211 protein-coding genes and 2 riboswitches (2 of these 213 running past the window's edge) are annotated in these 228887 nt (G+C 69.7%); of the genes, 114 read left to right on the top strand and 97 right to left on the bottom strand.

Annotation, left to right across the window (positions count from 1 at the left end):
• The 3 genes from HF576_RS09715 to HF576_RS09705 all read right to left on the bottom strand — a co-directional run.
• A protein-coding gene (locus HF576_RS09715) for a phosphotransferase family protein (protein ID WP_168912590.1) crosses the window boundary here: on the bottom strand, window positions 1–722 show its 5' portion. It extends 331 nt beyond the left edge of the window; 722 of the gene's 1053 nt are visible here — the first part of the coding sequence; the start codon lies at window positions 720–722; its stop codon lies off the left edge, out of view.
• Window positions 723–971: 249 nt separating this feature from the next.
• Window positions 972–1391 (bottom strand): acyl-CoA thioesterase, encoded by a 420-nt coding sequence (locus tag HF576_RS09710; protein ID WP_168912589.1) that lies wholly within the window; start codon window positions 1389–1391, stop codon window positions 972–974.
• Window positions 1391–2038 carry a QsdR family transcriptional regulator gene (locus tag HF576_RS09705; protein ID WP_168912588.1) on the bottom strand — a complete coding sequence of 216 codons (648 nt, stop codon included), beginning with the start codon at window positions 2036–2038 and terminating at the stop codon, window positions 1391–1393. Before HF576_RS09705 ends, HF576_RS09710 begins: the two co-directional genes overlap by 1 nt.
• Before the next feature lie 111 nt (window positions 2039–2149).
• On the opposite strand from HF576_RS09705, the gene HF576_RS09700 reads away from it, so the two are divergent.
• Window positions 2150–3397: an acyl-CoA dehydrogenase family protein gene (locus tag HF576_RS09700; protein ID WP_168912587.1), complete on the top strand. Its 1248-nt coding sequence runs from the start codon at window positions 2150–2152 to the stop codon at window positions 3395–3397.
• 51 nt (window positions 3398–3448) lie between these two features.
• The gene (locus HF576_RS09695; protein WP_168912586.1) at window positions 3449–4663 is read left to right on the top strand and encodes an acetyl-CoA C-acetyltransferase; all 1215 of its coding nucleotides are present in this window, start codon (window positions 3449–3451) and stop codon (window positions 4661–4663) included.
• Between the two features lie 39 nt (window positions 4664–4702).
• Here the strand turns inward: HF576_RS09695 and HF576_RS09690 are convergent, their stop codons facing one another.
• On the bottom strand, window positions 4703–6196 hold the full coding sequence (locus tag HF576_RS09690; protein ID WP_168912585.1) for a family 1 glycosylhydrolase: 1494 nt from the start codon (window positions 6194–6196) through the stop codon (window positions 4703–4705).
• A 154-nt stretch (window positions 6197–6350) separates the two neighbouring features.
• On the opposite strand from HF576_RS09690, the gene HF576_RS09685 reads away from it, so the two are divergent.
• Entirely contained in the window at window positions 6351–6899 is a 549-nt protein-coding gene (locus HF576_RS09685) for a type 1 glutamine amidotransferase domain-containing protein (RefSeq protein ID WP_168912584.1), read from the top strand.
• Between the two features lie 9 nt (window positions 6900–6908).
• A complete protein-coding gene (locus HF576_RS09680) occupies window positions 6909–7304 on the top strand; it encodes a ChaB family protein (protein ID WP_168912583.1) in 396 nt (131 codons plus the stop codon).
• Between the two features lie 31 nt (window positions 7305–7335).
• On the opposite strand, the gene HF576_RS09675 is transcribed toward HF576_RS09680, so the two are convergent.
• From HF576_RS09675 to HF576_RS09660, 4 genes are all read right to left on the bottom strand, one after another.
• On the bottom strand, window positions 7336–7794 hold the full coding sequence (locus HF576_RS09675; RefSeq protein ID WP_168912582.1) for a MaoC family dehydratase: 459 nt from the start codon (window positions 7792–7794) through the stop codon (window positions 7336–7338).
• Window positions 7791–8540 (bottom strand): SDR family oxidoreductase, encoded by a 750-nt coding sequence (locus HF576_RS09670; RefSeq protein ID WP_168912581.1) that lies wholly within the window; start codon window positions 8538–8540, stop codon window positions 7791–7793. Before HF576_RS09670 ends, HF576_RS09675 begins: the two co-directional genes overlap by 4 nt.
• A complete protein-coding gene (locus tag HF576_RS09665; protein WP_168912580.1) occupies window positions 8537–9667 on the bottom strand; it encodes an alcohol dehydrogenase catalytic domain-containing protein in 1131 nt (376 codons plus the stop codon). Before HF576_RS09665 ends, HF576_RS09670 begins: the two co-directional genes overlap by 4 nt.
• 139 nt (window positions 9668–9806) lie before the next feature.
• Entirely contained in the window at window positions 9807–10490 is a 684-nt protein-coding gene (locus tag HF576_RS09660) for a TetR family transcriptional regulator (protein ID WP_168912579.1), read from the bottom strand.
• 208 nt (window positions 10491–10698) lie between these two features.
• Here HF576_RS09660 and sucC point away from each other — a divergent pair, with 208 nt between their 5' ends.
• Together sucC and sucD are read left to right on the top strand one after the other, a co-directional pair.
• Window positions 10699–11862: an ADP-forming succinate--CoA ligase subunit beta gene (sucC, locus tag HF576_RS09655; RefSeq protein ID WP_019180055.1), complete on the top strand. Its 1164-nt coding sequence runs from the start codon at window positions 10699–10701 to the stop codon at window positions 11860–11862.
• A gap of 35 nt (window positions 11863–11897) precedes the next feature.
• On the top strand, window positions 11898–12800 hold the full coding sequence (gene sucD, locus HF576_RS09650; RefSeq protein WP_168912578.1) for a succinate--CoA ligase subunit alpha: 903 nt from the start codon (window positions 11898–11900) through the stop codon (window positions 12798–12800).
• Window positions 12801–12878: 78 nt separating this feature from the next.
• On the opposite strand, the gene HF576_RS09645 is transcribed toward sucD, so the two are convergent.
• A complete protein-coding gene (locus HF576_RS09645; RefSeq protein WP_168912577.1) occupies window positions 12879–13109 on the bottom strand; it encodes a tautomerase family protein in 231 nt (76 codons plus the stop codon).
• Between the two features lie 56 nt (window positions 13110–13165).
• On the opposite strand from HF576_RS09645, the gene HF576_RS09640 reads away from it, so the two are divergent.
• From HF576_RS09640 to HF576_RS09625, 4 genes are all read left to right on the top strand, one after another.
• A complete protein-coding gene (locus tag HF576_RS09640) occupies window positions 13166–13606 on the top strand; it encodes a nitroreductase family deazaflavin-dependent oxidoreductase (protein WP_168912576.1) in 441 nt (146 codons plus the stop codon).
• 186 nt (window positions 13607–13792) lie between these two features.
• Window positions 13793–14218 carry a hypothetical protein gene (locus tag HF576_RS09635; RefSeq protein WP_168912575.1) on the top strand — a complete coding sequence of 142 codons (426 nt, stop codon included), beginning with the start codon at window positions 13793–13795 and terminating at the stop codon, window positions 14216–14218.
• A complete protein-coding gene (locus HF576_RS20760) occupies window positions 14215–15786 on the top strand; it encodes a polysaccharide deacetylase family protein (protein WP_168912574.1) in 1572 nt (523 codons plus the stop codon). Before HF576_RS09635 ends, HF576_RS20760 begins: the two co-directional genes overlap by 4 nt.
• Before the next feature lie 36 nt (window positions 15787–15822).
• Window positions 15823–16566, top strand: coding sequence for a formylglycine-generating enzyme family protein (locus HF576_RS09625; protein ID WP_168912573.1), 744 nt, complete (start codon window positions 15823–15825; stop codon window positions 16564–16566).
• Window positions 16567–16663: 97 nt separating this feature from the next.
• Here HF576_RS09625 and HF576_RS09620 read toward each other — a convergent pair whose 3' ends face one another.
• The gene (locus HF576_RS09620; RefSeq protein WP_168912572.1) at window positions 16664–18157 is read right to left on the bottom strand and encodes an NCS2 family permease; all 1494 of its coding nucleotides are present in this window, start codon (window positions 18155–18157) and stop codon (window positions 16664–16666) included.
• Between the two features lie 124 nt (window positions 18158–18281).
• Here HF576_RS09620 and HF576_RS09615 point away from each other — a divergent pair, with 124 nt between their 5' ends.
• The 30 genes from HF576_RS09615 (at window position 18282) to HF576_RS09470 (ending at window position 52580) form a co-directional block, all read left to right on the top strand.
• Window positions 18282–19742, top strand: a complete 1461-nt coding sequence (locus HF576_RS09615; protein WP_168912571.1) for a cell division protein PerM — start codon at window positions 18282–18284, stop codon at window positions 19740–19742.
• Window positions 19743–19837: 95 nt separating this feature from the next.
• On the top strand, window positions 19838–20884 hold the full coding sequence (locus tag HF576_RS09610) for a LacI family DNA-binding transcriptional regulator (RefSeq protein ID WP_168912570.1): 1047 nt from the start codon (window positions 19838–19840) through the stop codon (window positions 20882–20884).
• Between the two features lie 11 nt (window positions 20885–20895).
• Window positions 20896–22182 (top strand): extracellular solute-binding protein, encoded by a 1287-nt coding sequence (locus HF576_RS09605; protein ID WP_168912569.1) that lies wholly within the window; start codon window positions 20896–20898, stop codon window positions 22180–22182.
• A 1-nt stretch (window position 22183) separates the two neighbouring features.
• On the top strand, window positions 22184–23170 hold the full coding sequence (locus tag HF576_RS09600; RefSeq protein WP_168912568.1) for a carbohydrate ABC transporter permease: 987 nt from the start codon (window positions 22184–22186) through the stop codon (window positions 23168–23170).
• Entirely contained in the window at window positions 23167–24006 is an 840-nt protein-coding gene (locus HF576_RS09595; RefSeq protein WP_168912567.1) for a carbohydrate ABC transporter permease, read from the top strand. The genes HF576_RS09600 and HF576_RS09595 overlap by 4 nt, the downstream gene beginning before the upstream one ends.
• Complete coding sequence (locus HF576_RS09590; protein WP_168912566.1) at window positions 24003–25085, top strand: glycoside hydrolase family 130 protein; 1083 nt, start codon at window positions 24003–24005, stop codon at window positions 25083–25085. The genes HF576_RS09595 and HF576_RS09590 overlap by 4 nt, the downstream gene beginning before the upstream one ends.
• Before the next feature lie 18 nt (window positions 25086–25103).
• On the top strand, window positions 25104–27146 hold the full coding sequence (locus HF576_RS09585; protein ID WP_168912565.1) for a hypothetical protein: 2043 nt from the start codon (window positions 25104–25106) through the stop codon (window positions 27144–27146).
• 122 nt (window positions 27147–27268) lie between these two features.
• Entirely contained in the window at window positions 27269–27877 is a 609-nt protein-coding gene (gene purN / locus HF576_RS09580; RefSeq protein WP_168912564.1) for a phosphoribosylglycinamide formyltransferase, read from the top strand.
• A gap of 29 nt (window positions 27878–27906) precedes the next feature.
• Window positions 27907–29511, top strand: a complete 1605-nt coding sequence (gene purH, locus HF576_RS09575) for a bifunctional phosphoribosylaminoimidazolecarboxamide formyltransferase/IMP cyclohydrolase (protein WP_168912563.1) — start codon at window positions 27907–27909, stop codon at window positions 29509–29511.
• Between the two features lie 122 nt (window positions 29512–29633).
• Entirely contained in the window at window positions 29634–29948 is a 315-nt protein-coding gene (locus HF576_RS09570; protein ID WP_168912562.1) for a hypothetical protein, read from the top strand.
• A complete protein-coding gene (locus HF576_RS09565; protein WP_168912561.1) occupies window positions 29929–31617 on the top strand; it encodes an alpha/beta hydrolase in 1689 nt (562 codons plus the stop codon). Before HF576_RS09570 ends, HF576_RS09565 begins: the two co-directional genes overlap by 20 nt.
• A complete protein-coding gene (locus HF576_RS20755; protein ID WP_168912560.1) occupies window positions 31614–32270 on the top strand; it encodes a hypothetical protein in 657 nt (218 codons plus the stop codon). Before HF576_RS09565 ends, HF576_RS20755 begins: the two co-directional genes overlap by 4 nt.
• Before the next feature lie 67 nt (window positions 32271–32337).
• The gene (locus HF576_RS09555) at window positions 32338–33741 is read left to right on the top strand and encodes an RDD family protein (RefSeq protein ID WP_168912559.1); all 1404 of its coding nucleotides are present in this window, start codon (window positions 32338–32340) and stop codon (window positions 33739–33741) included.
• Between the two features lie 27 nt (window positions 33742–33768).
• Window positions 33769–38349 (top strand): type VII secretion EssC family protein, encoded by a 4581-nt coding sequence (locus HF576_RS09550; RefSeq protein WP_168912558.1) that lies wholly within the window; start codon window positions 33769–33771, stop codon window positions 38347–38349.
• A 120-nt stretch (window positions 38350–38469) separates the two neighbouring features.
• A complete protein-coding gene (locus HF576_RS09545) occupies window positions 38470–38757 on the top strand; it encodes a WXG100 family type VII secretion target (RefSeq protein ID WP_168912552.1) in 288 nt (95 codons plus the stop codon).
• Between the two features lie 90 nt (window positions 38758–38847).
• Window positions 38848–39141: a flagellar protein FlgN gene (locus HF576_RS09540; protein WP_168912557.1), complete on the top strand. Its 294-nt coding sequence runs from the start codon at window positions 38848–38850 to the stop codon at window positions 39139–39141.
• Window positions 39142–39148: 7 nt separating this feature from the next.
• The gene (locus tag HF576_RS09535) at window positions 39149–40369 is read left to right on the top strand and encodes a hypothetical protein (RefSeq protein ID WP_168912556.1); all 1221 of its coding nucleotides are present in this window, start codon (window positions 39149–39151) and stop codon (window positions 40367–40369) included.
• Window positions 40370–40411: 42 nt separating this feature from the next.
• Complete coding sequence (locus tag HF576_RS09530) at window positions 40412–41029, top strand: hypothetical protein (RefSeq protein ID WP_168912555.1); 618 nt, start codon at window positions 40412–40414, stop codon at window positions 41027–41029.
• Window position 41030: 1 nt separating this feature from the next.
• Entirely contained in the window at window positions 41031–41648 is a 618-nt protein-coding gene (locus HF576_RS09525) for a hypothetical protein (protein ID WP_168912554.1), read from the top strand.
• Entirely contained in the window at window positions 41645–42412 is a 768-nt protein-coding gene (locus HF576_RS09520) for a hypothetical protein (RefSeq protein ID WP_168912553.1), read from the top strand. The genes HF576_RS09525 and HF576_RS09520 overlap by 4 nt, the downstream gene beginning before the upstream one ends.
• A gap of 183 nt (window positions 42413–42595) precedes the next feature.
• Window positions 42596–42883, top strand: a complete 288-nt coding sequence (locus tag HF576_RS09515; protein WP_168912552.1) for a WXG100 family type VII secretion target — start codon at window positions 42596–42598, stop codon at window positions 42881–42883.
• Window positions 42884–42963: 80 nt separating this feature from the next.
• The gene (locus HF576_RS09510) at window positions 42964–43293 is read left to right on the top strand and encodes a hypothetical protein (protein WP_168912551.1); all 330 of its coding nucleotides are present in this window, start codon (window positions 42964–42966) and stop codon (window positions 43291–43293) included.
• The gene (locus HF576_RS09505; protein ID WP_168912550.1) at window positions 43293–44576 is read left to right on the top strand and encodes a PspA/IM30 family protein; all 1284 of its coding nucleotides are present in this window, start codon (window positions 43293–43295) and stop codon (window positions 44574–44576) included. The genes HF576_RS09510 and HF576_RS09505 overlap by 1 nt, the downstream gene beginning before the upstream one ends.
• A gap of 4 nt (window positions 44577–44580) precedes the next feature.
• On the top strand, window positions 44581–45075 hold the full coding sequence (locus HF576_RS09500; protein WP_168912549.1) for a hypothetical protein: 495 nt from the start codon (window positions 44581–44583) through the stop codon (window positions 45073–45075).
• Window positions 45072–45641, top strand: coding sequence for a hypothetical protein (locus HF576_RS09495; protein ID WP_168912548.1), 570 nt, complete (start codon window positions 45072–45074; stop codon window positions 45639–45641). Before HF576_RS09500 ends, HF576_RS09495 begins: the two co-directional genes overlap by 4 nt.
• Window positions 45632–46195, top strand: coding sequence for a hypothetical protein (locus HF576_RS09490; protein WP_168912547.1), 564 nt, complete (start codon window positions 45632–45634; stop codon window positions 46193–46195). The genes HF576_RS09495 and HF576_RS09490 overlap by 10 nt, the downstream gene beginning before the upstream one ends.
• Before the next feature lie 200 nt (window positions 46196–46395).
• The gene (locus HF576_RS09485; RefSeq protein WP_205835155.1) at window positions 46396–48006 is read left to right on the top strand and encodes a DNA-3-methyladenine glycosylase 2 family protein; all 1611 of its coding nucleotides are present in this window, start codon (window positions 46396–46398) and stop codon (window positions 48004–48006) included.
• The gene (locus HF576_RS09480) at window positions 48003–48515 is read left to right on the top strand and encodes a methylated-DNA--[protein]-cysteine S-methyltransferase (RefSeq protein WP_168912545.1); all 513 of its coding nucleotides are present in this window, start codon (window positions 48003–48005) and stop codon (window positions 48513–48515) included. The genes HF576_RS09485 and HF576_RS09480 overlap by 4 nt, the downstream gene beginning before the upstream one ends.
• Before the next feature lie 412 nt (window positions 48516–48927).
• Complete coding sequence (locus HF576_RS09475) at window positions 48928–50769, top strand: ABC transporter ATP-binding protein (RefSeq protein WP_168912544.1); 1842 nt, start codon at window positions 48928–48930, stop codon at window positions 50767–50769.
• Window positions 50766–52580 carry an ATP-binding cassette domain-containing protein gene (locus HF576_RS09470; protein ID WP_168912543.1) on the top strand — a complete coding sequence of 605 codons (1815 nt, stop codon included), beginning with the start codon at window positions 50766–50768 and terminating at the stop codon, window positions 52578–52580. The genes HF576_RS09475 and HF576_RS09470 overlap by 4 nt, the downstream gene beginning before the upstream one ends.
• A gap of 209 nt (window positions 52581–52789) precedes the next feature.
• On the opposite strand, the gene HF576_RS09465 is transcribed toward HF576_RS09470, so the two are convergent.
• The 7 genes from HF576_RS09465 to HF576_RS09435 form a co-directional block, all read right to left on the bottom strand.
• The gene (locus tag HF576_RS09465) at window positions 52790–53683 is read right to left on the bottom strand and encodes an endonuclease domain-containing protein (protein WP_240948799.1); all 894 of its coding nucleotides are present in this window, start codon (window positions 53681–53683) and stop codon (window positions 52790–52792) included.
• Window positions 53684–54019: 336 nt separating this feature from the next.
• Window positions 54020–54931, bottom strand: a complete 912-nt coding sequence (locus HF576_RS09460) for a BadF/BadG/BcrA/BcrD ATPase family protein (protein WP_168912542.1) — start codon at window positions 54929–54931, stop codon at window positions 54020–54022.
• Entirely contained in the window at window positions 54928–55920 is a 993-nt protein-coding gene (locus HF576_RS09455) for a glycoside hydrolase family 113 (RefSeq protein ID WP_240948798.1), read from the bottom strand. Before HF576_RS09455 ends, HF576_RS09460 begins: the two co-directional genes overlap by 4 nt.
• On the bottom strand, window positions 55917–58433 hold the full coding sequence (locus HF576_RS09450) for a glycoside hydrolase family 2 protein (RefSeq protein WP_168912541.1): 2517 nt from the start codon (window positions 58431–58433) through the stop codon (window positions 55917–55919). The genes HF576_RS09455 and HF576_RS09450 overlap by 4 nt, the downstream gene beginning before the upstream one ends.
• Window positions 58430–59329 (bottom strand): carbohydrate ABC transporter permease, encoded by a 900-nt coding sequence (locus tag HF576_RS09445; RefSeq protein ID WP_205835073.1) that lies wholly within the window; start codon window positions 59327–59329, stop codon window positions 58430–58432. The genes HF576_RS09450 and HF576_RS09445 overlap by 4 nt, the downstream gene beginning before the upstream one ends.
• Window positions 59326–60318, bottom strand: a complete 993-nt coding sequence (locus tag HF576_RS09440) for a carbohydrate ABC transporter permease (protein WP_168912540.1) — start codon at window positions 60316–60318, stop codon at window positions 59326–59328. Before HF576_RS09440 ends, HF576_RS09445 begins: the two co-directional genes overlap by 4 nt.
• 19 nt (window positions 60319–60337) lie before the next feature.
• Window positions 60338–61651 (bottom strand): ABC transporter substrate-binding protein, encoded by a 1314-nt coding sequence (locus HF576_RS09435; RefSeq protein ID WP_168912539.1) that lies wholly within the window; start codon window positions 61649–61651, stop codon window positions 60338–60340.
• A 288-nt stretch (window positions 61652–61939) separates the two neighbouring features.
• On the opposite strand from HF576_RS09435, the gene HF576_RS09430 reads away from it, so the two are divergent.
• Both HF576_RS09430 and HF576_RS09425 read left to right on the top strand, forming a co-directional pair.
• Window positions 61940–62962 carry a LacI family DNA-binding transcriptional regulator gene (locus HF576_RS09430; RefSeq protein ID WP_168912538.1) on the top strand — a complete coding sequence of 341 codons (1023 nt, stop codon included), beginning with the start codon at window positions 61940–61942 and terminating at the stop codon, window positions 62960–62962.
• Window positions 62959–65088, top strand: coding sequence for an alpha-galactosidase (locus HF576_RS09425; RefSeq protein WP_168912537.1), 2130 nt, complete (start codon window positions 62959–62961; stop codon window positions 65086–65088). Before HF576_RS09430 ends, HF576_RS09425 begins: the two co-directional genes overlap by 4 nt.
• Window positions 65089–65102: 14 nt before the next feature.
• Here the strand turns inward: HF576_RS09425 and HF576_RS09420 are convergent, their stop codons facing one another.
• Complete coding sequence (locus HF576_RS09420) at window positions 65103–66068, bottom strand: acetylxylan esterase (protein ID WP_168912536.1); 966 nt, start codon at window positions 66066–66068, stop codon at window positions 65103–65105.
• A gap of 173 nt (window positions 66069–66241) precedes the next feature.
• Window positions 66242–66694, bottom strand: coding sequence for a GNAT family N-acetyltransferase (locus tag HF576_RS09415; protein WP_168912535.1), 453 nt, complete (start codon window positions 66692–66694; stop codon window positions 66242–66244).
• A gap of 145 nt (window positions 66695–66839) precedes the next feature.
• On the opposite strand from HF576_RS09415, the gene HF576_RS09410 reads away from it, so the two are divergent.
• Window positions 66840–69071, top strand: coding sequence for an NADP-dependent isocitrate dehydrogenase (locus tag HF576_RS09410; protein ID WP_168912534.1), 2232 nt, complete (start codon window positions 66840–66842; stop codon window positions 69069–69071).
• Between the two features lie 136 nt (window positions 69072–69207).
• On the opposite strand, the gene HF576_RS09405 is transcribed toward HF576_RS09410, so the two are convergent.
• Window positions 69208–70719, bottom strand: a complete 1512-nt coding sequence (locus tag HF576_RS09405) for a L,D-transpeptidase family protein (RefSeq protein WP_168912533.1) — start codon at window positions 70717–70719, stop codon at window positions 69208–69210.
• 91 nt (window positions 70720–70810) lie between these two features.
• Window positions 70811–71311: a hypothetical protein gene (locus HF576_RS09400; protein ID WP_168912532.1), complete on the bottom strand. Its 501-nt coding sequence runs from the start codon at window positions 71309–71311 to the stop codon at window positions 70811–70813.
• A gap of 143 nt (window positions 71312–71454) precedes the next feature.
• On the opposite strand from HF576_RS09400, the gene HF576_RS09395 reads away from it, so the two are divergent.
• The 7 genes from HF576_RS09395 to HF576_RS09365 all read left to right on the top strand — a co-directional run bounded on the left by HF576_RS09395 (window position 71455) and on the right by HF576_RS09365 (window position 78518).
• The gene (locus HF576_RS09395; protein ID WP_168912531.1) at window positions 71455–72609 is read left to right on the top strand and encodes an ROK family transcriptional regulator; all 1155 of its coding nucleotides are present in this window, start codon (window positions 71455–71457) and stop codon (window positions 72607–72609) included.
• Window positions 72610–72706: 97 nt separating this feature from the next.
• Window positions 72707–73951, top strand: a complete 1245-nt coding sequence (locus tag HF576_RS09390; RefSeq protein WP_168912530.1) for an extracellular solute-binding protein — start codon at window positions 72707–72709, stop codon at window positions 73949–73951.
• Window positions 73952–74089: 138 nt separating this feature from the next.
• On the top strand, window positions 74090–75085 hold the full coding sequence (locus tag HF576_RS09385) for a carbohydrate ABC transporter permease (RefSeq protein WP_168912529.1): 996 nt from the start codon (window positions 74090–74092) through the stop codon (window positions 75083–75085).
• Complete coding sequence (locus HF576_RS09380; RefSeq protein ID WP_168912528.1) at window positions 75082–75933, top strand: ABC transporter permease subunit; 852 nt, start codon at window positions 75082–75084, stop codon at window positions 75931–75933. Before HF576_RS09385 ends, HF576_RS09380 begins: the two co-directional genes overlap by 4 nt.
• Window positions 75934–75976: 43 nt before the next feature.
• Window positions 75977–76924, top strand: coding sequence for an ROK family protein (locus HF576_RS09375; RefSeq protein WP_168912527.1), 948 nt, complete (start codon window positions 75977–75979; stop codon window positions 76922–76924).
• Window positions 76917–77696, top strand: coding sequence for a glucosamine-6-phosphate deaminase (locus HF576_RS09370; protein WP_168912526.1), 780 nt, complete (start codon window positions 76917–76919; stop codon window positions 77694–77696). Before HF576_RS09375 ends, HF576_RS09370 begins: the two co-directional genes overlap by 8 nt.
• 120 nt (window positions 77697–77816) lie before the next feature.
• Window positions 77817–78518 carry a hypothetical protein gene (locus tag HF576_RS09365; protein WP_168912525.1) on the top strand — a complete coding sequence of 234 codons (702 nt, stop codon included), beginning with the start codon at window positions 77817–77819 and terminating at the stop codon, window positions 78516–78518.
• Between the two features lie 321 nt (window positions 78519–78839).
• Here HF576_RS09365 and HF576_RS09360 read toward each other — a convergent pair whose 3' ends face one another.
• The 5 genes from HF576_RS09360 to HF576_RS09340 all read right to left on the bottom strand — a co-directional run bounded on the left by HF576_RS09360 (window position 78840) and on the right by HF576_RS09340 (window position 85531).
• Window positions 78840–80276 (bottom strand): FAD-binding oxidoreductase, encoded by a 1437-nt coding sequence (locus HF576_RS09360; protein ID WP_168912524.1) that lies wholly within the window; start codon window positions 80274–80276, stop codon window positions 78840–78842.
• Between the two features lie 11 nt (window positions 80277–80287).
• Entirely contained in the window at window positions 80288–80680 is a 393-nt protein-coding gene (locus HF576_RS09355; RefSeq protein ID WP_168912523.1) for a YrdB family protein, read from the bottom strand.
• Between the two features lie 58 nt (window positions 80681–80738).
• Entirely contained in the window at window positions 80739–82484 is a 1746-nt protein-coding gene (locus HF576_RS09350; protein ID WP_168912522.1) for a sigma-70 family RNA polymerase sigma factor, read from the bottom strand.
• Between the two features lie 369 nt (window positions 82485–82853).
• Window positions 82854–83999, bottom strand: coding sequence for an N-acetylglucosamine-6-phosphate deacetylase (gene nagA, locus HF576_RS09345; RefSeq protein WP_168912521.1), 1146 nt, complete (start codon window positions 83997–83999; stop codon window positions 82854–82856).
• Window positions 83996–85531 (bottom strand): family 20 glycosylhydrolase, encoded by a 1536-nt coding sequence (locus HF576_RS09340; protein ID WP_343234222.1) that lies wholly within the window; start codon window positions 85529–85531, stop codon window positions 83996–83998. The genes nagA and HF576_RS09340 overlap by 4 nt, the downstream gene beginning before the upstream one ends.
• Window positions 85532–85699: 168 nt before the next feature.
• Window positions 85700–85784: riboswitch (ZMP/ZTP riboswitch) on the top strand.
• A 49-nt stretch (window positions 85785–85833) separates the two neighbouring features.
• Between HF576_RS09340 and glyA the strand changes: the two genes are divergently transcribed.
• A complete protein-coding gene (gene glyA / locus HF576_RS09335; protein ID WP_168912519.1) occupies window positions 85834–87108 on the top strand; it encodes a serine hydroxymethyltransferase in 1275 nt (424 codons plus the stop codon).
• A gap of 86 nt (window positions 87109–87194) precedes the next feature.
• Window positions 87195–88076: a bifunctional methylenetetrahydrofolate dehydrogenase/methenyltetrahydrofolate cyclohydrolase gene (locus HF576_RS09330; RefSeq protein ID WP_168912518.1), complete on the top strand. Its 882-nt coding sequence runs from the start codon at window positions 87195–87197 to the stop codon at window positions 88074–88076.
• A gap of 15 nt (window positions 88077–88091) precedes the next feature.
• On the opposite strand, the gene HF576_RS09325 is transcribed toward HF576_RS09330, so the two are convergent.
• The 12 genes from HF576_RS09325 to HF576_RS09270 form a co-directional block, all read right to left on the bottom strand.
• Complete coding sequence (locus HF576_RS09325) at window positions 88092–88829, bottom strand: amino acid ABC transporter ATP-binding protein (RefSeq protein ID WP_168912517.1); 738 nt, start codon at window positions 88827–88829, stop codon at window positions 88092–88094.
• Window positions 88826–89761, bottom strand: a complete 936-nt coding sequence (locus tag HF576_RS09320) for an amino acid ABC transporter permease (RefSeq protein ID WP_240948797.1) — start codon at window positions 89759–89761, stop codon at window positions 88826–88828. The genes HF576_RS09325 and HF576_RS09320 overlap by 4 nt, the downstream gene beginning before the upstream one ends.
• 25 nt (window positions 89762–89786) lie before the next feature.
• Entirely contained in the window at window positions 89787–90635 is an 849-nt protein-coding gene (locus HF576_RS09315; RefSeq protein WP_168912516.1) for an ABC transporter substrate-binding protein, read from the bottom strand.
• Between the two features lie 142 nt (window positions 90636–90777).
• Entirely contained in the window at window positions 90778–91872 is a 1095-nt protein-coding gene (locus HF576_RS09310) for an RNA polymerase sigma factor (RefSeq protein WP_168912515.1), read from the bottom strand.
• Window positions 91872–92252: a YciI family protein gene (locus HF576_RS09305; RefSeq protein WP_168912514.1), complete on the bottom strand. Its 381-nt coding sequence runs from the start codon at window positions 92250–92252 to the stop codon at window positions 91872–91874. Before HF576_RS09305 ends, HF576_RS09310 begins: the two co-directional genes overlap by 1 nt.
• Window positions 92253–92325: 73 nt before the next feature.
• Complete coding sequence (locus tag HF576_RS09300) at window positions 92326–92889, bottom strand: hypothetical protein (RefSeq protein ID WP_168912513.1); 564 nt, start codon at window positions 92887–92889, stop codon at window positions 92326–92328.
• 45 nt (window positions 92890–92934) lie between these two features.
• The gene (locus tag HF576_RS09295) at window positions 92935–93738 is read right to left on the bottom strand and encodes an HpcH/HpaI aldolase family protein (RefSeq protein ID WP_168912512.1); all 804 of its coding nucleotides are present in this window, start codon (window positions 93736–93738) and stop codon (window positions 92935–92937) included.
• Window positions 93723–94508: a 2-keto-4-pentenoate hydratase gene (locus tag HF576_RS09290; protein ID WP_168912511.1), complete on the bottom strand. Its 786-nt coding sequence runs from the start codon at window positions 94506–94508 to the stop codon at window positions 93723–93725. Before HF576_RS09290 ends, HF576_RS09295 begins: the two co-directional genes overlap by 16 nt.
• Before the next feature lie 8 nt (window positions 94509–94516).
• Window positions 94517–95683 (bottom strand): 3,4-dihydroxyphenylacetate 2,3-dioxygenase, encoded by a 1167-nt coding sequence (gene hpaD / locus HF576_RS09285; RefSeq protein WP_168912510.1) that lies wholly within the window; start codon window positions 95681–95683, stop codon window positions 94517–94519.
• A 35-nt stretch (window positions 95684–95718) separates the two neighbouring features.
• The gene (gene hpaE / locus HF576_RS09280; protein WP_168912509.1) at window positions 95719–97242 is read right to left on the bottom strand and encodes a 5-carboxymethyl-2-hydroxymuconate semialdehyde dehydrogenase; all 1524 of its coding nucleotides are present in this window, start codon (window positions 97240–97242) and stop codon (window positions 95719–95721) included.
• A gap of 60 nt (window positions 97243–97302) precedes the next feature.
• On the bottom strand, window positions 97303–97992 hold the full coding sequence (locus tag HF576_RS09275; RefSeq protein WP_168912508.1) for a GntR family transcriptional regulator: 690 nt from the start codon (window positions 97990–97992) through the stop codon (window positions 97303–97305).
• Window positions 97989–99620, bottom strand: a complete 1632-nt coding sequence (locus HF576_RS09270; protein ID WP_168912779.1) for a fumarylacetoacetate hydrolase family protein — start codon at window positions 99618–99620, stop codon at window positions 97989–97991. Before HF576_RS09270 ends, HF576_RS09275 begins: the two co-directional genes overlap by 4 nt.
• 142 nt (window positions 99621–99762) lie before the next feature.
• Between HF576_RS09270 and HF576_RS09265 the strand changes: the two genes are divergently transcribed.
• On the top strand, window positions 99763–101145 hold the full coding sequence (locus tag HF576_RS09265; protein ID WP_168912507.1) for an MFS transporter: 1383 nt from the start codon (window positions 99763–99765) through the stop codon (window positions 101143–101145).
• A 153-nt stretch (window positions 101146–101298) separates the two neighbouring features.
• On the opposite strand, the gene paaI is transcribed toward HF576_RS09265, so the two are convergent.
• On the bottom strand, window positions 101299–101712 hold the full coding sequence (gene paaI / locus HF576_RS09260) for a hydroxyphenylacetyl-CoA thioesterase PaaI (RefSeq protein WP_168912506.1): 414 nt from the start codon (window positions 101710–101712) through the stop codon (window positions 101299–101301).
• Window positions 101713–101789: 77 nt separating this feature from the next.
• Between paaI and HF576_RS09255 the strand changes: the two genes are divergently transcribed.
• Both HF576_RS09255 and paaZ read left to right on the top strand, forming a co-directional pair.
• Window positions 101790–102572 (top strand): enoyl-CoA hydratase/isomerase family protein, encoded by a 783-nt coding sequence (locus HF576_RS09255; RefSeq protein ID WP_240948796.1) that lies wholly within the window; start codon window positions 101790–101792, stop codon window positions 102570–102572.
• Window positions 102569–104680 carry a phenylacetic acid degradation bifunctional protein PaaZ gene (gene paaZ / locus HF576_RS09250; protein WP_168912505.1) on the top strand — a complete coding sequence of 704 codons (2112 nt, stop codon included), beginning with the start codon at window positions 102569–102571 and terminating at the stop codon, window positions 104678–104680. Before HF576_RS09255 ends, paaZ begins: the two co-directional genes overlap by 4 nt.
• A 141-nt stretch (window positions 104681–104821) precedes the next feature.
• On the opposite strand, the gene HF576_RS09245 is transcribed toward paaZ, so the two are convergent.
• Window positions 104822–105448: a TetR/AcrR family transcriptional regulator gene (locus tag HF576_RS09245; RefSeq protein WP_168912504.1), complete on the bottom strand. Its 627-nt coding sequence runs from the start codon at window positions 105446–105448 to the stop codon at window positions 104822–104824.
• Window positions 105449–105502: 54 nt separating this feature from the next.
• Between HF576_RS09245 and paaA the strand changes: the two genes are divergently transcribed.
• From paaA to HF576_RS09215, 6 genes are read left to right on the top strand one after another with little or no spacing between them, the layout of a single operon-like run.
• Window positions 105503–106471 carry a 1,2-phenylacetyl-CoA epoxidase subunit PaaA gene (gene paaA, locus HF576_RS09240; RefSeq protein WP_168912503.1) on the top strand — a complete coding sequence of 323 codons (969 nt, stop codon included), beginning with the start codon at window positions 105503–105505 and terminating at the stop codon, window positions 106469–106471.
• Window positions 106468–106773 carry a 1,2-phenylacetyl-CoA epoxidase subunit PaaB gene (paaB, locus tag HF576_RS09235; protein ID WP_168912502.1) on the top strand — a complete coding sequence of 102 codons (306 nt, stop codon included), beginning with the start codon at window positions 106468–106470 and terminating at the stop codon, window positions 106771–106773. Before paaA ends, paaB begins: the two co-directional genes overlap by 4 nt.
• 7 nt (window positions 106774–106780) lie before the next feature.
• Entirely contained in the window at window positions 106781–107602 is an 822-nt protein-coding gene (gene paaC / locus HF576_RS09230; protein WP_168912501.1) for a 1,2-phenylacetyl-CoA epoxidase subunit PaaC, read from the top strand.
• Between the two features lie 11 nt (window positions 107603–107613).
• Window positions 107614–108114 (top strand): 1,2-phenylacetyl-CoA epoxidase subunit PaaD, encoded by a 501-nt coding sequence (gene paaD / locus HF576_RS09225; RefSeq protein ID WP_168912777.1) that lies wholly within the window; start codon window positions 107614–107616, stop codon window positions 108112–108114.
• Window positions 108114–109277 carry a 1,2-phenylacetyl-CoA epoxidase subunit PaaE gene (paaE, locus tag HF576_RS09220; RefSeq protein WP_168912500.1) on the top strand — a complete coding sequence of 388 codons (1164 nt, stop codon included), beginning with the start codon at window positions 108114–108116 and terminating at the stop codon, window positions 109275–109277. The genes paaD and paaE overlap by 1 nt, the downstream gene beginning before the upstream one ends.
• A 21-nt stretch (window positions 109278–109298) precedes the next feature.
• Entirely contained in the window at window positions 109299–110060 is a 762-nt protein-coding gene (locus tag HF576_RS09215) for an enoyl-CoA hydratase-related protein (protein ID WP_168912499.1), read from the top strand.
• 22 nt (window positions 110061–110082) lie between these two features.
• Here the strand turns inward: HF576_RS09215 and HF576_RS09210 are convergent, their stop codons facing one another.
• On the bottom strand, window positions 110083–111735 hold the full coding sequence (locus HF576_RS09210; protein ID WP_168912498.1) for a thiamine pyrophosphate-binding protein: 1653 nt from the start codon (window positions 111733–111735) through the stop codon (window positions 110083–110085).
• A gap of 144 nt (window positions 111736–111879) precedes the next feature.
• Between HF576_RS09210 and HF576_RS09205 the strand changes: the two genes are divergently transcribed.
• Window positions 111880–112191 (top strand): hypothetical protein, encoded by a 312-nt coding sequence (locus HF576_RS09205; protein WP_168912497.1) that lies wholly within the window; start codon window positions 111880–111882, stop codon window positions 112189–112191.
• Here the strand turns inward: HF576_RS09205 and HF576_RS09200 are convergent.
• Window positions 112188–112904: an IclR family transcriptional regulator gene (locus tag HF576_RS09200; RefSeq protein ID WP_168912496.1), complete on the bottom strand. Its 717-nt coding sequence runs from the start codon at window positions 112902–112904 to the stop codon at window positions 112188–112190. The two genes, HF576_RS09205 and HF576_RS09200, sit on opposite strands and share 4 nt — an antisense overlap.
• Before the next feature lie 170 nt (window positions 112905–113074).
• Between HF576_RS09200 and HF576_RS09195 the strand changes: the two genes are divergently transcribed.
• The 3 genes from HF576_RS09195 to HF576_RS09185 all read left to right on the top strand — a co-directional run bounded on the left by HF576_RS09195 (window position 113075) and on the right by HF576_RS09185 (window position 117333).
• Window positions 113075–114988: an FAD-binding monooxygenase gene (locus HF576_RS09195; protein ID WP_168912776.1), complete on the top strand. Its 1914-nt coding sequence runs from the start codon at window positions 113075–113077 to the stop codon at window positions 114986–114988.
• Window positions 114989–115205: 217 nt separating this feature from the next.
• Window positions 115206–116717, top strand: a complete 1512-nt coding sequence (locus tag HF576_RS09190; RefSeq protein WP_168912495.1) for an NAD-dependent succinate-semialdehyde dehydrogenase — start codon at window positions 115206–115208, stop codon at window positions 116715–116717.
• A gap of 46 nt (window positions 116718–116763) precedes the next feature.
• A complete protein-coding gene (locus HF576_RS09185) occupies window positions 116764–117333 on the top strand; it encodes a DUF6578 domain-containing protein (protein WP_168912494.1) in 570 nt (189 codons plus the stop codon).
• Window positions 117334–117403: 70 nt separating this feature from the next.
• On the opposite strand, the gene HF576_RS09180 is transcribed toward HF576_RS09185, so the two are convergent.
• Window positions 117404–118108: a phosphotransferase family protein gene (locus HF576_RS09180; protein WP_168912493.1), complete on the bottom strand. Its 705-nt coding sequence runs from the start codon at window positions 118106–118108 to the stop codon at window positions 117404–117406.
• A 179-nt stretch (window positions 118109–118287) separates the two neighbouring features.
• Between HF576_RS09180 and HF576_RS09175 the strand changes: the two genes are divergently transcribed.
• The gene (locus HF576_RS09175; RefSeq protein WP_168912492.1) at window positions 118288–118800 is read left to right on the top strand and encodes a DUF1990 family protein; all 513 of its coding nucleotides are present in this window, start codon (window positions 118288–118290) and stop codon (window positions 118798–118800) included.
• A gap of 22 nt (window positions 118801–118822) precedes the next feature.
• On the opposite strand, the gene HF576_RS09170 is transcribed toward HF576_RS09175, so the two are convergent.
• Window positions 118823–119758, bottom strand: a complete 936-nt coding sequence (locus HF576_RS09170; protein ID WP_168912491.1) for a LysR family transcriptional regulator — start codon at window positions 119756–119758, stop codon at window positions 118823–118825.
• An 81-nt stretch (window positions 119759–119839) separates the two neighbouring features.
• Between HF576_RS09170 and HF576_RS09165 the strand changes: the two genes are divergently transcribed.
• The 3 genes from HF576_RS09165 to HF576_RS09155 all read left to right on the top strand — a co-directional run bounded on the left by HF576_RS09165 (window position 119840) and on the right by HF576_RS09155 (window position 122198).
• Complete coding sequence (locus tag HF576_RS09165; RefSeq protein ID WP_168912490.1) at window positions 119840–120754, top strand: DMT family transporter; 915 nt, start codon at window positions 119840–119842, stop codon at window positions 120752–120754.
• An 84-nt stretch (window positions 120755–120838) separates the two neighbouring features.
• Window positions 120839–121030, top strand: coding sequence for a hypothetical protein (locus HF576_RS09160; RefSeq protein WP_168912489.1), 192 nt, complete (start codon window positions 120839–120841; stop codon window positions 121028–121030).
• A 37-nt stretch (window positions 121031–121067) separates the two neighbouring features.
• Complete coding sequence (locus HF576_RS09155) at window positions 121068–122198, top strand: winged helix DNA-binding domain-containing protein (RefSeq protein ID WP_168912488.1); 1131 nt, start codon at window positions 121068–121070, stop codon at window positions 122196–122198.
• A gap of 121 nt (window positions 122199–122319) precedes the next feature.
• Here HF576_RS09155 and HF576_RS09150 read toward each other — a convergent pair whose 3' ends face one another.
• Window positions 122320–123756, bottom strand: coding sequence for an XRE family transcriptional regulator (locus HF576_RS09150; protein ID WP_168912487.1), 1437 nt, complete (start codon window positions 123754–123756; stop codon window positions 122320–122322).
• 122 nt (window positions 123757–123878) lie between these two features.
• Between HF576_RS09150 and HF576_RS09145 the strand changes: the two genes are divergently transcribed.
• Together HF576_RS09145 and HF576_RS09140 are read left to right on the top strand one after the other, a co-directional pair.
• The gene (locus HF576_RS09145; protein WP_168912486.1) at window positions 123879–125759 is read left to right on the top strand and encodes a phosphoenolpyruvate carboxykinase (GTP); all 1881 of its coding nucleotides are present in this window, start codon (window positions 123879–123881) and stop codon (window positions 125757–125759) included.
• 128 nt (window positions 125760–125887) lie between these two features.
• Window positions 125888–126181, top strand: coding sequence for a hypothetical protein (locus HF576_RS09140; RefSeq protein WP_168912485.1), 294 nt, complete (start codon window positions 125888–125890; stop codon window positions 126179–126181).
• 19 nt (window positions 126182–126200) lie between these two features.
• On the opposite strand, the gene HF576_RS09135 is transcribed toward HF576_RS09140, so the two are convergent.
• Both HF576_RS09135 and HF576_RS09130 read right to left on the bottom strand, forming a co-directional pair.
• Window positions 126201–128255, bottom strand: a complete 2055-nt coding sequence (locus tag HF576_RS09135; protein ID WP_168912484.1) for an ABC transporter ATP-binding protein — start codon at window positions 128253–128255, stop codon at window positions 126201–126203.
• Window positions 128256–128281: 26 nt separating this feature from the next.
• On the bottom strand, window positions 128282–128497 hold the full coding sequence (locus tag HF576_RS09130) for an AsnC family protein (protein WP_168912483.1): 216 nt from the start codon (window positions 128495–128497) through the stop codon (window positions 128282–128284).
• Window positions 128498–128727: 230 nt separating this feature from the next.
• Between HF576_RS09130 and HF576_RS09125 the strand changes: the two genes are divergently transcribed.
• The 6 genes from HF576_RS09125 (at window position 128728) to HF576_RS09100 (ending at window position 133490) form a co-directional block, all read left to right on the top strand.
• Window positions 128728–129669, top strand: coding sequence for an ATP-binding cassette domain-containing protein (locus HF576_RS09125; protein WP_168912482.1), 942 nt, complete (start codon window positions 128728–128730; stop codon window positions 129667–129669).
• Window positions 129666–130550, top strand: a complete 885-nt coding sequence (locus HF576_RS09120) for an ABC transporter permease (RefSeq protein WP_168912481.1) — start codon at window positions 129666–129668, stop codon at window positions 130548–130550. The genes HF576_RS09125 and HF576_RS09120 overlap by 4 nt, the downstream gene beginning before the upstream one ends.
• Window positions 130547–131365 carry an ABC transporter permease gene (locus HF576_RS09115; RefSeq protein ID WP_168912480.1) on the top strand — a complete coding sequence of 273 codons (819 nt, stop codon included), beginning with the start codon at window positions 130547–130549 and terminating at the stop codon, window positions 131363–131365. The genes HF576_RS09120 and HF576_RS09115 overlap by 4 nt, the downstream gene beginning before the upstream one ends.
• An 84-nt stretch (window positions 131366–131449) precedes the next feature.
• A complete protein-coding gene (locus HF576_RS09110; RefSeq protein WP_168912479.1) occupies window positions 131450–132127 on the top strand; it encodes a TetR/AcrR family transcriptional regulator in 678 nt (225 codons plus the stop codon).
• On the top strand, window positions 132124–132738 hold the full coding sequence (locus HF576_RS09105; protein WP_168912478.1) for an SRPBCC family protein: 615 nt from the start codon (window positions 132124–132126) through the stop codon (window positions 132736–132738). Before HF576_RS09110 ends, HF576_RS09105 begins: the two co-directional genes overlap by 4 nt.
• A gap of 71 nt (window positions 132739–132809) precedes the next feature.
• Window positions 132810–133490 (top strand): DUF4166 domain-containing protein, encoded by a 681-nt coding sequence (locus tag HF576_RS09100; RefSeq protein ID WP_168912477.1) that lies wholly within the window; start codon window positions 132810–132812, stop codon window positions 133488–133490.
• A 54-nt stretch (window positions 133491–133544) separates the two neighbouring features.
• On the opposite strand, the gene HF576_RS09095 is transcribed toward HF576_RS09100, so the two are convergent.
• The 6 genes from HF576_RS09095 to ribD form a co-directional block, all read right to left on the bottom strand.
• Window positions 133545–135020 (bottom strand): MFS transporter, encoded by a 1476-nt coding sequence (locus HF576_RS09095; protein WP_168912476.1) that lies wholly within the window; start codon window positions 135018–135020, stop codon window positions 133545–133547.
• 230 nt (window positions 135021–135250) lie between these two features.
• Window positions 135251–135604 (bottom strand): Fe-S protein, encoded by a 354-nt coding sequence (locus HF576_RS09090; RefSeq protein ID WP_168912475.1) that lies wholly within the window; start codon window positions 135602–135604, stop codon window positions 135251–135253.
• Window positions 135605–135676: 72 nt separating this feature from the next.
• Complete coding sequence (gene ribH / locus HF576_RS09085; RefSeq protein WP_168912474.1) at window positions 135677–136153, bottom strand: 6,7-dimethyl-8-ribityllumazine synthase; 477 nt, start codon at window positions 136151–136153, stop codon at window positions 135677–135679.
• Entirely contained in the window at window positions 136150–137475 is a 1326-nt protein-coding gene (ribA, locus tag HF576_RS09080) for a GTP cyclohydrolase II (RefSeq protein ID WP_168912473.1), read from the bottom strand. The genes ribH and ribA overlap by 4 nt, the downstream gene beginning before the upstream one ends.
• Window positions 137472–138125 (bottom strand): riboflavin synthase, encoded by a 654-nt coding sequence (locus HF576_RS09075; RefSeq protein WP_168912472.1) that lies wholly within the window; start codon window positions 138123–138125, stop codon window positions 137472–137474. Before HF576_RS09075 ends, ribA begins: the two co-directional genes overlap by 4 nt.
• Window positions 138125–139147, bottom strand: coding sequence for a bifunctional diaminohydroxyphosphoribosylaminopyrimidine deaminase/5-amino-6-(5-phosphoribosylamino)uracil reductase RibD (gene ribD, locus HF576_RS09070; protein WP_168912471.1), 1023 nt, complete (start codon window positions 139145–139147; stop codon window positions 138125–138127). Before ribD ends, HF576_RS09075 begins: the two co-directional genes overlap by 1 nt.
• A gap of 95 nt (window positions 139148–139242) precedes the next feature.
• Window positions 139243–139417, bottom strand: a riboswitch (FMN riboswitch).
• Window positions 139418–139567: 150 nt separating this feature from the next.
• Between ribD and HF576_RS09065 the strand changes: the two genes are divergently transcribed.
• Window positions 139568–141304, top strand: a complete 1737-nt coding sequence (locus HF576_RS09065; protein WP_168912470.1) for a glycerol-3-phosphate dehydrogenase/oxidase — start codon at window positions 139568–139570, stop codon at window positions 141302–141304.
• Window positions 141305–141374: 70 nt separating this feature from the next.
• Complete coding sequence (gene glpK / locus HF576_RS09060; RefSeq protein ID WP_168912469.1) at window positions 141375–142913, top strand: glycerol kinase GlpK; 1539 nt, start codon at window positions 141375–141377, stop codon at window positions 142911–142913.
• Between the two features lies 1 nt (window position 142914).
• Here glpK and HF576_RS09055 read toward each other — a convergent pair whose 3' ends face one another.
• Window positions 142915–143775: an Fpg/Nei family DNA glycosylase gene (locus HF576_RS09055; protein ID WP_168912468.1), complete on the bottom strand. Its 861-nt coding sequence runs from the start codon at window positions 143773–143775 to the stop codon at window positions 142915–142917.
• 52 nt (window positions 143776–143827) lie between these two features.
• On the bottom strand, window positions 143828–144394 hold the full coding sequence (locus HF576_RS09050) for a GNAT family N-acetyltransferase (RefSeq protein WP_168912467.1): 567 nt from the start codon (window positions 144392–144394) through the stop codon (window positions 143828–143830).
• Between the two features lie 306 nt (window positions 144395–144700).
• On the opposite strand from HF576_RS09050, the gene HF576_RS09045 reads away from it, so the two are divergent.
• The gene (locus HF576_RS09045; RefSeq protein ID WP_168912466.1) at window positions 144701–145546 is read left to right on the top strand and encodes a type IV toxin-antitoxin system AbiEi family antitoxin domain-containing protein; all 846 of its coding nucleotides are present in this window, start codon (window positions 144701–144703) and stop codon (window positions 145544–145546) included.
• Window positions 145547–145728: 182 nt separating this feature from the next.
• Here the strand turns inward: HF576_RS09045 and trpS are convergent, their stop codons facing one another.
• Together trpS and HF576_RS09035 are read right to left on the bottom strand one after the other, a co-directional pair.
• Window positions 145729–146733: a tryptophan--tRNA ligase gene (trpS, locus tag HF576_RS09040; protein ID WP_168912465.1), complete on the bottom strand. Its 1005-nt coding sequence runs from the start codon at window positions 146731–146733 to the stop codon at window positions 145729–145731.
• Between the two features lie 27 nt (window positions 146734–146760).
• Window positions 146761–147459 (bottom strand): TetR/AcrR family transcriptional regulator, encoded by a 699-nt coding sequence (locus HF576_RS09035; RefSeq protein ID WP_168912464.1) that lies wholly within the window; start codon window positions 147457–147459, stop codon window positions 146761–146763.
• A gap of 149 nt (window positions 147460–147608) precedes the next feature.
• Here HF576_RS09035 and HF576_RS09030 point away from each other — a divergent pair, with 149 nt between their 5' ends.
• Window positions 147609–148658, top strand: coding sequence for an NAD(P)-dependent alcohol dehydrogenase (locus HF576_RS09030; RefSeq protein ID WP_168912463.1), 1050 nt, complete (start codon window positions 147609–147611; stop codon window positions 148656–148658).
• Window positions 148659–148675: 17 nt separating this feature from the next.
• Here the strand turns inward: HF576_RS09030 and HF576_RS20750 are convergent, their stop codons facing one another.
• The 8 genes from HF576_RS20750 to sdhC form a co-directional block, all read right to left on the bottom strand.
• Window positions 148676–150559, bottom strand: a complete 1884-nt coding sequence (locus HF576_RS20750) for an NHL repeat-containing protein (RefSeq protein WP_168912462.1) — start codon at window positions 150557–150559, stop codon at window positions 148676–148678.
• 118 nt (window positions 150560–150677) lie between these two features.
• The gene (locus tag HF576_RS09020; protein ID WP_343234221.1) at window positions 150678–151526 is read right to left on the bottom strand and encodes an exodeoxyribonuclease III; all 849 of its coding nucleotides are present in this window, start codon (window positions 151524–151526) and stop codon (window positions 150678–150680) included.
• Window positions 151527–151556: 30 nt separating this feature from the next.
• Window positions 151557–152795: a YhjD/YihY/BrkB family envelope integrity protein gene (locus HF576_RS09015; RefSeq protein ID WP_168912460.1), complete on the bottom strand. Its 1239-nt coding sequence runs from the start codon at window positions 152793–152795 to the stop codon at window positions 151557–151559.
• A 9-nt stretch (window positions 152796–152804) separates the two neighbouring features.
• Window positions 152805–154076, bottom strand: a complete 1272-nt coding sequence (locus HF576_RS09010; RefSeq protein WP_343234220.1) for an MFS transporter — start codon at window positions 154074–154076, stop codon at window positions 152805–152807.
• 10 nt (window positions 154077–154086) lie between these two features.
• Entirely contained in the window at window positions 154087–154887 is an 801-nt protein-coding gene (locus HF576_RS09005) for a succinate dehydrogenase iron-sulfur subunit (protein WP_205835070.1), read from the bottom strand.
• Window positions 154887–156713, bottom strand: a complete 1827-nt coding sequence (sdhA, locus tag HF576_RS09000) for a succinate dehydrogenase flavoprotein subunit (protein ID WP_168912459.1) — start codon at window positions 156711–156713, stop codon at window positions 154887–154889. Before sdhA ends, HF576_RS09005 begins: the two co-directional genes overlap by 1 nt.
• A gap of 43 nt (window positions 156714–156756) precedes the next feature.
• Complete coding sequence (locus HF576_RS08995) at window positions 156757–157206, bottom strand: succinate dehydrogenase hydrophobic membrane anchor subunit (protein WP_205835069.1); 450 nt, start codon at window positions 157204–157206, stop codon at window positions 156757–156759.
• Window positions 157206–157637: a succinate dehydrogenase, cytochrome b556 subunit gene (gene sdhC, locus HF576_RS08990; RefSeq protein WP_168912458.1), complete on the bottom strand. Its 432-nt coding sequence runs from the start codon at window positions 157635–157637 to the stop codon at window positions 157206–157208. Before sdhC ends, HF576_RS08995 begins: the two co-directional genes overlap by 1 nt.
• 116 nt (window positions 157638–157753) lie before the next feature.
• Here sdhC and HF576_RS08985 point away from each other — a divergent pair, with 116 nt between their 5' ends.
• From HF576_RS08985 to HF576_RS08940, 10 genes are all read left to right on the top strand, one after another.
• Entirely contained in the window at window positions 157754–158869 is a 1116-nt protein-coding gene (locus HF576_RS08985; RefSeq protein WP_168912457.1) for a mannose-1-phosphate guanylyltransferase, read from the top strand.
• 165 nt (window positions 158870–159034) lie between these two features.
• Window positions 159035–160183, top strand: coding sequence for a BMP family lipoprotein (locus HF576_RS08980; RefSeq protein ID WP_168912772.1), 1149 nt, complete (start codon window positions 159035–159037; stop codon window positions 160181–160183).
• 132 nt (window positions 160184–160315) lie between these two features.
• Window positions 160316–161830: an ABC transporter ATP-binding protein gene (locus tag HF576_RS08975; protein WP_168912456.1), complete on the top strand. Its 1515-nt coding sequence runs from the start codon at window positions 160316–160318 to the stop codon at window positions 161828–161830.
• Window positions 161827–163158, top strand: a complete 1332-nt coding sequence (locus HF576_RS08970) for an ABC transporter permease (protein WP_343234219.1) — start codon at window positions 161827–161829, stop codon at window positions 163156–163158. The genes HF576_RS08975 and HF576_RS08970 overlap by 4 nt, the downstream gene beginning before the upstream one ends.
• Window positions 163155–164459: an ABC transporter permease gene (locus HF576_RS08965; RefSeq protein WP_168912455.1), complete on the top strand. Its 1305-nt coding sequence runs from the start codon at window positions 163155–163157 to the stop codon at window positions 164457–164459. Before HF576_RS08970 ends, HF576_RS08965 begins: the two co-directional genes overlap by 4 nt.
• Before the next feature lie 2 nt (window positions 164460–164461).
• Window positions 164462–164863 carry a cytidine deaminase gene (locus HF576_RS08960; protein WP_168912454.1) on the top strand — a complete coding sequence of 134 codons (402 nt, stop codon included), beginning with the start codon at window positions 164462–164464 and terminating at the stop codon, window positions 164861–164863.
• On the top strand, window positions 164860–166152 hold the full coding sequence (locus HF576_RS08955) for a thymidine phosphorylase (protein ID WP_168912453.1): 1293 nt from the start codon (window positions 164860–164862) through the stop codon (window positions 166150–166152). Before HF576_RS08960 ends, HF576_RS08955 begins: the two co-directional genes overlap by 4 nt.
• A gap of 85 nt (window positions 166153–166237) precedes the next feature.
• On the top strand, window positions 166238–167353 hold the full coding sequence (locus tag HF576_RS08950; RefSeq protein ID WP_168912452.1) for an adenosine deaminase: 1116 nt from the start codon (window positions 166238–166240) through the stop codon (window positions 167351–167353).
• Window positions 167354–167735: 382 nt separating this feature from the next.
• The gene (locus HF576_RS08945) at window positions 167736–168674 is read left to right on the top strand and encodes a hypothetical protein (protein ID WP_168912451.1); all 939 of its coding nucleotides are present in this window, start codon (window positions 167736–167738) and stop codon (window positions 168672–168674) included.
• 1010 nt (window positions 168675–169684) lie between these two features.
• Complete coding sequence (locus HF576_RS08940; protein ID WP_168912450.1) at window positions 169685–171004, top strand: acyltransferase family protein; 1320 nt, start codon at window positions 169685–169687, stop codon at window positions 171002–171004.
• Here HF576_RS08940 and HF576_RS08935 read toward each other — a convergent pair.
• The 5 genes from HF576_RS08935 to HF576_RS08915 all read right to left on the bottom strand — a co-directional run bounded on the left by HF576_RS08935 (window position 170968) and on the right by HF576_RS08915 (window position 176340).
• Window positions 170968–171627: a response regulator gene (locus HF576_RS08935; protein WP_168912449.1), complete on the bottom strand. Its 660-nt coding sequence runs from the start codon at window positions 171625–171627 to the stop codon at window positions 170968–170970. The two genes, HF576_RS08940 and HF576_RS08935, sit on opposite strands and share 37 nt — an antisense overlap.
• Window positions 171624–172826 carry a histidine kinase gene (locus HF576_RS20330; RefSeq protein WP_168912448.1) on the bottom strand — a complete coding sequence of 401 codons (1203 nt, stop codon included), beginning with the start codon at window positions 172824–172826 and terminating at the stop codon, window positions 171624–171626. The genes HF576_RS08935 and HF576_RS20330 overlap by 4 nt, the downstream gene beginning before the upstream one ends.
• Before the next feature lie 180 nt (window positions 172827–173006).
• Window positions 173007–173975 (bottom strand): NAD-dependent epimerase/dehydratase family protein, encoded by a 969-nt coding sequence (locus HF576_RS08925; RefSeq protein ID WP_168912447.1) that lies wholly within the window; start codon window positions 173973–173975, stop codon window positions 173007–173009.
• Entirely contained in the window at window positions 173972–174970 is a 999-nt protein-coding gene (locus HF576_RS08920) for a bile acid:sodium symporter family protein (RefSeq protein ID WP_168912446.1), read from the bottom strand. The genes HF576_RS08925 and HF576_RS08920 overlap by 4 nt, the downstream gene beginning before the upstream one ends.
• A complete protein-coding gene (locus tag HF576_RS08915) occupies window positions 174967–176340 on the bottom strand; it encodes a flavin-containing monooxygenase (protein ID WP_168912445.1) in 1374 nt (457 codons plus the stop codon). Before HF576_RS08915 ends, HF576_RS08920 begins: the two co-directional genes overlap by 4 nt.
• A 126-nt stretch (window positions 176341–176466) precedes the next feature.
• Between HF576_RS08915 and HF576_RS08910 the strand changes: the two genes are divergently transcribed.
• Window positions 176467–176976 (top strand): PadR family transcriptional regulator, encoded by a 510-nt coding sequence (locus HF576_RS08910; protein WP_168912444.1) that lies wholly within the window; start codon window positions 176467–176469, stop codon window positions 176974–176976.
• Complete coding sequence (locus HF576_RS08905) at window positions 176976–177746, top strand: alpha/beta fold hydrolase (RefSeq protein ID WP_168912443.1); 771 nt, start codon at window positions 176976–176978, stop codon at window positions 177744–177746. The genes HF576_RS08910 and HF576_RS08905 overlap by 1 nt, the downstream gene beginning before the upstream one ends.
• A 16-nt stretch (window positions 177747–177762) precedes the next feature.
• On the opposite strand, the gene HF576_RS08900 is transcribed toward HF576_RS08905, so the two are convergent.
• The 7 genes from HF576_RS08900 to HF576_RS08870 all read right to left on the bottom strand — a co-directional run bounded on the left by HF576_RS08900 (window position 177763) and on the right by HF576_RS08870 (window position 184265).
• Window positions 177763–178485 (bottom strand): TSUP family transporter, encoded by a 723-nt coding sequence (locus HF576_RS08900; protein WP_168912442.1) that lies wholly within the window; start codon window positions 178483–178485, stop codon window positions 177763–177765.
• 22 nt (window positions 178486–178507) lie between these two features.
• A complete protein-coding gene (locus HF576_RS08895) occupies window positions 178508–179662 on the bottom strand; it encodes a mannitol-1-phosphate 5-dehydrogenase (RefSeq protein ID WP_168912441.1) in 1155 nt (384 codons plus the stop codon).
• On the bottom strand, window positions 179662–180099 hold the full coding sequence (locus HF576_RS08890) for a PTS mannitol transporter subunit IIA (RefSeq protein WP_168912440.1): 438 nt from the start codon (window positions 180097–180099) through the stop codon (window positions 179662–179664). The genes HF576_RS08895 and HF576_RS08890 overlap by 1 nt, the downstream gene beginning before the upstream one ends.
• 122 nt (window positions 180100–180221) lie before the next feature.
• Entirely contained in the window at window positions 180222–181895 is a 1674-nt protein-coding gene (locus tag HF576_RS08885) for a PTS mannitol transporter subunit IIBC (RefSeq protein ID WP_168912439.1), read from the bottom strand.
• Window positions 181892–183508, bottom strand: coding sequence for a phosphoenolpyruvate--protein phosphotransferase (ptsP, locus tag HF576_RS08880; protein ID WP_425522989.1), 1617 nt, complete (start codon window positions 183506–183508; stop codon window positions 181892–181894). Before ptsP ends, HF576_RS08885 begins: the two co-directional genes overlap by 4 nt.
• 77 nt (window positions 183509–183585) lie before the next feature.
• Window positions 183586–183861 carry an HPr family phosphocarrier protein gene (locus HF576_RS08875; protein WP_168912438.1) on the bottom strand — a complete coding sequence of 92 codons (276 nt, stop codon included), beginning with the start codon at window positions 183859–183861 and terminating at the stop codon, window positions 183586–183588.
• A 17-nt stretch (window positions 183862–183878) separates the two neighbouring features.
• Window positions 183879–184265, bottom strand: coding sequence for a PTS sugar transporter subunit IIB (locus tag HF576_RS08870; RefSeq protein WP_168912437.1), 387 nt, complete (start codon window positions 184263–184265; stop codon window positions 183879–183881).
• Between the two features lie 165 nt (window positions 184266–184430).
• On the opposite strand from HF576_RS08870, the gene HF576_RS08865 reads away from it, so the two are divergent.
• Window positions 184431–186368, top strand: coding sequence for a PTS sugar transporter subunit IIA (locus HF576_RS08865; protein WP_168912436.1), 1938 nt, complete (start codon window positions 184431–184433; stop codon window positions 186366–186368).
• A gap of 6 nt (window positions 186369–186374) precedes the next feature.
• Here HF576_RS08865 and HF576_RS08860 read toward each other — a convergent pair whose 3' ends face one another.
• From HF576_RS08860 to HF576_RS08840, 5 genes are all read right to left on the bottom strand, one after another.
• Window positions 186375–186959, bottom strand: a complete 585-nt coding sequence (locus HF576_RS08860) for a GNAT family N-acetyltransferase (protein WP_168912435.1) — start codon at window positions 186957–186959, stop codon at window positions 186375–186377.
• A gap of 68 nt (window positions 186960–187027) precedes the next feature.
• The gene (locus tag HF576_RS08855; protein ID WP_168912434.1) at window positions 187028–187597 is read right to left on the bottom strand and encodes a dihydrofolate reductase family protein; all 570 of its coding nucleotides are present in this window, start codon (window positions 187595–187597) and stop codon (window positions 187028–187030) included.
• 9 nt (window positions 187598–187606) lie between these two features.
• Window positions 187607–189097: an MFS transporter gene (locus tag HF576_RS08850; RefSeq protein WP_205835066.1), complete on the bottom strand. Its 1491-nt coding sequence runs from the start codon at window positions 189095–189097 to the stop codon at window positions 187607–187609.
• 113 nt (window positions 189098–189210) lie between these two features.
• On the bottom strand, window positions 189211–191118 hold the full coding sequence (locus tag HF576_RS08845; RefSeq protein WP_343234237.1) for a phospho-sugar mutase: 1908 nt from the start codon (window positions 191116–191118) through the stop codon (window positions 189211–189213).
• 56 nt (window positions 191119–191174) lie between these two features.
• Entirely contained in the window at window positions 191175–192008 is an 834-nt protein-coding gene (locus HF576_RS08840; RefSeq protein ID WP_168912433.1) for a purine-nucleoside phosphorylase, read from the bottom strand.
• A gap of 94 nt (window positions 192009–192102) precedes the next feature.
• On the opposite strand from HF576_RS08840, the gene HF576_RS08835 reads away from it, so the two are divergent.
• Window positions 192103–193560: an NAD(P)H-quinone dehydrogenase gene (locus HF576_RS08835; RefSeq protein WP_168912432.1), complete on the top strand. Its 1458-nt coding sequence runs from the start codon at window positions 192103–192105 to the stop codon at window positions 193558–193560.
• 562 nt (window positions 193561–194122) lie between these two features.
• On the opposite strand, the gene HF576_RS08830 is transcribed toward HF576_RS08835, so the two are convergent.
• Window positions 194123–195889: an acetyl/propionyl/methylcrotonyl-CoA carboxylase subunit alpha gene (locus HF576_RS08830; RefSeq protein ID WP_168912431.1), complete on the bottom strand. Its 1767-nt coding sequence runs from the start codon at window positions 195887–195889 to the stop codon at window positions 194123–194125.
• 75 nt (window positions 195890–195964) lie between these two features.
• Window positions 195965–196645, bottom strand: a complete 681-nt coding sequence (locus tag HF576_RS08825) for a Maf family protein (protein WP_168912430.1) — start codon at window positions 196643–196645, stop codon at window positions 195965–195967.
• Window positions 196646–196688: 43 nt separating this feature from the next.
• On the opposite strand from HF576_RS08825, the gene HF576_RS08820 reads away from it, so the two are divergent.
• Genes HF576_RS08820 through HF576_RS20745 form a run of 7 tightly spaced genes read left to right on the top strand, consistent with a single transcriptional unit; the run spans window position 196689 to window position 203381 of the window.
• Window positions 196689–198026 (top strand): class I SAM-dependent RNA methyltransferase, encoded by a 1338-nt coding sequence (locus HF576_RS08820; RefSeq protein ID WP_425522986.1) that lies wholly within the window; start codon window positions 196689–196691, stop codon window positions 198024–198026.
• 30 nt (window positions 198027–198056) lie between these two features.
• Window positions 198057–198746, top strand: coding sequence for a glycosyltransferase family 29 protein (locus HF576_RS08815; protein WP_168912428.1), 690 nt, complete (start codon window positions 198057–198059; stop codon window positions 198744–198746).
• Window positions 198747–198765: 19 nt separating this feature from the next.
• Complete coding sequence (locus HF576_RS08810; protein WP_168912427.1) at window positions 198766–199128, top strand: hypothetical protein; 363 nt, start codon at window positions 198766–198768, stop codon at window positions 199126–199128.
• The gene (gene pseB / locus HF576_RS08805) at window positions 199125–200108 is read left to right on the top strand and encodes a UDP-N-acetylglucosamine 4,6-dehydratase (inverting) (protein WP_168912426.1); all 984 of its coding nucleotides are present in this window, start codon (window positions 199125–199127) and stop codon (window positions 200106–200108) included. The genes HF576_RS08810 and pseB overlap by 4 nt, the downstream gene beginning before the upstream one ends.
• A 2-nt stretch (window positions 200109–200110) precedes the next feature.
• Window positions 200111–201241, top strand: coding sequence for a DegT/DnrJ/EryC1/StrS family aminotransferase (locus tag HF576_RS08800; RefSeq protein ID WP_168912425.1), 1131 nt, complete (start codon window positions 200111–200113; stop codon window positions 201239–201241).
• Entirely contained in the window at window positions 201238–201969 is a 732-nt protein-coding gene (locus HF576_RS08795; protein WP_168912424.1) for a cytidylyltransferase domain-containing protein, read from the top strand. Before HF576_RS08800 ends, HF576_RS08795 begins: the two co-directional genes overlap by 4 nt.
• The gene (locus tag HF576_RS20745; protein WP_168912423.1) at window positions 201966–203381 is read left to right on the top strand and encodes a GNAT family N-acetyltransferase; all 1416 of its coding nucleotides are present in this window, start codon (window positions 201966–201968) and stop codon (window positions 203379–203381) included. The genes HF576_RS08795 and HF576_RS20745 overlap by 4 nt, the downstream gene beginning before the upstream one ends.
• Window positions 203382–203404: 23 nt before the next feature.
• Here the strand turns inward: HF576_RS20745 and pseI are convergent, their stop codons facing one another.
• Complete coding sequence (gene pseI / locus HF576_RS08785) at window positions 203405–204460, bottom strand: pseudaminic acid synthase (protein WP_168912422.1); 1056 nt, start codon at window positions 204458–204460, stop codon at window positions 203405–203407.
• Window positions 204461–204528: 68 nt separating this feature from the next.
• On the opposite strand from pseI, the gene HF576_RS08780 reads away from it, so the two are divergent.
• Genes HF576_RS08780 through HF576_RS08770 form a run of 3 tightly spaced genes read left to right on the top strand, consistent with a single transcriptional unit; the run spans window position 204529 to window position 207504 of the window.
• The gene (locus tag HF576_RS08780; protein ID WP_168912421.1) at window positions 204529–205203 is read left to right on the top strand and encodes a response regulator transcription factor; all 675 of its coding nucleotides are present in this window, start codon (window positions 204529–204531) and stop codon (window positions 205201–205203) included.
• Window positions 205160–206437 (top strand): sensor histidine kinase, encoded by a 1278-nt coding sequence (locus HF576_RS08775; protein WP_240948793.1) that lies wholly within the window; start codon window positions 205160–205162, stop codon window positions 206435–206437. The genes HF576_RS08780 and HF576_RS08775 overlap by 44 nt, the downstream gene beginning before the upstream one ends.
• Entirely contained in the window at window positions 206434–207504 is a 1071-nt protein-coding gene (locus HF576_RS08770; RefSeq protein WP_168912420.1) for a hypothetical protein, read from the top strand. The genes HF576_RS08775 and HF576_RS08770 overlap by 4 nt, the downstream gene beginning before the upstream one ends.
• Before the next feature lie 284 nt (window positions 207505–207788).
• Here the strand turns inward: HF576_RS08770 and HF576_RS08765 are convergent, their stop codons facing one another.
• Entirely contained in the window at window positions 207789–208019 is a 231-nt protein-coding gene (locus tag HF576_RS08765) for an acyl-CoA carboxylase subunit epsilon (protein WP_168912419.1), read from the bottom strand.
• Between the two features lie 37 nt (window positions 208020–208056).
• Complete coding sequence (locus HF576_RS08760; RefSeq protein WP_168912418.1) at window positions 208057–209655, bottom strand: carboxyl transferase domain-containing protein; 1599 nt, start codon at window positions 209653–209655, stop codon at window positions 208057–208059.
• A 101-nt stretch (window positions 209656–209756) separates the two neighbouring features.
• On the opposite strand from HF576_RS08760, the gene HF576_RS08755 reads away from it, so the two are divergent.
• Entirely contained in the window at window positions 209757–210554 is a 798-nt protein-coding gene (locus HF576_RS08755; RefSeq protein ID WP_168912417.1) for a biotin--[acetyl-CoA-carboxylase] ligase, read from the top strand.
• 25 nt (window positions 210555–210579) lie between these two features.
• Here the strand turns inward: HF576_RS08755 and HF576_RS08750 are convergent, their stop codons facing one another.
• From HF576_RS08750 to HF576_RS08740, 3 genes are all read right to left on the bottom strand, one after another.
• Entirely contained in the window at window positions 210580–211146 is a 567-nt protein-coding gene (locus HF576_RS08750; protein ID WP_168912416.1) for a PH domain-containing protein, read from the bottom strand.
• Window positions 211147–211272: 126 nt separating this feature from the next.
• On the bottom strand, window positions 211273–212331 hold the full coding sequence (locus HF576_RS08745; RefSeq protein ID WP_168912415.1) for a hypothetical protein: 1059 nt from the start codon (window positions 212329–212331) through the stop codon (window positions 211273–211275).
• 1 nt (window position 212332) lies between these two features.
• Entirely contained in the window at window positions 212333–212866 is a 534-nt protein-coding gene (locus HF576_RS08740; protein ID WP_168912414.1) for a sigma-70 family RNA polymerase sigma factor, read from the bottom strand.
• Between the two features lie 170 nt (window positions 212867–213036).
• Here HF576_RS08740 and HF576_RS08735 point away from each other — a divergent pair, with 170 nt between their 5' ends.
• From HF576_RS08735 to HF576_RS08715, 5 genes are all read left to right on the top strand, one after another.
• A complete protein-coding gene (locus HF576_RS08735) occupies window positions 213037–214173 on the top strand; it encodes a 5-(carboxyamino)imidazole ribonucleotide synthase (protein ID WP_168912413.1) in 1137 nt (378 codons plus the stop codon).
• Window positions 214174–214265: 92 nt separating this feature from the next.
• Window positions 214266–214676: a hypothetical protein gene (locus HF576_RS08730; RefSeq protein WP_168912412.1), complete on the top strand. Its 411-nt coding sequence runs from the start codon at window positions 214266–214268 to the stop codon at window positions 214674–214676.
• A gap of 141 nt (window positions 214677–214817) precedes the next feature.
• Window positions 214818–215285 (top strand): 5-(carboxyamino)imidazole ribonucleotide mutase, encoded by a 468-nt coding sequence (purE, locus tag HF576_RS08725; RefSeq protein WP_168912766.1) that lies wholly within the window; start codon window positions 214818–214820, stop codon window positions 215283–215285.
• Window positions 215282–216754, top strand: a complete 1473-nt coding sequence (locus tag HF576_RS08720) for an LCP family glycopolymer transferase (protein WP_168912411.1) — start codon at window positions 215282–215284, stop codon at window positions 216752–216754. The genes purE and HF576_RS08720 overlap by 4 nt, the downstream gene beginning before the upstream one ends.
• On the top strand, window positions 216754–217881 hold the full coding sequence (locus HF576_RS08715; RefSeq protein ID WP_168912410.1) for a glycosyltransferase: 1128 nt from the start codon (window positions 216754–216756) through the stop codon (window positions 217879–217881). The genes HF576_RS08720 and HF576_RS08715 overlap by 1 nt, the downstream gene beginning before the upstream one ends.
• 4 nt (window positions 217882–217885) lie before the next feature.
• Here HF576_RS08715 and HF576_RS08710 read toward each other — a convergent pair whose 3' ends face one another.
• Both HF576_RS08710 and HF576_RS08705 read right to left on the bottom strand, forming a co-directional pair.
• Window positions 217886–218632 (bottom strand): ABC transporter ATP-binding protein, encoded by a 747-nt coding sequence (locus tag HF576_RS08710; RefSeq protein WP_168912409.1) that lies wholly within the window; start codon window positions 218630–218632, stop codon window positions 217886–217888.
• Window positions 218616–219482: an ABC transporter permease gene (locus HF576_RS08705; RefSeq protein WP_168912408.1), complete on the bottom strand. Its 867-nt coding sequence runs from the start codon at window positions 219480–219482 to the stop codon at window positions 218616–218618. The genes HF576_RS08710 and HF576_RS08705 overlap by 17 nt, the downstream gene beginning before the upstream one ends.
• A 148-nt stretch (window positions 219483–219630) precedes the next feature.
• On the opposite strand from HF576_RS08705, the gene HF576_RS20740 reads away from it, so the two are divergent.
• The 3 genes from HF576_RS20740 (at window position 219631) to HF576_RS08690 (ending at window position 224469) form a co-directional block, all read left to right on the top strand.
• Complete coding sequence (locus tag HF576_RS20740) at window positions 219631–221319, top strand: glycosyltransferase (RefSeq protein ID WP_168912407.1); 1689 nt, start codon at window positions 219631–219633, stop codon at window positions 221317–221319.
• A gap of 2 nt (window positions 221320–221321) precedes the next feature.
• Window positions 221322–222209, top strand: a complete 888-nt coding sequence (locus HF576_RS08695) for a glycosyltransferase family 2 protein (protein ID WP_343234218.1) — start codon at window positions 221322–221324, stop codon at window positions 222207–222209.
• 292 nt (window positions 222210–222501) lie between these two features.
• Entirely contained in the window at window positions 222502–224469 is a 1968-nt protein-coding gene (locus tag HF576_RS08690) for an LGFP repeat-containing protein (protein WP_168912405.1), read from the top strand.
• Between the two features lie 18 nt (window positions 224470–224487).
• On the opposite strand, the gene rfbB is transcribed toward HF576_RS08690, so the two are convergent.
• The 5 genes in view from rfbB to HF576_RS08665 are tightly spaced (at most 59 nt apart) and all read right to left on the bottom strand, a layout consistent with a single transcriptional unit that may run on beyond the window.
• A complete protein-coding gene (rfbB, locus tag HF576_RS08685; protein WP_168912404.1) occupies window positions 224488–225486 on the bottom strand; it encodes a dTDP-glucose 4,6-dehydratase in 999 nt (332 codons plus the stop codon).
• 3 nt (window positions 225487–225489) lie between these two features.
• On the bottom strand, window positions 225490–226359 hold the full coding sequence (gene rfbA, locus HF576_RS08680) for a glucose-1-phosphate thymidylyltransferase RfbA (protein WP_168912403.1): 870 nt from the start codon (window positions 226357–226359) through the stop codon (window positions 225490–225492).
• Between the two features lie 58 nt (window positions 226360–226417).
• A complete protein-coding gene (locus HF576_RS08675; RefSeq protein WP_168912402.1) occupies window positions 226418–227008 on the bottom strand; it encodes a dTDP-4-dehydrorhamnose 3,5-epimerase family protein in 591 nt (196 codons plus the stop codon).
• A gap of 59 nt (window positions 227009–227067) precedes the next feature.
• Window positions 227068–227994 (bottom strand): NAD-dependent epimerase/dehydratase family protein, encoded by a 927-nt coding sequence (locus tag HF576_RS08670; protein WP_168912401.1) that lies wholly within the window; start codon window positions 227992–227994, stop codon window positions 227068–227070.
• Window positions 227981–228887, bottom strand: partial view of a glycosyltransferase gene (locus HF576_RS08665; RefSeq protein WP_205835064.1) — the 3' portion only. The gene runs 116 nt beyond the window's last position; 907 of the gene's 1023 nt are visible here — the last part of the coding sequence; its start codon lies off the right edge, out of view; its stop codon occupies window positions 227981–227983. Before HF576_RS08665 ends, HF576_RS08670 begins: the two co-directional genes overlap by 14 nt.

The raw sequence follows: 228887 nt of genomic DNA, 5'->3' as shown, positions 1-228887 counted from the left end.
AACGGGTCGCCGAGCGTCGCCATCTCCCAGTCCAGGATCGCCGAGATGCGCGGCTCGTCGCCGGAGCCCACGACGAGCGCGTTGTCGAGACGGTAGTCGCCGTGCACGATCGCCGAGCGGGACGAGGAGGGGATGCCGTCGGCCAGCGCCGCCTGCAGGGTGTCGAGCTGCGGGGTCTCGCGGGAACGCGACGCGTTCAGCTGGCGGCGCCACGTCGACAGCTGCCGCTCGAGGTAGCCGTCGGGGCGACCGAAGTCCTCGAGGCCGACGGCGGCGGGGTCGACGGCGTGGAGGTCTGCGAGATGCCGCGCGAGATCGAGGCTCAGCCGGCGGAGCCCGGCCGCCGTGCAGTCGGCGTTCTGCGCCCGCCGGGCGAGCACGCGGCCCGGCGCGCGCTCCATCACGAAGAACACGGTGCCCGTGACGGCGGCGGCGTCGACGTCGTCGACGACGTCGATCGCCCGCGGCACGGGGACGGCGCTGCCGGCCAGGGCGGAGATGACGCGGTGCTCGCGGCGCATGTCGTGAGCGCTCGAGAGCACGTGCCCGAGCGGAGGACGACGCACGATCAGCGGCATCCGTGCTCCCTCCACCGCGTAGGTGAGGTTGCTGCGCCCGCCGGCGACGACGGTCGCGCGGAGGCCGCCGCCGGCAAGATCCGGGTGCGCGGCCGCCAGCCATGCAGTCAGGCCCGCGACATCCAGTCCCGGAACTCCGGTCATCGTCGACCCGCCTTCCCGCCCGTCAGCGGGCCGTCGGATCGAGCATACCGGATGGTCGGTTTGTTCGCGAATGTGGTGTCGGCCTCGTGCCATTTCGGACCCGGAAACCGGAGTATCGCGCTGTTTCCGGAGGGAGGCGCCGGGCGGGACCGGAAAGCGTGCACAAGTCCGGTTTCCGGATCCGGGAAGGGACGGATGCCGCAGCCCCTGCGCCGAACTGCCGCTGAGGCCACGTGGAGCGGGCTGGGATCAGTCGTGCGAGAGCAGCCGCGACTCGATCGCGGAGCGGATGGATGCCGGCACCGGCGTGGGCCGTCGGGTCGCGGCATCCACGAACACGTGCACGAACCGTCCCGTTGCGATCGCGTCGTCCTCGCCCGGACGGAGGATGCCGAGGGCCCAGGTCACGCTCGTGGTGCCGAGGCGCTCGATCCCGATGCCGACCTCGAGCGCCTCCGGAAAGCCCGCCGACGCGTGGAACTCGCACGACGATGCCGCGCAGAGTGCGATGGCATCGCTGCGGAGCGGATCGAGCCCGCCTTCGCGGATCATGAAGGCGTTGACGGCGGTGTCCATCGCGGCGTAGTACACGGTGTTGTTGAGGTGGCCGTACTGGTCGTTGTCGCTCCAGCGCGTCGCGAAGGGCTCGCGCACCGCGAAGTCGCCCATCACGTCTCCACGCGCAGGAGCAGGCGGAACGCGACTCGCGCCCGGTCGGCGCTCGGGGTGTCGCCCGAGATGAGGTCGGCGTACGTGAACGACTCCGACATACGCACGAGCAGGTACGCGAGCCCCGGGGGATCGATCGCGCCGCCGAGTGGTTCAGCCCCGAGGTCGCGGCGCACCAGCCACTCGGCCGTCGCGACATAGCGGCGCTGGATGGGACTCTCTTTCGTGGTCAGCAGCCGCAGCGCTCGCGCGGGCTCGCGCCGCAGGAACTGGCGGAAGTACTCGGCCGTGATCAGGTCGTCGACGAAGTGGGTCAGGATGCCGGCGATCCGCTCGCCGCCCGCACGGTCCTGGTTCGCGTGCTCGGCCTGCACGAGCGTCGGCACCGCGAGCGACCACAGCACCTCGCTCAGCAGCGCGTCGCGATTGCCGACCCAGCGGAACAGCGACGTGCGATCGACGCCGAGCGACGTCGCGAGCCCTCCCATGTCGATGCGCCGTCCGCCGATGAACGTCTCGCGGGCCGCTTCGAACGCGCGCACGGCATCGGGATGGGATGCCTCGGCCAACCGCTCCGACAGCCATGACGGCGCTGCCCGCAGGCCGACGTCGGCAATCGTCCGTGGTGGAGCGGTCGTGGTCGTCATGCCCGCACTCTACCCGGACGCGGACCTCGGACTGCAACATTCTCGGATACGTTGTGCAACATTCTGAAAGATGATGCATACTCGGAACGATCACCGACGATCGGAGAGACGATGACGTTCACCCTCACGCCGCCTCGGGTTGCGGCATCCGCCCCCGCCGACCTGCTCGACGCGGACTTCTACTCCTTTCAGCACCTGCTGACGGATGCCGAGCAGCGCGCACTGGCCGAGATCCGCGCGTTCCTCGACGCCGACGTGCGACCCCACGCCGACGACCTGTGGGAGCGTGCCGAGAGCCCGCGCCACCTCATCCCTCGGATCGCCGAGCTCGGTCTGTACGCGAACGGCTTCGCCGAGACCCGCCGGTTCGAGAACAGCGCGGTCTTCCGCGGCTGGGTGGCGATGGAGCTGTCGCGGGCCGATCCGTCGCTCGCGACGTTCATCGGGGTGCACAGCGGATTGGCGATGACCTCGATCGCCGTCGGCGGTTCGGACGAGCAGAAGGCCGAGTGGCTGCCGCCGCTCGCGGCGGGGGAGTCGGTCGCGGCGTTCGGGCTCACCGAGCCCGGCCACGGCTCCGACACTGCGCGCGGTCTCGAGACCACGGCGGAGCGCCGCGGCGACCACTGGGTGCTCAACGGCGCGAAGCGGTGGATCGGCAACGGCGCGTTCGCCGACCTGGTGGTCATCTGGGCTCGCGATCTCGCCGATCAGCAGGTCAAGGGGTTCCTGGTCCGCACGCCCGCCGCCGGCTTCACGGCGACGAAGATCGAGCGCAAGCAGTCGCTGCGCGGCGTCGAGAACGCCGACATCGTGCTCGAGAACGTCGTCGTCGCCGAGGGCGACCGGCTGCAGCGCATCGACGGCTTCCGCGACCTGGCCGTCGTGCTGCGCCTGACTCGGGCCGACGTCGCGTGGCAGGGGCTCGGCGTCGGCGTCGGCGCCTACGAGGCGGCGCTGGCGTACGCGAAGGCGCGCACCCAGTTCGGCAAGCCGATCGCCTCGTTCCAGCTCGTGCAGGAGAAGCTCGCCGTGGCGCTGTCGAACATCACTGCCTCGATCGCACTGAGCGTGCGGGTGTCGCAGATGCAGGACGAGGGCCTCCAAGCCGACCACCACTCCGCGATGGCCAAGGCCTTCGTCAGCGCCCGCATGCGCGAGACCGTCGCGCTGTGCCGCGAGATCTGCGGTGGCAACGGCATCCAGCTCGGCGGTCAGAGCCAGGTCGGGATCCCCGCGGGGTACGGCGTCGCCCGCTACTTCGCCGACGCCGAAGCCGTCTTCACCTTCGAGGGCACCTACGACATGAACTCGCTCATCGTCGGGCGCGCGATCACCGGACACTCGGCGTTCGTGTGACCCTCGGCATCCACCCCGCCGCCTGACACCGCATTCGGAAGGAACCCGCACATGACCGAGGCCTACATCGTCGCCACCGCCCGCTCGCCGATCGGCCGCGCCCGCAAGGGGTCGCTCGCGGGCATGCGGCCCGACGACCTCGCCGCACGCATGGTGGCCGCCGCCCTCGACCGGGTGCCGGGCCTCGACCCGGCACGGATCGACGACCTGCTCATGGGTTGCGGGCAGCCGGCGGGCGAGCAGGGGTTCAACATCGCCCGCATCGTCGCGGTGCTGCTCGGGTGGGACGCCGTCCCCGGCACGACGGTGAACCGCTACTGCTCGTCGTCGCTGCAGACCACCCGCATGGCGTTCCACGCGATCAAGGCGGGTGAGGGCGACATCTTCGTCTCGGCCGGCGTCGAGTCGGTGTCGCGCTACGACGCGGGAGCCTCGGACCTGCCCGGCGCCGTCAACCCACGGTTCGCCGAGGCGCTCGAGCGCACGGCAGCCAGGTCGCTGTCGGGAGCGGCGACCTGGACGGATCCGCGCGACGAAGGCGCCCTGCCCGACCCGTACATCGCGATGGGCCAGACAGCCGAGAACGTCGCGCAGCTGCACGGGGTGACGAGAGCGGAACAGGATGCTTTCGCGGCGAGGTCGCAGCAGCGCGCCGAGGCGGCGATCGCATCCGGCTTCTGGAGCCGTGACATCACGCCGGTCACGCTCGACGACGGCACCGTGGTCGCCGCGGACGACGGCCCGCGACCCGGCGTCACGCTCGAGGCGCTCGCCGGGCTCGATCCCGTGTTCCGGCCGGACGGCACCGTGACGGCGGGCAACTGCTGTCCGCTCAACGACGGCGCGGCCGCGGTCGTCGTGGTCTCGCAGCGCGTCGTGGACGAGCTCGGCCTGCAGCCGCTCGCCCGCATCGTCTCGACCGGCGTCTCGGGGATCTCGCCCGAGGTCATGGGACTCGGCCCGGTGGAGGCATCCCGTCGTGCCCTCTCGCTCGCCGGACTGTCGATCGACGACATCGACCTCGTCGAGATCAACGAGGCTTTCGCGGCTCAGGTGATCCCGTCTGCGCGCGAACTCGGCATCGATCCCGACCGGCTCAACGTGCACGGCGGCGCGATCGCGGTGGGGCATCCGTTCGGCATGACCGGAGCCCGCATCACGTCGACCCTCATCAACGGGCTCGCCGCGATCGGCGGCCGCTACGGCCTCGAGACGATGTGCGTCGGCGGCGGGCAGGGCATGGCGATGGTGCTCGAGCGCATGTGACCCGGACGGGACGCGGGCGTGCGGCTCGCACGGGTCTGGCTAGACGGGTCGAACGCCGCGCGCGGATCGGTGGGCTCGGGCGAGCTGCCCGAGCCACCGGGCACTCGGCTTGGGTGTGCGGGCGAAGGTGGTGCGGTCGATCGACACGAGGCCGAACGAGACGTCATAGCCGGAGGCCCACTCGTAGTTGTCGATGAACGTCCAGTGGCTGTAGCCACGGACGTCGAGTCCGTCGGAGATGGCGCCGACGACCGAGGCGGTCGCCCCGTCGAGGTACTCGACGCGTTCCGCGTCGTCCGCGGTCGCGACGCCGTTCTCCGTGATGAGGAGGGGGACTCCTCCGGTCGCGGACCACGCGTGGCGAAGGGCAACGCCGACGGACTCGGGCCGGAACGCCCAGTCGAGCTGTGTCCTCCGCGTGCCTGGAGCCTCGGGACCGCGCGGACCGACCGTCCAGCTCGTGTACGACTGCACGCCGACCCAGTCATCGCCGCGGGACACTTCGAGGAACGGGTCTTCCCACACGCGGGTCAACTCGGCGGCCTCAGCCTCATATCCCGGTTGCGGCTCGAACGGCTGGATCGACACCGTCCACCCGACCAAGGCATCCGTCGCGCCGCGCAGCACGTCACGGGCCTCCGTGTGCGCACGCGCCAGGCCGTCCACGATGCGCCCCTCGGGCACCGGCGACGTGGCGGCACCGAGCAGACCGCGCTGTTCCGGCTGCCGCGCCGCGATCACCGCATACGCGCCCGCCGGATCTGGGGACCGGAGCAGCTCTCCCACCCCGCCGAGGGTCGCCAGGATGTTCGGCTCGTTGATCGTCGCCACGTAACCGACATCCTCGAGGATCGGCGTGAGAAAGCGTACGTACTCGGTGAACCACGTACTCGATTCCGGTGCCGTCCATCCGCCGCTGCGCGTGAACCAGGCGGGGTGCGTGATGTGCTGCAGGACGACGAGCGGCTCGAGCCCGTGATCGCGACAGAGGCGCAGCATGTCGCGGTACCGCTCGCGCTCCGCGAGCGAATACTGACCGCGCACCGGCTCGATCCGCGCCCACTCGACGTTGAGCCGGTAGGACGTCAGCCCGAGCGACGCGGCGAGCCTGATGTCCTCCGGCCATCGACGGTAGCTGTCGAGAGCGTCACCGCTGCGCTCGGCGAAGAGCGGGATCCCGGCGTTCTCGAGCTCCCAGTAGTCGCTCGCCGAGTTGTTCCCGTCGTACTGGTGCGCCGAGGTGCCGACTCCCCACAGGAAGTCGGCGGGAAACTCCGCCGCGCGCGCGAGCTGCTCGTGGGACAGCAGATCGCCGGGCGACTCGGGCTCGGACCCGTGGGTACGCGGCGCCGGGCGCCGCCGGGCGAGATCGCGCGCGGTCTGGTCCACGCTGTAGCCCAGGTCGTCCGCCGCGCGCCAGACGGCGGCGCGTGCCGAGTCGCTCACGGCCGAAGACCCGTTCAGGACCCGGGACGCGGTCGAGCGCGACACCCCGGCGCGCGCGGCGACGTCGGTCAGACGCGGGATGGTCATGACTCGACTTTACGGCCGCGTGGCTGACTGCGACGCGCCGAACCGAGCGCGCCGCGCCACAGCCGTGCGGCCGGCGTACTCGCCTCATTCGGAAGCCACCGCAGAGCCTGTCAACCCCCTCGGGCACCCGACACCGCGCTCCTAGCGTGGAGTCATGACTGATCTGACTGGAAAGCGCGTCGCCTTCGTGGCGACCGACGGATTCGAAGACAGCGAACTCACCTCTCCTTGGCAGGCGTTGACGGATGCCGGAGCCACTGCGGTTCTCATCGCACCGAAGTCCGGCGAGATCAAGGGCAAGAAGGGCCACACGCAGTCCGTCGACCAGGTGACGGCCGACGCCGATGCGGACGACTTCCATGCGCTGGTGCTGCCCGGGGGCGTCGTCAACGCCGACCACCTGCGCATGGACGAGGCCGCGGTCGCTTTCACGAGGGCCTTCTTCGAGCAGCAGAAGCCCGTCGCGGCGATCTGCCACGCCGCGTGGACGCTCATCGAAGCGAGGGTCGTCGACGGCCGCACCCTGACGAGCTATCCGAGCCTGCAGACCGACCTGCGCAATGCGGGGGCGACGTGGGTGGACGAAGAGGTCGTCGTCGAAGATGGTCTCGTCACGAGCCGTACTCCAGACGACCTCCCCGCGTTCAACGCCAAGGTGGTCGAGGAGATCGCCGAGGGCCGTCACGCGGCTCAGTCCGCGTAGGGAGGGCGCATGCCTGCTCGCGAAGAGCTCCCCGCGACGATCAAGCGGTCGCCGCAGCACGCCCAGGACATCTGGTCGGAGACGCACGACTCGGCCGTGGAGACCTACGGAGAGGGCGAGCGAGCCCATCGGACCGCGTTCTCGGCGCTGAAGCACCAATACGAGAAGGTCGGGGACCACTGGGAGAAGAAGGAGGAGCGCGGGCCGTCGGACGAGGGCGCGATGAGTCGCGACGGTGACACGGCCGGCGGCGTCAACGCCAACGCGACCAAGAAGCATCTGCTCGACGTGGCCAAGCGCCTCGACGTGCGCGGGCGAACGCGGATGACGAAGGACGGACTCGTCGAGGCGATACAGAAGGCCAACGCACGGGAAAGCCGCAAGAGCCTCGACGTCGAGCGGTGACCGACGTGGCGGGCCGTGGCATCCGCTCGTCTCACACCTGCGGGACGAAGAGCCCGATCGTCTCGGCGACCAGGGCCGGTTTGGCGGCGCCCTCGATCTCGACCGTCGTGCGCAGGCCCACGCGGTAGCCCTGCGCACTGGACTCTGCCGAGGCCACCTCGGTCACCGCGCGCACGCGGGAGCCCACCACCACCGGCTGCAGGAACCGGACCTTGTCGAGCCCGTAGTTCACCACCATGGCCGTGCCTTCGACTGACAGCAGACCGCGCGTCAGCCGGGGGAGCAGCGACAGCGTGAGGTAGCCGTGCGCGATCGTCGCACCGAACGGACCGGATGCCGCCCGTTCGGCGTCGAGGTGGATCCACTGCCAGTCCTCGGTCGCATCGGCGAAGGCCTGGACGCGGTCCTGGTCGATCGAGAACCAGTCTCCGGTGGCACTGCTGCCCACGGCACCCGTCAGCGCGGCGGGCGAGTCGAGGACGATGCTCATGCGCGCGGACCGCCTGCCACGTACAGCACCTGGCCCGAGACGAAGCCGGCCTCCTCGGAACAGAAGAAGGATGCTGCCGCCGCGATGTCGTCGGGATACCCCGCACGCTGCACCGGGACCTCCGCGGCCCGAGCGGCGATGAAATCGTCGAACGAGACGCCCAGACGCTCCGCGGTCGCCCGCGTCATGTCGGTGACGATGAAGCCCGGGGCGATCGCGTTCGCCGTGACGCCGTAGCGGCCGAGCTCGAGGGCGAGAGTCTTGGTGAAGCCCTGCATACCGGCCTTCGCAGCGGCGTAGTTGGCCTGCCCGCGATTGCCGAGGGCAGACGTGGACGAGAGGTTGACGATGCGGCCCCACCCCTCCTTCACCTGGTGCTCCTGTACGGCCCGCGTCATGAGGAATGCGCCGCGCAGGTGCACCGACATCACGGCATCCCAGTCCTCTTCCGTCATCTTGAACAGCAGATTGTCGCGGATGATCCCGGCGTTGTTGACGAGGATCGTCGGCGCACCGAGCTCCTCGGCGACACGGGCGACGGCCCGCTCGACCGACGCCGCGTCCGACACGTCGGCGCCCACGGCGAGAGCCCGGGCCCCGGCATCCGTGATCGCCGCCACCGTGTCGGCGCACGCCGACTCTTCGAGATCGAGCACCGCGACGGCGTTGCCGTCGGCGGCGAGGCGCTGGGCGGTCGCGGCGCCGATGCCGCGCGCGGCTCCGGTGACGATGGCGATTCTGGTCATGCGTCGTTCCTTTCGAAGGTGATCAGCTGGCGCAGCTCGCCGCCGGCGGCGAGCCGGTCCATGGCGGCGTCGAGGTCGTCGAGGCCGATGCGGGACGAGACGAGCTTCTCGAGCGGCAGGCGACCCGCGCGCCACAGCTCGACGTAGCGGGGGATGTCGCGGCTGGGCACGGCCGATCCGAGATAGCTGCCGACCACGGTGCGGGCCTCGGCGGTGAGCAGGAGAGGCGACACCGCGGCGCGGGCGTCGGGCGCCGGCAGCCCCACCGTCACGGTCGTGCCGCCGGGGGCGGTGAGGGCGAGCGCGGTCTCGAACGCGCGCACCGCCCCGGCCGCTTCGATGACGACGGCGGCCCGGATGCCACGGTCCGCGGCTTCGTCAGGAGTCAGCGCCTGCGCGGCTCCGCAGTCCCGCGCCAGGTCGAGCTTGCCGGGCACCATGTCGACGCCGATGACCTCGTGCCCCTGGGCGACAGCGACCAGCAGCGCGGCCATGCCGACGCCGCCGAGTCCCACGACGACCACCGGCTCGCCCGGTGCCGGACGACCGGCGTTGATGACCGCGCCGCCGCCCGTGAGCACCGCGCAGCCGAGGAGCGCCGCGATCTCGGCGGGCACGTCGTCGTCCACCGGCACGACCGAGGCGCGACTGACCACCGCGTGCGTGGCGAAGGCCGAGACGCCGAGGTGGTGGAACACCTCCTGCGGCCCGCCAGCCGGGCCGGCGCGATGAAGGCGGATGCCGCCGCCGAGCAGCGTGCCCGCGCCGTTGGCCGCGCTGCCGGGCTCGCACGGAAGCCTGCCGTCGGTGCGGCAGCCGGCGCACGTGCCGCAGCGGGGGAGGAACGTCATCACGACCCGCGTGCCGAGCGCGAGGTCGGCGACACCGGCGCCGACCTCCTCGACGACACCCGCGGCCTCATGGCCGAGAAGCATCGGGGTCGGGCGGACGCGGTTGCCGTCGACGACGCTGAGGTCGGAGTGGCAGACCCCGGCCGCCTCGATCCGTACGAGCAGCTCGCCGGGGCCGGGCGGATCCAGGTCGAGCTCGCCGACCGAGAAGGGGCGGGACCGGGCGAAGGGCGCCTCGGCGCCCGAGCGTTCGAGTACAGCTCCGGTGATCAGCATCCGACCTCCTCGTCGTCTCGATCCATCCTGCCGTGGCGGGGGAGCCCGACGTCAGTGCCGGGTTGACACCACCATACCGACCGCGCGGTATGTTCGCGAGCCGACGTTCTGCGGGCGTCCTGAGGTGGGTGCTCCGAAATCAGGTGTCGAGCTGCTCGCGCAGGCGGCGGGCGACCTCGGCGGTGGGCATCGCGCGGGGGAACACGGCGACGACGACCTCGTCCCCGCCGGCCTCCGCCCCCTCGGGCAGGACGCCGAAACGGCGACGGGCGTCGTCGAGGGCGGCGCGCAGGATCGACACCGGCACCTTCTTGGTGCCTCGCAAGAGCTTGCGCAGCACGTGGTTGTGGATCGCGGTCACGAGGGCCGCGAAGCCGACGGCGTCGAGCGGATCCAGCCCGGGCAGCGACGCGCGGAGGTACTCGTCGAAGAGCCGCTCGTACCGGAAGACCGTGACGATCTCGCGATCCCGCAACGCCGGGACGCCACGTACGACGGCGTACCGCCGGCGCGCGAGCTCGGGGTCGGCGACGAAGTGCGTGTAGACGAGGACGGATGCTTCGCACACCGCCGCCCACGGGTCCTCGTGGGGTTTGGCCAGGAACTCGCGCAGGCGGTCGAGCTGCACCTCGTGATCGGCGAAGACCACGTCGTCCTTGCCGCCGAACTGGCGGAAGAAGGTCGAGCGCGAGACGCCGGCGGCCTGCGCGATCTGCTCCACCGAGGTCTGGTCGAATCCCTGTGCAGCGAACAACTCGAGCGCGGTGGCCACGACGGCCGCGCGAGGCGCGGCCTGGGAAGGGGCGGCAACGGTGTCGGACATCTCGGGGAGAGCCTAGTGCGCCCGCCCGCTGCCGGACGACCCGCGCGTCGGGCACGCGGGTTGTGCCCACCCAGCGGGACTGCGGGCGCGTCGCTGCGGTCGGAGGCGCCCAGCTGGCGGTAGTAGGCTGGGGCACTGGTCGATATCTCGACGTCGAGACGCTTTTCGCGTCATCCCACCCCATTCGCCACCTGCGAAGGAATGCACTGTGGATCTGTACGAGTACCAGGCACGAGACCTTTTCGAGAAGTACGAGGTGCCGGTTCTCGCCGGCATCGTCGCGGACACGCCGGAGGAGGTGCGGGCGGCAGCCGAGAAGATCGGCGGAGTCGTCGTCGTCAAGGCGCAGGTCAAGACCGGCGGCCGCGGCAAGGCCGGCGGCGTGAAGGTCGCCAAGACGCCCGACGAGGCGTACGAGGCCGCGAAGGCGATCCTCGGCCTCGACATCAAGGGCCACGTCGTCAAGCGCGTCATGGTCGCGCAGGGCGCTCGCATCGACAAGGAGTACTACTTCTCGGTGCTGCTGGACCGTGCCAACCGCTCCTACCTGTCCCTGTGCAGCGTCGAGGGCGGCATGGAGATCGAAGAGCTCGCCGTCGAGCGTCCTGAGGCGCTCGCTCGCATCGACGTGAACCCGGGCACCGGCATCGACAAGGCCAAGGCCGTCGAGATCGCCGAGGCGGCCGGCTTCGACGCCGCGCTCGTCGACAAGGTGAGCGACGTCTTCGTCAAGCTCTACAACGTCTACAAGAGCGAGGACGCGACCCTCGTCGAGGTCAACCCGCTCGTCCTGACCGAGGAGGGCGACATCATCGCCCTCGACGGCAAGGTCACCCTCGACGAGAACGCCGAGTTCCGTCACGCCGGTCACGCGCTCCTCGAAGACAAGGACGCCGCCGACCCCCTCGAGGCCAAGGCCAAGGAGAACGACCTCAACTACGTCAAGCTCGACGGTCAGGTCGGCATCATCGGCAACGGCGCGGGCCTGGTCATGTCGACCCTCGACGTCGTCGCATACGCAGGTGAGAACCACGGCGGTGTGAAGCCCGCCAACTTCCTCGACATCGGCGGCGGCGCCTCGGCCGAGGTCATGGCCGCGGGCCTGGACGTCATCCTCGGCGACCCGCAGGTCAAGAGCGTGTTCGTCAACGTCTTCGGCGGCATCACCGCGTGCGACGCCGTCGCCAAGGGCATCGTCGGCGCGCTCGCCGAGCTCGGCTCGACCGCGTCGAAGCCGCTCGTCGTGCGCCTGGACGGCAACCGCGTCGAAGAGGGCCGCAAGATCCTCCAGGACGCGAACCACCCGCTCGTGACCCTGGCCGCCACGATGGACGAGGGCGCCGACAAGGCCGCCGAGCTCGCGAACGCCTGATCCCGGCATCCGGACTTCAAAAGGACTGTAGAGAAATGTCGATCTTCCTCAACAAGGACTCCAAGGTCATCGTCCAGGGCATCACCGGCGGCGAAGGCACCAAGCACACCGCGCTCATGCTCAAGGCCGGCACCAACGTCGTCGGCGGCGTGAACGCCCGCAAGGCCGGCACCACGGTGCTGCACACCGACAAGGACGGCAACAGCGTCGAGCTGCCCGTCTTCGGCACGGTCGAAGAGGCCATCGCGGCGACAGGAGCGGACGTGTCGATCGCGTTCGTGCCGGCCGCGTTCACCAAGGCCGCGATGGTCGAGGCCATCGATGCCGAGATCCCGCTGCTCGTCGTGATCACCGAGGGCGTGCCCGTCGGCGACTCCGCCGAAGCCTGGGCCTACGCCACCGCCAAGGGCAACAAGACCCGCATCATCGGGCCGAACTGCCCCGGAATCATCACGCCCGACGAGTCGCTCGTGGGTATCACCCCGGCCAACATCACCGGCAAGGGACCGATCGGCCTCGTGTCGAAGTCGGGCACCCTGACCTACCAGATGATGTTCGAGCTGCGCGACATCGGCTTCTCGACAGCCATCGGCATCGGCGGAGACCCGATCATCGGCACGACGCACATCGATGCGCTCGCCGCGTTCGAGGCCGACCCCGAGACCAAGGCGATCGTGATGATCGGCGAGATCGGCGGCGATGCCGAAGAGCGCGCGGCCGACTTCATCAAGGCCAACGTGACCAAGCCGGTCGTCGGCTACGTCGCCGGCTTCACGGCTCCCGAGGGCAAGACCATGGGCCACGCCGGCGCCATCGTGTCGGGCTCGGCGGGCACCGCGCAGGCGAAGAAGGAGGCCCTCGAGGCCGCCGGCGTCAAGGTCGGCAAGACGCCGTCCGAGACCGCCGCCCTCATGCGCGAGATCGTCGAGGCGCTCTAGGCCCTGAGCTTCTCGAGGGGCGGATGCCGCAGCCACAGGTTCGGCATCCGCCCCTTCTCGAATCCGCCCGACGTGCCGTCATCCGCCGCTTCCGGCCAGCTTCGACAGCACACCCGCGCGGGTCTCGTCCTCGCTGGCCAGCACACCGCCGTTGGCGACATGGTCGGCCGCGACCTCTTCGAACATGATCCGCACATCCTGCCGGCGGGCGCCGAGCGCCTCGACAGCGGCGCGCGTGACCTCCTCGGCGAAGCGGCGGCGCTGATCGACCGTGCGACCGGGGAGAAGCTCGACTCTGATGTTGGGCATACCTCGACACTAGAGCGCGCGCCGAGCTCGCCCGCGGGGCGTCGTATCGTGGACGCATGCCGCTGACCGGAGAATACAAGCCGTCCACGTCCGAGTGGGCCCGCACCCAGGCCGAGAAGTACGAGGCCTCGAACGGGCAGAAGTCCAACACCCTGCGCGGAGTGCCGATCATCGTGCTCACGACCGTCGGCGCGAAGACGGGCGCCCTGCGCAAGACGGCGCTCATGCGCGTCGAGCACGACGGCCGATACGTCGTCGTGGCATCGCACGGCGGCGCGCCGGCCGAGCCGAAGTGGGCCGAGAACATGCGGCGCCAGCCGCACGTCGAGCTGCAGGACGGCGCCGACAAGCGCGACTACACGGCACGCGAGCTGTCAGGCGACGAGCGCGGCGAGTGGTGGGTGCGCGCGACCGCGGTGTGGCCCGACTACGACAACTATCAGAAGCGCACCGACCGGCTGATCGCGCTGTTCCTGCTCGAGCCCCAGGAGACCTGAGTCGCCAAATCGCGGACGGAATCGCCCGAAACGCACTCCACGCCGGGTGAATTGACGCCCCGGTCCTAGACTCGCCCCGAAGGGGGCAGTGTGGCCGGGGACTCACGCAGATCCGTCGCGCGTCGTTGGGAGATCGGCGCAGCGTGGCTGGGCGCTGCCCTGGCCGCGGCAGGAATCGTAGCGGCCGTGACGACGGCACTGCCGCCTGTTCTCGAGAACCTCGCGAGCGACGTGGCTGACGGCGTCACCGCTGTTCCGGTCGGCGACGAGGCCGAGGTCGTGGTTCCGGCGGATTGGATCGTGACGACTCACGAGGGCGACGCCGTCGCCGTACGCACGCCGGACGGTGTGCTGAGGGCCCAGCTCGAGGCGGCGGACGAAGACGCCGCCGCCATCCTCTCCGCGACGCCCGGAGTGCAAGGAGCGGCTCGCACCGAGCAGCTCGCGTCGGGGATGAGCGCCATGCACGCCGGTCTCGAGGACGGCGGATACGTCGCCGTCGTGGCGGGCCCGGACGGCGCGAACGTCCGCGTCGTGATCGAGGTGCGCGGCGGCGACATCTCGGCCTACCGGCCGGCCATCGCCCACCTTCTGGAAGGCATCCGGACGTGACCCCGCGGCGACCGGCCGTGCTCCTGCTCGCCGCGATGGCCGCCGTGCTGACGGCGTGCGCCCCGGCGGCGCGCGCTGACTGGGCGCCGCCCTCATGGGAGGCGGCCGTCGTGCACACGACGACGGCTCCGCCGCTCGTCGATGCCGGCGCCTCCGGGCCGCTCGCGACGGCGCTCGACGGAGTGCGAGTGCGCAACGACGCGGTCGGCGTGCAGGCTCGGGTGTCGGTGCTGCCCGACACGCCGCAGACGGCGGCGTTCAACGCGTCGGTGCTGCACCACGTTCGCACCGCGATCGACGCCCGAGTCGCGGCATCCGGTGTCGCCTATTCACCGGTCGCGTCGGCCGTGGGCTCCGGGATGGCCTCACGAAGGTGCGAGGCGGGGAGCACCTTCCGAGACGCTGCCGAGCTGCTCGCCGATCCCGCCTTCGGGCCGTCCGGCGGCGCCGGTTCGGCCGTGGTGTGCGACATCGTCGCGGCGCGGGGGCCGTTCATCGGTGAGAGGGTGCGCGTCGTGTCGGGAACCCCTGACGCGATCGCCGCCGATACCGCGGTGATCCTGTACGTCGACACGGCCACCGGCGAGGTCGTCACGGCCGACGCCCTCTGGACGGACGGCGCGGCCGCCACGCTCGGCTCGCACATCGTCGAGGCGCTCCGGCGAGACGCCGGCGCGCTCAGCCGGCGCCCGGCGTCGCCCGGTGACGAGGCGCAGCTGGCCGCTGTCAGCGCGGCGCTCGCGACGACGGTCCCGGATGCCGGGGGCTTCGTCGTGACCATCCCCGCGGGGTTCAGCTCACCCGAGCTCTCGGGTCTGGGCGTGCCCGCCACCACGGAGCCGATGGTGCTCGCGGTGCCGGCTGATGTCGCCGCGCCGCTCGTGGCTCCGTTCGGCGCGCGCATGCTCGCGGCGGCGGGACAGCCGTACGCGGGTCCGGCGCTCGCCCCGGCGGGGACGCGAGCCGTCGACTGCGCGCTCGTGCCCTGCGTGGCCGTGACGTACGACGACGGGCCGTCGGGGCTGACGTCGGCGATCCTCGACGAGCTGGCCGCACGGGATTCGGCGGCGACGTTCTTCGCGATGGGTGCGAACGCGCACGGATTCCGGGAGGTGCTCGCACGCATGACGCGCGAAGGCCACCAGGTCGCGAACCACACGTGGAGCCATCCGCAGCTGCCGAAGCTGACACCCGCGCAGGTGTCGGCTCAGATCGGCGACACGTCGCGGGCCCTCGAGGCCGCCTCGGGCCAGCGGATCGACAGTTTCCGCCCACCGTACGGCGAATACGATGCCGCGGTCCTCGCGGCCGCAGGCCTGCCGGCGATCCTGTGGGACGTCGACACCCTCGACTGGCAGAGACCATCCGACGAGACGCTCGTCATGCGTGCCGTGGAGCAGCCCCGTGCCGGATCGATCGTGCTCATGCACGACGTCCATCCCGGCACGGAGCGCGTGGCCGCGACGATCTTCGACGGGCTGCTCGATCGAGGGTTCACGCTCGTCACCGTCCGGCAGCTGTTCGGCGGCGATCTTCCCGCGTCCGGTGCCTGGCGTCGCGGCCCCTGACTCCGACGGGCACGCCCGCCTGGCATACTTCCCCGGATGACCGATATCGAACTCGCCCGGATTCCCGCGGGGACCGTCGCGCTGCACGATGCGCGACGCGAGCGCCGCTGGAGCGTCGAGCTCGAGACGTTCGAGATCGGCGTGTACCCCGTCACGCAGGGGCAGCTGGGCGAGCTGCTGGGGGAGACGGCGAGCCACCCGCGTCGCCCGGCGACCGACCTCAGCTGGCTGCGCGCGATCCGCTTCTGCAATGCCGCCTCGGAGTGGGAGGGGCTGGATCCCGCCTACACGTTCGAGGGAGACGAGGTCACGTGGCACGTCGACGCCGACGGGTTTCGCCTGCCGACCGAGGCGGAGTGGGAGTTCGCGTGCCGCGCGGGATCGACCGGCCCGCACTACGGCCCGCTCGCGGAGGTCGCGTGGACGAGCGCTGACGGGGTCACATCACCGCAGGACGTCGGAGCCAAGCTGCCCAATCTGAACGGGCTCTTCGACACGCTCGGCAATGTGTGGGAATGGTGCTGGGACCTGCTCGATCCGGCGCGCTATGGCGACTACCGCGTCTTCCGGGGCGGCGGCTTCGCCGACGACGCGTGGAGCGTACGGGCGTCCACGCGTCGTGGTGGCGCACCCCGCATGCACCACGACGACGTCGGTCTCCGCGTCGCACGCGGCGGATTCGATGCGGTCGACGAGGCCCAGGGCTGGTCGGCGCGCGCCGACGCCGAGCGTGCGTCGTACGACGGCCCGACCCCGCCGGGATGGACTCCGCGCCGCTGATCGCCCGAGCCGGGGCATCCGTCGATGTGGGGGTGTCACGACACGCAGCATGCTGCGGGCGTCGCCGCGTGTTGCGCCGCCCGAAGGGCGAGGGACCTCAGCCGAGCAGGGCCTCGACCGGGCCGCGCGCGAAGTACAGGACGAAGCCGGCGGCGACGATCCACAGCAATGGGCTGATCTCGCGGGCCTTGCCCGACAGGGATCGCACCACGACCCATGCGATGAACCCCGCGCCGATGCCGTTCGCGATCGAGTAGGTGAGCGGCATCACGGTCACTGCGAGGAAGACCGGCAGCAGGATCGAGAAGTCCGAGAAGTCGATGTAGCGGATCTGCGACATCATCAGCGCGCCCACGATGACCAGCGCCGAGGCGGCGACCTCGGACGGCACGATCGACACGAGCGGGGAGAAGAACATCGCCACGAGGAACAGCGCGCCGGTGATGACGTTCGCGAAGCCCGTGCGCGCGCCCTCGCCGATGCCCGAGCCGGATTCGATGAACACCGTGTTGGACGAGCTCGAGGTGAAACCACCGGCGACCGCGCCGACACCCTCGACGATCAGCGCCGACTTGATCCGCGGGAAGTCGCCCTTGGCGTCGGCGAGGCCCGCCTCCTTCGACAGGCCCGTCATGGTGCCCATCGCGTCGAAGAAGTTCGTGAAGACGAGCGTGAACACGAGCATCAGGGCGGCGAGCACGCCGATGCGCTCGAACGAGCCGAACGAGATCTGGCCGACGAGCGAGAGGTCGGGCACGCTCACGAGCGAGGCGGGCAGCTCGGGCACCGACAGGCCCCAGCCGCCGGGGTTGACCTCGTCGCCGTCGAACTTCGGCCCGATGTTCCAGATCGCCTCGACGATGACCGCCACCACGGTTCCCGAGACGAGCCCGATCAGGATGCCGCCCTTGACCTTGCGCGCCACGAGGATGCCGGTGAGCAGCAGGGTGAAGACGAAGATGAGGGTCGGTACGGTGCCGACCGATCCGTTCACACCGAGGCCGACCGGGGGAGAGGACGCTCCCGTGGCGGTGACGAAGCCGGCGTCGACGAAGCCGATGAAGGCGATGAACAGGCCGATGCCCACCGTGATCGCGAGCTTCAGCTGGATCGGCACCGCGTCGAAGATCATGCGCCGCAGTCCGGTCGCCGCCAGCAGCACGATGATGAGGCCGTTGATCACGACGAGGCCCATCGCCTCGGGCCAGGTCACCTGACCGACGACCGAGACCGCGAGGAACGAGTTGATGCCCAGACCGGCCGCGAACGCGAACGGCAGGCGCGTCACGAGCCCGAAGAGCACTGTCATCACGCCCGCGGTCAGTGCCGTCGTCGCGGCCACCTGACCGAAGCCGAGGCTGTTGCCGTCGACGTCGGCCGCACCCGAGAGGATGATCGGGTTCAGGATGACGATGTAGGCCATCGTCACGAAGGTCACGACGCCGCCGCGCACCTCGGTGCCCACCGTCGACCCGCGCCGGGTGATCTCGAAGAACCGATCGAAGCCGTTCTTGGGTTCCCGCGTCTCGCCGGGATCGGCGGTGTCAGGGGATTCGGGCGTACCGGGCGCGGTGGACGGGGCTGTGCTCATGAATGACCTCCGACGACGACGTTAGCGCCTCGCGCGCGAACCTGGGGATCAGCTGAACGGATGCCGCAGCCACCCGCGCGGTCAGCCCGAAGGCCGCCGCGGGTCGAAGTAGGGTCGATGGCGCATGAATCGCCTCATCGTCGCCCTCCTCGCCACCGTCGACGCCGCCCTCGCGGTGGCCGTCGGCCTCGCGGCGACCCTCGCGCCGTTGACCCTGCTGTGGGTGTTCGGCTTCGGCGGCGCAGCCGACTGGGGTGCCATCTGGCCCGCCGGCGTCACGGTGTGGCAGCTCGGCAACCTGGTGCCGCTCGCGATCGAACTGCCCCCGGAGTACCTCGCCGCGACGGGGATCGACGGGGAGGCGGCATCCTTCGTCCTGTCGCTCTCGCCCCTCGCGTTCGCCGGATTCACCGTCATCTTCGCGGCGCGCTCGGGCGTGCGCGCCTCGCGGGCGGACGCGTGGCTGACCGGCGTCGCCACCGCGACCGTGGTCTTCGCCGCCCTCGCCTCCGGGGCCGCCCTGACCGCGCAGAACCCCATCGCGACCGCTCCGACGTGGCAGGCCGTCCTCGTGCCGACCCTGCTGTTCGCGGTTCCCGCCGTCGTGGCAGCGCTCATCACGGAATGGCGCGAGGCCGGCGGCGGTGCCGTGGCGAGGCTGCGCGACCGTGTCGAGGCGGCGCCGAACGGCTGGGGCGACGTTCCGGGTGTCGTCGTGCGCGGCTCGGCCGTCGTGGTGACGGGGCTCATCGGACTCGGAGCGGCCGTGACCGCGGTCGCCCTCTTCACGCGGGCGGGGCACGTGGTCGCGCTGTTCCAGGCCGGCAACGTCGATGCCGCCGGTGCGGCGGTTCTCACGCTCGTGCAGCTGGCGTACCTTCCGACACTCGCCGTGTGGGGGCTCGCCTTCGTCGCGGGACCGGGCTTCGCCGTAGGCGAGGGCACAGCGGTCTCGCCCGCGGCGACGCAGGTGGGCGTCGTGCCCGGCATCCCGATGCTCGGCGCGGTGCCCGACTCCACCACGTCCTGGCTGCTCCTTCTCGCTCTCGCCCCCGTGGCTCTCGGGGCCTTGGCGGGATGGATCGCCCGCTCCCGCCTCGTCCATGCGGGCGACGGCGGTGCGCCGGCGACGGACGATCCGATCGGTGCGCGACTGGTGGCCGCGGCCGCCATCGCCGTCCTGGCCGCATCCGCGGCGGCTCTCCTCGCGTTCGCCGCAGCCGGCTCGCTCGGGCCGGGCAAGCTCTCGACGTTCGGCCCCGATCCCGGACCCCTCGCCCTCGCCGTTGCTCTCGAGGTGTTCGTCGGTGCCGCGATCCTGCTGCTCTCGCCGCGGGGCCGGCGGTCGAGCCTCGGCGCGTCACGGACGGTCGGCGTCGCGACCGACCTCGAGGCTGCGGACGTCGACGCGCGCCTGAGCGGACTGATCGCGGGTGCTCCTCGCCCCGACGCCGAGGAGCGGCATCCGTCCCCGTTCGTGTCGACGGAGGAGCCCGGCCCGGCGGTCGACGAGGCGCGCGGCGAGCCGGCCCCCTCGTTGGACGAGGCGCGCACCGAGCCGATCGAGCTGCCCCCGCGAGACTGAGGCGCTTCTACCACCTCAGTCTCATGAAGACAAGGGTGTTGCGCGCAGGAGCTAAACCGCTTTAGAGTCTGAACCGGTTTAGTACAGGGAGACTCATGCCACAGCAGCCGCCGACGATCACCGACGTCGCCCGTGAGGCGGGGGTCAGCAAAGGGCTCGTCTCGTTCGCGCTCAACGACCGCCCGGGCGTCTCGGCCGAGACGCGTGCGCGTATCCTCGAGGTTGCGCGCGAGCTCGGCTGGACCCCGAGTCTGCGTGCGCGCTCCCTCAGTACCGGCCGCTCGTTCGCGTGCGGCCTGGTGCTCGGGCGCAGCCCGGACGTCATCGCGGCGGACCCGTTCTTCCACTCGTTCATCGCCGGGCTGGAGGACGAGTTCTCGATGTCGGGCCAGGTGCTCGTGCTCGCGGTCGCGACGCCCGGCCGGCAGGAGTCGGAGACCTACCGCGGACTGGCGGTCGACAAGCGGGTCGACGGCGTGATCGTCACGGACCTGCGCGCCCACGACCCGCGGCTCGAACTGGTCGATCGCCTCGGGCTCGCCGCGGTCACGCTGGGCGTGCCCGACGCCGAGACGCCGTTCTCGTCGGTATCGGTCGACGACGGCGCGGGGATCCATGCCGCTGTCCGCCACCTGTCCGACCTCGGCCACCGTCGCATCGCCCACATCGCAGGACCCGACGGGATGCTGCATGCCCGCACCCGCCGGCAGGCGTTCGAGTCGGCGGCCGCCGAGTTCGGCCTCGTCGCCGCCTCCGTCGAGACGGACTTCAGCGCCGCAGAAGGAGCCGCCGCGACCGGCGCGCTGCTGGACGGCGACGCGCCGCCGACCGCCATCGTGTACTCCAACGACCACATGGCGATCGCGGGCCTCGGCGTGGCGCGCCGGCGCGGACTGTCGGTCCCCGGCGACCTCTCGATCACCGGCTACGACGACACCGAGATCGGCCGCTACGTCAATCCGGCTCTCACCAGCGTCGCCACCGACGCCCGGGAGTGGGGCCGCGTCGCGGCCCGCACGCTCCTCGGCGCCATCGAGGGCCACGACGCGGTGAACGTCCGCCTGAACGAACCCACCCTCACCGTGCGCGAGTCCACCGGACCCGCGCCGACCGACACTCGCGGCGACCGCCGCGACCGATGAAGGAGCACGAGATGCGACGACGCATGATCCTGGCGGCGGGAGCCGTGGCAGGTGTCCTGGCCCTGACGGCCTGCGGCGGCGGTGGTGGCGGCGGTGGCGACGCCGGCATGGACAGCCGCGGCGAGATCACCATCTGGTATTCGAACAACGAGGCCGAGATCGCGTGGGGTGAGCAGATGGTCGAGGCGTGGAACGCCGAGAACCCCGACGAGCAGATCAAGGCACAGGAGATCCCCGCGGGCGCATCGAGCGAAGAGGTGATCGGCGCTGCGATCACCGCCGGAAACGCCCCGTGCCTGATCTTCAACACCTCGCCCGCCGCGGTGCCGGGGTTCCAGAAGCAGGGCGGACTGGTCAACCTGTCGGAGTTCGAGGACGGCGACGACTACATCACCGAGCGGTCAGGAGAAGTCGCCGAGCAGTACCGGTCCGAAGACGGCGGCTTCTACCAGCTGCCGTGGAAGTCCAACCCGGTCATGATCTTCTACAACAAGGACATGTTCGCCCAGGCGGTACTGGACGCCGAGAACCCGCCGCTGGCCACCTACGACGAGTTCCTCGAGACCGCGCGGGCGCTCAAGGCGGCCGGTGTCGCCTCGTATGCGATCAACCCCGCGCCGACGAGCGAGTTCTTCCAGTCCTGGTTCGACTTCTATCCGCTGTACGCCGCGCAGACCGGCGGCACGCTGCTCGTCGAAGACGGCGCGGCCACGTTCGACTCCGAGGACGGGCAGGTTGTCGCGGAGTTCTGGCGCACGCTCTATGAGGAGCAGCTGGCCGGGCAGGAGCAGTACCAGGGCGACGCGTTCGCCGACGGCTACGCCGCGATGGCGATCGTCGGGCCGTGGGCGATCGACGTCTACGGCGAGGACGTGAACTGGGGCGCCGTCCCGGTGCCGACGCAGGAGGGCACCGCCCCCGAGGAGACGTGGACGTTCAGCGACGCCAAGAACGTCGGCCTGTTCACGGCGTGCGACAACAAGGCGACGGCGTGGGATGTGCTCAAGTTCGCCACCAGCGAGGAGCAGGACGGGATCTGGCTCGAAGAGACGGGGCAGATGCCGATGCGTGCGAACCTCACCGAGACGTACGCGGACTACTTCGCGGCGAACCCCGCCTACGAGCAGTTCGGAGACCAGACCTCGCGCACCGTCGAGGTGCCCAACGTGCCGAACTCGGTCGAGATCTGGCAGGTGTTCCGCGACGGCTACTCGGAGTCGGTGATCTTCGGCGAGACGGAGATCGACGCCTTCCTCTCCGACACCGCAGCCGAGGTCGACGAACTGGCGGCGGGCTGACATGAGCGCGACGGTGGCGGGGCCGCCCGGACGGACCGGGGACGACCCGGACCGCGCCGGGTCGGCCGCGCCCGCCGCGGCGCCGGCGCAGCCGGAGCGGCGCACGCGTCGACGGATCCTGGGTGCACAGCCCCTCGGCATCCTGTTCTCGGCGCCGTATCTGGTGTTCGTGATCCTGGTGTTCGCGTGGCCGATCGTCTTCGCGGTGTGGATGTCGTTCCAGGACTACTTCTTCGCCGCACCGGGAGCCGACGTCGAGCGGCCGTTCGTCGGGTTCGAGAACTACGTCGAGGTGCTCACCGATCCGGACGTATGGCAGTCGTTCGGTAACGTCGGCGTCTTCCTGCTGATCAATGTGCCCCTCACCGTCGTGCTGTCGATCGTCCTGGCGACCGCGTTGAACAGCGTCGTGCACGCCCGCACGTTCTTCCGCGTGAGCTACTACGTGCCGTACGTGACGGCGTCGGTCGCGGTCGTCGCGGTGTGGCTGTTCCTCTTCTCGAGCAACGGCCTGGTCAACAACGTCCTCGGTCCGCTCGCCCCGCAGCCGTCCTGGCTCATCAACAGCGCCCTCGCCATGCCGACGATCGCGCTCTTCGTCACGTGGAAGGGCCTCGGGTTCTACATCCTGCTCTACCTCGCGGCGCTGCAGAACGTGCCGAAAGAGCTGTACGAATCGGTCTCGACGGACGGGGGTGGCCGCATCCGGCAGTTCTTCTCGGTCACGGTCCCGGGCGTGCGCCCGGCGACGCTCCTGGTGGTGCTGCTGTCGACGATCACGGGCGCCAACCTCTTCACCGAGCCCTACCTGCTGACCGGCGGCGGCGGCCCGAACGGCGCCTCGACGTCGCCGGTGCTGCTGATCTATCAGCGCGGGATCGAGCAGGGCAACCCCGACGTGGCCGCCGCGATCGGCGTGATCCTGATCCTCTTCGTGCTCGTGATCGCGTGGCTGCAGCGCCGGTTCGTGGGAGGTGACGAGACATGAGGCGCGCACTCGGAAGCAAGGTCGCGCTCTACGTGGTGTTGAGCCTGGGCGCGCTGGCGTTCCTGTTCCCCTTCTACTACATGGTGATCGGGTCGCTGCAGACCGACGTCGACACGACCGTGGCCGGCGCGTTCCCCGACCCTTCCAACCTCACGCTGGACAACTACGTCGCGATCAACGAGCGGATCAACCTGTTCCAGGGGCTGCTCAACTCGGGGATCTTCACCGGGGGCGTGCTGCTCGGAACCGTCGTGTTCGGCGTCCTCGCCGGCTACGCGCTCGCGGTCCTGCAGTGGCGAGGGCGCAGCGCGACGTTCGCGCTCGCGCTGCTGGTGCAGGTCGTGCCGTTCCAGCTGCTCATGATCCCGCTGTACGTGCTGATCGCACGGGACTACGGACTGTCCGACACGTACGTCGGCATGATCGTGCCGTTCTTCATCAACTCGACGGCTGTCGTGATCTTCCGGCAGTACTTCCTGCAGCTCCCGCAGGATCTGTTCTCAGCGGCCCGCATCGACGGTGCGGGGGAGTTCCGGCTGCTGTGGAGCGTCGCCCTGCCCCTCGTTCGTCCGGCGCTGCTGACCGCCGTGCTGCTGACCTTCATCGGGCCGTGGAACGAGTTCCTGTGGCCGTTCCTCATCACCAAGGAGGCATCGATGCAGCCGCTCGCCGTCTCGCTGGCGAACTTCATCTCGAACATCGCCGCCTCCACCGCCAACCCGTTCGGCGCCATGATGGCCGGCGCCGTCGTGCTGGCGATCCCGGCGGTGACCCTGTTCATCGTCTTCCAGCGGTATTTCACCAGCAACGACCTCGGATCCGGAGTGAAAGGATGACCATGCCCGGAACAACCCCCTCGATCCCGTACCGGCTGACCCGGATGGGCGTCGTGATGACGCCGCAGCCCGGCGATCCGAACGAAGCCGAGGGCGTGCTCAATCCCGCCTCCGGGCGGGGTCCGGACGGCGAGCTGTACCTGCTGCCGCGCCTCGTCGCCGAGGGGAACGTCTCGCGCGTGGGGCTCGCGCGCGTCGTCGTCGAAGACGGCGTCCCGGTGGCTGTCGAGCGCGAGGGCGTGGTGCTCGAGCCCGACCGCGGCTGGGAGCGCGGCGCCGGCAACGCCGGTGTCGAGGACCCGCGCACGACCTGGATCGACGCGCTGAGCCTGCACGTCATGACCTACGTCGCCTATGGGCCGCTCGGACCGCGCACGGCGATCGCCGTGTCGGACGACCTGCGCGAGTGGCGGCGTCTGGGACCGGCACTGTTCCGGTACCAGGACGAGCTCGACATGGACCTGAACCTCTTCCACAACAAGGACACGGTGTTCTTCCCCGAGCCCGTGACGGCCCCGGACGGCACCGAGGCACTGGCGGTGCTGCACCGGCCCATGTGGGATCTCAGCGAGACCAAGCCCGGGCAGGGCGTCCGTCTGCCCGCAGGGATCGAGGACCCGCGCCAATCCATCTGGATCAGCTACGTGCCGCTCGCGGCGGTGCACGAGGACCTCTCGAACCTCGTCCTGTGGGAGCAGCATCGGTTCGTGGCCGGCCCCGAGTATCCGTTCGAGGACGTCAAGATCGGCGGTGGCCCGCCGCCGCTGCGGGTGCCCGAAGGCTGGCTCGTGCTGCATCACGGGGTGACCGGTGTCATCGACAATGCGTTCGCGCAGCAGCAGCGCGTCAACTACGCCGCGGGCGCCCTCCTGCTGGATGCCGCCGATCCGTCCCGCGTGATCGCACGCACCCCCGAGCCGCTGCTCGCGCCCGAGACCGAGGACGAGCGCAGCGGCATCGTCCCCAACGTCGTCTTCCCGACGGCGATCGAAGAGGTCGACGGCCGCCTGTTCGTCTTCTACGGCATGGCCGATTCCAAGATCGGCGTCGCGCTCCTGGAGCGCACCGACGCCGGCTGAGAAAGGATCGAGAATCCCATGAACACGCACGCACGACGGGGTGCACGCGTGATGGCGGCGTCCGCCGCCGTCGCACTCGCGTCGGCGCTCGCGGTGGCCGCGCCCGCCGCCGCAGCGCCTGTACACGCGCAGTCGCCGGCTGCGGCATCCGTCGCCCCGCTGACGGAGCTCGCGCATCTCGAGTTCCTTCTCGACGAGGCGACGCCCCCGGCGGATGTGCCGGGGCACACGACCTACCGCCTCGATGCGGAGCCGTCGCTCGTGATGCCGTGGACATACGCCGACGCGCGACCCGGTGGCACATTCGAGCGGGTCGGCGGCGGTCCGCTCGACCCGGCGACCGGTCACTGGGGGCAGGGCGCCTACAACGCCGACGACATCTCGCGCGCCGCCGTCGTGTACCTGCGGCACTGGCAGCAGACGGATGCCGAGACGAGCCGTGACACCGCGTACGAGCTGCTGCGCAGCCTCGCCTACCTGCAGACGGCCGACGGGCCGAACGCCGGCAACGTCGTGCTGTGGATGCAGCCCGACGGCACGTTGAACCCGTCGGCCGAGCCGGTCGAGCTGCCCGACCCGTCGGATTCCGGGCCGAGCTATTGGCTCGCGCGGACGGTGTGGGCCTTCGGCGAGGGCTATGCGGCCTTCCAGGACGCCGACCCCGAGTTCGCCGCCTTCCTCGAAGACCGCCTGGGGCTCGCCGTCGCGGCGATCGACCGGCAGGTGCTGTCGCGGTACGGCGAGTGGGCGGAATCGGACGGCATGCGCGTGCCGGCGTGGCTGATCGTGGACGGGGCGGATGCCTCGGCCGAGGCCGTGCTCGGACTCGCGGCGCGCGTGCGCGCCATGCCGGACGACGCCGCCGCGGCCGACGCTCTGCGCAAGCTGGCAGAGGGGATCGCCGCCATGTCGGCCGGCGACGTGGGCTCGTGGCCGTACGGTGCGGTGCTGCCCTGGGCGCAGTCGCGCAGCATGTGGCACGGATGGGGCTCGCAGATGCCGGCGGCACTGGCGGCGGCATCCGTCGTCCTCGAGGACCCGGCGCTCGCCGAACCAGCGGCGCGCGACGCGGCGCTGTTCACGACGACGCTGCTGACCGCGGGAGGCCCCGACAACGGATGGTTCCCGACGCCTGCCGATCGCGTGCAGATCGCATACGGTGCGGACTCGCGCGTGCAGTCGCTGGTCGCGGTGGCCGACGCGACGGGCTCGACCGGGTTCGCCGACCTCGCTGCCATGCAGGCGGCATGGTTCTTCGGCGCCAACCCGGCCGGCACGCCGATGTACGACCCCGCCACCGGCGTGACGTTCGACGGCATCCAGCCGGACGGCGGCGTCAACCGCAACAGCGGAGCCGAGAGCACGATCCACGGACTGCTCACGATGCTGGCGCTGGACGCGCGGCCCGACCTCGCTGTGCGCGCCACGACGATCGCGACGGTGTCGGCGCGCGACGGGCTGAGCCTGGTCGAGGCGGAATCCTCGGTCGACACCACGGGCGTCGTGTCGGCACCCGTGCCGTGGACGGGCGAGTCGCTCTGGTCGGGCGGTGCGCTCACCCTGACCGCGGGCACGCACGCCGTGTTCGACCTCGGCGCCGCTTCGGTGGATCGCTCGATCGAGCCGGTGGTGTGGTCGGAGCCCGGTGCCGAGAGCTCGTCGACGTGGCGCACCGGACACCGCCCGCTCGGAGACCTCGACATCGTCGGCCCGGACCAGGGGATCTCGCCGAGCCCGGGCGTGCTGCTGCCGCATTCCGTCGAGCGCGATGTGCCCGCCGGTGCGACGACCGTGCGGGTCGACGCGGTCGGCGGCTCCCTGATGCTCGACGCGCTCATCGTTCGGCCCGCCGTGTCACGCCTGGTGCTCAGCGGCGAGGGCAGCACCGAGCTGGTGCACTCGACGATCGACCGGCCGCAGCCGGTGCGCATCGGGGAGTCGCCGACGCCGCTGTCGGTGCGCGTCTACGACGCGTCGGGCGCGCTGGTCCGCGAGCGCGGCATGCAGGGTGGCGGCACGATCGTGCTTCCCGCGGGAGGGTTCGCGATCGCGCAGTCCTGAAGACGCCGCACCCGGCTGCCGGGGGGCCTGGCCGGGTGCGGTCGGGAGGACGGATGCCTCGGACCGAGGCATCCGTCCTCCCGCGCGCAGGGCGGCGCGCGCGCCCCGGCTAGACTGACCGGGTGCTCTCGGTCGCCGTTCTCATCTCGGGCACAGGGTCGAATCTGCGAGCCCTGCTCGACGCGGCCGCCGACCCCGATTACCCCGCTCGCGTCGTCGTCGTCGGCGCGGACCGCGAAGCCGAGGGCTTCGCGCATGCCGAGGAGTACGGCATCCCCACGTTCATGGTCCCGTACGCGCAGTTCGAAAGCCGTGAGGAGTGGGGCGCCGAGCTCGGTGCCCAGCTCGCCGTGTGGCAGCCCGACCTGGTCGTGCTGAGCGGACTCATGAGGCTCCTGCCCGCCGCGCTCGTCGACGAGTGGTCGCCGCGCATCATCAACACCCATCCGGCCTACCTGCCCGAGTTCCCGGGCGCGCACGGCGTCCGCGACGCGCTCGCCGCCGGCGTCGACCAGACCGGAGCCAGCGTCATCCTGGTCGACACCGGGGTCGACAGCGGCCCGATCCTCGCTCAGGAGCGCGTGCCCGTGCTCGCCGGCGACGACGAGCACACCCTGCACGAACGCATCAAGCCCGTGGAGCGGCGACTGCTGATCGACGTCGTGCGCCGCATCGCGACCGGCGACCTCGACCTCGCCGCGCAGGCCGCCTCCCGCGCCCCCGCACCCTGACTTCGTCCCCAGCACCGAGGAGATCCGCCATGGCCGGACCGAGCCACGACCCCGCCCTGTACCGCACCCGCGACGTCGTGCCCGTCCGTCGTGCGCTCGTCTCGGTCAGCGACAAGACCGACCTGCTGAAGCTCGCCGAGGCGCTGGTCGCCGCAGACGTCGAGATCGTCTCGACCGGGTCGACGGCAGCGACCATCCGCGACGCCGGGTTCGCCGTCACCGACGTCGCGAGCGTCACGGGGTTCCCCGAGTCGCTCGACGGTCGCGTGAAGACGCTGCACCCGAGCGTCCACGCCGGGCTGCTGGCCGATCTGCGACTGGAGGACCACGAGCGGCAGCTCGCCGACCTCGACATCGAGCCGTTCGAACTGGTCGTGGTCAACCTCTACCCGTTCGTCGAGACCGTGCGCTCGGGCGCCCAGGGCGACGACGTCGTCGAGCAGATCGACATCGGCGGCCCCGCCATGGTGCGCGCATCGGCGAAGAACTACGCCAACGTCGCCATCGTCGTCTCGCCGTCGTCCTACCCGGCGGTCATCGAGTCGCTCGGCACCGGCGGCACGAGCCTCGTGCAGCGCCGCGAACTCGCCGCGCGCGCCTTCGCGCACACCGCCGAGTACGACCGTGCCGTGGCGACCTGGTTCTCGGAGGGCACGCTCACCGAAGAGGACCTGCCGGCCCACCTCACCATCAAGGCCGAGCGGCTCGCGACGCTGCGCTACGGCGAGAACGCCCACCAGCGCGCCGCGATCTACACGCGCAACGGCGGTCACGGCATCGCCCAGGCCACCCAGCTACAGGGCAAGGAGATGTCCTACAACAACTACGTCGACGCCGACGCCGCCCTGCGCGCCGCGTTCGACATGGTCAAGCCCGCCGTGGCGATCATCAAGCACGCGAACCCGTGCGGCATCGCCGTCACGGCGCCCCACGCCCTCGACCCCATCGCCAGCGCCCACCTGCGTGCTCACGAGTGCGACCCCGTCTCGGCGTTCGGCGGCGTGATCGCAGCCAACCGCACCGTCACGCTCAAGATGGCCGAGAACCTGCGCGACATCTTCACCGAGGTGATCGTGGCGCCCGACTTCGAGCCCGAGGCGCTCGAGGTCTTCCGCCTCAAGAAGAATCTGCGCATCCTGAAGCTGCCCGCCGACTGGCAGCAGGAGCGCATGGACGTGCGGCTGGTGTCGGGCGGACTCCTCCTTCAGGACGCCGACCGGTTCCCCGACGACATCGAATCCGTCGCGAAGGACTGGCAGCTGGTGTCGGGCGAGCGTCCCGCCGACGAGGAGATGACGAACCTCATCTTCGCGTGGAAGTCCTGCCGTGCCGTCAAGTCCAACGCCATCGTGCTGGCAAAGGGCTCGGCCACGGTCGGGATCGGCATGGGCCAGGTCAACCGCGTCGACTCCTGCCGGCTGGCCGTGGAGCGGGCGGGCGACCGCGTGGCCGGCTCGGTTGCGGCATCCGACGCCTTCTTCCCCTTCGCCGACGGACCGCAGGTGCTTCTCGACGCCGGCGTCTCGGCGATCGTGCAGCCCGGCGGCTCGGTGCGCGACGACGAGGTCATCGCGGCCGCGCAGGCTGCCGGCGTCACGATGTTCTTCACCGGCGAGCGCCACTTCTTCCACTGAGACCCGCACACCTGCGGGTGCGACGTGCGACCGGGCATGGGGAATGCTCCCCATCGTGGTCGTCCGCGTCGCGTGGATAGCATGATGCGACTGGTCGTGAACGCGGGGGACGGGGCGCAGCAGTGGGTGACGTCGAAATCGACCGCTACGCGCTCGAGAGCGCAAAGCTGGTGCTCGATCAGGCGCTCTTGAACTACCGCGCCAAGGCCGAGGACGCGTGGCGTCGAGACACGGGGATCGGTGATCCGTGCGGCCGCACCCTGCTGCGCGTGATGGTCGAGAATGCTGTCGGCGCCGCCCTGATGCGTGTGACCGCAGAGGACGCCGACGCGATCGTGGTGAGCGCGCAGCTGCTCGACATCCTCGATTCGTTCACCGAGCTGGACGTCTCATTGAGCGCGGATTGGGATCGGGACTATGTCGCTGACCTCGCCTGAGCTGGGGGTGCCGCTCGAGCGCATCGACTACGACGAGGGTGGAATCGAGGCCCTCTCCGATGCCCTCCGCGACCTCGCCGAGGACGGACGAGACGCGGGTGTCGTCCTGCGCAACATCGACGGCGGACTGGAAGGCCGAGGCGAGGCGATCAGGTCCGTCCAATCGGACGCCGGCGATGTCGCCGGTCGCATCACTCCGACGACGCAGATGGTCGACCGCATCGCGGCGGCGCTGAAATCGTACGGCGAGGCGGTCGCCCAGCACGGGCGCGTCGCGAACGATCTGATAGACGACATCGAAGCCGCTCACGCGGCGGTGGAGTCGGCCGAGGCGTCGGCCGCCACGGCCGACGGCGAGATGGGCGGATTGAGCGACGACGCGACGTCGCGTGAGGTCGCTCTCGCCGAAGAGGCCGCCGCGGACGCGGAGGACGCTCTCGCCCGTCGGCGCACCGAGCTGTCCGACCTGTGGGAGCAGTGGGAGGCCGCGTACCGCGGCTGGGACGCCGCGTATGACGCCGCTCTGGCGGCCATGGCGAACATCGACCACGCCTATGTGCCGGCGAGCCTCCGGGCATCCGTCACGGCGCTCACGAGCGCCGACTCACCCGCCGAGGTCGCGGCGATCTGGGCCGGTCTGACCGATGACGAGCGTGCCGATCTGCTGAGCACACGCCCTGAGCTCGTCGGCAACCTCGAAGGTGTGCCGTACCCGGTGCGGTTCGAGGCGAACCGCCTCACCTACGCGGACACCATGGCGGGCGCACCGTACGGGGAGCCGCTCGACAGTCAACTGCTGCAGCTCGGGATCGAGATGGACTCGAACGACGGCGAATTGCTGATGTTCCACCCGTTCGAGCAGCCGCAGGCCACCGGTGCCGTCGTCTACGGCGTCACCCGCGACGCCGAGGGCAACGTCGTCGACCCGTTCGAAGGCGTGACCAACGTCAACGTGCTCGTCGGCGGGATGTTCTCCGGGCTCGGTGACCTCGAAGCCTGGGGCGGCAGCGCGCGCGAGCTCAACAGGTACGCCGAAGCATACGGCGCGGACGGCACAGGCTCGATCACGATCGCGTGGTACGGCTACGACTCGCCCAATCTGCTCACCGAGGCCACGATGGGAAGCGCGACCGAGGGCGCGGCGCGCCTCAGCGAGACCCTGAGGGGACTCGATCACGGGGTGTCGTCGTCGGTGACGACGTCGGTCATCGGGCATTCCTACGGCAGCACCACGGCATTTCTGGCTGTCGGCGGCAGCTCGTCCGACCTGGGCGTCGATCGCTTGATCGCCGTCGGGTCGGCCGGCGTCCCCGACGGCTACCACGCCTCGTGGACCGGGGACGAGCCGATGGATTACTCCGGCGTCGAGATCTTCGCCTCCCGGGCTCCCGGCGACGGCGTCGCCCGCTTCGGCGAGTGGAGCTCGTTCGGGCACGGCACCGACCCCGAGTCGATCGACGGCGCCACGAGCTTCGAGAGCGACGGCGGTACGGCGCCGTCGCTGGAGGGTACGCCCGAGCCGGTCGTCGGAACGCCGGGCCACGCCAGCCACGACGGCGGCAACTCGTTCTGGGGCTGGTGGGAGGAGGACAACGGGTACCTTTCGCGGGACTCCGAGTCGTTCCGTAACATTGCCAACATCGTTGCCAACGGAGAGGTGCTGCAGTGAGCAGAGGTGGAGCGCGGGCCAAGCGCCGCGCGACATCCGCGCTCGCGGTGGCGATGCTGTTCGCGGTGTCGATCCTGACGGGATGCGGAGGTGGCCCGGTGGTCAAGCCCACAGGTGACGAGCTGTTTGCACAGGCCGAAGAGGTGTACTTCGAGTACCGCGAGGCGGTCAACGGTGTGCTGGCGGTGATCTCTGACGGCCCGTGGGAGGTGGATGGAAGCAGCGCCTACGGGATGGTTCCCTCCAGCGCCGGATGCGGGGACGGGTGGAACTTCAGCCTCGCCCGCTCGACGAAGGTCGACCCGGCCGCGCAGGATCAGATGCGGCAGGACGTCGCCGACCATCTCACCGACGCGGGCTATGAGGTCGAGGGGATGGACCTCGGCTCGGGTGAGATCACCTCGAGTGACGTCATCGTCCGGGAGCAGGCGCCTTTCTCGCTCCTCACCGTGACGTTCGTCGACAACGGCAACGTCCTGGTCGTCGCCGACACCGCGTGCCACCCCGGCGACCACTTCGAACTCAATGACATGCTGTTCGGGGACGCCCAGCTGGCCAAGGGCTACCTTCCGCAGCAGGAGTCGCCGTCCGATCCGCTGTTCTTCGGCATCACACCGGGCGATCCGCAGTTCCTGCCCTCGCCCGCGCCGTGACCCGCCTCGACCGGCCGCTGTCGCGAGCCAGGTTAGGGTCGATGCGGAGTTTGCATCAGGAGGACCGGTGATCTGGGAGATTGACGAGGCGTCTCATCGTGTCGAGGGCCTCGACGAGAACGGCCGCGCCCGGCCGGAGTACGCCGCCTCGCTCGGGCTCGTACCGGCGCCGTTCGGCCGCCGCGCGCTCGCTGCGACCATCGAGGCCGCGGTATATGTCGTGCTGCAACTGCCGATGCTCTTCGGAGTCCTGCCCGGCCTGATCGCCCTCGCGACGGCGCCCAGCGGGACGGTGCTGGGCGGCGGCGACCTCGTGCTGATCGTCGTGCTCGCGGCCGTCTCCACTGTGCTCAGCACGGCGTTCGTCATCACCCAGCTCACGCTGCACGGACGCCGGGGAGTGACCCTGGGCAAGGCCATCGCCGGGATCCGCTCGGTCAACGTCCGTACGCTCGAGCGACCCGGGTTCTGGCGCGGGGCGGTCGTGCGTGCCCTGGTGCTGTGGGCGAGCTTCGCGGTCCCGCTGATCGGTCCGCTCCTGGTCATCGCGCTGTCGCCGTTCTTCGATGGCGAGCAGCGCGGGCGCGGGTGGCCCGACCTTGCCGGCGCCACGTGGTTCGTCGACGTCCGCAACGGGCTCAACCCCTACGACGCCAAGCGCATGCGGATCGCCCGCAAGACCGTCGCCACCGACCTCGCGGATGTGCGCAGCGAGCTGCCGTCGCTCGCGACACCCGCGGACGAGCGCGGCACGACGGCCTACATTCCCACGTCGCGCAGCAGCGGGGGAGTTCTGGGCGCCGCCCGGGGCGAAGGCGCGCCGGCCGACGAGAGCGCCGCCTACGCCCCTGCCACGGTCGCTCCGACTGCAGCTCCTGTGACGCCACAGGGTCCCACGGCATCCGCTCCCGTCGCGTCGTCCGCACCGCAGAGCCCTCCGGTCGTCCCGCCGGCGACCGCCGGTGGAGGCTCGGCGTGGGTTCCACCGCGGTTGCTCCCGGATCAGGAGGCGGATGCCGCAGCCCCGGCGGCTGCGGCCGCTCCGGCTGCTCAGGCGCCGGCTCCCGCGCGGCGCGTTGCGGCTCCGGCATCCGCTCCCGCGTCCTCGCGAGCGTCGACCCCGCAGGCGGCATCGGCGGCACCGGCGATCGTCCTGACCCTCGACAACGGCGAGGAGGTCCGCGTCGAAGGTCCCGGCATCCTGATCGGCCGGGATCCGGCGCTGATCCCGGGCGGTCCGGCACTCGCCCTGGGCGCGATCACCGACCCGACGAAGTCGGTGTCGAAGACGCATCTCGCGATCATGCGGTCGGGCACGGCGGTCGTCGTGATCGACCTCGGGTCGACCAACGGCAGCGCGCTGCTGCGCGACGGATCCGAGCGGACGCTCGGCCCCCACGAACAGGTGGCGCTGCGCTCCGGCGATACGATTCGCCTCGGAGACCGCCACGCACGCATCCGGATCGGCTGAGGCCGGGATGGGCACGAGGACAGGTAGATGAGACTCAAACTCACGCTCCAGCGTCGCGACGAGAAGCACACCGACATCGTCGTCACCTCCGACACGACGGCGACGGTGCAGGACGTCGCCCGCCGTATCGTCGAGGCGGACCCCGCCCGGGACGTCGTCGCCTCCGCGCAGGATGTGCTCACCCTCCGCGTTGCGCCGCCGACCTCGTCGGCGTTCCAGCTGCTCGAGCCCGACATGCTCATCAGCGATGCCCCGGTCGGCTCCGGCTTCGTCGCCTCGGTGGTCAACCTCGGTGCGGACTACGTCTCGTCCCGGCGTGCCGGCGCGCCGGCCGCAGCGATCCTCTACGCGGTCGCGGGGCCCTTCGCGGGCCGCGAGTTCCAGTTGCCGCGCGGCCACTTCACGATCGGCCGGGCCGCGGGCAACGACATCGTGCTGGATGACCCGCTCATCTCCAAACGTCACGCCCGCATCGAGGTCGGCGCGACTGTCGAGCTCGTCGACCTCAACTCGGCGAACGGCATCGTCGTCGACGGCGGCCTCGTGCAGCGCCTGCGGGTGATCCCCGGCCAGCGATTCGCCCTCGGTGACACCGAGCTCGTCGTCCACATGGTGCAGGACTACGCTCCCGCCGATCCGGATCCGGTGCTCGAGCGCGGCGGCACGCTGCTGTTCAACCGCAGCCCGCGCGTCGAGCCGCGGTACGTCGGCGAGGAGCTGGCCGAGCCGCGGATGCCGAAGGATCCGGTCAGCCGCCTGTTCCCGTGGCCGATGCTGGTCGCGCCGATCATCCTCGGCGTCTCGATCTTCGCGATGACCGGACGCCCCAACTCGCTGTTGGTGGTGCTGCTGTCGCCGCTGATGCTGCTCGGCAACTTCATCTCGCAGCGCACGCAGGTGGGGCAGCGGGCCAAGAAGGAGGCGGAGGTCTTCGAGCGTACGTTCGAGGAGCTCGAAGAAACGCTGTACCGCGAGCGGCCCCGGGAGCGCGAGGTGCGCAACGCCGAGGTGCCGCCGGTCGCCGTGGTGTTCGAGCAGGCCATGCGGCTCGGTCCGATGCTGTGGACCCGTCGTCCCGAGCACTGGAACTTCCTGTCGGTTCGTCTCGGCACCGCCGAGGCGCCGTCGCGTACGACGGTGAAGCAGTCCGACAACCCGGACGCGCTGCAGGAGTTCGTGGACCGGGTCGACCGCCTGCGCGAGCGGTACCGCATGATCGACGGCGTCCCGGTGCTCGAGTCGCTGCAGAGCGTGGGCGTCATCGGCGTCGCCGGCTCGCCGCGCGAGGCGGCGGACGCCCTGCGCGGACTCAGCGTGCAGCTGTTCGGCCTGCACTCGCCCAACGAGCTCGTCGCGGTCGCGCTCACCGAGCCGCAGTGGGCGCGGCAGCTCGAATGGCTCAAGTGGCTGCCCCACACCACGAGCGAGCGCAGCCCGTTCCGCGACATGCCGCTGTCGGACTCGGCCTCCACCGGCGCCGCCCTGCTGTCGGGGCTCGAGGAGCTCATCATGCGGCGGTCCAAGGCGGCGTCATCTCCACGCCTGCCGCTCGACGACGACTGGGATCCGATGCGCTACGGCACGGACGTGCGCCGAGCCGCCGAGGACGCGACCTTCCCCGGTCAGACCGCCGTGCTGGTGATCGTGACCTCCGACGCGCCGGTGGACCGCGCACGGCTCACGCAGGTGCTCGAGCGGGGCGCCGACGTCGGTGTCTACGGGATCTTCGTGGCCCCCGTCGTCGAGGCGCTGCCGGCCGTGTGCCGCAGCTTCGTGGACGTGTCGGGCGGCCTCGAATCCGCCCGCGCGGGCACCGTGCGCAGCGGCGTCGAATTCCCCGCGACGGTCGTGGAGGGCGTCTCGAACGAGCTCATGACGGTGCTGGCCAAGCGCCTCGCGCCGGTCGCCGACTCCAGCACCGTGATCGAGGACTCGTCCGACATCCCCAACTCGGTGATGTTCCTCTCGCTCGTGGGCACCGAGATGGCGGCCGACCCGTCGTTCGCGATCGAGCGCTGGCGCGAGAACAACACGATCCTCGACCGCTCCGGCGCCGCCCTCCCGCGGCTCAAGAAGGCCGGGACGCTGCGCGCGATCGTCGGTCAGGGTGCCACGGATGCCATGGCCCTCGACCTGCGGACGCAGGGCCCGCACGCCCTTGTCGGCGGCACGACGGGCGCCGGCAAGTCGGAGTTCCTGCAGGCGTGGGTGCTCGGCATGGCGGCGGCGCACAGCCCCGACCGCGTGACGTTCCTGTTCGTCGACTACAAGGGCGGCTCGGCGTTCGCGGACTGCGTCGGACTGCCGCACACCGTCGGCCTGGTGACCGACCTGAGCCCCCACCTCGTCCGTCGAGCGCTCACGAGCCTGCGCGCCGAGCTGCACTACCGCGAGCACCTGTTCAACCGCAAGAAGGCCAAGGACCTGCTCGAGCTCGAGAAGCGACGCGACCCCGACACGCCCCCCGCCCTCGTGCTGGTCATCGACGAGTTCGCCGCTCTGGCGGGCGAGGTGCCCGAGTTCGTGGACGGCGTCGTCGACATCGCGCAGCGAGGCCGGTCCCTCGGCATCCACCTCATCATGGCGACCCAGCGGCCCGCGGGCGTCATCAAAGACAACCTGCGCGCCAACACCAACCTGCGTGTCGCGCTGCGCATGGCCGACGAGTCCGACTCGAAGGACGTGGTGGACGACCCGGTCGCCGCGAGTTTCGATCCCGGCATCCCCGGCCGCGGCATCGCCAAGACCGGCCCGGGTCGCCTGGTCCCGTTCCAGTCCGCCTACGCCGGCGGCTGGAGCAGTGACGAGCCGGTCGTCGCCGACGTGAGCGTGGCCGAGCTGCGGTTCGGCTCGGTGCAGCGGTGGGAGCTGGAAGACAAGGGAGAGGATGCTGCGCACGACGTGGATCCCGGCCCCAACGACCAGAAGCGGATCGTGGCGACCCTGATCGCTGCGGCAGAGCAGGCCCGGATCCCGGCACCCCGGCGGCCGTGGCTGGACGACCTCGAGACGACGGTCGACATCCGCGCGCTCTCGGCGGGTCGCTCCGGGTCGATCCTGCTCGGCAAGAGCGACATCCCCGAGCGCCAGCTGCAGGAGGCGGTCTACTTCGAGCCCGATCGCGACGGATCGCTGCTGGTCTACGGCACGAGCGGGTCGGGCAAGTCCACCGTGCTGCGCACCGTGGCGATCTCGGCGGCGATGGGCCGCCGCGCCGAGAACGTCGCCGTGTACGGCCTCGACTTCGGCTCGGGATCGCTCAAGAGCCTCGAGGTCCTGCCGCACGTCGGCTCGATCATCCCCGGCGATGACGCCGAGCGCGTGCAGCGCATCATGCGCTCGCTCGCACGCGTGCTGGACGACCGCGGCAAGCGGTTCAGCGCCGCCAACGCCTCGAGCGTCGCGGAGTACCGCGAGCTGACCGGCCGTGATGAGGCGCGCATCATCCTGCTCCTGGACGGACTGCCGCAGTTCCGTGCCGAGTGGGAGTCCACCACGGCCCGGATGCCCTTCTATCAGGCGTTCATGCGGATCCTCGGCGAGGGTCGTCCGTTGGGCGTGCATGTCGTCGCGACGGCCGACCGCTCCGGCTCGGTGCCGACCGCGGTCAGCTCCAACGTGTCGCGCCGCGTCATCCTGCGCCTCTCGGACGAGAACGCGTACTCGCTGCTGAACGCGCCGAAGGACGTCCTCGACGAGCGCTCGGCACCCGGTCGCGCCATCGTCGACGGATTCGAGACCCAGATCGCCGTGCTCGGCGGCACGCCGAACGTGGCGGAGCAGACCAAGCTGCTCGGCCAGTGGGCGGAGGAGCTCCGCTTGCTGGGCGCTCGCGAGGTCGACGAGATCGGGTCGTTGCCCACCCGCCTGGCCTGGGGCACGCTGCCCGACCGCATCGGCGAGTTCCCGGTGCTCGGCGTCGCGGAGGACACGCTCGCGCCGCGCGACTTCGACCCCGTCGGCACGTTCGTCGTGGCTGGGCCGCCGCAGTCGGGCAAGACCACCGCGATGAAGGCGCTGATCACCTCGATGGTGCGCTTCGACCCCAAGGTGCGCCTTTTCCACCTGGGCGGGCGCCGCTCGCAGCTCAAGGATTTCGCCCCGTGGATGCGCAGCGCCACGACAGTGGACGACGCCAAGGAACTCGCCACAGAGCTCGCCGAACTGGTCACCGACGAGACCATCGGCGCTCGCCTGCTCATCGTCATCGAGGATGTGCCGCAGTTCGCGGATTCGCCGGCCGAGCGCCCGCTCAAGGCACTCCTGCAGGCGGTGAACCGCAGCGACCACCTGCTGATCGGCGACGCCGACGTGACCCAGGTCACCAGCGGGTTCGGCCTCATCGGCGACTTCAAGGGCGGACGGAAGGGCATCATCCTCAAGCCCGACGCCTTCGATGGCGACGCGGTCTTCAAGGTGCCGTTCCCCAAGGTCAAGCGCGCCGACTTCCCGGAGGGCCGAGGGATCTTCGTGCAAGCGGGCCGGCAGGTCACGGTGCAGATGCCCCTCGTCGAGGACGGCACACTGCCGGTCGCGCGGGCGGCTGCGACGCCTGCCGCTGCGGCCTCCAACGCCGACGCCGCGCCGGTCGACGTTCCCAGCGCATGAGGCGCAGGTCCACGTTGCGCGGGCATGGGGAATGGTCCCCATCGCCGGGTGCGATGGGCTCGCGTTAGGTTTCTGGTGTCGGCCCGGGGTGGGTCGTGTTTCTGAGTGAGGGAGTTGACGATGGCCGATTTCGGTGCTTCGTATGGCGAGATGGAGCAGGTGGCGTCGTCGCTGTCGCAGGCTCGTGATGACATCCAGGGTCAGCTGGACACGCTGAAGAGCCAGGTGGACACGCTGCTGGGTGAGGACTTCAAGACGCAGCACGCGTCGGGCAAGTTCGGTGAGGGTTACTCCGAGCTGACGACGGGTCTGAAGGGTGCTGTGGATGGCATCAACGACATGTCCGAGTCGCTGCTGGGCATGATGCGCGCGATCCAGGACCTGGACCAGCAGCTCGCCGGCGGCTGAGCACGCGCGGAGCGCGAGGGCGGCACGAAGCCGCCCTCGCGCTCGCTGGGTGACCATCAACAAGGCATGACCGGGGAGTGAGGACACGAGGTGGGAGTCAAGGTCAACTACGACGACCTCGGCGGACTGAGCACGCAGCTGAAGAGCATCATCGATGAGTTCGAGCACGCGGGCAGTCGTCGACGGGACTTGGAGGATGCCGTCGATCGGCCGTACGACCTGGGTGATCTGAAGGATGCCGCCCACGAGTTCGAGGGGCGCTGGGACGATCGCCGCAAGCGACTGATGGACAGCTGCAAGGGCCTCGCCGAGCACGTCGACAGTGTGATCAAGGCGTTCAAGGACTTCGACGAAGAAGCCGGCAACCAGACCGGCGAGAGATGAGCGGACGATGAGCGTTACTCCATACATGCCGTCGCAGACGCCGGGCGGCCAGCACCTCATCGAGCACCTGCGCGGTGACGCGGGCGACGTCCAGACCCGCGGCCAGCAGATCGTGGACCTGGGCACGGACATGTCCCAGGCGTGGTCCCTCATCCAGCGGCTCGTCCAGGACGGCGCCGACATGGAGGGGCACGCGATCGACAAGCTCCGCGAGGTGGCGGGCAAGGTGAGCGGCGACCTGTCGAAGGCGGCCGAGCTCTACGATGCCGTCGGACCTCACATCCTCACGTACGGCCAGGAGCTCGAGACTTCCAAGACCGCGATCGACCCGATCGTCGACGATCTCATCGAGTTGTGGGCCGCCTATTACTCGCTCAGCCGGGAGGCCGACACCGCGGAGGGCGCCGTCCCGCGGGAGCCCGACGACGACGCCGATGCGGACGAGCAGTCCGCGTACGACACGGCGAACGCGAGCGCCGTCGAGAAGCGCGGGCTCGCCGACAGCAAGAAGGACGAGTGGGACACCCGTGCCGGCGAGTACGACACGGAGTGGGACAGCTGGTACACCGCCTTCGACACCGCTGCCAGGAACATCAAGGAGGGGTTCAGCGGCAAGATTGAGGACTCGTGGAAGGACGACATGCGCGGCGCGCTGGAGTTCCTCTCCAACGTCCTCGCGATCGCCGGCATCGTGCTCGCCGTCCTCGCGATCGTGATCGGCGGGCCGATCATCGCGGCGCTCGCCGCGATCGTCGCGGTCGCCACGCTCGTCGTCGCCCTCACCCGCAAGCTGGCGTTCAACGACGGCAGCTGGGTCGACGTCGCGTTCGGCGTCATCGGCGTGATCCCCTTCATCGGGCCTGCCGCGCGCGGTCTGCGCGGCCTCGGCGCCCCTGGCGGCTGGCGCGCTCTCGGCACCGCATTCGGCGACGATGCCGCCCGTCTGTTCGGTGTCGGAGCGACCGGTGTCGACGACTGGCTGTCCGGCCTGAATCGCCTGCAGGGCGCTGGATTCGGAGCGAAGGCGGTGGACTTCACGACCGGTCTGCTGACCGGCAACAACATGGCGCACTGGGCGGACCCCGCTGTCATGACCGGCGGCCTCAACGTCCTCGAGGGCGTCGGCGGCATCTGGGCCACCCAGCTCGGCATCGCCGGCTGGATCAAGGACACCGCGGGGGGCGCGTTCCCGGGTTCGTTCGACCCCGATCAGAACCCGTTCTCTTGACGTGGTTCCGGCACGACCGCCAGGTGATGAAAGACTGGCATGGTGAGTGATCTGCGCGCGGAGCTGACCGGGAGCGTCGGGGCCACCGTGCCGCGGTACCGGATGCTGCTGCCACCGGGCTGGCGATCGTACGACCTGAGCAGCGACACCGAGCGTGAGCTCGTCGCAGCCGCCCGTGCGCGGCTCAACGAAGCAGGGCGGCCCGACCTGGCTGCGGCGCTCGCGACCCAGGTGAAGGACGCCGTCGCGAAGCTGCGCGAGCAGGACGCGTTCGCCTACGCGCTGCCCGCAGAGGGCTCGCCGACGTGGGTGCTGGGATCCGCGAGCCTGGTCGGCCTGCGCCGGCGGTCGACGCCGCGGTGGACGCTCGACGACATCGTCGAGGACGCGGTACGCAACCGCGGCGGTGTCGCCATCGGGGAGGGGCATCGGATCGTCCGGTGGACCGAACGTCACCCCACACGCGTGGACGGCGTCGATGCCGTGTCGTTCCTTATCCAGTTCCTGCTGCCGATTCCCGGCACGAAGCGCACGCAGGCCGTGCAGTGGACGGCGACGGTCGCGCACAGCGCCGACCTCCCGCAGGACGATCCCGTGCTCGAGGCATGGGTTGCACTCTTCGACCACCACATCGCCTCGTTCACCTGGAGCGTGCGCTGACATGCAGCTGAATCTCCGACACGACCCCGAGCACTGCATCCCGGTTCCGTTCATGGCGCAGTCTGCCGGCGAACGGGCCGCGTGGGCCCGCGAGACGGCGGCGGCGTTCGCGACGCGCCGGGAGCTGGCACCGGACGTCGCCACGCGCATCGCGGCGGCACTGGAGGATGTCGCCGCCGTGACCACCGACGAGAGCCGCAGCCTCGTCATCGTCGGGATCGAGGGGCGGGCGATCGCGCCGCTCACCGTGTTCGCGGTCGACGAGCGGCTCAGCGACGACGACCAGGCGGCATTCCTGTGGTCGGCGTCCGCTCTGCTGCCCGCGACGACCGAGATCCTCGAGACCGAGGGCTTCGGTGTCGGCATCTCGGCCACGCTGCTCGAGCGGCACGGAGAGCGGGACTTCGGTTTCGAACGCTGGCTGTTCCTGGGCGAGGAGACGACGGTCGCCGCCATCCTCGGCCCCGTCGCGCCGTACGCACTGGCGTTCGTGGAGGAGCCCGCCAAGGCGGTGCTGAGCACATCGACACTCGAGGGCTTCGTTCCCTCGAGCGACCGCGCGCGCGTGGAAGCACTGGATCGCGCGGTCGTTCGCTTCGGAGAGGACTGGCCGGCATGAGCGGAAGGCCGCTGACAGAACTGGTCGATGAGGCGAAGGGGTGGAGCGCGGTCGACTGGTGGCGGCTGGAGCTGCGCTCGTTCGCGCTGACGGCTGCGCAGCGCCCGCTCGCCGTGCTCGCGCCGAAGGAGGCGATGTCGGAGCACCGCGGCATCACCCTCGGCAGCTTCGTCCAGGGACTGGCCTACCTCTACGCCGTGGCCGCGCCGGTGATCGCCGCAGCGGCCATGCTCCGGTGGGTGCTGGGCGACACGGCGTATGACTTCCCGCTTGCGTTCGCCGGCTGGATCACGCTCGTGGGCCTCGTGGTCACCGGCTGGAGTGAGATCCAGCGGCTCCGCCATCCGCGGGCCACTCGCGCGGCCGCACTGCGCACCCTGGCGCTCATCCACGCGATTCCGGGAGCCATCACAGCGCTGATCGCGCTCACGGCCGGGCGGGAGCAGCTGGGGGACGGCACCTGGGCGTGGCTCGTGGTGATCGCGGCCGACGTCGTCGTCCACATCGCGATCCTGGTGCGAGGACCTCTGCCCAAGGGTGGACCCCAGAACGAGCGCGAGAACCTGGAGTGGAGCATCCGCGAGATCCCGGCGAGCACGCTCGCCGAGGTGATGGAGCGCCGGAATGCAGCCATCGGTCTGCTTGCGGAGCGTGGTCTCATCGACTCCGCCACGGCGGCACGCGCCCTCGCCACGGCTCCGGGTGAGCTCGCGCTCACGCTCGCGCCCGAGGTGCAGCAACACGCTCCGGGCAGTTCCCGCTGACCCGTCGCACCAGCCCTTTTCGCACCGGCCGAACGGGCGACCCCTCACCGGGCGTCGCGATGCGACGGAGCTGATTTCGGAGGTGGCATGGGGAATGGTCCCCATGGGCAGACCGTGGAGCGTCGGTTAGGTTGGATGTCGTCGGCCCGGGGTGGGTCGTGTTTCTGAGTGAGGGAGTTGACGATGGCCGATTTCGGTGCTTCGTATGGCGAGATGGAGCAGGTGGCGTCGTCGCTGTCGCAGGCTCGTGATGACATCCAGGGTCAGCTGGACACGCTGAAGAGCCAGGTGGACACGCTGCTGGGTGAGGACTTCAAGACGCAGCACGCGTCGGGCAAGTTCGGTGAGGGTTACTCCGAGCTGACGACGGGTCTGAAGGGTGCTGTGGATGGCATCAACGACATGTCCGAGTCGCTGCTGGGCATGATGCGCGCGATCCAGGACCTGGACCAGCAGCTCGCCGGCGGCTGAGCCCGACTGATTTCGCCTGAGGGAGCCGGCGCTTCGCCGGCTCCCTCAGCTGACTCACGACCTGACGGAGGATGCCGCACGTGGACATCATGCTCGACCTCGAGCAGCTCAAGGCTGCCCAGTCCGGTCTGGCGTCGTCGATCTCCGAGTTCGACGCCGCGTCGGACACGAACGACGACCTGGAGGATGCCGTCGGTCGTCCCGACGGGCGCAGCGCTCTGCTCAACCAGGTGATCGACTTCGAAGTGGCGTGGCGCGACAAGCGCGGCAAGCTCAAGGAGAACCTCGAGAACATCAAGGAGCAGCTCACGTCCATCATCGACGGCTGGGATGAGTGGGACACCACCACGGCCCAGGACCTCGAGGGCTCCACGACCACCACCGCCGTCACCTCGACGAGGGCCTCCTGATGCGGTCGCCGAACCGGGGGTACGAGCTCCAGCATCTGGACGGGAACGCGACGGACATCACCACGCGCGGCGGACAGCTGAAGACACTCGCGACCACGATGGAGAACACCTCCGTCCAGCTCAAGGCGATCGGCGATTCGTCCGTCCACAAGAGCAAGGGCACCGACAAGCTCGCCGAGATGGCGAACGAGACTCACGCGGATCTCGCCGACGCCGCGGTGCGCTATCGCGGTACCGGCGAGAACCTGGCCACCTACGGCGAGGCGCTGAACACGGCGCAGATGTGGCTGCGCGCCAACCTGAGCGACGTCGAAGACGCCGAGAACGCCTATCAGGCGGCCCTGACCGCCAAAGCGGATGCCGACTTCGCCGAGAGCATCGCGTCCACGAGCGCCGAGGGGTCGGACGATGAGGCGCTCGCCCGGGCGGCCGACCGTGCGGAATCCGATGCGGACTCCGCCGAGACCGCACTGACGAATGCGCAGACCCTGCGCAACGAACTCTGGGAGGAGTTCGAGGACGTCTTCGGCACGTGGTCCGACGCGTACGACGACGCCGTCGACGGAATCGAGAACGCGATCGAGAGCGCCGACAACAACGATGGGTTCTGGGAGTTCATCGACAACGTCCTGGACGTGATCGCGATCGTCCTCGTCGTCCTCAGCGTGATCGCGCTCGTGATCGGCGCGCCGCTGACCGGCCTCCTGGCCGGCATCATCTTCGCGCTCGCCGCCGCGTCGTTCCTGCTCACCGCGCTGAAGTTCGCCTACGGGCGCGCCAGTCTGAGCGACCTCGCCTGGAGCGCCGTCGGCCTTCTCCCGTTCGGCATCGGCAAGATCCTCTCGCGCGGCGTCCCTGCGCTCGGCTCTGTCGTCCAGGGCGGGCGAGGTGTCGTCACCGCCGCCATCAGGAGCAGCCTGCCGCGGTTCTCGCTGCTGCGTCCGACGACGTGGGGCGCGCCGCTGCAGTCGTTGTTCGCTCCCGTGAGGTCGTGGCTCGCGCTGCCCAAACCGGGCCTGTTCACCAATCCGCTCACGGCCATCCGCTTCGGCGGGGCCGAGACCGCGCAGATCACGACCTTCTTGAACACGATGCGCAGCACGCCGTGGGCGACCAGTCCTGGAGTGGCGCAGTTCATCTCGTCGACGGCGGGTTCGCTGCCGGGCGGATTCGTGCAGGGCGCGAACATCGTGTCGTGGACCGGTTTCTCCGTCGTCGACTTGCTCGGCCTCGCGGACGCGCAGCCCGAGATCCCGGGCCTGCGCGATGTGCGCATAGGCTGAGTCCGTGAGTCAGAGCCCCACGCGTCCGCGCACCCTTCAGTCCGTCACGCGCGTCGTGTACGCGGTCGTGGCGATCGTCTCCCCGGCGATCCTGATCGTGTTCCTGGTGGGTTCGCTGTTCTTCTCGGGCGGTCAGGTGAGCGCCAGCATGGACCCCAAGTGGGGCGTGGTGTGGGCCTATCCGCTGTTCGCCGTGCCGACCGTCCTGCTGGTCGCTCTCGGAATCGCCTTGAGCCTGCTGGCCGTCGTCCTCGCCGCCACGGCGCGCAGTGAGGATGTCCCGGGATTGCGGGGCCTTCTGGGGCCGACGGTCGCCTCGATCGTCGCCGCCATCGGGTTCGCGCTGCTCGTGCCCGACGGCGGCACGCGCACGGGCGACGTGACCTTCGGAGACCAGTGGTGGGGCGCGGCCGCCGCAGCCGTCGCGCTGGTCCTCCTGCTCATCGGCATCGCCGTGGGACGCACGAGGTCGCAGGACCGCACGAGTCGCGCTCGATGACCGCGCTGTCGGGCTTTCGGCTGCTGCTTCCGCCCGGGTGGTCCCGTTACCGGGTCGACGAGGACGGTCGCAAGCAGTTCATCGCGAAGCTCGCGGCACGCATGAAGCAGATCGGCGACCCCGAGCTCGACGTTCGCCTGCGGATGCTCGCGAATGCGCAGTGGCGACGGCTGGAGCAGACGCGCACGCACAGCGTGTACTTCCCTGATCGTGAGATCGACGGGCTCGCCCATCTTCCGCTGTCGCTGGCCGTGCGACAGCACGTCGCACCCGCGGGTGCGGCATTCGCCGACGATCTCGGCAGCCTGACCCGAGCGGCCATCGAGACCTACGACACGGCGATCGGACCGATCCAGCGGTGGCAGTCCGACAAGCCGGGGAGTGACGACACCGCCGGTATCACGACCCGGGCCCTCGGCTACGGTTTCGCGCTGCCGGGTTCGGATGGCCGGCGCGGGCTGGTCTTCCTCGCGAGCATCCCCTACCCGGACGACGCCGATCCCGCCATCGTCGAGGGGGCGACCGAGCTCGTCGACTCGATCATGGAGACGTTCCGATGGCGGTAGCCCCGATGTACACGCTCTCGCTCGAGCCGACGTGGCTCCCGGTGCCGCTGCGATTCCCGTGGGGCACGTTCGCTCGCCCGGAGGACTGGGCCACGGAGCTTGCCGAGAGCCTGCTGGCGGACACGGGGGTCGGCGACGACGGCCGTGAGCTCCTGCGGACGACGGCTCTGCACCTGCAGGCCATGCCGGGGCCCCTGCCCGGAGCGATGGAGCGGTTCTGGCGCACCGAATTCGTAGGCGGCGTGACGATCGTGGCGCACCTCTACGTCACCGATTCGGATGCCGCGTCGGCCGACGATCTCCTGCAGCTCGCTCGTGCCGGCGTCGGGGGAGTGATCCAGACTTGGTCGACGCTGGAGGGCACTGCCTTCGACGCGGCCATCTCGGCGGTCGTCGTGTCGGGGACGGACGACCAGCGTGTCTATGCGCTGCGCCACCTGGGCGTGCGCGGCGGATTCGTCTTCCTGCTCGATCTGCTCCACGACGACCCTCTTGTCGTCGACGCGGTGCAGGCGGAGCTCGAGCGCGTCTTCCGTTCGATCCGCCTCGCGTGAAGACCTGCGCAGCGGGCACGATCCGTTCCCGCGTGGTCGCCTGAGGCACGCGCCCACGGCATCCGGCACCGCGGCAGACCGAGCTCCACCGCCATGTCCGATTTCCGCGAGCTCATGTCGGAGGGACGTGTCAGGCTGGGGGCATGACCTCGACGACGACAACGGTGGCCGGCTCGAGTGAGCGCTGGGGTATCGCCTCGATGACGTTCGACGAGCGCTACCGTGCCATCGACTCCCGCGACACGCGGTTCGACGGCCAGTTCGTCACCGCGGTGCGGTCGACGGGCATCTACTGCCGCCCGAGCTGCCCGGCCCGCACGCCCAAGGCGTCGAACGTCACGTTCTACCCCACCAGTGCGGCCGCGCACGAGGCCGGCTATCGGGCCTGCAAGCGCTGCCTCCCCGAGGCGGCGCCGGGCTCGCCGCAGTGGAACCTGCGCGGCGACATCGCCGGACGCGCGATGCGGCTCATCGCCGACGGGGTCGTCGAGCGCGAAGGGGTCCCGGCGCTCGCGCGCCGGCTCGGCTACTCGCCGCGACACCTGACGCGCCTGCTCACCACCGAGCTGGGCGCAGGACCGCTCGCGCTCAGCCGCGCCCACCGCGCCCAGACCGCGCGCATGCTCCTCGTCGGCACCGACCTCTCGGCGGCCGACGTCGCGTTCTCGGCCGGGTTCGCGAGCGTGCGGCAGTTCAACGACACCATCCGGGAGGTGTTCGGGATGCCGCCGCTCGAGCTGCGCGCGCGGCGCCGGGTGGAGCGAGGCGGTGCCCGCGTCCTCGCGCGGGCGAGCGCCCCGTCCGGTGCCGGCGTTCCCGAGGCCGACGCACTGGCGGCCCCGTTCGCAGGCCTCACCGCGATCGACCTCACGCTGCCGCACCGTGGCCCGCTCGATGCCGCGGGTCTGTTCGCCTGGATGGGCGCCCGCGCGGTGTCCGGCGCCGAGTACGCGACGGCCTCCAGCTTCGCCCGCACGCTCCGTCTGCCGGGCGGGCCCGCCTGGTTCGAGCTGCGGCACGACGAGCTCGACGCCGCCGGCACGGGGCGCGTGAGGCTGCATGCCCGACTGGCGCACCTGGCGGACCTGTCCACGTTGGTCACACGTGCGCGGCGTCTGTTCGACCTGGATGCCGACCCGATCGCGATCGACGACGCGCTGTCGCAGCATCCGGAACTGTCGGCGTCCGTCGCGGATCTGCCGGGCATCCGCGTGCCGGGCGCTGCGGATCCGCACGAGATGCTGATCCGCGCGATGGTCGGCCAGCAGATCACCGTCGTCGCCGCGCGCACCGCCCTCACCGCGTTGACCGCGGCTCTCGGCGAGGAAGTCGTGTGCCTGGACGGCACCGGAGTGACGGCGACCAAGCTCTTCCCGACGATGGCTGCCATCGCCGAACGCGGTCATGAGGTGCTGCGAGGCCCGGCCGCTCGCATCCGGGCGATCACCGGTGCCGCGGCCGCGCTCGCGGACGGCTCGCTCGTCCTCACCCCCGGCGACGACGCGGCGGACCAGCGGGCCGCGCTGCTGGCCATGCCCGGCATCGGGCCCTGGACTGCGGACTACGTCCGCATGCGGGTGCTCGGCGATCCGGACGCGTTCCTGCCCGGTGACGTCGCGGTGCGCGCCGGCGCCGCGGCTCTCGGCCTCCCCTCCGAGCCTCGTGCTCTCACCGACTGGGCCGTCCGCACCGCACCCTGGCGCAGCTATCTCACCGCCCACCTCTGGCGCGCCGTGCCGCCCAGACCGGCACCGCGGCGCCGAGCGGCGGCGAACCTCACTGTTGACTCCGAAACGAAGGTGACATCATGACCGACGCGATCATTCAGACCATCGACACCCCCGACGGCCCCTTCACGATCCTGTCCGACGCGGACGCGGGTGTGCTCGCGTCAGGCTGGACCGACGACGTCGACCGCATCGTCGGTCGTCTGCGGGCGGCTGACCGCCCCGCCGCGCTGACGAGGGGCGAGACGGATGCCGCAGCCGCCGTCCTGGCGTACTACGAGGGGGATCTCGACGCGATCGACGCGGTCCCCGTCGCCCAGCGGGGCACACACATGCAGCTTGAGGGCTGGCAGGCGCTGCGCCGCATCACCCCGGGCCGCCCGCTCACCTACGCGGAGTTCGCCGCCCAACTCGGGTCTCCGAACGCCGTCAGGGCGGCAGCATCCATCTGCGCACGCAACGCACCGGCGCTGTTCGTTCCCTGCCACCGGGTGCTGCGCACCGGCGGAGCGCTCGGAGGTTTCGCGTGGGGACTCGACGTCAAGCGCAGGCTGCTCGACCGCGAGGCAGGAGTGCCGGCTCTCGTGGCCTGACGCCACCGGCACGAACGGTCCGGACGCCCTGAGCGGGGCATCCGGACCGTTCCTCTTTCCGGGGGAGAGGAAAGCGCTTGTTGCGCTCAGCGATTTCTCAGGTATAGGCTGGAGGGCTGTCGCGCCGCTTCACGAAGTGGCGCGCCAGCCCCGTCCATTCAGCCCCGAGGAGGAGCCATGTATCAGGCCGTTGTCGCCGCGAAGACCGTCTTCGTCCTCCGCCCCGCCGTGGACGGCGTGACCCCGGAGCGGCTTCGCATTCAGGGGTAGCCGCTCCCCATCCCCGTCCCGGCGGCGCCGCCTCGGCATACCGCCGCTTCTCGGAGCGTTCCTCTCACAGAGGGCTCCGTCGCGCCCTGCGCATCTTGTAGACCCCGATCCGGGTCATCCGCTCACCATCCCCGCAAGGATCATGACTTCCACCGTCGACTCGCCTCGGTCCGAACTGTCCACCCCCAAAGCGCTCGCGCGGCTCCTGCCGTTCGCGAAGCCCGTGCTGCCGCGCCTGAGCCTCGGTGCGCTCAGCGCGCTCTTCGCCAGCCTGCTCGCGCTGGCGATCCCGCTCGTCCTCGAACAGGTCGTGCGCGGCCCCATCAGCTCGGGCGACATCGCCCTCATCGGCTGGGGCGCCGCCGCGATCCTCGGCCTGGGCCTCGCCGAGGCCCTCATGGTGTGGCTGCGCCGCTGGTTCGTGCTCGGGCCGGCCACCATGGTCGAGTACGACCTGCGCCAGACCTTCTACTCCCGGCTGCAGCGGCTGCCGGTCTCCTTCCACGACCGCTGGCAGTCCGGTCAGCTGCTGAGCCGCATGATGCAGGACATCAGCATGCTGCGCCGCTGGCTGGCATTCGGCCTGGTGCTGCTGGTCGTCAACGTGCTCACGATCGCCGTCGGCACGGTGCTCCTCTTCCGCTGGCACTGGCTGCTCGGCACGATCTTCCTCGTGACCTCGGCACCGCTGTGGTACGCGGGGTACCGGTTCGAGAAGACGTACGGCACGCTCGCGCGCCAGTCCCAGGACCAGGCCGGCGATCTCGCGACCTCGGTCGAAGAGAGCGTGCACGGCATCCGCGTGCTGAAGGCGTTCGGCCGCGGCAAGCACGCCCTGCAGAAGTTCACGCGGCAGGCTGAGACCCTGCGCGAGACCGAGCTGAGCAAGGCGCGCGCGATCGGCTGGATCTGGTTCTGGCTCGTGCTGCTGCCCGACATCGCCTTCGCGCTGTGCTTGGGTGCCGGCATCTACCTGACCGCGCTCGGTCAGCTGCAGTCGTACGAGCTCATCGCGTTCTTCGCGATGGCCACGGTGCTGCGCTGGCCGATGGAGTCGATCGGCTTCCTGTTCTCGTTCATGCTCGACGCCCGCACGGCGACCGACCGCATCTTCGAGGTGTTCGACGAAGAGAACACGATCGTCGACCCGGCGGAGCCGAAGACCATCGACCGCCCGCGGGGTGAGCTCGCCTTCGAGGGCGTGCACTTCCGGTATCAGGATGCCGCTGCCCGAGAGCGCGACCTTCTCGACGGCGTCGACCTCGTGCTGCGGCCGGGCGAGACGATGGCGCTCGTCGGTCTCACCGGGTCCGGCAAGACCACGCTCACCACGCTGCCGACGCGCCTCTACGACGTCACCGGCGGTCGCGTGACCCTCGACGGCGTCGACGTCCGCGACCTGACCCTGAAGGAGCTGCGTCGTCACATCGGGATGGCCTTCGAAGACGCCACGCTGTTCTCGCAGACCGTGCGCGACAACGTGCTGCTCGGCCGGGAAGACCTCGTGCCCGGGAGCCCCGAAGCCGAAGCCGTCATGCGCGAGGCGCTGCAGGTTGCCCAGGCATCCTTCGTCGACGACCTGCCCGACGGGGTCGACACGGTCATCGGCGAAGAGGGCTTGTCGCTGTCGGGCGGACAGCGCCAGCGGCTCGCGCTCGCCCGCGCGGTCGCGGCTCGGCCCGCCGTGCTGGTGCTCGACGATCCGCTGTCGGCACTCGACGTCGACACCGAGGCGCTCGTCGAGGACGCGCTGCGCGAGGTGCTGCACGCCACGACCGCGCTGGTGGTGGCGCACCGCCCGTCCACGGTGACGCTCGCCGACCGTGTCGCGCTGCTCGAGGCGGGTCGCGTCACGGCGGTCGGCACGCACTCCGAGCTGCTGCGCACGAGCGAGCACTACCGCCACGTGATCTCGAGTCTCGAGGTCGAAGAGGCCCGTCTGCGGGCCCGTCAGCACGACCAGGAAATGGAGGTGAACCTGTGAGCACCACGGTCACCGGAACGAGCGGCGAAGACCGCTCCGACTACACGCGCGACGAGAGCCGGGCGATCCGCAAGCGGTCGCTGCGGCTCCTCGGTTCGCTCATCACGCCGGTCCGCGGCCAGCTGATCCTTGCCGGCGTCGTACTCGTCGTCTCGACGGTGCTGCGCGTCGCGGGTCCGTGGCTCATCGGTCTCGGACTCAACAACGCGCTCCCGGCGGTCATCGAGCGGATGGACTGGATGCCGACGGTCGGCGTCGTCGCCGCCTACCTGCTCTCGGCGATCGGCGGCGCCGCCCTGATCGGCTGGTACGTGGTGGTGGCCGCGCGCCTCACGCAGGCGGTCATGCTCGACCTGCGCAAGCGGATCTTCCTGCACACGCAGCGGCTGAGCCTGGAGTTCCACGAGTCGTACACGTCGGGCCGCATCATCTCGCGGCAGACGAGCGACCTCGACACGATCCGCGAACTGCTCGACGGTGGTCTGAACGAGCTGGTGTCGGGCATCCTGTACGGCACGTTCACGCTCATCGCGCTGCTCATCGTGGATTGGCAGTCCGGCGTGATCCTCATCGTCATGGGGCTTCCGCTGTTCCTCCTGATGCGGTGGTTCTACCTGCGCTCGCAGCTGGTGTACCGCGAGTCGCGGGTGATCAGCGCGAAGGTCATCGTGAAGTTCGTCGAGACGATGACGGGTATCCGCGCGGTGAAGGCCTTCCGCAAAGAGACCCGCAACGACGAGGAGTTCGGCGCGCTCGCGTTGGACTATCGCGACGTCAACATGCGCTCGATCCGCCTGTTCGGCACGTTCGAGCCCGCGCTGATGGCCGTCGCGTCGGTGACGCTCGCACTCGTCATCGCGTGGGGCGGCATCCGCGTCGCCGACGGCGCGATGGCGATCGGGTTCCTGCTGTCGGCGGTGCTGTATGTGCGCAACTTCTTCTCGCCGCTGCAGGAGGTCGCGTTCTTCTTGAACTCGTACCAGTCCGCGACGGCGGCGCTCGAGAAGGTGTCGGGCGTGCTGGAGGAGGAGCCCACGGTGCCCGACCCCGTGAAGCCCGTCGACCTGTGGTCGGCGAAGGGGCACATCCGGTTCCAGGACGTGCTCTTCGGGTACTCGAAGGACCGCGTCATCCTGCCGGACTTCTCGCTCGACATCCCCGCCGGCCAGACCATCGCGCTCGTGGGCACGACCGGCGCCGGCAAGTCGACGCTGGCCAAGCTCGTGTCGCGGTTCTACGACCCGACGCGCGGGTCAGTCACCCTCGACGGCGTCGACCTGCGGTCGCTGCACCCGAAGGATCTGCGCCGCGCGATCGTCATGGTCACGCAGGAGGCGTACCTCTTCAGCGGCACGGTCGCCGACAACATCGCGCTGGGCAAGCCCGACGCGACGCTCGACGAGATCCAGGCCGCGGCGCGCGCGGTGGGGGCGGATGCCTTCATCCAGGCACTCCCGGACGGCTACCACACCGACGTCAACAAGCGCGGCGGCCGGGTGTCGGCAGGGCAGCGGCAGCTGATCTCGTTCGCGCGGGCGTTCCTCGCCGACCCGGCGGTGCTGATCCTCGACGAGGCGACGGCGTCGCTCGACATCCCGAGCGAACGCCAGATCCAGGATGCGCTGCAGACGCTGCTCGCCGACCGCACGGCGATCATCATCGCCCACCGTCTGTCGACGGTCGCGATCGCCGACCGCGTGCTCGTCATGGAGCACGGCCGCATCATCGAGGACGACGCACCCGAGGCGCTCATCGGCGGCGACGGCCGCTTCGCCAGGCTGCACGCCGCCTGGCGCGAGTCGCTGGTCTGACCTCGGCCCCGGATGCCCCGGCCCGCGCACACGCGCCGGCCGGGGCATCCGTCGTCCTGCTCCTGCTGCGCGGGCGCTCTTGCCGGATCCGGAAACCGGAGTGTGGGCGTGTTTCCGGAGCGCCGCGCCGCGGTGGCTCCGGAAAGCGTGCGATTCTCCGGTTTCCGGATCCGAAATACTTGCGGCGAGTCGCGGAGCGGCGCCCCCGGTCAGGAAGCCAGGTGAGCCCCCGCCGCGATTGCACGGGCGATCGTGCGCTCGACAGCATCCCAGTCGTGCACGACCTGCGCGTAGGTGAACCGCAGCACCGTGTAGCCGTTGAGGACGAGCTGCGCGTCGAAGGCGACGTCTTTGCCCCGCTGAGCTGACGTGGAGTGGTGCGCGAACCCATCGGTCTGAACGACCAGTCGCTCGCCGATCAACAGGTCCACCGGACGGCCCAGCAGAACGACTTGCTGGCGCATCGGGATGCCCCAGCCGCTGAGTCGCACGACCAGGATCGTCTCCAGACCGGAGTCGGACTGATCGGACGCCCGATCTGCGCAGTGCCGGGCCTGACGACTCGGCCAACGCACACGCCGAACCGCGGACGGCGTCAGTTTCTCGATCTTGAGGGCTGAGTTCCACACGATCTGCGCGCTCTCGGGCGGTAGGCACTGGGCGATGTGCGCGAGCGTGTCTTCGACGGAGTCCAGCAGGCCGAAACCGGGCGCCGGCGCGATCCGATGCGTCCAATGTGCGGTGACGGCTGAGGTTGGGGATGAAGCATGAGGGTCGAGCCGGATGTGGATGTCGTCAGGCGCGTCCTCCGGCATCCACCACCCTCGCCGCCGTGCCGCCGACACGCACGTGAGGCTCCCGCTGTTCTCGGCCGCCGTGAGGAGGTCAGCCGGGGCAGCCGCAGTGGCGAGCCAGTCCCGCTTGACGCGGCGCAGATCCCCGCCGCGCACAGCGGCACGCCGTGCCGCCAACGGGAAGCCGGCGTCTTCCGCCGCTCGGCGGTGGGCGAGACCACCGGACTTATCGACCCACTCGACGAGGCGAGTGACCTCGCGCGCCATGCGCGGGACGAGGGAGGATGCGGCGAGCGACGTGACGACCATGCGAGGCATCCTGCCCGGCCTTCGCCACGTCGAGGCCGCTCTCCACACGAGGATGCGTCGGCGAGCTCCGCGCGGCCCGCTGTGGAGGAGAGGAGGAGCCGACGCGAGCGAGAGCACCCCAAAGCCGGATCCGGAAACCGGAATCCGCGCGGCTTTCCGGAGCGGCGCGCCGTGAGCGCTCCGGAAAGCGTGGGATTCTCCGGTTTCCGGATCCGGCAAACGGGCGCCGGCCGAGGCGGAGTCAGGCAGCGTGCACACCCCGGCGGACACGGCCCCGGATGCTCCGACATCGGCGCGAATCTCCGTCGGGCGGACGCCAGGAGCCGGACCCGCGGGTCAGGCGCGGGCGACGGAGACGGCGGTGGCGAGCGGATGCCCCGGCACGAGGCCGGCGAGAGCGACCGCGCCGTCGATGCCGTGGCCGAGGGGCTCGACGAGTGCGACGTCGAGCTCGCTCGCCGACAGGTGCGACGTGAACGCCTCGCGCAGCCGCACGGACCGGAAGACCCCGCCGATCGCGCACACCGAGAACCGCTCGGACTCCTCGGTGCGGACGCGGCGCAGCGCCGTCTCGACGCTGTGCGCGAGCTCGCCGCCGGCGCGCACCGTGATCCGCTGCGACACGGCATCACCCTCCGAGGCCAGCCGGGCGACCGGCTCGGCGAACGAGGCGATGATGCTCACGCGGTCCTCGGCGGACTGCAGGCTGATGTAGGCCTGCGCGAGGTCGGGCCAGCGCTCTCGCGCGACGTCGGTCAGGCGCGTCGCCGGCCCGCGTCCGTCGTACTCGCGCATGACCGCGTCGAGGGCCTCGCGGCCGATCCAATACCCACTGCCCGCGTCGCCCATGAGGTAACCCCACCCGTCGACTCGTGCGACGCTGTCGCGTCCGACGGCGAGCGTGACCACCCCGCCGCCGGCGGCGACGACTGCGCCGCGCCCGTCGGCGAGCGCCCCCAGGAACGACGTCGTGGAGTCGTGCGCCAGCAGCACCTCGCGCACGCCGGCGTCGTCGATGCGGGCGAGGAGGGCCGCGGCATCCGCTTCTCGCGTCGTGAGACCCGAGACGCCGGCAGCGATAACGGATGCCGGGACCCCGGTCCGCTCGACGGCGCCGCGTGCGACGGCGGCCAGCTGGGGGAGCAGCGGCTCGTCGGTGCGGATGCCGGGAAAGACGATGTCGTGACCGCCGAGGCGCACCTTGATCCCGGTCTGGCCGGCGTCGATCGCCAGCACTCCGGCGGTCACTGGGGGGCTCCGTCACGAAGCGCGGTGTTCCGCTCGCGGAGCTCGGTGTACCGGTCGCGCAGGAAGGCGCCGGCGGGCTTGCCGTAGGGGCAGTAGTCGTCGTTCGCGGCGGCGTCCTCCAGGTCGTAGAGGCGAGGCGGCCAGTCCCACAGCATGAACCCGCGCATCCACGGCCGGGCGTCGCAGGCGGCGAACATAGCCTCGTAATACCTCAGCTGAGCCTCGCCCGACGGGCCCCCCGGCAGCGCCCAGTCGTTCGGCCGGTCCGGCGATCCCTCGCGCGACGGGCACCCGGCCTCCATGAAGAAGAACGGCTTGCCGTGCGCGGTGACGACCTGCTCGATGCGGTCCAGCTCGGCCTCCCACCGGTCGATCGGATAGTAGCCGCTCGAGGTGATGACGTCCACGGCGTCCCACCACGTGACGCGATCCTCCTGGTATTTGTCGCAGTTGTACGTGATCAGACCCGAGTAGACCTCGCGCACTTCGGCGATCAGCGCGCGCCACTGCTGGGCGCGAGTGTCGGCGCGCACCATCTCGCAGCCCACGCAGAGCATCTCGCAGCCCTCCGCCTCGGCGAGGCGTGCCGCGTGCAGGATGAACTCGCGATACGAGGCGAACCACTCCGTCCAGCTCGGCTCACCGGGGACGTCCCAGTCGAAGAACCCGATGTATGCGCGCCACGTGCCGTCGGCGACGTTGACCACCGGCTTCAGGCAGACCTTCAGCCCGCGCGCCTTCGCTTCGCGGATCGCCCACACGATCTCGTCGTCGGTGACGGTCGGCTCCTCGCGGAAGCGCACTTCGGTCGACTGCGCGGTCGCCTGCAGGGCCGAGTAGGAGAGGGCGGTCCAGTTGACGCCGTGGTCGGCCATCGAACGCAGGGAATCGGATGCCTCGGCCGTGGCCCACGTGCCGCGCACGCCCGTCCAGCCCCAGGTCATCCCGGCCACGTACGGCTCGAGCGATCGGGCGAGTGCGGCGGTCATCGGACCACCAGTTCGTTCGCGGTGCGCAGGACGCGGGAATCCGACAGCGCGGAGGCCGGGAGCGGCCCGCCGCCGTGGCGCACGAGCACTGTCGCACTCTCACCCGGGAGCAGAGTGAGCAGGGCGTCCGAGGCCACGGCACCCGGGTCGACCTTGTCGACCAGCAGCGAGAGGTCGCGCACCAGGGTCGACGCACTGAGCGTGACGAGCGTGCCGCCGGGCGCAGCCTCGGTGCGCACGTCGACGACCGGGGCGGTCAGCGCGGAGTCGCGCGGTTCGGCGAAGAACCACGTCCCGCGCACGTCGCCGAGAGCGGCCACGACCAGCTCGCCGCCCGCGTCGCCCGCCTCGGCGATGTCGGCCGCCAGCAGGACCGTCAGCGTCTCGCGCGCGGCGAGCGTCACCGTCTGTGCGAACAGCGCGAGGGTGTCGCCGTCGAAGCTCACCCGGCGGGCGGTCAGCTCGCCCTGCCAGGGGTCGGGGGTGTCGTTCACGAGCACGGCGACCAGGCCCGTCTCGCGGGGCTGAATCGTGACCAGCCGGGGCGCGAAGGCGTGCGCGATGCCGTAGTACAGCGGCTTGGGCCTCTCGTCCCCGTCTATCGCCGCCCACGAGGTCACGGGCCAGCAGTCGTTGAGCTGCCACACGATCGCGCCCTGCGTGTGCGGCGCCCACGAGCGGAAGTGCTCGAGCGCAGTGCGCACCGCCAGCGCCTGGTTGAGCTGCATCGCCCAGTGCCAGTCCTCCATGGCCTCCGGCATCCGGAAGTGGGGAACCAATCCGCTGGTGAGCTTGACGTTGCCCTCCATCGCCTTCTGGTGCACGATCATGCCGGGCGATTCCGGGGTCAGCGGGTCGTCCGAGATGGACCGGGTCAGCGTGGTCCAGGTCGGCGGTCCCTGCCAGCCGAACTCGGCGACGAACCGCGGCCGGTGTTCGCGATAGGTCGTCCAGTCGCGGCGGTTCCACTGCTCCCACAGGTGCATGCTGCCGTGCCGCTCGTCGTTGGGGTGCGGCCCGGTCTGGGCCGAACCGTCCCAGCCGGCTCGCGGGCTGAAAGGGCTTCCCGGGGCATACGGCACGTGCGGGGCGAGTTCGTCGACGATCGCCGGGAACAGCTCGTAGTAGTAGTGGGCGCCCCACGTCTTGCCGTCGAGGCGCTGCTTCCACCCCCAGTCCTCGTAGCCCCACAGGTTCTCGTTGTTGCCGGTCAGCAGCACAAGAGAGGCGTGGTGCGCGAGCCGCACGACGTTCTCGCGGGCTTCGGCCTCGATCTCGGAACGCAGCGGCTCCTCCTCGGCGTACGCCGCGCACGCGAACAGGAAGTCCTGCCACACCAGCAGTCCGAACTCGTCGGCGAGTTCGTAGAAGTCGTCGGACTCGTACAGGCCGCCGCCCCAGACCCGGATCAGGTTCAGGTGGGCGCCACGCGCCTGCTCGAAGCGGCGGCGCAGCCGGTCCCGTGTCACGCGCACGGTCAGGGCGTCGTCGGGGATCCAGTTCACGCCCTTCACGAACACGGGCTGGTCGTTGACGACGAGTGTGAACGGCGTGCCGCTCTCATCGGGCGTGGTCTCCCAGCGGACGTCGCGGAACCCCACGACCCGGTGGACGGTGTCCCTCACCTCGCCGTCGGCGTCGACCAGGCTCACGTCGACCGCGTAGAGGGGCTGCTCGCCGTACCCTGCCGGCCACCAGCGCTGGACCGCCGGCAGCTCGACGCGCACGCGCGCGCGGTCGCGGACGATCTCCGCCGCCGCAGCGGCCGGCTCGCCGAGGCCCGGACCGTTCACCTCGACGCTGACCGACAGAGCGGATGCGGCATCCGTCGCGTTCTCGATGGCGATGTCGACCTCGATCACGCCGCCGGCGCCGTGCGGCGTCGCGACCACGCGCGTCTGCGCCAGACGAGCGACCGACCACGTCTCGAGCCCCACCGGCTTGACGATCCCGCTGGTGTAGGTCGCGATGCCCCAGTCCCATCCGAAGCTGCACGCCGACTTACGGATCGCGTCGTAGGGGAGCGGGTACGGGCGCTCTCGCATGCCCAGTGCCACGCTCTGCTCGTTGGCGTACTTGACGGGCGAGCGGAAACGCACGATGAGTTCGTTCCCGCCTTCGACCAGCGCGTCGCGGACGTCGAACCGGTACGAGCGGTGCTGATTCGCCACCGCCCCGAGCTCGTGACCGTTCAGGGTGATCACCGCGACGGTGTCGAGCCCGTCGAAGACGAGGTCGGTGCGGTCGGCCGAGCCCGGAGCCCACTCGAACGTGGTCGCGTACTCCCAGTCCACCAGACCGATCCACGCAAGCGCCGATTCGTTGTCGTCGAGGAACGGGTCGGGGATGAGCTGCGCCGCCAGAAGGTCGGTGTGCACGCATCCCGGCACGACGGCGGTGACGGATGCCGCGGCGATCGGTTGGGGCGCCGGTCCGGCAGCGGCACGCAGGTGCCAGCCGTTGTGAAGCGGGACGCGTGCGAGCGGTGCGGTGAGCGGGAGGGCAGAGGTCACTTGACGGCTCCTGAGGTCAGGCCCTTGTAGATCCAGCGCTGCAGCAGCAGGAAGGCGATGAGGGTCGGGATGATGACGACGACGGTTCCGGCGGCGATGACCTCCCACTGCGCGCCGAACGGTCCTTTGAACCGGAACAGCGATGTGGAGATCATGCCCTCGGACGGCAGGTAGAGGAAGGGTGCGTAGAACTCGTTGTACACCGCGATGCCTTTGATGATCACGACGGTCGCGATCGCGGGCTTGAGCAGCGGCAGCACGATCCGCCAGTAGATCGTCCACCGGTTGGCACCGTCGATCATCGCGGCCTCGTCGAGCGACACCGGGATCGACTGCATGAACTGGATGAACAGGTAGATCGCGATGATGTCTGTGCCCATGAACAGCAGGATCAGCGCGGCCTTGGTGTCGTAGAGCCCGAGGCCGTTGATCAGCTGGAACGTGGCGACCTGGCTGGTCACGCCGGGGATGAGCGTCGCGACCAGGAACAGGCCGACCACGAGCTTCTTGCCGCGGAACCTGAAACGGTCCAGCGCGTAGGCCGCCATCGTTCCGATCAGCACGGTGCCCACCAGAGACACGACGAGCACGATCGTGGTGTTGACGAAGCCCTCGAGCATCTCGCCACTGGTGAACGCCGTGACGAAGTTGTCGAAGTTCAGCCAGTTCGCCGGCGGGTCGAACGGGCCGGTCTGAGCGTACTCGGGCGCTGTCTTCAAACTCGCGAACAGGAGCACCGACAGGGGAAGCAGCGTGATGACCGCGGCGATGATCAGGCTGAGGTACTTCGCGGTGTTGGCACTGACGCCGCGGAGGCGCTCGCCGAGGCTGCGTCCGCGCATCCTCGTCGGGGGAGTGGTGCGCAACGGCATGGTCCGCAGGGGCTGGGTGGTCATGTCAGGTCCACCTTCTCGTCGGGGAACAGGCGGCGCTGGATCCATGTGACGACCAGCACGATGAGCAGGAGCACGACGGCCATCGCGGAAGCGAGCCCGACCTGCCGGAAGCTGAAAGCGGTCTGGAGCGTCTGGATGACGAAGGTGGCCGATCCGTTCGCGCCCCCGGTCATGATGAAAGGCACCTCGAAGACCGAGAGGCTTCCGGCGATCGCGAGGATGAAGGACAGGCCGACGACGCGGCGGATGCCGGGGAAGATGATCGCCCAGAACTGCTGCCAGCGGTTGGCGCCGTCGAGGTCGGCGGCTTCGTAGAGGTCGTGGGGGATGGACTGGATCGCGCCGAGGAAGAGCACGAAGTTCAAGCCGGTGTAGCGCCAGACGGACGTGCCGGCGAGCGACCAGTTGACGACATCGGGGTTGCCCAGCCATTGCGGCGGATCGGTCACCCCGAACCAGCCGAGCGCGGTGTCGAGTGTGCCGCCGGGCTGGAAGAGGTAGAGGAAGACGAACCCGATCGCGACGCCGTTGATGAGATACGGGAAGAAGAGGATGCCGCGGAAGAGGTTCGAGAACCGCGTCGAGAAGCTGAGGAGCGCGGCGAAATACAGGGCGATCGCCATCTGTGCGAACGACGCGAGGAAGTAGTACAGGCTGACGCCGAAGACCGCGAAGATCCGCGGGTCGGTGAAGACCTGCACGTAGTTGTCGAGCCCGACGAAGTTCTTCTCCAGGTCGATGCCGTCCCAGTCGGTGACGCTGTAGTAGAAGAGGTTGACCGCCGGCCAGTAGGTGAACAGGAGCAGCAGCCCGACCGCCGCGGCGAGGAAGAACCACGGCGTGAGCTTCTGCAGGAGGCTCCGTCCGGCGGAGCCCCCGCGCGGGCGGGCGGATCGGCGGTTGAACCCGCCGAGTCGCCGCGCCCGCGCGGGCGCGCTGAGGATGGCAGGGGCATCCGCCGGTGCGGCACCCGGAGCTGCAATGGCCATGTCGCTGCCGTCCTCTCGCTCAGCCCGCGAGCTTCTCGACCGATGCGCCCCAGCGCTCGTTCAGCTCAGCGAAGTAGCTCTCCTTGTCTCCGTCCGCCGCGCCACGGGCGATGTCGACGAGCTTCTGCCGGTAGATCGGACCGTAGAGGTCGATCTGGGAGTCGTCGGCGACCTCGTTGATGAGGCCCTCTTTGCCGGGGGCGGAGGGGTTGATCTCGATGAGCTCGACTCCGGCCTCGGCGAAGCCCTGCAGCGAGTCGGGCAGGTCCTTGTCGATCACCGGCGAGATCATGCCCTGCGTCTCGGTGTAGCCGGAGTCCTCGACGACCCACTGGATCCATGCCCACGCGGCGGCCTTCGCCTTGGAGTGCTTGCTCACGGCGAGGTTGTAGTCGCCGCCGATCACGGCGTACTGCGTGCCGTCGACGTTGGCCGGGAACGCCATGAACCCGATGTCGTCCGCGGAGGCGCCGTTGTCTTCGGCAGCCGCCTGCATCTGCGAGATCGCCCACGACCCCAGTGTCATCGCGGCGATCTTGCCGGTGCCGAGGTCGACCTTCGACTGCTCCCAGTTGGTCGTGAGCGGGTCGTCCTCGGTCAGGCCGGCGGCCACCGATTCGTACAGCAGCGAGTCGATCGCGTACTGGTCCTTGCCTTCGGTCCACGGCGCGGGGTCTTCGGCCATGTTGCTCGTCGCGTCGGGATCGTTCGTGATGGCGCCGAGGTTGCCGAAGCTCTGCGTCAGCGGCCAGCCGTCCTTGTAGTTCGTGTAGAGCGGAATGGCATCGGTGTTGTCCTTGATCAGCTGTAGCGCGTCGAGCCATTCCTCCTCGGTGGTGGGCAGCTCCGTCACCCCTGCCTCTTCCCACACCTTCTTGTTGTAGACGACGCCATTGGAGTTGCCGCCGAAGGCGATGCCGTACTGCGTGCCCTCGAAGCTCGCCGGAGGCAGGAAGCGGTACGTGTCCTCGAAGTCGGCGGTCTCGCCGAGCGGCTCGAGGAACTGGTCGAACTGATCAGGCTGGATCGCCGGGATGCCGATGACGTCGCCGTAGTTGGTGGTCGACATGCGCGTCTGCATCTCGCCCGCGTAGTCCGTGATGCCCTCGAACGTCACATTCACGTCGGGGTACTCCTTGTTGAACTCCTCCGCGTACTTCTCGAAGGTGCCGTCCTCGACCAGGTCGGTGCGCCACGTGACGACCTTGATGTCGCCCTTCACTTCGCCGTCGATCGTGTTGTCGGCGTCGGCTGCGCCGCCGCCGGCGCAGCCGCTCACCGCGACCGCGGCGGTGGCCAGCAGCGCGATGCCTGCGAATGCCTTCTTCGCCATGAGATGTCTCCTTGTCAGGTTCGCCCTTGAACCGCCGATGCGTTGGCCACATCAGCGCGCGTTCGTCGCGGGGTCAGAGTACGCAGTGGCGAAACGCTTTCGCAAGAGCCGAATGTCATCGCTGTCTTTCTCTGTCCGGACGACATTGTTCCTTGAAAAAGAGAAGTTGATCAGCGATAAATTTGAGTCCAGCGAACATGACATGACTCGAATGTCCGTCAAATGTCCTACGTGGACATCGCGCTGTCCGTGATGCTAGCGTGAAGGCGGCCCGCAAGGAGGCGCCGTATGACCGTTCAGCAGCGCGCGACACTCGAAGACGTCGCCCGGCTCGCCGGCGTGAGCTCGAAGACCGTCTCACGGGTCTTCACTCACCGCGATCTCGTCGCCCCCGAGACCGTCGAGCGGGTCCTCACCGCGGCGAAGCGGCTGCGCTTCCGGCCCAATCCGCTCGCCCGGGGACTGCGGCGAGGCGGTTCGACCAACACCATCGGCTTCATCATGGGCGAGCTGAGCAACCCCTTCTACTACAAGGTCGCCGCGGGCATCGAGAAGGAACTGTCGGCGAGCGGGTTCTCGCTTGTGGTCGCCACCACCGACGACACCGCCGAGGGCGAGGAGCGGGTCGCCGAGGCGCTGCTCGGCCAGCGCCTGGGCGCGCTCCTGCTCATCCCGGTCGCCGACGACCAGTCGTACCTCGAGGGCGAGCGCCATCTCGGCACCCCGGTGATCGCGATCGACCGGCCGGCGCGGAACCTGGTAGCCGATTCGATCGTGCTCGAGAACCATCGGGGCGTCTACGACGCGACGACGCGCCTTCTCGAGCGGGGTCACCGCCGCATCGGCTACGTCTGCAATCCGGCGTCGGTCTACACGCAGGCGGAGCGGCTGCGTGGGTATCGCGACGCGCTCGCCGCCTACGGCGTCCACGACTCCGCCCGCTGGGAGCGCCTCGCGGACGATCTCGCAGTCCCCGCAGACGGCTTCATCGCCGACCTGCTCAACGCCGACGATGCCCCCACGGCGATCATCACCGGCAACAACCGCGTCACGATCAGCGCGCTCCGCGTGCTGCGCGACCGCGGCGACACCCGCACCGCGCTCGTCGGGTTCGACGACTTCGACACCGCCGACGTGCTCGGGGTCTCCGTCATCACGCATGATCCGGTCGGCCTCGGGCGCGCCGCAGCGAGCATCGCGATCGAGCGCATGCAAGACCCGGCCGGCTTCACGCGCCGCCTCGAGATGCCCACGTGGATCCTCGAGCGCGGCACCGGCGAACGACTCCCGTCCGAGAGGAACCCCGCATGACCCGACGTCTCTTCCACCTCGAGCGCGACGGCGTCGCCCTGCTCATCGCACAGATGGGCGATGCCCTGCCGCATGTGCTGCACTGGGGAGGCGCCGTGAGCGCAGGCATCGACCTCGACGCGCTTGCGTCCGCCCTCAGCCGGCAGAGCCCTCCCGGGACCCTCGATGCCGCGTGGCAGCTCTCGCTGGCACCGCAGGAGGGCGACGGCTGGTCGGGTCGCCCCGGGATGCAATTGCGCCGTGGCGGCATCGTGCACCACCCGCGCTGGGTCGTGACCGGGACGGAGGAAGGTGAGGACCGGTTGCGGGTGGACGCGCGGGACGAGGCATCCGGCCTGCTCCTCACGATCTCGATCGGGGTCGAGGCCGGCGGCGTGGTCTGGGTCGAGCACGCACTCGTCCACCAGGGCGAGCAGGATGCGGCGCCCGTCGACGTCGACTGGCTCGAGGCCACCCTGCCGGTGCCGTCGACGACGGACTCCCTGCTCACCTTCGACGGCCGTTGGGCGCGCGAGAAGCGGCCCGTCGTCACGGCCATGCCCGCCGGCGCGACCGTCCGACAGTCCCGCCGGGGCCGTCCGGGTCACGACAACCCCGTCGCCGCGATCGCCTCGATCGGCGAACCGCGCTGGGGTGCCGGCGAGCTGTGGGGCGTGCACCTCGCGTGGTCGAGCGACCTCACCGTGCGGCTGGACCGCGTCACCGACGCCGTGACCCTGATCGGGGCAGGCGAGCTGCTGCGTCCCGGTGAGATCCGGCTGGTTCCGGGAGAGGAGTACCGCGCGCCCCGGGCTGCGTTCGTCCACTCGACCGACGGCCTCGACGGCTTCGCGGCACGCGTGCACACGTGGCTGCGTGCGCGGCCGCAGCATCCGTCCTCGCCCCGGCCGCTCGTCCTGAACACGTGGGAGGCGGTGTATTTCGACCACGATCCGGCACGGCTCACCGCGCTCGCCGAGCGGGCCGCGGAGGTGGGCATCGAGCGGTTCGTGCTCGACGACGGATGGTTCCTCGGTCGTCGCGACGACTCCACCAGCCTCGGCGACTGGGTCGTCGACCGCACGGTGTGGCCCGAGGGGCTCACGCCGCTCGCCGACCGGGTGCACGCGCTCGGCATGCAGTTCGGTCTGTGGTTCGAGCCCGAGATGGTCAGTCTCGATTCGGACGTCGCCCGGGCGCACCCCGAGTGGCTGCTGCATGACCCGGGGCACCTCGAGCACCCCGCGTCGCTCTCGTGGCGCCAGCAGTACGTGCTGAACCTCGCCGACCCCGGCGCCTACGCCCACGTGCTCGGCCAGATCGATGCCCTCGTGAACGAACTCGGCATCGACTTCATCAAATGGGACCACAATCGCGATCTCGTCGAGAGCGTGCATGCCGGCAGGCCCGGCGGCCACGCGCAGATGATCGCGGTCTACGCGCTGCTGCGCGAGCTGAAGACCCGGCATCCGGCGCTGGAGATCGAGTCGTGCTCGAGCGGCGGCGCACGCACGGACCTCGGAATCCTCGCGTTCACCGACCGGGTGTGGGCGAGCGACTCGAACGATCCCGTGGAGCGGCAGGATATCCAGCGCTGGACCGGCCTGCTGCTGCCACCCGAACTGGTCGGCGCGCACGTCGGGCCCACGACCTCGCACTCGTCGGGGCGCACGACCGCGCTGTCGTACCGGATGGCGACCAGCCTGATGGGATCAGCGGGGTTCGAGTGGGACATCCTGTCGTGCGATGAGGAAGAGACCGCCGCCATCGGGCGCTTCGCGAAGCTCTACAAAGAGCTGCGACCGGTCGTCCACACCGGCAGGGTCGTGCATCCGGAACTGCGCGACAATGCTTGGCGGGCTACGGGCTTCGTGGGCCAGGATGCGGCGGTCGTCGTCGTGGCGACGGTGGCGAGCCTGCAGGACGCCCGTGCCGAGCGACTGCGGATTCCCGGGCTGGACCGTGATCGTCGGTACCGCGTGCGAGTCCGCCGCGAGATCGGCGACGCCAGGCACGGCTGGATCGCGCCCGAGTGGTTCGGCGCCGGCGAGATCGAACTGCCGGGGGCTGTGCTCTCCGAGGTCGGTCTCCAGCTGCCCACGCTGTGGCCGCTGCAGGCGTTCGTGCTGCACCTCGAGGCGATCTGAACGATCCCGCGGGACTACAACAGGTCGGCGAGGAACCGCGCCTGCGCCGCCCACTGGTACGCCTGGCCGCCCTCGTGGTTGTTGTGCGTGTACACCTCGATCTGCTTCGGCCCGGCGTAGCGGTTGTACGCCGCGTACACGGTCGACGGCGGGCAGACGGTGTCCATGAGCGCGACGGAGAAGAGTGCCGAGGCATCCGCCCGCTTCGCCATGTTCGCGCCGTCGAAGTACGAAAGCGTCTCGAACACGCGCTCGCCGGCCCCGCGGTGCACCGCGAGGTAGCGCACGACCTCCTGGTAGGGGTCCGAGTCGGTGAGCCCCACCGACCGCTCGAAGTGGCACAGGAACGGGACGTCCGGCATGACGGCGACAAGTCCGTCGCTCAGCGCGCCGGCGGCCAGCGCGATGCCGCCGCCCTGGCTGCCGCCGCAGACCGACACACGGTCCGCGTCGACGCCGGGCAGGCTGCGGACCGCGTCGACCGCGCGCACCGCATCGGTGAAGACTCGGCGGTAGTAGTAGGTGGCGGGATCCTGGATGCCGCGGGTCATGAAGCCCGCAGACGCCGGGCCGGAGCCGTGCGGGTCGGGAGTCTGCCCGCCCGAGCCCCACATCGAGCCCTGGCCACGCGTGTCCATGAACAGGTGGACGTAACCCGCGGCCGCCCAGCCGAGTCGCTCGCCCGGCAGGCCGCGTCCGCCGCCGTAGCCGTTGAACTCGACGACCGCCGGGAGCGGACCCTCGACGCCCGCCGGCCGCGTGAGCCAGGCCTTGACCGGCTCACCGGCGAAGCCGGGGAACGTGACGTCGAAGACTTCGAGCAGCCTGAGCGAAGTGTCGGCCGGCACCACCTCGGGCGGGGCATCCTGCCGCCTCGCCTCGGCGATCGTCGACGACCAGAAGTCGTCGAAGTCGGCGGGCTCCCGGACGACGGGGGAGTACTGCTCAAGCTCAGCGAGGGGAAGGTCGAATCTCGGCACGCGCTTACCCTAGCGGCTCGCGGCGGGGCCGATTCCGATTCCGAAGCGCGACGAAATCCGAGGGCGACGAGGCCTCGATGGGGGAGGGGTATTCGAGGCCCCGCCGCCGGTCTCGAGAAACCCCGGCAACAGGGTGATCCGTGCGGAGACGTCAGGTCTGACGGGTATCTGGATTACAGACGGATCTCCGCGATGACCTCACCGTACTCGGTCTCACCCACCGGAGTGAAGCCCACACGACGGAAGAATGCCTCGGGGCCGTCTTCGCCGGCCTCGTAGATGACGTCGACGTGGTCCATGCCGCGGTTGCGGGCCTCTTCGAGGAGGCCGGCGACGGCGAATCGGCCGACGCCGCGGCCCTGGTCGTCGGCGTCCACGTTGATGCGCCAGAGCACGGACCGGAAGTGTTCCTGCGTCTCTTCGGGGTCGAAGTTCGCGCTCACGAAACCGACCACCTCTTCGCCGTCCAGGACCACCCGCTGCCACGTCGTCTGCGGATTGACCACGGTCGCGGCCACGCCGTAACTGACCGGTGCGAGGAACTGCTCCTGGCCGGGTTTGAGCGACATGTTGTTGACCGCCACGATCGTGCTGGCGGACAGTTCGACGAGTCGCAGATCACCCATGAAGCACAGGCTAGCCCGGATGGCGACATCCGGCATCGCCGAGGTCACGGTTTCACACGGAGTTCATCGGGCGAGATATCTTGACGTCGAGATATCTTCGGCCCCGTGCGATAGGCTGTCGGCCGACCCGTACGAAGGATTCCAGGTGACCGACTCCACCATCATCTACACCTATACCGACGAGGCTCCGGCGCTTGCGACCGCCTCTTTCCTCCCCATCGTCCAGGCTGTCGCCGGGCAGGCCGGGGTCGAGATCGAGACGCGCGACATCTCGCTGGGGGGCCGCATCCTCGCCGCCTTCCCGCAGAAGCTCACGCCCGAGCAGCAGGTCGGGGACGCGCTCGCCGAGCTGGGCGGCCTCGCGACGCTGCCCGAGGCGAACATCATCAAGCTGCCGAACATCTCGGCCTCGATCCCGCAGCTGAAGGCCGCGATCGCCGAGCTGCAGAGCCAGGGGTACGACATCCCGGACTACCCGGACGAGCCCGGGACCGTGGAGGAGAAGGACGTCCGTGCGCGGTACGACCGCATCAAGGGATCGGCCGTCAACCCGGTGCTGCGTGAGGGGAACAGCGATCGCCGCGCTCCGCTGTCGGTGAAGAACTACGCCCGCAAGCACCCGCACCGCAACAAGCCGTTCGCCGAAGGGTCGAAGACCCGCGTGGCCACGATGGGCCACGACGACTTCCGCTCGAACGAGAAGTCGTTCGTGTCACCTGCTGACGACGTGCTCACCATCCGGCACGTCGCCGAGGACGGCACGGTCACCGAGCTCAAGACCGGTCTGAAGGTGCTGCCCGGCGAAATCGTCGACGCGACGTTCCTCTCGGCGTCCGAGCTGGACGCGTTCCTGGCACAGACGCTGAAGGATGCCGCGGCCGACGACATCCTGTACTCGGTGCACCTCAAGGCGACCATGATGAAGGTCAGCGACCCGATCATCTTCGGCCACGTCGTGAAGGCCTACTTCGCCGACGTGTTCGCGAGGTACGGCGACAAGATCGCCGAGGCGGGACTCACGCCCAACGACGGTCTGGGCGCGATCCTCGCCGGCCTTCCGTCGGTCGAGGGCGGGGACGAGATCGCCGCGGCGATCGCCGCCGACCTCGAACGCGGCCCGCGTCTGTCGTACACCAACTCCGACAAGGGCCTGACGAACCTGCACGTGCCCTCCGACGTGATCGTGGATGCCTCCATGCCGGCGCTCATCCGCAACGGCGGCAAGCTGTGGGGTGTCGACGGCGGCGAGGGCGACACTCTCGCCGTGATCCCCGACTCGTCGTACGCGGGCGTCTTCCAGACGGTCATCGACGACGTGAACGCCCACGGCCCGCTCGACCCGGCCACGATCGGCTCGGTGCCGAACGTGGGCCTCATGGCGCAGGCGGCCGAGGAGTACGGCAGCCACGACAAGACCTTCGAGATCGCGGCACCCGGCGTCGTCCAGGTCGTCGGCGGCTCCGGCGACGTGCTTCTCGAGCACGCCGTCCAGCCGGGCGACATCTGGCGCGCGACCCAGACCAAGGACATCGCGATCCGCGACTGGGTCAAGCTCGCCGTCACGCGCGCTCGCGCGAGCGCCACCCCCGCCGTGTTCTGGCTGGACGAGACCCGTGCGCACGACGCGGAGCTGATCGGCAAGGTGAAGACGTACCTCGCCGACCACGACACCGAGGGCCTCACGATCGAGATCCTGGCCCCGGCGGCGGCGACCCAGTACTCGCTCGACCGGCTCCGCAAGGGTGAGGACACGATCTCGGTCACCGGCAACGTGCTGCGCGACTACAACACAGACCTGTTCCCGATCCTCGAGGTCGGCACCAGCGCCAAGATGCTCTCGATCGTGCCGCTGCTCTCGGGCGGCGGCCTCTTCGAGACCGGCGCGGGTGGCTCGGCGCCCAAGCATGTGCAGCAGCTCGTCGGGGAGAACTACCTGCGCTGGGACTCGCTGGGCGAGTTCTTCGCGCTCGCCGCGTCACTCGAGCACCTCGCCGACTTCACCAGCAATGTCAAGGCGCAGGTGCTGGCCGACACGCTGGATGCTGCGACCGGCACGTTCCTCGAGAACGACAAGTCGCCCGGTCGCGCGCTCGGCACGATCGACAATCGCGGCAGCCACTTCTACCTCGCCCTCTACTGGGTGCAGGAGCTGGCGAAGCAGCAGGCCGACCCCGAACTCGCCGCCGTCTTCGCGCCGGTCGCCGAGGTCCTCGCGGCGAACGAGGAGAAGATCGTCGGCGAACTGGTCGCCGTGCAGGGCTCACCCGTCGAGATCGGCGGCTACTACCGCCCCGACCCCGAGCTGGTCGCGGACGTCATGCGCCCGTCGGCCACCTTCAACGAGATCATCGACGGCCTCGTCTCTCCGCGGAGCTGAGAGACCAGGAAGCCCGACAGAGAAGAAGAGCGGTCCCCACGCCCCCTCCAGGCGCCGCTGGCGCGTCGCCCGGAGCCCCCGGGCGCGTGGGCCCAGCCTCGGCATCCGCTCTTCTTCTCTGTCGTGGGGGCGCGGGTCAGTGGTGGACCCAGACCTCGGTTCCCATCGCGCTCCAGTCGTAGACGAACTTCGCCTGCGCGTCCCACATGTTCACGCAGCCGTGACTCTGGGGGTATCCGAGCGACGAGCGCAGGCTGTTGGCGCCGTGGAATCCGATGTCGGGCGCGAACCACGTGACCCAGGGGACGTCGCGGACGCAGTACGGCGCGCCTTCGAAGCACCCCATGCTCTGCTGGCGCGAGTACCCGTTCACGGTGAAGTTGCCCGTGGGCGTCGGGGTGTCCGAGAGGCCAGAAGAGATCACGTAGGAGCCGATGAGGCTCTCGTTCTCGAACAGGTACGCGCGCTGGTCACCGAGGTCGACCTCGATGCGGCGGGCGAGCGAGACAGTCGTGACCGGCACCTCGTTGACGGGCAGATCGAACGAGGCGTCTCCGCTGCTGAGCTGCGTCGCGAAGTCGTCCGCGACGCTCTGCGTGTCGCCGAGCTCGCGGCCGCTCTGCCCGGCGGCCTCGGTGCGCAGCACCCGCCCGGCGCTGTTCGTGATCACGAGCGCGTTCTCGGGCGCCCGGTTGACGGCCGCGGCGAGCCCGTCGACGACGGGCTGGATCGCCGCCGCATCGGCGGTGATCTCGAAGGCGCCTTCCGCGGGAGCGGGCGTGATCGTGAGCCAGGACGCGGCGACGGCGCGATCGACCGGAACCGTGCGCTCTTCGCCGATGTAGAAGCCGACCGTGTCCAGCATGCTGTTGAGCTGACCGGCCGTCGCTTCGGCGGCGGGGGTGGGGATCGCAGCTTCGATCTCGGCCGGCACGACGTCGAACTCGACGCTCATGCCGCCGGCATCGAAGGCGTTCTGCACGGCCTGCTGCACGGCGGCCACGTCGATCCCGGTGCCGAGCAGGGCGGGGGTCACGACATACGTGGCGCTGGCGGAGTCGAACGCGAGCGTCGCATCGACGGGATCGGTGTAGAGGTCTGGCGCGGCAGCGCGCAGGGCCTCTGTCGCCGCTTCGGTGTCGAGCGTGACCTCGGCCTCGATGGGTGCGGCGAACCAGGCAGTGGGGTTCCACATCGGGTGCGCGGCGAAGGCTGCGTCGGCCATGGCGCGCGCGTCGACCGAGGCGCCCAGATCGGCGCCGGTGACCTCGGCCTCGACGCCGTCGCCGGAGAGGACGATCGTGGTCTCGGCGAGGCGCTGCTCGATGGCGTCGGCCGCCGCGCCCGGGGTGAGCCAGCCCACCGGGACCCCGGCGACGGTCGTTCCGGGAGCGATCAGGATGAGCGACGCGGCCACGATCGCGGCGGCCGCCGCGGCACCGGCGCCGATCCCGATCCACATCGCGGTGCGATGCTTCTTCGGCTGCGGCTCGGGTGGTGCCCACGCGTACGTCGGCGAGGCGGGCCCGTCGCCCGTGGGGGCGTCTTCGGTGAGGGCGAGATCGGCGGTCGCCTGCTCGGCGACACCGTCGGCGGCATCGCCGTTCGACGCCTCGTCGGCGTTCGGCTTGGTGGCGAGATCCGTCACGTCTTCACCCCCCGGCATGAGCAACGTCAGTCACTATGGTAAGGGACGCGGGCGGTCCGTGGATTACGGCTAGGTCACACCTTTCCCCAGGTCAGGGGGCGCAGACCGCCTGGAATTCTTCGATCGCCTGCTGGAAGCTCGTTCCGAGCTCCTCGACCTCGGCGATCCGGGCGACATCGCCCTGGCCGATCGCGCCCATCACGTCGGCGACCTGCTCGAACATCCCCTGAAGCGGGGGCAGCAAGGCGGCGACTTCGTCGTTCGTGATGGCGGCGGATGCCTCGGCGATGCGCTGTCCGGCCGCCTGCATGGCGTCGATCACCGCCGTCGGGTCCTCGCTCGAGATGTTCGCGAATTCGTCCGTCGCCTGCGCGATCGTGTCCTCCACCAGTGCGCACGCATCCGCGGTCGACTGACCGCTGTCGCCGGGTTCGTCCTCGACGGTCGGAGCACTGCTGCGGGACGGCGACGCGGTCTGCGAGACGAACGGGATGCCGCTGCACGCGGTCAGCCCGAGCAGCGCCGCACCCGCGAGTGCGAGAGTGGCCAGGCGGCGGCCGGCGGCGCCACGGCGCGGCGGAGTCGTGCTCATGGCTCCACTGTAAGCGACCCCGTGAATGCGGCAACGGGTGCTCCCGTCGCGCGGTCGCGAGCTCGTAACGGTTCGGTAAAGACCCCGCTGAAGTCGGGGAACGGGGCTTGCGGATTGTTTGTTCGTAAGGTCTACTAACAAACATGGTCACCAACGCCGGCACGCGCAGCGCCTTCGCTCCCGGACGCACGCTCCGCCAGGGTGCGAAGGTCCTGCCCGAGCACGCGCGCGGTCACAATCGCTCGCTCCTGCTGCAGACGCTGTTCCACCAGGGCGCGATGAGCCGCGCCGATCTCTCACGCGAGACCGGACTGACGCGCGTCACGATCTCGGACTTGATCGCCGAGCTGATCGCTGACGGATTCGTCGCCGAAATGGGCGTGCGCGAGGCCTCCGGACCCGGCAAGCCGGCGATCCTGGTCGACCTCGACCGTGCCGGGCACCGCATCGTCGGGCTGGACCTGTCGGGAAGCGACACCTTCATCGGCGCAGTCCTCACGCTGGACGGCGACATCGTCGCGCGGCGCGAGGTGCCGGTCCCGGCGGCATCGGATCTCGTCGCGACCGTGGTCGAGCTGGCGCGCGAACTCGTCGCGGACTCCCACGCCCCGGTCCTCGGCATCGGCGTCGGGACGCCGGGCGTCGTCGACGATCACGGCGTGATCGTGACCGCCCCGAACTTCGGATGGGCCGGGTTCGACCTCGAAGGCGCGCTCCGTCAGGCGCTCGGTCTGCCCGTGCTCGTCGCCAACGACGCGAACGCCGCCGTCTTGGCCGAGTACACCTTCGGCGGCTCTGCCGAGGATGTGCTTCTCGTCAAAGTCGGCCGCGGTGTGGGCTCCGGACTGCTGGCAGCCGGCCAGCCGATGCGCGGCAGCCGATTCGCCGCGGGCGAGATCGGCCACGTGACGGTCGGCACCGACGGCGGGCCGCAGTGCGCGTGCGGGAAAGTGGGATGCCTCGAGGCGTGGCTGTCGGTGCCTTCGCTCAGCAAGCGGCTGGCCGCAGCATCCGATGACGACGCCCGTGAAGGCGTGCTGCGCGACGCGGGGGAGCGGCTCGGCATCGCGCTCGCTCCCGTTGTGGGCGCCCTCGATGTCTCGGAGATCGTGCTCTCCGGTCCCCCCGAACTGCTCGGCGGATCCCTCGCGGACCAGACCGTCGAGACCCTGCGTGCCCGCACACTCGCTCCCTCGGCGGACGACGCCGTCCGGGTGCGCATGACCGAGCAAGGCCAGGACATCGTCCTGCGCGGCGCGGCGGTCATGGTCCTGTCGGGTCAGCTCGGAGTGTCGTAGCACCGCGCGGCGCTCCTCCTGCGGGGCCTCGGCCCCCAACCCCCCGGATGGGTCACCCGACCCAGCCGAACACCAAGAGAACACAAAGGAAGACACCATGAAGAAGACGCTCGGAGCTGTGGCGCTCCTCGGCGCCTCTGCGCTCGTGCTCGCCGGCTGTGCCGGCGCCGGTGACGACGGATCCTCGTCCGAGACCGAAGGCGCCGAGATCCGCGTGTGGCTCAACGGCACCGACACGCCGCAGGAGGCACGGGACTACCTCAAGGAGACCTTCGAGGAGGAGAACCCCGGCGCGACCCTCACCATCGAGGAGCAGAGCTGGGACGGCCTCGTCGACCGCCTGACCACGAGCCTGTCGAGCTCCGACAGCCCCGACGTGGTCGAGTTCGGCAACACCCAGGCACCCGCCTTCACGTCGGTGGGCGCGCTGCTGGACCTCAGCGACATGTACGAAGACCTCGGCGGCGACGACCTGCTGCCGGGCTTCGTCGAGGCCGGCTCGTACGACGGGGCGTTCTACGCTCCGCCGCTCTACGCCGGCGCTCGCGTCGTGTTCGCCGACCCGGCCTTCGTCACCGAGGCGCCGGCCACGCTCGACGACTACATCGCGAAGGCGAAGGAGCTCGCCGCCGCCAACCCCGGCAAGTCGGGCATCTACTTCGCCGGCCAGGACTGGTACAACGCTCTCCCCTTCATCTGGGAGAACGGCGGCGAGATCGCCGTCCAGGACGGCGAGGAGTGGGACGCGCAGCTGAGCTCGGACGAGTCGGTCGCCGGCCTCCTGCAGGTGCAGGACCTGATGACGACCGCCTCGGTCGCGCCCAAGGACGGCGACAACGCCGAGCCGTGGACGCCCTACTGCGAGGGTTCGTCGATCCAGTTCTCCGCCCCCAACTGGGCGCTGGGACTGGCCAGCGAGTGCGAGACCGACAACCCGCCGGCCGCACCGTTCGTCTACGCCCTACCGGGCATGGACGGCGACGCCGCCGAGGTGTTCGCGGGTGGATCGAACATCGGCGTCTCGGCGAAGTCGGCCAACCCCGACCTCGCAAAGAGCGCCCTGGAGATCATCCTGAGCGATGAGTTCCAGACGATCTACGGCGAGAACGGGCTGATCCCGGCCAAGAAGTCGCTGTCGTCGACACTCGGCGACACTCCCGAGGCTCTGGCGTTCGCCGAAGCCGCAGGCAACGCCAAGCTCACCCCGGCATCGCCGAACTGGGCCGAGGTCGAGGCCGCGCGGATCCTCGAGGACTTCTTCGTCAAGATCGCGCAGGGCGGCGACGTCGCCGCACTCGCGGCGGACGTCGACGTCCAGATCGAGGACATCCTCAACGGCTGACGCCGAGCGCTCACGCGCTGAACCGGTGCGGCTCGCCCGCGCTGCACCGACGACCCGGGCCGGCGGCCACCGCCGCCGGCCCGGGCCATGCCCACCGCCGCGAGGTCCGGGCCATACTCGAGAAGTACAGGAGTCTGCATGTCCACCGCGTCCCGCGAGCTGCCGCCGGCAGTGAGTGCCATCGACGGCGAGCGCCTCACGGCGCCGCCCGATCCCGGACGCCCCGGCCGCGGTCGCTTCGCACGCGCCGGGGGCTTCACGCCGTACGCGCTGCTGACGCCCGCTCTCATCGTCCTCGCCGTCATCACCGGATGGCCGCTCCTGCAGCTGTTCATCATGTCGTTCCAGGAGTTCGGCCGTGCGCAGGTGTTCGGCGCCCCGCCCGAGTTCGTGGGCCTGGGCAACTACGTATCGGTGCTCACCGACCCCCAGTTCTGGCAGGTGCTCGGGCGCTCGCTCGCCTTCGCCGCCGTCTGCGTGATCTGGACCATGGTGCTCGGCGTGCTGGTCGCGCTGCTGATGAAGCGGCTCGGGGCGGTGCTGCGCACGCTCGTCTCGGTGGGCCTGCTGCTGGCCTGGGCGATGCCGCCCCTGTCGGCGACAATCGTGTGGGGCTGGATCTTCGACACCCAGTACGGCGTCCTCAACTACATCCTTGTCAACTGGTTCGGACTCGCGCAGTTCCAGGGACACCCGTGGCTGATCGATCCGCTCAGCTTCTTCTTCGTCGCGACGATCATCATCGTGTGGGGCGCCGTCCCGTTCGTCGCCTTCACGGTCTACGCCGGGCTCACCCAGGTGCCCGAGGAGGTGCTCGAGGCCGCGCAGCTCGACGGCGCCGGCGCCGTCAAGCGCTTCACGCTCGTGGTCGTGCCGTACATCCGGTCGATCCTCATCATCGTGACGATCCTGCAGGTGATCTGGGACCTGCGGGTCTTCTCGCAGATCTACGCCCTGCAGTCGATCGGCGGCCTCGCCGAGCAGACCAACACGCTCGGCGTGTACATCTACCGCGTCTCGCTCGGCTCGGGCGACTTCGGCACCGGAGGCGCGATCTCGGTGATCGTCGTGCTCCTGCTTGTCGCCCTGTCGATCTTCTATGTGCGACGCAGCATCAAGGAGGAGACGCTGTGAACGGTCGTCTCACGCACAGGATCGGATCGATCCTCGCGGGCATCGCCGCGATCGGCGTCTTCGTGGCATCCGTCTTCCCGGTGTACTGGATGGTGAACACGTCCTTCCAGCCGAACGGCCAGGTGCGCGGCAGCGAGCTGCACTTCTGGCCCGACAACGGCACGGTCGAGAACTACGTCAACGTCATCTTCAACTCCGCGCGCGCGCCCTTCCTGCCCGCCCTCGGCAACTCGGTCATGGTGACGCTGCTCACCGTCGTCGTCTCCCTGGTATTCGCGTTCTTCGCCGCGCTCGCCGTCACGCGCTTCCGCTTCCGCAGCCGCGCGCTGTTCATCATCACGATCCTCATCATCCAGATGATCCCCGCCGAGGCGATGATCATCTCGATCTTCCGTCTCATGGACGGCTGGCACCTGCTCAACACCGTGCTGGGCCTCTCGGCGGTCTATATCGCCACCGTGCTGCCGTTCACGATCTGGACGCTCCGCGGCTTCGTCAACGGCGTGCCCGTCGAGCTCGAGGAGGCCGCCATGATCGACGGCCTGAGCCGCTCGCAGGCCTTCTGGCGCATCACGTTCCCGCTGCTGGCGCCGGGCCTCGTGGCCACCGGCATCTTCGGGTTCATCCAGGCGTGGAACGAGTTCCTGTACGCCCTGGTGCTGAACCCGCGCCCCGAGGCGATGACGCTGCCGGTGTGGCTGCGCACCTTCCTCGATCCCAATGGCGGCATCAACTGGGCCGAGCTCATGGCCGGCTCCACGCTCGTGGCGATCCCCGTCGTGATCTTCTTCCTGATCGTGCAGACGCGGATGACGAACGGCCTCGTCGCGGGGGCGGTCAAGGGCTGATGCGCGCAGTGAACCACGCCGCCTTCACCGAGGAGGTCGGCCGATGAAGGTCGGGCTCGATGTCGGCGGTACGAAGACCGACGCCGTCGCGCTCGACGCGGCGGGAGCGATCATCGGGCGTGTCCGCCTGCCCACCGGGTGGGGACCGGATGCCGTCACGCAGACGATCCTCGACGCCGTCCACGCGGTCGCGGCCGATGCCGGTGCGGACCCCGGCGAGGTCGGCTCCGTCGGCGTCGGCATTCCGGGACAGGTCCAGCCGGGCTCGGGTCGCGTCGTGCACGCCGTGAATCTCGGTGTCGAGCGGCTCGACCTGGCCGCCGCCCTCACGCCGCGGCTCGGTGTGCCGGTGCGGCTGGAGAACGACGTGAAGGCGGCGGCGCTCGGCGCCTACGCCCTGCACGCCGCCGAGGGACGAGCGCCCGAGTCGATGGCGTACCTCAACGTCGGAACGGGCATTGCGGCAGGCATCGTCTCGCGCGGGATGCTCTGGCGGGGGGCCCGCGGCACGGCGGGGGAGGTGGGCCACATCTCGGTCGACCCGAACGGGCCGCTGTGCCGCTGCGGCCAGCGGGGATGCATCGAGGCCTTCGCGGGCGGTGGAGCCATCGCCGAGCGCTGGGCGCGGCGTGGCGCGCTGCCGGTGCGCGACGTGTTCGATGCCGCCGACGCGGGTGACGCGTCTGCCCTCCAGCTGCGCGCGGGTCTTGCGCGCGGTGTCGCAGCCGCGATCCGGGTACTGGTCCTGACGGCAGACGTCGATATCGTGGTGCTCGGAGGGGGCGTGACGGCGTTGGGAGAACGACTGATGACGGATGTCGCAGCCGAGCTGACCGCCAGCGCCGAGGCATCCCCCTTCATGCGTTCGCTGCGTCTGGGCGAGCGCGTGGAGTTCCTGCCGCCGGGTTCTCCGGCGGCGGCGCTCGGAGCCGCGCTGGTGGGTGCGGGCGAAACCGAACACGACGCCGAGGAGGCGCTGGCACATGGCTGAGATCGTCATCGTCCGCGACAAGGCGGAGGCCGGCGCGCTGGTCGCCGACGAGATCGCCGGACTCATCCGAGCCGACCCCGAGGCCGTGCTCGGTCTTGCGACCGGGTCCACGCCGCTGCCGGTGTACGAGGCACTGCGCCCGCGCCTGCAGGGCGTCGACGTGTCGCGCGTTCGTGGCTTCGCCCTCGATGAGTACGTCGGCATCGATCCGGCCCACCCCGAGAGCTACCGCTCCGTCATCACGCGCGAGGTCGTCGAGCCGCTCGGACTCGACCCGTCGCGGATCCGCACGCCCGACGGGTCGCCCGAAGGCATCGAGCATCACGGCGACGAGTACGAGGCCGCGATCGTCGAGGCCGGCGGCATCGACCTGCAGATCCTCGGCATCGGCACCGACGGGCACATCGGCTTCAACGAGCCCGGGTCGTCGTTCGCCTCGATCACGCGCGTCAAGACGCTTACCGAGCAGACCCGCCGCGACAACGCCCGCTTCTTCGACTCGATCGAGGACGTGCCCATGCACTGCATCACTCAGGGGCTCGGCACGATCCTGCGCGCCCGGCATCTCGTGCTGCTCGCCTTCGGCGAGGGCAAGGCCGCTGCGGTCGCCGGGGCGGTCGAAGGACCCGTCACGGCCTCATTGCCCGGGTCGGCGATCCAGCTGCACCCGCACGCGACCGTCGTCGTCGACGAGGCGGCCGCGTCTCACCTCACGCGCGCCGGCTATTACCGCTACGCGTACGCCAACAAGCCCGACTGGCAGGGCCTGTAGGCCGACTCCGCCCAGCGCGCTGCTCGCCCGGCAGCCGCGTTCGTCCGCTCGGGCAGCGGATGCCGGTGTGCACAGCGCGAAGCATGGTGCTGCGGCGCGCGGCGTCGTTAGGCTGGCGCCATGACCGGCCCGATGCCTGCGCCGCAGGGCGCCGAAGCGCGGCGCGACGCCTCGGTGAATGCGAGCGCGCGCTCCGCCAAGGACACCCGGCTCGCGTGGATCATCGGCGGCTCGCTGCTGATCGCCGTCGGTCTGCTGCCGATGGCGCTGCAGGCCGCGTCGGTGTTCGTCCCGGGCCTCGATCTCTTCGGCGACGCGCTCTGGGCCGCGGCTCTCACGCTCTTCGCCTTCGGCGTGCGTGGTGCCGGCAGCGTCGTGGCACGGCGTCCGCTCGGCGTGACCGCTCTGCTCCTCGCCGGATTCCTGCCGCTCGCCGGCACGCTCGCCTGGCAATTCGTGCCCGCCGGCTCCGTCACGCCCGGCGCGGCGATACCGATCACGCAGATCCAGCTGGTGCTCATGCTGGCGGCACTGCTCACGGCGACCGTCCAGATCGGCCGTGCTCCAGTTGTTCCGCCCGGTCTGCGGTGGCTTCCGCTCATCGCCGTCATCGTGGTCGCGACCGCCTTCGCGGGCGCCCAGATCATCGCGATGCAGGTCCCGACGCTGGGGCAGCAGGTGCTCTCGCTGTTCGTCGCGGTCACCACTCTCGTTCCCGCGCTCGCGCTCTTCGCGGTCGGCATCGCCGCGATCGTGGCGGGCGTCCAGCAGCCGCCGCGCGCCGACCCCACGACGGTGCAGATCTACCCGCCCGTCTCGTAGCGAGGCATCCGTCGCCGTCTCGTCGAACCCGCGGTGCGCGGACGGGGCGCCGCCTCACGGCGCGGATTCTCCGGGGCAGCGCCGTGCGGCGATGGTGATGCTGTCCCACCGGATCCGGAATCCGGACTTCTCGTGCCTTTCCGGAGCGGACGCCGCGTGGCGATCCGGAAAAGGGCGCGATCTCCGGTTTCCGGATCCGGGATTGTGGGACGGCGGCACCGCGAGCCGGGGGCGGGGAAGGGTGAAGTGCAACGGATGCCGTCACCAGCGCTGCGGGACGGACCGGGTCGCGAGGCGCCCCGGAACGGGAACCCGGGCGGGTCAGGGCGCGAAGACCTTGCCCGGATTGAGGATGCCCTGCGGGTCGAAGACCCGCGTGATCTGGCGCTGCAGCTCCCACTGATCGTCGCCGAGCTCGTCGGCGAGCCAGCGTCGTTTGAGCACGCCCACGCCGTGCTCTCCGGTGAGCGTGCCCCCGAGACGCAGCGCGGCCCGGAACAGGTCGTCGGCGGCGGCCCAGACGTACGGCGGCGCCTCGATCACGCCGAACTGGTCGGGCTGGCCGTCGAAGATGAAGTTGGGGTGCAGGTTGCCGTCGCCGGCGTGCGCCACGGTCGGGATCGTGATCCCGTGTTCGCGCTCGACGCGGGCGATCTCGTCGAACATGGCGGGCAGGGCGCTGCGCGGCACCGAGACGTCCTCGATCAGGGCGGTGCCCAGGGACTCCATCGCCGGGTGCATGGATCGCCGGATCGCGAGCAGCCGCTCGCCCTCCTCGCGGTCGTGCGACACCGCGACGGTGCCGCCGGTCGCCCGCAGCACGGACGCGATCGCGTCCGCTTCCGCGGCCGCTGCCGGTCCGTCGGTCTGGATGGTCAGCTGGGCGGCGCCCGGGGTCGGCGGTTGCAGCGAGAGCAGGGCATGCACGGCCGCCAGAGAGGCGGCATCCATCAGCTCCATGATCGCCGGCTGCGCCCCGGACGCGGTCACGGCGGCGGATGCCTCGGCCGCGGTGCGCACGTCGGCGAAGGTCGCCGCGACCGTGCACACGTCGCCCGGCACCAGGCGCCGCAGCTTGAGCGTCGCGCCGACGATGACGCCGAGCGTGCCCTCGGACCCGATGACGAGCGACGTGAGATCCAGGCCGGTCACGCCCTTGACGGTGCGGTGCCCGAGCTGCATCAACCGGCCGTCGGCGAGCACCAGGTCCACGCCGAGCACTGCGTCGCGCACGACTCCGTACTTGGCGCACAGCAGGCCGCCGGCGCCCGTGGCGATGTTGCCGCCGACGGTCGAGATCGCGCGGCTCGCCGGGTCGGGGGCCCACCACAGTCCGTACTCGGCGAGTGCGGCGTTGAGATCGGCGTTGAGGATGCCCGGCTCGACCACGGCCAGCAGATCATCGGCGTGGACCTCGAGGATGCGGTCCATCTCGCGCAGCGAGAGGGCGATCTCGCCGCGGCCGGCGTTCGCACCGCCGGCGAGCCCGGTGGCCGCCCCGCGGGTCACCACGGGAGTGGAGGTCGCGGTCGCGATTCGGAGCGTCTGCTGCACATCCTCGACCGAGCGCGCACGGACCACGGCGAGGGGAAGACCGGAGGCCGCATGCCCGGACTTGTCGGCCCGTGCCGCAGCGAGCGATGCCGGGGCGGTGTCGACGCGATCGCCGAGGGCGTCGCGCAGGCGACCGACCACGTCGGCGTCAGGAGTCGCGAGGGCGGATGCCTCGATCGGCGCTGTCACGGATGGGTCTGTCATCGACGGGCCCGTCATGCCAGGCGACGACGTCCGGCGATGACGCCGACCGTCACCGCGACCACGCCGAAGGCCAGTCCGATCCAGGCGTTGCCCATCATCCACCACGCGATGGTGGCGGACGCGTACACGAGGAGCTCCACCAGCGCCCGGACGAACGGATGGACCGCGACGACGGCGCGGGGTGAGACGAACAGGGCCCACGCGAGAATCGCGGCCACGGGGGCGGCGATGCCGGCGACGATGTTCCACGGGAAGGGCCACATCGTGAATCCCCACAGTGCGAGGGTCGCGAAGGCGAAGATCTCGCAGAGGAACGCGACGATGTCGACGGCCGTCAGTGGTGTCCGCGTTCCCGGCGCCGTTCCGGCGGCTGTGGCAGGCGGGTCTGTGGGCGTGTCGGACATGTCCCCAGTTTAGGACGCCGCCTCGCGGCAGAGATTCGGCCGGAGCGCGCGCCGTGCTTCAGGGCGCGGGAGTGCCCGTCACCGCTTCGGTCTCGGTGGGCGCTGTGACGGGGGCATCGGGTGCGACGGCGCTGGGAGGGGCTGCCGGCGCGGACGTGACCCCTGCCGGGGCGCGAGAAGTGCCCTGGGTCGTGGGCACCCGCGCCATCGGCGCTGCCGCCGTGGAGGGGGAGTCGCCCTGCCCTTCGGGCACGTTGCCCTTGCCGGCGCCGGTTCCTGGCCCCGTGCTGCCGCCGTTGCCGGCACCGGTGCCCTGGGGCGGAGTGCCGCTGCCCGTCTCGCCGCCGTTGCCGGTGGTCCCGCCGTTGCCGCTGCCGAGGCTCGGCGTGCCGTTGCCGGTCGCCCCGCCGTTGCCGGTGGCCGGGCTCGCCGGGGTGCCCGTGGCGGGGTTCGCGGGCGTCCCGGCGCCCGGTGCCGGATTGCCGTTGGCGGACGTGCCGGGTCCTGCATCCCCGGCCGCGCCGTCCGTCGCAGAGTCGTCGACGGGCGCTTCGGGCAGGACCGGGATGTCGGCGGGACCCGGGCCGGACTCATCGGAGATCTGCGTCGTGTCGGTGGACTCCCCGATCCCGTCCGCTCCGCCGACCGGGTCGTCGCCGGCCGGCACGGTGTCGGAGACGGTCGTCTTGTCCGAGGTGTCTGCGGGAGGCACGAGTGCAGGCAGCCCGACCGCCGCCGCCACGACACCGCTCACGACCACGAGCCCCGCCGCGGCGATGCCGGTCGTCGCGCCGATGCTCGCGAGCGCGGAGGCAGACGCGGCCCCGGCGGCGATCGCGGTCGTGCCGGCCGCGCCGCCTGCCACGCCGGCACCCGTGACCGCAGCCGATCCGGCGGACGCTGCCGACGCCCCGGCCACCGCCGACGTGGCTCCCGCGGGAGCGACCACCGCGCCGGGCATGACGCTCGAGGGCATCGCCGCCAGCGCGAGAATCGGCGCTCCGCCGCCCTGCACGGTGGCGAGGTAGCCGGCGGTTCCGGTGGCGCCGAGCGCGAGCGGCAGCAGGATCAGGGCCAGCCGGCCCGAGACCTCCTCGGCCTCGCTCGCCACGATCCCGCAGCGCACGCACGAGACCAGGTGCCGCTCGACCTTGCCGCGGTCACGCCGGCCGAGGTTGCGGCGGGCGTACGCGCCCAGCCGCTCGATCGTCCACTGGCAGTCGGATCCATCGGCGACGGCGCGCAGGTGCGCCTGCACCCACGCCTCTCGCAGGCCCTCTCTGGCCCGGAAGGTGAGCTGCGCGACCGCCGTCGGCTTCAGCCCGAGCAGCGGCGCGATCTCGGCGGGCTTCATCTGCTCGATCTCGGAGTACCATAGGACCTCCTGCCACCGGGTGGGGAGGCTGCGGAACGCCTGGTGGGTGAGGCTGCGGTCCAGCGCGGCGTCGCTGTCGTCGCGCGCTGCCGGGTCCTCGATGTGGTCGAGCTCGTCGTAGGCGGTCTCGCGCCGCGCGCGTCCCCACGCGGCGGCGGTGTTGCGGATGCTGGTGAAGAGGTAGGCGCGGAACGAGCCGGTCGGCCCGCCGCCGGCCACGATCGACTGGTAGATGCGGGTGTACGCCTCTTGCACGAGGTCGTCGGCATCCAGGCTCGAGGTCATGTTGCGCGCCACGGTGACGCCTGCGCGGTAGTGGCGACGCCATAGTTCGCCGAAAGCCCCTGCATCGCCCGATCGCGTGCGCAGGACGAGGTCGGCGTCGCCGAGCGCAACCGTCTCGCGCTGTCGCACTTCTTCGTGATCCATGTGTCCCCCAGTGGTGCGGCGACGTCGACCGGTGACCTCAGCAGGTGACCCGGCAGGTGACTTCGGCGCTCCCCGGCGCGGAGTCCGACTGGCGCCGCATGTGGGTCCATTGTCGCCGCTCCGGCGCGGTTTGACCAGGGCCGGGCTGACGCCCTCGATCCGTGCCGAAGGAATCTCTGCGAAGTCGCGTAATAGATCCGCCCTGGCTCCGTCTCTTTCGTCAGAGTGGTGCGCCCGATCTCGTGCGTGGGGCATGCAGATGCGCGCCGCCGCGGCTCAGCCGCGGACCCGGCGGGGCTCGGAGGTAACTCGGGGGAGGGACCTCCGGCCCCGCCTACACCGTTCTCGCCGCGCGTCCGGCGCCGGGGGTCATGCCGAGGCGGCGGCGACGCCGTCGACCCAGACCGTCCGCACGGCCAGTTCCGGCGTCAGCAGCACCGCGTCGGCGGTCGCACCGAGGTCGAGGCGCCCCAGATCCTCGCGCCCGATCGCCCGTGCCGGCACCGATGCGGCCGCCGCGAAGGCGAGCGCCCGCGGCACCCCGGCGCCCACGACGCGGCGCACCGCCTCATCCTGAGTGAGCGTCGATCCGGCGATCGCCCCGCCGTCCTGCAGCCTGGCCACACCGGCCGTCACGTCCACGGCCAGACCGCCGAGCTCGTAGTGCCCGTCGTGCGCGCCCGCGGCTGCCATCGCGTCGGTGACCAGGGCGACGCGGCCGGGAGCGGCCGCGAAGACGGTGGCGACGAGGTCCAGATCGACGTGCACGCCGTCGGCGATGATCTCGAGCGTGACGCGGTCATCGCGCAGGGCTGCGACCACCGGACCCGGTGCACGGTGATGGATGCCGCGCATCGCGTTGAAGGCGTGGGTCAGCAGCGTCGCACCCGCGTCGAAGGCGCGCCGCGTGCCGGCGGCGTCGGCCGCGGTGTGTCCGACCGCGACCGCGACTCCCGCAGCGCTGAAGCGGGCGATGGCGTCGTCGGCCCCGGGCAGCTCTGGAGCCAGGGTGACCTGCTGGATCGTGCCGCGGCCGGCCTCGAGCAGACGATCGACGGATGCCGCGTCCGGCGCTCGCAGCAGCCCTTCGGCGTGCGCGCCCTTGTGCCCGGGGTCGAGAAACGGTCCCTCCAGATGCGAGCCCAGGATCGTGGCATCCGTCTCGCACAGGTCGGCGACCATCGCGACGCGCGCCGCGAGGTCGTCGATGGAGGCCGTGACGAGCGAGATGACCGCGCGCGTCGTGCCATGGGCTCGGTGCAGCGCGCGCGCGGTGCGGATCGCCTCGGGGCCGTCGTCGAAGCTGACGCCGCCCCCGCCGTGCCCATGGATGTCGACGAAGCCGGGGACGAGGCATCCGTTCCCGCCGTCGACCATCTCGTCAGCCGCCGGACGCTGTCCACCGGAGCCGACGGCGGAGACCCGTCCGCCGTCGAGGAGGACCCACCCGTCGACGTCGTCGGGGTCGGCTTCGGCCGAGCCGAACACGCGCACCGGGTGGATGAGAGTGCTCATTCGGCGGCCCAGGGGATCTCGTCGGACGGGTGGAATCCGATGCCCATGCTCGACCACAGCGGGCCGAGCGCCCCGACGCGCTCGCGGAACGACGCCCAGGTGCGCAGCTCGCTCTCCCCGGTCGCCGGCGACCAGGCCGCTTCGGCCGCGGCCGCGATGCGGGGAAAAGCCATGACGTCGATGTCATCGAGGTCGCGGATCGTCTCGGTCCACAGCGGCGCCTCGACGCCGAGGATGTCGGCGTCGTCGATGCCCGCGATGACATCCGACGGCTCCCACGAGTACGCCTGCTCGACGCTGGTCGGTCCGTTGGCCCATTCCAGGCCCAGCGACGGCCCGGCCACGTCGGAGTTCGAAGGCGGGTACTTCATATCGAGGTAGATCGCGTCGGCGGGCGAGAGGATCAGCTGCGATCCGTTCGCGACGAACGCGCGGGCACGGACGTCCATGCCATCTGTCGGCGACATGTAGCCCCAGTACTGGCCGATCGTGGTGTCGGCGAGGTTCTCGGCCGCGCCCGCCTCGTGCCAGGCCACCGGGGTCTTGCCGAGGTCGGCGATGACGTCGCTCGCCCGAGAGACGAACGTCGCGTAGCCGTCGGCAGACGTGCCCAGTGCCTCGTCTCCGCCGAGGTGCAGGTAGGGCCCCGGCGTCATCGCGGCGAGTTCGCCGAACACGTCGGCGACGAAGTCGTACGTCGCCTCGTCGTGGATCCTCAGCGACGAGAAGCCCACGGCGATGCCCTCGTACGGCGCCCCCGCGGCGGGCAGCCCACCGCCGTGCACGCGCGCCGTCTCGCGGATGTCGTCGCTGAGCACCGGCGCTTCCGCGAGTTCCGGGTACGCCAGCCCCACCGCGTGCGTGTGGCCGGGCATGTCGATCTCGGGGACGACGATCAGGTGACGGGATGCCGCGTACTCCACGATCTCGCGATAGTCGGCCTTCGAGTAGAAGCCGCCGGCATCCCCGCCCACGGCGGTGCCGCTCGCCCGCGCGGTGAGCTCGGGACGCGAGTCGAGGTGGATGCGCCACCCCTGGTCGTCGCTGAGGTGCAGATGCAGGGCGTTGAACTTGAGCGAGGCGGCTCGGTCGATGTAGGCCTTGACCGTCGAGACGGGGTGGAAGTGCCGCGCGACGTCGAGCATCACGCCGCGGTACGCGAAGCGCGGGGCGTCATCGATCGTGATTCCGGGGACGACCCAGCCGTCGCCGTCGCGGGTGAGGAGCTGCCCGAGAGTCTGGACGCCGTGGAAGAGACCGGCCGCGTCCGCGCCGGTGACGTGGACGCCGCTCTCGGCGACGGTCAGCCGATAGGACTCGGGGGCGCCGCCGGCCGCGACCCGCAGCTCGATCCGCCCGCCGCCTGTGCCGGTGGAATCGCCGAGGCCGACACCCGTGCGGGCCTTGACCAGGGCGACGAGCGCGGCCGCGGCATCCGGATCCCCCTCGACCGCGGTCGAGGCGCCGAGGGCGAATGCGGCCCCGGCCGCCTGGATCGAGGCGGGGGCGGGAACGACGGGGGGCACGGACACAGTGTCTCCATTCTGCGACGCCGGTGCACAGCCGGCCAGCGCCGCCGCGAGGAACGCGGCGAACAGGGCCGTTCGTCGGCGCCGGTTCATTCCCCGGCGGCGGCTCGTCGGAAGCGTTGCATGTAAAGCGTCCTAACAAAAGGCGTGGGCTCAGCCTATCGGTTATGCTCGGGGGGTCGCGACTGGCGTTGAGGTGGGCCACCATCGGGGAGCGACTGACTACGGCATTCGACCGCACGCCTGGGCCGATGTGATTCCCGGCACCCCGTGCCGCACCAGAAAGCCGTGAGTCAGGAGATCGCATGACCGATCAGTTCTTCAACGCCCCCCTCGCCGAGGTCGATCCCGAGATCGCTCAGGTGCTCGAGCGCGAGCTGGAGCGCCAGCGCGGCTACCTCGAGATGATCGCCTCCGAGAACTTCGTGCCGGTCTCGGTGCTCGAGTCGCAGGGCTCGGTGCTGACGAACAAGTACGCCGAGGGCTATCCGGGCCGCCGCTACTACGGCGGCTGCGAAGAGGTCGACGTCGCGGAGGAGCTGGCGATCGAGCGTGCGAAGGCCCTCTTCGGTGCCGCGTTCGCCAACGTCCAGCCGCACTCCGGAGCGACCGCCAACGCCGCGGTGCTGCACGCGATCGCCCGGCCCGGCGACACGCTGCTCGGGCTCTCGCTCGATCAGGGCGGTCATCTCACGCACGGCATGAAGATCAACTTCTCGGGCCGTCTCTACGACATCGTCGCCTACGGCGTCGACCCCGAGACGTCCACGGTCGACATGGACGAGGTGGCGCGGCTCGCCCGTGAGCACAAGCCGAAGGTCATCATCGCGGGCTGGTCGGCCTACCCGCGTCAGCTCGATTTCGCCCGCTTCCGCGAGATCGCCGACGAGGTCGGCGCCTACCTGTGGGTCGACATGGCGCACTTCGCAGGACTCGTCGCGGCGGGTCTGCATCCCAACCCGGTCCCGCACGCGCACGTCGTCTCGTCGACGGTGCACAAGACGATCGGCGGCCCGCGCTCGGGATTCATCCTCACCAACGACGCCGAGCTCGCCAAGAAGATCAACACGGCGGTGTTCCCCGGCCAGCAGGGCGGGCCGCTGATGCACGTGATCGCTGCGAAGGCGACCGCGTTCAAGCTCGCCGCGACCCCGGAGTTCGCCGAGCGGCAGGAGCGGGTGCTGCGCGGCGCGCGCATCCTCGCCGATCGGCTGTCGCAGCAGGACGTGACGGATGCCGGCATCTCGGTCCGCTCGGGAGGCACCGACGTGCACCTCGTGCTCGTCGACCTGCGCAATGCGCAGATCGACGGCAAGCAGGCCGAGGATCTGCTGCACGAGATCCACATCACCGTCAACCGCAACGCCGTGCCGAACGACCCGCGGCCGCCCATGGTCACGTCGGGCCTGCGCATCGGGACGCCTGCCCTCGCGACCCGTGGGTTCGGCGATGCCGAGTTCACCGAGGTCGCCGATATCATCGCGCTCGCCCTGCTGCCCGGCGCCGACGTGGCTGGCCTGCGCCTGCGCGTCGCCGCGCTGACCGCCGCGTTCCCGCTGTATCCCGGCCTGCACTACTGAATGGAAGCGCGCTTGCCTCGGGCAAGTACCTATGGCCATAGTTATATGAGCCGCGGGTTCGCCGCGCGACTGCGAAGGAGCACGACATGACAGCACGCGTCCTCGATGGGCGGGCAGCCGCCGACGCGATCAAGAACGAGCTCGCCGAACGGGTGGCCGCGCTGCGCGAACGCGGCGTGGTGCCCGGCATCGCCACGGTGCTCGTCGGGGCCGACCCGGCATCCCAGCTCTACGTCGGAATGAAGCACAAGCAGTCCGAGTCGATCGGCATGAACTCGATCCAGCGCGAACTGCCGGCCGATGCCACGCAGGAGCAGGTCGAAGCCCTCATCGACGAGCTCAACGCCGACCCGGCCTGTCACGGCTACATCGTGCAGCTGCCGCTGCCGAAGCACCTCGACACCGACGCGATCCTCGAGCGCATCGATCCGTCGAAGGATGCCGACGGTCTCCACCCGACGAACCTCGGCCGCCTGGTGCTCAACGTGAACACCCCGATCACGTCGCCGCTGCCGTGCACGCCACGCGGCGTGATCGAACTGCTCGTGCGCAACGGGTACGACCTGGCCGGCAAGCACGTCGTGGTCGTCGGCCGCGGCGTGACGATCGGTCGCTCGATCGGGCTGCTGCTGACGCGCCGCGAGTACAACGCCACGGTCACACTCACCCACACCGGCACGACCGACCTCGGCCACCACCTGCGCCAGGCCGACGTGATCGTCGGAGCGGCGGGCGTCAAGCACATCGTCCGCGCCGAGGACGTCAAGCCCGGCGCCGCGGTGCTCGATGTCGGCGTCACCCGCGAGAGCGACCCCGAGACGGGCAAGTCGAAGGTGCACGGCGACGTGCACCCCGATGTCGCCGATGTCGCCGGCTGGCTCTCGCCCAACCCGGGCGGCGTCGGCCCGATGACGGTGGCCCTGCTCATGACCAACGTCGTCGAGGCCGCCGAGCGCACCGTCGGCTGAGCGCGGCCGCGACACTCAGGTCATGAATCGCGCGAGGAACGCCCGCGTGCGCTCCTCGCGCGGTGCGCCGAAGACCTCGGCCGGCGGACCCTCCTCGAGGATGCGACCGGCATCGAGGAAGACGACGCGATCGGCGACGTCGCGCGCGAACGCCATCTCGTGCGTGGCCATCACGATGGTCATGCCGTCATCGGCCAGATCGCGCACCAGGTCGAGCACCTCGCCGACGAGTTCGGGGTCCAGCGCCGAGGTGACTTCGTCCAGCAGCAGCAGCTCCGGCGAGGTGGCCACCGCACGCGCGATCGCCACCCGCTGCTGCTGACCGCCCGACAGCCGGTCGGGATGCGCGTCGGCCTTGTCGGCGAGGCCCACGCGATCGAGAAGCGCGGTGGCAGCCGCATCCGCTTCCTTCTTTCCCAGGCGGTGCACGTGACGAAGTGCGAGGGTGATGTTGCGCTGCACCGACAGGTGCGGGAAGAGGTTGTACTGCTGGAACACCACGCCGATCCGCGATCGCACGGCATCGGCGCCGATGCGGGGGTCGCTGATGTCGGTGTCGCCGAGCCAGATGCGCCCGTCGTCGATCGGCTCGAGCAGGTTGACGGTGCGCAGGAGCGTGGACTTGCCCGAGCCGCTCGCGCCGATCAGGGCGACCACCTCGCCCGGCGCCACCGACAGATGGATGCCACGGAGGACGTCGTGCTCGCCGAAGGACTTCCAGACATCCTCGAGGCGCAGGACCGTGGCGCTCATACGATCCCCCCGACCTGTTCGCGGGCGCGCACCCGCGCGGTGTACCAGTCGGTGAGCCGGATGGTGGGGATCGCGAGGAGCACGAACAGCAGCGCCGCCACGACGTAGGGCGTGAAGTTGAAGTACGCCGCGGTCTCGATCTGCGCCGCGCGCACGGCATCCACCGCCCCCAGGAGGGAGATGAGGCCGACGTCCTTCTGCATTGCGACGAAGTCGTTCATGAGGGCGGGCGTCACCTTGCGGAACGCCTGCGGCACCACGACCAGCCGCATCGATTGGCCGTGCGTGAGCCCGAGCGACCGCGCGGCGTGCCGCTGTGACGGATGCACCGCCTCGATGCCGGCGCGGAACACCTCCGACACGTACGCCGAGTACGTGAGCGTGATGGCGATCGTGCCCCAGAACTCCGTCGGCATGCGCACCGGGATCATCTGAAGCCCGGGGATGCCGAACCCGACGAGGTACAGCACGATGATCAGCGGAGTGCCGCGGAAGACGTCGGTGTACGCGGCTGCCATTGCCCGCAACGGCAGCCAGACCGCGCCACGCAGCGTCCGCAGCGTCGCCAGCAGCAGCCCGAACACCAGGACGAGCACCGCAGACATCGCGAGCACGCGCAGGTTCAGCAGGAACCCGTCCCACACGCGAGGCAGCGAGGCCAGCGCGATCCCGGGATCGAAGAACTGCTGCTGCACGCGCGCCCAGCCGGGCGTGTTGATGACGAGCAGCCACGCGAGCACGGCCAGCACGAGTGTCGACACGACGCTGATCGCGACGGATGCCGCGCCCTGGCGTTTGCGGAACGCCCGGCGCTCGAGCTCGACGGGACTGACCTCGCGGGGCGGGCTGCTCACCTCGCGGGCCGACGTGGCAGGGTCGGGCGCAGTCCCGCGTGCGCGGTCGGCCGCGGTGCTGCCGGGAGCGGGAGTCATCCGGCCAGGGTAGCGGCGCGCGTGCTCACGGCAGCAGCGGCGCCTGGCCCTCGCCGCCGAGCCACTCGGCCGCGAGCTCGTCGAGCGTGCCGTCCTCGCGCAGCGCATCCACCGCGGCGCTCACCTGGTCGGTCAGCGGCGAGTCCTTGGCGAGCACGAATCCGAACTCGTCTCCGGTCTCGCCGTCCGGGGTGGGCAGCTGGCCGACGAGCACGCCGTCGGTGAGCTCGACGCCCGAGATGTAGAACGCCGTCGGCAGATCCACGACGATCGCGTCGACCTGGCCGTTCTCGAGCGCGAGCTTGGCGTCGTCGTTCGTGTTGAACGCCTGCGCGCTCTGCGTGGGCTGGATGACCGACTCGATCGTGGTGTAGCTGGTCGTGCCGGTCTGCGCGCCGATGAGCAGGTCCTGGAGATCGGCGATCGACGTCGCATCGGCGGCCGGCGACGACGCCGTCGTCACGACGACCTGCGTCGTCTCGTAGTAGGGCGAGCTGAAATCGACCGACTCCTTGCGCTCGTCGGTGATCGAGAACTGCTGAAGGTTGACGTCGAAGTCCTTCGGGCCGGGGGCGATGGCCTCTTCGAATCCGGTGCGCACCCAGACCACGTCCTCCGCCTCGAAGCCGAGCTGCTCGGCGACGGCGTAGGCCACCGCGGCCTCGAAGCCCTCACCGGACGCGGGGTCGTCGTCGATGACCCAGGGGTAGTAGGCGGGCTCTCCCGTGGCGACGGTGATCTTGCCGGGGGTGACCCAGCCTTCTTCCGAGCCGGAGTCCGTGCCGGCGGGGGCGGCCGTCGAGGCGCAGCCGGCCAGTGCGAGCACGGCAGCGCCGGCGATGGTGAGACGGAGCAGGCGAGTGCGACGCGACATGGTGCCTCCAAGGCCGGGTGTGCGGGCGCGTGCTGTCGCGACCCGGTGCATTCCATCTTGACGACTGCGCGGCGGGACTGGCCGCGCAGGTCGGATTGTTACGCGGAAGGATGGGGCGGATGCCGCTCCCCGCGTGGCCGGCTCAGGCCAGGCGGGCTTCGGCGGCGGCGAGGGCGGCGCGAGCGCCGTCGGTCGGGGCGATCGCGACGAGACCCCGGTACAGCTTCACGAGTGCGTCGACGTCGAGCTCGCCGGTGCGCGCGCGGTCGCAGTGCACGGCCTGGATCGCCGCCTCGAGCTGGAATCGGCCGAGCGGGCGACCCAGCGCGGACGCCCGGCGCAGGAGCGCGGCGGCCTCGGCGATGAGAGCGCGATCCCACAGCGCTGGATCCTGCTCGTCCAGGGGCGGCCAGGGACTCATTGCGCGGGCGGGAACACGGGACTGCGCGTAGGTGAGGAGGGCCGCCAGACCCCACGCCTCGGGTTCGTCCTCGAGCAGGCTGGCGGTCAGGACCGCGAGCCAGCGGGCCTCGTCGGCGATCGTCAGGCGCGGATCGCCGGCCTGCTCATGACGGACGTCGTCGAGCCAGTCGATCGCGTAGGCGCCATAGATCGCCTCGAGCACGGCCTCGAGCCGGGCGGGCATGTCGGCCCGCGTCGGCACCCGGAACAGGATGCCGGTGTCACGGATGCGGCGCTTGGCCCGCACCAGCCGCTGCGCCATCGTCGCCGGCTCCACCCCGAACGCCCGCGCGACGTCGGCCGCTTCGAAGCCGAGCACGGTCTGCAGCATGAGCGGCGTGCGGATGGCCGGATCGATCGCGGGGTGCGCGCAGGCGAAGAGCAGTTCGAGGCGCTTGTCGGGAATCGCGTCGCGTCTTTCGAGGACGTCCGACGCGTCGAGCCGGTCGGGGTCGGCGAGCGTCGCCTCCAGTGAGTCGTCGAGGGGCGTGCCGGTGCGGTGCGCCGCGGAGCGGAACATGTCGCGCAGACGGTTGCGGGCCACGGTGAAGAGCCACCCTTCCGGATTGGCGGGGATGCCGGCATCGGGCCAGGTCGTCAGCGCACGCTCGAAGGCGTCGGCGAGGGCGTCCTCGGCGATCGTGACGTCTCCGGTCACCGCGGCGACCATGGCAAGGATGCGGCCGTACGACGCACGGGCGGCGAACGCGGCCGCCTCCCGTGCGTCGTCGGCCGGGCCCACGCGGCCTGGAGGGGGCGTGGGGAGGATGGGCATCAGCCCGCGAACGCCGTCCACGCGCCGTCGTGGAACCGGGTCATCGTCGGGCGGATCTCGACCGTGCCCCAGCTCACCGAGGGCGCCTTGCCGGCCCAGCCGATGGCGGCGTCCAGGTCGTCGACGTCGATCACGAAGGTGCCGCCGATCTGCTCCTTGGTGTCGGCGAAGGGCCCGTCCTGCACGCGCAGGGTGCCGCCCTGGGCGGTCACGGTCGTGGTGGCCGAGGAGGGCTGCAGCACTTCGGCCGACACGAGCACGCCGGCCGCGTCGAGTGCTGCGGCGTAGGCGTCGAACTCGCGCATGCCTTCGGCCAGCGCTTCGGGGCCGAGGTCGTCGGGGGTCATCTCGGGGTAGTGCAGGAGAAGGGTGTACCGCATGATGTGTCCTTTCGTCGGAACGGTGACACTGCGATGACGATCGAGCGAGCCGGCAATCGACAGCTGACGAGAATCAGGACTTGCCCAGTTCGTCGAGCATGCGGCGCTGCTCTTCGGTGAGGCCGTCGTTGAGCTCGTTTCGGGCGGCGGAAGACTCGGATCTCGGTACTGCGGGGGCGGACGATCCGGTGGCCGCGGTCCTGGTGCCCGTCGCCTTGTCGTACAGAGCCCCTGCCTGCGACTCGACCTTGTCGTCGATGGCGCCGTAGATCGCCCAGCCGATGAGGAGGAACACGGGCGGCAGCACGTAGCCCCAGAAGGCGCCGAAGATCCCGCCGCCGATAGAGACACCGGTCAGCAGCACGGTTCCGATCCAGACCAGGAACGCCACGGCGAAGGCGAGGAGCGCCTCGACCAGCTTCTCGCCGGCGCGGGTGCGGCGCCCGGCCGACTTGGCCGCCATCGAGCGGAACCACTTCTCGACGAGCGGCTTGATCCAGATGACGATCGCGGTCAGCACGATGCCGGCCCACAATGCCGCCCAGCCCACGCGAGCGGGGGTGAGCCACCCGATCAGCAGCAGCACGACGACGTTGAACACGAGCAGCGAAACGAATCGCACGACCCACTTCTTCATACGTTCACTGTGCCACGTCCTGCCGTGGTCGGCGCGTGGGACGCGTCAGTACGAGGCCCGGCCGGATTCGCCGCGGGCGCCGGTGAACCGGGCCGCGAGTGCCTCCGACCCGCGTGCGAGCAGTGCGGTGTCGGCGCCGACGAGGATGAACGACGCCCCCGCCTCGAGGTAGGCGTCCGCCGCGGCCGGGTCGAACGCGTTGACGCCGACCGGCTTGCCCGCCTCGCGCACCGCCTCGAACACGCGGAGGGCCGCCGCGATGACATCCGGGTGGGTCTGCTGCCCGAGCAGCCCCATCGAGGCGGCGAGGTCGCTCGGGCCCACGAAGACGCCGTCGACGCCGTCGACGGCGGCGATCTCGGCGGCCGCGTCGACGCCGGCGGCCGTCTCGATCTGCACGAACAGCGACACGTGCGCGTCGGCGTCGGGCAGGTAGTCGTCGACGCGGTTCCACCGCGCCGACCGCGCGAGCGCCGAGCCGACCCCGCGCGTGCCCCGTGGCGGGTAGCGCACCGCTGCGACGGCGGCCTCGGCATCCGTCCTCGACGACACCATCGGCACGAGGAGGTTCTGGGCTCCGAGGTCGAGCACCTGCTTGATCGTCACGACGTCACCGATCGGCACGCGGACGACGGGCGTCACCGGGTACGCGGCGACGGCCTGCAGCTGCGACAGCACCGACTCCAGACCGTTGGGGGAGTGCTCCATGTCGATGAGCAGCCAATCCAGGCCCGACCCGGCGCAGATCTCGGCCACGAGCGGCGAACCCGAGCACACCCACATGCCCGCGAGGGGGCCGGATGCCTCGGCCAGTGCCGTGCGGAAGGTCGGCGTCAGACGAAGCGGCATTCGATCACTCCCATGGGTCCGTAGTCGCACAGCACGCTATCGCCCCGCGACACCCACAGGGGGCGGGTGAACGATCCGGCGAGGATGATCTCGCCCGCCTCGAGGCGCGCGCCGTGCTGGTGGAACTTGTTCGCGAGCCATGCGACGCCGGTCGCGGGGTGGCCGAGCACGCCCGCCGCGACCCCGGTCTCTTCGATCTCGCCGTTTCGAGCCAGCACGCCGGGGACCCAGCGCAGGTCGATCTCGTCGGGGCGCTTGTGCACCGTGCCGAGGACCATCGCGCCGTACGCGGCATTGTCGGCGATCGTGTCGACGATCGTGCGCCCCTCGAGCTCGATGTGCGAGTTGAGCACCTCCAGTGCGGGCACGGCGTAGTCGATCGCGGCGAGGGCGTCGTCGGGGGTGCGGTCGGGGCCCTCGAGCGGCGCCTTCAGCACGAAGGCGAGCTCGACCTCGATGCGCACGTTCGAGAAGCGGTCGACCGGGATCTCGGCGCCGGAGCGGTACACCGTGTCGTCGAACATCACGCCGTAGTCCGGCTCGGTGATGCCGGTCGCCTGCTGCATCGCCTTGGACGTCAGCCCGATCTTTCGCCCGACGAGGCGGCGGCCGTCCGCGATCATCCGATCGCGCCAGACACCCTGGATCGCATACGAGTCCTCGACCGTCGCGTCGGGGTGGCGTGCCGTGATCCGCGGGATCACGCTGTGCGTGCGGTCGGCTTCGGCGAGCTCGTCGGCGAGCTGCGCGATGACATCAGGTGACAGCATTCGTCCCCCTACAGCTGGTGGCCGAGCTTGTACTCGCCCTGCTTCCAGCTGGGCAGCTCCTCGGCCTTCTCGTCGGGGCGCGTGTACGAGAAGCCGTCGGCGCCGATCGTCACGGCCATCTCGGACTCGTCGGTGCGCGCGACGACCGGCTGCGGGTTGCCGTCCAGGTCGAGGACGAGGGATGCCTCGGTGTACCACGACGGGACCACCGGGTTGCCCCACCAGTCGCGGCGCTGGTTGTCGTGCACGTCCCACGTCACGACGGGGTTGTCGGGATCGCCGGTGTAGTAGTCCTGCGTGTAGATCTCCACGCGGTGTCCGTCCGGGTCGCGCAGGTACAGGTAGAACGCGTTGCTCACACCGTGGCGGCCGGGGCCGCGCTCGATCGCGTCGGAGCGGCGCAGCGCCCCGAGCTTGTCGCAGATCGCGAGGATGTTGTGCTTCTCGTGCGTCGAGAACGCGACGTGGTGCATGCGCGGGCCGTCGCCGCCGGTCATCGCGGTGTCGTGCACGGTCGGCTTGCGGCGCATCCACGCGGCGTAGACGGTGCCGGCCTCGTCCTGGATGTCCTCGGTGACGCGGAAGCCCAGCGACTGCATGAAGTTCACCGCGCGGGGCACGTCGGGCGTGACCTGGTTGAAGTGGTCGAGGCGCACCAGCGCTCCCGGGGTGTAGAGGTCGTAACGCCATGCGAGCCGCTCGACGTGCTCGACGTCGTGGAAGAACTCGTACGGGAAGCCGAGCGGGTCCACCACGCGCACCGAGTCGCCGATGCCCTTCGTGAAGCCCTCCGTGTTGCGTCGCATCTCGCAGCCGAGCTCCTCGTAGAACGCGACGGCCCTGTCGAGGTCCTCCGGGGTCCGCACGCGGTACGAGAAGGCGGCGACCGCCGCGACAGGCCCCTGGCGCAGGACGAGGTTGTGGTGGATGAACTCCTCGATCGAGCGCAGGTAGACGGTGTTCTCGTCCTCCTCGGTGACGACGAGGTCGAGCACGTCGACGTAGAAGGCCCGGGATGCCGCGAGGTCGGTGACGACGAGCTCCATGTACGCGCAGCGGAGGATGTCGGGGGCGGGCGCCGTCGGCGTCGGCACCGGGTCGGCGGCGTGGATCGGCGCCTCCTGGCTGACGTAGAAGCCCGATGAGGTGAGGGTCATGTCTTTGCGGTCGGTCATTTCGCGTCCTTGCGTGTCTTGTCTACGGCGAGGCGTCAAGCCGAGGCCTTGCCGAACGTGGGGTTGTGCGCCGGGCCGAGGGTGATGTGCACGGCCTGCTGGTCGGTGTAGAAGTCGATCGAGCGGTAGCCGCCCTCGTGCCCGAGGCCTGAGGCCTTGACCCCGCCGAACGGCGTGCGCAGGTCGCGCACGTTGTTGGAGTTGAGCCACACCATGCCGGCCTCGATGGCCTGCGAGAAGTTGTGGGCGCGCTTGAGGTCGTTGGTCCACACGTAGGCGGCGAGGCCGTACTTCACGCCGTTCGCGAGCTCGAGCGCCTCCTCGTCGGTGTCGAACGGGGTGATCGCGACGACGGGTCCGAAGATCTCCTCCTGGAAGATCCGGGCCTCCGGCGCGACATCGGCGAACACGGTGGGCCGCACGAAGTTGCCGGTCTCGAACCCGTCCGGGCGGCCGCCGCCGGCGACGAGCCGCGCCTCGGTCTTGCCGATCTCGACGTACGACATCACCTTGTCGTAGTGCTCCGGGTGCACCAGCGCCCCGACCTCGGTCGTGGGGTCGTGCGGGTATCCGACGATCACACGGTCGGCCTGGGCGGCGTAGCGCTCGACGAACTCGTCGTAGACCGGGCGCTCGACGAGGATGCGGGAGCCGGCGGTGCAGCGCTCGCCGTTGAGCGAGAAGACGCCGAAGATCGTGGCGTCGATCGCGGCCTCGAGGTCGGCATCGGCGAACACGACGGCCGGCGACTTGCCGCCGAGCTCCATCGAGAGGCCCTTCAGGAAGGGGGCGGCGTTGCCGAAGATGATCTGGCCGGTGCGGCTCTCTCCCGTGAACGAGATGAGCGGGACGTCCGGATGCTTCACGAGCGCGTCGCCGGCATCCTCCCCGAGTCCGTTCACGAGGTTGAACACGCCCTGGGGGAGCCCGGCCTCCTCGAAGATCCCCGCCCACAGCGAGGCCGACAGCGGCGTGAACTCGGCGGGCTTGAGCACCACCGTGTTGCCGGTCGCGAGTGCCGGACCGAGCTTCCACGACTCGAGCATGAACGGCGTGTTCCACGGCGTGATGAGACCCGCGACGCCGATCGGCTTGCGGTTGACGTAGTTCATCTGCCGGCCCGGCACCTTGTAGGCGTCATCGGCCTGCGCCACGATGAGGTCGGCGAAGAAGCGGAAGTTCTCGGCTGCGCGCCGCGCCTGCCCCAGCGCCTGCGTGATCGGCAGGCCCGAGTCGTACGACTCGAGCTCTGCGAGCCGCGCGTCGCGTGATTCGACGATGTCGGCGATGCGGTGCAGCACGCGCGATCGCTCGCGCGGCAGCATCCGGGGCCACGGCCCTTCGGCGAAGGCGCGTCGCGCGGAGGCGACGGCCCGGTCGATGTCGGCCTTCTTGCCTGCAGCAGCCTGGACGTAGGTCTCGTTCGACACCGGGTCCAGCACGTCGAACGTGTCGCCGTCGGCCGAGTCGACGAACTCGCCGTCGATGTAGTGCTGGATGCGGTCGGGCAGGCCTTCGGGCACGTGCCGGGCATCGAGCGCGGTGGTGGTGTCGGTCATGGGGTGCTCCTTCGTGGGGAGGGATGGTGACGGATGCCGGTGGCCCGGCGTCCGCGGAGGTCAGAACGCCGGCAGTCCGAGCGCCTCGTCGGGGTGCTCGTGGATCATGTACGCGTCGAGGGTCGCCGACCGGTGCCGGCGGGCGGCCTTCTCGATCTCGCCCAGCGGCGCGCCGGACTCGATGAGCTGAACGATGTTCTCGTGCTCGCGCACGGATTCGGCGGCCCGGCCCGGCACGAAGCTGAACGTCGAGTCGCGCAGATGGCCGAGCCGCGCCCACTCGGCATTCACGAGCTCGAGCATGCGCGGATTTGCGCACTTGGTGAACAGTGCCGCGTGGAACTCCTGGTTCAGTGAGGTGAACGCGCGCGGATCGAAGTGCTCGAGCGTCTCGATCATCAGCTCGTTGATGCGGCGTGCGTTGCGGATGTCGTCGGCCGTCAGCCGGCGTGCCGCGAGCGCGGTGGCGGCGCCCTCGAGGATCGACAGCGCCTGCATGCTGAAGCGGTACTGCGAGTCGTCGACCATCGACACGCGCGCGCCGACGTTGCGCTCGAACGTCACGAGGCCCTCGGCTTCGAGCTGGCGGATCGCCTCGCGCACCGGTACGACGCTCATGTCGAGGTCGCCGGCGATCGCGCCGAGCACCAGCCGGTAGCCCGGCGTGTACTCCTGCCGTGCGATGCGCTCTTTGATCCAGTGGTAGGCGCGCTGCGATTTGCTCTGCGACGTGAGCGGCTCGGTCTTCATCGTGACTCCTCGCCCGCGCGGTCGGCGTCGAAGCGCGCGCGCCACTCGGCGTTCATCGGGAAGAGGCCGTCGACGGGATGCCCCTCCGCGACGCGCGCGGCGATCCAGGCGTCCTCGTCCTCCTGCGCGAGCGCGGCGTCGGCGACCTCCTCGGCGATCGCGCGCGGGATCACGATGACGCCGTCGGCGTCGCCCACGACCACGTCGCCCGGGAGCACGGTCGCCCCGCCGCAGGCCACCGCGATGTCGGCGTCCCACGGCACGTGCTTGCGGCCGAGCACGGCGGGGTGCACGCCGGTGGAGTACACCGGGATGCCGACCGCGGCGACGGCCGCGGCATCCCTCACGCCCCCGTCGGTCACGATGCCGGCCGCGCCGCGCGCGTGCGCCCGGATCGCGAGCACATCGCCCAGCGTGCCCGAGCCGGTCTCGCCGCGGGCCTCGATCACGAGCACCTCGCCCTCGCCCACGGCGTCGAACGCGCGCTTCTGCGCGTTGTAGCCGCCGCCGTGCGAGGCGAAGAGGTCCTCACGGTTCGGTACGAAGCGCAGCGTGCGCGCGGTGCCGACCAGCTTCGCAGCACCGTTCAGGGGAGCGCCGTTCTGGGCAGCCGGGCGCAGCGGCGAGACGCCGTCGATGTGCACGTTGTTCAGCCCGCGCTTGCGCAGCTGCGCCGACAGCCCGGCCACCGGCGCGGCCTCGAGCTTGGCACGCAGAGCGGTCGAGAGGGCGCTCTCGGCCGCGGCGCTCCCGCCCGCCTCGGTCGTTGAGCGAGCGAAGCGAGACGAAACGCCGCTCGCATCCTCAGCGCGTTCCGTCTCGGTCGCGGCGCTCCCGCGCTCGACGACCGGTACGGCCTCGGGTGAGCCCCACGCCTCGGTGCGCTGCAGGTCGTCGGCGGCGGGAAGGGACCCGAGCTCGGGATCGAACCCGTCCTCGCTCTGCACGACCGAGGTGACGAGCCGGCCTGTGGTCGGTCCGCCGTCGACCGAGACCTCGACCTCGATCACGTCGCCGGGCACGGCGACGGACGAGCCGGAGGGGGTGCCGGTGAGGATCACGTCGCCCGGTTCGAGCGTGAAGTGCTGCGAGAGGTCGGCGACGAGCTGGGCGAGCGGGAAGATCATGCCGGCCGACGTGTCGTCCTGCACGAGCTCGCCGTTGCGCCACGTGCGCAGATGCAGCGCCGTCGGATCGACCGCACGGGCGTCGATGAGGGCGGGCCCGATCGGCGTGTAGCCGTCCCTGCCCTTGGACCGGACGTTGGACCCCTTGTCGTTCGCGCGCAGGTCGTACAGGCCGAAGTCGTTAGCGGCGGTGACGGCTGCGACGTGCGACCACGCCGCAGCGAGCGGAACCCGCCGTGCCGGCGCGCCGATCACGAGAGCGATCTCGCCCTCGAAGGCGAGCAGCTCGGTGCCCGCCGGCCGCTCGATCGTGCTGCCGGAGGCGGCGACGGAACTCGACGGTTTGAAGAAGTACGACGGATGCTGCGGCCGGCGTCCGCGCTGATCCGCTCGCGACGCGTAGCTCAGGTGGATCGCGATGATCTTGCCGGGCCGGCCGAGGAGGGCGGCGAACCGGGGATCGCTCGGGGCCTCCGTGCTCGACGGGGGTGCGGCATCCATCTTCTCGTCCACTGAGCTCCCTCACTCCGGCGACCTGTTGCGTCGTATCCGAAATCGTATATGATCGTCCACGTTCCGGCAAGCGATCCCGATCCGTCCACCGGAGACGACGACGTCACGCACAGACACAGGAGTCACGCACATGAGCACCCCGCAACCCTCCGAGGGCTTCACGCCCACCGGCACCATCGCCGCATCCGTCGACCGGCGGCGCGTCGTCTTCGCGACGATCGTCGGCACCACCGTCGAGTGGTACGACTTCTTCATCTACGCCACCGCCGTCGGGCTGGTGTTCGGGCAGCTGTTCTTCGCCCCGCTCGGCGCCGACAGCGCCCTGATCGCCTTCGCGACGGTCGGCGTGAGTTTCCTCTTCCGGCCGCTCGGCGCGTTCCTGGCCGGTCACTTCGGCGACAAGTACGGGCGCAAGCTCGTGCTGATGTGGACGCTGATCCTCATGGGCGCGGCGACCGCGCTCATCGGTGTGCTGCCCACGTACGAGGCGATCGGCATCGCGGCGCCGATCCTGCTCGTGCTGCTGCGCATCCTGCAGGGCATCTCGGCGGGTGGCGAATGGGGCGGCGCGGTGCTGATGGCGGTCGAGCACGCGCCCAAGTCGCGTCGCGGAGCGTTCGGCGCGTCGCCGCAGATCGGCGTGCCGCTGGGCCTGCTGCTGGCATCGGGCGTCATGGCGCTCATGACCGTGATCGCCCCCGGTGACCAGTTCCTGCAGTGGGGCTGGCGCGTGCCGTTCCTGCTCAGCGTCGTGCTGATCCTCGTCGGCTACTACGTCCGCCGCCGCGTCGAAGAGAGCCCGGTGTTCGCCGAGCTCGCCGAGCGCAAGGAGAAGGCGCGGATGCCGATCGTCCAGCTCTTCCGCAAGCACGCACTGCTGGTGCTCATCGCCGCTCTCGTCTTCGCGGGCAACAACGCCGTGGGGTACATGACGACCGGTGGCTACATCCAGGGCTACTCGACCAACCCCGACGGGCCGCTCGGCCTCGAGCGCGGACCAGTGCTGTGGGCCGTCACCGGCTCGGCCGTGACCTGGCTGCTGTCGACCCTCGCCGCCGGCTTCATCTCGGACCGGCTCGGACGCCGCACGACCTACATCGCCGGATGGATCCTGCAGCTCGTCGGTGTGTTCGCTCTCTTCCCGCTCGTGAACACCGGCAACATCTGGCTGCTGTTCCTCGGGCTCGCGATCCTCACGATCGGCCTCGGCTTCACGTACGGCCCCCAGGCGGCGCTCTACTCCGAGCTCTTCCCGGCGTCCATCAGGTTCTCCGGCGTGTCGATCTCGTACGCCATCGGCGCCATCCTCGGCGGTGCGTTCGCCCCGACCATCGCGACGTGGCTCGTGCAGCAGACCGGCTCGACCACCGCGGTGACCTGGTACCTGGCAGGCATGACGATGCTCGGACTCATCGCGACGCTGCTGCTGCGCGACCGCAGCGGCATCCCGCTGGGCCCCGACCACGAGGCCGAGCAGTCGGTCAGCCCGATCTACGGGCTCTCGAAGGCCTGACGCACCCCGCGTCCGCGGTTGCGAAAACACCAGCCGATAACCGCGACACGCCGGTGGCGGATGCCTCGCCCCGGCGTGTCGGGTTACGGACTGGTGTTTTCGCAGCTGGGGCGGTGGGGTCGGGGCCGTGAGGTCAGGTCGGGGGCGGTGAGGTCAGGGTCGGGGCATGCCGGTGGTGCGGGTGCGGCCCCGCAGCTCGGCGACCACACGCCCGGCGGCCGAGACCCGGACGTCGTAGAGGCCCGACCGGCCCTCGATCGTCCGGCGCTCGGCGACGGCCTCGAGCTCGTCGCCCTCGCGAGCGGGGGAGAGGAAGGCGATGTCGGCTCCTGCGACCAGCGTGACGGCATCCGTCTCGTTGCACGCGAGTGCGAGCGCGGTGTCGGCAAGGGCGAAGACGAGCCCGCCGTGGGCCACCGCGAAGCCGTTGAGCATGTCGGCGCGCACCGTCATGCGCACGATCGCGCGGCCCGGCTGCGCGCGCACCACGCGCATGCCGAGTGCGGCGGATGCGGCATCCGCCTCGATCATGCGGCGTCCCTGCGCGGTCGCGTAGACATCGTCCATGCCGGATCCTCCCCGCTCGGCGTTGAGCCGTCCGCGGTGCTGTGCGATCATCGTACAGAACGAGCGTTCAGTAATCCATGGCGCTCGCGGTCGACGATGACGAACGGATGCCGATGCCGACGATCCTGCGCGAGAACCGGGCCGACCGGGTCTGGGTGCGGCTGCACCGCCCCGACGCGCGCAACGCGATCGACAAGGCCATGGTCGACGAGCTGCACGGCGTGTGCGACGAGCTCGAGCGCGATCCCCGCATCCTGCTGATCGCCGGTGGCGACGGCGTCTTCGCGGGCGGCGCCGACATCGCAGAGCTGCGCGACCGCACCCCCGCCGACGCGCTCGAGGGCATCAACTCGCGCCTGTTCGACCGCATCGCCCGGCTGCCCATGCCGGTGATCGCCGCCGTCGACGGGTGGGCTCTCGGGGGCGGCGCCGAGCTCGCGTACGCCGCCGACCTCCGGATCGCGAGCGATCGGGCGCGCTTCGGCAGCCCGGAGCCGTCGCTGGGCATCGTGCCCGCCGCCGGTGCGACGTGGCGGCTGCCCCGGCTCGTGGGCGAGCCTCTCGCCAAGGAGATGCTGCTCGCCGGTCGCGTCATCGGCGCCGACGAGGCCCTCGCCGCAGGGCTCGTCACCGCAGTGCATCCGCCCGCCACGCTCGACGCCGCGGCCGATGCGCTGGCCGATCGCATCGCGGCGCGGGATCCGCTCGCGATCCGGCACACGAAGCGCCTGATCGACGACCCCACCGACGACCCGCGGGCCGCCGCCGACGCCGCGCAGGCGGAGTGCTTCGGCTCGCCCGCCAAACACGAGCGCATGACCGCATGGCTCGACCAGCGGCTGGAGAGGAAGAACGCATGACCCTCGAAACCCCCATCGGCGCCGACACTCCCGCGCCCGAGTCCGCGACCACCGAGACCGGGGAGCACGGCGCCGAGACGCCGCTGCTCGAGTCGTACATCGCCGGCGCGTGGCGGGTGCCCGATGCGACCCGCACGACCCTCCTCCAGGACGCCTCCACAGGGGCTCCCGTCGCACGCATGGGCGGCGCGCCGGACCTCGCTGCCGCCGTCGAGCATGCACGCACGATGGGCCAGGCATCCCTCGGGGATCTGCCGTTCCACCGCCGCGCCCTCATCCTCAAGGCGCTCGCCCAGGCCCTCACCGCGGCGAAAGACGACCTCTACGCCATCAGCGCGCAGACCGGAGCGACGGCGCGCGACAGCGTGGTCGACGTCGACGGCGGCATCGGCGTGCTCTTCACCTACGCCTCGAAGGGCCGGCGGGAGCTTCCCAACGCCACGACGCTCGTCGACGGCGCCCCCGAGGGACTCGCGCGCGACGGAAGCTTCGGCGGTCAGCACCTGTGGTCCCGCCTGCCCGGCGTCGCGTTCCAGGTCAACGCCTTCAACTTCCCGGTGTGGGGCATGCTCGAGAAGTTCGCCCCCGCCTTCCTGGCCGGCGTTCCCACGATCGTCAAGCCGGCGACGCCGACGGCCTACCTCACCGAGGCGGCGGTGCGGGTCATGGTCGACTCCGGTCTGCTGCCCGAGGGGTCACTGCAGCTCGCGATCGGATCCGCGCACGGGTTCCTCGACCTCCTCGACGCTGGGGACGCGGTCGGCTTCACGGGGTCGGCATCGACGGGACGGATGCTGCGGCGCGACGACGCCGTCGTGGTCCGGGGTGTGTCGCTCACCACCGAGGCCGACTCCGTCAACGCCGCGATCCTCGGCTCCGACGCGGTACGCGGCACGGCCGAGTTCGACGCCTTCGTGGCCTCCGTCGTGACGGAGATGACCGCCAAGGCCGGGCAGAAGTGCACGGCGATCCGGCGCGTGCTCGTGCCTGAGGCATCCGTCGACGATGTCATCGAGGCGGTGCGCGACCGACTCGCCGCGAAGGTCGTGCTGGGCGACCCGCGTGCCGAGGGCGTGACGATGGGGCCGCTCGCGAGCCTCGCGCAGCGGGATGAGGTGCGGGCGCGCGTCATGGACCTCGTGGCGGGCGGTGGCGAGATCGTGGTGGGTTCGCTCGACGAGCCCGAAGTCGCCGGCGCCGGTGCCGGCGAGGGGGCTTTCGTGTCGCCGATCCTGCTGCGGTTCCGGGATGCCTCGGCCCCGGCGGTCCACGACATCGAAGCGTTCGGACCCGTCGCGTCGGTGCTCGGCTATCGTGACCTCGACGACGCGGTGCGACTGGCGAACCTGGGCGGCGGGTCGCTGGTGGCGACCGTGTGCTCGGCCGATCCGGACGTGGTCGGCACGCTCGTCGCGGGCATCTCGCCGTGGCACGGACGCGTGCTCGTGCTCGACGGCTCGGTCGCGCGCACGTCGACCGGCCACGGCTCGCCGGTGCCGCACCTCGTGCACGGCGGTCCGGGGCGCGCCGGCGGCGGCGAGGAGCTCGGCGGCATGCGGTCGGTGCTGCACTACATGCGGCGCACGGCTCTGCAGGGCTCGCCCGAGGTGCTCACGCGGCTGACCGGACAATGGCGCGCAGGGGCGACGACGAATGACGGCATCCATCCCTTCCGCAAGCCGCTCGCCCGGCTGCGCGTGGGCGATCGTGTGGTCTCGCCGCCGCGGTCAGTGGCCCTCGACGACATCGAGCACTTCGCCGAGTTCACGGGCGACACGTTCTACGCCCACATGGACGAGGAGGCCGCGGCGGCCAATCCGTTCTTCCCCGGACGCGTGGCCCACGGCTACCTGCTGCTGTCGTGGGCCGCGGGGTTGTTCGTCGACCCCGATCCTGGTCCGGTGCTCGCCAACTACGGTCTCGAGAACCTGCGGTTCGTGACGCCCGTGTCACCCGGCGACGAGGTGCGCGTGACGCTCACCGCCAAGCAGATCAGCCCCCGCGAGAGCGAGGAGTACGGCGAGGTGCGCTGGGACGCCGTGCTGGTGAACCAGCGCGACGAGGTCGTGGCGACCTACGACGTGCTGACCCTCGTCGCCAAGGAGTAGCGCCGCCCGTCGTCCTCGGTTGCGAAAACACCAGTCGGTCACGGCGACGCGCCGGCGAAGGTCCCCACGCCCCGGCGTGTCGGGTGACGGGCTGGTGTTTTCGCGACCTGGTGCGGGGTTCGGGCGCGGAGCGCGGGGAGATCAGCGGGCGCGGAGGCCGTCGAGGGCGACAGAGACGGTGGCGTCGGCGAGGGCCGCGGCATCCAGCGGCCCGCCGGGGCGGTACCACTCGACGATCGAGTTGATCATGCCGAACAGCAGGCGCGAGGTCGTGCCGGGGTCGAGGTCGGCGCGCAGGGAGCCCTCCGCGTGCGCGGCCTCGACCAGCTGCGACACGCGATGGTCGAACTCGCGGCGCCGGCGCAGCGCGTCGCGCTCGATGTCGGTGTTGCCGCGCACACGCAGCAGGAGCGTGACGTAGGGCAGCTCCTCGACGAGCACGCGCACGGCCCCGCGCAGCACGAACTCCAGGTGGTCGGCGGCGTCGCCGGGAACGGATGCTTCGAGCACCGCCTCGAGCTCGCCCAAGGCGCGGTCGAGCGCTCGCTGGAGGAGCTCCTCCTTGCCGCTCACGTGGTAGTAGAGCGCGGACTTGCTGGTGCCGAGGCGCTCGGCGAGCACGCTGATCGAGGTGGCTTCATAGCCCCGCTCGTTGAACGTCGCGACGGCGATGTCGAGCACGGTGTCGAGGTCGTACGGCGCGCGGTCGGTGCGGCCGTTCCCTTTTCGGAACGTCGCGGCATCGGCTGCGGCCGTGTTGCCCGTCATGGAACGCAAGAGTAGCATTACTGAACGAACGGTAAGTAGCGCAAGGAGGCGCGCATGACCACGGCGACACCAGCCCGCGAACTCGACGAGGCCGGCCCCGCGCGTTTCGAGGAGCTCATCGCGGCCGACCAGAAGGTCGAGCCCGCCGATTGGATGCCCGACGCCTATCGGCGCACGCTGGTGCGGCAGATCTCGCAGCACGCGCACTCCGAGATCATCGGCATGCAGCCCGAGGGCAACTGGATCACGCGCGCACCGAGCCTGCAGCGCAAGGCGATCCTGATGGCGAAGGTGCAGGACGAGGCCGGTCACGGGCTGTACCTCTACTCGGCCGCGCAGACTCTCGGCACGCCGCGCGAGGAGATGTACGAGCAGCTGCTCACCGGCAAGGCCAAGTACTCGTCGATCTTCAACTACCTCACGCCGACGTGGGCGGACATGGGCTCGATCGGATGGCTGGTCGACGGCGCCGCGATCTGCAACCAGGTGCCGCTGTGCCGCGCGTCGTACGGTCCGTATGCCCGTGCGATGGTCCGCATCTGCAAGGAGGAGTCGTTCCACCAGCGGCAAGGGTTCGAGATCCTGCTGGCCCTCATGAACGGCACCCAAGCCCAGCGCGTGATGGCCCAGGAATCCGTCAACCGCTGGTACGCGCCGGCCCTCATGATGTTCGGGCCTCCCGACGACGCCTCGCCGAACTCTGCGCAGTCGATGGCGTGGAACATCAAGCGCTTCTCCAACGACGACCTGCGCCAGCGGTTCGTCGACATGATCGTGCCCCAGGCCGAGATCCTCGGTGTGACCCTGCCCGACCCCGACCTGCGCTGGAACGAGGAGCGCGGGCACTGGGACTACGGCGATCTGGACTGGGACGAGTTCCGCGAAGTCCTGGCCGGCCGCGGCCAGGCGAACAGCATCCGCATCGCCAAGCGCCGCCGCGCGCACGAGGACGGAGCGTGGGTCCGCGAGGCCGCCCGTGCCTACGCCGAGAAGCAGCAGGCTCGAGAGAAGGTGGCGTCATGAGCGCGCCCGGCGCCGGCGCGGCCGAGACCTGGCCGCTGTGGGAGGTGTTCGTGCGTTCGTCGCGCGGACTCTCGCACGTTCACGCGGGGTCGCTGCACGCGCCCGACGCGCAGCTCGCGCTGCACAACGCGCGCGACCTGTACACGCGACGGGGCGAGGGGGTCTCGATCTGGGTCGTTCCGTCGACCGCGATCGCAGCATCCGATCCCGACGCCCGCGGAGCGTTCTTCGAGTCGCCGCAGGGCAAGGACTACCGTTACCCGACCGCGTACACGGCCTCGGCCGACGTGCCGCACCTGTGAGGCCCCGATGACCGACCGCCTTTCTCTGCTGCAGTCGAACAGTTCGACCGAAACGCCCGCTGCTCCTGCGCAACCGGCAGCGGATGCCGTCGCACGCTACGCGCTGGGGCTCGGCGACGACGCTCTCGTGCTGGCGCAGCGCCTCGGCGAATGGATCTCGAACGCGCCAGAACTCGAGGAGGACGTCGCACTCGGCAACATCGGGCTGGACCTGCTCGGTCACGCGCGTGGCTTCCTCGCCTACGCCGGCTCGGCGTGGGGCAAGACGGAGGACGACCTGGCGTACTTCCGCGATGAGCCGGAGTTCCGCAGTCGTTGGCTGTTCGAGCTGCCGAACGGGCAGAGCGGGCTCGACTTCGGTTTCACGATCCTGCGGCAGCTCGTCGCGTCGCTGTACTTCGGCGCGCTGTACCGGCGCCTCGCGGCCTCGGCCGACCCGTCGCTCGCCGCCATCGCCGCCAAGGCCGTCAAAGAGGTGGCCTACCACGCAGAGCACGCGACGCTGTGGACTCTGCGCCTGGGCCTCGGCACCGATGAGTCCCACGGCCGCATGACCCGCGCGCTCGCGGACCTCTGGCCGTTCGTCGGCGAGTTGTTCGACGCGGATCCGGCGACCGCGGGCCTGGACGGCATCGCGGTCTCGCCCGAATCCCTGCGCGACGAGGTTCTCGCGGGCGCGACGGCCGTGCTCGAGGATGCGGGCCTCGCGGCTCCGCAGGTGCCGTTCGCCCGCGGCGGCGGCCGCGAAGGGTGGCATTCCGAGCAGTTCGGCCGGCTCCTCGGCGAGATGCAGGTTCTCGCCCGCGCACATCCGGGGGCGACGTGGTGAACGCGCTCGAGATGCAGGCACGCCCGCGTCCCGCCGAGCCTGAGTTGGCGGACGTGTGGGATGCCGCGGCCACCGTCGTCGACCCCGAACTGCCGGTGCTGACCATCGAAGACCTCGGAATGCTCCGCCGCGTGCGCCTCGACGGCGACGTCGCGGTGGTGCAGATCACCCCGACGTACTCGGGGTGCCCCGCCGTCGACGCGCTGCGCGCCGACATCGTCGCCGCACTCGCGGCCCGGGGCCGGGACGCCCGGGTCGAGGTCACGCTGAGCCCCGCGTGGACGACCGACTGGATGAGCGCGGAAGGCCGCCGCAAGCTCGAGGAGTTCGGGATCGCGCCGCCCCGGCCGCGCGGCGCGGACGGCATCGTGGCACTGGGTCTCGGCATCCGGTGCCCGCAATGCGGGTCGCTGCACACCCGGGAGCTCTCGCGCTACGGATCCACCTCGTGCAAGGCGCTGTGGCAGTGCCAGTCGTGCGGTGAGCCGTTCGACCGTTTCAAGGAGCTGTGATGACGGCCGCGACCACCTCTCCGACCGCCGTGAGCGCGCCTGCCGAGACAGCGCCGTCCGCAGGCCGGCGCCGGGCCGTCTTCCATCCGCTGACGGTGGAGTCGGTGCGCCCGCTCACGGCCGACTCGATCGAGGTCGGCTTCGCCGTTCCGGCCGAGCTCGCCGAAGCGTTCGACTACCGACCCGGCCAGCACATCGCGTTGCGCATGACGCTCGACGGCGCCGAGGTGCGGCGCAGCTACTCGCTCTGCCGCGCGCCCGCCGGCACCGGCGCGCCGGGCACCCTCAGCGTCGCGATCAAGCGCGAGCGCGGCGGCGCGTTCTCGACGTGGGCCCTCGAACACCTCACGGCCGGCGACGTCATCGAGGTGATGAGCCCCGACGGTCACTTCACCCCGCACGGCCGTTACGACCGCCCTGCGCGGTTCGCTGCGATCGCGGCCGGCTCGGGGATCACGCCGATCATGGCGCTCATCGAGCACCACCTGGGCGAGCGCCCCGATGACACGTTCGACCTGGTCTACTCCAATCGCACCGCTGTGGATGCGATGTTCATCGACGAGCTCGCCGACCTCAAGGATCGCTACCCCGCGCGGCTCGCCCTGCACCACGTGCTCACGCGGGAGCGCCGTCCTGCCGATCTCTTCTCGGGCCGCCTGGACGAGAAGCGCCTCGAGGCCCTGCTGACGCGGGTGCTGCGGCCCGAGACGGTCGACGAGTGGTTCCTGTGCGGGCCGTTCGAGCTGGTCGAGCGGGCGCGGGCGGTGCTGCTGCGGCTCGGGGTCGAGGCCTCCGCGATCCGCGTCGAGCTGTTCTCGACCGGTCGCGACGAGCACGCGGGACCGAAACCGCCGCCCGTCGAGGTCACCCCCGGCGAGCCGGTGCGCACGATCTCGTTCCGCCTGGACGGCACGTCCGGGACGGTGACGACACCGGTGTCGGCGAGTGAGACGATCCTCGCTGCGGCCCTGCGCACCCGCGGGGACGTGCCGTTCGCCTGCGCGGGCGGTGTGTGCGGCACGTGTCGCGCCGTCCTGCGCCAGGGCACGGTCGACATGGCGCAGAATCATGCGCTCGAACCCGATGAGCTCGAGCGCGGCCTCATCCTCACCTGCCAGTCCGTGCCGACCAGCGACGCCGTCAGCGTCGACTGGGATGCGTGACGCGTCGAAAGGACCTCCGCCGTGATCGACCTCGCCATCGACGACGCTGTCGCCGAGATCACCCTGAACGCGCCTGAGAAGCTCAACGCCCTCTCGCTCGACGCGCTGCAGGAGATGGATGCCGCGTACGCCGAGGCCGAGGCATCCGGGGTCCGCGCACTCGTGCTGCGCGGCGAGGGCCGCGCGTTCTGCGCCGGGCGCGACATCGCCGGCGTCGACCCCGACTCCGACGACGTTCCGGGATACCTCGGCGCCGTCGAGCGGCTCATGCGTCGCATCGCCGGCTTTCCGGCGCCGACGTTCGCGGCCGTTCACGGTGCTTGTCTCGGTGTGGGGCTCGGGCTCGCGATCGCGACCGACGTCGTGTACGTCGCCGACAACGCGAAGGTGGGATCGCCGTTCGCCCATCTCGGGGCGCTGCTGGACTCCGGCGGCCACGCGCTGCTGTACGAGCGGCTGGGTGCCCACCGCGCGCTCGACCTCATCTACACCGGCGACCTCCTGAGTGGCGCGGACGCCGTCGCCGCGGGGCTGTTCAGCCGGGCGATGCCCGCGGACGAGCTGCTGGATTTCGCACGCGAGCGTGCCCGGCGCGCGGCATCCGGCCCCACCGCGGCGTTCCTCGCGTCGAAACGCCTCATCGGGCGCATGCGCGACGAAAGGCTGTGGGATGCCGTGGCCGAGGAGTCCCGCGGGCAGGAGGCGCTGCGCACCACCGCCGACTACCGCGAGGGCTTCGCCGCGTTCCAGCAGAAGCGACCGCCCGCGTTCCGCGGGGAGTGACCGAGGGCCTGCGCAGGCGGCCTCAGCTGTTCACCCGGATGATCTCCTGCTGATAGGGCGCGACGACAGCCGCCGAGATGCGGCAGTCGAGCAGGAGGAACCGACGGGATGCCGCGGGCTCGGCCGCCCACGTCCCGAGACGGTCGAGATCGTCCAGCGTGCGCACCACGACGCCTTCGGCACCGACGCCCGCCGCGAGCGCGGCGAAGTCCACCTCGGGGATGAGCATGGGCTCTTCGGCGAGACCCTTGAGTCCGTACAGGTGGACCTCGGCGCCGTAGGCCCGGTCGTTCCACACCACGGCGACTCCGCGGCCGCCGGCGACCCGCACCGCCGTCTCGAGGTCGGCGAGTGCCATCAGCCCGCCGCCGTCGCCGGTGGTCAGGACGATCGTCGATCCGGGCTTCGCCAGCGCCGCCCCGGGTACGGAGGGCCAGCCCAGCCCGATCGACTGGAACGCGGTGCCGACCATCATCATGCGGTCGGGCGAGGCGACCGGCCAGTACATGTTCGCCCAGCCGATGAAGTGACCGCCGTCCGAGACGACCACGCGTTCCGCGGGCAGCAGTTCGGCGATGCGGCTCGCGACAGCCCTGGGGTCGAGCCGCCCGTCGGAAGCGACCGCGTCGCCCGATTCGTGACGCCGCGCCTCGGCGATGTCGACCGACTCGCGCCAGTCGCTCGGCTCGGCCGCGATCGCGCGGACCTCGTGCGCGATCGCCTCGGCGACCAGCCGCGCGTCGCCGCGCACGTAGCCCGCGACGTGCGGGTGCGTCGCCGTGGGCGCGACGTCGACCTGGAACACGCGCGTGCCGGGCGCGAACAGGTCACCGAAGCGCATCGTGAACTGATTGAGGGATGCCCCGAACACGACGGCCACGTCGGCCTGGCGAACCAGGCCCATGGCGCCTTCGGCTCCGAACCCTCCCGTGACCCCGAGATCGAACTCGGCCCGCGGGAACACACCGCGCCCCAGCGCAGTCGACGCCGTCAGCGCACCGGTGGCGTCCGCGAGGGCGCCGAGCGCATCGCCGGCACCCGAGATCCAGGCGCCACGACCGGCGAGCAGGAAGGGCCGGCGCGCGCCCGCGAGCGCCTCGGCGATCTCACGCACCGTCGCCTGCGCGAACCCTCCGGTCGGCGCGAGCGGGTCCGGCAGACGCGGCTGCGGCGCCTCGGGCACAGGCCCGGCGTCGCGCGCCGCGACGTCGTAGGGGATCGCGAGCACGGTGGGCAGGCGGTAGGTGAGCGCGTGCTCGATCGCGATGACGGTGGTGGCCGCGGCATCCGCTCGTCCCACGGTGTACGTGCGCGCGCCGACGGCCGAGGCCAGCGCGATCTGGTCGACGTCCCACGGGCGAGGGCCCGACGTCGGCTCGTCGCCCACGACGAGCACGAGCGGCACGTGCGCCTGCACCGCCTCGGCGAGGGCCGTGAGGGTGTTGGTGAAGCCGGCCCCGTAGGTCGCCGTCGCGGCGGCGAGACGCCCGGAGGCGCGATGGAACGCGTCGGCGGCCACGACGCCCCCGGCCTCGTGGCGCACGGCGGTGAAGTGCACGTCCGTCGAGCGCTCGAGCGCATCGAGGAAGTAGGCGTTGCCGTTGCCCATCACGCCGAACACGTGGTCGATGTGGCGCGCGAGGGTGAGGGCGACGTGGGCAGAGACGGTGGGCATGAGCAAACCCCTTGGGAGACGTCAGACGGAGGATGAGGCCGTATGTGTCTCGCGCGTGCGCGCTGCGTGCCCTTTTTTCGAGCACCGGCGGGCGACGATGCCACCGGACGAATCGAGTATAGGACTTCGGCCATGATGGGAGACATGAGGACGATTCAGCTGCGCCGGTACACGCTCGTCGAGGGAGAGTACGACGCCTTCGTCGCGTGGTGGGAAGCCTGGATGCCGAAGGTGCGGCCCGCCGCGGGCTTCGCGATCGATTTCGCGTACGGCATCCGCGAGACCAACGAATTCGTGTGGGCCGTCAGCGCTGAGGGCGACGCCGAGTCCTTCCTCGCCCGCGAGAAGGAGTACCTGGCATCGGATGCCCGGGCCGAGGCGTTCGCCGGAGTTCCGCAGCGCGTGGCAGCCTCCGACACCCGGCTGGTCGAGGACTTCTCGGTCGCGAAGGCCTAACCGCCGAGCGCCTCGCGGATCGCCGCGGCCGAACGGCCGAGCCGGGCGGCGATCTCAGCGTCGTCGTGATGGCTCGCGAGGTACACCACAGCGATCGCAGCGGGTCCCCTGCCGCGCAGTGAGAGCGGCACCGCCACGGCACGCAGGGTGGGGATGACCTCGTCGTGGCTGTCGAACCAGCCGCGGGCCGCGGCATCCGTCACCTCCTCCTTCAGCGATGCCGGCACGTCAGCCGGCCACGAGCCATGCGGGAGCAGGGACAGGATCGCCTTGCCAGGGGCGCCGCGGGTGACCGGATGCCGTGTGCCCGGCCGCTGCGCGACCGAGGCGACCGCATGACGCGGTTCGATCGAGGCGAGAGTGACGCATTCGTCGTGGTCGAGCACCGCGAGGAAGCACGTCATGCCGAGTTCGTTGGCGATCGCGGTGAGCTCGGGCAGCGCCTCGGCCTGCAGATCGTGCGCCACGCCGGCTGCGAGCGCCGCCAGCCGGGAGCCCAGGAGCACGCGTCCGGCGGAGTCGCGCGCGACGAGGCCGTGGTCTTCGAGGGTGCGCAGCAGCCGGTAGGCGACCGAGCGATGCACTGCCAGGCGGGAAGCGACCTCGTCGATCGAGAGCGGTTCGCGTGCGTCGGCGAGCACCTCGAGGATGCGGATGCCACGGCTCAGGGTCTGCGACGCCGGCGCTCCCTCACGAGGCTTCACGTCGATCATGCGGTGGGGTTCCTTCCGGAGACGTTGCTGACGCCTCGCGCCGGCCGAGTATTGCCGGAGCTGGAGGCGTCGTATACGATCTGTTCAGAATAAGAACGATGCGTTCGAATATAGAACACGAACCACTCGGGCACAACCACCTCGACACCGCCGTCGCAGAGGAGACACTCATGCAGTTCCACCACCACGGGTATGTGTCGGGCGAGCCGCGCATCCAGGACGCGGCCGGGACCGGCATCGATCGTCCGGTGGAACTCCCGGACGAGATCGACGTCCTCATCGTCGGCTCGGGTCCGGCCGGCATGCTGCTCGCCGCTCAGCTGTCGCAGTTCCCCGGCGTCACGACCCGGGTCATCGAGCGACGAGACGGCCGGCTCGTGCTCGGCCAGGCCGACGGCATCCAGCCGCGCAGCGTCGAGACGTTCCAGGCCTTCGGCTTCGCCGAGCGAATCATCGCCGAGGCGTACAACATCGCTTACATGAACTTCTGGGGTCCTGACCCCGAGAACCCGCGCAACATCATCCGCACCGCGCGCACCGAGGACTACGCGTTCAAGATCAGCGAGTTCCCGCACCTCATCGTCAACCAGGCGCGCGTGCTCGACTACTTCGCCGAGGCCGCGGCGTACGGGCCCGGCCGGATCACGCCGGACTACGGCGTCGAGTTCGTCGGGCTCACGCTCCAGGACGATGGGGAGTATCCCGTCGAGGTGCGCGTGCGTCACACGGCCGGCGAGCGTGCCGGCCAGGAGCAGACCGTGCGCGCCAGGTACGTCGTCGGCTGCGACGGCGCGCGCAGCGGCGTGCGCGAGGCGATCGGCCGCAAGCACGTGGGGCAGTTCGCCTCCCACGCGTGGGGTGTCATGGATGTGCTGGTCAACACCGACTTTCCCGACTGGCGCACCAAGTGCGCGATCAACTCCGCCGCCGGCAACATCCTCCACATCCCGCGTGAGGGCGGCTACCTCAGCCGCATGTACATCGATCTCGGCGAAGTGCCCGAGAACGACGAGCACCGCGTGCGTCAGACCCCGATCGACGAGATCATCCGCCGGGCCAACGAGATCCTGCATCCGTACACGCTCGACGTGAAGCAGGTGGCATGGCACAGCGTCTACGAGGTCGGGCACCGCGTCACCGACAAGTTCGACGACGTCGACGTGGATCAGGGCCACGATCCTCGCGTCTTCCTGGCGGGCGATGCGTGCCACACGCACAGCGCAAAGGCCGGTCAGGGCATGAACGTCTCGATGCAGGACGGCTTCAACCTGGGCTGGAAGCTCGGGCACGTCCTGTCCGGCCTGAGCCCCGCGACACTGCTGTCGACGTACTCGGCCGAGCGGCAGCCGGTCGCCCAGCAGCTGATCGACTTCGACCGCGAATGGTCGGCGCTGATGGCGCGCAAACCCGAAGAGATCTCCGACCCGCAGGACCTCGCGACGTACTATCTCGCGACGGCCGAGTTCCCGTCCGGATTCATGACGCAGTACGGCCCGTCGATGATCGTGACGGATGCTGCGCACCAGGCGCTCGCGGAGGGCTTCCCGCTGGGCAAGCGCTTCAAGTCGGTCGAGGTGGTGCGCGTGTGCGACGGCAACGTCGTGCACCTGGGGCATCATGCCAAGGCCGACGGGCGGTGGCGCATCTACGCGTTCGCCGATGCCCCGGCTGCGGGGGAGTCGTCGGCGCTGTCACGATGGGCGGAATGGATGCTGTCGGCCGACGCGCCGATCGCACGGTTCACGCCCGCCGGCGCCGACGTCGATGCCGTGTTCGACGTCAAGGCGATCTATCAGCAGCGCTACGAAGACGTCGACATCGCGCAGGTGCCGGAGGTCTTCCTGCCCAAGACCGGACCGCTCGGCCTCACCGATTGGGAGAAGGTCTATGCCGCTGCGCCCAGCGCGTGGAGCGAGGCCGACATCTTCGCGGAGCGCGGGGTCTCGCGCGACGGCGTCGTCGTGGTCGTCCGGCCCGACCAGTACGTCGCCGGCATCTTCCCACTGGCCGCGACCGAGGAGCTGTCGGGCTTCCTCGCACAGACGTTCCTGCTCCAGCACACCTCCGCCGCCGTGGCGGGCTGACCTCGATCCCCGTGTCATGGGTGCGAAAACACCAGCCCGTCACGCGACACGCCGAGCGGTGGCATCCGTCACCGGCGTGTCGGTGTCACCGACTGGTGTTTCCGCACTCGGGTGGTGAGGTACAGCCGGGCGAAAGACGAGCGCGTGCTGTACGCGGAGTACATGTGACTGCGCCGCTTCGGGCGGCAGAATTGGCCGAAAGACAGCGATTGACGGGATGCCGCGGGCCGCGGCATCCGGAACCGACGAGGGAGTCCCCGTGACCGACAACCGTGAGACCGAGCTGCTGGCGTCCGTTCCCGATGGGCTGTTCATCGGCGGAGAATGGCTGCCGGCATCCGGTGGCAAGACGCTCAAGGTGTACGACCCGTCCAATGGCGAGGTCGTGAAAGAGATCGCCAACGCGTCGCCCGAAGACGGCAAGGCTGCGCTCGACGCAGCGGTCGAGGCCTTCCCCGCCTGGGCGGCGACGCCGGCGCGGGAGCGGGCCGAGATCCTGCGGCGTGCGTTCGACCTGCTGCAGGAGCGCAAGGAGGACTTCGCGCTGCTGATGACGATCGAGATGGGCAAGCCGCTGGCTGAGGCGCGGGGCGAGGTCGCGTACGGCGGCGAGTTCCTGCGGTGGTTCAGCGAAGAGACGGCGCGGGTGCAGGGCCGGTACGGCGCGAACCCCGAGGGCACCGGTCGCATGATCGTGTCGCAGCATCCGGTCGGTCCCTGCTTCTTGATCACGCCGTGGAACTTTCCGCTGGCGATGGCGACCCGCAAGATCGCGCCCGCGCTCGCCGCGGGCTGCACGGTGGTCATCAAGCCGGCCGAGCTGACGCCGCTCACGACACTCGCGTTCGCGAAGCTGCTCGAGGACGCGGGGCTGCCCAAGGGCGTGGTGAACGTGTTCACGACGTCGACGTCGGGCGCCGTGTCGGAGCCGATCATCCGCGACCGGCGGCTGCGCAAGCTGTCGTTCACGGGTTCTACTCAGGTCGGGCAGCGACTGCTGGAGCAGGCGGCGCAGGGCGTACTGCGCACCTCGATGGAACTCGGCGGCAACGCCCCGTTCGTGGTGTTCGACGACGCCGACCTCGACAAGGCGGTCGACGGTGCCATGCTGGCGAAGTTCCGCAACATCGGGCAGGCCTGCACGGCCGCGAACCGGTTCATCGTGCAGCGGTCGGTGGCCGATGAGTTCGCCCGCCGGGTCACCGAGCGGGTGAAGGGCATGAAGATCGGCCGTGGGACCGAGGAGGGTGTCGCGATCGGACCGCTCATCGACGATCGTGCGGTCGAGAAGGCGTCGACGCTGGTTCAGGATGCGGTCGCCCGCGGCGCGTCCCTCGCCACCGGCGGCAACGCGCTGGACGGCCCCGGCACGTTCTACGAGCCGACCGTGATCACCGACGTGCAGCCGGGGTCGGACATCCTGCGCGAGGAGATCTTCGGACCGGTTCTCGCGATCATCCCGTTCGACACCGAGGACGACGCCGTGCGCCTCGCCAACGACACCGAGTACGGCCTCGTGTCGTACGTGTTCACCGAGAGCCTCTCGCGCGGTCAGCGCATGATCGAGCGGCTCGAGACCGGCATGATGGGCCTCAACGTCGGTGTCGTCTCGAACGCCGCCGCCCCGTTCGGCGGCTGGAAGATGTCGGGCCTGGGCCGCGAGGGCGGCGCCGAGGGCATCCACGAGTACCTTCAGACGAAGTACACGCTCACCGCGAACCCGTTCTGACGCGACCAAGCCGGGAGGGTGTCCTCGCGCTCGGTAGCGTGAGCACATGACCCGCGTGTGGCTGACGGATTGGGAGTGGGCCTGCTGCGGTGACGCTTTCGTGGTGGGGGATGACGTCGACTTCGGCATCGCGACGCGGGACGTGGCTTCTCGCCTGAGCGAAACGCTCGGTCCGTCGCTCGTCGGCACTGTCGACGCGGTCGAGTCGCACCACGAGGAGGACTTCCCTGATCGGGTGCGCGGGCGCGTGACAGCCATTCACGCGGTCACGCGCGAGTTCGTGGAGCGTCGGTCGCTGCGCCGCCCCGGCCACGGCGCGCCGCTGGACGCGGTCATGCCGCCCGACGGCGAGGAGTGGCCGACGGTGACGCGTGATCTGGGGAACGGGGTCGTCGCGGGGTCGCGCCCGTCCCGATACGTGATCGAGGCCGAGCCGGTGCCGGACTCGGCAGTTCTCGTGCCCGCGGCTGGGGTTCGGCTGCCCCCGGCCGTGCCCGACGAACCTCGGGCGCTCCTCGCCGACCCCGACCCTCCGCTCGAGCGCCGGAGACGCTCATATGCCGGCTGGCTCGTCGATGTGGAGGAGCATCCAGGGACGCGGCAGAACGGTCATTGATTGCCGGATGCCTCCGCCTCGCGCTCTTCGCCAGGGTTCGGGCACCCATTTCTGCGCCGAACCGAAACCTTCACATGTGCGACCAGTTCTCCAGCTGCGCGGTGAGCTCGGTGAGAAACTCGGGCGGTCCAGCTTCGGAGAACCATAGCCAGAGTTCGGCGGCGTGAATCGGGAACCACTCCTTCACCCGTTGCGGGTCCGCGCCGTAGGCGGTGACGAGGCGATCAACCGATCTCGGGTCCTTGCGTGACGCAGCCCACGCCGCACGCGAGAGCTCCCTCATCGGGTCGCCCACGTGGGCTCGCTCCCAATCGACGATTCCGGTGATGACGCCGCCCGTCGCGAGCAGGTTGGCGTCGGTCCAATCACCGTGGCAGAACACCGGGTGCTCGGCAGGCGGTGTCATGAACGGCAAACGCGGCCCGCCAGCATCCCGGTAGCGGCGGACGATGAGCGCGTCGTCGGGTGCGGTCGGGAGACCGTCGGGCGGGGGCACCATCGTATGCAGCCGGCGGAGCAGCGATCCCGACGCGCTGAGCCCGGCCAGCCGTTCGTCGCCGTTCAGGCTATCGAGGCGCTCGCCAGGCACGCGCGTCATGAGGATCGATCCCGCGCTCGCCTCGACGATCGTGGGGGTCGGCAGGTCGACATCGGCCACCGCCGTCAGCGCGAGGAGTTCGGTGTCGTGGCGCGCGGCATCCGTCATTCGCTTCTCGACGAGGGTCTGGCCCGCACGCTCCACGAGCCGTATATGGCCCACCGCCCCCTGCCGCATCCTCCGATTCTTGCTGTCCTCAGACGCGACCGCGACAATCATCGGTCGTCATGCAGTGGATGCGGGCCGCACATCGTAAGTGAAGTCGCCGACGTAGCGGAAGATCTCGTCGCCATCGCGCCCCTCCACGTCGAGACTACGCAGGAGCCGCCAAGGGGACCGGATGCGAAGATCGAGCCGTGACGGAAGCTGAGGGGGAGTCGCTGACGCGTCCGGGCGACCCGGTGTGGCGCGGGGAGGCGCGCGGATTCCGGCGCTGGGAGCGGACCGCTGTTCTCGGGACCAGCGATGGCGTGTGGCGCTGGGCGGCCTCCGAGGTGCTGCGCTGGGGTGTCAAGACCCGCAGTGGCTTCTCCGTCACGCCGGCCACGACGGTGCGCCGGGGGAGCCGGCCGATCATCCTGGCGCATCCGTTCGGCCTCTCGATCCGAGAACCCGTCGAGGTGGTCGATGTCGTCGACACGCCAGACCGTGTCGGCTTCGCGTACCGGACGCTCGCCGGCCACCCGATCTCGGGCGAAGAGGCGTTCATCGTGCATCGTGACGGCGCTACGGTCTTGCTGACCATCCGTTCGCTCACCCGGCCGGCGAGCGGCCAACCCTGGCGGGCGCTCTACCCCGCGCTCCTCGTGGCGCAGAGCATCGCGCGCCGCCGCTACGTCCGGGCGCTCCGTCACCGCGCATCCGTCTGACGGATGCGAGTGCCCGCCCTGCTCAGGCCGGTGCGGTCGAGAGGGCGGCCGCCTCTGCGGCGTGGCGGCGGAGGATGGCCGTCGCACGTTCGACGGCAGGATGCGTGCGCATCGACCGCTTGAACCTGAGCATGATCCGCCGACGCAAGCCCGCATCGCTCATCGGCACCGCCACGGTGCCCTGGGGGAGAAGGTAGGCCCCTAGTCGCGGAACGACGGTGACCCCTAGTCCGGCCGCGACATAGTCGAAGGCGGTCGCGTAGTCGGGCGCGGCCACCTTGAACCTCGGACGGAAGCCGGCCTCGCGGCACGCGACGAGCACGATCTCGCGACAGGGTCCGCGCGCGTGGTCGTTGTCGATCCACGCCTCGTCGATCAGGTCGCGGATCGACAGAGCAGGCCGCTGAGCGAGCCGGTGGTCGCTCGAGATCACCGCGAGGTATCCCTCGGTGAGGAGGTGCTCGACCATGTAGCCGTCGGCCTCTCCGTCACCAGCGGACGGATTGTGCCCCGCAGTCACGGATTCCGCGATGTAGAGCTGCAGGTCGGGATCGATCGAGCGCTGCCCCTTCAGTTCGGCGAGCCCGATCTCGATGCGAAGATCGCTGAACTCGTCGAGCGAGGCGACCACGTCGGGCATCCAGGCGCGATTGGCCGACATGAAGCACTCGATGCGGAGCGTGCCGCTTCGGCCTGCCTTCAGGTCCTCGGTGAGCGCGTCCAGATCGGTGAGCTGCTCGAGCACGCGTCCCGCGCGATCCGCGACCGCCCGACCGGCGGCGGTCGGGACGATGCCGCGACCATGTCGCTCGATCAGGGTGAGCCCGGTTTCGCGCTGGAGCGCGCTGACCTGCTGACTGACGGCTGACGGCGTGTATCCCAAACGCGCGGCGGCGCGGTTGATGGATCCGGCCTGAACCACCGCACGGAGGACTCGAAGGCGCTGCAGATCGACCATTCGAAAACCATACAGTGACGCTGAATGGAGCGGAAGAAACATTCACTTGTTCTGAACGGATGCCGGAACCAAGGTGGTTCCATGGTCTCTTCTGCGCTTCCGCCGACGCGAGTCGACGTCCCCCTCGCGGACGGAAGCCCCCGCCGAGACTGGACGATCCCCGCGGCCACCGCGATCGTCCTCGTCCTGTGGGCCTCGGCCTTCGTCGCGATCCGCTGGGTGGGCGACGACCTCTCGCCCGGTTCCCTCGCGTTCGCGCGGCAGTTCACGGCCACGGTCGTGCTCGTCGGCGTCGCGATCTGGCGCCGCCCGCCGCTGCCGAGGGGCCGCTCACTGGTCCTCGTCATCGTGTACGGCCTGCTCTGGTTCGGCGGATACACCCTCGTGCTCAATCTCGCCGAACGGCATCTCGATGCCGGGACAGCCGCGATGCTCGTCAACATCGCGCCGCTGATCGTGGCAGGTGTGGCGGGAGTCGTCTTCAAGGAGGGCTTCCCCAGGCCGCTGATCTGGGGAATCGGCGTCGCCTTCGTCGGCGTCGTTCTCATCGCGGCGGGCGGGGTGGGCGCCCACAGCGACCCGCTGGGCATTGCGCTCGGCCTTCTCGCCGCCGTCCTCTATGCGAGCGGCGTGCTGGTGCAGAAGGTCGCCCTCCGCACGACGAATGCGCTGAGCGCCACCTGGGTGGGCTGCGCGGTCGGCGCGATCGCGCTGCTGCCGTTCCTCCCCGGACTGGCCGGCGAGCTGACGCAGGCGCCCGCGACCGCCGTCGTCGCCGCCGTCTACCTCGGCGTCTTCCCCTCCGCCGTCGCCTTCCTGCTGTGGGCGCGCGTTCTGCAGCGGGGCACCGCCGGCGCGACCGCGTCGGCGACGCTCGCGGTGCCCGCGATCGTCGTCCTGCTGGCCTGGCTGCTGCTGGGCGAACTCCCCACGCTCCTCGGCATCATCGGCGGCATCCTCTGCCTCGCCGGCGTCGCGTGGAGCCGACGGCGCTGAAGCGGGCGTCATCGGGCGTTGTCAAGCGGGCTCCGTTCCGCCGTCGCACGACGTAGGTTGCGAGCACGACGAACGGAGCAGCGCATGGATCGCGACCCAGACCAGCCCACGACCGACGGCGGCTCGAAGGCAGGAGGGCTCGGACCCGACGGCACGATTCCGGACGACCCGGACGGCGTCGCCGCCGGTTACACGGGAGAGCCGTCGACGTTCGAGCCCGAGGAGGACGAACAGGCACCGCCACCTGACGACGCGCGCGACACCGGCGAGCGCTGATCTGCACGCCGTCGGCGAGCTGCGCCATGATGGGCGCATGGTCCCCACGCCTTCTCCCGACGCGTCTCGCGCTGCACCCGAGGGCCGCGGGTCAGACCCGGCCTTGCGCGCCACGCGACTTCGGTCGCATCGGCTGAGCTCTCCTGCCGCGACGGTCGCCGATGCCGCTCGCCACATGCTGGCGACTCAGGCTCAGGAGTTCTGGGGAGGCCGCTGGGCGCTCGCTGCTCGCACCCGCGGCAGAACGACGATCCGCGATGTCGATGCCACGCTGGACCGCGGCGAGGTCGTGCGCTCATGGACGATGCGCGGCACGATCCATGCGATCCCGGCCGAAGACCTCGCATGGGTGCTGTCCATCACAGGGGAGCGGCAGCTGCGTCAGGCTGCGGCGGTCCATCGGCGCGAAGGCATCGATGAGGCCGAGGTCGCTCGGGCCGAAGCGGCAGTGCGCGCGGCCCTCACGGGCGGCAACCGGCTCACCCGCAAGGAGCTCTTCGAGGTGCTCGAGGCAGCCGGAGTCTCGACCGCCGGTCAGCGCGGCTACCACGTGCTGGTGCACCTCTCGCTGCGCGGGCTCGTGTGTCAAGGGCCGGTCGTGCCTCGCGACAACGGCCCCACGCGCGAGCAGTACATCGTGCTGACCGAGGAATGGATCACGGATGCCGCGGCCCCGGCCGATCCGCATGCCGAGATGTTCGTCCGCTACATCGCGTCGCATGGTCCCGCGGGTCCGCGCGACTTCGCATGGTGGTCGGCGTTGCCGCTCGGGGTCGCGCGAAGCGCAGCGGAAGCGGCATCCGACCGCCTCACACTCGTCGCCGACGAGCCCGAACCGCAGTATGTGGTCAGCGCCGCGCCGCCTCCGCTCTCCGCGGATGCACCCCAGGTCGTCGCGCTGCCTCCGTTCGAGGAGTATTACCTGTCGTACATCGACCGCACGGTGCCGTGCGCACCGGAGTTCCTGAAGGCGATCGGCCCGAGCATGAACGGCATCGTGCGGCCGATCCTCGTCGCGCGCGGCGAGGTCGTGGGCGTGTGGACGCATTCGGTCGCTGTGGGGCGGCACGCCCTCGACCCGGTGCCCGAGTTGTTCACGCCGGGGGCTGCGACGGATGCCGAGATCACCGCCGCGCTCGACCGCTACCGCGACTTCATTACCGCCTAGCCCGTCACCCCTCCTTGCGAAAACACCAGTCCGTCACGTGACACGCCGGGGCGCGGCATCCGTCACCGGCGTGTCGACGTCACCGACTGGTGTTTTCGCAACGCAGGCGGGGCGAAGATCCTCAGGCGTGGCGGTCGAGGAAGTCGTAGACCTCGTTGTCGTCCACTCCGGGGAACGCGCCCCGGGGGAGCGGCGAGAACATCTGCATGTGCACGCGCGCGCTCGGCCAGGCCTTGCCCGACCACCGTTCCGCGACGTCGGCGGGCGCGCGCCGGCAGCATGACTCATCGGGACACGTCGAGGTCGCGCGCTTCTGCGTCTCGCGTCCGCGGAACCACCGGGCATCGTCGAACGGCACCCCGACGGTGATCGAGAACTCGCCGGCCGAGGTCGTGCCCGTCTGAGTCGAGCACCAGTACGTCCCGGCCGGGGTGTCGGTGTACTGGTAGTGCTCGGTGGTGCGGTTCTGCTCGGCGAACGCCGCACGCGCCGAGAACTTGCGGCACGCGGCCTGCCCGTCGACCGCGCCGGTGACATCCATCGGCAGTGGCAGGTCGTCGTTCTCGTAGACGCGCGTGATCGCGCCGGATCCATCGACGCGCAGGAAGTGCAGCCGGATGCCGAGATGCCTGGTCGCGAGATTGGTCAGGCGCATGCCGGCCGCTTCGTGCGTGACGCCGAACGCATCACGGAAGTCCTCGACAGCGAGATTGCGGTCCTTCTTCGCCTGCTGCAGGAACGCCACGGACGCCGTCTCGGGCATGAGGCAGCACGCCGCGTAGTAGTTGATCTCGAGACGCTGCTGAAGGAAGTCGGCGTAGTCGGTGGGCCGCTTGTGCCCGAGCAGACGGTGCGCCATCGCCTGCAGCGCCATCGATCGCAGGCCGTGCCCGCCGGGAATGGATGCCGGGGGCAGATAGATCCGGCCATGCTCGAGGTCGGTGACCGACCGGGTCGAGTGGGGCAGATCGTTGGCGTAGATCAGCTCGAACCCGAGCTTCTCGGCCATGATGCTCACGGTGCGGTGCGTGAGCGCCCCCGAGACGTGACCGGCCGACTTGAGCTGCTTCTCGGCGAGCTTCTCGATCTCGGGCAGGTAGTTGTCGAGTTCGCGCATCTTCAGGCGCAGCTCGGTGTTGGCGCGCCTCGCCTCCTCGGGCGTCGCGATCGCCTCCCGCTCGCGTCGCTGCAGCTCGCGATGCAGCCCGAGGATCGACTCGATCGTCTCGTCCGGCATGCCCTTGGTGACCTTGACCGGCGCGATGCCGAGCTGGCGGAACACCGAGCTCGACTGCGCCCGCTCGAGCTCGATCTCGAGGGCCGCGCGCCGGTTGGGCGGCTCGTTCGAGAGAAGCTCCGCGACCTCGGCGCCGGTGGCGTGCGCGATGGCCTGCAGGAGTGAGAGCTTGGGCTCGCGCTTGCCGTTCTCTATGAGACTCAGCTGACTGCCCGCCACACCGACCTTGGCGCCCAGCTCGTCCAGCGTGTAGCCGTGGGCGAGCCGCTGATGACGGATGCGGTGACCCAGAGTGGTCAGTTCGAGCGGGGTGGGCGGCATTCCTTGATGATAGCGAAAGAATCGCAACTTTTGACGTGCCCGATGCTCGGAAGAGGCACCCATCTGCGAGGAAAGTGGAGGAAGACACCGAATCTGACACGTCGAATCGAAGAGGAGCGACCATGGCGCTTGCCGACATCTTCACCCGTAACGAAGGTTCTGCCTCGTCCCGCCCCACCGTCGCGCGACGCTACGGCGAGGTGCCGACCATCCAGGGCGAGGGCATGGTCGCCCTGCACGCCTGGGTCGACGAGATCGCCGCTCTCACCCAGCCCGACCGTGTCCACTGGGTCGACGGCTCGCGAGCCGAGAACGATGCCCTGCTGCGCGAGATGGTCGACGAGGGCAAGCTCATCAAGCTCAACCCCGAGTGGCGGCCCGGTTCGTACCTCGCCCGCTCGCACCCCAGCGACGTCGCCCGCACCGAGGCGCGAACCTTCATCGCCTCGGAGCGCGAGGAGGACGCCGGCCCGACCAACAACTGGATCGCGCCCGACGAGATCCGCGCCACGATCACCCCGCTCTTCGAGGGATCGATGCGCGGCCGCACGATGTACGTCGTGCCCTTCTCGATGGGACCCGTCGGCGGACCGCTTTCGCACATCGGCGTGCAGGTCACCGACAGCGCGTACGCGGTCACCTCGATCGGCATCATGACCCGCGTGGGCACCGAGGTGCTGCGCGAGATCGCCGGGGGCGCCCACTGGGTCAAGACGGTGCACTCCGTCGGTGCGCCTCTCGCCCCCGGAGAGACGGACGTTCCGTGGCCCTGCAACGACGAGAAGTACATCGTCCACTTCCCCGACACGCTCGAGGTCTGGTCGTACGGCTCGGGCTACGGCGGCAACGCCATCCTGGCGAAGAAGTGCTTCGCCCTGCGGATCGCCTCGGTGATCGGCCGCAACGAGGGGTGGCTCGCCGAGCACATGCTGCTCATCCGCGTCATCGACCCCGCTGGTCGCGCGTACCACCTCGCCGCGGCGTTCCCGTCGGCGTGCGGAAAGACCAACCTCGCGATGCTGCGGCCGACGATCCCCGGCTGGCGCGTCGAGACGCTCGGCGATGACATCGCGTGGCTGCGCCCGGGTGAGGACGGCCGTCTGTGGGCCATCAACCCCGAGGCCGGGTTCTTCGGCGTCGCGCCGGGCACCGGCGAGTCCACGAATGTCACGGCGGTCGAGACACTGTGGGGCAACACGATCTTCACGAACGTCGCGCTGCGGCCCGACGGCGACGTGTGGTGGGAGGGTCTCACCGACGAGCCGCCGGCGGAGCTCATCGACTGGGAGGGCAAGCCGTGGACCCCGGCATCCGGTCGTCCGGCCGCCCACCCGAACTCGCGCTTCACGGTCTCGGCGGCCCAGTGCCCGCAGATCGCCGACGACTGGGAGGCCCCGCAGGGCGTGCCGCTCGACGCGATCCTCTTCGGCGGGCGTCGCGCCACGAACATGCCCCTGGTGGTCGAGGCGACTGACTGGACGCACGGCGTGTTCATGGGCTCGAACGTCTCGTCCGAACGCACCGCGGCCGCCGAGGGCACGGTCGGCGAGCTTCGCCGAGACCCGTTCGCGATGCTGCCCTTCTGCGGCTACAACATGGCCGACTACTTCGGTCACTGGCTCAAGATCGGGCAGAAGCTGCGGTTCGACCGCGCGCCGCGCGTGTTCCAGGTGAACTGGTTTCGCAAGGGCGCGGACGGGCGCTTCCTGTGGCCCGGCTTCGGTGAGAACTCGCGCGTGATCGACTGGATCATCCGCCGCATCGAGGGCGAGGCTCCCGCTGTCGACAGCCCGATCGGGCGTCTTCCGCGCACCGACGACCTCGACCTCGAGGGCATCGAGGTCAGCCAGGACGATCTCGCCGAGCTGTTCGCGATCGACCGCGACTCGTGGCTGCGCGAGGCCGATCTCACCGAGGAGTTCTACCGCACGTTCGACGGCCGCATCCCCGCCCCCCTGTGGGCCGAGCTGGCCGCTCTGAGGTACCGCTTGCAGCGCGGTTGACGCGCAGCACCTGACCGGCGCCCGGCCCTCTTCTTGGCAGAGGGGCCGGGCGCCTATTCGTTGACGCACGGGACCTCTCGCGAACGACGTCATCGTGCGGCCGGCGAGCGGCGTGGCACGATGGCGGAATGAGGGACGGACTGACGCTGTGCTGCCTGCTGTGGGCGCATCCCGGAACCGAGTCCGACCTCGTCGCGTATGAGGACCGCGTGCTGGCACTCCTGCCTGAGCACGGCATCGAACTGGTCGCACGCGCGATCGGCGACGGCAGAGACGGCACGCCGATCGAGACGCAGGTCTATCGCATCCCGGATCAGGCGGCGCTGGACGCCTACACGGCCGATCCGCGACGCACGGCGCTGGCCGACGAACGGGAACGGGTCATCGCCCGGACCGAACTGTTCCCCGTCGCCTTGCGCTGACGACGCGAAGGGGCGCGGGTCAGACCAGCAGCTGATGCTTCGCGAGGTCACGATAGAGCGGCGTCGAGACGACGAGTTCGGAGTGCGTGCCCTGCCCGACGACCCGGCCGTGGTCGAGTACGACGATGTGATCGCTGTCGACGACCGTCGACAGGCGGTGCGCGATGACGATGAGCGTCCGGCCGGCCGCGACGGCGTCGATCGCGTCGCGCATGCGCTGCTCGTTGAGTCCGTCGAGCGACGACGTCGATTCGTCCAGCAGCAGGATCGGGGGAGCGGCCAGCAGCGCCCGCGCGATCGCCAGGCGCTGCCGCTCGCCGCCCGAGAGCATCACGCCGCTCTCGCCGACCGGAGCGTCGAGGCCCAGCGGGTTGCGGTCGAGCACGTCTCCCAGGTTGACGGCGCGCAGCACGGCGTCGCATTCGGCATCGGATGCCTCGGGCGAGGCCAGCCGCAAGTTGTCGCCGATGGTGCCGGCCAGGGTCGGGGCATCCTGTTCCACATACCCCAGCTGTGCGCGCAGCAGATCGCGGTCGAGGGTGCGCACGTCGGCGCCGTCGAGGAGGATCTCTCCGCCGGTCGGATCATAGAACCGCTCGATGAGGGCGAGCGTCGTGCTCTTGCCCGCGCCGGACGGGCCGACGAGCGCGACCCGCGCGCCCCGCGGCACCGTGAACGACACGCCCCGCAGCACCTCGCCATCGGGAACGACGGCTGCCGCGGCATCCGGTTCTGCCTCGGTCTCTGCGGTGATCGCCGAAGTCTCGAGCGCCACGGTGTCGATGGTCGACGTGTCGACGTGTGCGTTCTCGAGGACGGCGCGCGCCTCGTCGGCGGCCTTGCGGCGCGCGGCGACAACATTCTCGGGGTAGCGGAAGCGCACGTCGCGGAACTCGATCGCCGGTGCCGGCGCGGCGGCCGGTTCGCCCGAACCCGAGGCGGCTGACGCCGGACTCGCTGCCACCGCGACGGGCGCAGCAGACCGGATGCTCGCGGCGATCGCCGCATCGTCCTGCGCTTCGGTCGGCAGGTCGAGCACCTCCTGGATGCGGCCGAGCGCACCCAGGGCCTGATTCACCGAGGTGATCGCGCCGAAGAACGACCCGAGCGGGGCGATCAGCATGAAGAGGAACATGATGAACGTCACGAGGCTCGCGATCGTGATCGCGCCTGTCGCGACACGGAACCCGCCGAGGCCGATCACGACCAGCAACGACACCTGCAGCGCGATGCCGGCGATCGGCACGACGAGCGCCGAGACCTTCGCGATGCGCACGCCGACCCGGTACGCGTCCGCGGCGCGGGCGGTGACATCCTCGGTCTCGCGGTCGGTGGCGCCCGCGGCGCGGACGGTGCGAATCGACCCGACGGCGCGTTCCACGCCCGAGGCGAGCTCGCCGACCTTCTCCTGCTGCTCGGTCGACGCGGTGCGGATGCGGCCGCTCAGCGCCACGACGCCGAGCACCGAGACGCCGATCACCACGAGGATGATCGCCAGGAGCAGCGGATCGATGACGGCCATCGCGATCAGGGAGCCGACGAACAGGAGCGCGTTGCCGATCGAATCGGCCAGCCCCTGCGTCAGGGCGGCGTAGAGGAGAGTCGTGTCGCTGCCGACCCGCGAGACGAGGTCGCCGGTGCGGCGTGCGTCGAACTCGCTGATCGGCAGGTGGAGGATGCGCGCGATGAGCTTGCGACGGCTCGAGTACACCACGGCCGTGCCGGTGCGCTGCAGGAGATAGTGCTGCCAGCCCGAGATCAGCGACCCGACCACCACGAACCCGACCAGGGCCCACACGAGGAGTCCGAGGTCGAGGTTGTTCTGTACGCGCTCGATGACCTGACCGACGAGCAGCGGCTGCACCAGGGTCGCAACGGCACCCAGCACGCTGAGCACCGCGACCGCGACGAGGGTGCCCTTGTGCTCGAAGATGAACGGCAGCAGCTGTCCGAAGCTGGCGCGCGGTCCGTCGTCGGCTTTGCCGCGACGGTTGCGGATGCCTCGTCCCTTCGCGGGGGCCGACGGCTGAGTGGTGTCGGGTTCGATGGCTTCGTCGAGTTCGGCGGAGGGCATGGGTGTACCTCGTTCGTGCGTGGGGGTCACTTACGACCGTACTTCTTGTGGACGGCCTGTCGGCTCACTCCGAGGGCGCTGGCGATCGCCTGCCATGAGAAGCCCACGTTGCGCGCCTTGCGCACCTGTACCTCCTCGGCGCGGGCGAGCTCGCGACGGACCTCGGCAAGGCGGTGAAGCTCCGCGAGCGGCTCCCGCTCGGGCGCCGCCCCGATCAGCGTGCGGATGTCGTCACCGCTCATCGCCCACCTCCCTGGCTCTCGCGGACGCCTCACTCACCGGCATCCGTCCGTCAACCATAGTTGACGTCATCCTCGAATGTCAACCACCGTTGACGCCACCCTTCCGCCGCCAAACCTCTGTTCGTTCGTCACCTGTGTACGCCGATGGGCCGGATTCGCGTGCACAGGTGACGAACGAACGGGGGTGACGAGCGCGTCGCGGTGTCGGGGACCGGCGCTAGGGTAGTCCGGTGCCCGCCCCCGTGATCGCAGCGAACAACCTCGTCAAGGCCTACAAGGTGAAGGGCAAGCCCGATTTCCTCGCGGTGGACGGACTGTCGTTCGAGGTGGCTCCGGGCGAGTCCTTCGGCCTGCTCGGGCCCAACGGCGCCGGCAAGTCCACGACCATGAAGATGATCGGCGCCGTGTCGACGCGCACCGGCGGCGACCTGTCGATTCTGGGGCTCGACCCCGACCAGCACGGCCCCGAGATCCGCTCTCGGCTGGGCGTGGTGCCGCAGCAGGACAACCTCGACGGCGAGCTGAACGCTCGCGAGAACCTCTACATCTACGGGCGCTACTTCGGTCTGCCGGGCAAGGTTTGCGCGCAGAAGGCTGACGAGCTGCTGGCGTTCGCCGCGCTCGAAGACAAGGCCAAGAGCAAGGTCGATCAGCTCTCGGGCGGCATGAAGCGCCGGCTGACGATCGCCCGAGGACTCATCAACGACCCTCGCATCCTGCTGCTCGACGAACCGACCACGGGTCTGGACCCGCAGGCGCGGCACGTGCTGTGGGACCGGCTGTTCCGCCTCAAGGAGCGGGGCACGACACTCGTGCTCACGACGCACTACATGGACGAGGCCGAGCAGCTGTGCGACCGGCTCATCGTCGTCGACAAGGGCCGCATCATGGCCGAGGGCACCCCGTCCTCGCTCATCCGCGAGCACTCCAGCCGCGAGGTGCTCGAGGTGCGCTTCGGGTCCGATCGCAACCAGCAGGTCGCCGGCCGGCTCGAGGGGATCGGCGATCGCGTCGAGGTGCTGCCCGATCGCGTCCTCGTCTACGCTCAGAACGGCGAGGCGGCGCTCGAAGAGGTCACCCAGCGCGGGCTTCACCCCATCACGAGCCTGGTGCGCCGTTCGAGCCTCGAGGACGTGTTCCTGCGGCTGACCGGAAGGTCGCTGATCGAATGACCGGGAATCCCGAGGGCTCGCCGGTCGCAACCGATCCGGCGCTGGACGAACTCCGCGCAGAGGCGATGGAGTGGGGGCGCAAGCCGCGCTCGCGCGGCACCTGGTACGTCACCGAGCACATGGTGCGCGCGATGCGGGCGTACGGCTGGACGATCATCGTCGGCGCGCTCGGGCAGCCCGTGCTCTACCTGCTCGGCCTCGCAGTCGGCCTCGCGGCGATCATCGACGCCCCGATCGAGGATGGCGGGCAGACCGTGCCGTACCTCGTCTTCGTCGCGCCCGCGCTGCTCATGACCTCGGCCATCGCGGTGGCGTCCGAGGAATTCACCTACCCGGTCATGGCCGGCTTCAAGTGGCGCCGGTACTTCTACGGCTTCAACGCGTCACCGCTGTCGTCGAGTCAGATCGCCAACGGCGTCGTCGCGGGCGCAGGGGCGCGCATGGCCGTCACGGTGGTGCTGTACTTCGCGTTCATCGCACTGTTCTTCGCGATCCTGCAGCCCGGTGCACTGGTCCCGTCGACCGCCTGGCTGTCGGTCTTCATCGGCCTGCTCGCCGGACTCTCGTTCGGCATTCCCCTGATGGCATACGCTGCCACGATCGAGGACGACAAGGGCCAGTTCGCGCTCGTGCAGCGGTTCGTCTTCATGCCGATGTTCCTGTTCTCGGGCACGTTCTACCCGCTCGCCAACATCGGCTGGCTGCAGTGGATCGGCTGGATCTCGCCGCTGTGGCACGCGACCGAGCTCGGGCGCGTGGTCACCTATGGCAAGCAGATCGATCCGCTCCTGCTCACGGTGCACATCGCGTATCTCCTCGTCCTCACCGTCGGCGGTCTCATGATCGCGCGGCGCCTCTTCGAGAGGAGGCTCGCGAAATGACGACGATGACGGATGCCGCGGTCCGCAGTGGCAGCGTGCGCGCATTGTGGGCAGGGAACCCCCAGTCGGTCGTGCAGCGCGGTCTGATCGCGGCCCGCTCCTCGAGCTGGGTGGTCGTGCTGTCCGGCTTCTTCGAGCCGGTGTTCTACCTGGCGTCGATGGGGATCGGCCTCGGCGCGATCATCGGCGATGTGCAGACCTCCAGCGGTGTCGAGATCTCGTACGCCGCCTTCATCGCGCCCGCGCTGCTCGCCGTCTCGGCGATGAACGGCGCGATCTACGACTCGACCTGGAACGTCTTCTTCAAGCTCAACTACGGCAAGCTCTACGAGGGGATGCTCGCGACCTCGCTCGGCCCGCTCGACGTGGCGCTGGGCGAGATCCTCTACGCGCTGCTGCGCGGGCTGCTGTACGCGACCGGCTTCATGATCATCATGCAGCTGCTGGGACTGAACCTGGCGTGGACGGCGATCCTCGCGATCCCCGCCGTGCTGCTCATCGCCTTCGGCTTCGCGAGTCTCGGGATGGCCGTCACGAGCTACATGAAGACGTTCCAGCACATGGACTGGATCAATTTCGTGCTGCTGCCGATGTTCCTGTTCTCGGCGACGCTGTACCCGATCTCGATCTATCCCGACTGGGTGCAGTCCATCATCATGGCGTTCCCGCTGTGGCACGGCGTCGAACTGGTGCGGGGGCTCACCACCGGCATCCTGTCTCCCGACATGCTCTGGCACGTGCTCTACTACCTCGTCATGATCGCGGTGGGCCTGGTCTTCACGACGAAGCGGCTGCGCGCCCTGTTCCTCGACTGACGCCGGTCGGTGGGTCCGCGGGTCGAAACCGGACCTGCAAGGCCGAGTATTGAACATGTTCAGAAAGCGCGCTAGTTTCTGAACATGTCCAGTTCTGACGAACCGGCGCTCACGAAGAGCGAGCGCACCCGGTCCCTGATCCGCGATGTGGCCCTGCGGTCGTTCCGCGAGCGAGGGTACGACGAGACGACGATCCGGCTGATCGCCCACGAGGCGGGGGTCTCGGTCGGCACGACCAACTACCACTTCGCCTCGAAGAACGACCTCGTGCAGGAGCTGTACCTCGATGTGCAGGAGGCGCACCGAACGGCCGCGCTCCCGCTGCTCGCCGGTGCCGACGGGCTCGTGGAGCGGCTGGGGATCGTCTACCGCACCGGGCTCGCCGAGCTCGCGCCGTATCACCGCTTCGCTCCCGAGTTCCTCTCGGCCGCGGTGTCGCCGCGGTCGTCGCTCAACCCGCTGTCGGCCGACTCCTCCGAATCCCGTGACGTCATCGTCGGACTCTTCCGCGCCGCGGTGGCGGGCGCGAAGGACCGGCTGCCGGCGGAGTTCGACGAGGACCTTCCGGCTGCGCTGATGCTCGGGCATCTGCTGCTCGCGCTGTTCTGGGTGTACGACTCCTCGCCGGGACAGGAGCGCACGCAGCGCCTGCTCGATCGCGGGCTTCGGCTTCTCACTCTGTCGCTCCCTCTCGTGCGTGCGCGGATCCTGAGGCGCCCGCTGCGGGAGCTGCTCGATCTGATCGCCGAGGTCCGCGCATGACCGCCGCCCTCTCGCCGATCTTCGTGAGCATCCGGATCCGCGCCTCGATCGAGCGAGTGTGGGAGTTGACGCAGGACGTCTCGCAGCATGCGCGCTGGGATGCCCGGTTCAGCAGCATCACTCCGGTCGAGGAGCTGCCCGGCGGAGGCATCCGGTTCGCCTACGAGCGCCGGATCCCGGGGCACACCATCGCGGGACTCGGCACCACGATCGGTGAGCGCTCGCGCCCGGACGGCACCCGTACCTCGGCGCTCCGCTTCGACACCGGCGACCGGCTGTCGCCGCTCGGCCCCGGGCGCGGGTACTGGCGCTATCGGCCCGACGGCGACCACGTCGTGTTCTCGACGGGCTACGACTACGAGCCCGCGTGGGGTCGCGCTCTCGACCGGCTCTTCGTGCGGCCGCTGGTGGGATGGCTCACCGCGTGGAGCTTCGACAGGCTGCGCATCTGGGCCGAGACGGACGTTCCGCCGGAGCGCTGGCCGCTCGGCTCGGCGCTCGCTCTCTGGCGGCGCGATCGGCCGCGAGCCGCCCGCACCACCCGCCGACCTCCGCACCGTCGCGTCATGGAGGACGCCCCGGAGACCCTGCGACAGCTGGTCCGGCCGTGAGCAGCCACGCACTCGCACCTGCACCCGCACGTGCCCGCGCTGTCGCGCCGACACCAGCCACTCCTGCGCCGATGCCGGCGCGCTCGATGTTCGCGACTGCGATGGGGGAGGACTTCGCGCGCCTTCACCCGATGCTTCAGCGACGTTTCGGCGTCGGCCTCGCGGACGGCTACGCGTGCATCGGGCGAGGGACCATGAGCCGCGTCCTCCGCGGACCGTGGTGGACCATCCCGTTCCTGCAGATCGGTCGCTTCCGCAGCATCCTGGTCCCGGAGGCGGGGCTCGACATCCCGTTCACGATCGAGAACTACCCCTACCGAGATCCCTACGGACGCGAGACGGTCACGTTCGTGAGGGAGTTCCGGATGCCGCGAGCCCGGCGCCGCTTCGACGCCACGATGATCCTCGATGCCGAGCGGCATCGCATCGTCGACTACCTCGGTACGCACCAGCACCTGGCTGTCGACCTCGAGCTGTCCGCCGAGTCCGACGGAAGCCTGCTGCTGGTCTCGGACGCGCAGCGCTTCTACGAGGGCCTGCTGGCCTTCCGGTTCCCGATGCTGTTCAGCGGGCGCGCCGAGCTTCGTGAGAGCTATGACGACGAGGCACAGGTCTTCCGCATCAGCCTGCGCGTGCGCAACCGGGTCTTCGGCCTGCTCTTCGGCTACGACGGAGAATTCCGCTGCGAGTTCGTCGAGGCGTCCGACGCGCCCGCGCACACCAAGCCGGTGCGGCACGAGAGACGCCGGTGAGAGGGTGCCGCGGCCCACGCGGGCCGCGGCATCCTCACACCTCGTCGTCTCGGGTCAAAGCGACCCGGTGACTCCCACGCCGAGTTCGGCGTCGTAGTCGACGTCCTTCGTCTCGGGCGACAGGAGCAGCGCGATGAAGGTCAGCACGCCCATCGCCGACAGGTAGATGCCGACCAGCCACGGACTGCCGCCGGCCGCGGCCCACAGCCAGACGGCGACGATCGGCGCGAGGGCGGCGCCCAGGATCGACGACAGGTTGTACGAGATCGCCGAGCCCGAGTAGCGCACGTTGGTGGGGAACAGTTCGGGCAGCACCGCACCCATCGGGCCGAACGTCGCCCCCATCAGCATGAACCCGAAGATGAGGAAGGCCTGCACGAGGGCGCCGGTGAACTTGGGGTCGACGTGGGGGAGCAGGAACAGGTTGAACGTGAATCCGAAGACCACGATCAGCGCCGTCACCCAGAGCAGCAGCCGGCGGCGGCCGATCGCGTCGGCGATCGGCCCCGACAGCAGGGTGAAGATGCCGAAGAACACGACGCCGATGATCTGCATCAGCACGAAGTCGGTGTAGCCGAAGCCCAGTCCCGGGTAGAACTGGGCCGCGAACGCCGCCGGGTCGAACGACTCGCCCGCCGCCTCTGCGGCCGCCTGCGCCGCGGCCGAGGCGGTGTCGAGATCGGCCGCCTTGGTGCCGTACGACAGCGTGAAGTTCGTCATGAGGTAGAACAGCACGTACGTCGCCAGCATGATGAACGTGCCGAGGATCAGGTGCCACCAGTGGTGGCGCACCACGGTGCCCAGCGGGAACTTGCGGATCGCGCCCTTCTGCTCCGCTTTCACGAACGTCTCGGACTCGACGAGCCGCAGACGCACCCAGAGGCCGATGATGACCATGACGGCGGAGAACAGGAACGGCACGCGCCATCCCCAGGCCAGGAAGTCGGCCGAGCGCTGCCCGGCGCCTTCGGGGTGGGGGAGCAGGAAGTTGATCCCGAGGAAGACCGAGTTGGCGATGATGAAGCCGAGCGGTGCGCCGAGCTGCGGGAACGTGCCGTACCACGCGCGCTTGCCCTTCGGGGCGTTCTCGGTGGCCACGAGCGCCGCGCCCGACCACTCGCCGCCCAGCGCGAAGCCCTGCGCGAGGCGCAGGACGAGCAGCAGGAAGGCCGCCCACCAGCCGATGTCGTTGTAGGTGGGAAGGCAGCCGATGAGGAAGGTCGCGATTCCCATCGTGAGCAGCGACGCCACGAGCGTGGCCTTGCGGCCGAACCGGTCCCCGAAGTGGCCGAACACGATCGCGCCGAGCGGCCGCGCGATCATGGCGGCGCCGAAGACGCCGAACGAGGCGAGCAGGGCCGTCGTGTCGTTGCCGGTGGGGAAGAAGAGGATCGGGAAGACGAGCACCGCGGCGGTCGCGTAGACGTAGAAGTCGTAGAACTCGATCGTCGTGCCGATGAGGCTGGCGGTGATGACGCGCGAGCGGGGATTGGCGGGGGCCGCGGCGGTGGCGGCGGTGGGGGAAGTCATGAAGAACCTGTAAGTCGCGAGCGGGGCGTCCTGGTGGGACGGGCCGGTGGGCGTCCGTCCGCCGCGTGGTGACGCGTCAGGCGGCACTGCACTGGGTCACCGTGCGCGAGGACGGGATCGTCCAGGCACGAGGATCAATCCTAGTCGCGCGCCCCGGCGTCGATCCTCGCGACGAGGGGATGCCGCAGACCTCGGCCTGCGGCATCCCCCTCGTTCCGTGAGTCCGCGCGTCAGCGCCAGAGCAGCGCGATCGCGGCGTTGGCGAGCGTCAGCACGCCGATCGACCAGAACAGCGCGGGCGGGACCGACCCGCTCTTGCGCTGGCGGCCGGCACCGATGCCGAGAAGCGCGCCGATGATGACCAGGATGACCAGCTTCACGCCGATCTTGATGTAGTTGATCTCGCCCTCGATGCCCCACGGGGCGGCCAGGATCAAGCCGGCGAGGCCGGCGATGGCCAGGCCCCAGTTCATCAGGCGCGTGATCTGCCGCTTGCCGCCGACGGCCTCGACGACCCAGGCTCCGAAGAGCACCGCGAACCCGACGAGGTGGATGAGCACGACGATGTGACGGAGGATTTCCATGGTCGTCACGCTAGGCCCATCGGCGGCCGGGCGCCAGGAAGGCCGACCTCACTGCGGTGCAGGACCGCGCGGTCAGGCGCGCAGGCTCCGGAGGGTCAGCGCCGTGCGCATCGCGGCATCCGCCGCTTCGAAGCCCTTGTCCTCCTCCGAGCCCGGCAGCCCCGCACGGGCGATCCCCTGCGCTTCGTCATCGAGGGTGAGCACTCCGAAGCCGACCGGCTTGCCGGTGTCGATCGCGACGCGTGTGAGCCCGTCGGTCGCCGCGTTCGAGACGAAATCGAAGTGCGGGGTGCCGCCGCGGATGATCACGCCGAGCGCGACGACCGCATCGGCGCCCTGCTCGAGCGCCGCCTTCGCCACCACCGGCAGCTCGAACGAGCCCGGCACGCGAACGAGGCGCCATGACGCCCGCGCCGCCTCGAGGGCTCGCTGCGCGCCCGCGATGAGCCCGTCGGTGATGACGTCGTGCCACATGCCCGCGACCACGACGACATCCAGCCCCGTGGCATCGATCTGGTCGGTGGCCTCGGGTGCGCCCTTGCCGCTCACTGTGCTGCTCCTTCGCGCTGCTCGGTGGTTCCGTGTGGTTCAGACCCGTGCCGCTCCGCGGTCTCATGCATGAGCGCGAGGGCGTCGGCCAGATCCTCTTCGGCGATGAGGTGACCCATCCGGTCACGCTTGGTCGCCAGGTACTGGTGGTTGTTCGGTCCGACGCCCACGAGAAGGGGCACCTGCTCTACGATGTCGAGACCGAGCCCGCGCAGCTGCGAGACCTTGTCGGAGTTGTTCGTCAGCAGGCGCACCCGCTCGATGCCGAGGTCGGCCAGGATGCCGGCGGCCGCGGCGTAGTCGCGAGCATCGGCCGGCAGTCCGAGCGCCAGGTTCGCGTCGACGGTGTCGAGACCGCGCTCCTGCAGCGAGTAGGCGCGCAGCTTGTTGATCAGCCCGATGCCGCGGCCCTCGTGCCCGCGCATGTAGACCACGACGCCGCCGTCCTGCTCGATGGCGTCCAGCGCGGCGTCCAGCTGCGGGCCGCACTCGCACTTGAGTGAGCCGAAGGCCTCGCCCGTCAGGCACTCGGAGTGCACGCGCACCAGGGGTGCGTCGCCCAGCTCTCCCGACACGACCGCGATGTGGTCGGTGCCCGTCACTCGGTCTTTGTATGCGAGGAATCGGAACTCGCCATGGCTGGTCGGCACGCGTGCCTCGGCCCGCAGGCTCACGCGCCGCTTGTGGGCGCTGCGCACGGCGGGATCGCACGGCTCGTGCTCGTCGAGGTAGGCGGTCAGCTGCTCGATCGTGATCACCGGGATGCCGTACTGGGCGCCGAGCTCTTGCAGCCCGGGCAGCCGCATCATGCTGCCGTCGTCGGCGACGACCTCGCCGATGACGCCGACCGGTGCGAGCCCGGCGAGCCGGGTCAGCTCGACCGCGGCCTCGGTGTGGCCGGCGCGCTCGCGCACGCCACCGTCCACCGCTCGCAGCGGCAGGATGTGGCCGGGTCGGATCACGCTGGCCGGCGTGGACTCGGGATCGGCGAGCACGTTGAGCGTGTGCGCGCGGTCCGAGGCGCTGATGCCGGTCGACTGGCGGTCGGCCGCGTCGACGCTCACCGTGTAGGCGGTGCCCCGGGCGTCCTCGTTGTTCTCGACCATGGGGGGAAGATCGAGGCGGTCCGCCCAGTCGGCGGGCATGGGCGCGCACAGGAACCCGCTGGTCCATCGCACCGTCCACGCGACCCACTCGGGCGTCGCCAGCTGTGCCGAGAGCACGACGTCGCCCTCGTTCTCGCGGTCCTCATCGTCGGCGACGATGACGGGCTTTCCCGCGCGCAGGGCATCCAGCGCCTCGGGGATCGTGGCAAGGCTCATTCGGAGCCTCCTTCCGTCGGTGCGGCGGCAGCCGCAAAAGACAGCAAACGCTGCACATGGCGCGCCAGGATGTCGGTCTCGAGGTTCACGCGGTCGCCCGGCTCGAGGGCGCCGAGTGTCGTGGCGGCCAGGGTCTCGGGGATGAGCGACACCTCGAACCACGCGCCGTCGGTCGCCGCACCCGGCGCCGGCGCGGGGCTGGCCGCGCTGACCGTGAGCGAGACGCCGTCCACCGAGATCGACCCCTTGTCGACGACGAGCGGAGCGAGCTCGTACGGCAGGCCTATCCGCAGCACCCGCCATTGCGCGCCCGGACGCACCTCGAGCAGTTCGCCGGTGCCGTCGATGTGCCCCTGCACGATGTGCCCGCCGAGGCGGCCGTGAGCGGCGGTCGCGCGCTCGAGGTTGACCGCGCGGCCGGGGGTGACGCCCGCCAGGGTGGACATGTCGAGCGTCTGCTTCATGACGTCGGCGGTGAACCAGTCCGTGCCCTGGTCGACGACGGTGAGGCACACGCCGCTGACCGAGATCGAGTCGCCGTGCGCGGCATCCGACACCGCCTTCGGCCCCTCGACGGTCACGCGCACGCCGTCACCCGACGGCTCGACGGCGGTGATGCGGCCGACCTCTTCGACGATTCCGGTGAACATCAGGCGTCTCCTTCCGACGCAGGGATGGCGATGACGAGAAGGTCGTCGCCGAGAGTCTGGACACCCGAGACCGAGAGACGGCGGGCGTGTGCGATCGTGTCGACGCCGATGTCGCGCAGCGCGAGCATGTCGCCGCCGAGCAGCACCGGCGCGACGTAGACGAGCAGTTCGTCGGCGAGCCCCTCGCGCACGAACGACGCCGCGACAGCAGGGCCTCCTTCGACGAAGACGCGATGGGCGCCGCGCATCCGCAGATCGTCGAGGACTGCCATCAGATCGCCGGAGTACTGCAGGAAGCGGTGGGGATGCCGGTGCAGAGCCGCGTCGTCCGGAACCGGTCGTGAGCCCAGCACGACCGGCAGCGGCTGCTGCGGCAGCAGGGTGCCGTCGTCGGCGCGCGCCGTCAATGCCGGGTCGTCTGCGAGCACCGTACCGGTGCCGACGATGATGACATCGGACTCGGCGCGCCGGCGGTGGACGTCGGTGCGCGCGTCGGGGCCCGTGATCCATTTGCTGGTGCCGTCGGATGCCGCAGCCCGGCCGTCCAGACTCTGCGCCCACTTGACCGTCACGTGCGGGCGGCCGAGGCTCTGCACCGTCAGCCAGGATTCCAGCAGTGCGTGACCCGACTCGAGGAGGAGTCCCGCCTCGACCTCGACGCCGGCTTCGCGCAGCCTAGCGCCGCCGCCGGATGAGCGCGCCCCGGGATCAGCGACCGAGTACACCACGCGGGCGATGCCCGCGGCGATGAGCGCCTCGGAGCACGGTCCGGTGCGCCCGGTGTGGTTGCAGGGCTCGAGGGTGACCACCGCGGTGGCTCCCCGGGCGTCGCCGGGGGCGAGGCGGGAGAGGGCGTCGACCTCGGCGTGGGGCGTGCCGACGCCGCGGTGCCATCCTTCGGCGAGGACGGTGCCGTCGGCCGCGAGGATCACAGCCCCCACCTGCGGATTCACGCCTCGCGGGCCCAGCCCGGCGATCGTGAGCGCACGGCGCATCGCGTCGCGTTCTGCTGCGCTCGCCATCCCGTTCCTCGTTTCGCCATGCTGTGAATCCACATTCCGCGATTCACAGTTCCGGGCGCTCCGGGGCACGGGAAGCGGCGGCGCGCGTCGCGCCACCCGTGCTGCCTCCCATCCGGACTAGCGACTGGCCCCGCTTTCGGACCTCTGTCGCATCACCGTCGGTCCCGGAATTCCACCGGATCGGCCGGGGCGGCATCCGAATCGGATGCTGAGCCTCGGCTCGCGGACTGTCACCGCCGGTTCGGATTCTCACCGACCCCGGAGCACGTTGATGCTCTCGAGTCTAGTCAACGCGGGGATGAGCGATTCATTCCATGTCAGCGAATGCATTGCGGGCCGATGCAGACCAGCCGTGCCCGGCGTGCGGGCGAGCCGTTGTCGGCCCGGCCACGTAGCCTGGGACTCGGGGACGGTGAGACGATGAGCACGGCAGTGACACGGGGTTTCGATCAGCTCGCAGCGCGCCCGTACGCGGATGTGCTGATCCTGGGCGGCGGCATCAACGGACTCGCGACCTTCCGCGACCTCGCGATGCAGGGCGTCGATGTCGCCCTGGCCGAGCAGGCGGACTTCGTCAGCGGGGCGTCCGCGGCGTCGTCCCACATGATCCACGGGGGCATCCGCTACCTCGAGAACGGCGAGTTCCGCCTCGTGCATGAGGCGGTCACCGAGCGCAACGGGCTGCTGCGCACCGCACCGCACTACGTGCGACCGCTGCAGACCACGATCCCGATCTTCTCGACGTTCTCGGGCGTGCTGTCGGCACCCCTGCGCTTCCTCCGGCACGGCGCGGGCAAGCCGCGCGAACGCGGCGCTGCGCTCATCAAGATCGGACTCGTGATCTACGACTCGTTCTCGCGCGGCGGCGGCCTGTTCGGCAAGGGCACGGTGCCCCGCCATACGGTGCACGGGCGCAAGCGGTCGCTGCGGCAGCTGCCCGATCTCAATCCGGCGGTGAAGTACACCGCGACCTACTGGGACGCGTCGCTGCACGATCCGGAACGTCTCGCATTGGACGTGCTCCGCGACGGGCGGGCAGCCGGGGGCGACCGGGCGAGAGCGGCCAACTACACGGCGGCGGCCGGCACGCGAGACGGGCGCGTCGTGCTGCGGGATGCCGAGACCGGCGACGAGACGCTGTTCACAGCATCCGTCATCATCAACGCCTCCGGCCCATGGACCGATCTGACCAATGTCGCACTCGGCCACACCACCCGGTACATGGGCGGCACCAAGGGCTCGCACATCGTGCTGGATCATCCGGACCTGCTGGCGGCGACCGGCGGCCGCGAGCTCTTCTTCGAGAACAAGGACGGGCGGATCGTCCTGATCTACCCCCTCAAGGGACGCGTGCTCGTGGGCACGACCGACCTCGAGCACGACATGGCGGATCCCGTCGTGTGCACCGACGCCGAGGTGGAGTACTTCATCGATCTCATCGGCCAGGTCCTCCCCGCGATCCACGTCGACCGCTCCGACATCGTCTACCGCTTCTCGGGCGTGCGTCCCCTCCCGGGGCACGGCGACCTCGCCCCGGGATTCGTGTCTCGCGACTACCGCATCGAGTCTGCGCCGCTGGCAGGCGGCGCCGCCGCGTCTCGCGCCACCGTGCTGAGCCTGATCGGCGGCAAGTGGACCACCTTCCGTGCGTCCGCCGAGCACCTCGCCGATCGCGCGCTGGCTCTGCTGGCCCACCCGCGCCGGAGATCGACGAAGGGCGTGCCCATCGGCGGTGGCCACGGCTTTCCGACCACCGAGCGCGCGCGGCAGCAGTGGATCGCCTTGCACGCGGTCGACCTGGCGCCCGCACGGGTCGCCACCCTGCTCGACCGCTACGGAACTGTCGCCGCGGCGATCGGTGACGCGATCGCCCTCGACCCCGACGACGCACCGCTCGCGCACGCGCCCGGCTACAGTTCGGGCGAGCTTCGTCACCTCGCCGCCACCGAGGACGTCCGCCACCTCGAGGACATGCTCCTGAGGCGCACCAGCATCGCATTCACCGGGGGAGCCACCCCTGAGGCCGCGCGCGAGGTCGCCGAGGCGATCGCGCCCGTCCTCGGGTGGGACGATGCCCGCGTGACCGCGGAGGTGGAACGCGCGATGATCCACGTCCACGCGGCAGAGCCGGAATGGGTCGAGGCGTCCTCGCGATAGCCTGACCGCACGCGCCGGCCGTCGCCGCGCCGAACGACGGGCGACGTCGCCCGTGAGGAAGGAGATGAGCGTGCCCGACCACGTCCTCGCCATCGACCAGGGAACCACCTCGACCCGGGCCATCGTGTTCGACGCGACGGGAGCGATCGTGTCGGTCGCGCAGCGCGAGCACGAGCAGATCTTCCCTCGAGCCGGCTGGGTCGAGCACGATCCCGTCGAGATCTGGACCAACACCGAGTGGGTGATCGCCTCGTGCCTGTCGCGCGCGCGAGTGACGGCATCCGATGTCGCCGCCATCGGCGTGACGAACCAGCGCGAGACGGCGATCGTGTGGGAGAAGCGCACCGGGCGCCCGATCTCCAACGCACTGGTCTGGCAGGACACGCGCACCCAGCCGCGCATCGACCGGCTCGCTCAGGACGGCGGAGCGGACCGTTTCGCGCAGACGACGGGACTGCCGCTGGCCACGTACTTCTCGGCGTCGAAGGTCGCATGGATCCTCGAGAACGTGCCGGGCGCACGGGCCGCCGCACAAGCGGGGGAGCTGCTCTTCGGCACGCCCGACACGTGGGTGGTCTGGAACCTGACCGGGGGCGCGCGCGGCGGCATCCACGTCACCGATGTGACCAACGCCTCACGCACGCTGCTGATGGACCTGCGGACGCTGGACTGGGCGGACGACCTGCTCGAGGTCTGGGGCATCCCGCGTGCGATGATGCCCGAGATCCGCTCGTCGTCCGAGGTGATGGGCCATTCGCAGCTGCCGTCCGTGCTCGACGGCGTGCCGATCGCCGGCATCCTCGGAGATCAGCAGGCGGCCACCTTCGGGCAGGCGGCATTCGACGCCGGCGAATCGAAGAACACCTACGGCACGGGCAACTTCCTCCTGGTCAACACCGGAACCGACATCGTTCAGTCCGGGAGCGGGCTCATCACGACGGTCGCCTACCGGTGCGGCGATGAACCCGCGCGCTATGCGCTGGAGGGCTCGATCGCCGTGACCGGATCGCTCGTGCAGTGGCTGCGCGACAACCTCGGCATCATCCAGCGGTCCGAAGACGTCGAGACGCTCGCGGCAAGCGTCGACGACAACGGCGGTGCCTACTTCGTGCCCGCGTTCTCGGGGCTGTTCGCGCCGTACTGGCGTCCCGACGCGCGCGGTGCCCTCGTCGGCCTCACGAGATACGTCAACAAGGCGCATATCGCCCGGGCTGCCCTCGAGTCCACCGCATTCCAGACGCGCGACGTCATCGACGCGGTCATCGCCGACACCGGTCGGGGCCTCGACGAGCTCCGCGTCGACGGCGGCATGACCCGCGACGACCTGCTCATGCAGTTCCAGGCCGACATCCTCGGCATCCCCGTCGTACGGCCCAAGGTGATCGAGACGACGGCGCTCGGCGCCGCATACGCCGCCGGTCTCGCGACCGGCGTGTGGCGCGACCGCGACGAGCTGCGGGCGCACTGGCAGGAGGACGTGCGCTTCGAGCCGCGGATGCCGCAGGACGAGCGCGAGCGCCGGTGCCGGATGTGGCGCAAGGCCGTGTCGAAGTCGCTCGACTGGGTCGACGACGACGCCCGGGTGCTCATGGGCACCACCGAGGGCTGAGCTACTTGAGCAGCCGCGACAGGCGCCGGTCGGCGAGGATCTTGCCGCCGGTCTGGCACGTGGGGCAGTACTCGAGCGAGTTGTCGGCGAAGAAGACGCTGCGCACCTCGTCCCCGCACACCGGGCAGGTCTCGCCCCGCCGTCCGTGCACCTGCATGCCGCGACGCTTGGCATCTTTCAGCTCGGCGGGAGGTTTGCCGGATGCTTCGGCCACGGCATCCGTCAGCGTCTCTGTCATCGCGGCGTAGAGCCGGTCGACGTCCTCCGCGGTGAGGCTCGAAGCGAGCGCATAGGGCGACATCTTCGCGGCATGCAGGATCTCGTCGGAGTAGGCATTGCCCACGCCCGCGACCGTCGCCTGATCGCGCAGTACGCCCTTGATCTGGGTGCGCCGGCCCTCGAGCAGCGACGCGAGAGTGTCGCGCGTGAAGCCGGGGCCGAGGGGATCCGGCCCGAGCCGTGCGATGCCGGGAACGTCGGCGGGATCGCGCGCGACGTACACCGCGAGCGACTTCTTGGTGCCGGCCTCGGTCAGATCGAACCCCGACCCGTCGCTGAGGGCGACGCGCAGTGCGATCGGCGTCTTTCCGGGCTTGATCAGGGTGGGAGCGAGCTCGTCCGTGAACCGCAGCCACCCGGCCTTCGCGAGATGGAAGATCAGGTGCGGTCCGGTCGTCGACAGGTCGACGAACTTGCCGTGGCGCGAAGCGCCGGTGATCTCCACATCCTTCAGTGCGTCGATCGGCGGGTCGTACGTCTTGAGAGCGGCGATGTTGCCGACCATGACGCGGGTGATGCGCAACCCCTTCAGGCGCTCACCGAGGAAGTCGACGAGCCCCTGCACCTCCGGCATCTCGGGCATGCGCTCATCCTGCCACGCCGCACCGACGCGACGCACGCGGAGCGGGAACGGCTCAGTCCTCGAGGACGGGCCAGGGCTGCGGCATCCGGTCGTCCGTCCTCAGCACTGCCGCGATCCAGCCGTCGTCGCGGCCGAACGAGCCGACGAGCGCCTCGCGCAGAGTGCCCTCGTACCGGAAGCCTAGGGTTCGCGCCGCGCGGGCCGAGCCGACGTTGCCGACGACGGCGCGCCACTCGATGCGATGCAGATCCGCTCCCGCGGGGTCGAAGCCCCAGTCGATCACCGCGCGTGCTGCCTCGGTCAGCAAGCCGCGCCGGCGCGACCACGGCGAGACCCAGTAGCCCAGCTCGCCGCCGCCGCGGCCGTCCAGGCGGTAGAGGCCGATCATTCCGGCGAGCACCTCGCCTTCGCGCATCGCCCACGTCACGTGCGCCCCGCTCTTCCACTCCTCGGCGACCTTCGGCACGAATTCCTCGGCGTGATGCCGTTCGTACGGAGACGGCACCGTCGTATAGCGCTGGGTCTCGGCATCCTGACATGCGTCGTAGATCGCGTCGACGTCGTCCAGCGTGGGGAGCGACAGGACGAGCCGCTCCGTGCGCAGGGTCACTGGCTCCATCGCACCACGGTATCGGTCGGGCCGCGCGCTCCGCCCCGCACCGCCGAGCCCCCGCCCGTGCACGTCGAGCCGTCCTCCACGCAGGCCCACGCCTGCCGGTGCGCTCGCTGGGGCGGTCACAATTCCGGATCGGTGCGCGCCGCGTCGGCGAGATCCGTGATGTTTCGGGTGCCGACGCTCTCAGCATCTGAGCCGATCCGGAATTGGGAACGCTGGAGGCTCCTCCACAGCAGGGCGTCGGCGGCCGTCGTCCACAGATCGCGCCGAACGCGATTCCAGGTCCCCGTGGCGGGCGACGCTCGGAGCATGTGGGAGTCGCACAAGACCCGGGCGGACTTGCTGGCGGACGGATTGTCGGCGCGCGAGATCACCGCAGCGGTGCGATCGGGCGCCCTCATTCGCGCGCGCCGCGGCTGCTACCTACCTCCTGACGCACCCGACGACGTCGTGCGCGCCGTGCGAGTGGGCGGGCGCTTGACGTGCCTGTCTCTCCTGCAACTGCTGGGCGTGTTCGTCCTGGCGAATTCGCGACTGCACGTGCACCTTTTCCCGGATGCCACCCGGATGCGCACTCCGCACGACCGTAAGAAGCGGCTGCGTCCGTGGAGGGCGCCCGCCACGCGTCTTCATTGGCACACGTTGGCTGATTCGCCGGGCGCGGCGACCTGTGCCGATGTCGTCGTCGCGCTGGCCAATGCTGTGCTGTGCCAGGCGCCGCGCGCGGCCATCGCGTCTATCGACAGCGCGCTCAACATGGAGTTGATCAATCTCGAGCAGGTCGACTCCGTGTTCGACCTGCTTCCGGCGAAGTACGGAGTGCTTCGCCCTCTCGTGGACGGTCAGGCCCAGTCCGGGCCCGAGACCATGGTCCGGATCATGCTGCTCGGGCTGGGGTGCTCGGTGAGGCTTCAAGTCGAGTTCGAGGACGTGGGTTTCGTGGATCTCGTCGCGGATGACTGGCTCGTCGTCGAATGCGACAGCAAGAAATTCCACTCCGACTGGGTGCAGCAGCTGAAGGACTATCGCCGCGATCTCGCGCTCGCACGGGCGGGTTACGTCGTGCTGAGACTGGCTGCAGAGGACATCATGTACCGACCGGACGAGGTCGTCGCAGCACTGCGAGGAGTCCTGACGGCGCGCAGGGAGCGCTGAGCCCGGGGCGCCGGCGCGCTCGGCGACACGAATCCGTTCGCAACTCCGGATGAGATGGCTTTCGATGCGCGGATGGCCCCGAAACCGCATCCGCATCCGGAGTTGCGAACGGGCCGCAGGGTCGCCGCGGCGGAGCACGCCGAAACCGAACCCAGCGGGCCGCGATCCTCGCCGACGCGGAGTCAGGCGCGGCGGAGGAGGCCGACCTTCTCGTAGACGTCGCCGAGGGTGCGGTCGGCGACCGCATCGGCCTTGGCCGCGTTGAGGGCCAGTACGCGGTCGAGCTCGGCGGGATCGTCGAGCAGCTCGAGCGCGCGGGCGCGCACCGGGCCGAACTCCTCGACCACGACCTCGGCGAGGCCCTTCTTGAAGTCCCCGTAACCGCGGCCGGCGTACTCGTCCTCGATCGACGGGATCTGGCGACCGGTGAGAGCCGCGTAGATCACGAGCAGGTTCGACACCCCGGGCTTGGCCTCGCGGTCGTACCGCACCGAACCTTCGCTGTCGGTGACGGCCCGCATGACCTTCTTCGCCGACACGGCCGGGTCATCGAGCAGCCACAGCACGCCGGCATCCGAGTCGGCGGACTTCGACATCTTGGCGGTGGGGTTCTGCAGGTCGTAGATGCGGGCGGTCTCCTGCTGGATCACCGGCATCGGCACGGTGAAAGTCTTACCGAAGCGGCTGTTGAAGCGCTCGGCGAGATCGCGAGTGAGCTCGACGTGCTGCTTCTGGTCGTCGCCGACGGGCACGATGTCGGTCTGGTACAGCAGGATGTCGGCGGCCATCAGCACCGGGTAGGTGAAGAGCCCGACCGAGGTGGCGTCGGCGCCGTAGCGCTGCGACTTGTCTTTGAACTGCGTCATGCGCCCGGCCTCGCCGAACCCGGTGATGGTCGACAGGATCCATGCCAGCTCGGCGTGCGCGCGCACGTGGGACTGCACGTACAGCGTCGACTTGGACGGCTCGATGCCGGCGGCGATGTACTGCGCGGCCGTACGGCGGGTCTTCTCGCGCAGGTGCTCGGGATCCTGCGCGACCGTGATCGCGTGCAGGTCCACGACGGAGAAGAAGGCGTCGTACGACAGCTGCAGGTCGCGCCACTGCATGAGCGCCCCGATGTAGTTGCCGATCTGGAGCGAGTCGGCGGAGGGCTGCATGCCGGAGTACAGACGCGGTTTGCTCACCCAACGATCCTAAGGGCGACGGATGCCTCAGCCGGTCGCGCGTGCGCGACGCTCGAGTCCCTCCAGCAGGATGTCGAGCGCGAATTCGAACTCCACGCGGTCGTCGCACCAGCCGAGAGTGCCGACCTCGTCTTCGTGGACGACGTCCTCGAGCATGGCCTGCACGTTCGGCATGAGTGCGCCGAGCGCGGCCGCCTGCGCCGGATCGGCCGCGCCGTCGGCGCCCTGCGGATCGTCGAGGATGAGCTCCTGCGAGAATCCGAACTGACGACTGCCGAGCGTGTGCATGGCGTGGTGGATGAGGTCCCACGACAGACCGCCCGATCGCATCACCGCGACGTTGGTGTCGACCCACGTCGCGAAGGCGGGCGTCATCGTGCCGCGCGCTTCGAGCGCGCGGGGCACCCATGGATGGTCGAGGAGCACCTCGCGCGCGGCGAGGATCCGGGTGCGCAGGTGGTCCTGCCACGACGGCGGAGGGGGAGTGGTCGCGCGCGCCGCACGCTCTCCCACGTCTTCGAAGACGAGGTCGAGCGCACCCGTGATGACAGCGTCCTTGCCACGGACGTGGTAGTAGATCGACATGGGTTCGACGCCCAGCTGCTGGGCGAGCCGGCGCATCGTGAGCGCGTCGATCCCGCCCTCGTCGGCGATCGCGATCGCCTCGCGCAGCACGCGTCCGCGCGAGAGCGGCTCCCTGCGCGTCGTCGTCGCGAGCGTCGTCATGCCGGACCTCCCGCGTCCACGGTACCGCCCCGTCGGCCGCCCGGACGCGAAGCGGGCATCGCGCGCAGGTCTGGACAACAGATCTCGAACAGGTTACCTTACGTAGTAAGTCGTACAACGTAAGGTACGCAGCGAGAGTGGAGACTTCGATGAGCAGCACCGATCACGACGACACGCGGGGCGCGGTTCACGCCCCGGCCGTTGCAGCCGTTCCCGGCGACACCATGCGTGCTGCTGTCGCCCACCGCTTCGGCGGTCCGGATGTCGTGGCGGTGGAACGGATGCCGCGTCCCACGCCGCGCGACGGTGAGATCCTCGTGCGAGTGCACGCCGCGAGCGTGAGCATCGCCGACCACCGGGTCCGGTCGCGCGACGTGCCGCGCGGGCTGCGGATCCCCACGATGTTCGCGCTCGGCATGATGCGGCCGCGCCACCCCGTGCTCGGCATGGACGCCGCAGGAGTCGTTGCGCAGGTCGGCGCCGGTGCGACCGGCTTCGCACCGGGCGACCGTGTGCTGCTCCTGCGAGGCGCGCGCTTCGGGTGTCACGCCGAGTACACGACGATCGCGGCGGAGGGGGCGGTGACGAGGATTCCGGACGGCGTCTCGTTCCGCGACGCGGCGGCCGTGCCGTTCGGCTTCGCGACGGCGGATGCCTTTCTCGAGGCCGGCGGCATCGGGCCGGGGCAGCGCGTGCTGGTCAACGGGGCGTCGGGCGCGGTGGGCTCCGCCGCGGTGCAGCTGGCGAAGCTTCGCGGGGCGACCGTCACGGCGGTCACGAGCGCGGGCAACGCCGAGCTGGTGCGCGACCTGGGTGCCGACCGCGTGATCGACTACGCGCGCGAGGACTTCGCGGCCGGCGGTGCCGAGTACGACGCGGTCGTCGAGTGCGTCGGCAATGCGCCCCACGCGCGGTCGGTACGTGCGCTGCGGCCGGGTGGGGTGCTGCTGCTCGTGATCGCCGATCTCGCCGCGATGCTCGGGTCCAAGCTGCGACCCACGCGCGACGGCATCCGGCGCATCCAGGACGTCGGTGCCATCACAGGATCACAGCTGGCGCGCCTCATCGAGCTCGCCGCGACGGGTGTCATCCGTCCCGTCATCGATCGCGTGTACGACCTCGACGCCATCCGCGAAGCCCACGAGTACGTCGACACCGGCCGCAAGCGCGGCAATGTCCTGATCACGCTCGGCGACTGACGCGACGCGGGGACGCCCTACTCGAACGGCTCGACGGGTACCGGCGCCGCCGCCCCGACGAACGCGACGATCTGGTGACCGCCGGGATTCGTCTGCTCCGCGTCGGTGAGCCAGTTGTTCGTGACCCACACGTTGCCGGACGGATCCACCGCGATTCCGGTGCTGCGAGTCAGGCCGTCGAAGGCGTAGCCGGTGTCGTCGGGCGAGATCGCCTCACCCGTGACCAGTCCGCGCGGGCAGGTCGCGGCATCCGCCCCGCAGAATGCGGCCACCCGCTGCTTGCTGAAGTCGGCGACCCACACGTTGCCGTCGCCGTCGGTCGCGATGCCCCAGGGGAGTGTGACGCCGCCGCCGGTGTAGGGCGTCGAGACGGTGCCGTCCGGCGCGATCATCGTGACCGACGGCGTGCCGCGGCCCTCGGCCGTGCGGTCGGGGCACGGCAGGGTGATGCCGCCGGAATTGGCCACCCACACGTTGCCCTCCGCGTCGGCGGCGATGCCCATCGGCCGGTCGAACGCCCCCGTCAGCGGCGAGAAGGACGCGGGCGTCCCATCGCGTTCGAGCACCGCGACGGCGCTGTTGACAGTGCCGGTGACGAAGACGTTCTGCCCGTTGTCGACGATCGCGAAGGGCGCCTCCAGCCCGAACGAACCGAGGTTGCGCGCCTGGTCGGGGTCGCCCTCAGGGTAGACGGCGACCGAGTCGTTGCCGCAGTTCGCGATCCACAGGGTGCCGTCGCCGTCGAACTCGATGCCCTGCGGCCAGCTCAGGTCGCCCTGGGTGAATCCGGTGTCGGGTGAGACCGCGGTGTCGCCATCGAAGAGCGACATGCTGTTGTGCGGCGGCTGGTCCTCTTCGGGGCAGCCCGGCGCCGCAGCGGCGAACCCGAAGTTGCTGAACCAGAGCCGGCCGCTGCGGTCGAACTCGATGCCGAAGCCCGAGCCGCTCAACCCGCCGCCCTGCAATGTGGCGATGAGCTCACCGTCGGGCGCGAATCCGAACGCCTGGTCGCTGCCGCACACCGCGACGGCCGGGTCGGCGTTGTACTGGTAGTTGTTGTTGATCCAGATGTTGCCGTCGGGATCGATCGTGAAGTTGCCCGGGCCCGAGAGTGACTCACCGTCGCCGTCGAAACGCAGCGCGAGCGTCCACGCCGCAGGAACGTCGGAGAGGCCGGGGCGCTCGCCGCTCGCGCCGGAAGCGACGTCGAAGAGCGCTGCGGCCGAGGCCGAGGGATCGCGCGCGATCGCGGCGAACGCGGCGGCGGCAGTCTCGGGCTTGCTGTCGTCGGCTCCGGCATCGAACAGCGCGTCGCAGGCCGCGGTGTCGGCGAGACAGGCGCTGAGAATGTCGGTCAGCGAGGTGAAGGTGGCCAGGGTGCTCGTCTCGGAGCCGTTGGGCGATGTCGTGAGGACCTCGCCGTAGTCGCCGGTCACCGGATCGGCGAGATTGGCCGCCATGCTCGTCGCGTTCACGAGCCACCGGGGGTCGCCCGACGGGGCATCGACGCCGTAGAACTGGGCGAGCCCGTACCCGGCCGCGACCGTCGTCCGCTCGTTGAGCGTGACCTCGCTCGCGTCGGAGGTCGCGACCGCGGCCAGCAGCGCCCGGTCGGAGTCGGCCGGCCGTGCGTCGAGGTAGACGAGCACGGCGTCGCCCGCGTCGAGTTCGAAGGCGCCGTCGTCGTCGGTCGTGGTGGTGGCGCCCGGTTCGGCTCCGTCCGATCCGAGGCTCCACGCCGTGACGGTCCATCCGGCCGTGTCGACGCCGTCGGCCACCAGGTCGATGGATCCGGTGAGCGTCGGCTCGGAGTCGGCCGCCGGAGCGCACCCGCCGAGTACCATCGCGGCCGCCATCGCCATGAGCGCGCTCGCGCCCGCGAGCATCTTCCGGTCGTGCACAGTGAACCCCCGTCTGTGGCCTCCCCCTCGCGGAGTCTAGCCATACGAGGTTGCGCCTCCGGGGAGGTGCCGGACGAACCGCGCGCCCCGCGCCCGGCGGCGCGTCCGTGAGCCGGGGCTATCTGCCGAGGGTGTATTCCGCGACGACCGGGGCGTGGTCGCTCCAGCGGGTGTCCCACGAGGGCGCGCGCACGACGCGGTAGTCCGCCACGCGCTCGCCGAGCGCCGGAGTGGCGAGGTGATAGTCGATCCGCCAGCCCGAGTCGTTGTCGAACGCGCGTCCGCGCATCGACCACCACGTGTAAGGACCGTCGACGTCGCCGTGGAAGCGCCGGCCGACGTCGACCCAGCCGAGCCCCGTTCCCACGGAGCCGTCGACACCGGTGACCTCGGTTCCGGCCTCGCCGAAGAACCGGTCGAAGTAGGCGCGCTCGCGAGGGAGGAAGCCGGCCTTCTTGACGTTGCCCTTCCAGTTGCGGATGTCGAGCTCGCGGTGCCCGACGTTGAGGTCGCCCATCACCAGCGCGAGCGGCGACGCCGCGGCCAGCTGCGGCAGGCGCGCCTCCATCGCGTCGAGGAACGCCCACTTCGCGTCCTGCCGGGGCGTTTCGGCCTCGCCGGTGTGCACGTACGCGCTGACAACGATCAGCCGCTCGCCGTCGATGTCGAAGTCGGCCTCGATCCACCGGCCGGCGCTGTCGAGCGGCTCGGGACCGAGCACGCGGCGCACATCGACCGACGGCATCCGGCTCGCCACCGCCACGCCGGCACGGCCCTTGGCCAGCGCTTCGTCGTTGACGATCTCCCACCCGGGCAGGGCCGTGCGCAGCTCCTCCTCGGTCGCGCGGACCTCCTGGAGGGCCATCACGTCGATGTCGGCTGCGTCGAGCCATTCGAGCATTCCCTTGCGCGTCGCCGCGCGGATTCCGTTGACGTTGACAGAGGCGATGCGAACACGGCGAGACACGCCCGCCAGCCTATCCAGCCCCGCCGACACTCACTCGAACAGGCTGCCCGCCTTCTTCCGGACGGGGGGAGCGGATGCCTGCACCTGCGCCAGTTCGTGCTCGGCGTTTCGCACCGCTCGGTCGGCTGCCCACGCCCGGAACCACGGCGCAGCGTCGCGGGCCTCCCGCGCGGTGCGCAGTCGCACGCGGGCTGCGACGACAAGGGCGGCATGCTCGGCCGCGAGGCGGTCCGCCTCACTCTGCGGGAGCAGCGGGATGTCCTGGTCCTCGGCCGAGATGGCGATCCATGAGGCGGCCACGAGGATGATGATGCCGATGATCCGGAACCACAGCAGCATGCCGACGAAGATCGCGAAGGTCGCCAGCAGTGCATTGGTCGGCGTGTAGACGAACAGCCACCCGGTGAAGAATTCGAGCACGGTGATCGCGCCGCCACCCAGGAGCGCGCCCGGCCAGATGCGCCGCCACGGCAGCTTCGTCCCGGTGAGGAAACGGATCAGCGCGGCCAGGGCGGCGGCGAAGATCACGAACGAGATGAGGATGGATCCGATGCGCGTCGCCATGCCGAACCAGCCCGAGGTATCACTCCATCCGAACAGCCCGAAGACGAGCTGCAGCGCCCAGGTGCCGATCGAGGTGGCCGCGAAGCCGAGCAGCAGCGCCACGGCGAACAGGATCGCGCCGAAGAGGTCGCGCGCCTTCAGCATGAAGTAGCTGCGCAGGTCGGGCGGCAGCCCGAAGATGTCGCGCACGGCGCGGCGGGCGAACGTGACGAATCCGATCGCGGTCCACATGAGGGTCCCCAGGGCGATCGCACCCGTAATGCCGAGCACCCCGGCGTTCGTCGTGGCGATGTCGGTCACCTGCTCCCGGGTGAACAGGCCGTTCTCGCTGATCAGCCCGGGGATGTAGCTGTTGATGAGATCGATCAGCCCGTCGATCGCCTCCGTGCTGCCGCCCAGCCAGAGCCCGGCGATCGCGAACGCCACGTAGATCCCCGCGAACGTGGCGAACAGGGCCTGGTAGCTGACCCCCGCCGCGAGGAGGAAGCCGTTGCGCTGCAGGAACCGTCGCCACACGCGCACCGGGAACCACCCGAGCGTGCGCTGGGTGAGCGCCGTGGCCTTGCTGATCGGCTCGTCGAACCGCTCGCGCAGACTCTCCTGCGTCGCCTCCCACCGCTCCCGCAGCGACTCCTCCTCGCGCTGCGCGGCGTCGGCCTGGACCTGCGCGTGCCGGTGCCGGCCGGATCGGCCCTTTTCGCTCACGATGTCAGATTAGCGATGACGGATGCTTCGTCCCGGGGTGGACGCGGCATCCGTTCTCGTCTGGAACCGCGGCACCGCGAAGAGCACGGCCGCCAGCGCGACTGCGGGAAGCAGGAAGGCCGGGCCGAGACCGGGCGCATCGGCCAGCAGCCCGACCACGACGGCGCCGAGGATCGCGCCGGCGTAGTTGAAGAGGTTCACGCGCGCGATGACCTGATCGCTGTGGCGCGGATCGAGCTCGCCGGCGGCGCCGAACGTCACGGGGATCAGCACGCCCGCCGACACTCCGGCCAGCGCGAATCCCGCGACCGCGGCACCCGGCAGAGGGATGAGGGCGACGATCGCACAGCCGACGGCCGACACGCCCGCCGCGATCGCGACGAGCCGCCGCCGGCCGATCGCCGTCACCAGGCGGTCGGTCACGAGGCGGGTGACCAGCACCACGGTTTGGTAGGCGGCGTAGCCGAGCGGCGCGATCCACGCGAGGGCGGCGAGGTCGTCCTGCAGGTACACGGTGCTCCAGGTGCTCACCGCGGAGTCCGCGACGAAGACCGCGAGCACCACGAGACCGAACACCCAGATGCCCGCGCGGGGGAGCCGCGCCCGCTCCGCCTTCGGCAGCGCCTCGTCCACCGGCGTCTCGCGCAGGCCGATTCGCGCGACGACGATCCCCGCGGCGAGGGCGATCGCGGCGGCGCCGGTCAGCGCGATGCCGGCGGCGAGCGCGGATGCCGCGACCAGCGACACCAGGAGCGCTCCGGCGATCGCCGCCGCCGTCGCGGCGGCGAAGAAACCGCCGAGAAGGTGTCGTCCGTACGCTCGCTGCACGGCGACGCCCTGCATCGCGGCAGCGGCGTCCACGCAGCCGAGCCCGATGCCGAACACCGCGAACGCCGCCGCGAACCCGGCGAACGGTGTGGGGACCGCGATCACCGGGAGCGCGACCGCCTGGATCACGAGCCCCAGCGCGAGCGCCGCGCGACTGCCGAAGCGGACGGCGACGAGATTGGCCAGCACCGATCCCGCCGCGGCTGCCAAGGCCACGCCGAGCACGAGCATCGATACGACGGTGTCGTCGACGTCCTGACGGGCTTTGAGGGCAGGCAGCGACGTCACCACCACGGCGTAGCCGAGGCCCTGGGCCGCATACGCGGCCGAGACCGCGAGACGCGACGACTTCAGACCGACGGGAACGGATGCCGCCGACATCCGTTCACCGTCCTGTCGTCCGCCGCTGTCGGAACCGTGCTGCGGCCGGTCGCTCCGTTGCGACGCGCCCACGGCGGATGCCCTAGGGCCGTCCGCGCAGCACGGCCTGCTTGACCTCGGCGATCGCCTTGGTCACCTCGATGCCGCGGGGGCATGCCTCAGTGCAGTTGAAGGTCGTGCGGCAGCGCCACACGCCCTCCTTGTCGTTGAGGATGTCCAGGCGCACGTCGCCGGCGTCGTCGCGCGAGTCGAAGATGAACCGGTGGGCGTTGACGATGGCCGCAGGGCCGAAGTACTGGCCGTCGGTCCAGAACACCGGGCACGACGAGGTGCACGCCGCGCACAGGATGCACTTGGTGGTGTCGTCGAAGACCTCGCGGTCGACGATCGACTGGATGCGCTCCTTGCCCGGCTCGGGCTTGGAGCCTGCGATGAGGAAGGGCTGCACCTCGCGGTAGGAGGCGAAGAACGGCTCCATGTCGACGATGAGGTCCTTCTCGAGCGGCAGGCCCTTGATCGCCTCGACGTAGATCGGCTGCGAGATGTCGAGATCCTTGATGAGGGTCTTGCACGCCAGCCGGTTGCGGCCGTTGATGCGCATCGCGTCGGAGCCGCAGATGCCGTGCGCGCACGACCGGCGGAACGACAGCGAGCCGTCGACCTCCCACTTGATCTTGTGCAGCGCGTCGAGCACGCGGTCCGTGGAATAGAGCTCGACGTCGTAGTCCACCCAGCGCGGCTCTTCGTCCACCTCGGGGTTGAACCGGCGGATGATGAAGGTCACCAGGAACGACTGGATGCCGGTGTCGTTCGAGGCCTCCTCGACACGCTCGGCGGCGTCGGCGTCGGTGCGCTCGATGATGTCTGTGGCGGTGGTGGCCATCAGTACTTCCTCTCCAGCGGCGGGTAACGCAACTCGCCGGCCTCGTTCTTGGTGAACACGACGGGCTTCCAGTCGAGGCGGATGTGGTCCTCCGAATGCGAGGACCCGGCGTCTCCCGACAGGTACGCCATCGTGTGCTGCATGTAGTTCTCATCGTCGCGCTGGGGGAAGTCGTCGCGCATGTGGCCGCCGCGGCTCTCCTTGCGGTTGCGGGCGGTCACGACGACGACCTCGGCGATGTCGAGCAGGAACCCGAGCTCGACCGCCTCGAGCAGGTCGGTGTTGTAGCGCTTGCCCTTGTCGTCGACGTGGATGTTCTTGAACCGCTCGCGCAGTTCCGAGATCACCTCGAGCACCTCGCCGAGCGATTCCTCGGTGCGGAAGACCTGGGCCTTGCGGTCCATCTCGTCCTGGAGCGTCTTGCGCAGCACGGCGATCCGCTCGGTGCCCTGGTTGTTGCGCAGCCCCTCGATAAGACCGCGCACCTCGGCGGCCGGGTCTTCCGGAAGCGGCACGAACTCGGCGGTCTTGACGTACTCGACCGCGTTGCGGCCGGCGCGCTTGCCGAAGACGTTGATGTCGAGCAGCGAGTTCGTGCCGAGGCGGTTCGAGCCGTGCACCGACACGCACGCGCACTCGCCGGCGGCATACAGGCCGGGGACGACGGTGGTGTTGCTGCTGAGGACCTGGGCGTCGTTGTTGGTCGGGATGCCGCCCATCGCGTAGTGCGCCGTGGGCATGACCGGCACCGGCTCGACGACCGGGTCCACACCGAGGTAGGTGCGGGCGAACTCGGTGATGTCGGGGAGCTTGGTCTCGAGCACCTCGGCGCCCAGGTGCGTGCAGTCCAGCAGCACATAGTCCCGGTGCGGACCGGCGCCACGACCCTCGGCGACCTCCTGCACCATGCAGCGGCTGACGATGTCGCGGGGTGCGAGGTCCTTGATGGTCGGCGCGTAGCGCTCCATGAAGCGCTCGCCCGACGCGTTCCGCAGGATCGCGCCCTCACCGCGGGCGCCCTCGGTCAGCAGGATGCCGAGCCCGGCGAGGCCGGTGGGGTGGAACTGGAAGAACTCCATGTCCTCCAGGGGCAGACCCTTGCGCCAGATGATCCCGACGCCGTCGCCCGTGAGGGTGTGCGCGTTGGAGGTCGTCTTGAAGATCTTGCCGAAGCCTCCGGTGGCGAAGATGACGGCCTTCGAGTGGAAGACGTGCAGGTCGCCGGTGGCGAGCTCGTAGGCCACGACGCCGGCGATCTCGGTGCCGCCGTCCTCACCCTGCACCGTGATCAGGTCGAGCACGTAGAACTCGTTGAAGAAGTTGATGCCGAGCTTGACGCAGTTCTGGAACAGCGTCTGCAGGATCATGTGACCGGTGCGGTCGGCCGCGTAGCACGCGCGACGCACCGGGGTCTTGCCGTGATCGGCGGTGTGCCCGCCGAAGCGGCGCTGGTCGATCTTGCCCTCGGGGGTGCGGTTGAACGGCAGGCCCATGTTCTCGAGGTCGATGACGGCGTCGATCGCCTCTCGCGCGAGGATCTCGGCGGCGTCCTGGTCGACGAGGTAGTCGCCGCCCTTGACGGTGTCGAAGGTGTGCCACTCCCACGAGTCCTCTTCGACGTTGGCCAGCGCCGCCGCCATGCCGCCCTGCGCCGCGCCGGTGTGCGACCGCGTCGGGTACAGCTTCGAGATCACGGCCGTCCGCGCCCCCGGGCCCGCCTCGATCGCCGCGCGCATGCCGGCGCCGCCGGCTCCCACGATGACGATGTCGAACTGGTGGTAGTGGACGCCGTCTCGGACGTAGCTGTCGATGCTCTGCGTGGTCACTCTCAGTGCTTTCGGTGGAGGGAGGTGTCGGTCGTCGCCGGCGCTACGCGCACTGTTCCTGAAGCCAGTCGGCGCTGGTGTCGCTCAGGCCCAGGCACGGGTCGAACGTGAACACGACGAGCGTGCCGAGGACGATCAGGAACCCGGCTGCGAGCCACAGCGCCCACACCAGCACGCGGCGGGTCGTGGCGTGCGTCACGTAGTCGTTGACGATCGTGCGCATGCCGTTGGCGCCGTGGATGAGCGCGAGCCACAGCATGAGCACGTCCCACCACTGCCAGAAGGGCGAAGCGAACTTGCCGGCGACGAAGGCGAAGTCGATGCCGTGGATGCCCTCGCCGAGCATCAGGTTCACGAACAGGTGGCCGAAGATCAGGATCACGAGGAACACGCCCGAGACCCGCATGTAGATCCAGCCCCACTTCTCGAGGTTCGGACCCTTGCGGCGGACGGGAGCGTGCGGTGCACGGGGGTCGGCGATGGTCGCGCTCATCAGTGACCGCCTCCCGGTGCGAACGCCAGCATGAGATGCCGGGGAGCGAACCCGAGCATCGTGACGACCCAGAGGCCGAGCACGCCCCACCACAGCTGCCGCTGGTGGCGGGTGGCCCACGACCACAGGTCGACGGCGATGATCCGCAGGCCGTTGTACGCGTGGTAGGCGATCGCGCCGACCAGGGCGACCTCGCCGAGTGCCATGACCCAGTTCTTGTACGTGCCGATGACGGCGTCGTACGCCTCGGGCGAGACGCGGATCAGTGCTGTGTCGAGCACATGCACGAGGAGGAAGAAGAAGATGGCGATGCCGGTGATGCGATGCAGTACCCACGACCACATGCCTTCGTTCCCGCGGTACAGGGTGCCGCGGGGGACTCGGGAAGTGGTCTCGGATACCGACGGTGTGACGCGCGCTGGTGCAGACACGGCCGTCCTCCCTGATTGGAACCTGTACGTTTCATCCTATTCCCGCATTCGGCACGCGGCGACGAAGGGGCGCCTCACCCGCTCCCGGTGAGCGAGAGCCGGTTACCCTGTGACGCATGGCCCACGCGATCGAAGACTTCTACGCCGTCATCCCTGCGGGCGGCATCGGCAGCCGGCTGTGGCCGCTGTCGCGGGCCGACGCCCCCAAGTTCCTGCACGACCTGACGGGGTCGGGTCAGACGCTGCTGCGCGACACCTGGGACCGGCTCGAGCCCCTCGCCGGCCGCGACCGCATCGCGGTCGTGACCGGCCGCGCGCATCGAGCGGCGGTCGAGAAGGAGCTGCCGGGAATCGCCGACAAGAACGTGTTCCTCGAGTCCGAGCCCCGCGACTCCACTGCGGCGATCGGCCTGGCCGCCGCGGTCCTGGTGCGTCGCGAGCCCGACGTCATCATCGGCTCGTTCGCCGCCGACCACGTGATCCGCGTGCCCCAGCTGTTCGACTGGGCGGTGCAGCAGGCCGTCGCCACCGCCCGCGAAGGGTACATCTGCACGATCGGGATCCAGCCGTCCGAACCGTCGGTCGGCTTCGGCTACATCAAGAAGGGGTCGGCGCTCGTGGTCGACGGCGCCCCCGAGGCCGCTCTCGTCGAGAGCTTCGTCGAGAAGCCCGACCTCGACACGGCCAAGGACTACTTCGCCGATCGCAACTACCTGTGGAACGCGGGCATGTTCATCTCACGGGCCGACGTGCTGCTCGGAGAGATCGCCGAGAACGAGCCGCAGCTCTATGCGGGCCTGATGGACCTCGCCGAGGCGTGGGACGACCGCGACCTGCGCGGCCCCGTCGTCGACCGCATCTGGCCGACGCTCACCAAGATCGCGATCGACTACGCGGTCGCCGAGCCCGCCGCAGCGCGCGGGCGGCTCGCCGTCATCCCCGGCCACTTCGACTGGGACGACGTGGGGGATTTCGCGAGCCTCGCGAAGCTCAACTCGGGCGGACGCAAGAACGACCTGGCGATCCTGGGACCGAACGCCCGCATCCTCTCGGACGCCGCCAGCGGCATCGTCGTCAGCCAGACCCGCCGTGTGATCAGCCTCATCGGGGTGCGCGACATCGTCGTGGTCGACACCGAGGACGCGCTCCTGGTCACCACCAGCGAGCACGCGCAGCGGGTCAAGGGCGTGGTCGACGCGCTCAAGCTGAGCGGTCGCGGCGAGGTGCTCTGACCTGCGGCGGGGACGGATGCCGCGGCATCCGCTCATGACGGCTGTATTGCGTCTTTGTAACCATTGCCGGGAAGGCGTTCGCCGTGTATGCAAGTGCGGCGTCACAGTGTGTAACTTGATCCAGTCCCCGTGAAGGACTCGGGGGTCATGGATGTGGAGGCTGAGTTGACCATCTCACGCACCAAGAAGCTCGCCGGCGTCACAGCCGCGGCGGGCCTTCTGATCGCCCTTGCGGGCTGCGGCTCCGCCCCTGAGGCGGACCCGACCGACGGCGGCGACGCCGGCAACGTCGTCGAGGGCTTCACCCCTTGCCTCGTGTCCGACGACGGCGGCTTCAACGACAAGTCGTTCAACCAGTCGGCGCTCGAGGGCATGGAGCGCGCGGCCGACGAGCTGGGCGTCGAAATGATCGAGGTGGAATCCAGCTCGGCCAACGACTACGCGCCCAACCTCGAGAACCTCATCGCCGAGGGCTGCTCGTTCATCGTCTCGGTCGGCTTCAAGCTGTCGGCCGACACCATCACCTCGGCCAACGCCAACCCCGAGGTCAGCTACGCCATCATCGACGACTGGGCCGACAACACCGGCGCACAGGATGACGAAGGCAACGACATCGGCGACGGCACCACCGACGCCCCCAACATCAAGCCCCTCATGTTCGACACGGTGCAGGCCGCGTACCTCGGCGGCTACGCCGCGGCCGCATGGTCCGCTCAGTCGGGCGTGAACAAGGTCGGCACGGTCGGCGGCATCCCGATCCCGCCGGTCACGATCTTCATGGACGGCTTCGTCGACGGTGTCGCGAAGTACAACGAGGACAAGGGCGCCGCGGTCGAGACCTTCGGCTGGGACGTCGCGTCGCAGCAGGGCTCGATGACCGGTGGCTTCCAGGCCAACGACACCGCGAAGCAGGCGATGCAGGGAATCCTCGACCAGGGTGTCGACGTGATCCTGCCCGTCGGCGGGCCCATCTACCAGAGCGCGCGTGACGCGATCACCGACGGCGGCTCGAGCGCCGTCATGCTCGGTGTCGACTCCGACCTCGCCGTCGCCGACCCCTCGGTCGCCGACATGGTCCTCGTGTCCATCAAGAAGCGCATCGACGAGGCGGTCTACGAGGCCACCCTCGAGGCCTCCACCGGCGAGTTCGACGTGGCGCCGTACATCGGCACGCTCGAGAACGAGGGTGTCGGCCTGTCGAGCTTCGGCTCGTTCGAGGCCGAGCTGCCGGAGGGCCTGCTCGACGAGCTGGCCGCCCTGCAGGAGCAGATCATCTCGGGTGACCTCGAGGTGACCTCGCCCAGCTCGCCGTAAGCAGGCGGTATCCGCGATGCGGCCGGGTGGACTCCACCCGGCCGCATCCGTGCGGGGCGACCCTGCATTCGATGGCGCCGCGGCCGACCGGATCTATGGTGCCGCGGGTGAACGGATATATAAGGTGCACATATGAAGCTCGAGCTGCGCGGGATCACCAAGCGCTTCGGCTCCCTCGTCGCGAACGACCACATCGATCTGGTGGTCGAGCCGGGGGAGATCCACGCCCTGCTGGGCGAGAACGGTGCGGGCAAGTCCACTCTGATGAACGTGCTCTACGGCCTGTACCAGGCCGATGAGGGCGAGATCCTGCTGAACGACGAGGTTCAGCGGTTCCGGGGTCCTGGCGACGCCATGGCCGCAGGCATCGGGATGGTCCACCAGCACTTCATGCTCATCCCCGTCTTCACCGTGGCCGAGAACGTCATGCTCGGCCACGAGGACACCAAGGCGCTCGGCGCGCTGGATCTCGCGAAGGCCCGCGAGCACGTGCGTGCCGTCGCGGACAGGTTCGGGTTCGAAGTCGACCCCGATGCCATCGTCGGCGATCTGCCCGTCGGCGTTCAGCAGCGCGTCGAGATCATCAAGGCGCTGTCGCGCGACGCGAAGGTGCTCGTGTTCGACGAGCCCACCGCGGTGCTCACCCCGCAAGAGACCGACGAGCTCATGGCGATCATGCGGCAGCTGCGCGATGAGGGAACCTCCATCGTCTTCATCACCCACAAGCTTCGCGAGGTGCGTGCCGTCGCCGACCGCATCACCGTGATCCGGTTGGGCAAGGTCGTGGGCGAGGCGCTTCCGACCGCGACGAACGCCGAGCTCGCCTCGCTCATGGTCGGGCGCGCGGTCGAGCTCACCGTGCACAAGGACGCGCCCCGGGTCGCCGAGGGCGGCCTCGACGTGCGCGATCTGCGCGTGGTGACCGCGAACGGCACCGTGGTGGTCGACAACGTCACCTTCCAGGCGCGTCCCGGCGAGGTCGTCGCGATCGCCGGGGTGCAGGGCAACGGGCAGACCGAGCTCGTCGAGGCGATCGTCGGGCTCGCCGAGCGGGTCACCGGATCGATCAGCCTCGACGGCGTCGAACTGGTGGGCAAGAGCGTGCGCGGCATCCTCGACGAAGGCGTCGGCTTCGTTCCCGAGGACCGCACCGAGGATGGCCTCGTGGGCGGGTTCTCGGTCGCCGAGAACCTCATCCTCGACCGTTCCGGCGACAAGGCGTTCGTGTCGGGCGGCACCATCCGCCGCGGTGTGCTCGAAGAGTTCGCCCGGGCGCGTATCGAGGAATACGACATCCGCACGCAAGGACCAGGCATCCCCGCCGGCACCCTGTCGGGCGGCAACCAGCAGAAGGTCGTCATCGCGCGCGAGATGAGCAGGCAGCTCAAGCTGCTGGTCGCCGCGCAGCCCACCCGTGGCGTCGACGTCGGCTCGATCGAGTTCATCCACAAGCGGATCATCGAGACACGGGATGCCGGCATCCCGGTCGTCGTCGTCTCGACCGAGCTCGACGAGGTCGCCGCTCTCGCGGACCGCATCGTCGTGATGTACCGGGGCGCGATCATCGGCATCGTGCCGGGCGATGCGCCCCGTGACCTGCTCGGCCTCATGATGGCCGGCGAGAAGCCAGAGGAGGTCGTCGCGTGAGCGATCAGACACCCGGGGTCGGCTCCGAGCCGCTGAAGGGTCTGCCGCCCGAGCAGCTGCCTCCGGTGTCGGGCCCGCTCACCGGATCGCCGAGCCCCGCCGGCATCCCGGCCGCACCCCGGCAGAACGTCTTCATCAAAGACCTGCTGCGCAGCAGCTGGGTCACGACGATCCTCGCGATCGTGGTGGCGATGATCGTCGGTGGCATCCTCATGGCGATCACCGATGAAGAGGTGCAGGAGGCTGCGGGGTACTTCTTCGCTCGTCCGGGCGACACGTTCATCGCGATCTGGAACTCGGTGTACGGCGGGTACGAAGCGATGTTCCGCGGTGCGATCTTCAATCCGCGCGCGAACGACTTCGCGACGCAGATCCGTCCCCTCACGAACACGCTGGGGTTCGCGGCTCCGCTGATCGCAGCCGGCCTGGGCGTGGCGCTGGCCTTCCGCGTGGGCCTGTTCAACATCGGCGGGCGCGGGCAGATCCTCATCGCGTGCGCGGTGGCGGGCCTGCTGACGTTCAATCTGAACCTGCCGATGTTCCTGCAGCTGCCGATCACCCTGGCCGCCGGCATCGCCGGCGGCGCGATCTGGGGTGGCATCGTCGGCCTCCTGAAGGCCCGCACCGGCGCCCACGAGGTCATCCTCACGATCATGCTCAACTACGTCGCGTTCTACCTCGTGACGTGGATGGTCCGCACCCCCGGCATCCTGCAGCGGCCCGCCGGCGACCAGCCGATCTCGGCCGCGACGCCCGCGAACGCACAGTTCCCGGATCTGCTGGGCCCGCGCTTCCCGTTGCTGGACTGGGGCTTCCTCATCGTCATCGGCGCGACGGTCTTCGTCTGGTGGCTGGTCGAGCGTTCGAGCCTCGGATTCCGGTTGCGGGCCGTCGGCGAGAACCCGCACGCGGCTCGCGCGGCCGGCATCTCGGTCCAGCGCATGTACATCTACGCGATGCTCTTCGCCGGCGGCCTGGCGGGCCTGGCGGGCATGAACCAGATCCAGGGATCGGTGACGACCGGCTTCGACGGCCTCATCGACGCCGGCATCGGGTTCGATGCCATCACGGTGGCCCTCCTGGGCCGCAGCCGTGCGTGGGGCGTCTTCGCCGCCGGCATCCTGTTCGGCGCACTGAAGGCCGGGTCGTTCACGATGCAGGCCTCGCAGGACATCCCGGTCGACATCGTTCTCGTGGTGCAGTCGCTGATCGTGCTCTTCATCGCGGCACCGCCGCTGATCCGCGCGATCTTCTTCCTTCCGAAGACCGACGCCGAGAAGGCCGCGAAGGCCAGAGCCAAGGCCGCGAAGAAGGCGGTGGCCGCATGACCTCCACGCCGACGACTCCCGCTCCCGCCGCGGCTCCCGCGCCCGCCGGCACGGTGCAGCTGGCGACCGTCAAGGTCCGCCACTTCAAGATGCCGATCACCCTGGCGATCGCCACCGTGCTGCTCGGTCTGCTCTTCCTGCTGGTGCCCCGTGACGGTATCAGCACGTTCCGCCTCGGCGACCCCGCGGCATCCATCGGTCTTCCGAACGTCAGCGTGCCGACCGCCGTGACGAGCTGGATCGTGTTCGCGGTGCTGGTGCTGCTGACCGCGTGGGCGTTCTGGGACGCGTACTCGTACCGCCGCACCGGGATGTGGCTGTCGATCGTGTTCGGCGTCCTCGCCGTCTTCGCTTTCCTGGTCTGGGCCGCCGCCGGCGGACTCGTGCCCGTCACCGGCCTGCTGTTCGGCGCGGTATCGCTGTCGGTTCCGCTCATCTTCGGAGCCCTGGGCGGCGTCATCGGCGAACGCGTCGGCGTCGTCAACGTCGCCATCGAGGGGCAGTTCCTCTTCGGCGCGTTCAGCGCCGCCCTGCTGGCCAGCATCACGCACAACCCGTTCGTGGGGCTGGTCGGCGCGATGGCCGGCGGCGTGCTCGTCGCCTTCGTCCTCGCGGCGTTCTCGATCAAGTACCTCGTCGACCAGGTCATCGTCGGTGTCGTGCTCAACGTCCTGGTCACCGGCCTCACCGGCTTCCTCTACGGCGCGCTGCTCGTGCCCAACGAGGCCGAGCTGAACCGCCCGGTGCGCTTCACCCGCTGGGAGATCCCGCTGCTCGGCGACATCCCCATCATCGGGCCGGTGCTGTTCAACCAGACGTTCATCGTCTACCTGATGTACGCGACGGTCGCCGCCGTCGCGTGGGGGCTGTACCGCACCCGCTGGGGCCTGCGCCTGCGCGCGGTGGGCGAGCATCCGCAGGCCGCCGACACCGTCGGCATCAAGGTCAACTCGAGCCGCTTCTGGAACGTGTCGCTGGCCGGTGCGATCGCCGGGATCGGAGGCGCGTACTTCACGCTCGTCTCGGTCGGTCAATTCACCAAGGAGATGACCGCCGGCCTCGGCTTCATCGCCCTGGCGGCCGTGATCTTCGGCCGCTGGGATCCGATCCGTGCGACGCTCGCCGCGCTGCTCTTCGGCTTCGCGACCAATCTGCAGAACCTGCTGACCGTGCTGCGGACGCCGATTCCGAGCGAGTTCATGCTGATGCTGCCGTACCTCGTGACGATCATCGCCGTCGCGGGCTTCGCGGGGCAGATCCGCGGTCCCGCCGCCGCCGGCAAGCCGTATATCAAGGGATGACTGTGACCGACATCGACTGGGATGAACTGCGCGCCGCCGCCACGGAGGCGATGCACCGCGCCTATGCGCCGTACTCGCGCTACAAGGTGGGTGCGGCCGCACTCGTCACCGACGGGCGCATCGTCACGGGCTGCAACGTCGAGAACGCGTCGTACGGCGTGACGCTGTGCGCCGAGTGCGGGCTCGTGAGCGAGCTGGCGATGACCGGCGGCGGCGGCCTCGTCGCCTTCGTCTGCGTCAACGGCGAAGGCCACACGATCATGCCGTGCGGACGCTGCCGCCAGCTCCTGTACGAATTCGCGATCCCCGGGATGCTGCTCGAGACGGTGTCGGGCATCCGCACCATCGACGAGGTGCTTCCCGACGCGTTCGGCCCGCGCGACCTCGAGGAGGCCGCGCGGTGAGCTCGGTCGAGGCATTCGACGCCGTCGACGTCATCCGCACGAAGCGCGACGGGGGAGCCGTCCCCGAGAACGCCCTGCGCTGGATGGTCGACGCGTACACCCGCGGCTACGTCGCCGACTCGCAGATGGCGGCCTTCGCGATGGCCGTGCTGCTCAACGGCATGGCGCGCGACGAGATCCGCGTCCTGACCGACGCGATGATCGCGTCGGGCGAGCGCATGAGCTTCGCGTCGCTGGGCAAGCCCACCGTCGACAAGCACTCGACCGGCGGCGTCGGCGACAAGATCACGCTGCCCCTCGCGCCCCTGGTCGCCGCCTTCGGCGTCGCGGTCCCGCAGCTCTCCGGCCGCGGCCTCGGCCACACCGGCGGAACGCTCGACAAGCTCGAGTCGATTCCGGGCTGGCGCGCGGCGCTGTCGAACGACGAGATGTTCGCGCAGCTGCGCGAGGTAGGCGCCGTCATCTGCGCGGCCGGCTCGGGGCTCGCTCCCGCCGACAAGAAGCTGTACGCGCTGCGGGACGTGACCGGCACCGTCGAGGCCATCCCGCTCATCGCGTCGAGCATCATGTCGAAGAAGATCGCCGAGGGCACCGACTCACTCGTGCTCGACGTCAAGTTCGGCTCCGGCGCGTTCATGCGCGACATCGACAAGGCGCGTGAACTCGCCCGCACGATGGTCGAGCTGGGCACCGACTCGGGCGTCGCCACCACGGCGCTCCTGACCGACATGAACACGCCGCTCGGCCTCGCGATCGGCAACGCCAACGAGGTGCGCGAGTCGGTCGAGGTGCTCGCCGGCGGCGGCCCGGTCGACGTCGTGGAGCTGACGGTCGCCCTCGCCCGTGAGATGCTCGCCCTCGCCGGCCAGCCCGACGCCGACGTCGAGGCTGCACTCAAGGACGGCCGTGCGATGGACGCGTGGCGCGCGATGATCCGCGCGCAGGACGGGGACCCGGATGCTGCGCTCCCGGCCGCGCGCGAGACCCACACGGTGACGGCGACCGAGGCCGGTTACCTCACCCGCCTCGAGGCGCTTCCGTTCGGCATCGCCGCGTGGCGGCTCGGCGCCGGACGAGCACGCGCCCAGGACCCGGTGCTGCACGCCGCCGGCATCGACCTTCACGTCAAGCCGGGCGACGTCGTCTCGCCCGGACAACCCCTTTTCACCCTGCTGGGCGAGGATGCGTCCCGGTTCGATCGCGCACTCGAGGCGCTCGACGGCGCGTGGCAGGTCGGACCGGATGCCCCGGCCCCGGCTCCGCTCGTGCGGGAACGCATCACCGCCTAGGCTGAGGCATCCGTCCCGGCATCCTGTCCGCTCGCTTCCCAGCTCGCCTTCCCTTCGCCCCGACCCCGCCCACCGAGGAGAGAACATGCCCATCGACCAGCACGGTGACGCCATCCTGGACGGCGTGTCGATCCGCGGCCTTCCGAAGGTGTCGCTGCACGACCACCTCGACGGCGGGGTGCGGCCGCAGACGATCATCGAGCTCGCCGACGACATCGGGCTCGAGGTTCCCGAGACGGACGCCGACGACCTCGCCGACTGGTTCGCCGAGAAGAGCGACTCGGGCTCGCTGGTCGAGTACCTCAAGACGTTCGACCTCACGACCGGCGTGATGCAGACTGGCGAAGGCCTCTCGCGCATCGCGCGCGAGTTCGTCGAGGACCTCGCCGCCGACGGCGTGATCTACGGCGAGGTGCGCTGGGCTCCCGAGCAGCACCTGGCCCGCGGTCTGTCGCTCGAGGAGGTCGTCGCCGCGGTGCAGGAGGGCATCGAGGAGGGCGAGGATGCTGCGGAGCGGCGCGGTCATGACATCCGTGTCGGGCAGCTCATCAGCGCGATGCGGCACACCGACCGCTCGCTCGAGATCGCACGCCTCGCTGTCGACTGGCGCACCCGCGGTGCGGTCGGCTTCGACATCGCCGGGCCCGAGGACGGGTTCCCGCCGTCCAACCATCGAGCCGCCTTCGACTACCTGGCGTCCGAGTTCTTCCCCGCGACGGTGCACGCCGGTGAGGCTGCCGGGCTCGACTCGATCCGGTCCGCCCTCATCGACGGCCGCGCGCTGCGCCTCGGGCACGGCGTGCGCATCGCCGAGGACCTCGAGGTCGTCTCACGCGCCGGCGAAGAGGTGCTCGTGCAGTTCGGCGACCTCGCGCGCTGGGTGCGCGACCGCGAGATCCCGCTCGAGCTCTCGCCGTCGTCCAACCTGCAGACCGGGGCGATCGAGCGGTGGGGCACCACGATGGAGGACCACCCCTTCGACCTGCTCTACCAGCTCGGGTTCTCGGTGACGGTGAACGTCGACAACCGCACCATGAGCCGCACGTCGCTGACGCGCGAGCTGGCGCTGCTGGCCGAGACCTTCGAGTACGGTCTCGACGACCTCGAAGTGTTCCAGCTCAATGCGGCTGCCGGCGCGTTCCTCGCGGTCGAGGAGCGCGAGGAGCTCATCGACCTCATCTCGAGCGGCTTCGCGGAGTAACCCGACTCCCCGCCCTCCCGCGCCCGCGGTCCAGGTTGGGCAGGTTCCGGATGCCGGGATCCTGCGGAACCCGGACCGCTGGCCGGCTTCCCCTAGGTGCGCGGCTTCCGTCGCTCCTCGTGGCTCCCGGGTGGTGCGGTCCAGGTTCGGCAGGTTCCGGATGCCGGGATCCTGCGGAACCCGGACCGCGGGGCCCCTCCCACGGGGTGCGGCATCCGTCGTGCCCTCGGTCGGCGCGGTCCAGGTTCGGCAGGTTCCGGATGCCGGGATCCTGCGGAACCCGGACCGCGGGCTTCCTCCCCACCGGGTGCCGGAGTCGCTGGTGTCCACAGATCGGCTCCGGCCACGCACCGGCGGTGGCAGGCGGTGCTGAGATCGTGGCGTGACCACCCAGGGATCACCCTTCGGCAACGAGCCATTCACCGTCGCCGCCGCCCTCGCGGCCGGAGTCGGCCGCGGGGCGCTGGCGGGCGCGCGATTCGACGCTCCGTTTCGAGGAGTCCGGCAGTGGAACCGTGAGGATCCGGGCGAACTGGCGAAGCGGGACAAGCTGACCCCGAAGCAGCGGGAGCTCCAAGACTTCAAGAAGAGGTGCCGCCAGTTCGCCACGCGGATGGGTGACACGGACTTCTTCAGTCATGGCACCGCGCTCATTCTGCGCGGCGTCCCAACGCCGCAGGACTGGGACAAGGCGATGCACATCTCCGGCATCCGGCCCCGCAATCCCGCGCGTTCTGCGGGTGTCGTCTCGCACCGCCTCGCCCCCCGGGAGGCGGCTTTTCGCGCGATCGGCGGACTGCGGGTCGAGCATCCGGTACGGGCCTGGGTGCAGGCATCCACTCATCTCACTGACGTCGAGCTCATCGTCGCGGCCGATCATCTCGTCGCTCGCCGCCGAGGTCTCGTGACGATAGACCAGCTGAGAGCCGAGGCACGGCGAAGTCGCACACCCGCGCTCGAGCCTGTGCTGGATCGAGTGCGTGAAGGCTCCGAGTCCCCGTGGGAGACAAGACTGAGGCTCATCCTCGTGGACGCCGGCCTCCCCGAGCCGGATCTCGCGGTCGAGCTGCGGACGGCGGATGGCCGATTCCTCGCTCGGCTCGACCAGGGATACCCGCGATATCGCGTGGGCGTCGAGTACGACGGCCGCCAGCATGCTGAGAGCTCCGCACAATTCGCGCGCGACGCCGACCGGTGGCGCGACATCGCCGACCAGGGCTGGGATCTGGTGCGCATCCTGCATCATCATCTGGATCCCGACCCCAATGTCGCGATCGACCTCGTGCGTCGCGCCCTCCTTCGCGCCGGATGGCGAGCGTAGCTCGTCCTCGCGCTCGGCCGCCGTCCGCTGCCGTCCCCCCACTGTCCACCTCCGCCTCGGCGGCACCGCTGCGCTTTGCGGGCCAGGTTCGGCAGGTTCCAGATGCCGGGATCCTGCCAAACCCGGACCGCACGCTTCACGGGGATGCGGAGGATCGGGCCGGGGACGGCCGGCGCAGGGGCCGTGCCGGCCGGGCGGGGCTGGGCGGCCCGGTTGCGCAGTGCGGTCCAGGTTGGGCGGGTTCTGGATGCCGGGATCCTGCCAAACCGGGACCGCATGCTTCACGGGGATGCGGAGGATCGGGCCGGGGACGGCCGGCGCAGGGGCCGGTGCCGGCCGGGGCTGGGCGGCCCGGTTGCGCGGTGCGGTCCAGGTTGGGCGGGTTCTGGATGCCGGGATCCTGCCAAACCCGGACCGCACGCATCACGGAGGATGCGGAGGCGACGGATGCGGCGGGCCGGCCCGGGCCAGCGCGGAGGTCGGTGCTGGCCGGGGGCGTGCCGGCCGGCACCGCTGCGCGGTGCGGTCCAGGTTGAGCAGGTTCCGGATGCCGGGATCCTGCCAATCCCGGACCGCACATCGCGCGGGCCGGGGGAGCGGATGCGGGCGGCCCGGCCTACACCCGGCACCCAGCACCCAGCACCCAGCACCCTGCACCCAGCACCCGGCACCCGGCACCCGGCACCCGGCACCCAGCACCCAGCACCCTGCACCAGGGCCGGCACCCGGCACCCGGCACGGGCGCCCAGCACCCAGCACCCTGCACCTGGGCCGGCACCCGGCACCCGGCACCGGGCACCCAGCACCCGGGCCGGCACCCGGCACCCGGCACCCTGTACCCGGCACGCGGCACCCGGGCACCCGGCACCCGGCACCCGGCACCCGGCACCCCCTACCCCCTACCGGGGTAGGGGGTGCAAGGACGGCTCTGCGGGGTGACGCGCGCGACAGGGGCGGATTCCTACGGTGGCAGGACACCGAAAGAACCCGAACAGAACTGGGAACCCGTCGTGACGCTTCTGGATCGTCCCCGCATCGACACCGCCCGCACTTCCCCCGCTCCGAGGGATGCCGCGATCGACCTCGTGCGCGCCGTCTGCCTCGTCGTGGTCGTCGCCCTGCATGCCTTCATGGCCGGCATCGCGGTCGTCGACGGCCAGATCGCGGTGACGAACGTCGTGATCGGCCAGGCGTGGTTCGCGCCGGTGTCGTGGATCGTGCAGATCATGCCGATCTTCTTCATCGTCGGCGGATTCGCCGGGATCACGCAGTGGCGGCGAATGCGGGACCGCGGCGAATCCGCCGTGTCGTTCGTGACAGGCCGCCTGCGGCGCCTCGCGGTGCCGGCGATCGCCGCGTTCGCCGTGATCGGTGTCGGACTCACGGTCGCCCTCATGGCGGGTGTGTCGCCCGACCTGGTGGGCGAGCTCGGGTTCCGCATGGCGCAGCCGATGTGGTTCCTGGGCGTGTACCTGGGTGCCACGGCTCTCGTGCCGTTGCTGTCGCGTTGCCACGAGCGCGCTCCGCGCGTGACGCTCGGGATGCTGGTGCTGGGGGTCGTCGCCGTGGACGCCCTCCGAATGGGCACCGGGATCGCCGGACTCGGCTTCCTCAACCTCGCGTTCGTGTGGCTGGCCATGCAGCAGCTCGGCTTCTGGTGGGCCGACGGGCGCCTCGCGGTGATGTCGCCGCGGCGCCTGGTCGCCGGGCTCAGCGCCTCGCTGATCGTGCTCGCCGGGCTGTTCGCCTCAGGCGCCTACTCGCCCGATATGTACGAGAACCTCAACCCGCCGACGATCTGCCTGGTCGTGCTCGGCGCGGCCCAGCTGTTCGCCCTCGCGCTCGCCGCGCCCCGCCTGCGGCAGGTGGCCGCCCGCCCGCGCGTCGCGGCCGCCGTCGATGCGATCGGCAGCCGTTCCATGACGGTGTACCTGTGGCACATGCCGGCACTCGTCCTCGTTGCGGCGCTGCTGTTCGCGTCGGGTGTGCCGTTCCCCGACCCGCTGAGCCCGCTGTGGTGGGCGACGCGGCCGGCGTGGATCCTGAGCGTCGGCGTCGCGACGGTGCTGCTCGTGCTCGTGGCGCAGCGCTTCGAGCGTCGGCGTGTCACGGCCACGGGCCAGGAGCCGGCCCGCGGTCGCGTCATCCTCGCGGTGGTGCTCGGCATGGCCGGTGTCGTCGCGGTGCTGATCGGCGGTTTCACTCCGTTCACCGCCGTGCTCGCCGTCGCCGGACTCGTCGCGTCGCTGCGGCTGTCCTCCGACCGCAGGCCGTCGGTCCAGCGGGCCGGCCGCTACCCGGCGCCGGGGATGACGAGTCCCGCCTCATAGGCGGCGATCACCAGCTGGGCGCGGTCGCGGGCACCGAGCTTGGCGAGGATCCGCGACACGTGCGTCTTCACAGTCTGCTCCGCCACGAACAGGCGCGCGGCGATCTCGGAGTTGGACTCGCCCTGCGCGACGCCCACCAGCACCTCGCGTTCGCGTTCGGTGAGCTGGCCGAGCACCGCGCGATCGGTTCGCCGCGGACCTCGGGTCGCGGCGAACCGCTCGATGAGCGTCCGGGTCGCGCTCGGGGCGAGCAGGGCGTCACCCGCCGCGATGATCCGGACCGCCTGCGTCAGCTCCTCGGGCGAGGCGTCTTTCAGCAGGAATCCGGCCGCACCCGCCGACAGCGCGTCGAAGACGTAGTCGTCGATGTCGAAGGTCGTCAGGATCAGGATGCGGGGGGCCTGCGGCGCCGCCGAGATCTCGCGGGTGGCCGCGATGCCGTCGAGCACCGGCATCCGCACATCCATCAGCACCACATCCGGGTGCAGCTGTGCGACGAGCCGGACGCATTCCTCGCCGTCCGCGGCGGAACCCACCACCTCGATGTCGGGCTGCTCGCCCAGCAGCGCCGAGAAGCCGGCCCTCACCATGGCCTGGTCGTCTGCGATCACGACACGGATCATCCGGATGCTTCCTCCCTCGTCGCCGGGAACTCCGCGGCCACCTCGAATCCGCCGTCGCTCGTCGCGGCGGCGAGCACCGTGCCGCCGGCGCTGCGCACGCGTTCGCGCATGGCGACGAGCCCGTGGCCGCCACCGGCGACGAGCGTGGCCTGCGTCGTGGCACGCTCGTTGCGCACGCGGATGACCACCATGCCGTCCAACGCCTCGACGGCGACCCTGATGGCGGCACCGGGCGCGTGACGCAGCGCGTTGCTCAGGGCCTCCTGCACGACGCGGTACGCGGCGAGATCGGCGATCGCCGACAGTGCAGGCTTGTCGGAGCCGATCCACTCGAGCCGCACGTCCGCACCGGCCTGCGCCGTCTGGCGCACGAGCACACCGATGTCGGCGAGTCCGTGCTGCGGCTCGACGAGCGGTGCGTCTCCGTCGACGCGCAGCGCGTCCAGCAGCCCGCGCATCTCGCGCAGCGCCGTGCGGGCCTGCGTGGCGATGTCGGCGAATTCCTCCGCGGTGCGGGTGTCGACGCCGCCGAGGCGCGCGGGGGCGCTCGCCGCCTGGACGTTGATGACCGACATGCTGTGCGCGATGACGTCGTGCAGATCGCGCGCGAGCCGCGCCTTCTCTTCGGCGATGACCCGGCGCGACAGCTCTTCGGCGTTGATGCGCTGCTCGCGCACCAGCTGCCTGCGGATGCGACGCCATTGGCGCACCGCGATGCCGATGCCGAGCACGCCGGCGCCGATCGAGACGAAGACCACGATGTTCGCCGTCGCGGCATCGGCGTGGCCGCCGCCGTGGACCATGGCGATCACGATGGAGCCTGCTGCCGATAGGCCGAAGATCGAGCTGGCGATCTGCCATGGGGCTCGGAAGGCGAGCAGGAACACCATGCAGAACTGGGTGATCTCGGGCGCCACCGCCCACGGCCACGGTGCCTCCGGCGTCGGCGCCGACAGCCACAGCAGACCGCTCACCGCGACCACCGAGATCACACCGGCCGCCGTCGGCCAGCGCAGGGCGAGCGGCAGCGCGCCGACGTGCAGCACGGTGAGGCTGAACGCGGCAGCCAGCGGCACCCCGTAGATGGTCGCCGAGAGCGGCACCTGCACAGAGATCAGGGTCAGCGCGACCGCTGACACGATGACCCACGTCCATGCTTCGGACCGCCGTCCGCGCTCGACGGGTTCGGATGTGCTCACGGGCCCCCTCGAAGTGTGTGCGGTCTGCCTCCAGTCTGGCCGACCTCAGCGCTCCCTGTCGCCACGTCGCGCATCATCCCTCCGCGTACGTGCCGTGCCCCGCGAGAAGGTGCCGTGCCCGCGAGAAGGTACCTTCTCGCGCGAGTCCTCACCCCAAGAGCCCAGGCCTACCGCCCGGGCTCAGCGCCGGGCCACGCCCGGATGAGTCCGCAGGTACTGCTCGAACGCCTCGGCCGAGGTCATCGCCGGAGTGAAGCCGAACCGTGTCTTCAACGCCTCGTTCGCCAGAACCGGGCGGTACCTCAGGAACCCCACCTGTTCCGGTCCGTGCACGGTGAGGTGCAGCATCCGTCCGATCCGAAGGCCGAACCCGATCAGGGCCGCCGGCACGGTGATGACCGGCTTGCCGAGACGGCGCGCGATCTCGTGGATCGTGAGGCGGCCGTCGCCGGCGACGTTGTAGATGCCGGGCGGTCCGTCGGTGGCGGCGCGGACCATGGCCGCGGCGACGTCGTCCACCCACACGAAGACGAAGGGCGAGTCCGAGCCGCTCACCGCCAGGAGTGCGCGGCCGTCCCACAGCCTGGTGATCTGGTTCTGCACGGTCGGTCCGAGGATCGTGCCGATGCGGAACACCACCTGTTCGAGCGCGGGGTGGGTCGCGCGCAATTCCGCAAGCATCTGCTCGACGAGGCGCTTGTGCTTGGCGTACGGGAACTCTTCGTTGCCGCGCAACGTGTCGGTCTCCCGCAGCCACTCCGGATTGTCGGCGTGGTACCCGTATGCCGCGCCGGACGATGAGACGACGATGCGGCGCACACCGGCCTCGGCGCATGCGTCGAGCACGTGACGGGTGCCGTCCACATCGACGCGGTACTCGAGGTCGTGGTCGCGGCCCGGGCTCACGATGGCCGCGAGATGCACGACGACGTCGATGTCGTGCCGCTCGAGAAGGGCCGCGAGACCGGCCGGTCCCGTGACGTCGCACTCCTCGTACAGCACATCCTCGACGGGATGCTCGGGAGGCCGCACATCGCCTGCCACCACCAGCTTCACGTCGGGGTGCCCGGTGAGTGCGGTCACGACGTGCGAGCCGAGGAATCCCGCGCCACCCGTCACCAGCACGCGGACTCCGGCGGCGACGTTCACGAGGCCGGTCCCGCCGGTGCCGCGGCGTCGCCGGCTGCGGCATCCGTTCCGCTCGTCGCCGCCGCGTGACGCGATGCGTCGCCCTTGGCCGAGCCGGTGCGCCGCCGGGTATGCCGGGCCCAGAGCGCCGCGACGACCAGCCCCGCGATGATGTCCCAGATGCCCCACCAGCCCGCGACGATCGCCATGCCGCCCAGGCCCCCGAAGAACGCGAACACCAGTCCGAGTCCCAGGCCGGCATTGCGGATCCCGACCTCGAAGGTCATCGCCTTGCGCTCGCGGGTGCCGAGTCCGCCGACCACCGCCGTGCCGTAGCCGATCGCGAGGGCGACGGCGTCGTGGATCGTGACGACGAGCACGATGATGCCGAGGAACGCGACGAAGTACGACCAGTTTCCCGCGAGCGCCGCGACGATGAACGCCACCAGCGCCAGCAGCGAGAACCACTTGACGAACGGCTGGACCTTCGTCGCGAACGACTCGAACCGGTTGCGGATCACCAGCCCCGCCGCGAACGGCAGGCCGATGATCAGGAAGATGTCGAGCAGCATCGCCCACGGGTTCAGCTCGACCGCCGCGAGGAGCGTGCGGGCGGTCGGGTGCAGCGATCCCCAGAACGCCACCGACAGCGGCAGCACCACGATGTACAGCAGGTTCGACACCGCGGTCATCGACACCGACAGGGCGACGTTGCCTCCGGAGCGATGCGTCAGAACCTGCGAGATGTTGCCGGGCGGGCAGCATGCCACGAGGATCATGCCGAGCGCCATGGACGGCGTCACGGGCAGGATCAGCGTCAGCCCGAACGTGACCGCCGGCAGCACCACGAGCTGCGCGAGGATCGCGATGACGAACGGCTTGGGCTTGCGCGCAACGACCTTGAAGTCGTCGACGGTCGTGTCCAGGGCGATCCCGAACATGATGAGCCCGAGCACGACGTTGAGCACCACGAGCGTCCCGGGATTGAAGTTCAGGACGACGTCGTCGGGGTTCATGCCGCGACTCCTTTCGCGCGGCGCCGTGCGAGGGAGGGACGACGGATGCCACGGCGCGGCGTGGTGGCGACGGCATCCGTCGTCAACGTCTCGGTGGCCGCACGGACAGCGCGCCGGTAGGCGTCCTTGTTGACGTAGTACGACATGCGCTCCAGGCCCAGGTAGCGGTAGCCGCCGGTGAGATCGGGCCACGGTTCGGCCGCGACGCGGGCGCGGAATGCCGCGGCACGGTCGGGGTGGTGGTCCAGTGCCGAAAGGTACGCGGCCACGAGCTCGGCCTGCTCGTAGCGGCCCTGCCAGCCGATTCCGGATGCCTCGATCATGCCCATCACGAAGAGTCCGTTGAAGGCGGGCGGGAAGACGTTGAGGTACAGCTTCGGCGACCAGCCGGTCCAATTGAGTTCCTCGCGCGCCACGAACGGGTAGTCGAGCGTGTAGCCGGTGGCCATCAGCACGACGTCGTACTCGCCGCTCGACCCGTCGCGGAAATGCACCGTGCGCCCGTCGAAGCGGTCGATGTCGGCTCGGATGCGCAGATCGCCCTGGCCGAGGTGATTCAGGATCAGCGTGTTGACGATCGGATGCGACTCATACAGGCGGTAGTCCGGCTGGGGGAATCCGAACCGCACCGGGTCGCCGGTGAAGGCCCGCAGCACACGGGTGTCGACGAACTGCTTGATCCGCGCGGGGAGCGGACGACCCTGGTTGAGAGTGTCGGAGGGCTTGCCGAACAGGTAGCGGGGCACGAAGTAGTACCCGCGCCGCACGCTCATGTCGACGGATGCCGCGTGATGGACCGCATCGACCGCGATGTCGCATCCCGAATTGCCGGCGCCCACGATGAGCACGCGCTTGCCGGTCAGCTGCGTCGCCGTCTTGTAGGCGCTGGTGTGGAGGACCTCACCGGTGAACTCGCCCCGGAAGGTGGGCACGTTCGGCTCGGCGAGCGTGCCGTTCGCGAGGATCACGCCGTCGTAGCGCTGCTCGACGGAGCCGTGCGGGCCCTCGGCGTGCAGCATCCATCCGCCGTCGTCGGTGCGTGCGAGCGAGGTGACTCTCGTCTCGAAACGGAACAGCCCGGTGAGCCCGAAACGGTCGGCGAACTCGCGGAAGTAGGCGATCAGCTCGCGATGACCCGGATAGTCCGCGGTCGAGCGCATCGGGAACTCGCGGAACTCGGTGGTCGTGCGGGAGGAGATGAGATGTGCGGACTCATACACCGTCGAGCGCGGGTTCTGGATGTCCCACAGGCCCCCGACCCCGCGCGATGCCTCGTAGCCGTCGAACGAGACGCCCTGCTTCTGCAGGGCCCGTGCGGCCGACAGGCCGGAAGGGCCCGCTCCGATGATCGCGTACCGCTGCTCCGTCATGGGTTCCTCAGTGTGCTCCTCGCACGTCGTCGTGCGCCAGTAGAGAACCATATGTTCTCGCCATCGGGGGAGGAAATCGACGCAGAATACTTGCGCAGTCCTATATATGTGTTGTCTAATATCACCATGACACTTCCCGCGATCATCCTCGGGCTGCTCGACATCGAGCCGATGACCGGCTACGACCTCAAGAAGGCGTTCGACGGCTCGGCGGCCCACTTCTGGTCGGCCGACCAGGCCCAGATCTACCGCACTCTGGCGAGGCTCGTCGAAGAGGAGGCGGTCGAGGTGCACGTGATCCCGGGGGAGGGGCGGCCCGACCGGCGCGAGCACCGGATCACCGACGAGGGCCGACGGATGCTGGCGGACTGGCTGGACTCGCAGCTCGAACCGGAGCGGGCCCGAGAGCCGTTCCTCGCGCGCCTGTTCTTCTCCGGACGCGGCGAGCCGGAGCTCGCGCCCCGGCTCCTCACTGAACGACGGGAAGCGGTGGAGCAGCGCCTCGCCGCTCTCCGCGCGCTGCCGCGGGCGACCGCCACGCGCGAGCAGCGGCTGCGCACGGCCACCCTGGACTACGGGCTGCGGGCGCTCGAGGCCGAGCTCGAGTGGATCGACGCGACGCTGGCGGTGCTGTGATGCGCTTCGTCGAGTCTGGCCCGGCAGGGGCCGAGAGCATCCTGTTCATCCACGGCGGCAACGTCGCGGGGTGGATGTGGCGCGGTCAGGCAGAGGCACTGCCCGGCTACCACTCGCTCATCCCCGACCTTCCAGGCTTCGGAGCGTCGGCCGACGAGTCATGGCCGACGCTCGTCGACGTGGCCGACGCCCTCGCCGATCTCGTGCGCACGCACGGCGAAGGCGGGCGGGCGCATGTGGTCGGGCTGTCGCTCGGGGGTGTGCTGGGAGTGATCCTGGCGGCCCGGCATCCGGATGTCGTCCGGAGCGTGTTCGTGACGGGCGCGGCGGTACGGGGCGTCCACGGGCCGACCCGTCCCTTCGGGCTCGCTCAGATCAGGGTGTGGGGGGCGCGCTCGTATTGGACGACGCTCGCGCGTTCCTTCCGGCTCCCCGCCGACTCGGTGGAGGAGTTCGTCACCACCGGCCTGGGCATCGATCGGGACTCCGCGCGGCGGATGATGCGCGAAGTCTACGACGGCGTGCCCGCGCCGGTGCTCGACGGGCTGCGCCGCCTCGAGGCCCCGCTGCTCGCGATCGCCGGCGAGCGAGAACCTCGTGTGGTCCGCGCGGCGCTGCACGACATCGTCGGCCGTGCGCCGCACAGTGCGGCGGCGATGGCCCCGCGGATGCACCACGTGTGGAGTGCCGAGGACCCCGAGCTGTTCCACCGCGTGCTGCGGCACTGGCTCACCCGGTACGAAGCGTCGCCCGAGCTGCTCCCCGCGTGACGGTTCGGGCTGCCGCTCAGACGAGGAGCGCGAGGATGCCTCGGCCCAGCACCACCGTCGCCCCCGCCCACGCGAGCGCGAGCATGGCCACGCGGGCGATCCGCGGCGACACGTTGCGCGCGAGGATCGTGCCGATGGCGATGCCCGCGATCGTGGCGAGCACGAGCGCGCCCACGTCCGAGACGGGGCTGGCCGGAAGCCCGCGAAGCGCGACCGAGACGATGCTGAAGGCGACGAAGATCACCTGCGCGGTCGCCGCGAAGCGCCGCTGCGGCCAGCGGTCGCCGACGGCGTAGGCGGCCAGCGGTGGACCCGAGAGACCGCTCGCGACGTGCATGAAACCAGCCGAGGACCCGGCGACGACGGCTCCCGCCCGGCCGGTGAGCGACGCGGAGAGGGCAGGGAGGCGCCCGGCGATCAGGGCGAAGAAAGCCATGGCGGCGATCAGGATCAGCAGCGCCGCATCGGGGAGGACGCGCACCAGGAGGGCGCCGAACGGCGCGGCGATCAGCCCCGGCCAGATGAGCCACCACGCGCGGCGCCACTCGATGTGCCGCCATACCAGCGGGATCGCGGCGAGCGAGGCCACCAGCGCGAGGAGGACTCCGAGCGTGATGCCCTCGACGGGGCCGTACAGCAGCACGATGGGTCCGACGAGCACGAGAACGAACCCGAGTCCGGTGATCCGCTGGATCACGGCGGCGACGAAGGCGGCGATCCCCGCGAGGACAACGGTCACCGAACGAGCGTACCCGCGGTGCTCAGTGCCCGAGCTCGGCCTGCCGGGCGGCGACGGCCGCCTGAACACGGGGGAAGAGCGGATGCCCCGGCTCCAGGCCGGTGACCGCCTCGGTGAAGGACGCGGCATCCTGTTCCCGCAGCATCCGCTGCAGATCCACAGACTGTGCGTCCTCGGAGTCGTCGAACGCGAGCGCCGCGCCCATCGCGTCGACGAGCGCGTCGACGCTGAGCCCGCGCTCGGCCGCCTCGGCGGCCGGCCCCACGAAACGCTCGTTCCGGGACAGCTTGCGCAGCGGCTGCCGGCCGACGCGCCACACCGTGTCGGGGAGTGCCCGATTGGCGAACCGGGACAGAATGGTCGCCCGGTACCGGGCGAGCTCCGCCGCATCGAACTCGTGCTTGGCCTCGAGCAGGGCCGAGGTCTCTTCCAGCGCCGCGCTGACGCGCGCCGCGATGTCGTCGTCGGCGAGCGCCTCCGAGATGGTCTCGACGCCGGCCTGCACCCCGAAGTACGCCGTGGCCGCGTGGCCGGTGTTGACCGTGAAGAGCTTGCGCTCGATATAGGGCGCGAGATCGTCGACGAAGTGGGCGCCCGGGATGTTGGGCGGGTCGTCGCCGAACGGATCCCCTTCGATGGCCCATTCGAAGAACGGCTCCACAGTCACATCGACTCCGTCGCCGGGGGCCTGCGCCGGCACGATCCTGTCGACCGCGGTGTTCGCGAACACCGCGCGCGACGCCAGGGCGTCCCACGCATCGCCGGCAAGGGCCACGATCTCGCCGCGCAGCAGGTCGGTCGCGCCGATGGCGTTCTCGCACGCCATGATCTGGAGCGGGGGAGACGCCGGATTCCGCAGCGCCAGCCCCGACATGATAAGCGGAGCCACGAACTTCAGCACGGTCGGGCCCACCGCCGTGGTGACGACGTTGGCCACGGCGATCTCATCGATCACCATGTCGGGATGCTCGGCGCTGTTGATCGCCCGGAAGCCGGTCACCACGATGTCGCGTCCGCCCTCGCCCACCTCGTGCACGGTGTACGACGAAGCGGCGTTGATCGCGTCGACGAGCGCGGCCGCGACGTCCGAGAAGACGAGGTCGTACCCGCCCTCGTGCAGCAGCAACCCGACGAAGCCTCGGCCGATGTTGCCCGCGCCGAAGTGGACGGCCTTCATCACACGCCCGCGGCCGACACGAGCGAGAAGAGTTCCTCGGGGGACTGCGCCGCCTTGAGCTTCTCGACCTCGTCCTCCTCCGAGAAGAGGATCGCGATCTGCGACAGGATCTCGAGGTGCTCGTCGCCCTTGCCGGCGATCCCGATCACGAACGTGACCGGCTCGCCGCCCCAGTCGACACCCCCGTCGTACCGCACGACCGACAGCGCGGACTCGAGGATGGCGTCCTTCGTCTCGTTCGTGCCGTGCGGAATCGCCAGCTCGTTGCCCATGTAGGTCGAGACGGTCTGCTCGCGCTGCTGCATCGCGTCGAAGTACGCACCCGTGACGGCGCCGGAGGCCTCCAGGATGTCGGCCGCCTCTTTCATCGCCTCCTCGCGCGTCGCGCTGCCGGAGTGGATGCGCACCTGCCCGATGCTCAGAACGTCCCGTGCCATGTCTGCCGCCTTTCGTCGATTCCGGATGCCGCTGTCTCGGTGTCGTCTGCCGTCTTGCGTGTGGTGGAGCCGAGGCGGTGGAGCCGGGGGCCTCCCGCCGCCCGGCTCCACCGCTGTCTCAGCTACGCACCATCCTCGTGCTGCGCGCGGACGAGGTCCACGACCTCGTCGTACTTCGGCGAGTTCATGAAGTTGTCGACTGAGACGTGGACGGCGTTCGGCGTCTGCTGACGCGCCCGGTCGGTGAGCTGGTTCTGCGTGATGACGAGGTCGGCCGAGGCATCCAGGTTCGCGATCGCCTTGTTGACGACCGTGACGTCCTCGATGCCCGCCTTCTTCATCTTGTTGCGCAGCACGCTCGCGCCCATCGCGGACGAGCCCATGCCGGCGTCGCACGCGAACACGATGTTGCGCACTGTCTTGGTGGTCAGGACACCGCCGTCGGCGAGTCCGCCGGTCTCCGCCTCAGTCTCGAGCTTGTCAAGCGCCTCCTCCGCGTCGCGGACCGCCGTGCGGTCCCTGGCATCGGAAGCGCGCAGAGCGTCCATGGCTGCGGACGACTTGCCCTTGTTCGCCTCGGTCTGGCTGATCGCCGCCCCGAACGCGTCGGCCTCGGCGAGAAGGTCGCGCTTTCGCGAGGCGCGCAGGATTACAGCGGTGAGGAGGAATGTCACCGTCGCCGCGAGCAGCACCGAGAGGTAAACCACGAGCAGATTGCCGAAGCCACCCGCTGCGGGGCTGGAAGCCGCGGCTGTAACCGCGATGATGCTTCCCGGCGCGGCCGGGAAGGCGAGGCCGCCGTTCAGCAGCATGTTCGTCGTGACCCCGGTGGCTCCACCTGCGATGAGTGCCAGGATCGTCATCGGCTTGCTCAACGCATACGGGAAGTAGATCTCGTGGATCCCGCCGAAGAACTGGATGATGATGGCGCCGGGCGCGGACGCTTTCGCGGCCCCGATTCCGAAGAACGTGAAGCCGAGGAGAAGGCCGAGCCCGGGGCCCGGGTTGGCCTCGATCAGGAACAGGATCGACTTGCCGGTCTCGGTCGCCTGCTCGATGCCGAGAGGCGTGAACACACCGTGGTTGATGGCGTTGTTGAGGAAGAGCACCTTTGCCGGCTCGACGATGATCGACACAAGCGGAAGTAGCCCCGCCGTCACCAGGAATCCGACAGCGAGACCTAGGACGTCACTGACCCACAGGATCGCCGGACCGAACACGAAGAATCCGAGGATAGCGAGCAGCATGCCGAGGATGCCTGCGGAGAAGTTGTTCACCAGCATCTCGAACCCGGGCCGTATCTTGCCGTCCCAGATCTTGTCCATCCACTTGGTCACGAGCGCTGCGAACGGGCCCATGATCATCGCGCCAAGGAACATCGGGATGTTCGTACCGACGATGACGCCCATCGTGGCGATCGTCGCGACCACGCCACCGCGCTCGCCGTACACCATGCGACCGCCCGTGTTGGCGATGAGCAGCGGCAGAAGATAGGTGATCATCGGACCGACAAGGCCGACGAACTGGTTGAACGGGTTGCCATCCTCGTCCAAGGCGATCGCGGTCATCGCGCCGGGCCAGTTGATCACATCGGCATTTCCGAAGCCGCCGAGGAGCGGCGCGACCGGCTCCCACCATCCCAGCCATCCCACCGCGATGAAGAGCATCGTGATGAAACCCCAGGCGATGAACGCCGCGATGTTCGGCATGATCATGCCGGAGAGGAACGTGCCGAAGCGTTGAACTCCGATACGCGCTTTGTTCATGCCCGATGTGGGCGCAGACGCCGTTGTCATGGCTGTGTCTCCTTCTTCCGGGTGGAGGCGGCCTCCTGGGCCGCGGTGCGGGCGGATGCCGCGGAATCGGCCGCGAGAGCGGCCTGGGCGATCTCTCGCGCGCCCTCGAGGGTGTGCTCGAGCAGTGTGGCGCGCACGTCGGCGAGCGCCGTCGGGGCCATCGAGAGGCTCGTCGCGCCCAGCCCGACGAGCACCACGGCCAGCAGCGGATCGGCCGCCGCCTCGCCGCAGATGCCGACGGGCTTGCCGGTGGCGCGGCCGGCGTCGCCGACCTCGCGGATGAGGCGAAGGACGGCCGGATGCCACGGGTCCTGGAACGTCGCCACCGAGCCGAGCAAGCGGTCGGCGGCGAGCGTGTACTGCGTCAGGTCGTTGGTCCCGATCGACGCGAAGTCGGCGTGCTCGAGGATGCGGTCGGCCAGGAGCGCGGACGACGGCACCTCGACCATGACTCCGGCGGTCTTCACGCCGTAGTCGCGCGCGATGTCGACGAAGTACTGCGTCTCTTCGACGGTCGACACCATCGGCGCCATGACCCACAGATCGGCGCCCGTCGCGGCATCCGCTTCGGCGAGGGCTGTGAGCTGCTCTCGCAGGATGTCCTCGCTCGCGCGCAGGGCCCGGAGACCTCGCAGCCCGAGCGCCGGGTTCTCTTCGTGGGCGTCGTTGAGGAACGGCAGCGGCTTGTCGGCCCCGGCATCCAGCACGCGCACCACGACCTTCTTGCCCGGGAACGCGGCGAGCAGCTTGGTGTACGCCTCGCGCTGCTGCTCGACCGTCGGCGCCTGGTTCGCGCTCAGGAACAGGAACTCGGTGCGGAACAGCCCGACGCCCTCCGCTCCGAGCTCCACCGCTTCGGCGGCGGCGTCGGCGTTGCCGAGATTCACCAGCAGCGGCACGGGTGTGCCGTCCGCGAGGGCGCCGTCGGTCACCGGAGCCGTGGCCGCCGCGGCGCGCGCGGCGGCGCGGTTCTGTGCGCGCTCGAGCTCGTCCGGCGTCGGATCGGTGGTGACGACGCCGGCCGCGGCATCCACGATCACCGTCTGTCCGTCGCGCAGACCCTTGGCCTCGACCGTGCCGACCACCGCCACGATCGACTTCTCGCGGGCGAGGATCGCCGTGTGCGAGGTCGGCCCGCCCTCGGTCGTGACCAGCGCCAGCACCTTGTCGAGATCGAGCAGAGCAGTGTCGGCCGGCGCGAGGTCCTTCGCGACGAGGACGAACGGATGCCCTGGATCGGGCACGCCCGGAGCGGCGACGCCGCGCAGCCGGGCGATGACCCGCTGCGCGACGTCATCGAGATCGGCGGCGCGCTCGCCGAGGTAGCCGCCCATCGCGGTGAGCTGGTCGCGGAACGACGCGAACGCGTCGAACACCGCATACTCGCCGGTCTTGCCCTGCGCGAGCCGCGCGTCCACCTCGTCGGCGAGGCTCGGGTCCTCTGCCATCATCGCCTGCGCCTCGAGCACGTCCTGCGCGGCACCGCCGGCTTGGGCCCCGCGCTGCTCGAGCTCGCGCGCGACGGCGGCGACGGCATCCGTCACCCGCGCCTTCTCCTCGTCGGCGCTCAGCGTGCTCGCCGCATCGCTCGGGGCCGGCAGCGGCTCGGCCATGCGCGCGACCGGTCCCTGGGCCACGCCCAGCCCGATTCCGACACCTCGAAGCTCTCGAGTCACCTGCTCGGCCATGGTCATGCCGCGTCGTGGTCGGTCGAGAGCAGCTCGGCCAAGGTGTCCAGCGTCGCCTCGGCGCCCTCGCCATCGGCGGTCAGCGTCACGTAATCGCCCTGCTCGACCCCGAGCGCGATCACCCCGAGGATGCTCGCCGCATTGACCGGGCTGCCCGCGTCCTTGGCGATCGTGATCGGGATGCCGGCATCCTTCGCCGCCTGCGCGAACAGCTTCGCGGGGCGGGCGTGCAGCCCGTGCGAGGAGCCGATCCTGACCGTACGGGAGATAGGTGGCATGTCGTGTGACCTCTCTGTCAGATGTCGTGGCCGTCGCTGTCGGGTTCGGAGGTGGTCTGTGGGGCCGGCGCCGGCTCCGCGGCCGGAAGCGGCCCCCCGGAGCCTCCGACCGCGGCGCGCACCAGCGCGAGCGTGCGGGTGCCGTCCAGATCCGTGAAGATGTCGGGCGGCAGCAGCACCACCGTCGTGCCCCGCGGCGCGGCATCCCGTTCGATGCGCTCCAGCGCATGACCGAGGTGCGGCCCCACGAGGACGACGTCGGCGGCATCGAGGTCGATCGGAAGCGACTGCTCGGTGCCGGCGAAGGCGATGTAGGCAAGGCCCTGGTCGTGTGCGGCGTGCCGGACGCGCTGAGCGACGAAGGTGCTCGAGGCACCAGCTCCGCAGACCACCAGGATCCTCATCGACCCGCCTCCTCGTCTGCCCATTCTTGTGAAACACCTGGGAGCCGACAACCACTCCTTCTTCCGCGGGGGCGGAAACCGTACGCCGCCCGCGCCGCTCGTCGAGCGAGCGGATCGAGACGAAGCTCCGCGAACGCCGCCCTGACCGCGTGGTTGACTGGCAGCGTGACGAGGGCGAGACAGGACCGGCTTCTCGGCTTCCTCGTGCGCGACGGCGAATGGGCCACCGCTGCGACTCTCGCCGATGCGCTGGGCGTGACGCCGCGGAGCATCCGCTCGTATGTCACGTCCCTCAACGCCCGCGTCGCGCCCGGGATCGCTGTCGAGTCGGGCCCGCAGGGCTACCGCGCCGGGTCGGACGCGGCCGTCGCGCTGCGCGCGGCCGGCGACGCCGGCACGCCGCGTGATCGGCTTCACACGCTGGTACGGGCGCTGCTGGACGCTCCCGACGGGATCGACGTGTTCGAGACCGCCGACGCGCTGCACGTCTCTCCCGCGACGCTCGACGCCGATCTGGCGCGCGTGCGCGGACTGCTCGGCGGCACCGAGCTCACGCTCGAACGGTCCGCCTCGCGCGCGCGCCTGCGCGGCACTGAGAGCGCACAGCGGCGGCTGCTGAGCCGGCTCGCGCACGACGAGATGGATGCCGGCTCCTTCGATCTCTCGGCGCTGCGCCGCACCCTGGGCGAAGGCTCGGTGGGCGCCCAGGCGTTCGGTCCGTTCAAGACGGAGCTCGTCGAGCGACTGGGCACGATGGGCTGGTTCGTGAACGAGTTCGGCATCGGCGACGTCGTCATGCACATCGCGATCGCCGCCGACCGGGTCTCTCGCGACCGGCCCCTCGACACCGTGGCCGTCGCCGGCGATGAGCGCGCCGAGCAGGCGGAGGTCGCCGCCGTCATCGCCGAGCTCGCCGAGCGCCACCTGGACGTGCGGCTCGGCGCCGGTGACCTGCGCCACCTCGCGATCCTCGTGCTGACGCGGGTCGTCGCCCCTGGCGCTGCCCAGGCCGACAGCGCCCGCGAGCGCACCCGGGCGCAGCTCGAACCCGAGGTGGAGTCCGCCGTCCGCGACATCGTCGGCCAGGCGGCGGCGGAATTCCTCGTCGACATCGTGCACGAGGATTTCCTGCTGCGGCTCGCGCTGCACGTGCAGAACCTGCGGCTGCGCGCGCGGGAGCAGGCGTGGTCGCGCAACCCGCTGACACGGTCGCTCAAGTCGACCTACCCGATGATCTTCGAGGTGGCGGTCTTCATCGCCAACGGCCTGCACGAGCGGCTCGACATCCCGCTCCTCGACGACGAGATCGCGTACATCGCGATGCACGTCGGCGGACGCCTGGAACGCAGCCGCCAGGCCGATCAGCTGCTCACCGCGACGATCGTGTGCCCCGGCTACTACGAGCTGCACGAGCTGCTGCGCTCGTCGGTGGACCGCTCGCTCGGGCAGGCGATCGAGGTGGTCGGCGTAGAGACGCGCGTCGATCCCGACTGGGCGTCCATCGACACCGATCTCGTCCTCACCACGATCGACCCGGCGGTGCCGGGAGAGCGGATCGTGCGCATCCAGCCGTTCCTGACCGACGCGGACGTCGAGCGCGTGCAGGCCGCGGCCGGCCGCATCCGTCGCTCTCGCCGGCTCGCGCGGCTGCGCGCTGAGCTCGAGCGGTACTTCGAGCCGACCGGCTTCGTGCGAGGGCTGGACCCCGCGCTCGGCGAGGAGGGAGTCATCCGCCTGCTCGGCGAGCGTCTCGTCGCGCGCGGCGTGATCGACGACGACTACGTCGAGCGGACGATCCAGCGCGAGCAGCTCTCGTCGACCGCGTTCACCGATGCGCTCGCGGTGCCGCACGCGCTCGGGATGACGGCATCCCGCACCGCCATCGCCATCGGCATCGCGGACCCCTCGATCCCGTGGGGCGACGGGCGCGTGCAGGTGGTCGCGCTGGTGGCGTTCTCAGAGACCGACCGCGAGGCGTTCCAGACGGTGTTCGAGCAGTTCGTCGAGGTCTTCTCGGAGCGCGACAGCGTGCAGCGCATCGTTCGCCGTGCGACGTCCTTTGCGGCCTTCCTCGACGAGCTCGTCGCCGTGATCGACGGCTGACCCGGGTCAGCCGCGCGCGAGGCGCTCCTGCAGGCCGAGCTTCACGGCGGGCCACTCGTGAGGGAGGACCGAGAACACCACGGTGTCGCGGAGCGTGCCGTCGGGGCCGAGGCGGTGATTGCGCAGCACGCCGTCCTGCTTCGCCCCGAGCCGGGCGATCGCCGCGCGGGACTGCCGGTTGTGCCAATGCGTGCGGAACTCCACTGCGATCGCATCGCACGCCTCGAAGGCGTGCGACAGCAGCAGCAGCTTCGCAGCGGTGTTCACTGCCGTGCGCTGCGCCTCGACGCCGATCCACGTGTGCCCGATCTCGACGTGGCGGTTGGGCTGGTCGATGTTGCAGAAGGTCGTGGTCCCGACGACGCGGTCCGTGTCGAGGCGCCGCACCGCCCACGGGTTCATCATGCCCGCGTCGCGCCACTCGAGGCGCTGCGCGATGTCGTCACTGGTCGCGCCGGGCCGCGGCACCGAGGTGTACCACGCGTGCTCGAGCCCGACGGAGGCGTCGGCGAGGTCCTGCTCGTGCTCGGGAACGAGGGGCTCGAGGCGCACGAAGGCATTCTCGAGGGTGACGGGTGTCGTCAGCAGCATCCTTCGAGCCTAGGGCTCACCGCGCGCCACCCTCAGCCCTGACGCGGTTCACGTACCCGCACGTCACGTCACGCCGCGGCTCCCGCGGGCCGGAACCGCAGTGCGACGGCGCCCGACCGGAACTCCTGACGGTGCACGAGCTCGAGCTGGATGCGCTCGCGCAGCCCCGCGAGAAGCGTCGGGCCGTGTCCGGCGAGGACGGGCTGCACGACGAACTCGTACTCATCGATGAGTCCCAGATCCGCCAGCGCCAGGGGAAGCGCCACGCCACCCACCCACAGGGCCTCGCCCGGCTCCTCCTTGAGGCGCCGAACCGCCGTCCCGATGTCGCCGCGCACCAGCTCGGCGTTCCAGTCGACCTCGTCGAGCGTGCTCGACGCCACGTGCTTCTTCGCCCCGTCGATGGCCTCCGCGAAGGGCGTCTCCCAGTCACGCATCCAGTCGGGCCACGTGCCCGTGGCCGGCCTCCGCCACGCGGACTGCATCATCTCGTAGGTCACCCGGCCGAAGAGCAGGGCGTCGGCCCGCTCCATCTCGGCGGTCCAGTAGCGCATCGACTCCTCGTCCGGCGGCAGCCCTGCCTCGTGATGGCAGCAGCCGTCGAGCGTGACGTTGATCGAGTATCGAAGGGTTCTCATCTCTTCCTCTCATGCGTCCTTCGTGTGCATCTCGGCCTCGACGACAGCCGCGGCCGTTGCCGGGTCTTCGCCGCCCACACTGGCGGCTCGCCGGGCGGCGGCGATCGCCCGCTGACCAGCCGGCAGCCAGACCGCGAGGCCGACGACGATGAACGTCAGCACACCCGCGGCCATCAGCAGCACCTCGATCGGCATGATATCGGCGAGGGGACCGAACACGACCATGCCGATCGGCATCGCGACAGCCATCACAATGCCGACGAAGCCGAACACGCGGCCCTGGCGCTCGGGCTCGACGGTCTCTTGCAGGAGGGTCATCGACGGCGTCGAGAAGAAGGGCACGGCGAGGCCGACGAGGAACATGAAGCCGAAGAAGACCCAGATGTTCGACGACAGGCCCAGCCCGATCGAGAGTGCACCGAAGACGAGCGACGACACGATGATCAGCCCGATCCGGCTGCGCTTGGCGAAGAAGGACGCGACGAGGATGCCTCCGAGCATCATCCCGATGCTGAAGGCGATCTCGAGCACCGCGAGGTTGACCACGTCCTGCGCCTCGCCCGCGGGGAAGGTGCGCACCAGCATGAGCGGCGTGAGGTTCGACGGGGCCACGGTGAGCAGGAAGATGATCGCGAAGAGCACCAGCAGCCACCGCACGAACGCGTGGTTCACGATGTACCGGACGCCGTCGACGAGGTCGGCGAAGTAGCCGGTCTCGACATCCCCGGCTCGGCGGATCGTTGCGACGGGGATGAGCGCCACGATCCCGATGCCGATCACCGCCGTCACGACGTCGATGAAGAAGATCGGGATGAGCGAGGCCGCCGTGCCGTCCGAGGCTGCCGACGCCCACGCGTACAGACCCCCGGCGGCGGCGGGAGCCAGCAGCATCATCGCCGACTGGATGGAGCCGTTGATCCCGTTGACGCGGATGAGGTTGCGCGTCGGCACGATCTGGGGGAGCAGGGCCGAGACGGCCGGCATCTGGATGCCGGCACCCGCCGAGCGGATCGCCATTGTCGCGAAGATCAGCCATACCGCGTCGTAGCCGGTCATCATGATCAGCGCCAGTGCCAGCGTCGTCACCGCGATCGCGGCGTCGGCGCCCATGATGAGGTACTTGCGGTTGTGGCGGTCCGCCCACACGCCGCCGAAGATCGAGACGATCGCCTGCGGCAGGAATCCGAAGACCGCCGCCAGAGTCATCACGAGGCCGGACTGGTAGGTGATCGTCAGGTACCAGAACACGGCGTACTGCACGAGCATCGAGCCGAACAGCGTCACCGTCTGTCCGCCCAGGAACAGCACGACGTTGCGGAGCCAGTGCGGTGGATCCGGCGTCTCGTCGCCCCCATCCGCTGCGACGGGAGTGCTCGATCCCTCGCCGGGTGTCACATCCGTGGCTCCGGCAAGCCCGGCGGCGCCGAGCGGTGAAGCCTCAGGGGGAGTGGGGGCCGGGGCCGAGGCATCCGTCTCGTCGTTCTCCCGCGCGCCGGTCATCATTCGCTCCTCGTATCGATGCGGAATCTCCCCCGCGATATCGCATCGCGATATATCGCGAACGTGACTCTAGCACGGGGGTCGGACACCGCGCACGGGTACGAACCCCCGGTTCAGCCGCCGTACTCGGCGAGGAGCGCGCGAGCGCCGGCGGCGAGTGCCGCGATGCGCGCCGCGGCGTCGTCTCGTGAATCGCCGCGAGCGTCGAGATAGAGCTTCAGCTTCGGCTCGGTGCCGCTCGGCCGCACGATCAGGCGAGCGCCGTCGGCCAGCCACAGCCGCAGCACATCGCCCGGCGGAAGGTCGTCGACACCCTCGAGCAGATCGTCGACGCGCTCGACGGCGGCGTCGCCGACGGATTCCGGATGCCGTGACCGCAGCGCCTGCATGATGCGGGCGATCTGCGACACGTCGTCGACGCGAACGGAGACCTGGTCGCTCGCGAACGAGCCGAACGTGTCGTCGAACTCGTGCAGGAGGTCGGCGAGCGACGCATCGCGCCCGCGCGCCTCGCCGACCATCCCGAGCATCGCGACGGCGGCCGAGATGCCGTCCTTGTCGCGCACGGTCTCGGGGTTGACGAGATAGCCGAGCGCCTCTTCGAAGCCGTACACGATGCCGGGGGCGCGCGAGATCCACTTGAAGCCGGTGAGGGTCGCATGGAAGGCGAGGCCGTAGTGCTCAGCCACCGCCTGCAGGCCCGGCGACGACACCAGCGAGCACGCCAGGGATGCGCCCTCCGTCGCGCCCTCGGCTGCGACGCGCTGGGCTGCGCGCCAGCCCAGGAGCAGACCGATCTCGTTACCGCTCAGGCGACGCCAGCCGCCGTCGGCCGTGTCGTCGGGAATCGCGACGGCCAGCCGGTCCGCGTCGGGGTCGTTCGCGATGACGAGGTCTGCGCCGGCCTCGCGAGCCGCCGCGAACGCGAGGTCCATGGCGCCCGGCTCCTCCGGGTTGGGGAAGGCGACCGTCGGGAAGGTGCCGTCAGGCTCGAGCTGCGGGGTCACGGGAATCGGGGACGGGTACCCGGCCACCTCGACGATGCGCGACAGGGTCTCCCACCCGACGCCGTGCATCGCCGTGTAGACCCATCGAAGGCCGTGCGCGCCGGCAGGAGCCGGCGCCACCGCGGCGGTCGCGGTGATGTAGGCATCGACGACCTCCTCGGTCGCGACCTCGAACGCCAGCGACCGCGGCAGCGTGCTGATGTCCCCGGCATCGGCGACCGCCTGGATGTGCGCCGCGATCTCTGCGTCCGCGGGCGACACGATCTGCGAGCCGTCGTCGTCGCCTCCGAGGTAGACCTTGTAGCCGTTGTCGTCGGGCGGATTGTGACTGGCGGTGACCATGACGCCCGCCGCCGCGCCGAAGTGACGTACGGCGAAGGCCAGGACGGGCGTGGGCAGGAGGCGCGGCATGAGGATGGCACGCAGCCCGGCACCGGCGAAGATCTCGGCCGAGTCGCGCGCGAACACGTCGGAGTTGCGGCGACCGTCGAACCCGATCACCACGACGGGCGCGTCATCGAGGATGCCCGGGGTCTCGGGACCCTCGGCGGCCAGGGCGTCCACGGTCGGGGGCTGCACGAGCGCGTCCGCGGTCGGGCCGTCGGTCCCGGCGTCGCCGGCCGGTTCCCCCTGAGCGGACCCGGGCGTCTCCTCGGTCTCGTGCTCGGTCTCGGTCTCGGCGTCTCCGGCCGGCTGTGCCGTGGCATCCGTCCCGCCGGCGTCGAGTGCCGGCATGCCCGCCTTCTCACGCACGTATGCGGCGAGGCCCGCCGCGGCCTGCCCGACGAGCACGCGGTTCATGCGATTGCTGCCGGCGCCGAGCGCCCCGCGCAGCCCGGCGGTGCCGAACGCGAGTCGCGTCGAGAATCGATCGGTCAGCTCGGCGAGCGCGGAGGCTTCGCCGGACTCGGCCGCAGCCAGCAGTTCGCGCAGCTCGGTGCGGGTCTCGCCGTCGGGGTCCTGTGCGAGCCATGCCCGCGCGGACTCGAGGATCGAGCCACCGCCTGCGGGCACCTTGTCGGGCGCGGGCTCCTGACGTTCAGGATCGGCCGCCGGCACTTCCGCGCCGTTCACATCGCGCCGATCGCGCGAGCGAGCAGGGACGAGATCACCGGCTCGGCCTCACGGCCGGCCTCGATGACCTCGTGATGGCTGAGCGGGGTGGTCTGGATGCCGGCGGCCATGTTCGTGATGAGCGAGAACCCGAGCACCTCCATGCCGGCCTGCCGTGCTGCGATGGCCTCGAGCGCCGTCGACATGCCCACGATGTGACCGCCGAACGACTTCGCCATCTGCACCTCGGCCGGCGTCTCGTACTGCGGACCCCGGAACTGGCAGTACACGCCCTCGTCCAGGCTCGGGTCGATCGTGCGGGCGAGGTCGCGCAGCCGCATCGAGTAGAGGTCGGTCAGATCGATGAAGGTCGCCCCTTCGAGCGGTGATGCGCCCGTGAGGTTGATGTGGTCGCTGATGAGCACCGGCTGCCCAGGAGTCCACGTGTGCTTGATGCCTCCGGCGCCGTTGGTGAGCACCATCGTGCGCGCCCCAGTGGCCGCGGCCGTGCGGACGCTGTGCACGACGCGACGCACCCCGTGACCCTCGTAGAAGTGGGTGCGCGCACCGATCACCAGCACGTGCCGTCCCCTGGGGGTGACGACGCTGCGGAGCGTGCCGACATGCCCGGCGAGCGCGGGGGCGCTGAACCCGGTGACCTCCGTGGCAGGGAACGTCGCCGTCGTCTCGCCCACGAGCTCGGCGGCCTTACCCCACCCGGAGCCGAGGGTGAGCGCGATGTCGTGGCGCGCCACGCCGGTGATGCGCGCGATGTCCTCTGCGGCCTGGGCAGCGACCTCGAACGGGTCGGCGGCGGGGTCGTCGAGAGGATTGCCGGTGGTGTCTGACATGCCCCCACTCTAGGAACCCGGCGGCGCAAGGGCCAGCGAGCCGGCGACACCGAAGCGGCGGCACGGTCGTGGCCGGGGCATCCGTCAGGAGAGAATGGAGCACATGTCCTTGAGCTTCGAGCGCACGCAGAGCGTCGCCATCATCGGCGGCGGACCCGGAGGCTACGAAGCGGCGCTGGCCGCCGCCCAGCTCGGAGCGGAGGTGACGGTGGTCGAACGCGCCGGCATCGGCGGCTCGGCGGTGATCACCGACGTGGTGCCGTCGAAGACGCTCATCGCGACAGCCGACGCCGCGGTGGCGATCTCGGGAGCCAGCGACCTCGGCGTGCAGCTGTTCGCCAAGGGCAAGGACGGCAAGCCTCTCAAGCCCGAGATCGCGATCAACCTCAACGCCGTCAACAAGCGGCTGCTCTCGCTCGCCCGGCAGCAGTCCGACGACATGCGCGCCTCGCTCGTGGAAGCGGGTGTGCGCATCATCTCCGGCCACGGACGCCTCGAGGGCGACAACGCGGTCGTCGTGTCGACGGGTGCCGGTGGCACCGACTTCGATCGCATCGAGGCCGATACCCTCGTCGTCTCAACCGGCTCCTCACCGCGCGAGCTGCCCACCGCGAAGCCCGACGGCGTCCGCATCCTCACGTGGACGCAGCTGTACGACATGACCGCCATCCCCGAGCACCTCATCGTGGTGGGCTCCGGTGTCACCGGCGCCGAGTTCGCGGGCGCCTACATGAACCTCGGCGCGAAGGTGACGCTCGTCTCGAGCCGCGACCAGGTGCTGCCCGGCGAGGACTCCGACGCGGCGGCGGTGCTCGAGAAGGTGTTCAAGCGCGGCGGCATGACGCTGCTGTCGAAGTCGCGCGCCGACAAGGTCGAGAACGTCGGCGACGGCGTCGTGGTGACCCTGAGCGACGGCCGCACGGTCGAGGGCAGCCACTGTCTCGTGGCGGTCGGGTCGGTGCCCAACACCTCGGGGATCGGCCTCGAGCAGGCCGGCATCCAGATGACCGACTCCGGTCACATCCAGGTGAATCGCGTCGCGCGCACCTCGGTGCCCAACATCTACGCCGCGGGCGACTGCACGTCGTTCATCCCGCTCGCGTCGGTCGCTTCGATGCAGGGCCGGACGGCTGTCTTCCACGCGCTCGGCGACGTCGTCATCCCGCTCGAGCACCGCCGCATCACCTCGAACATCTTCACCGCGCCCGAGATCGCGACGATCGGCTGGCAGGAGAAGGACATCGCCGACGGCCTCATCAACGGCGTCGTCCACAAGCTCCCGCTCGCGGCGAACCCGCGCGCCAAGATGATGGGGATCAAGGACGGCTTCGTCAAGCTCATCGCCCGCCAGGGCAGCGGCACCGTGATCGGCGGCGTCATCGTCGGCCCGCGCGCGTCCGAGCTGATCTACCCGATCGCGATCGCGGTGGAGCGGCGCCTGACGGTCGACCAGGTCTCGCGCGTGTTCGCGGTGTACCCGTCGCTGTCGGGCAGCATCACCGACGCCGCCCGCGCCATGCACGTCGTCGACCACACGATCTACGGCGGCTGAGCCCGGGCTCGGTTCCCACTGCGGAAACACCAGCCGGTGACGGCGACGCGCCGGCGGCGGGCGTTGCCGCGCGGCGTGTGGCGTGACGGACTGGTGTTTTCGCTGCGGAGTCGGGGTGGTGGCGGGCCGGCGGGAGGGGGACGGATGCCTCGGGCCGAGGCATCCGGAATCCGTCAGCTGATGGTGAGCAGCTGGTGGCCGCGGTCGGTTCCCACTGCGGAAACACCAGCCGGTGACGGCGACGCGCCGGCGGCGGGCGTTGCCGCGCGGCGTGTCGCGTGACGGACTGGTGTTTTCGCTGGGAGTCGAGGTGGTGGCGGGCCGGCGGGAGGGGGACGGATGCCTGGCGCGAGGCATCCGGGATCCGTCAGCTGATGGTGAGCAGCTGGTGGCCGCGGTCGGTTCCCACTGCGGAAACACCAGCCCGTGACGGCGACGCGCCGGGGGCGGGCGTTGCCTCGCGGCGTGTCGCGTGACGGACTGGTGTTTTCGCTGGGGAGTCGGGGTGGCGGCGGGTCGGCGGGAGGGGGACGGATGCCTGGCGCGAGGCATCCGGGATCCGTCAGCTGATGGTGAGCAGCTGGTGGCCGGCTGAAACCGTGGTGCCCGGGTCGGCGTTGATGCCGCCGATGACGCCGTCCTTGTGCGCCTGGATCGGCTGCTCCATCTTCATCGCCTCGAGCACGACCACGAGGTCGCCCTTGACGACCTGCTGGCCGTCCTCGACGGCGACCTTGACGATCGTCGCCTGCATGGGCGCCTTGACGGCGTCTCCGGATGCCCCGGCCACGACCGTCGGCGCATGCGAGCGCCGCGACGGGGGTACGGCCACGGGGCGACCGATGGCGCCGGGAGCCGAGACGACTCGGTCGGGCAGGCTCACCTCGAGGCGCTTGCCCGCGACCTCGACGACGACCGTATGGCGGTGCTCGACGGGCTTCGGAGCCTCGAGCTCGCCGTCCCACGCGGGGATGTCGTTGACGAACTCGGTCTCGATCCATCGCGTGTACACGCCGAACCGGCCGTCCTCGGCCGTGAAGGCGGGGTCGCGCACGACCTTGCGGTGGAAGGGGATCACGGTGGGCAGCCCGGCGACCTCGAACTCGTCGAGGGCGCGGCGGGCGCGCTCCAGCGCCTCGGCGCGGTCACGGCCGGTGACGATGATCTTCGCGAGCAGCGAGTCGAACGCGCCGCTCACGCTGTCGCCCGCGGTGACACCGGAATCGAGACGGATGCCGGGACCCCCGAACGTCTTGAACACGTGGATCGGGCCGGGCTGGGGGAGGAACCCGCGGCCCGGGTCTTCGCCGTTGATGCGGAACTCGATCGAGTGCCCGTCGGGGGTGGGGTCGTCGTAGCCGAGCTCTTCGCCCTCGGCGATGCGGAACTGCTCGCGCACGAGGTCGACGCCAGTGATCTCCTCCGAGACCGGGTGCTCGACCTGAAGGCGCGTGTTCACCTCGAGGAACGAGATCGTGCCGTCCGCCCCGATGAGGAACTCGCAGGTTCCGGCGCCGACGTAGCCGACCTCCTTGAGGATCGCCTTCGACGCGTCGTAGAGGGTCTGGTTCTGTTCGTCGGTGAGGAAGGGCGCAGGCGCCTCTTCGACCAGCTTCTGGTGCCGGCGCTGCAGCGAGCAGTCGCGCGTCGAGATGACCACGACGTTGCCCGCGGCATCCGCCAGGCACTGCGTCTCGACGTGACGCGGCTTGTCGAGGTACTTCTCGACGAAGCACTCGCCGCGACCGAACGCCGTGATGGCCTCGCGGGTAGCGGACTCGAACAGTTCCGGGACCTCTTCGAGCGTGCGGGCGACCTTGAGGCCGCGGCCGCCGCCGCCGTACGCCGCCTTGATCGCGATGGGGAGGCCGACCTCCTGCGCGAACGCGACGACCTCGTCTGCTCCCGAGACGGGGCCCGGGGTTCCGGGTGCGAGGGGGGCGCCGACCCTCTCGGCGACACTGCGAGCCGTGACCTTGTCGCCGAGCGCCTCGATCGCCGCCGGCGACGGTCCGATCCAGATCAGGCCCGCCGCGATCACCGCGCGCGCGAAGTCCGCATTCTCCGCGAGGAAGCCGTAGCCGGGGTGCACCGCGTCTGCCCCGGAGCGACGCGCGATCGAGAGGATCTTGTCGATCGACAGATACGTCTCGGCGCTGGTCGAGCCGTCGAGCGCGTAAGCCTCGTCGGCGAGGCGGGCGTGCAGGGCATCGCGGTCCTGGTCGGCGTAGACGGCGACCGACGCCTTGCCGGCGTCACGGGCGGCGCGGATGACGCGGACGGCGATCTCGCCGCGGTTGGCAACGAGAACCTTGGCGATCTGGGGCATGAAGGCCAGCCTACCGACGGGTTTGATCGGACTTTTGACCGGTTCGTACAAGAACCGAGCAGAAACGTGGGATTCCTACGACAAGTTCGGCGTGTCGTCGAGTGACGGGTCGGTCGTGTTCCAGAGCGCCGTCCACTCCACTCCGAGATCGCGGACGAGACGCCGCAGAGTCGACACCGACATCCCGACGACCGTCGACGGGTCGCCGTCGACGCGGTCGATGAAGGCCCCGCCGAGACTGTCGACCGTGAACGCGCCCGCCACGTGCAGCGGCTCGCCCGATGCGACGTACGCCTCGATCTCGGCATCGGTCACGTCATCGACGAAGGAGACGGATGCCGCGGCCGTCGCGTGCACCTCGCGCGGAGGCACTCCCGGCTCGAGGCGCACCACGGCGTGGCCCGAGTGCAGCACGCCGGTGCGCCCGCGCATCGCACGCCAGCGCGCGATCGCGTTGTCAGGCGTATACGGCTTGCCGAGCACCTCCCCGTCGAGCTCGAACATCGAATCGCCGCCGATGACGATGCCGTCGAAGCCGGGGAGATCGTCCGCCAGCCGCGCGGCGACCTCGGCCGCCTTGCGGCGGGCGAGGAGCAGCACGTGCTCGTCGGCAGCCAGCCGCCGCCCCTCGGAGGCCTCGACCGCCTCGACGACCGCTTCCTCATCGACATCAGGGCCGATCGTGAGAGGGCGGATGCCGAACTGCTGCAGCAGCATCAGCCGGGCGGGGGACGTCGAGGCGAGGCACACGCGCATGCCACCACGGTACGCGGCGCCCGGCGCCTCGTATGCTCATCGGGTGAGCGAACCAGGCGAGACCATCGATGTCGAGATCACGGGTGTCGCGCACGGCGGCGTGTTCGTTGCCCGCCACGAGGGCCGCGTCGTGTTCGTCGCGGACGCGATTCCGGGCGAACGGGTGCGCGCGCGCCTCACCGACACCGGCAAGAAGTCCTCCTGGCGCGCCGAGACGCTCGAGGTGCTGGACGCGTCGCCGCACCGCCAACCGCACGTGTGGCGGCAGGCCGGCGTCGACGTGGCCCCCGAGCACCGTCCCGGCGGTGCCGACTTCGGGCACATCGCCCTCTCCCACCAGCGCGAGCTCAAGCTGCAGGTGCTGCTCGAGGCGCTCGAACGGTTCGGCGGGATGCCGGCCCCCGTCGCCACGATGCAGGCAGCGGGCCCGGTCCTCTCCGACAGCGCGGACGTCGTCGACGACGAGACGCCGGACGGCACCCGCTGGCGCACGCGCGTGAGCCTGCACGTGGACGAAGATGGGCGCATCGGCCCATACGCGGCGCGGAGTCATCGCGTCATCGAAGTCGACGACCTGCCGCTCGCCACCGCCGAGGTCGAGTCGGCGGCCCGAGGCCTGCGCGGCCACGCAGCCGGCCGCATCGACCTCGTACAGCCCGCCGACGGCCGGGTGCGCGTGCTTCCTCGCCCGGAGCGGCGGACGGATGCCGGACGCCCGCGCGCCGGCCGTGCCCAGAGACCGTCGAAGCCCGCGCCCAAGGCCGAGGTCGTGCTCGAGCGCGTCGGCGGCCGGGAGTTCCGCGTCGACGCCGGCGGCTTCTGGCAGGTGCATCGCCTGGCGGCTCACTCACTGAGCACGCTCGTGTCGTCGCGGCTGCGTGACGCGCAGCCGGATGGCCCGGCCATCGACCCCGACGCATGGCATCTCGACCTGTACGGGGGAGTGGGCCTCTTCGCCGCGACCCTCGGCGATCTCGGCGGCCCCGCGACGCGCGTGACGACGGTCGAGTCCGACCCTCGCGCCACCGAGCATGCCGGTGAGAACCTCGCGGAATGGGTCGGCGCCCGTGCCGAGACCGGGCGCGTGGACCGGTGGCTCGCGCGACTGGAGGCCGAGGCATCCGTCACCGAACGCGAGCGTCTGTCGCGCGGGGTCGTGCTGCTGGACCCGCCCCGGTCCGGGGCCGGACGCGAGGTCGTCCAGCGCATCGGCGCGCTCACGCCGGCCACCGTCGTGTACGTCGCGTGCGACCCGGTCGCACTCGCTCGCGATCTGTCGACCTTCCGCGATGCCGGCTACGAGGCGGCGTCGATCGACGGGCTGGACCTGTTCCCGCACTCTCATCACGTCGAGGCCGTCGCCGTCCTGACGCGGTCGTGATGGAGACTTGATTACTAAGGTTGGGGGATCATGGAACGCTCTCCTCACTACGGCTCGGTCGTCGGGGACCGCGAACGGGAATACTACGACCGGCTACGCCCCCTCGTAGAGGCGTACGCCGATTCATCAACGATTACGCGGGTAAGCGTCGTGGGGAATCAGCCCCTCGGACCTTCGGACGAGCGCGCCGCGATGATCGACCAAAGCGACATCGTCTTCCGTGTGAATGGGTTCAGACTCGATACGCTTGAAAGCGGTCCGTGCGTCGGAACAAGGGCGAACGTCGTCGTCTTCAACCGGGGCGTTCGGGCGACACCGTGGTTCTTCGCTGAGTACACCCGTCGGCTCTACCTCCTGATCGAGCCGGGGCGTTTGTTGTGGGAGAACGAGCGCGTCCCCGCCTTCTGGCCGTCCGATCTCGGATTCGTCACCATCTCCAATCGCGAGGTCATTCTTCCGCTGAACGATAAGATCGGTCTAGACGCGTGGAAGGGGCTATGGGCTACCACGGGCACAACGATGGTGTGGTTGGCAGCTCATCTCTTTCCGGACGCTCGGATCGACGTTGCGGGACTGTCGTTCGTAGACGAGCCGGCGCAGACAAGGTGGAACCACGCGTACGGGGATCCGTCCCCAGTAGGTCCCGAGCACCGGATCGGCAACGAGGCGGCTCTTATGCGATCGTGGATCCATGACGGCCGCGTCAGATTCCATCGTTGACCCAACCCGAGGATCACGGATGTTCAATATCTTGCGACGGCGCTTTGACGCGGCGGTTGCGCGGCGTATCGACAGGCGCCTCAACGAGCATGAGCTCGAGTCGCGACGCGTTCACGATGAGGCACGACGCGTTCACGACGACTACGAAGCGCGCCTGGGAGGCCTCCAGGCCGACTACGACTTTCTTCGGTCCGAGTTCGACCGAATCGCCCCCCAGTTGGCGGCGGTCGAGTACCGCCTCGAACGACAGCGTGAGGGACGCCCTGTGAATGATGAAGCACAAGTCAGCGCGGAGCTGGAGCACGAGCGCGCACGACTTCGCCTCGAGCTTGCGAGCCACTATGAGGAACGGCTGCGTCGACTGGAAGAAGCGCAGTCGTGAGTTCCGTCCTCGCCGGGAGCTCCATCCTCATCACCGGGGGAACCGGATCGTTGGGGAAGGCGTTGACGCAGGAGCTGCTCGCCGAGCGCGCCGTCGGTCGTCTTGTCATCCTCAGCCGCGACGAGCTGAAACAATTCGAGATGCGTCAGCAGTTTGGGGAGGACCCTCGGCTTCGTTGGTTCCTGGGAGACGTCAGAGACGTCGCCCGCCTGCGTCGAGCTATGCATGGTATCGACTACGTCATTCATGCTGCTGCCCTGAAGCAGGTGGACACCGCCGAGTACAACCCGTTCGAGTTCGTGGAGACGAACGTGCGGGGATCGCAGAATGTCATCGAGGCCTCGATCGATGCGGGCGTCAAGCGGGTGGTGGCGCTGTCGACGGACAAGGCGTCGAGCCCGATCAACCTGTACGGCGCGACGAAGCTCGCCGCCGACCGGATGTTCATCGCGAGCAACCACTACGCCGCGAGCTATCCGACACGATTCTCGGTCGTTCGGTACGGCAACGTGTCGGGCTCACGTGGAAGCATCGTTCCCAAATGGCGTGAGCTTGCGCGGGCGAGTCGACCACTGCCGATAACGGACAAGCGGATGACCCGTTTCTGGATCACGCTTCCTCAGGCAGTGGAGTTCGTTCTCTCTTCCTTCGACATCATGAGCGGGGGTGAGCTCTACGTCCCGCGAATCCCATCGGTTCGAATCGTGGACCTCGCCGAAGCAGTCGCACCGGGAGCAGAGACGGTCGAGATCGGGATCCGTCCGGGGGAGAAATTGCACGAGGAGATGATCGCCGAGGACGACGCGCGGCGTACGCTCATCCTCGGTGATCGCTTCGTCGTCCAGCCCCACTTGAGCGGCTGGGGCTACCGATCACCAGCCGGCGGACTCCCCTTCCCTGAGAGCGAGAGTTACCGCTCCGACCGCAACCAGGCGTGGCTGAGCGTCGAGGAGCTCCGGGCCATCTTGAACGCGGTGTGATCATGATCCAATACGGTCGTCAGTCCATCGATGATTCCGACGTTGAAGCTGTCGTATCCGCACTACGATCCGATTGGCTCACCACCGGTCCCGCTGTCGACCGGTTCGAGGCTGACGTGAGCCGAATCGCCGGTGCGATGCTGCCTGCGGTAGCGGTCACGAGCGGCACTGCCGCGCTGCATACCGCCTACCGCGCTGCTCGTGTGGGCCCGGGGACCGAAGTCGTTACGACACCCCTGACGTTCGCAGCGACCGCCGCGACCGCCGCGCTCCTTGGAGCGACGGTACGCTTCGCTGACGTCGATGAAAAGACTGGGAATCTCGATCCGGATGCTGCAGCGGCGGCGGTCACAAGGCGTACTGCCGTCATCGCTGGTGTCGACTACGCCGGCGTCCCCGTTGACGCTTCCCGGCTGTCTGCCGTGGCCCGGTCAGCGGACGCTGTTTTTCTCGAAGACGCCGCGCATTCCATTGGCAGCTTCCTGAATGGTGTCCCCGTCGGCTCGCTCGCAGACATCACGACGTTCTCGTTCTTCCCGACGAAGAACGCCACGACGGCTGAAGGCGGCGCCGTGGTCACGAGCGACTCCGGGCTCTGGGACCGCGCTCGAGCGTTCCGCAATCATGGTCTCGTTCGTGAAGCGGAACGCCAACGCCACCCGGATGAAGGGCCGTGGCACCAGGAGGTGGCTGACTTCGGTCTGAACTACCGGATGCCCGACGTGCTTGCGGCGCTCGGGTCCAGTCAGCTCCTCCGACTCACCTTGTTCAAGTCGCGCCGCGCGGCGATATTCGACCGCTACCGAGCCGGCCTGAGTGGTATAGACGGACTCAGCCTCCCGTCTGCCCCTTCCGGGGCGGACCCGATGTGGCACCTGTACGCGGTGCGAGTGCCTGCGGAGGAACGGAGACGTCTCTTCGAGACGCTTCGGGCCGATGGAATCGGGGTTCAGGTCAATTACATCCCTGTCTACTGGCATCCCGCATTCGAGGATCTCGGGTATCGCCGCGGGCTCTGTCCGGTCGCGGAAGAGTGGTATCGCAGGGAGATATCCCTTCCGATGCATGCAGGGCTTTCGGATTCCGAAGTCGATCTCGTGATCGAGCGGGTCAGAAAGGCATTCGGCTCATGAGAGCTCGGGTTGTCGCGATCATCCAAGCACGCATGGGGTCGACGAGACTGCCCGGAAAAGTCCTCCGAGAGCTCGGCGGGCGTCCGGTCCTGGAATGGGTGGCGGAGGCGGCAGGTGCGGCGGCAGAGATCGATGACGTGGTGGTGGCCACGTCGAACCTCGCCGCCGACGACATCCTCGCGGAATGGTGTCGCCGCCGTGGGGTCGACGTCGTCCGGGGGAGTGAATCTGATGTGCTCTCTCGATTCGTGCTCGCGGCCACTGAGACCCGGGCAGATGCCATCGTCAGATTGACTGCCGATTGTCCGCTGCTGGATCCCGTGCTGATTGACCAGGTCATAGGCATTTGGCGACGCGAACCAGACCTGGCATACGTCGCGACGACGCTCGAACGGACGCTGCCGCGGGGCCTCGACGTCGAGCTGATTTCTCGCGCGGCGCTCGAACATGCCGACCGGATCGCCATCGCTCACGACCGCGTACACGTGACGAGCAGCCTCTATGCCGCGCACTCCGAGGCTGCCCGGGCCGGCGTCATCGTGGCACCATCCAGCGCTCACCTGCGGGTGACGCTCGATGTGGAGCAGGACGCGGCTCTCCTAGACGCACTTGTCCCTCTGCTGCCTTCCCAACCTCGTTGGCGCGATGTGGTTCGCGTCCTCGAGGCGCATCCCGAGATCGTCGCCCTGAACGCCGGTGTCGCACAGAAGGAGTTGGAAGCCGGGTGACTGCGGTCCTCTTCCGGTGTGATGCTACCGCCTCGGGTGGGCTCGGCCACTTCGTGCGGTGCCTGGCTCTCGCGGAGGAGGTCACTTCGCGTGGTCGCAGCGCCATCATCTCCGGAGATGTGGAGGCTCCTCTTGCCCAGGACATGTTGCGGGGGAAGGGCATTCCGATTGTGCCGGCCGCAGACACATCGACCGCTTTACTGGAGGTGGCCGGTGAGGTCGAGGCAGAAGTCGTCCACGTGGACCGATACCTGGGCTTCGCCGACTTGTGGGACTCCGTTGGACAGGCTGGACCCCTGATCTCGACCGCAACCGATGCTGAGTTCGGCCGAAGGCGAGCGGATGTGATTGTCGACGGCGCGCCTCGCGCGCTGCACGAGTTCGACAGGTTCTATGCCGGCGCAGACGTGTGCCTTGGGCCGATGCATCTCCCGCTCCGGCGCGGATTGACTCGCGCCGTCCCTGAGGGGACGCGAGATGAGCTTCGGATCCTCGTGCTGATGGGGGGCACCGACTCGGCCGGGCTGGGGCCCGTCATCGCGCGAGCCGTACGAGATACTCCTGGCGTCTCGGAAGTCGGGCTCGTGGGATCGGAAGATGTTCGAGGAGTGACTCACGTCGCACGCTCGACCGACTTGACGCGCCTGGTGGGTGGGTGGGACCTCGTCGTGACGGCGGCGGGCACAACGGTGTGGGAATTGGCTGCACTCGGGGTGCCGATGGCGATCGTCGGGGTGGCCGAGAATCAGCGAGATCACTACGAGACTCTGACGGAGGAACGCGCCGCGATCGGGCTCGGATTCGTCCGAGACGCAGAGTCGATCAGCACCGCAAACCTTTCGAGCGTCACGTCCGACGGTGATGCACGTCGTCGCATGGCAGTGCGCGCTCGTGAATTCGTGGATGGTCGCGGAGCGTCGCGCATCGTCGACACCTGGGATGCCGTCGCGGATGATCGGCGCGCCACCTCCCTGATGCTTCGTCGCGCGGAACAACGCGATGCGGGCCGACTGTTCGCGTGGCGCAATGAATCGGATACGCGTCGGTGGTCGCGGAACGGCACACCGGTCAGATGGGCGGACCACGTGAGGTGGCTTCGCGACTCGGCAGAACGTGCGGACCGGCGTCTGCACGTCGCGGTGTTGCACAGGCCGGTCGGCACCGTCAGGTTCGATGCCGTGTCGTCAGATACCTGGGAGGTCTCCGTCACGGTCGCTCCCGAAGCGCGGGGCCGTGGCCTGGGGGGCGCGCTGATGGACGAGGCTCTTCCATCGATCGCTCGGGAAGGAGCCCGGACTATCTTGGCTGAGGTGCGATCCGACAACGCCGCCTCGCGGAATCTGTTCCTTCGAGCCGGGTTCCGTCTGGAGCAGCAGCGGGATCAGTGGCAGATGTGGATGCTTTCGTTCTGATCACGGGTGTGCTTCCCCGGCCGTCAAATAAGGTCCCAGATCAGCGGCGTTCCTCGTCGCGCGGACTTCCGAAATCTACGCCCGATCACCTTCTCCCACTCAGACGGCGGCAGGCCGCCAGCTGGGCGGATCGAACGGACGGAATCGGCCGTGACTTCCTCGCCTTCCTCCACATCCTTCACTACCCAGAGGGAGCGCCGAAGTCGACGGCTCTCCGTTTCCCCCTCAGTCATTTTGGGCGTGGCTGAGCCGACAGCGTCCCATGCGCGTCTGGACTCTCGAGTCAGGAGTGCGAACTCGTCAGGCTCCAGTGAAAACGCGGCGTCCACACCGCCGTCGGCCCGCGAGAGCGTCAGGTGTTTTTCGACTACGGTTGCGCCGAAGGCCACTGCGGCGACGGCCGCGCCGATGCCAGCACTGTGGTCGGAGAAGCCGACCTGCACTTCAAGCGCATCACGGAGCGTCGGGATGCTGCGCACATTCGCTTCGCGAGGGTCGGCCGGATAGGAAGAGACGCAAGACAAGACGACGATATCTTGCGCTCCCGCGTCACGAAGTGTTGCGACCGCCTCCGCAAGCTCCGGGAGATTAGTTGCGCCATTGGACAGAATAACGGGCTTGCCCGTTGCAGCGACTGTGCGCAGCAACTCGGTGTCGCCCACCTCCAGCGACGCGATCTTGTAGAGGGGGGCATCAAGCCCCTCCAGCAGTTCAACCGCGGTGCGGTCGAACGGACTGGAGAACGGAATCAGAGCGCGTTGCCGGGCACGCTCGAACATGGGCCGGTGCCAGTCCCATGGCGTGTGCGCCTCGGTGTACAGGTCGTAGAGAGTGCGACCGCCCCACAGCCCGTGTTCGTCAGACACGCGAAAGGGCGGCGTGTCCACGTCGATGGTGATCGTGTCCGCGGTATACGTCTGAAACTTGACGGCGTCTGCTCCCGCGTCCGCCGCCGCGTCGATGATGGCGAGTGCGCGGGAAAGATCGCCACCATGATTCCCGGAAACCTCCGCGATGATGAATGGCGGGTGGTTCGGGCCGATCGGCCGGCCGGACACAGTGATCACGTCGGGGTTCATACTCGCCTTTCTGTCGTTCAGGCTACAAGGTCGCGGGCAAATGCTCTGCCGCTCGATAGGCTGACGGCATGACGCGCGTGGCTCTCATCGACGACCACGAGTCGGTCCGGCTCGGGCTCGAGGCTGCCGCCGCTCGCGCGGCGACGAAGCACGTGGTGTTCTCAGGCAGCACCGTCACCGAGTATCTGAAGTGGCGCGCGTCGTCGTCGGCGGCGCCGGCAGACGTCGTGGTGCTCGACCTCACCCTCGGAGACGGCACGACCGTGACCGAGAACGTGCGCCGTCTCGTGCTGGACGGCTCGAGTGTGATCATCCACAGCGTCGCCGACCGCCCCGCCGCGGTGCGCGAGGCGCTCGCGGCCGGCGCCGCGGGCGTCGTCAGCAAATCGTCGCCGATCGACGACGTGATCGCCGCGATCCGCACGGTGGCCAAGGGCGAGCCGCTGAACAACGTGGAATGGGCCAGCGCCGTCGAAGGTGACCGCGAGTTCGCCGACGCGCAGCTGTCGGCACGCGAACGCGAGGTGCTGCGTCTGTACGCCGCCGGGCTGCCCCTGAAAGTCGTGGCCGACAGGCTGGGGGTCGCCTACTCCACGGCCAAGGAGAACATCACGCGCGTGCGCGTCAAGTACGTCGAGGTCGGACGGCCCGCGCCCACCAAGGTCGATCTGCTGCGGCGGGCGATGGAGGACGGGCTCCTTGCCGACACCGCGACGGATGCCGGAGGTGCGCGTGGCCGGTGACGGCCAGACGGTGCTCGACACCGCGTGGGCGCAGATCCCGCGGTCCCGGGAAGCGACCTCGGGCATCGGGACGTTCACCCGCTCCCGCGTGGAGCGGATCATCTCGATCGCCACCGCCTCGGGATCGGTCATCATCGGGACCCAGGCATTCTTCATCGCCCTCGGCTCGACCCAGGAGCGGCCGGAGTGGCGCCTGCCACTCATGGTCGTGGTGTTCGGGGCGCTCGCCCTCATGCTCCTCGCGTGCGCCATCGGACGCGCCGTGCGGATCGCGTCGGGTGTCTTCGCCCTCGTATACGTGGGAGCACTGGCCACGTGGCCGGTCGCGACGGCCGGCGTGGTGCCGGAGTCGCTGGATGAGCCGTGGATCTGGTTCCTCGTGAACCTCGCGACCCTCGCCGCCGTCCTTGCGTTTCCGCTGCCGCTCCAGATCGCCTGGACCGTGCTGGCCCCTCTGCTGTTCTACTTCGTCCGGCTCGTGCAGGGCGGATTCGCGCCGGACTTCTGGATCGCGGTCGGCCTCGATGTGTCATTCGCCCTCATCCTCGGAGGGGTGCTCCTGGCGCTCGGATGGATGCTGCGCTCGGTGGCCGCCAACGTGGACGAGACACGCGCCCGGGCCGTGACGTCCTACACGCGTGCGGCTGCCGAAGACGCCGCCGAGCAGGAGCGCGTCGCCGTGGCGGCGCTCATGCACGACAGTGTGCTGGCTGCACTCATCGCCGCCGAGCGCGCAACGACGCCGCGCGAGCGAGCGCTTGCGGCCACCATGGCGCGGGAGGCTCTGACGCGGCTGGCGAACACCGAACAGGACCCGCACGAGGGGACGGACGAGCCACGCGATGCGACCCAGCTCGCCGACGACATCGAGGCTGCTGCGTCGGAGCTCGGCGCGGACGTCGACGTGCATCGAGAGATCGCCACCGACAGCGATCCGCTTCCGGGCCGCGTGGCGCGCGCCCTGGTGCTCGCCGCCACGCAGGCGGTGGCCAACGCTCTGCAGCATGCCGGCGGTGCGGGCCTGGGCATCGCCGTGCTCGCGCGCGACGGACGCGTGCGCGTCGAAGTGCACGACGCCGGCGAAGGGTTCGACATCGCCGCTATCCCCGATGACCGGCTCGGCATCCGGGCGTCGATCGTCGCGCGCATCGCCGCAGTGGGAGGGGTCGCCGACCTCGAGACCGGTCCGAACGGGACGACCGTGCGCCTGACCTGGCGGCCGGTGACCTCATGATCAGCGTCAAGAACATCCTCACTGTGCTGGCGGTCGCCTTCACCGCGTACATGGCCGCGCGGGGGCTGTGGTGGACCGATCCGGTCTCTTACCCGCTCGTGATCGTCGCAGCGCTGGGGATGTACGTCGCCGTCACCTGGCTCTGCATCTTCTGGCAGCCGTCTGCGGACGCCGCTCAGGTCGAGCATGTTGACGGGGATCGAGGGCGGAGCAGGCAGCGACTGTCCGTGCTCCCGCTCGTGCTCGCCATCGCGTGCGCTGTCGTCGTCCCCAACGCCATTTCGTGGGCGGTGGGCGAGGGGTCGCGCACGGAGTCCTTCGCCACGTGGTACATCGGCGGCATCGGCGCGCTCATGGTCATCGTCATGGTGCGTGGGCGCCCGTGGGCCGCGTGGGCGGGTTTCGCGCTGCTGGCCATCGCCTCCATCGCGTGGATCGGCGCGTTGCCCGCGATCCAGCTGGGCCTGCTCGGCTCGCTCGTGTGGCTGGTGGTGGCGCAGCTCGTGGTCCACTCGGTGAATCGCGCCGCGCGCGACACCTCCCGGCTGACGCTCCTGCAGCGCGCGGCATCCGCATGGCAGACCTCGCAGGTCGTGCGCCAGCGCGAGCGCCGCGTCCAGGTGCAGAAGGCGCTCGCGGTTGCCGGACCCGTCCTGACTCGTACGGTCGCTCAGGGTGGCGAACTGACCGACGACGACCGTCTCGAGGCGCGGATCGCCGAAGGGCGCCTGCGAGATGAGATGCGCGGCCCCCGTCTGCTCGACGACGACGTGCGCGCAGAGCTCGAGCGCGCGCGCCGGCGCGGTGCCAACGTCACCGTGCTCGATGAGGGCGGACTGGACGACGTCGACGAAGAGACTCTGGCGGTCATCCGGGCTCAGCTCGCCGACACCCTGCGCTCGGCGAGTTCGGACCGGCTCTACATCCGCACGTCCCCCGACGCGCGCGTCGCCGTCACCGTCGTGGGGCGCTCGACCTCGGTCGGCGCGCCCAGCGACGAGGATGCCGTCGACCTGTGGCGCGAGATCCCGCATCCCGACGCGGCACAATCCGCCGACGTGAGCTGACGCCGAGCGCCCACCACCTGAGCGCAGACAATCTCGTCCCCCGTTCAGCAGGGGGAGGGGAAGCTGAACAGGGGACGGAATCGAAGGAGGCGAGGGGCGGCGAAGCCGCCCGCCCCTCGCCTAGCGGACGGTTACCCGAAAACCGTCCGCGTGGCCGAATCCGGGTGGTCCGCAGAGCGGAGATCGGATCGGCCGAACGCAGAAGCGTTCCAGCGATACAAGTATCGCCGTGCCGCAAGACCCGCGTCTGTAGGTATTTCGGGGGACAAACCCGGCAGAACGGCTCAGCCGCCGAAGCGTCCCCAGCCGAGGTCACGGCGCAGCGGCTGGCGGAGCGCACGCTGCGAGAGCTCCCACGCGCTGCGCGACCGGCGGTCGTCGGCGACGGCCTCCGCAGCCTCGCCGGTGTACGCCTCGGTCACCACCGCGATGAGTGCCGCGAGCTCGTCCTCGGTGGGCGACCCGCGGCGCACGTCGATCGTGACGCGCTCGATGTCGTCGTCGGCGATCGTCATCGTGCCACCCCGCCCCGGCCGTCCACGCGCAACTCGGTCACAGCGGGATGTTCCCGTGCTTCTTGGGCGGCAGGCTCGCGCGCTTGCCGCGCAGCGCGCGCAGGGCCTTGGCGATCGAGACGCGGGTCTGGGCCGGCTCGATGATGCCGTCCAGTTCGCCGCGCTCGGCGGCGAGGAACGGGGATGCCACGTTGTAGGTGTACTCGTTGGCCAGGCGCGTGCGCACGGCCGCGACATCCTCACCGGCTTCTTCGGCACGCTTGATCTCGCCGCGGTACAGGATGTTGACCGCGCCCTGACCGCCCATCACGGCGATCTCGGCGGTCGGCCAGGCGAGGTTGATGTCGGCGCCCAGTTGCTTGGACCCCATCACGATGTAGGCCCCGCCGTACGCCTTGCGCAGGATGACCGTGACCAAGGGCACCGTCGCCTCGGCGTAGGCGTAGAGCAGCTTCGCGCCGCGACGGATGACGCCGGTCCACTCCTGATCGGTGCCGGGAAGGTAGCCGGGCACGTCGACGAGGGTCACGATCGGAATCGAGAACGCGTCGCAGAAGCGCACGAAGCGGCTCGCCTTCTCGCCGGCCTCGATGTTGAGCGTGCCCGCCATCTGCGACGGCTGGTTGGCGATGATGCCGACGCTGCGCCCCTCGATGCGACCGAAGCCGATCACGATGTTGGGGGCGAACAGTGGCTGCACCTCGAGGAAGTCCTCGGCGTCGACGATCCCGCGGATCACCTGATGGATGTCGTAGGGCTGATTGGGGGAATCCGGGATGATCGCGTTCAGCGCGCGGTCGGCATCCGTCGTCTCGAACTCGAACTCCGCCTCGTACACCGGCAGCTCGGCCATGTTGTTGTCGGGCAGGAAGCCGAGCATCGTGCGGACGTAATCGATCGCGTCGTCCTCGTCTTCGGCGAGGTAGTGCGCGACGCCCGAGCGGGTGTTGTGCGTGTAGGCGCCGCCGAGCTCCTCCATGCCGACGTCCTCGCCGGTGACGGTCTTGATGACGTCGGGACCGGTGACGAACATCTGGCTGGTCTTGTCGACCATCACGACGAAGTCGGTGAGGGCGGGGGAGTACACCGCGCCGCCGGCCGCCGGGCCCATGATGATCGAGATCTGCGGGATGACGCCTGAGGCCTGCGTGTTCAGGCGGAAGATCTCGCCGTACTTGCCGAGGGCCACGACGCCCTCCTGGATCCGTGCGCCGCCGGAGTCGAGGATTCCCACGATCGGGATGCCGGAGCGCAGGGCGAACTCCATGACCTTGATGATCTTCTCGCCGGCCACCTCGCCGAGCGAGCCGCCGAAGGTCGAGAAGTCCTGCGAGTACACCGCGACGGTGCGCCCGTGGATCGTTCCGACGCCGGTGACGACGGAGTCGCCGTACGGGCGGGAGCGGTCCATGCCGAACGCCGTGGTGCGGTGGCGCACGTACTCGTCGAGCTCGACGAAGCTGCCCGGGTCGACCAATTGCTCGATGCGCTCGCGCGCGGTGCCCTTGCCCTTCGCGTGCTGCTTCTCCTTCGCGACCGCCTCGGCGTCGAGGACGGCCTCCTGATAGCGGGCGCGGAGGTCGGCGATCTTGCCGGCGGTCGTGAAGAGATCGGGCTGGTCGGTCACGGGTTCCACCCTATCTGCGGCCCCGCGGCATCCCTTGGAGGGTTCGCACAAGGGGTCGCAGCATCCGCTGTGCCTATCCCGTCGCGGCCGACCTCGATAACGTGGCGTACATGCCGATCCCCGAACACGGATATCCGCTCACGGCCGCCGTGAGTCCCCGGGTCCAGGTCGTCGAGACGACCGAATCGACGAATGCCGACGTCGTGCGGCATGTGGTCGAAGCTTCCGGCGAGTGGCCGCACCTGTCGGTCCTGCTCACGACCGACCAACGCGCCGGTCGCGGGCGCCTCGATCGGACGTGGGTCACGCCGCCGGGCACGGCGCTCGCAGTGTCGACGGTTGTGCGGGTGTCGGGCATCCCGTACGCCTCGCGCGGGTGGATCCCCCTCATCGCGGGTGCTGCGATGACCCGCGCCGTCCGCGCGCAGCTCATGGGAACCACGCACACCGCAGCGCTGAAATGGCCGAACGACGTCATCCTGGATGGCGGCAAGGTGTGCGGGATCCTCGCGGAGGTCGTGCCGGGGCATCCGGATGCCGTCGTCATCGGAACGGGCGTCAATACCCGGATGCCGCGCACCGATCTCCCCGTCGAGACCGCCACGTCGTTCGAGGCCGTCGGGCTCGAGTGCGATGACGACCGGCTGCTCGCCGATTACCTTCGTGCCTTGGATGAGCAGCTCAGTGCGCTGGTCGGCGCCCGCGGAAACGCTGCCGCGGCCGGCGTGCACGCCGAGATCGAGGCGCTGTGCGGCACGGTCGGCAGCGATGTGGCAGTGGCGCTGCCCGACGGCGAGACTCTTCGCGGCCGCGCGAGCCGCATCGACGAGGAGGGCAGGCTGATCGTCGTGCAGCACGACGAGTTCGAGAGCGCGGTGTCTGCCGGCGACGTCATCCACGTGCGCTGAGACGACCCGCCGACGTCGAGCGCGGCTAGGCGTTCGGGTCGTGCCCGGCGACGCCGGGTGGGAGCGGCTGCGCGTCGCGGTGGGCGAGGATCTGGTTCACCTCGACCTGATCGACGAGCGCCTCGTGGACCAGCCCGATGTGCGGGATGTTCTTCAGTCGCATCGGCTCATCGACGCCATTCGAGAGCGTGAGCGTGCCGGTGCCCCACATCCGCTGCAGGATGCCACGATGCTCGCGCACCGTGTACCCGCGCACGTGGTGCAGCTCACGCCGCCGCGTGCCGAAGACGCCCGACCGCTCCAGGACCCGCCGCGTCGTGATCGTGTAGACATGCGACCACCACGCGAGGAAGGGCAGGAGCACCAGCAGCAGGACGATGACCGCAACCGCGGTGAGCAGCATCCAGTTCTCGAACGGCGCGGGCAGGTTGCTGTAGAAGTAGCCGCACGCCCCGGCCACGATGATCAGCACCAAGGCCGACCACGTCAGCCGGCGGGCGTGCGAGCGGAACCGCGCGACGCGCAGCTCGGGCGTCGGGGCGCCCGGTGCAGGCGTCAGAGGACGCCCCGCGATGCTCGACGGCTGAGTCACGCTCCTATTCTGGCCCCTCCCACCCCCATGGCCCGGTTCCGACGCCCGGTCTTCTGCCGCTTCCCGCCGTCCGCCGACCGGATGCCGCACAAGGCGGCGGCGCAGTGACCAAGCGCATTCGCGATGTCAATGAGACTGCGTGACGATCGTCCAGTTCTGATTCGGCCGGTTCTGAGCAAGCCACGAGCTGAGCCGGGATTGCAGTGAGGCAAGATCGCGATCGCCCTGACCCCAGCCCGTCCATTCCATCCCGTCAACATGATGCGTGTGCGAGTACGCGAACTCAGTCTGCTCGCTCGTCACTACCCACCACAGCAGGCTGTTCGGCGAATCAGAAACGTCGTCTGGAAAGCCGACGAACGTCGGACGGATAAGGGCGACCGGACCATGTAGTTGTTCCGCTGCCGTCGAGGCGAGTGTTTCGGTCTGAGATCCGCGGAGGCGATGGGCATCGTATTGGGCTTGATCGTTCAGAACGGCGACGTCTGGGCCGATCGCATCGAGATCGGACTGCAGCTCGGCAACTGAATACGAAGGCGAGTGAGGCGGTTGGGTCGGCTCCGGCTTGGAGAGCGGTGTGCGGGATGCGGCAGGATTCACGCTCACGAACTCGTCGATGGGCGTCCACCCGGCTGGTGCGGTACCAGGCGTCGACAGCTGCGCTTCTCCCACCACCGCCCCAACGGTGCGGACTGAATCCAAAGTCCCGCATCCGATCGCCCAACCCTCCGGACCAGTGGTCGGCACCAGAATCAGGCAGTACGGATTTTGGGGAGCAGCTCCCCGCGCCACGAAGAACTTCACGGCGTCGTCGGCACCCAGCAGGCGTGTGGAGGTCGGGTCGAACTGTCCGGCGACAACATCGGGCACGATGTCCTGTGCCTCCTGCGGCGTCGCGAGCTGCATCGGCTCTGCGGGGACGCTCGATGTGGGACGGGGAGTCGGGGTGTCGGCTGGGACGGGCGAATCTGACTTGCTCGGAACGGGCGCGGCGATCGGAGGCGGTGCGAGCAGTGGGGCGGCGAATGCGGTTCCAGTCACTCCCACGACGAGCGCGACCGCGATGCTTCCGGCGATGAGATTTCGCCGGCGCCGCCGTGCCGATTCAATCTGGCGTGCTCCGTCGACCACGTGGTCGCCGAGCGTCTGCAGTTCGCTTGGCTTGAGATCGGAGAATCGATCCATTTCAGGCCTCCTGAGTAAGAGAGAGTTCGCTGCGAAGCCGTTCCTTAGCTCGCGCGAGTCTGGACTTCACGGTTCCAACGGGGATTCCGAGTGCGTTTGCCGCCTCGCGTTCCGAGTAGCCCTCCAAGAGTGTGAGTACCACAACGCTCCGCTCGCGGGCAGTGAGCTTGTCCAGCGCTTCTGGGACGCTCGAGTCTTCGAAATGGGCTACATCTGCCACCGATTCCGGTGGGCGCTCGATGCTTTCGAGGAGCTTGCGATACCGACGCGACGATCTCTCGAGGTTTCGGGCCGAGTTGGCCGTCGTGTTCAGCAGCCACGGCAGGGGCGATCCGTCGACGAGACGAACGGTCGTGCGTTTGCGCCACAACTCGTAGAAGGCGATGACGACCGCGTCCTTCGCGTCCTCCCGGACGCTCACCAGCCGGGCAGCGTGGCGAAACAACCGCGGAGCGTGTCGCGCGAAGAGGTCGCCCAGGGCGGCAGAATCGCCGCTCAGTACGCGGTCCCAGTCGTCGGAATCAAAGTCGGTCACATCTGAGAGTGTCCGCCACCGGTGAGAAAAGTTCGGTTACGGATTCGAGACGATCTGTTCGTTACCAAAATGAAATCCCATCAAGCCCACCCCGGCCCCGATATCGGTCGTGGCCGGAGAGCCAGAGCGAGTGCGGGATGATGGAACCGACCCATCGAGGAGGGAGCGGCATGGCGCTGCGAGTAGGAGTCGTCGGCGGCGGGCAGCTGGCACGCATGATGATCGCGCCGGCCGTCGAGCTCGGGGTCGACCTGCGCGTGCTCGCCGAGGAGGACGGGATGTCGGCATCCCTCGCCGCCACCGCCGTGGGCGACTACCGCGACGCCGAGACGGTGCTCGCATTCGCGCGCGATGTCGATGTGGTGACGTTCGACCACGAGCACGTGCCGCAGTCCGTGCTCGCCACGCTCGTGGACGCAGGCATCGCGGTGCATCCCGGCCCTCACGCCCTCCGTTTCGCGCAGGACAAGCTGGTGATGCGTGCCCGACTGCAGGAACTCGGGATGCCGCAACCGGACTGGGCGGCCGTGACCGATGCCGAGCAGCTGCAGGCCTTCCTCGATGACCACCGTGGCCGCGCCGTCGTGAAGACGCCGCGCGGCGGCTACGACGGCAAGGGTGTGCGCGTCGTCTCGACGGGAACGGAGGCCGACGACTGGTTCGCGACGTTGGCGGAGGATGCGCGCGGTGGTGCTCTCCTGGTCGAGGAGCTCGTCGACTTCACGCGCGAGCTCGCGCAGCAGGTCGCACGACGACCCTCCGGCGCAGTCCGGGCCTACCCCGTCGTCGAGACCGTGCAGCGAGACGGAGTGTGCGCCGAGGTCATCGCTCCCGCGCCGCATTCCGGGGGACGGCTCGAGGACGTCGCCGCGCGCATCGGGATCACGATCGCCGAAGGACTGGAAGTGACCGGGATGCTGGCGGTCGAGCTGTTCGAGACGACCGATGAGCGCCTGCTCGTCAACGAGCTGGCGATGCGGCCGCACAACAGCGGGCACTGGAGCCAGGACGGCGCCGTCACCAGCCAGTTCGAGCAGCATCTGCGGGCCGTCCTCGACCTGCCGCTCGGCGACCCGTCGCCGGTGTCGGAATGGGCTGTCATGGTGAACGTGCTCGGCGGGCCGACCAACGGCTCGCTCGACGACCGGTTCGACGCCGCGATGACCGAGCACCCGGGCGCCAAGATCCACACCTACGGCAAGGCGCCGCGACCTGGCCGCAAGGTCGGGCACGTCAACGTCGTGGGCGGCAACCTCGACGATGTCGCGTACGAGGCCCGGGCTGCGGCATCCTTCTTCGACGACTGAATCGCTGAAACCACCTGGCTGCCGAGGCTCAGCCCCGACATCCACAGTCGGGAGGTCCCCGCTCTGCGGCGACACCTCGATAGCTTGTGGCCATGACGACTACACCTCGCACGTCGGTTCCGACCACCGTCAGCGCCGCGTTCTGGATACTTCTTCTGGGAATGATCCTCGACATCGTCGGCGCGATCCTCCTTCTCGGCGCAGGCCTGGCCCTCGTCTCGCTCGGCGACTCGGACGGGATGGCATCAACCATCAGCGGACCGGTTGTCATCACCGCCGCAGTGATCGCGCTCCTTTTCGTGGCGGTCGAGCTGGTCGTCGTCTTCAAGATGCGCGCTGGAAAGAACTGGGCCCGCGTTGTCATCACGATCCTGGAAGTGCTCGCGATCGGCTCGATCTTCACGAGCCCCAGCATCTGGTCGTGGGGTGGGCTCGTGCTCTCGCTGATCGCGGTGGTCCTGATGTGGCTGCCGTCGTCGAACCCTCACTTCCGCCGCGGCTGACACCGTGAGTCGTCATGGATTCGCCGCAGCTCGTTCACGGACGCAGCCGCGCCGTTGCGGGGATCTTCCAGGCATGCGCCCTAGCCTTGACGGGTGACTGGGCACCTGCATTCTGCTGACGCGCCGCTGGTCGGCGTCGTGATGGGCTCCGACTCGGACTGGCGGGTCATGAGCGACGCCTCCCAGGCGCTCACCGACTTCGGCATCCCGCACGAGGTCGAAGTCGTCTCCGCCCACCGGACGCCCGACAAGCTCATGCGCTACGGCCGCGAGGCGCGAGGCCGCGGGCTGCAGGCCATCATCGCCGGTGCCGGTGGCGCGGCGCACCTGCCGGGCATGCTGGCATCCCTCACGGCTCTTCCCGTCATCGGGGTTCCAGTCCAGCTGAGCACTCTCGACGGGCTCGACTCGCTGCTGAGCATCGTGCAGATGCCCGCGGGCATCCCGGTCGCCACGGTCTCGATCAACGGTGCGAAGAACGCCGGCCTGCTCGCCGCACGCATCCTCGGCGCCTCCGATCCGGCCGTCGCCGATCGCATCGAGGAGTACGCGCGAACCCTCGAGGGGCAGGTCGAAGAGAAGAACCGGCGGCTCAAGGAGTCGCTGTGAGCGTCATGAGCCCGCCGCGATCCTCCGCCGCGCCCAGGCGCCCGGTCGTCGAAGAGCGCCCGATGCGGCATCCGGATTCCTCCTCCCGAGCCGTCATGACCAAGCGCGGGTGGTGGCTCGTGCTGCTGAACTTCCTGATGCCCGGGTCGGCGCAGGCCCTCGCCGGGAACCGGCGGCTCGGGCGCTTCGGACTCGGCTCGACGCTGCTGCTGTGGACGCTCGCGATCATCGCCGTGCTGTTCGCGCTGCTCGCGCCCACCGCAGGCCTGAGCATCGCGACCGGAGCATGGATCCCTGATTTCCTCGCGCTGCTGCGACCCCTTCCGTTGCTGATCGCGCAGGGGCTGCTGATCGCGTATGCCGTGCTGTGGATCGTCCTCACAGTCGACACGCTGCGCCTCGTGCGGCTCGTCAAGACCGGGCCGGCCGCGCGCTTCGGCATCGCGGGCCTCGCCGTCGCGCTGCTGGTGGTTGCGAGCGGAGGCGCCGCGTACGCGGCGAACGTCGCCGGAACCACCCGCGACACCCTCGGCGCGATCTTCCAGGCGACCGGACCCGTGGTCGAGCCGTCGGACGGGTACTACAACATCCTGCTCCTCGGCGCCGACAGCGGCGAGGGCCGTGACTCGATGCGGTTCGACAGCATCTCGGTCGTGTCGGTCAACGCCGAGACCGGTGCGACGACGATCACCGGCATCCCGCGCGACATGCCGCACTTCCCGTTCTCTGAAGGTCCGATGCAGGACAAGTATCCGAACGGGCACGAGGGCCACGCCGACGCGAACTGCGGCTGGGGGAGCGGCATCAACCAGCTGCGCACCGAGGTCGAGGTCTGCCAGGACGGAACCGCGCTGTATCCGGATGCCGAGGCCAACGGCTCCGAGCCTGCCATCGAGGCGACCAAGGACGCCGCCGAGGGCATCCTCGGCATCGAGATCCCGTACTACGTCTTCATCGACATGCACGGGTTCGCGTCGCTCATCGACGCCCTGGGCGGCGTCGACATCGAGGTCGCGCAGCGACTCCCGAAGGGCGGCGGGCCCGCCTATCCAGGCCAGCCGGTCGACGAGTGGGCCATCGGATGGATCGAAGCCGGGCCGCAGCACATGGACGGTGACACCGCCCAGTGGTACGCCCGGTCGCGCTATACGACGGACGACTTCGACCGCATGGAGCGCCAGCGCATCCTGCAGCAGGCGATGCTCGCCCAGTTCACGCCGCAGACGGTGCTCACGCGCTTCCAGGAGATCGCGGCTGCCGGCTCCGACATCGTCCAGACCGATCTGCCGCAGTCGCTCGTGCCGTTCCTCGCAGACCTCGCGTTGAAGGCGCGCGAGCAGCCCGTCACGACGATCGAGCTCACGCCCAAGGGCGGGATCGACGAGCACAACCCGGATTTCGCGTACGTCAAGGAGCTGGTGCACAACACACTCCACCCGCCGACGCCGACCGCCGAGCCGGAGGGCTGATGGTCGCCACGCTGCGCGTCGTGCTCGATCAGGTCGTCGCGCCGACCGACCGGCCCTTGGCGGAGGCCTCTCGCGAACTCGCTCGCGCGTTGGTGGCGGGTGCCCCGTCGGGGTGCGAGGTCGGGGCCATCGCGCCCGCAGGTGGCGAGGACGTGGCTGAGGCTGTGCCTGGTCTCGCGGACGTGCGGCGTGCGGCGCTCGCGCGCCGCGAGCTGTCGGGTGCCCTCCAGTTCGGGCTTGCGACAGGACTCGGCGGCGGCATGATCCACTCGCCGTCGCTGTTCGCCCCACTCGTGAAGCACGACCGCGTGCACAACAACGACCAGACGGTCGTGACCGTGTGGGACCTTCGCCCGTGGGAGGCACCGGTCGAGCTGCCTCGCCCCGTCGTCGCCTGGCACAAGGCGATGCTGCGGCGTGCGGTCAAGTACGCTGACGCCGTCGTCGTGCCGACGCACTCGCTCGCCGCCCGTCTGGTCGAGATCGCGCCGCAGCTCGGCGATCGGGTGAGGGTCATCGCCGGCGCGTCCCCGCTCGGCTTCTCAGTCCCGTCCGACGAGATCGGGCGCCGCCGGGCGCTAGATCTGCCCGAGGGCTTCGTGCTGCTGGCGGGCGGACCGTTGGCTTCGGAGGGCTTGGATACCGGACTTGCCGCGGTTGCAGCATCCGGTGTGGATCTTCCCGTCGTGGTGATCGACGTCGAGGATGGTCACGAGCCCGCGGTCGTCGAGCTGGCGTCAGCGGCGGGGGTGCCGGAGCGGCGGATGCACGTGCGCGGCTCGCTGGACGCTGCGGATCGTGGCGCCGTGTTCGGCGGTGCGGTGGCGTTCGTCGCGCCGTCGCGACGCGCGGCCTTCCCGTGGCGTGTTGTCGACGCCTTGACCTTGGGAGTGCCGATAGTGGCCGCCTCTTCAGCAGTTCACGACGAGGTAGTGGTGGACGGGGGAGTGCTGGTGCCTGGTGCGGATGCCACGGTGGTGGCATCAGGGATGGGCGAGGCGCTCGCGAGCGGGTTGGGGTCTACCGCCGCCGCGGAACGGCTCGGAGTGCTTGCGGGCGACCGGGGGCGTGCGTTCTCCTGGCAAGAGGCCGCCGACAAAGTATGGATGCTGCACGCAGAGCTATAGGCCGCTAGGCGCGCATTTGCGCGACTGCCTGCTTGCTGTCGCCGTCAAAAGCGATTTTGCCGCCGCTGAGCAGGATTCCCCGTTGGCAGAGAGTCGAAACCATGTCGAGATCGTGCGACACCACTACGAGCGTTTTCCCTGCTTCGTGGAGTTCTCGGATTCGCGCGAGACACTTCTTCTGGAACGGCTCATCGCCGACGGACAAGATCTCGTCGATGAGAAGTACGTCGACTTCGGTATGAATGGCCACTGAGAAAGCAAGCCGAAGAAACATCCCCGAGGAGTAGTGCTTGACTTCCGTGTCGATGAACTGCTCGATCTCACTGAATGCGACGATCTCCTCGAAGCGTTCCTCAGTCTCCTTCTTGCTCATCCCGAGGATAGCGGCGTTGAGATAGATATTTTCTCGGCCCGAGAGGTCCGGGTGGAACCCGGCGCCGACCTCGATGAGCCCCGCGACGCGACCGCGTGTGCGCACCGTGCCACGATCAGGCGTGAGTACTCCTGAGATCATCTTGAGTGTTGTCGACTTCCCGGATCCGTTGAAGCCGAGCAGTGCGACGGCTTCGCCCTCGTTGATCGTGAAGGAAACGCCGTCGAGGGCGTGGAAATCCGTCGTCAGCGGCTTCCTGCGTACCGCTGCCACGACCGTCTCCTTGATGGAGTGAGTATGGCGGAGCTTGAAATCCTTGTGGACGTTCTCGACTACGACACTCGCCAGTTCGGCGGTGGTTTCAGAGGTCCTGGGCAAATCGACCCTCCAAACGGCGGAACACGGACTGGCCGAGAAGGAGCAGCGCGGCGGACGTCACCAACGCGATCGCAGTGAAGAGCCCGAGATCGGGCAGTAGCTGTGCGCCGCCAGGCTCGAGCGGGAACCAGATCCCGTAGTGGAAGAGCTCTACGGCAGGTGTGATCGGATTGAGGCGATAAACGACGAAGAGCCAGTCTGGCACGGTCGTGGCGACCATCTCCCACTGATACATGACAGGCGAGGCCCAGACCGCACACATCACGATGATCTCGACAAAGCTCTGCGCGTCTCGGAACGTCACATTGACAGCGCCAAAGAACAGACCGAGGCCGGTTGCAAGAATGGCCACGATGATCAGGGCGACCAAGATGGCCGCAACTTGGAGCGCCGATGGTGCCCAACCGAAGAAGAGGGCGATGATCAGAACCACCACGATCTGCGGCAGCGTGTTGACTGCGGCGATCATCATGCTCGCGACGGGGAACATTTCGCGCGGCAGGTAGATCTTCTTGATCAGAGCCGCGTTGTCGACGAGGGATCGTGTTCCGTTCGAGAAGGCTTCGTTGAAGAACGTGACGATCGTGATGCCTGCCAGCAGGTAGATCGGGAAGAAGTCGACGCGACCGTTCATGCCGAGGAAGACGCCGATCGCGATGTAGAAAACCACGAACTGCACGAGGGGCTTCACATAGGACCAGGCCCAGCCAAGGACAGAGCCTCGGTAACGGATCTGGACTTCCTTACGAACAATCAGTGAAAGGAGGTAGCGCCGTCGGAAGACGTCCAGCAGGCCGATGCTGCGTCCGGGTTCCTCGAGCAATGAGGAATCTGGGGACACGCGGGACATTGCCCTCCTCGAGGCTGATGTGGTGGTGGACCCGGACGGGCCAATACATCCTAGTCCGCAGGACCCTCTCGGATTGCTGAGAGAGAGCCGCTGATAGGCTCTCCAGGTTCCCCCGACCTGTAGACCGCAGACGAGAGGCCGCGCGACCGTGACACTTGAGACCGTCCTCGGACAGCCGGCCCTTTTTCGCCTGACCCGTTCCGACGAGCTTCCCGCCCATCTCTCTGTCCGCGAGAGCCGGTTGTTGGTCGGCGCCCTGAACTTCCATGCGCTCATGGCCCCCGGGCGCGAGCTGACAGTACACGGGTACGGCGGTGGCTGGGACTCGCTTCCGCGGACGACCGACGATTCGACGTTCAACGGACTCTCGCGTGCCTACCGGAGCAGGGAGTTCACGATCGTTGCGACGAGTCTGGTGCCGACGGACCCGCGTGAACCTATCGTCGGTGAGACGAGATCGCTGGCCTTGACGGCCGGTTCGGTGCGGCATGTCCATATCTCTCGTGACGCAGTGCTCGACTTCGACCCGCCGCGCGACATCTCGCCGAACCCCGTCCGGCGCGTACTCCGAGCCATTCGGGCACGCACGCCTCTCCTGTACGACGAGCTTCGCGACGTGGAGCTTCTGCGGCATCGCGGAGCGCTCCGGAAGCCCGCCCCCCGCCGCGAGTACGAAGCGGAATTTCAGCCCGGCGGAATCCACAGTGACTACGAGATCGTTCCTGCTGCCCCGCCGGCGGATCTCGCGCCCCGAGCAATCTTGTTCGGTCTGCACTGGTTCGAGCTCGGCGGCGCGGAGCGATGGGCGTTCGAGTCTGTGCGCTTGGCTCGCGAAGCCGGCTTCCTGCCCATCGTGCTCACCAACAGAGAATCCCATCACCCGTGGGTCGCGCGAGCGGAGCTTGACGGCGCTCTCATCATTCCATTCTCAGATTCGACCTCCCGTTCCCAGACACCCGGAGTCGAAGAGCTTCTCAGTGCACTGCTCCAGAGCTTCGATGTGCGAGGCGTCGTCGTTCACCACAATCAGTGGCTCTACGATCGACTTCACTGGATCGAGCGCTCGCGGCCTGGCATCCCGATCGTCGATTCGACACACATCGTCGAGTACCGGGGCGGGGGATATCCGCTCAGCAGCGCGTTGGTGACCGAGGCGATCACTACGCATCACGTGATCTCCCCCACGCTCAAGCGCTGGCTGGTGGAGGTGCAGAGGATCGAGGCGGACAAGGTCATCATGGCGCCCCTCGGTGGCCTCACGGTGGACTTGAAGGACGCTACCTTTCGTTCACGGGCACCGGGCGAGCCGCTCGTCGTTGCGTTTATCGGCCGCATGGCACGACAGAAGGCTCCCGAGGTCTTCGCGGCCATGGCTCGACGGCTCCACAGGACTCGCCGGGATATCCGGTTCGTGATGCACGGCGATGGCGAGATGGCGGCGTGGGTTGACGACCTGCTGCGCTCGTACGGACTCGAAGGCGTTGTGGCGAGGCGAGGTTCCTCGATCCCTGTCGCAGATACCCTCGAAGAAGCACACATTCTGGTAGTGCCGTCCCACAACGAGGGGTTGACCCTGACGACTCTAGAAGCCCTCGCGCACGGTGTGCCGGTCATCTCGACAGACGTCGGAGCTCAGGCGGACATCGTGCCGAGGCGGGCGCTCGTCCCGCGAAACGCACACCGAGCAGCCAGGATGCTTCCCCGACTGGTGGGCCGCCTTGCCGACGATGAGGAGGCTCGACGCCAACTCTGGCGGGACGAGCGGAATGCGGAGAAGAAGCTGTTGTCCAATGAGTCAGCGAGCGAGTGGTTCGCAAAGGTGGTCAAATCGTGGTGACGGTGGCAGCGGTGGTCGTGACATTCAATCGTCTCGAGAAGCTGAAGACCGTGATCGCCTCGATCGAGGCGCAGACCCACGCAGTGGAGAAGCTCATCATCGTCGACAACGCGTCGACGGATGGCACCGGTGCGTACCTCGCCTCGCTCGACAGCCCACTTTCGACCGAGGTCGTGGCGATGCAGGTGAACTCCGGTGGAGCAGGCGGATTTGCTGAGGGCATGCTCCAGGGGTACGCAGCGGGCGTAGACCACGTCTGGATCATGGACGACGATTGCTATCCGCAACCAGACGCGCTGAAGAACCTGGTGAGAGGATTCGGGGAGGCGGTCGCCGAGCTCGGTGGCGACGTGCCGTTCGCATGCTCCGTTGTGAAGTACACCGATGGCAGCATCTGCGAGATGAACAACCCGGTTCCGACGTGGGATTGGGCCCGGCTGCTCATCAAGGGACAGAACAACGTCATGGTTACCGCGTGCTCGTTCGTCTCCGTTCTCGTCCCTAGATGGGTGATCGCGGAATACGGGCTCCCCTACCGCGACTACTTCATCTGGTTCGACGATCGCGAGTACACGTTGCGTCTCACACGTCGCTGCCCGGGCGTGCAGGTGATGGACAGTGTGGTTGTTCACGACATGGGCGACAATCGCGGCGTCAACTTTGCGATGGTCGACAAGAAAAGCCTCTGGAAGTTTGAGTACGGAGTCCGCAACGAGGCGTCCTATCAACTGCACCATCGAGGTCTCCTGTACTTCCTCGAGTTCGGTGCCCGCCTCATGGTGAGCCTGCATCGGGGCCGCGTCCCGATGTCTCTTCGCGCTCGTCTGTTGACGAAGTGGCTGGCGGGAATTGGCTTCAACCCGAAGATAGAGCACCCGACATACCGGTGACCGGGACGGGCGTTCAATGCCCGGCAACGCCTGTCACATGAACCACAATGGAAACATGCTTGTGCGCAGGGGGACATCACGTCATGGACATCGGGCATGGATCGCCTCACTCTGTGCGCTGGTGGTTGCATTCGCAGGTCTAACGGTCGGTGCCGACCGAGCGGTCGGCGGAGTTCCTAGCACTGTCGCAGCCGGAAAGGCGTCACCTTCGCGGCTCGTGAGCGCTGCGGATCTCTCGGGCTTCCGACCGGGAAACCTCATCAGCGACGGAGTGTTCTTCAACTCATCATCGATGAACGAAGCGCAGATCCAGTCGTTCCTGGTGTCTCAGGTCCCCACGTGCCAAGCGGGGTACACGTGCCTCAGGGACAAACGCGATACGTCGACGAACCGGTCCGCTGATGCGATGTGCCAGGGATACAGCGGTGCTGCGAACGAGCCTGCGTCGCGCATCATCGCACGGGTGGCGCAGTCGTGCGGGATCAATCCGCAGGTCATCCTCGCAACGTTGCAGAAGGAGCAGGGGCTGGTCACGCACACGTGGCCGAGCGACTGGCGATACACGATCGCCATGGGACAAGGGTGCCCTGACACAGCAGCGTGCGACACGCGCTACTACGGATTCTTCAACCAGGTCTATGGTGCGGCTTGGCAGTTCAAGCGCTATGCCAATCCGCCCGGCACGAGTCAGTACTTCACGTGGTACGCCCCGGGACGCACATGGAATCTGCGATTCCATCCCGACGCGTCTTGCGGCAGCGCCCCCGTCTACATCGAGAACCAGGCGACGGCGAATCTGTATTACTACACGCCCTATCAGCCCAACCGCGCTGCCCTCGCGGCCGGCTACGGGACCGGAGACGCCTGCTCGAGCTACGGCAACAGAAACTTCTACAACTACTTCACCGACTGGTTCGGCAGCACCGGTTATCCCGTCAGCGGACTCATTGCCTCCATCTGGTCATCGCAAGGTGGCGGGAGCGGCTGGCTGGGACAGCCCAGCGGCACAATGGCATGGTCCTCGGCGGCGGGTGGGGGCTGGTATCAGTCGTTCCGTGGCGGGACGATATTCGCTGCGGTGAGCGGAGCGATGGCGGCCCTGCGCAGTGACAGCTTGATCACGCACGTGTACCTTGCGGGAGGTGGGCCGTCCTACGGTGTGGGCTGGCCGGCCGGCCCCGAACAATGCGGTGCGTTCGGCTGTCGCGTTCCGTACGAGCAGGGGACGATCGCGTGGAGCAACGAGACCGGTCAGGTCAACCCCGTGGTGGGGGCTATCGCCGCTGACTGGATCGCAGACGGTGGAGTGAACAATCCGATCGGTGGGCCCGCCAGTCGGATGACGACGGTCGGAGGAGCCGCACCCGGCTGGCACCAGTCGTTCGTGCGGGGAAAGACGTATGTGGTCGCTGGCGGTGTGACATCGACACTCCGGGCCGACAGTGGTCTCGCCCGGCGATACGACAGTAACGGCGGTCCGACGGGAGCTTACGGATGGCCGAAAGGCGACGAGGTCTGCGGAGTCGAGGGCTGTTCGATCGCATTTGACAGCAGTACAAGCGTGTGGGACTACCGGACGGGTGCGATCAACGTTATCCCGGCCGCTGGTGCGGCAATCTGGAAGGACTCTGGGGGTGTGGACGGGTGGCTCGGGGCGCCGATGGCAGCAGCGGGTACATCTTCGGTCGCTGGCGGAGGGACTATTCAAGCGTTCAGGCGAGGCACTGTCTACGTCTCCGCGAGCGGTCACGCTTCCGGATTGCGGTCGAACAGCGGAATCGTCCGACGGTACGAAAGCCTGGGCGGAGTCGCCGGCCCGCTCGGGTGGCCCCTCAAGTCGGAGGACTGTCGTCCTGGGGGCTGCGCCATCGTCTTCGTGGGCGCCGTCAGCGTGTGGGACCAGCCGACCGGAACGATCAGCGATGTGAGTGGAGCGGTGTCGACGGAGTGGACTGCGCGAGGCGGCCTCGATGGATGGCTGGGGGCGCCGACCGCTCCGATGCAGTCGACAACAGCCTCCGGCAGCGGGTGGTTCCAGACCTTCCGCGGTGGCACCGTATACGTCAAGCGTGGCGGCGCTGTCTCATCGCTCCGTGCGAACAGTGGGCTGGCTCAGATGTACCAGAGACTAGGCGGCCCCGGATCCGATCTTGGATGGCCGCTCGGAGGGGAGGCGTGCGCTAGTGGACAATGTTCGATCGCATTCGAAGGCGGCACCCTCGTCTGGACTCAGGCGACCGGACAGATCCGTCGCGAGTGACCTTCCGATCGAGCCGGACTATTGACCGCGTGAAGCGTAGAACGCCTCGGTGTTTTCTTTCGCGGGAGCCCACCACGTCTCGTTGTCGCGATACCAGCGGATCGTATCGGCGAGTCCCTCGTCGAACTCACCGAAGGCAGGTGCCCAGCCCAGTTCTGTGCGCAGCTTCGTCGAGTCGATCGCGTACCGCAGATCATGGCCTGCACGATCGGTGACGAGCTCGTATGCGTCCCGCGGCTGGTCCATCAGGACGAGGATCTTCTCCACAACCTCACGGTTGCTGTGTTCTCCGTCAGCACCAATGAGGTAGGTCTCGCCGATGACGCCTCGCTCGATGATCGTGAGGACCGCGGAGGAATGATCGTCGGCATGGATCCAATCACGCACATTCAGCCCCTGGCCATACAGCCTCGGCTTCACGCCGCGAAGCACGTTCGTAATCTGGCGCGGGATGAACTTCTCGACATGCTGATAATGACCGTAGTTGTTCGAGCAGTTCGAGAGCGTCGCGCGCACCCCGAAGGAGCGCACCCATGCGCGCACCAGCAGATCACTGCCTGCCTTGGTCGACGAATACGGGCTCGAGGGGTTGTATGGCGTTGCTTCGGTGAAGCGCTGGGGGTCATCCAATTCGAGGTCTCCGTAGACTTCGTCCGTGGAGATGTGATGAAACCGTGTGTCGTACTTTCGAGCCGCTTCCAGCAATGTGAATGTCCCGACAACGTTGGTGTCGAGGAACGGGCGGGGATCTGCCAGCGAGTTGTCGTTGTGGGACTCAGCGGCATAGTGCACGACGATGTCTGTGTCTCGCACGAGCTCGTCGACGATCTGCGGGTCTGCGATGTCACCCTTCACGAACCGCAGCCGGTTCTCCGGCAGGCCCGCGAGCGACTGCAGGTTGCCTGCGTAAGTCAGTGCGTCCAGGACCGTGATGTGATGATCCGTACGCGCTATCGCATAGCGGACGAAGTTGGAGCCGATGAAACCGGCACCGCCAGTGACGAGGAGTCGGGCCATGGGTCAGCGTCCTTGCTCGAGGATGGACATGAAGTACTGGCCGTAGCCCGACTTCTGAAGAGTCTTCGCGTGCTCGCGGAGCTGGTCATCGGTGAGGAATCCGCGCCGCCAGGCGACTTCTTCGGGTGCGCCGATCTTCTGACCGGTCCGACGCTCGATCGTTCGAACGAACTCGGCGGCGTCCGTCATCGAGTCGAACGTGCCGGTGTCGAGCCATGCCGTGCCACGCGGCAGAACCTCCACCTGGAGCTCGCCGCGCCGCAGGTACGCGAGATTGACGTCCGTGATCTCGAGCTCACCGCGCGCCGATGGCTTCAGATCGCGAGCGATCTGAACGACGTCATTGTCGTAGAAGTACAGGCCCGGCACCGCATAGTTGCTCTTCGGTGAGTCCGGCTTCTCCTCCATCGAGACTGCGCGGCCGGCGTCGTCGAACTCGACGACACCGTATGAAGAGGGGTCGGCCACCCAATATGCGAAGATCGCCGCGCCGGAGAGATCCCGGAAGCGTCGCAACTGCTGACCGAGTCCTGGCCCGTAGAGGATATTGTCCCCCAGGGCGAGAGCGACAGTGCCGTCGCCGATGAAGTCCGCTCCGATCGTGAACGCCTGGGCCAGGCCGTCGGGGCTCGGCTGCACGGCATACGAGAGTTCGATGCCGAAGTGCGAGCCGTCCCCGAGCAGGCGCCGGAACTGATCCGAGTCCTGCGGCGTGGTGATGATCAAGATCTCGGAAATCCCCGCGTTGATCAACGTCGACAGCGGGTAATAGATCATCGGCTTGTCATAGACGGGAACGAGCTGTTTCGACACCCCGAGAGTGATCGGGTGGAGTCGCGTTCCCGAACCACCGGCAAGGATGATTCCCTTCATGAAGTCTGCTTCCTCATTCTCTGGCCGCACTGCGGCGGCGTGGCGAATTCCGCCGTCCTCACTGACGGAAGTATCGACGGGCCTCTTCCCATGTGGGCAACGAGCCGGCCTCGAGGAGTTCCTGGAGCGTCGGGGCCACCGTGTCCTTGTCGGACAGGATGGGGGACCCGAGTTCGGGCGGGAAGGTGAGGGCGACCGTCGGATCCTGCGGCTGGATCGCGCCCTCGGTGTCGCCGTTGTAGACGTTGGAGCACAAGTAGGTGACGATCGAATCCTCTTCGAGCGACACATAGGCGTGCCCAAGGCCCTCTGAGATATAGATCGCGCGACGGTCCTTGTCATCGAGCAGCACGGTGTCCCACTGCCCGAAGGTGGGAGATCCCACACGGATGTCCACGACGAAATCGAGCACGGCGCCGTACGCGCAGGTGACGTACTTCCCCTGGCCGGGGAGATCGACATAGTGGATGCCTCTGAGCACGCCCTTCGCGGATCGGGAGATGTTCGCCTGGCGAAGGTCGAGCGCGTGGCCGACAGCTTCCTCGAGCGGTTCGAATCGATACCATTCGGCGAACGATCCACGGTTGTCGTCGAACTGGCGGGGTGTGAACTCGAAGCTTCCGGGAATGCTCAGGGGGCGCACATGCATACCTTCCAGCCTATCAGCGGGGCACTATCGAGCCTTTGCGGCCCCGAAGCCTCACGCGGTCACATACTCGGATGCGCGACGGATGTGGTCATGGCCCGGAACACGGCGTCGATTCCCGCCGGCAGCGACGTCGACACGTACTGCTGGAGGTCCGGCCAGATCTCGCTTCGCACGCGCAGATCGGGTGCTTGTCCGAGGGCGTTCCCACCGCCGAACGCGACGAGCGGCCTGCGCCGCCGCACCCGCGAGATCGTCCCGAGCAGCTCGCCGATCGAGACGGCGGTGCCCGCGCCGATGATCTTCAGCGCGCAGTCACCGAGAGCGAGGGATTCTGCTCGCGCGGTGCCGGCCACGACGATCGCCGCGCAGTCGTCTTCGTAGATGTAGTCGCGCAGCGTGTCGAGCGACACGTAGACCGTGGCCGGCTGTCGAGTGAGGTACGTCTCGCAGACCACTGAGATCAGGCCCTGCCGTTTGCCCATCCTCTGACCAGGGCCGTACAGGTTGGTGATTCGTCCGATGAAGCCCCGCATCCCGTAGGTCGCGACCGCCTCGCGGAGGGCGGACTCCATCGCGAGCTTTGTCTCGCCGTACGCTGAGGCGGCGACTGCAGGCGAGGTCTCCGTGAAGGGTGGATCGGGATTCCCGGCGTATGCGCCCCCCACAGAGGAGGCGAGGAAGAGAGTGGTGCGAGCACGCAAGTCGGCCGGAATCCCCGCGAAGTCCTCGAGGAAGCCGGCGAACACCGCCGCCTCGCGCTGCAAGACATCGGCGCCCGTCGACGTGACGCCGCTTCCTGCGCACCAGAAGATGCGGTACGAGTCGGCCTGCGTCGCGTAGAGACGAGACAGCCCTGTGTGGAGGTCGTGCCGTGAAGCGGCACCCTGCGACCAATCGACAGCCCATGACATGGGCTCGCGATCGAGCGTCCGTGCCACGGCGTTGCCGAGCAGGCCACGCCCGACGACCCAGTCAATCGGCGGCATCGGTCTTCGTGTTCGATTTGCCCGCGGACAGCGGCGACAGCGCCGGATCGCGCACGATGAGGTACGGCGGTTTGCCCATCGCCATGTTGACTGCGATGCCGATGTACTCCGCGACGATGCCGAGCGAGACCAGAATGGCGCCCACGCCCAGAGATGTGAGCACCATCTGCGAGGTCCACCCCTCGGGGATATCGCCCGACGCAAAACGTGTGATGACGAGGTAGATCGCGAAGAGGACACCAGCCGCGGCGAAGAGAGCGCCGACGATCGTGACGAGACGGAGACCACGGGTCCCCGTCGACAGCACCATTCGCCAGAAATGACCGAGGAGGCGCATGTAGGAGTACCCGGAGGGCCGGTCACCTTCCTCCCGTAGTTGAACCGGCGATGTCACCTGACGGTTCGTCACCCAGGTGAGCGCGACATCCAAGTACACCCCCGTGCCGGTGTAGGCGGCGACGCTGCGCCCGATCTCACCGAGAATCAGCCGGAAGCTGTTGAAATCCGAAGCATTGCCGCTGCCGAATACGGACTGGAGGATCCGCTTGGCCGTGCGCGACGCCGCGTTCCTGATGGCGCCGTGCGGTGGTTTGTTGGTGGGCTTCGCGTAGACCACTTCGGCGCCCTCGGTGATCGCGGTGTCGAGCATCGAGCTGATGTACGCGGGGTCCTGCTGACCGTCTTCGTCGATCGTGACGATCCAGTCGCCGCCGGACGACGAAATTCCTGCAAGAGTCGCCGCGTGCTGACCGAAGTTCCTGCTCAGCCATACCGCCTTCACGAACGAGTGCCGATGTGCAAGGTCGCGGATCACGTCGTCCGATCGGTCCGGTCCGCGGTCGTAGGAGAGGATCACCTCCTCGACCTTCGCCAGGTGTCCGCCGGGCGTGCGG

The organism is Microbacterium salsuginis, assembly GCF_012524205.1.
Taxonomy (GTDB): domain Bacteria; phylum Actinomycetota; class Actinomycetes; order Actinomycetales; family Microbacteriaceae; genus Microbacterium; species Microbacterium salsuginis.
This window is presented reverse-complemented; position numbering and strand designations above follow the sequence as displayed.

Bases quoted from the DNA above. Each gene is read 5' to 3' on its own strand.
- HF576_RS09710 (WP_168912589.1), bottom strand. From the start codon at position 1,391: ATGGGCGACTTCGCGGTGCGCGAGCCCTTCGCGACGCGCTGGAGCGAC.
- HF576_RS09705 (WP_168912588.1), bottom strand. From the start codon at position 2,038: ATGACGACCACGACCGCTCCACCACGGACGATTGCCGACGTCGGCCTG.
- HF576_RS09700 (WP_168912587.1), top strand. From the start codon at position 2,150: ATGACGTTCACCCTCACGCCGCCTCGGGTTGCGGCATCCGCCCCCGCC.
- HF576_RS09695 (WP_168912586.1), top strand. From the start codon at position 3,449: ATGACCGAGGCCTACATCGTCGCCACCGCCCGCTCGCCGATCGGCCGC.
- HF576_RS09690 (WP_168912585.1), bottom strand. From the start codon at position 6,196: ATGACCATCCCGCGTCTGACCGACGTCGCCGCGCGCGCCGGGGTGTCG.
- HF576_RS09685 (WP_168912584.1), top strand. From the start codon at position 6,351: ATGACTGATCTGACTGGAAAGCGCGTCGCCTTCGTGGCGACCGACGGA.
- HF576_RS09680 (WP_168912583.1), top strand. From the start codon at position 6,909: ATGCCTGCTCGCGAAGAGCTCCCCGCGACGATCAAGCGGTCGCCGCAG.
- HF576_RS09675 (WP_168912582.1), bottom strand. From the start codon at position 7,794: ATGAGCATCGTCCTCGACTCGCCCGCCGCGCTGACGGGTGCCGTGGGC.
- HF576_RS09670 (WP_168912581.1), bottom strand. From the start codon at position 8,540: ATGACCAGAATCGCCATCGTCACCGGAGCCGCGCGCGGCATCGGCGCC.
- HF576_RS09665 (WP_168912580.1), bottom strand. From the start codon at position 9,667: ATGCTGATCACCGGAGCTGTACTCGAACGCTCGGGCGCCGAGGCGCCC.
- HF576_RS09660 (WP_168912579.1), bottom strand. From the start codon at position 10,490: ATGTCCGACACCGTTGCCGCCCCTTCCCAGGCCGCGCCTCGCGCGGCC.
- sucD (WP_168912578.1), top strand. From the start codon at position 11,898: ATGTCGATCTTCCTCAACAAGGACTCCAAGGTCATCGTCCAGGGCATC.
- HF576_RS09645 (WP_168912577.1), bottom strand. From the start codon at position 13,109: ATGCCCAACATCAGAGTCGAGCTTCTCCCCGGTCGCACGGTCGATCAG.
- HF576_RS09640 (WP_168912576.1), top strand. From the start codon at position 13,166: ATGCCGCTGACCGGAGAATACAAGCCGTCCACGTCCGAGTGGGCCCGC.
- HF576_RS09625 (WP_168912573.1), top strand. From the start codon at position 15,823: ATGACCGATATCGAACTCGCCCGGATTCCCGCGGGGACCGTCGCGCTG.
- HF576_RS09620 (WP_168912572.1), bottom strand. From the start codon at position 18,157: ATGAGCACAGCCCCGTCCACCGCGCCCGGTACGCCCGAATCCCCTGAC.
- HF576_RS09615 (WP_168912571.1), top strand. From the start codon at position 18,282: ATGAATCGCCTCATCGTCGCCCTCCTCGCCACCGTCGACGCCGCCCTC.
- HF576_RS09610 (WP_168912570.1), top strand. From the start codon at position 19,838: ATGCCACAGCAGCCGCCGACGATCACCGACGTCGCCCGTGAGGCGGGG.
- HF576_RS09605 (WP_168912569.1), top strand. From the start codon at position 20,896: ATGCGACGACGCATGATCCTGGCGGCGGGAGCCGTGGCAGGTGTCCTG.
- HF576_RS09600 (WP_168912568.1), top strand. From the start codon at position 22,184: ATGAGCGCGACGGTGGCGGGGCCGCCCGGACGGACCGGGGACGACCCG.
- HF576_RS09595 (WP_168912567.1), top strand. From the start codon at position 23,167: ATGAGGCGCGCACTCGGAAGCAAGGTCGCGCTCTACGTGGTGTTGAGC.
- HF576_RS09590 (WP_168912566.1), top strand. From the start codon at position 24,003: ATGACCATGCCCGGAACAACCCCCTCGATCCCGTACCGGCTGACCCGG.
- HF576_RS09585 (WP_168912565.1), top strand. From the start codon at position 25,104: ATGAACACGCACGCACGACGGGGTGCACGCGTGATGGCGGCGTCCGCC.
- purH (WP_168912563.1), top strand. From the start codon at position 27,907: ATGGCCGGACCGAGCCACGACCCCGCCCTGTACCGCACCCGCGACGTC.
- HF576_RS09565 (WP_168912561.1), top strand. From the start codon at position 29,929: ATGTCGCTGACCTCGCCTGAGCTGGGGGTGCCGCTCGAGCGCATCGAC.
- HF576_RS09550 (WP_168912558.1), top strand. From the start codon at position 33,769: ATGAGACTCAAACTCACGCTCCAGCGTCGCGACGAGAAGCACACCGAC.
- HF576_RS09545 (WP_168912552.1), top strand. From the start codon at position 38,470: ATGGCCGATTTCGGTGCTTCGTATGGCGAGATGGAGCAGGTGGCGTCG.
- HF576_RS09535 (WP_168912556.1), top strand. From the start codon at position 39,149: ATGAGCGTTACTCCATACATGCCGTCGCAGACGCCGGGCGGCCAGCAC.
- HF576_RS09525 (WP_168912554.1), top strand. From the start codon at position 41,031: ATGCAGCTGAATCTCCGACACGACCCCGAGCACTGCATCCCGGTTCCG.
- HF576_RS09520 (WP_168912553.1), top strand. From the start codon at position 41,645: ATGAGCGGAAGGCCGCTGACAGAACTGGTCGATGAGGCGAAGGGGTGG.
- HF576_RS09515 (WP_168912552.1), top strand. From the start codon at position 42,596: ATGGCCGATTTCGGTGCTTCGTATGGCGAGATGGAGCAGGTGGCGTCG.
- HF576_RS09505 (WP_168912550.1), top strand. From the start codon at position 43,293: ATGCGGTCGCCGAACCGGGGGTACGAGCTCCAGCATCTGGACGGGAAC.
- HF576_RS09495 (WP_168912548.1), top strand. From the start codon at position 45,072: ATGACCGCGCTGTCGGGCTTTCGGCTGCTGCTTCCGCCCGGGTGGTCC.
- HF576_RS09490 (WP_168912547.1), top strand. From the start codon at position 45,632: ATGGCGGTAGCCCCGATGTACACGCTCTCGCTCGAGCCGACGTGGCTC.
- HF576_RS09485 (WP_205835155.1), top strand. From the start codon at position 46,396: ATGACGTTCGACGAGCGCTACCGTGCCATCGACTCCCGCGACACGCGG.
- HF576_RS09480 (WP_168912545.1), top strand. From the start codon at position 48,003: ATGACCGACGCGATCATTCAGACCATCGACACCCCCGACGGCCCCTTC.
- HF576_RS09475 (WP_168912544.1), top strand. From the start codon at position 48,928: ATGACTTCCACCGTCGACTCGCCTCGGTCCGAACTGTCCACCCCCAAA.
- HF576_RS09465 (WP_240948799.1), bottom strand. From the start codon at position 53,683: ATGGTCGTCACGTCGCTCGCCGCATCCTCCCTCGTCCCGCGCATGGCG.
- HF576_RS09455 (WP_240948798.1), bottom strand. From the start codon at position 55,920: ATGACCGCCGCACTCGCCCGATCGCTCGAGCCGTACGTGGCCGGGATG.
- HF576_RS09445 (WP_205835073.1), bottom strand. From the start codon at position 59,329: ATGACCACCCAGCCCCTGCGGACCATGCCGTTGCGCACCACTCCCCCG.
- HF576_RS09440 (WP_168912540.1), bottom strand. From the start codon at position 60,318: ATGGCCATTGCAGCTCCGGGTGCCGCACCGGCGGATGCCCCTGCCATC.
- HF576_RS09435 (WP_168912539.1), bottom strand. From the start codon at position 61,651: ATGGCGAAGAAGGCATTCGCAGGCATCGCGCTGCTGGCCACCGCCGCG.
- HF576_RS09430 (WP_168912538.1), top strand. From the start codon at position 61,940: ATGACCGTTCAGCAGCGCGCGACACTCGAAGACGTCGCCCGGCTCGCC.
- HF576_RS09425 (WP_168912537.1), top strand. From the start codon at position 62,959: ATGACCCGACGTCTCTTCCACCTCGAGCGCGACGGCGTCGCCCTGCTC.
- HF576_RS09415 (WP_168912535.1), bottom strand. From the start codon at position 66,694: ATGGGTGATCTGCGACTCGTCGAACTGTCCGCCAGCACGATCGTGGCG.
- HF576_RS09400 (WP_168912532.1), bottom strand. From the start codon at position 71,311: ATGAGCACGACTCCGCCGCGCCGTGGCGCCGCCGGCCGCCGCCTGGCC.
- HF576_RS09395 (WP_168912531.1), top strand. From the start codon at position 71,455: ATGGTCACCAACGCCGGCACGCGCAGCGCCTTCGCTCCCGGACGCACG.
- HF576_RS09390 (WP_168912530.1), top strand. From the start codon at position 72,707: ATGAAGAAGACGCTCGGAGCTGTGGCGCTCCTCGGCGCCTCTGCGCTC.
- HF576_RS09385 (WP_168912529.1), top strand. From the start codon at position 74,090: ATGTCCACCGCGTCCCGCGAGCTGCCGCCGGCAGTGAGTGCCATCGAC.
- HF576_RS09375 (WP_168912527.1), top strand. From the start codon at position 75,977: ATGAAGGTCGGGCTCGATGTCGGCGGTACGAAGACCGACGCCGTCGCG.
- HF576_RS09370 (WP_168912526.1), top strand. From the start codon at position 76,917: ATGGCTGAGATCGTCATCGTCCGCGACAAGGCGGAGGCCGGCGCGCTG.
- HF576_RS09365 (WP_168912525.1), top strand. From the start codon at position 77,817: ATGACCGGCCCGATGCCTGCGCCGCAGGGCGCCGAAGCGCGGCGCGAC.
- HF576_RS09360 (WP_168912524.1), bottom strand. From the start codon at position 80,276: ATGACAGACCCATCCGTGACAGCGCCGATCGAGGCATCCGCCCTCGCG.
- HF576_RS09355 (WP_168912523.1), bottom strand. From the start codon at position 80,680: ATGTCCGACACGCCCACAGACCCGCCTGCCACAGCCGCCGGAACGGCG.
- HF576_RS09350 (WP_168912522.1), bottom strand. From the start codon at position 82,484: ATGGATCACGAAGAAGTGCGACAGCGCGAGACGGTTGCGCTCGGCGAC.
- nagA (WP_168912521.1), bottom strand. From the start codon at position 83,999: ATGAGCACTCTCATCCACCCGGTGCGCGTGTTCGGCTCGGCCGAAGCC.
- glyA (WP_168912519.1), top strand. From the start codon at position 85,834: ATGACCGATCAGTTCTTCAACGCCCCCCTCGCCGAGGTCGATCCCGAG.
- HF576_RS09330 (WP_168912518.1), top strand. From the start codon at position 87,195: ATGACAGCACGCGTCCTCGATGGGCGGGCAGCCGCCGACGCGATCAAG.
- HF576_RS09325 (WP_168912517.1), bottom strand. From the start codon at position 88,829: ATGAGCGCCACGGTCCTGCGCCTCGAGGATGTCTGGAAGTCCTTCGGC.
- HF576_RS09320 (WP_240948797.1), bottom strand. From the start codon at position 89,761: ATGACTCCCGCTCCCGGCAGCACCGCGGCCGACCGCGCACGCGGGACT.
- HF576_RS09315 (WP_168912516.1), bottom strand. From the start codon at position 90,635: ATGTCGCGTCGCACTCGCCTGCTCCGTCTCACCATCGCCGGCGCTGCC.
- HF576_RS09310 (WP_168912515.1), bottom strand. From the start codon at position 91,872: ATGCCCATCCTCCCCACGCCCCCTCCAGGCCGCGTGGGCCCGGCCGAC.
- HF576_RS09305 (WP_168912514.1), bottom strand. From the start codon at position 92,252: ATGCGGTACACCCTTCTCCTGCACTACCCCGAGATGACCCCCGACGAC.
- HF576_RS09300 (WP_168912513.1), bottom strand. From the start codon at position 92,889: ATGAAGAAGTGGGTCGTGCGATTCGTTTCGCTGCTCGTGTTCAACGTC.
- HF576_RS09295 (WP_168912512.1), bottom strand. From the start codon at position 93,738: ATGCCGCTTCGTCTGACGCCGACCTTCCGCACGGCACTGGCCGAGGCA.
- HF576_RS09290 (WP_168912511.1), bottom strand. From the start codon at position 94,508: ATGCTGTCACCTGATGTCATCGCGCAGCTCGCCGACGAGCTCGCCGAA.
- hpaD (WP_168912510.1), bottom strand. From the start codon at position 95,683: ATGACCGACCGCAAAGACATGACCCTCACCTCATCGGGCTTCTACGTC.
- hpaE (WP_168912509.1), bottom strand. From the start codon at position 97,242: ATGACCGACACCACCACCGCGCTCGATGCCCGGCACGTGCCCGAAGGC.
- HF576_RS09275 (WP_168912508.1), bottom strand. From the start codon at position 97,992: ATGAAGACCGAGCCGCTCACGTCGCAGAGCAAATCGCAGCGCGCCTAC.
- HF576_RS09270 (WP_168912779.1), bottom strand. From the start codon at position 99,620: ATGGATGCCGCACCCCCGTCGAGCACGGAGGCCCCGAGCGATCCCCGG.
- HF576_RS09265 (WP_168912507.1), top strand. From the start codon at position 99,763: ATGAGCACCCCGCAACCCTCCGAGGGCTTCACGCCCACCGGCACCATC.
- paaI (WP_168912506.1), bottom strand. From the start codon at position 101,712: ATGGACGATGTCTACGCGACCGCGCAGGGACGCCGCATGATCGAGGCG.
- HF576_RS09255 (WP_240948796.1), top strand. From the start codon at position 101,790: ATGGCGCTCGCGGTCGACGATGACGAACGGATGCCGATGCCGACGATC.
- paaZ (WP_168912505.1), top strand. From the start codon at position 102,569: ATGACCCTCGAAACCCCCATCGGCGCCGACACTCCCGCGCCCGAGTCC.
- HF576_RS09245 (WP_168912504.1), bottom strand. From the start codon at position 105,448: ATGACGGGCAACACGGCCGCAGCCGATGCCGCGACGTTCCGAAAAGGG.
- paaA (WP_168912503.1), top strand. From the start codon at position 105,503: ATGACCACGGCGACACCAGCCCGCGAACTCGACGAGGCCGGCCCCGCG.
- paaB (WP_168912502.1), top strand. From the start codon at position 106,468: ATGAGCGCGCCCGGCGCCGGCGCGGCCGAGACCTGGCCGCTGTGGGAG.
- paaC (WP_168912501.1), top strand. From the start codon at position 106,781: ATGACCGACCGCCTTTCTCTGCTGCAGTCGAACAGTTCGACCGAAACG.
- paaD (WP_168912777.1), top strand. From the start codon at position 107,614: ATGCAGGCACGCCCGCGTCCCGCCGAGCCTGAGTTGGCGGACGTGTGG.
- paaE (WP_168912500.1), top strand. From the start codon at position 108,114: ATGACGGCCGCGACCACCTCTCCGACCGCCGTGAGCGCGCCTGCCGAG.
- HF576_RS09210 (WP_168912498.1), bottom strand. From the start codon at position 111,735: ATGCCCACCGTCTCTGCCCACGTCGCCCTCACCCTCGCGCGCCACATC.
- HF576_RS09205 (WP_168912497.1), top strand. From the start codon at position 111,880: ATGAGGACGATTCAGCTGCGCCGGTACACGCTCGTCGAGGGAGAGTAC.
- HF576_RS09200 (WP_168912496.1), bottom strand. From the start codon at position 112,904: ATGATCGACGTGAAGCCTCGTGAGGGAGCGCCGGCGTCGCAGACCCTG.
- HF576_RS09195 (WP_168912776.1), top strand. From the start codon at position 113,075: ATGCAGTTCCACCACCACGGGTATGTGTCGGGCGAGCCGCGCATCCAG.
- HF576_RS09190 (WP_168912495.1), top strand. From the start codon at position 115,206: ATGCCGCGGGCCGCGGCATCCGGAACCGACGAGGGAGTCCCCGTGACC.
- HF576_RS09185 (WP_168912494.1), top strand. From the start codon at position 116,764: ATGACCCGCGTGTGGCTGACGGATTGGGAGTGGGCCTGCTGCGGTGAC.
- HF576_RS09180 (WP_168912493.1), bottom strand. From the start codon at position 118,108: ATGCGGCAGGGGGCGGTGGGCCATATACGGCTCGTGGAGCGTGCGGGC.
- HF576_RS09170 (WP_168912491.1), bottom strand. From the start codon at position 119,758: ATGGTCGATCTGCAGCGCCTTCGAGTCCTCCGTGCGGTGGTTCAGGCC.
- HF576_RS09165 (WP_168912490.1), top strand. From the start codon at position 119,840: ATGGTCTCTTCTGCGCTTCCGCCGACGCGAGTCGACGTCCCCCTCGCG.
- HF576_RS09160 (WP_168912489.1), top strand. From the start codon at position 120,839: ATGGATCGCGACCCAGACCAGCCCACGACCGACGGCGGCTCGAAGGCA.
- HF576_RS09155 (WP_168912488.1), top strand. From the start codon at position 121,068: ATGGTCCCCACGCCTTCTCCCGACGCGTCTCGCGCTGCACCCGAGGGC.
- HF576_RS09150 (WP_168912487.1), bottom strand. From the start codon at position 123,756: ATGCCGCCCACCCCGCTCGAACTGACCACTCTGGGTCACCGCATCCGT.
- HF576_RS09145 (WP_168912486.1), top strand. From the start codon at position 123,879: ATGGCGCTTGCCGACATCTTCACCCGTAACGAAGGTTCTGCCTCGTCC.
- HF576_RS09140 (WP_168912485.1), top strand. From the start codon at position 125,888: ATGAGGGACGGACTGACGCTGTGCTGCCTGCTGTGGGCGCATCCCGGA.
- HF576_RS09135 (WP_168912484.1), bottom strand. From the start codon at position 128,255: ATGCCCTCCGCCGAACTCGACGAAGCCATCGAACCCGACACCACTCAG.
- HF576_RS09130 (WP_168912483.1), bottom strand. From the start codon at position 128,497: ATGAGCGGTGACGACATCCGCACGCTGATCGGGGCGGCGCCCGAGCGG.
- HF576_RS09120 (WP_168912481.1), top strand. From the start codon at position 129,666: ATGACCGGGAATCCCGAGGGCTCGCCGGTCGCAACCGATCCGGCGCTG.
- HF576_RS09115 (WP_168912480.1), top strand. From the start codon at position 130,547: ATGACGACGATGACGGATGCCGCGGTCCGCAGTGGCAGCGTGCGCGCA.
- HF576_RS09110 (WP_168912479.1), top strand. From the start codon at position 131,450: ATGTCCAGTTCTGACGAACCGGCGCTCACGAAGAGCGAGCGCACCCGG.
- HF576_RS09105 (WP_168912478.1), top strand. From the start codon at position 132,124: ATGACCGCCGCCCTCTCGCCGATCTTCGTGAGCATCCGGATCCGCGCC.
- HF576_RS09100 (WP_168912477.1), top strand. From the start codon at position 132,810: ATGCCGGCGCGCTCGATGTTCGCGACTGCGATGGGGGAGGACTTCGCG.
- HF576_RS09095 (WP_168912476.1), bottom strand. From the start codon at position 135,020: ATGACTTCCCCCACCGCCGCCACCGCCGCGGCCCCCGCCAATCCCCGC.
- HF576_RS09090 (WP_168912475.1), bottom strand. From the start codon at position 135,604: ATGGAAATCCTCCGTCACATCGTCGTGCTCATCCACCTCGTCGGGTTC.
- ribA (WP_168912473.1), bottom strand. From the start codon at position 137,475: ATGAGCCTTGCCACGATCCCCGAGGCGCTGGATGCCCTGCGCGCGGGA.
- HF576_RS09075 (WP_168912472.1), bottom strand. From the start codon at position 138,125: ATGTTCACCGGAATCGTCGAAGAGGTCGGCCGCATCACCGCCGTCGAG.
- ribD (WP_168912471.1), bottom strand. From the start codon at position 139,147: ATGGCGAGCGCAGCAGAACGCGACGCGATGCGCCGTGCGCTCACGATC.
- HF576_RS09065 (WP_168912470.1), top strand. From the start codon at position 139,568: ATGAGCACGGCAGTGACACGGGGTTTCGATCAGCTCGCAGCGCGCCCG.
- HF576_RS09055 (WP_168912468.1), bottom strand. From the start codon at position 143,775: ATGCCCGAGATGCCGGAGGTGCAGGGGCTCGTCGACTTCCTCGGTGAG.
- HF576_RS09050 (WP_168912467.1), bottom strand. From the start codon at position 144,394: ATGGAGCCAGTGACCCTGCGCACGGAGCGGCTCGTCCTGTCGCTCCCC.
- HF576_RS09045 (WP_168912466.1), top strand. From the start codon at position 144,701: ATGTGGGAGTCGCACAAGACCCGGGCGGACTTGCTGGCGGACGGATTG.
- HF576_RS09035 (WP_168912464.1), bottom strand. From the start codon at position 147,459: ATGACGACGCTCGCGACGACGACGCGCAGGGAGCCGCTCTCGCGCGGA.
- HF576_RS09030 (WP_168912463.1), top strand. From the start codon at position 147,609: ATGAGCAGCACCGATCACGACGACACGCGGGGCGCGGTTCACGCCCCG.
- HF576_RS09005 (WP_205835070.1), bottom strand. From the start codon at position 154,887: ATGGCCACCACCGCCACAGACATCATCGAGCGCACCGACGCCGACGCC.
- HF576_RS08995 (WP_205835069.1), bottom strand. From the start codon at position 157,206: ATGAGCGCGACCATCGCCGACCCCCGTGCACCGCACGCTCCCGTCCGC.
- HF576_RS08985 (WP_168912457.1), top strand. From the start codon at position 157,754: ATGGCCCACGCGATCGAAGACTTCTACGCCGTCATCCCTGCGGGCGGC.
- HF576_RS08975 (WP_168912456.1), top strand. From the start codon at position 160,316: ATGAAGCTCGAGCTGCGCGGGATCACCAAGCGCTTCGGCTCCCTCGTC.
- HF576_RS08965 (WP_168912455.1), top strand. From the start codon at position 163,155: ATGACCTCCACGCCGACGACTCCCGCTCCCGCCGCGGCTCCCGCGCCC.
- HF576_RS08950 (WP_168912452.1), top strand. From the start codon at position 166,238: ATGCCCATCGACCAGCACGGTGACGCCATCCTGGACGGCGTGTCGATC.
- HF576_RS08935 (WP_168912449.1), bottom strand. From the start codon at position 171,627: ATGATCCGTGTCGTGATCGCAGACGACCAGGCCATGGTGAGGGCCGGC.
- HF576_RS08920 (WP_168912446.1), bottom strand. From the start codon at position 174,970: ATGAACCCCGACGACGTCGTCCTGAACTTCAATCCCGGGACGCTCGTG.
- HF576_RS08915 (WP_168912445.1), bottom strand. From the start codon at position 176,340: ATGACGGAGCAGCGGTACGCGATCATCGGAGCGGGCCCTTCCGGCCTG.
- HF576_RS08910 (WP_168912444.1), top strand. From the start codon at position 176,467: ATGACACTTCCCGCGATCATCCTCGGGCTGCTCGACATCGAGCCGATG.
- HF576_RS08905 (WP_168912443.1), top strand. From the start codon at position 176,976: ATGCGCTTCGTCGAGTCTGGCCCGGCAGGGGCCGAGAGCATCCTGTTC.
- HF576_RS08895 (WP_168912441.1), bottom strand. From the start codon at position 179,662: ATGAAGGCCGTCCACTTCGGCGCGGGCAACATCGGCCGAGGCTTCGTC.
- HF576_RS08890 (WP_168912440.1), bottom strand. From the start codon at position 180,099: ATGGCACGGGACGTTCTGAGCATCGGGCAGGTGCGCATCCACTCCGGC.
- HF576_RS08885 (WP_168912439.1), bottom strand. From the start codon at position 181,895: ATGACAACGGCGTCTGCGCCCACATCGGGCATGAACAAAGCGCGTATC.
- ptsP (WP_425522989.1), bottom strand. From the start codon at position 183,508: ATGGCCGAGCCGCTGCCGGCCCCGAGCGATGCGGCGAGCACGCTGAGC.
- HF576_RS08875 (WP_168912438.1), bottom strand. From the start codon at position 183,861: ATGCCACCTATCTCCCGTACGGTCAGGATCGGCTCCTCGCACGGGCTG.
- HF576_RS08870 (WP_168912437.1), bottom strand. From the start codon at position 184,265: ATGAGGATCCTGGTGGTCTGCGGAGCTGGTGCCTCGAGCACCTTCGTC.
- HF576_RS08860 (WP_168912435.1), bottom strand. From the start codon at position 186,959: ATGCTGCTGACGACACCCGTCACCCTCGAGAATGCCTTCGTGCGCCTC.
- HF576_RS08855 (WP_168912434.1), bottom strand. From the start codon at position 187,597: ATGAGAACCCTTCGATACTCGATCAACGTCACGCTCGACGGCTGCTGC.
- HF576_RS08850 (WP_205835066.1), bottom strand. From the start codon at position 189,097: ATGACCGGCGCGCGGGAGAACGACGAGACGGATGCCTCGGCCCCGGCC.
- HF576_RS08840 (WP_168912433.1), bottom strand. From the start codon at position 192,008: ATGTCAGACACCACCGGCAATCCTCTCGACGACCCCGCCGCCGACCCG.
- HF576_RS08835 (WP_168912432.1), top strand. From the start codon at position 192,103: ATGGAGCACATGTCCTTGAGCTTCGAGCGCACGCAGAGCGTCGCCATC.
- HF576_RS08830 (WP_168912431.1), bottom strand. From the start codon at position 195,889: ATGCCCCAGATCGCCAAGGTTCTCGTTGCCAACCGCGGCGAGATCGCC.
- HF576_RS08825 (WP_168912430.1), bottom strand. From the start codon at position 196,645: ATGCGCGTGTGCCTCGCCTCGACGTCCCCCGCCCGGCTGATGCTGCTG.
- HF576_RS08815 (WP_168912428.1), top strand. From the start codon at position 198,057: ATGGAACGCTCTCCTCACTACGGCTCGGTCGTCGGGGACCGCGAACGG.
- HF576_RS08810 (WP_168912427.1), top strand. From the start codon at position 198,766: ATGTTCAATATCTTGCGACGGCGCTTTGACGCGGCGGTTGCGCGGCGT.
- HF576_RS08800 (WP_168912425.1), top strand. From the start codon at position 200,111: ATGATCCAATACGGTCGTCAGTCCATCGATGATTCCGACGTTGAAGCT.
- HF576_RS08795 (WP_168912424.1), top strand. From the start codon at position 201,238: ATGAGAGCTCGGGTTGTCGCGATCATCCAAGCACGCATGGGGTCGACG.
- pseI (WP_168912422.1), bottom strand. From the start codon at position 204,460: ATGAACCCCGACGTGATCACTGTGTCCGGCCGGCCGATCGGCCCGAAC.
- HF576_RS08780 (WP_168912421.1), top strand. From the start codon at position 204,529: ATGACGCGCGTGGCTCTCATCGACGACCACGAGTCGGTCCGGCTCGGG.
- HF576_RS08770 (WP_168912420.1), top strand. From the start codon at position 206,434: ATGATCAGCGTCAAGAACATCCTCACTGTGCTGGCGGTCGCCTTCACC.
- HF576_RS08765 (WP_168912419.1), bottom strand. From the start codon at position 208,019: ATGACGATCGCCGACGACGACATCGAGCGCGTCACGATCGACGTGCGC.
- HF576_RS08755 (WP_168912417.1), top strand. From the start codon at position 209,757: ATGCCGATCCCCGAACACGGATATCCGCTCACGGCCGCCGTGAGTCCC.
- HF576_RS08745 (WP_168912415.1), bottom strand. From the start codon at position 212,331: ATGGATCGATTCTCCGATCTCAAGCCAAGCGAACTGCAGACGCTCGGC.
- HF576_RS08735 (WP_168912413.1), top strand. From the start codon at position 213,037: ATGGCGCTGCGAGTAGGAGTCGTCGGCGGCGGGCAGCTGGCACGCATG.
- HF576_RS08730 (WP_168912412.1), top strand. From the start codon at position 214,266: ATGACGACTACACCTCGCACGTCGGTTCCGACCACCGTCAGCGCCGCG.
- purE (WP_168912766.1), top strand. From the start codon at position 214,818: ATGGGCTCCGACTCGGACTGGCGGGTCATGAGCGACGCCTCCCAGGCG.
- HF576_RS08715 (WP_168912410.1), top strand. From the start codon at position 216,754: ATGGTCGCCACGCTGCGCGTCGTGCTCGATCAGGTCGTCGCGCCGACC.
- HF576_RS08705 (WP_168912408.1), bottom strand. From the start codon at position 219,482: ATGTCCCGCGTGTCCCCAGATTCCTCATTGCTCGAGGAACCCGGACGC.
- HF576_RS08690 (WP_168912405.1), top strand. From the start codon at position 222,502: ATGAACGAAGCGCAGATCCAGTCGTTCCTGGTGTCTCAGGTCCCCACG.
- rfbB (WP_168912404.1), bottom strand. From the start codon at position 225,486: ATGGCCCGACTCCTCGTCACTGGCGGTGCCGGTTTCATCGGCTCCAAC.
- rfbA (WP_168912403.1), bottom strand. From the start codon at position 226,359: ATGAAGGGAATCATCCTTGCCGGTGGTTCGGGAACGCGACTCCACCCG.
- HF576_RS08675 (WP_168912402.1), bottom strand. From the start codon at position 227,008: ATGCATGTGCGCCCCCTGAGCATTCCCGGAAGCTTCGAGTTCACACCC.
- HF576_RS08670 (WP_168912401.1), bottom strand. From the start codon at position 227,994: ATGCCGCCGATTGACTGGGTCGTCGGGCGTGGCCTGCTCGGCAACGCC.